Origin of the sequence: Cohnella abietis, assembly GCF_004295585.1 — a bacterium.
GTDB lineage: Bacteria > Bacillota > Bacilli > Paenibacillales > Paenibacillaceae > Cohnella > Cohnella abietis.
Map to the genome: position 1 here is coordinate 6,480,858 of NZ_AP019400.1, position 230,686 is coordinate 6,711,543.

The 230,686-nt window shown below is 44.8% G+C and carries 191 protein-coding genes, 1 tRNA gene, 1 pseudogene and 1 riboswitch (1 of these 194 running past the window's edge); of the genes and pseudogenes, 47 read left to right on the forward strand and 146 right to left on the reverse strand.

Annotated features, from left to right (window positions below; translation table 11 throughout):
- The 6 genes from KCTCHS21_RS28455 to KCTCHS21_RS28480 all read right to left on the reverse strand — a co-directional run.
- Positions 1–4,146, reverse strand: partial view of an S-layer homology domain-containing protein gene (locus KCTCHS21_RS28455; RefSeq protein ID WP_130615758.1) — the 5' portion only. Its footprint begins 2,553 nt before the window's first position; 4,146 of the gene's 6,699 nt are visible here — the first part of the coding sequence; the start codon lies at positions 4,144–4,146; the stop codon falls past the left edge of the window.
- Positions 4,147–4,274: 128 nt separating this feature from the next.
- The gene (locus KCTCHS21_RS28460) at positions 4,275–6,053 is read right to left on the reverse strand and encodes a cache domain-containing sensor histidine kinase (RefSeq protein ID WP_130615760.1); all 1,779 of its coding nucleotides are present in this window, start codon (positions 6,051–6,053) and stop codon (positions 4,275–4,277) included.
- 68 nt (positions 6,054–6,121) lie between these two features.
- Positions 6,122–6,955 carry a carbohydrate ABC transporter permease gene (locus KCTCHS21_RS28465; protein WP_130615762.1) on the reverse strand — a complete coding sequence of 278 codons (834 nt, stop codon included), beginning with the start codon at positions 6,953–6,955 and terminating at the stop codon, positions 6,122–6,124.
- A gap of 2 nt (positions 6,956–6,957) precedes the next feature.
- On the reverse strand, positions 6,958–7,836 hold the full coding sequence (locus KCTCHS21_RS28470; protein WP_130615764.1) for a carbohydrate ABC transporter permease: 879 nt from the start codon (positions 7,834–7,836) through the stop codon (positions 6,958–6,960).
- A gap of 61 nt (positions 7,837–7,897) precedes the next feature.
- Positions 7,898–9,220: an ABC transporter substrate-binding protein gene (locus KCTCHS21_RS28475; protein ID WP_130615766.1), complete on the reverse strand. Its 1,323-nt coding sequence runs from the start codon at positions 9,218–9,220 to the stop codon at positions 7,898–7,900.
- A 78-nt stretch (positions 9,221–9,298) separates the two neighbouring features.
- The gene (locus KCTCHS21_RS28480) at positions 9,299–11,227 is read right to left on the reverse strand and encodes a glycoside hydrolase family 20 zincin-like fold domain-containing protein (protein WP_162309396.1); all 1,929 of its coding nucleotides are present in this window, start codon (positions 11,225–11,227) and stop codon (positions 9,299–9,301) included.
- A 197-nt stretch (positions 11,228–11,424) separates the two neighbouring features.
- On the opposite strand from KCTCHS21_RS28480, the gene KCTCHS21_RS28485 reads away from it, so the two are divergent.
- Entirely contained in the window at positions 11,425–12,174 is a 750-nt protein-coding gene (locus tag KCTCHS21_RS28485) for a response regulator transcription factor (RefSeq protein WP_130615770.1), read from the forward strand.
- Positions 12,175–12,186: 12 nt separating this feature from the next.
- Here the strand turns inward: KCTCHS21_RS28485 and nagA are convergent, their stop codons facing one another.
- The 16 genes from nagA to KCTCHS21_RS28565 form a co-directional block, all read right to left on the reverse strand.
- The gene (nagA, locus tag KCTCHS21_RS28490) at positions 12,187–13,359 is read right to left on the reverse strand and encodes an N-acetylglucosamine-6-phosphate deacetylase (RefSeq protein ID WP_157994146.1); all 1,173 of its coding nucleotides are present in this window, start codon (positions 13,357–13,359) and stop codon (positions 12,187–12,189) included.
- Between the two features lie 254 nt (positions 13,360–13,613).
- Positions 13,614–13,931 carry a hypothetical protein gene (locus tag KCTCHS21_RS28495; RefSeq protein WP_130615774.1) on the reverse strand — a complete coding sequence of 106 codons (318 nt, stop codon included), beginning with the start codon at positions 13,929–13,931 and terminating at the stop codon, positions 13,614–13,616.
- 346 nt (positions 13,932–14,277) lie between these two features.
- A complete protein-coding gene (locus KCTCHS21_RS28500) occupies positions 14,278–15,345 on the reverse strand; it encodes a hypothetical protein (protein WP_130615777.1) in 1,068 nt (355 codons plus the stop codon).
- A gap of 218 nt (positions 15,346–15,563) precedes the next feature.
- Positions 15,564–16,493: an MBL fold metallo-hydrolase gene (locus KCTCHS21_RS28505; protein WP_130616749.1), complete on the reverse strand. Its 930-nt coding sequence runs from the start codon at positions 16,491–16,493 to the stop codon at positions 15,564–15,566.
- A 284-nt stretch (positions 16,494–16,777) separates the two neighbouring features.
- Positions 16,778–18,034 (reverse strand): TolB family protein, encoded by a 1,257-nt coding sequence (locus KCTCHS21_RS28510; RefSeq protein ID WP_130615779.1) that lies wholly within the window; start codon positions 18,032–18,034, stop codon positions 16,778–16,780.
- Positions 18,035–18,213: 179 nt separating this feature from the next.
- Entirely contained in the window at positions 18,214–19,131 is a 918-nt protein-coding gene (locus tag KCTCHS21_RS28515; protein WP_130615781.1) for a polysaccharide deacetylase family protein, read from the reverse strand.
- Complete coding sequence (locus KCTCHS21_RS28520) at positions 19,121–20,407, reverse strand: MFS transporter (RefSeq protein WP_130615783.1); 1,287 nt, start codon at positions 20,405–20,407, stop codon at positions 19,121–19,123. The genes KCTCHS21_RS28515 and KCTCHS21_RS28520 overlap by 11 nt, the downstream gene beginning before the upstream one ends.
- A gap of 1,043 nt (positions 20,408–21,450) precedes the next feature.
- On the reverse strand, positions 21,451–22,968 hold the full coding sequence (locus KCTCHS21_RS28525) for a leucyl aminopeptidase family protein (protein ID WP_130616751.1): 1,518 nt from the start codon (positions 22,966–22,968) through the stop codon (positions 21,451–21,453).
- Positions 22,968–23,873: a metallophosphoesterase family protein gene (locus KCTCHS21_RS28530; RefSeq protein WP_130615784.1), complete on the reverse strand. Its 906-nt coding sequence runs from the start codon at positions 23,871–23,873 to the stop codon at positions 22,968–22,970. The genes KCTCHS21_RS28525 and KCTCHS21_RS28530 overlap by 1 nt, the downstream gene beginning before the upstream one ends.
- Positions 23,863–24,855 carry a carbohydrate kinase family protein gene (locus tag KCTCHS21_RS28535; RefSeq protein WP_130615785.1) on the reverse strand — a complete coding sequence of 331 codons (993 nt, stop codon included), beginning with the start codon at positions 24,853–24,855 and terminating at the stop codon, positions 23,863–23,865. The genes KCTCHS21_RS28530 and KCTCHS21_RS28535 overlap by 11 nt, the downstream gene beginning before the upstream one ends.
- 40 nt (positions 24,856–24,895) lie before the next feature.
- Positions 24,896–25,915 carry a LacI family DNA-binding transcriptional regulator gene (locus KCTCHS21_RS28540; protein ID WP_130615786.1) on the reverse strand — a complete coding sequence of 340 codons (1,020 nt, stop codon included), beginning with the start codon at positions 25,913–25,915 and terminating at the stop codon, positions 24,896–24,898.
- A gap of 81 nt (positions 25,916–25,996) precedes the next feature.
- Positions 25,997–26,881, reverse strand: a complete 885-nt coding sequence (locus tag KCTCHS21_RS28545) for a CehA/McbA family metallohydrolase domain-containing protein (protein ID WP_130615787.1) — start codon at positions 26,879–26,881, stop codon at positions 25,997–25,999.
- Positions 26,882–26,909: 28 nt separating this feature from the next.
- On the reverse strand, positions 26,910–27,791 hold the full coding sequence (locus KCTCHS21_RS28550; RefSeq protein WP_130616753.1) for a carbohydrate ABC transporter permease: 882 nt from the start codon (positions 27,789–27,791) through the stop codon (positions 26,910–26,912).
- A 111-nt stretch (positions 27,792–27,902) separates the two neighbouring features.
- Positions 27,903–29,633: an extracellular solute-binding protein gene (locus KCTCHS21_RS28555; protein WP_130615788.1), complete on the reverse strand. Its 1,731-nt coding sequence runs from the start codon at positions 29,631–29,633 to the stop codon at positions 27,903–27,905.
- A 100-nt stretch (positions 29,634–29,733) separates the two neighbouring features.
- Positions 29,734–30,681, reverse strand: coding sequence for an ABC transporter permease (locus KCTCHS21_RS28560; protein ID WP_130616755.1), 948 nt, complete (start codon positions 30,679–30,681; stop codon positions 29,734–29,736).
- A gap of 292 nt (positions 30,682–30,973) precedes the next feature.
- Entirely contained in the window at positions 30,974–31,690 is a 717-nt protein-coding gene (locus KCTCHS21_RS28565) for a glycerophosphodiester phosphodiesterase (protein ID WP_130615790.1), read from the reverse strand.
- 260 nt (positions 31,691–31,950) lie between these two features.
- Between KCTCHS21_RS28565 and KCTCHS21_RS28570 the strand changes: the two genes are divergently transcribed.
- Positions 31,951–32,970 carry a stalk domain-containing protein gene (locus KCTCHS21_RS28570; RefSeq protein WP_232057996.1) on the forward strand — a complete coding sequence of 340 codons (1,020 nt, stop codon included), beginning with the start codon at positions 31,951–31,953 and terminating at the stop codon, positions 32,968–32,970.
- A gap of 57 nt (positions 32,971–33,027) precedes the next feature.
- Here the strand turns inward: KCTCHS21_RS28570 and KCTCHS21_RS28575 are convergent, their stop codons facing one another.
- From KCTCHS21_RS28575 to KCTCHS21_RS28630, 12 genes are all read right to left on the reverse strand, one after another.
- Positions 33,028–33,288 (reverse strand): HPr family phosphocarrier protein, encoded by a 261-nt coding sequence (locus KCTCHS21_RS28575; RefSeq protein WP_130615792.1) that lies wholly within the window; start codon positions 33,286–33,288, stop codon positions 33,028–33,030.
- A complete protein-coding gene (ptsP, locus tag KCTCHS21_RS28580) occupies positions 33,285–35,015 on the reverse strand; it encodes a phosphoenolpyruvate--protein phosphotransferase (protein ID WP_130615794.1) in 1,731 nt (576 codons plus the stop codon). The genes KCTCHS21_RS28575 and ptsP overlap by 4 nt, the downstream gene beginning before the upstream one ends.
- A gap of 21 nt (positions 35,016–35,036) precedes the next feature.
- Positions 35,037–36,188, reverse strand: coding sequence for a mannitol-1-phosphate 5-dehydrogenase (locus tag KCTCHS21_RS28585; RefSeq protein WP_130615796.1), 1,152 nt, complete (start codon positions 36,186–36,188; stop codon positions 35,037–35,039).
- A complete protein-coding gene (locus KCTCHS21_RS28590; RefSeq protein ID WP_130615798.1) occupies positions 36,185–36,619 on the reverse strand; it encodes a PTS mannitol transporter subunit IIA in 435 nt (144 codons plus the stop codon). The genes KCTCHS21_RS28585 and KCTCHS21_RS28590 overlap by 4 nt, the downstream gene beginning before the upstream one ends.
- Positions 36,616–38,703 (reverse strand): BglG family transcription antiterminator, encoded by a 2,088-nt coding sequence (locus KCTCHS21_RS28595; RefSeq protein ID WP_130615800.1) that lies wholly within the window; start codon positions 38,701–38,703, stop codon positions 36,616–36,618. Before KCTCHS21_RS28595 ends, KCTCHS21_RS28590 begins: the two co-directional genes overlap by 4 nt.
- 71 nt (positions 38,704–38,774) lie before the next feature.
- Positions 38,775–40,205: a PTS mannitol transporter subunit IIBC gene (locus tag KCTCHS21_RS28600; RefSeq protein ID WP_130615802.1), complete on the reverse strand. Its 1,431-nt coding sequence runs from the start codon at positions 40,203–40,205 to the stop codon at positions 38,775–38,777.
- Positions 40,206–40,712: 507 nt separating this feature from the next.
- Entirely contained in the window at positions 40,713–41,420 is a 708-nt protein-coding gene (locus tag KCTCHS21_RS28605; protein ID WP_130616759.1) for a DNA alkylation repair protein, read from the reverse strand.
- 128 nt (positions 41,421–41,548) lie between these two features.
- Entirely contained in the window at positions 41,549–42,640 is a 1,092-nt protein-coding gene (locus KCTCHS21_RS28610) for a Ger(x)C family spore germination protein (RefSeq protein ID WP_162309397.1), read from the reverse strand.
- 17 nt (positions 42,641–42,657) lie between these two features.
- Complete coding sequence (locus KCTCHS21_RS28615; RefSeq protein ID WP_130615806.1) at positions 42,658–43,761, reverse strand: GerAB/ArcD/ProY family transporter; 1,104 nt, start codon at positions 43,759–43,761, stop codon at positions 42,658–42,660.
- A complete protein-coding gene (locus KCTCHS21_RS28620) occupies positions 43,745–45,289 on the reverse strand; it encodes a spore germination protein (protein WP_130615808.1) in 1,545 nt (514 codons plus the stop codon). Before KCTCHS21_RS28620 ends, KCTCHS21_RS28615 begins: the two co-directional genes overlap by 17 nt.
- A 142-nt stretch (positions 45,290–45,431) precedes the next feature.
- Positions 45,432–46,595, reverse strand: a complete 1,164-nt coding sequence (locus KCTCHS21_RS28625) for an iron-containing alcohol dehydrogenase (RefSeq protein ID WP_130615810.1) — start codon at positions 46,593–46,595, stop codon at positions 45,432–45,434.
- 97 nt (positions 46,596–46,692) lie between these two features.
- Positions 46,693–47,877, reverse strand: coding sequence for an MFS transporter (locus KCTCHS21_RS28630; RefSeq protein WP_130615812.1), 1,185 nt, complete (start codon positions 47,875–47,877; stop codon positions 46,693–46,695).
- Between the two features lie 188 nt (positions 47,878–48,065).
- Here KCTCHS21_RS28630 and KCTCHS21_RS28635 point away from each other — a divergent pair, with 188 nt between their 5' ends.
- Together KCTCHS21_RS28635 and KCTCHS21_RS28640 are read left to right on the forward strand one after the other, a co-directional pair.
- Entirely contained in the window at positions 48,066–48,917 is an 852-nt protein-coding gene (locus KCTCHS21_RS28635; protein ID WP_130615814.1) for a lipoate--protein ligase family protein, read from the forward strand.
- Positions 48,918–48,996: 79 nt separating this feature from the next.
- Entirely contained in the window at positions 48,997–50,466 is a 1,470-nt protein-coding gene (locus tag KCTCHS21_RS28640) for a methyl-accepting chemotaxis protein (protein ID WP_130615816.1), read from the forward strand.
- Positions 50,467–50,549: 83 nt separating this feature from the next.
- On the opposite strand, the gene KCTCHS21_RS28645 is transcribed toward KCTCHS21_RS28640, so the two are convergent.
- From KCTCHS21_RS28645 to KCTCHS21_RS28655, 3 genes are all read right to left on the reverse strand, one after another.
- Positions 50,550–52,307 carry an ABC transporter ATP-binding protein gene (locus tag KCTCHS21_RS28645; RefSeq protein WP_130615818.1) on the reverse strand — a complete coding sequence of 586 codons (1,758 nt, stop codon included), beginning with the start codon at positions 52,305–52,307 and terminating at the stop codon, positions 50,550–50,552.
- Between the two features lie 33 nt (positions 52,308–52,340).
- Positions 52,341–54,092, reverse strand: coding sequence for an ABC transporter ATP-binding protein (locus tag KCTCHS21_RS28650; protein WP_331871526.1), 1,752 nt, complete (start codon positions 54,090–54,092; stop codon positions 52,341–52,343).
- A 427-nt stretch (positions 54,093–54,519) separates the two neighbouring features.
- Positions 54,520–54,777 (reverse strand): hypothetical protein, encoded by a 258-nt coding sequence (locus tag KCTCHS21_RS28655; RefSeq protein ID WP_130615822.1) that lies wholly within the window; start codon positions 54,775–54,777, stop codon positions 54,520–54,522.
- 322 nt (positions 54,778–55,099) lie between these two features.
- Here KCTCHS21_RS28655 and KCTCHS21_RS28660 point away from each other — a divergent pair, with 322 nt between their 5' ends.
- Entirely contained in the window at positions 55,100–56,170 is a 1,071-nt protein-coding gene (locus KCTCHS21_RS28660; RefSeq protein ID WP_130615824.1) for a lipocalin-like domain-containing protein, read from the forward strand.
- Positions 56,171–56,301: 131 nt separating this feature from the next.
- Here the strand turns inward: KCTCHS21_RS28660 and KCTCHS21_RS28665 are convergent, their stop codons facing one another.
- Both KCTCHS21_RS28665 and KCTCHS21_RS28670 read right to left on the reverse strand, forming a co-directional pair.
- The gene (locus tag KCTCHS21_RS28665) at positions 56,302–56,592 is read right to left on the reverse strand and encodes a DUF6509 family protein (protein WP_130615826.1); all 291 of its coding nucleotides are present in this window, start codon (positions 56,590–56,592) and stop codon (positions 56,302–56,304) included.
- A 79-nt stretch (positions 56,593–56,671) separates the two neighbouring features.
- Complete coding sequence (locus KCTCHS21_RS28670) at positions 56,672–58,183, reverse strand: DUF4153 domain-containing protein (protein ID WP_130616760.1); 1,512 nt, start codon at positions 58,181–58,183, stop codon at positions 56,672–56,674.
- 165 nt (positions 58,184–58,348) lie between these two features.
- On the opposite strand from KCTCHS21_RS28670, the gene KCTCHS21_RS28675 reads away from it, so the two are divergent.
- Positions 58,349–60,043 (forward strand): ABC transporter substrate-binding protein, encoded by a 1,695-nt coding sequence (locus tag KCTCHS21_RS28675; protein ID WP_130615828.1) that lies wholly within the window; start codon positions 58,349–58,351, stop codon positions 60,041–60,043.
- A 12-nt stretch (positions 60,044–60,055) separates the two neighbouring features.
- Here the strand turns inward: KCTCHS21_RS28675 and KCTCHS21_RS28680 are convergent, their stop codons facing one another.
- Together KCTCHS21_RS28680 and KCTCHS21_RS28685 are read right to left on the reverse strand one after the other, a co-directional pair.
- Entirely contained in the window at positions 60,056–60,922 is an 867-nt protein-coding gene (locus KCTCHS21_RS28680; RefSeq protein ID WP_130615830.1) for a nitrilase-related carbon-nitrogen hydrolase, read from the reverse strand.
- Positions 60,923–60,937: 15 nt separating this feature from the next.
- Complete coding sequence (locus KCTCHS21_RS28685) at positions 60,938–62,476, reverse strand: bifunctional GNAT family N-acetyltransferase/carbon-nitrogen hydrolase family protein (RefSeq protein ID WP_130615832.1); 1,539 nt, start codon at positions 62,474–62,476, stop codon at positions 60,938–60,940.
- 228 nt (positions 62,477–62,704) lie between these two features.
- Here KCTCHS21_RS28685 and KCTCHS21_RS28690 point away from each other — a divergent pair, with 228 nt between their 5' ends.
- Positions 62,705–63,238 (forward strand): MerR family transcriptional regulator, encoded by a 534-nt coding sequence (locus tag KCTCHS21_RS28690; RefSeq protein WP_130615834.1) that lies wholly within the window; start codon positions 62,705–62,707, stop codon positions 63,236–63,238.
- A 256-nt stretch (positions 63,239–63,494) separates the two neighbouring features.
- A complete protein-coding gene (locus tag KCTCHS21_RS28695) occupies positions 63,495–64,409 on the forward strand; it encodes a polysaccharide deacetylase family protein (protein WP_130615836.1) in 915 nt (304 codons plus the stop codon).
- Between the two features lie 53 nt (positions 64,410–64,462).
- On the opposite strand, the gene KCTCHS21_RS28700 is transcribed toward KCTCHS21_RS28695, so the two are convergent.
- Positions 64,463–65,053 (reverse strand): class I SAM-dependent methyltransferase, encoded by a 591-nt coding sequence (locus tag KCTCHS21_RS28700; RefSeq protein ID WP_130615838.1) that lies wholly within the window; start codon positions 65,051–65,053, stop codon positions 64,463–64,465.
- Positions 65,054–65,164: 111 nt separating this feature from the next.
- Here KCTCHS21_RS28700 and KCTCHS21_RS28705 point away from each other — a divergent pair, with 111 nt between their 5' ends.
- Positions 65,165–66,169 (forward strand): MerR family transcriptional regulator, encoded by a 1,005-nt coding sequence (locus tag KCTCHS21_RS28705; RefSeq protein WP_130615840.1) that lies wholly within the window; start codon positions 65,165–65,167, stop codon positions 66,167–66,169.
- A gap of 118 nt (positions 66,170–66,287) precedes the next feature.
- Positions 66,288–66,935 carry a GGDEF domain-containing protein gene (locus tag KCTCHS21_RS28710; protein ID WP_130615842.1) on the forward strand — a complete coding sequence of 216 codons (648 nt, stop codon included), beginning with the start codon at positions 66,288–66,290 and terminating at the stop codon, positions 66,933–66,935.
- A 39-nt stretch (positions 66,936–66,974) separates the two neighbouring features.
- Here KCTCHS21_RS28710 and KCTCHS21_RS28715 read toward each other — a convergent pair whose 3' ends face one another.
- The 5 genes from KCTCHS21_RS28715 to KCTCHS21_RS28735 form a co-directional block, all read right to left on the reverse strand.
- Complete coding sequence (locus KCTCHS21_RS28715) at positions 66,975–67,976, reverse strand: HD-GYP domain-containing protein (RefSeq protein WP_130615844.1); 1,002 nt, start codon at positions 67,974–67,976, stop codon at positions 66,975–66,977.
- Positions 67,977–68,023: 47 nt separating this feature from the next.
- Entirely contained in the window at positions 68,024–69,883 is a 1,860-nt protein-coding gene (locus KCTCHS21_RS28720) for a FapA family protein (protein WP_130615846.1), read from the reverse strand.
- A 195-nt stretch (positions 69,884–70,078) separates the two neighbouring features.
- A riboswitch (cyclic di-GMP riboswitch) is annotated at positions 70,079–70,165 on the reverse strand.
- A 156-nt stretch (positions 70,166–70,321) separates the two neighbouring features.
- Positions 70,322–71,389 (reverse strand): branched-chain amino acid aminotransferase, encoded by a 1,068-nt coding sequence (locus KCTCHS21_RS28725; RefSeq protein ID WP_130615848.1) that lies wholly within the window; start codon positions 71,387–71,389, stop codon positions 70,322–70,324.
- A gap of 178 nt (positions 71,390–71,567) precedes the next feature.
- Positions 71,568–71,768 carry a cold-shock protein gene (locus tag KCTCHS21_RS28730; RefSeq protein ID WP_130615851.1) on the reverse strand — a complete coding sequence of 67 codons (201 nt, stop codon included), beginning with the start codon at positions 71,766–71,768 and terminating at the stop codon, positions 71,568–71,570.
- Positions 71,769–72,814: 1,046 nt separating this feature from the next.
- A complete protein-coding gene (locus tag KCTCHS21_RS28735; protein ID WP_130615853.1) occupies positions 72,815–73,081 on the reverse strand; it encodes a hypothetical protein in 267 nt (88 codons plus the stop codon).
- 122 nt (positions 73,082–73,203) lie between these two features.
- Between KCTCHS21_RS28735 and KCTCHS21_RS28740 the strand changes: the two genes are divergently transcribed.
- Positions 73,204–73,280 (forward strand) — tRNA-Met (locus KCTCHS21_RS28740).
- A 129-nt stretch (positions 73,281–73,409) separates the two neighbouring features.
- On the opposite strand, the gene KCTCHS21_RS28745 is transcribed toward KCTCHS21_RS28740, so the two are convergent.
- Positions 73,410–74,159, reverse strand: coding sequence for a CAP domain-containing protein (locus KCTCHS21_RS28745; RefSeq protein WP_232057997.1), 750 nt, complete (start codon positions 74,157–74,159; stop codon positions 73,410–73,412).
- Between the two features lie 240 nt (positions 74,160–74,399).
- On the reverse strand, positions 74,400–75,848 hold the full coding sequence (locus KCTCHS21_RS28750) for a DEAD/DEAH box helicase (protein WP_130615855.1): 1,449 nt from the start codon (positions 75,846–75,848) through the stop codon (positions 74,400–74,402).
- A 212-nt stretch (positions 75,849–76,060) separates the two neighbouring features.
- Here KCTCHS21_RS28750 and KCTCHS21_RS28755 point away from each other — a divergent pair, with 212 nt between their 5' ends.
- The 6 genes from KCTCHS21_RS28755 to KCTCHS21_RS28780 all read left to right on the forward strand — a co-directional run bounded on the left by KCTCHS21_RS28755 (position 76,061) and on the right by KCTCHS21_RS28780 (position 81,546).
- Entirely contained in the window at positions 76,061–77,161 is a 1,101-nt protein-coding gene (locus tag KCTCHS21_RS28755) for an amidohydrolase/deacetylase family metallohydrolase (protein WP_130616764.1), read from the forward strand.
- On the forward strand, positions 77,139–78,242 hold the full coding sequence (locus KCTCHS21_RS28760; RefSeq protein ID WP_130615857.1) for a DgaE family pyridoxal phosphate-dependent ammonia lyase: 1,104 nt from the start codon (positions 77,139–77,141) through the stop codon (positions 78,240–78,242). Before KCTCHS21_RS28755 ends, KCTCHS21_RS28760 begins: the two co-directional genes overlap by 23 nt.
- A 1-nt stretch (position 78,243) precedes the next feature.
- Positions 78,244–78,999, forward strand: a complete 756-nt coding sequence (gene dagF, locus KCTCHS21_RS28765) for a 2-dehydro-3-deoxy-phosphogluconate aldolase (protein WP_130615859.1) — start codon at positions 78,244–78,246, stop codon at positions 78,997–78,999.
- Positions 78,992–80,008 (forward strand): sugar kinase, encoded by a 1,017-nt coding sequence (locus KCTCHS21_RS28770; protein ID WP_130615861.1) that lies wholly within the window; start codon positions 78,992–78,994, stop codon positions 80,006–80,008. The genes dagF and KCTCHS21_RS28770 overlap by 8 nt, the downstream gene beginning before the upstream one ends.
- Complete coding sequence (locus KCTCHS21_RS28775; RefSeq protein ID WP_179952649.1) at positions 80,008–80,733, forward strand: GntR family transcriptional regulator; 726 nt, start codon at positions 80,008–80,010, stop codon at positions 80,731–80,733. Before KCTCHS21_RS28770 ends, KCTCHS21_RS28775 begins: the two co-directional genes overlap by 1 nt.
- A 192-nt stretch (positions 80,734–80,925) precedes the next feature.
- Positions 80,926–81,546 carry an SGNH/GDSL hydrolase family protein gene (locus KCTCHS21_RS28780; protein WP_130615865.1) on the forward strand — a complete coding sequence of 207 codons (621 nt, stop codon included), beginning with the start codon at positions 80,926–80,928 and terminating at the stop codon, positions 81,544–81,546.
- 97 nt (positions 81,547–81,643) lie between these two features.
- On the opposite strand, the gene rpiA is transcribed toward KCTCHS21_RS28780, so the two are convergent.
- The 11 genes from rpiA to rlmN all read right to left on the reverse strand — a co-directional run bounded on the left by rpiA (position 81,644) and on the right by rlmN (position 91,887).
- On the reverse strand, positions 81,644–82,342 hold the full coding sequence (gene rpiA, locus KCTCHS21_RS28785; RefSeq protein WP_130615867.1) for a ribose 5-phosphate isomerase A: 699 nt from the start codon (positions 82,340–82,342) through the stop codon (positions 81,644–81,646).
- Between the two features lie 127 nt (positions 82,343–82,469).
- Positions 82,470–83,069 (reverse strand): acyl-CoA-like ligand-binding transcription factor, encoded by a 600-nt coding sequence (locus KCTCHS21_RS28790; protein ID WP_232057998.1) that lies wholly within the window; start codon positions 83,067–83,069, stop codon positions 82,470–82,472.
- 18 nt (positions 83,070–83,087) lie between these two features.
- Positions 83,088–84,596, reverse strand: a complete 1,509-nt coding sequence (locus KCTCHS21_RS28795) for a DHA2 family efflux MFS transporter permease subunit (protein WP_170211447.1) — start codon at positions 84,594–84,596, stop codon at positions 83,088–83,090.
- Positions 84,597–84,777: 181 nt separating this feature from the next.
- Positions 84,778–85,449: an aspartate/glutamate racemase family protein gene (locus KCTCHS21_RS28800; RefSeq protein ID WP_130615869.1), complete on the reverse strand. Its 672-nt coding sequence runs from the start codon at positions 85,447–85,449 to the stop codon at positions 84,778–84,780.
- Between the two features lie 31 nt (positions 85,450–85,480).
- Positions 85,481–86,638: a trans-sulfuration enzyme family protein gene (locus KCTCHS21_RS28805; RefSeq protein WP_130615872.1), complete on the reverse strand. Its 1,158-nt coding sequence runs from the start codon at positions 86,636–86,638 to the stop codon at positions 85,481–85,483.
- Between the two features lie 135 nt (positions 86,639–86,773).
- Positions 86,774–87,454 carry a FadR/GntR family transcriptional regulator gene (locus tag KCTCHS21_RS28810; protein ID WP_130615874.1) on the reverse strand — a complete coding sequence of 227 codons (681 nt, stop codon included), beginning with the start codon at positions 87,452–87,454 and terminating at the stop codon, positions 86,774–86,776.
- Positions 87,455–87,543: 89 nt separating this feature from the next.
- Positions 87,544–88,026, reverse strand: a complete 483-nt coding sequence (gene greA / locus KCTCHS21_RS28815; RefSeq protein ID WP_130615876.1) for a transcription elongation factor GreA — start codon at positions 88,024–88,026, stop codon at positions 87,544–87,546.
- A 278-nt stretch (positions 88,027–88,304) separates the two neighbouring features.
- On the reverse strand, positions 88,305–88,619 hold the full coding sequence (locus tag KCTCHS21_RS28820) for a helix-turn-helix transcriptional regulator (protein ID WP_130615878.1): 315 nt from the start codon (positions 88,617–88,619) through the stop codon (positions 88,305–88,307).
- Positions 88,620–88,801: 182 nt separating this feature from the next.
- The gene (locus KCTCHS21_RS28825) at positions 88,802–89,815 is read right to left on the reverse strand and encodes a TlpA family protein disulfide reductase (protein WP_130615880.1); all 1,014 of its coding nucleotides are present in this window, start codon (positions 89,813–89,815) and stop codon (positions 88,802–88,804) included.
- Between the two features lie 18 nt (positions 89,816–89,833).
- On the reverse strand, positions 89,834–90,808 hold the full coding sequence (locus KCTCHS21_RS28830) for an aldo/keto reductase (protein WP_130615882.1): 975 nt from the start codon (positions 90,806–90,808) through the stop codon (positions 89,834–89,836).
- A 2-nt stretch (positions 90,809–90,810) separates the two neighbouring features.
- Positions 90,811–91,887 (reverse strand): dual-specificity RNA methyltransferase RlmN, encoded by a 1,077-nt coding sequence (gene rlmN, locus KCTCHS21_RS28835; protein WP_130615884.1) that lies wholly within the window; start codon positions 91,885–91,887, stop codon positions 90,811–90,813.
- Positions 91,888–92,377: 490 nt separating this feature from the next.
- On the opposite strand from rlmN, the gene KCTCHS21_RS28840 reads away from it, so the two are divergent.
- Positions 92,378–94,069 carry a sensor histidine kinase gene (locus tag KCTCHS21_RS28840; protein ID WP_162309399.1) on the forward strand — a complete coding sequence of 564 codons (1,692 nt, stop codon included), beginning with the start codon at positions 92,378–92,380 and terminating at the stop codon, positions 94,067–94,069.
- On the opposite strand, the gene KCTCHS21_RS28845 is transcribed toward KCTCHS21_RS28840, so the two are convergent.
- The 16 genes from KCTCHS21_RS28845 to KCTCHS21_RS28920 all read right to left on the reverse strand — a co-directional run bounded on the left by KCTCHS21_RS28845 (position 94,046) and on the right by KCTCHS21_RS28920 (position 112,167).
- Positions 94,046–94,282, reverse strand: a complete 237-nt coding sequence (locus tag KCTCHS21_RS28845; RefSeq protein ID WP_130615888.1) for an NHLP leader peptide family RiPP precursor — start codon at positions 94,280–94,282, stop codon at positions 94,046–94,048. The two genes, KCTCHS21_RS28840 and KCTCHS21_RS28845, sit on opposite strands and share 24 nt — an antisense overlap.
- Before the next feature lie 70 nt (positions 94,283–94,352).
- Positions 94,353–95,306 (reverse strand): hypothetical protein, encoded by a 954-nt coding sequence (locus tag KCTCHS21_RS28850; RefSeq protein ID WP_130615890.1) that lies wholly within the window; start codon positions 95,304–95,306, stop codon positions 94,353–94,355.
- A gap of 117 nt (positions 95,307–95,423) precedes the next feature.
- On the reverse strand, positions 95,424–97,541 hold the full coding sequence (gene fliD / locus KCTCHS21_RS28855; protein WP_130615892.1) for a flagellar filament capping protein FliD: 2,118 nt from the start codon (positions 97,539–97,541) through the stop codon (positions 95,424–95,426).
- A 187-nt stretch (positions 97,542–97,728) separates the two neighbouring features.
- Entirely contained in the window at positions 97,729–99,117 is a 1,389-nt protein-coding gene (locus tag KCTCHS21_RS28860) for an ADP-ribosylglycohydrolase family protein (protein ID WP_130615894.1), read from the reverse strand.
- A 38-nt stretch (positions 99,118–99,155) separates the two neighbouring features.
- Positions 99,156–100,094, reverse strand: coding sequence for a nucleoside hydrolase (locus KCTCHS21_RS28865; protein WP_130615897.1), 939 nt, complete (start codon positions 100,092–100,094; stop codon positions 99,156–99,158).
- 23 nt (positions 100,095–100,117) lie between these two features.
- The gene (locus tag KCTCHS21_RS28870) at positions 100,118–101,065 is read right to left on the reverse strand and encodes a nucleoside hydrolase (protein ID WP_130615899.1); all 948 of its coding nucleotides are present in this window, start codon (positions 101,063–101,065) and stop codon (positions 100,118–100,120) included.
- Positions 101,066–101,084: 19 nt separating this feature from the next.
- Positions 101,085–102,020, reverse strand: coding sequence for an ABC transporter permease (locus tag KCTCHS21_RS28875; protein ID WP_232057999.1), 936 nt, complete (start codon positions 102,018–102,020; stop codon positions 101,085–101,087).
- 1 nt (position 102,021) lies between these two features.
- Complete coding sequence (locus KCTCHS21_RS28880) at positions 102,022–103,083, reverse strand: ABC transporter permease (protein WP_130615901.1); 1,062 nt, start codon at positions 103,081–103,083, stop codon at positions 102,022–102,024.
- Entirely contained in the window at positions 103,080–104,624 is a 1,545-nt protein-coding gene (locus KCTCHS21_RS28885; RefSeq protein WP_130615903.1) for an ABC transporter ATP-binding protein, read from the reverse strand. Before KCTCHS21_RS28885 ends, KCTCHS21_RS28880 begins: the two co-directional genes overlap by 4 nt.
- A 92-nt stretch (positions 104,625–104,716) precedes the next feature.
- Positions 104,717–105,817 (reverse strand): BMP family ABC transporter substrate-binding protein, encoded by a 1,101-nt coding sequence (locus KCTCHS21_RS28890; protein ID WP_130615905.1) that lies wholly within the window; start codon positions 105,815–105,817, stop codon positions 104,717–104,719.
- A gap of 19 nt (positions 105,818–105,836) precedes the next feature.
- Entirely contained in the window at positions 105,837–106,772 is a 936-nt protein-coding gene (gene rbsK / locus KCTCHS21_RS28895) for a ribokinase (protein ID WP_130615907.1), read from the reverse strand.
- The gene (locus KCTCHS21_RS28900) at positions 106,769–107,767 is read right to left on the reverse strand and encodes a LacI family DNA-binding transcriptional regulator (protein WP_130615909.1); all 999 of its coding nucleotides are present in this window, start codon (positions 107,765–107,767) and stop codon (positions 106,769–106,771) included. The genes rbsK and KCTCHS21_RS28900 overlap by 4 nt, the downstream gene beginning before the upstream one ends.
- A gap of 647 nt (positions 107,768–108,414) precedes the next feature.
- Complete coding sequence (locus KCTCHS21_RS28905) at positions 108,415–108,771, reverse strand: nucleotide excision repair endonuclease (RefSeq protein WP_130615911.1); 357 nt, start codon at positions 108,769–108,771, stop codon at positions 108,415–108,417.
- A 150-nt stretch (positions 108,772–108,921) separates the two neighbouring features.
- On the reverse strand, positions 108,922–109,665 hold the full coding sequence (locus KCTCHS21_RS28910; protein ID WP_130615913.1) for an SDR family oxidoreductase: 744 nt from the start codon (positions 109,663–109,665) through the stop codon (positions 108,922–108,924).
- A 253-nt stretch (positions 109,666–109,918) separates the two neighbouring features.
- On the reverse strand, positions 109,919–110,377 hold the full coding sequence (locus KCTCHS21_RS28915; protein ID WP_197726491.1) for a MarR family winged helix-turn-helix transcriptional regulator: 459 nt from the start codon (positions 110,375–110,377) through the stop codon (positions 109,919–109,921).
- A 167-nt stretch (positions 110,378–110,544) separates the two neighbouring features.
- Positions 110,545–112,167: an MDR family MFS transporter gene (locus tag KCTCHS21_RS28920; RefSeq protein ID WP_130615915.1), complete on the reverse strand. Its 1,623-nt coding sequence runs from the start codon at positions 112,165–112,167 to the stop codon at positions 110,545–110,547.
- Between the two features lie 160 nt (positions 112,168–112,327).
- On the opposite strand from KCTCHS21_RS28920, the gene KCTCHS21_RS28925 reads away from it, so the two are divergent.
- Both KCTCHS21_RS28925 and KCTCHS21_RS28930 read left to right on the forward strand, forming a co-directional pair.
- Positions 112,328–112,945 (forward strand): NUDIX hydrolase, encoded by a 618-nt coding sequence (locus KCTCHS21_RS28925; protein ID WP_130615917.1) that lies wholly within the window; start codon positions 112,328–112,330, stop codon positions 112,943–112,945.
- 83 nt (positions 112,946–113,028) lie between these two features.
- On the forward strand, positions 113,029–113,898 hold the full coding sequence (locus tag KCTCHS21_RS28930) for an AraC family transcriptional regulator (protein ID WP_130616774.1): 870 nt from the start codon (positions 113,029–113,031) through the stop codon (positions 113,896–113,898).
- Positions 113,899–114,043: 145 nt separating this feature from the next.
- Here KCTCHS21_RS28930 and KCTCHS21_RS28935 read toward each other — a convergent pair whose 3' ends face one another.
- Positions 114,044–114,949: a helix-turn-helix transcriptional regulator gene (locus tag KCTCHS21_RS28935; RefSeq protein ID WP_130615919.1), complete on the reverse strand. Its 906-nt coding sequence runs from the start codon at positions 114,947–114,949 to the stop codon at positions 114,044–114,046.
- Positions 114,950–115,030: 81 nt separating this feature from the next.
- Here KCTCHS21_RS28935 and KCTCHS21_RS28940 point away from each other — a divergent pair, with 81 nt between their 5' ends.
- Positions 115,031–115,564, forward strand: a complete 534-nt coding sequence (locus KCTCHS21_RS28940; RefSeq protein ID WP_130615922.1) for a dihydrofolate reductase family protein — start codon at positions 115,031–115,033, stop codon at positions 115,562–115,564.
- Positions 115,565–115,577: 13 nt separating this feature from the next.
- On the opposite strand, the gene KCTCHS21_RS28945 is transcribed toward KCTCHS21_RS28940, so the two are convergent.
- Entirely contained in the window at positions 115,578–116,576 is a 999-nt protein-coding gene (locus tag KCTCHS21_RS28945; RefSeq protein WP_130615924.1) for a phosphotransferase enzyme family protein, read from the reverse strand.
- 588 nt (positions 116,577–117,164) lie between these two features.
- Here KCTCHS21_RS28945 and KCTCHS21_RS28950 point away from each other — a divergent pair.
- On the forward strand, positions 117,165–117,569 hold the full coding sequence (locus KCTCHS21_RS28950; RefSeq protein ID WP_130615926.1) for a RidA family protein: 405 nt from the start codon (positions 117,165–117,167) through the stop codon (positions 117,567–117,569).
- Positions 117,570–117,666: 97 nt separating this feature from the next.
- On the opposite strand, the gene KCTCHS21_RS28955 is transcribed toward KCTCHS21_RS28950, so the two are convergent.
- The gene (locus KCTCHS21_RS28955) at positions 117,667–118,617 is read right to left on the reverse strand and encodes an alpha/beta hydrolase (RefSeq protein ID WP_130615928.1); all 951 of its coding nucleotides are present in this window, start codon (positions 118,615–118,617) and stop codon (positions 117,667–117,669) included.
- 258 nt (positions 118,618–118,875) lie between these two features.
- On the opposite strand from KCTCHS21_RS28955, the gene KCTCHS21_RS28960 reads away from it, so the two are divergent.
- Both KCTCHS21_RS28960 and KCTCHS21_RS28965 read left to right on the forward strand, forming a co-directional pair.
- Positions 118,876–119,175: a hypothetical protein gene (locus KCTCHS21_RS28960; protein WP_130615930.1), complete on the forward strand. Its 300-nt coding sequence runs from the start codon at positions 118,876–118,878 to the stop codon at positions 119,173–119,175.
- 150 nt (positions 119,176–119,325) lie between these two features.
- Complete coding sequence (locus KCTCHS21_RS28965) at positions 119,326–119,520, forward strand: hypothetical protein (protein ID WP_130615932.1); 195 nt, start codon at positions 119,326–119,328, stop codon at positions 119,518–119,520.
- Positions 119,521–119,635: 115 nt separating this feature from the next.
- Here the strand turns inward: KCTCHS21_RS28965 and KCTCHS21_RS28970 are convergent, their stop codons facing one another.
- The 4 genes from KCTCHS21_RS28970 to KCTCHS21_RS28985 all read right to left on the reverse strand — a co-directional run bounded on the left by KCTCHS21_RS28970 (position 119,636) and on the right by KCTCHS21_RS28985 (position 123,455).
- On the reverse strand, positions 119,636–120,643 hold the full coding sequence (locus KCTCHS21_RS28970; RefSeq protein ID WP_130615934.1) for a FecCD family ABC transporter permease: 1,008 nt from the start codon (positions 120,641–120,643) through the stop codon (positions 119,636–119,638).
- Positions 120,640–121,650 (reverse strand): FecCD family ABC transporter permease, encoded by a 1,011-nt coding sequence (locus KCTCHS21_RS28975; protein ID WP_130615936.1) that lies wholly within the window; start codon positions 121,648–121,650, stop codon positions 120,640–120,642. Before KCTCHS21_RS28975 ends, KCTCHS21_RS28970 begins: the two co-directional genes overlap by 4 nt.
- A 106-nt stretch (positions 121,651–121,756) precedes the next feature.
- A complete protein-coding gene (locus KCTCHS21_RS28980; protein WP_130615938.1) occupies positions 121,757–122,734 on the reverse strand; it encodes an iron-hydroxamate ABC transporter substrate-binding protein in 978 nt (325 codons plus the stop codon).
- 370 nt (positions 122,735–123,104) lie between these two features.
- The gene (locus KCTCHS21_RS28985; RefSeq protein WP_408621827.1) at positions 123,105–123,455 is read right to left on the reverse strand and encodes a winged helix-turn-helix transcriptional regulator; all 351 of its coding nucleotides are present in this window, start codon (positions 123,453–123,455) and stop codon (positions 123,105–123,107) included.
- Between the two features lie 153 nt (positions 123,456–123,608).
- Here KCTCHS21_RS28985 and KCTCHS21_RS28990 point away from each other — a divergent pair, with 153 nt between their 5' ends.
- Positions 123,609–124,520 carry an SDR family oxidoreductase gene (locus KCTCHS21_RS28990; RefSeq protein WP_130615942.1) on the forward strand — a complete coding sequence of 304 codons (912 nt, stop codon included), beginning with the start codon at positions 123,609–123,611 and terminating at the stop codon, positions 124,518–124,520.
- A 472-nt stretch (positions 124,521–124,992) separates the two neighbouring features.
- On the opposite strand, the gene KCTCHS21_RS28995 is transcribed toward KCTCHS21_RS28990, so the two are convergent.
- Complete coding sequence (locus tag KCTCHS21_RS28995; protein ID WP_130615944.1) at positions 124,993–125,742, reverse strand: SDR family NAD(P)-dependent oxidoreductase; 750 nt, start codon at positions 125,740–125,742, stop codon at positions 124,993–124,995.
- A gap of 166 nt (positions 125,743–125,908) precedes the next feature.
- Here KCTCHS21_RS28995 and KCTCHS21_RS29000 point away from each other — a divergent pair, with 166 nt between their 5' ends.
- Positions 125,909–126,808, forward strand: coding sequence for a LysR family transcriptional regulator (locus KCTCHS21_RS29000; RefSeq protein ID WP_130615946.1), 900 nt, complete (start codon positions 125,909–125,911; stop codon positions 126,806–126,808).
- A gap of 47 nt (positions 126,809–126,855) precedes the next feature.
- Here KCTCHS21_RS29000 and KCTCHS21_RS29005 read toward each other — a convergent pair whose 3' ends face one another.
- The 6 genes from KCTCHS21_RS29005 to KCTCHS21_RS29030 all read right to left on the reverse strand — a co-directional run bounded on the left by KCTCHS21_RS29005 (position 126,856) and on the right by KCTCHS21_RS29030 (position 132,514).
- The gene (locus tag KCTCHS21_RS29005) at positions 126,856–128,058 is read right to left on the reverse strand and encodes an enolase C-terminal domain-like protein (RefSeq protein ID WP_130615948.1); all 1,203 of its coding nucleotides are present in this window, start codon (positions 128,056–128,058) and stop codon (positions 126,856–126,858) included.
- Positions 128,059–128,088: 30 nt separating this feature from the next.
- On the reverse strand, positions 128,089–128,931 hold the full coding sequence (locus tag KCTCHS21_RS29010; RefSeq protein ID WP_130615950.1) for a carbohydrate ABC transporter permease: 843 nt from the start codon (positions 128,929–128,931) through the stop codon (positions 128,089–128,091).
- Positions 128,918–129,790 carry a carbohydrate ABC transporter permease gene (locus tag KCTCHS21_RS29015; protein ID WP_130615952.1) on the reverse strand — a complete coding sequence of 291 codons (873 nt, stop codon included), beginning with the start codon at positions 129,788–129,790 and terminating at the stop codon, positions 128,918–128,920. The genes KCTCHS21_RS29010 and KCTCHS21_RS29015 overlap by 14 nt, the downstream gene beginning before the upstream one ends.
- Before the next feature lie 73 nt (positions 129,791–129,863).
- The gene (locus tag KCTCHS21_RS29020; RefSeq protein ID WP_130615954.1) at positions 129,864–131,177 is read right to left on the reverse strand and encodes an ABC transporter substrate-binding protein; all 1,314 of its coding nucleotides are present in this window, start codon (positions 131,175–131,177) and stop codon (positions 129,864–129,866) included.
- A 147-nt stretch (positions 131,178–131,324) separates the two neighbouring features.
- Entirely contained in the window at positions 131,325–132,047 is a 723-nt protein-coding gene (locus KCTCHS21_RS29025) for a FadR/GntR family transcriptional regulator (protein WP_130615956.1), read from the reverse strand.
- Between the two features lie 101 nt (positions 132,048–132,148).
- Positions 132,149–132,514 carry a winged helix-turn-helix transcriptional regulator gene (locus KCTCHS21_RS29030; RefSeq protein WP_130616776.1) on the reverse strand — a complete coding sequence of 122 codons (366 nt, stop codon included), beginning with the start codon at positions 132,512–132,514 and terminating at the stop codon, positions 132,149–132,151.
- Between the two features lie 140 nt (positions 132,515–132,654).
- Between KCTCHS21_RS29030 and KCTCHS21_RS29035 the strand changes: the two genes are divergently transcribed.
- Together KCTCHS21_RS29035 and KCTCHS21_RS29040 are read left to right on the forward strand one after the other, a co-directional pair.
- Positions 132,655–133,863, forward strand: coding sequence for an MFS transporter (locus KCTCHS21_RS29035; RefSeq protein ID WP_130615958.1), 1,209 nt, complete (start codon positions 132,655–132,657; stop codon positions 133,861–133,863).
- 37 nt (positions 133,864–133,900) lie between these two features.
- A complete protein-coding gene (locus KCTCHS21_RS29040; protein ID WP_130615960.1) occupies positions 133,901–134,746 on the forward strand; it encodes an aldo/keto reductase in 846 nt (281 codons plus the stop codon).
- A 70-nt stretch (positions 134,747–134,816) separates the two neighbouring features.
- Here the strand turns inward: KCTCHS21_RS29040 and KCTCHS21_RS29045 are convergent, their stop codons facing one another.
- A complete protein-coding gene (locus KCTCHS21_RS29045; RefSeq protein WP_130615962.1) occupies positions 134,817–135,959 on the reverse strand; it encodes a response regulator in 1,143 nt (380 codons plus the stop codon).
- Positions 135,956–137,767, reverse strand: a complete 1,812-nt coding sequence (locus KCTCHS21_RS29050; protein ID WP_130615964.1) for a sensor histidine kinase — start codon at positions 137,765–137,767, stop codon at positions 135,956–135,958. The genes KCTCHS21_RS29045 and KCTCHS21_RS29050 overlap by 4 nt, the downstream gene beginning before the upstream one ends.
- An 866-nt stretch (positions 137,768–138,633) precedes the next feature.
- Here KCTCHS21_RS29050 and KCTCHS21_RS29055 point away from each other — a divergent pair.
- The 3 genes from KCTCHS21_RS29055 (at position 138,634) to KCTCHS21_RS29065 (ending at position 141,288) form a co-directional block, all read left to right on the forward strand.
- Positions 138,634–139,020 carry a MarR family winged helix-turn-helix transcriptional regulator gene (locus KCTCHS21_RS29055; RefSeq protein WP_179952718.1) on the forward strand — a complete coding sequence of 129 codons (387 nt, stop codon included), beginning with the start codon at positions 138,634–138,636 and terminating at the stop codon, positions 139,018–139,020.
- 100 nt (positions 139,021–139,120) lie between these two features.
- Positions 139,121–140,236: a saccharopine dehydrogenase family protein gene (locus KCTCHS21_RS29060; protein WP_130615966.1), complete on the forward strand. Its 1,116-nt coding sequence runs from the start codon at positions 139,121–139,123 to the stop codon at positions 140,234–140,236.
- 149 nt (positions 140,237–140,385) lie between these two features.
- Complete coding sequence (locus tag KCTCHS21_RS29065) at positions 140,386–141,288, forward strand: DMT family transporter (RefSeq protein ID WP_130615968.1); 903 nt, start codon at positions 140,386–140,388, stop codon at positions 141,286–141,288.
- Positions 141,289–141,329: 41 nt separating this feature from the next.
- Here KCTCHS21_RS29065 and KCTCHS21_RS29070 read toward each other — a convergent pair whose 3' ends face one another.
- On the reverse strand, positions 141,330–141,671 hold the full coding sequence (locus KCTCHS21_RS29070) for a zinc ribbon domain-containing protein YjdM (protein ID WP_130615970.1): 342 nt from the start codon (positions 141,669–141,671) through the stop codon (positions 141,330–141,332).
- Positions 141,672–141,847: 176 nt separating this feature from the next.
- On the opposite strand from KCTCHS21_RS29070, the gene KCTCHS21_RS29075 reads away from it, so the two are divergent.
- The gene (locus KCTCHS21_RS29075; protein ID WP_130615972.1) at positions 141,848–142,672 is read left to right on the forward strand and encodes an N-acetyltransferase; all 825 of its coding nucleotides are present in this window, start codon (positions 141,848–141,850) and stop codon (positions 142,670–142,672) included.
- Positions 142,673–142,715: 43 nt separating this feature from the next.
- Here the strand turns inward: KCTCHS21_RS29075 and KCTCHS21_RS29080 are convergent, their stop codons facing one another.
- Positions 142,716–143,231: a hypothetical protein gene (locus tag KCTCHS21_RS29080; RefSeq protein ID WP_130615974.1), complete on the reverse strand. Its 516-nt coding sequence runs from the start codon at positions 143,229–143,231 to the stop codon at positions 142,716–142,718.
- Positions 143,232–143,403: 172 nt separating this feature from the next.
- Here KCTCHS21_RS29080 and KCTCHS21_RS29085 point away from each other — a divergent pair, with 172 nt between their 5' ends.
- The 3 genes from KCTCHS21_RS29085 to KCTCHS21_RS29095 all read left to right on the forward strand — a co-directional run bounded on the left by KCTCHS21_RS29085 (position 143,404) and on the right by KCTCHS21_RS29095 (position 145,948).
- Positions 143,404–144,069 carry a response regulator transcription factor gene (locus KCTCHS21_RS29085; RefSeq protein WP_130615976.1) on the forward strand — a complete coding sequence of 222 codons (666 nt, stop codon included), beginning with the start codon at positions 143,404–143,406 and terminating at the stop codon, positions 144,067–144,069.
- Positions 144,056–145,525 (forward strand): sensor histidine kinase, encoded by a 1,470-nt coding sequence (locus tag KCTCHS21_RS29090; RefSeq protein WP_130615978.1) that lies wholly within the window; start codon positions 144,056–144,058, stop codon positions 145,523–145,525. Before KCTCHS21_RS29085 ends, KCTCHS21_RS29090 begins: the two co-directional genes overlap by 14 nt.
- A gap of 66 nt (positions 145,526–145,591) precedes the next feature.
- Positions 145,592–145,948 carry a hypothetical protein gene (locus KCTCHS21_RS29095; RefSeq protein ID WP_130615980.1) on the forward strand — a complete coding sequence of 119 codons (357 nt, stop codon included), beginning with the start codon at positions 145,592–145,594 and terminating at the stop codon, positions 145,946–145,948.
- An 84-nt stretch (positions 145,949–146,032) separates the two neighbouring features.
- On the opposite strand, the pseudogene KCTCHS21_RS29100 reads toward KCTCHS21_RS29095, so the two are convergent.
- Positions 146,033–146,599, reverse strand: a pseudogene (locus KCTCHS21_RS29100) (methyltransferase domain-containing protein); the annotation flags it as partial.
- Between the two features lie 44 nt (positions 146,600–146,643).
- Positions 146,644–146,823: a hypothetical protein gene (locus KCTCHS21_RS29105; protein WP_130615983.1), complete on the reverse strand. Its 180-nt coding sequence runs from the start codon at positions 146,821–146,823 to the stop codon at positions 146,644–146,646.
- A 211-nt stretch (positions 146,824–147,034) separates the two neighbouring features.
- On the opposite strand from KCTCHS21_RS29105, the gene KCTCHS21_RS29110 reads away from it, so the two are divergent.
- Genes KCTCHS21_RS29110 through KCTCHS21_RS29120 form a run of 3 tightly spaced genes read left to right on the forward strand, consistent with a single transcriptional unit; the run spans position 147,035 to position 149,977 of the window.
- Positions 147,035–147,715, forward strand: a complete 681-nt coding sequence (locus KCTCHS21_RS29110; protein ID WP_130615984.1) for a response regulator transcription factor — start codon at positions 147,035–147,037, stop codon at positions 147,713–147,715.
- Positions 147,712–149,469 carry a sensor histidine kinase gene (locus KCTCHS21_RS29115; protein ID WP_130615985.1) on the forward strand — a complete coding sequence of 586 codons (1,758 nt, stop codon included), beginning with the start codon at positions 147,712–147,714 and terminating at the stop codon, positions 149,467–149,469. Before KCTCHS21_RS29110 ends, KCTCHS21_RS29115 begins: the two co-directional genes overlap by 4 nt.
- On the forward strand, positions 149,462–149,977 hold the full coding sequence (locus KCTCHS21_RS29120; protein ID WP_130615986.1) for a hypothetical protein: 516 nt from the start codon (positions 149,462–149,464) through the stop codon (positions 149,975–149,977). The genes KCTCHS21_RS29115 and KCTCHS21_RS29120 overlap by 8 nt, the downstream gene beginning before the upstream one ends.
- A gap of 108 nt (positions 149,978–150,085) precedes the next feature.
- On the opposite strand, the gene KCTCHS21_RS30985 is transcribed toward KCTCHS21_RS29120, so the two are convergent.
- From KCTCHS21_RS30985 to KCTCHS21_RS29160, 10 genes are all read right to left on the reverse strand, one after another.
- Positions 150,086–150,259 carry a hypothetical protein gene (locus tag KCTCHS21_RS30985; RefSeq protein ID WP_157994147.1) on the reverse strand — a complete coding sequence of 58 codons (174 nt, stop codon included), beginning with the start codon at positions 150,257–150,259 and terminating at the stop codon, positions 150,086–150,088.
- On the reverse strand, positions 150,256–150,687 hold the full coding sequence (locus KCTCHS21_RS29125) for a hypothetical protein (RefSeq protein WP_130615987.1): 432 nt from the start codon (positions 150,685–150,687) through the stop codon (positions 150,256–150,258). Before KCTCHS21_RS29125 ends, KCTCHS21_RS30985 begins: the two co-directional genes overlap by 4 nt.
- 38 nt (positions 150,688–150,725) lie before the next feature.
- Positions 150,726–150,881, reverse strand: a complete 156-nt coding sequence (locus KCTCHS21_RS30990; protein WP_157994148.1) for a hypothetical protein — start codon at positions 150,879–150,881, stop codon at positions 150,726–150,728.
- Between the two features lie 480 nt (positions 150,882–151,361).
- A complete protein-coding gene (locus KCTCHS21_RS29130) occupies positions 151,362–152,294 on the reverse strand; it encodes a BadF/BadG/BcrA/BcrD ATPase family protein (RefSeq protein WP_162309400.1) in 933 nt (310 codons plus the stop codon).
- Complete coding sequence (murQ, locus tag KCTCHS21_RS29135; protein ID WP_130615989.1) at positions 152,295–153,212, reverse strand: N-acetylmuramic acid 6-phosphate etherase; 918 nt, start codon at positions 153,210–153,212, stop codon at positions 152,295–152,297.
- A gap of 34 nt (positions 153,213–153,246) precedes the next feature.
- Positions 153,247–154,071 carry a carbohydrate ABC transporter permease gene (locus KCTCHS21_RS29140; RefSeq protein ID WP_130615990.1) on the reverse strand — a complete coding sequence of 275 codons (825 nt, stop codon included), beginning with the start codon at positions 154,069–154,071 and terminating at the stop codon, positions 153,247–153,249.
- Complete coding sequence (locus KCTCHS21_RS29145) at positions 154,068–154,991, reverse strand: carbohydrate ABC transporter permease (RefSeq protein WP_130615991.1); 924 nt, start codon at positions 154,989–154,991, stop codon at positions 154,068–154,070. Before KCTCHS21_RS29145 ends, KCTCHS21_RS29140 begins: the two co-directional genes overlap by 4 nt.
- Before the next feature lie 137 nt (positions 154,992–155,128).
- Positions 155,129–156,442 carry an ABC transporter substrate-binding protein gene (locus tag KCTCHS21_RS29150; RefSeq protein WP_232058000.1) on the reverse strand — a complete coding sequence of 438 codons (1,314 nt, stop codon included), beginning with the start codon at positions 156,440–156,442 and terminating at the stop codon, positions 155,129–155,131.
- A 2-nt stretch (positions 156,443–156,444) separates the two neighbouring features.
- The gene (locus KCTCHS21_RS29155; RefSeq protein ID WP_130615993.1) at positions 156,445–157,467 is read right to left on the reverse strand and encodes a serine hydrolase domain-containing protein; all 1,023 of its coding nucleotides are present in this window, start codon (positions 157,465–157,467) and stop codon (positions 156,445–156,447) included.
- The gene (locus tag KCTCHS21_RS29160) at positions 157,460–158,323 is read right to left on the reverse strand and encodes a MurR/RpiR family transcriptional regulator (protein ID WP_130615994.1); all 864 of its coding nucleotides are present in this window, start codon (positions 158,321–158,323) and stop codon (positions 157,460–157,462) included. The genes KCTCHS21_RS29155 and KCTCHS21_RS29160 overlap by 8 nt, the downstream gene beginning before the upstream one ends.
- A 275-nt stretch (positions 158,324–158,598) precedes the next feature.
- Here KCTCHS21_RS29160 and KCTCHS21_RS29165 point away from each other — a divergent pair, with 275 nt between their 5' ends.
- Positions 158,599–159,303, forward strand: coding sequence for an HAD family hydrolase (locus KCTCHS21_RS29165; RefSeq protein WP_130615995.1), 705 nt, complete (start codon positions 158,599–158,601; stop codon positions 159,301–159,303).
- On the opposite strand, the gene KCTCHS21_RS29170 is transcribed toward KCTCHS21_RS29165, so the two are convergent.
- From KCTCHS21_RS29170 to KCTCHS21_RS29185, 4 genes are all read right to left on the reverse strand, one after another.
- Positions 159,278–159,763, reverse strand: coding sequence for a GyrI-like domain-containing protein (locus tag KCTCHS21_RS29170; protein WP_130615996.1), 486 nt, complete (start codon positions 159,761–159,763; stop codon positions 159,278–159,280). The two genes, KCTCHS21_RS29165 and KCTCHS21_RS29170, sit on opposite strands and share 26 nt — an antisense overlap.
- 43 nt (positions 159,764–159,806) lie before the next feature.
- Positions 159,807–160,697, reverse strand: coding sequence for a hypothetical protein (locus KCTCHS21_RS29175; protein ID WP_130615997.1), 891 nt, complete (start codon positions 160,695–160,697; stop codon positions 159,807–159,809).
- A gap of 186 nt (positions 160,698–160,883) precedes the next feature.
- Positions 160,884–161,669, reverse strand: coding sequence for a hypothetical protein (locus tag KCTCHS21_RS29180; RefSeq protein WP_130615998.1), 786 nt, complete (start codon positions 161,667–161,669; stop codon positions 160,884–160,886).
- 60 nt (positions 161,670–161,729) lie between these two features.
- A complete protein-coding gene (locus tag KCTCHS21_RS29185) occupies positions 161,730–162,659 on the reverse strand; it encodes a phosphotransferase (protein ID WP_130616780.1) in 930 nt (309 codons plus the stop codon).
- A 361-nt stretch (positions 162,660–163,020) separates the two neighbouring features.
- On the opposite strand from KCTCHS21_RS29185, the gene KCTCHS21_RS29190 reads away from it, so the two are divergent.
- Both KCTCHS21_RS29190 and KCTCHS21_RS29195 read left to right on the forward strand, forming a co-directional pair.
- Complete coding sequence (locus KCTCHS21_RS29190; RefSeq protein WP_145988997.1) at positions 163,021–164,886, forward strand: cache domain-containing sensor histidine kinase; 1,866 nt, start codon at positions 163,021–163,023, stop codon at positions 164,884–164,886.
- Positions 164,861–166,447 (forward strand): response regulator transcription factor, encoded by a 1,587-nt coding sequence (locus tag KCTCHS21_RS29195; protein WP_130616000.1) that lies wholly within the window; start codon positions 164,861–164,863, stop codon positions 166,445–166,447. Before KCTCHS21_RS29190 ends, KCTCHS21_RS29195 begins: the two co-directional genes overlap by 26 nt.
- 100 nt (positions 166,448–166,547) lie before the next feature.
- On the opposite strand, the gene KCTCHS21_RS29200 is transcribed toward KCTCHS21_RS29195, so the two are convergent.
- From KCTCHS21_RS29200 to KCTCHS21_RS29210, 3 genes are all read right to left on the reverse strand, one after another.
- Positions 166,548–168,311, reverse strand: a complete 1,764-nt coding sequence (locus KCTCHS21_RS29200; protein ID WP_130616001.1) for a type 2 periplasmic-binding domain-containing protein — start codon at positions 168,309–168,311, stop codon at positions 166,548–166,550.
- A 151-nt stretch (positions 168,312–168,462) separates the two neighbouring features.
- Positions 168,463–169,359 (reverse strand): carbohydrate ABC transporter permease, encoded by an 897-nt coding sequence (locus tag KCTCHS21_RS29205; protein WP_130616002.1) that lies wholly within the window; start codon positions 169,357–169,359, stop codon positions 168,463–168,465.
- A gap of 19 nt (positions 169,360–169,378) precedes the next feature.
- Positions 169,379–170,332: an ABC transporter permease gene (locus KCTCHS21_RS29210; protein WP_130616003.1), complete on the reverse strand. Its 954-nt coding sequence runs from the start codon at positions 170,330–170,332 to the stop codon at positions 169,379–169,381.
- A 232-nt stretch (positions 170,333–170,564) separates the two neighbouring features.
- Between KCTCHS21_RS29210 and KCTCHS21_RS29215 the strand changes: the two genes are divergently transcribed.
- Entirely contained in the window at positions 170,565–173,711 is a 3,147-nt protein-coding gene (locus KCTCHS21_RS29215) for a discoidin domain-containing protein (protein ID WP_162309401.1), read from the forward strand.
- A gap of 144 nt (positions 173,712–173,855) precedes the next feature.
- On the opposite strand, the gene KCTCHS21_RS29220 is transcribed toward KCTCHS21_RS29215, so the two are convergent.
- The 7 genes from KCTCHS21_RS29220 to KCTCHS21_RS29250 all read right to left on the reverse strand — a co-directional run bounded on the left by KCTCHS21_RS29220 (position 173,856) and on the right by KCTCHS21_RS29250 (position 183,034).
- Complete coding sequence (locus KCTCHS21_RS29220; RefSeq protein WP_162309402.1) at positions 173,856–175,775, reverse strand: AraC family transcriptional regulator; 1,920 nt, start codon at positions 175,773–175,775, stop codon at positions 173,856–173,858.
- Positions 175,776–175,982: 207 nt separating this feature from the next.
- Positions 175,983–176,945, reverse strand: a complete 963-nt coding sequence (locus tag KCTCHS21_RS29225; RefSeq protein WP_130616006.1) for a formylglycine-generating enzyme family protein — start codon at positions 176,943–176,945, stop codon at positions 175,983–175,985.
- Between the two features lie 101 nt (positions 176,946–177,046).
- Positions 177,047–178,561, reverse strand: a complete 1,515-nt coding sequence (locus KCTCHS21_RS29230; RefSeq protein ID WP_130616007.1) for a sulfatase family protein — start codon at positions 178,559–178,561, stop codon at positions 177,047–177,049.
- 37 nt (positions 178,562–178,598) lie between these two features.
- Entirely contained in the window at positions 178,599–180,140 is a 1,542-nt protein-coding gene (locus tag KCTCHS21_RS29235; protein WP_130616008.1) for an extracellular solute-binding protein, read from the reverse strand.
- A 49-nt stretch (positions 180,141–180,189) separates the two neighbouring features.
- Positions 180,190–181,071 (reverse strand): carbohydrate ABC transporter permease, encoded by an 882-nt coding sequence (locus KCTCHS21_RS29240; RefSeq protein WP_130616009.1) that lies wholly within the window; start codon positions 181,069–181,071, stop codon positions 180,190–180,192.
- 33 nt (positions 181,072–181,104) lie between these two features.
- Positions 181,105–182,052, reverse strand: a complete 948-nt coding sequence (locus KCTCHS21_RS29245) for an ABC transporter permease (protein WP_130616010.1) — start codon at positions 182,050–182,052, stop codon at positions 181,105–181,107.
- A gap of 121 nt (positions 182,053–182,173) precedes the next feature.
- Complete coding sequence (locus tag KCTCHS21_RS29250; protein WP_130616011.1) at positions 182,174–183,034, reverse strand: AraC family transcriptional regulator; 861 nt, start codon at positions 183,032–183,034, stop codon at positions 182,174–182,176.
- Between the two features lie 318 nt (positions 183,035–183,352).
- Between KCTCHS21_RS29250 and KCTCHS21_RS29255 the strand changes: the two genes are divergently transcribed.
- A complete protein-coding gene (locus tag KCTCHS21_RS29255) occupies positions 183,353–184,378 on the forward strand; it encodes an ABC transporter substrate-binding protein (RefSeq protein WP_232058001.1) in 1,026 nt (341 codons plus the stop codon).
- Between the two features lie 68 nt (positions 184,379–184,446).
- Here the strand turns inward: KCTCHS21_RS29255 and KCTCHS21_RS29260 are convergent, their stop codons facing one another.
- A complete protein-coding gene (locus tag KCTCHS21_RS29260) occupies positions 184,447–184,836 on the reverse strand; it encodes a hypothetical protein (protein ID WP_130616012.1) in 390 nt (129 codons plus the stop codon).
- A gap of 195 nt (positions 184,837–185,031) precedes the next feature.
- Here KCTCHS21_RS29260 and KCTCHS21_RS29265 point away from each other — a divergent pair, with 195 nt between their 5' ends.
- The gene (locus KCTCHS21_RS29265) at positions 185,032–185,949 is read left to right on the forward strand and encodes an aldo/keto reductase (RefSeq protein ID WP_130616013.1); all 918 of its coding nucleotides are present in this window, start codon (positions 185,032–185,034) and stop codon (positions 185,947–185,949) included.
- Between the two features lie 87 nt (positions 185,950–186,036).
- Here the strand turns inward: KCTCHS21_RS29265 and KCTCHS21_RS29270 are convergent, their stop codons facing one another.
- From KCTCHS21_RS29270 to KCTCHS21_RS29295, 6 genes are all read right to left on the reverse strand, one after another.
- Entirely contained in the window at positions 186,037–188,379 is a 2,343-nt protein-coding gene (locus KCTCHS21_RS29270; protein WP_130616014.1) for an ABC transporter permease, read from the reverse strand.
- A 1-nt stretch (position 188,380) separates the two neighbouring features.
- On the reverse strand, positions 188,381–189,142 hold the full coding sequence (locus tag KCTCHS21_RS29275) for an ABC transporter ATP-binding protein (protein ID WP_130616015.1): 762 nt from the start codon (positions 189,140–189,142) through the stop codon (positions 188,381–188,383).
- Positions 189,143–189,249: 107 nt separating this feature from the next.
- The gene (locus tag KCTCHS21_RS29280) at positions 189,250–190,509 is read right to left on the reverse strand and encodes a sensor histidine kinase (RefSeq protein WP_130616016.1); all 1,260 of its coding nucleotides are present in this window, start codon (positions 190,507–190,509) and stop codon (positions 189,250–189,252) included.
- Positions 190,506–191,189, reverse strand: a complete 684-nt coding sequence (locus tag KCTCHS21_RS29285; RefSeq protein ID WP_130616017.1) for a response regulator transcription factor — start codon at positions 191,187–191,189, stop codon at positions 190,506–190,508. Before KCTCHS21_RS29285 ends, KCTCHS21_RS29280 begins: the two co-directional genes overlap by 4 nt.
- A 177-nt stretch (positions 191,190–191,366) precedes the next feature.
- On the reverse strand, positions 191,367–194,153 hold the full coding sequence (locus KCTCHS21_RS29290; RefSeq protein ID WP_130616018.1) for a glycoside hydrolase family 3 C-terminal domain-containing protein: 2,787 nt from the start codon (positions 194,151–194,153) through the stop codon (positions 191,367–191,369).
- Between the two features lie 23 nt (positions 194,154–194,176).
- On the reverse strand, positions 194,177–195,154 hold the full coding sequence (locus KCTCHS21_RS29295; protein ID WP_130616019.1) for a LacI family DNA-binding transcriptional regulator: 978 nt from the start codon (positions 195,152–195,154) through the stop codon (positions 194,177–194,179).
- 283 nt (positions 195,155–195,437) lie between these two features.
- Here KCTCHS21_RS29295 and bglX point away from each other — a divergent pair, with 283 nt between their 5' ends.
- Positions 195,438–197,591, forward strand: a complete 2,154-nt coding sequence (gene bglX / locus KCTCHS21_RS29300; RefSeq protein WP_130616784.1) for a beta-glucosidase BglX — start codon at positions 195,438–195,440, stop codon at positions 197,589–197,591.
- Between the two features lie 101 nt (positions 197,592–197,692).
- Here the strand turns inward: bglX and KCTCHS21_RS29305 are convergent, their stop codons facing one another.
- The 17 genes from KCTCHS21_RS29305 to KCTCHS21_RS29385 form a co-directional block, all read right to left on the reverse strand.
- Entirely contained in the window at positions 197,693–200,506 is a 2,814-nt protein-coding gene (locus KCTCHS21_RS29305; RefSeq protein WP_130616020.1) for an alpha-L-rhamnosidase, read from the reverse strand.
- Positions 200,507–200,526: 20 nt separating this feature from the next.
- Positions 200,527–201,345 carry a carbohydrate ABC transporter permease gene (locus tag KCTCHS21_RS29310; RefSeq protein ID WP_130616021.1) on the reverse strand — a complete coding sequence of 273 codons (819 nt, stop codon included), beginning with the start codon at positions 201,343–201,345 and terminating at the stop codon, positions 200,527–200,529.
- Position 201,346: 1 nt separating this feature from the next.
- Entirely contained in the window at positions 201,347–202,219 is an 873-nt protein-coding gene (locus tag KCTCHS21_RS29315; protein WP_157994149.1) for a carbohydrate ABC transporter permease, read from the reverse strand.
- Between the two features lie 62 nt (positions 202,220–202,281).
- Positions 202,282–203,574 carry an ABC transporter substrate-binding protein gene (locus tag KCTCHS21_RS29320; RefSeq protein ID WP_157994150.1) on the reverse strand — a complete coding sequence of 431 codons (1,293 nt, stop codon included), beginning with the start codon at positions 203,572–203,574 and terminating at the stop codon, positions 202,282–202,284.
- Positions 203,575–203,650: 76 nt separating this feature from the next.
- A complete protein-coding gene (locus KCTCHS21_RS29325) occupies positions 203,651–205,147 on the reverse strand; it encodes a response regulator transcription factor (RefSeq protein WP_130616024.1) in 1,497 nt (498 codons plus the stop codon).
- 6 nt (positions 205,148–205,153) lie between these two features.
- Entirely contained in the window at positions 205,154–206,980 is a 1,827-nt protein-coding gene (locus KCTCHS21_RS29330) for a cache domain-containing sensor histidine kinase (protein WP_162309403.1), read from the reverse strand.
- A gap of 212 nt (positions 206,981–207,192) precedes the next feature.
- Complete coding sequence (locus KCTCHS21_RS29335; RefSeq protein ID WP_130616026.1) at positions 207,193–213,282, reverse strand: S-layer homology domain-containing protein; 6,090 nt, start codon at positions 213,280–213,282, stop codon at positions 207,193–207,195.
- A 198-nt stretch (positions 213,283–213,480) separates the two neighbouring features.
- On the reverse strand, positions 213,481–214,578 hold the full coding sequence (locus KCTCHS21_RS29340) for an alanine racemase (RefSeq protein ID WP_130616027.1): 1,098 nt from the start codon (positions 214,576–214,578) through the stop codon (positions 213,481–213,483).
- A gap of 4 nt (positions 214,579–214,582) precedes the next feature.
- Positions 214,583–216,013 carry a N,N-dimethylformamidase beta subunit family domain-containing protein gene (locus tag KCTCHS21_RS29345; RefSeq protein ID WP_130616028.1) on the reverse strand — a complete coding sequence of 477 codons (1,431 nt, stop codon included), beginning with the start codon at positions 216,011–216,013 and terminating at the stop codon, positions 214,583–214,585.
- A gap of 27 nt (positions 216,014–216,040) precedes the next feature.
- The gene (locus tag KCTCHS21_RS29350; protein WP_130616029.1) at positions 216,041–216,706 is read right to left on the reverse strand and encodes a cyclase family protein; all 666 of its coding nucleotides are present in this window, start codon (positions 216,704–216,706) and stop codon (positions 216,041–216,043) included.
- A 35-nt stretch (positions 216,707–216,741) separates the two neighbouring features.
- Positions 216,742–218,631, reverse strand: coding sequence for a beta-N-acetylhexosaminidase (locus KCTCHS21_RS29355; protein ID WP_162309404.1), 1,890 nt, complete (start codon positions 218,629–218,631; stop codon positions 216,742–216,744).
- Between the two features lie 36 nt (positions 218,632–218,667).
- The gene (locus tag KCTCHS21_RS29360) at positions 218,668–219,420 is read right to left on the reverse strand and encodes an SDR family NAD(P)-dependent oxidoreductase (protein ID WP_130616031.1); all 753 of its coding nucleotides are present in this window, start codon (positions 219,418–219,420) and stop codon (positions 218,668–218,670) included.
- Positions 219,421–219,442: 22 nt separating this feature from the next.
- Positions 219,443–219,823: a RidA family protein gene (locus KCTCHS21_RS29365; protein WP_130616032.1), complete on the reverse strand. Its 381-nt coding sequence runs from the start codon at positions 219,821–219,823 to the stop codon at positions 219,443–219,445.
- A gap of 2 nt (positions 219,824–219,825) precedes the next feature.
- Positions 219,826–221,124, reverse strand: coding sequence for a M20/M25/M40 family metallo-hydrolase (locus tag KCTCHS21_RS29370; RefSeq protein WP_130616033.1), 1,299 nt, complete (start codon positions 221,122–221,124; stop codon positions 219,826–219,828).
- A gap of 84 nt (positions 221,125–221,208) precedes the next feature.
- On the reverse strand, positions 221,209–222,783 hold the full coding sequence (locus KCTCHS21_RS29375; protein WP_130616034.1) for an ABC transporter substrate-binding protein: 1,575 nt from the start codon (positions 222,781–222,783) through the stop codon (positions 221,209–221,211).
- A gap of 62 nt (positions 222,784–222,845) precedes the next feature.
- Complete coding sequence (locus KCTCHS21_RS29380; RefSeq protein WP_130616035.1) at positions 222,846–223,727, reverse strand: carbohydrate ABC transporter permease; 882 nt, start codon at positions 223,725–223,727, stop codon at positions 222,846–222,848.
- A gap of 23 nt (positions 223,728–223,750) precedes the next feature.
- The gene (locus KCTCHS21_RS29385; RefSeq protein WP_197726492.1) at positions 223,751–224,677 is read right to left on the reverse strand and encodes an ABC transporter permease; all 927 of its coding nucleotides are present in this window, start codon (positions 224,675–224,677) and stop codon (positions 223,751–223,753) included.
- Positions 224,678–224,929: 252 nt separating this feature from the next.
- Between KCTCHS21_RS29385 and KCTCHS21_RS29390 the strand changes: the two genes are divergently transcribed.
- On the forward strand, positions 224,930–227,176 hold the full coding sequence (locus KCTCHS21_RS29390; RefSeq protein WP_130616036.1) for an AraC family transcriptional regulator: 2,247 nt from the start codon (positions 224,930–224,932) through the stop codon (positions 227,174–227,176).
- A 110-nt stretch (positions 227,177–227,286) separates the two neighbouring features.
- On the forward strand, positions 227,287–228,492 hold the full coding sequence (locus KCTCHS21_RS29395) for a Gfo/Idh/MocA family protein (RefSeq protein WP_130616037.1): 1,206 nt from the start codon (positions 227,287–227,289) through the stop codon (positions 228,490–228,492).
- 95 nt (positions 228,493–228,587) lie between these two features.
- On the opposite strand, the gene KCTCHS21_RS29400 is transcribed toward KCTCHS21_RS29395, so the two are convergent.
- Complete coding sequence (locus tag KCTCHS21_RS29400; protein ID WP_130616038.1) at positions 228,588–229,760, reverse strand: M24 family metallopeptidase; 1,173 nt, start codon at positions 229,758–229,760, stop codon at positions 228,588–228,590.
- A gap of 21 nt (positions 229,761–229,781) precedes the next feature.
- Complete coding sequence (locus KCTCHS21_RS29405) at positions 229,782–230,684, reverse strand: polysaccharide deacetylase family protein (RefSeq protein WP_130616039.1); 903 nt, start codon at positions 230,682–230,684, stop codon at positions 229,782–229,784.
- Positions 230,685–230,686 lie beyond the last annotated feature (2 nt).

The following is a 230,686-nucleotide window of genomic DNA, read 5'->3' on the forward strand; positions in this document are numbered from 1 at the left end:
TCGGGCAATCCGGCTTGTGTCTCCATTCGCAATAACTGGATTCGAGGAATCCAGACCGAAATGACTCGATTTCTCAAAAATACCATCCATATTATCAAGGGTATCCTTGTAGATTAAGCTGTTGCCGGATACTACGACATCATCGATCCACGCTTTACCTGTCGTCCCTGCCTTCGTTCGAACGATAAATCTAATTCCCGGAGCAAGTGTAGTCATATCATGGATTGAATACTCTGTCCAAGCTGTTGTTCCGCCAACGGCTATCGTTTGGCTTCCCGTATCAAGCAGTCCAAGATCATTGCCATATTCATCAACCTGCATGATTTCGACTTTGACTCCATGCTCGTCAGAGATCCCCTCCGTTTTCAGCCAAAGCGAGGTCGAATAGCTTTTCCCTATTTGCACATCCACAACAGAACTGGACATGATACTAGCATTACTGCCTGCAATCAATTTAGCGCTTTGTCTACCGCTGTGTTTCACTTCAGCATCTAATTCGGCGCCGGATTGGACAGCCCATAGACCTGTTTCAAAGCCGCTCTTCTCAATCAGGCTCTCCGGTTCCGACTCCTCATGACCGTATTTGATCATTACTTCACCGATTTGCGGTGACCAGCTATTGTCATTTGTCTCACGGATGACAGCCTTCATAAAGTTCGTATTCCGAGGGATATTCTGAGCAACCTTCGTTACAGAAAACCAGCCCCAATCGGTATCTTCTTTATTCCTATCAAGGACGCTCACGTGGGTCCAGGTTACATTATCAGAGGAGGCATAGAAATCAATGTCAGCTTTAGTTGCCGTATAAGCCTTTAACGAAAACTCAGAGATTAATGGCTTGTTATAGACGAAATATTGGTCTGAATTCTCAAATCTCGCAAGACGACTCGTATCTCCGCCAGCTATGTTCGGACTACCTCCCTCCAAACCAAGCAGGGCAGAATTCGCATATAAGCCGCTCATATCATTAAAATAATCAATGTAAGTTTGAATAAACTCGCTATCTAGTAGCACCACATCATCTATCCATACTGTTCCTGTAATATTAGCCTGCACCCGAACAATAACCCTCAGACTTGTCGCAGCAGTTTCAACCGAATCAATCTTGAATTCTGTCCAGTTATGAGTACCTCCCGTTTGGATTAAACCATTGCTTTTGGAATAAATACCGATGTCGCGACCAGCTTCATCTACCTGCATAAGCTCAACCTTCACCCCATCGGGGGAAGATATCCCTTCAGTTTTTAATCGTACAGAAAACGAATGCTTCTTGCCTGCGCCAATGGCTGCCAGTGCACTCTCCACATAGGGTCCCTGTCCCGTAGCTGTCAGCCTCGCACTTTTCTTACCTGTAGCCCTTACCTCTGTATCAATCTCGGCATCTTTATGACTCGGCCAAATACCGGCTTCAAACCCATTGTTGTCCACCAAACTGTCCTTCTCATTTACTTCATACCCGTAGTTAATCGTTACTTTCCCAATCTGAGGTGTCCAGCTATTCAAATTGGTCCCCTTAAGCACGATTTTTAAATAATCTATTCCCTGCGGCACCTTGCTGGAAGACAAGGTAAACCCATACCAACCATATTGCGTGTCTGTACGCTCGCTTTTTTGAACGGTTACCGGTAACCAGCTCTTGTTATCGGAAGAGCCTAGAATTTCAACATCATCGGTTGAATCGGAGTATAATTGGACCTCAAAGCTCCGAATATTAGGCTTGTTGTAAACAATAAATTGATCCGTACCTGCTGTTCTGGCAAGACGCCCCGCATCTCCGCCTGTGTTACCCGGATTAGAGCTATCCAGACCCACAAATTCAGAATGTCCAAATATGAGATTCATATTATCCAATGAGTCAACGAAGGTTTCAAGCGCATACTGATCTGTCAGTAGATCAAGCACTGCTTTCCTAGCTGCCAAGATAGCTTCCGACTCTCGGTTATATTTCGTTCCACTGGAAATGATCGAACCTGCGATCTTCTGAGCAAACTCGCCTTTGCCATCTTTCTCAAGCAATTTAAGTAGCTCATAATCCTGAATGCCCTCTAATTGCACTTCACTTCTCATTGAGCTCATTACATCTAGGTTTTCTTTGTCTGGATAGATTAACCATGCATCTCCAGGACTGCCATAGTCCGACTCATGAAGAACATCGTCTTCTCCTGTTATTTCTATTTCGGATAACTGTAATCGATAATCCGTACACTGATTACCACTGCACCCAAGCTTGGTTGCCTTCACACGCACATATTGCGTCATAATTCCAGGTAGATTATACGTCGTATTAGCACTATTATAGGTAGTCTTCTCTGGCTTTGGAAAATCCACCTCTGTCACTTGAGCGATCCAGCTAGAGGTAGCAGAATCATACGTCTCGATTGTAAAATCGACAGGAAAACCATACCCGAAGTTCCCCTCGTCAATTCTCGGCATTATCGCAACCTTACGGATCTTCTGTTCATTACCGAGATTAATCGTAATATATTCTTCTGCATTCGCGGTTTCATTGGACTTGCTGCTCCAGCCCAAATTTCTTACGTCCGCCGTAACGACACCATCTGTAGCTCTTGAAGGAGCCCAATAATCCCAGCCCGTTTCACTACTAACTTCAACGCTTTTACCGATAGAGATCGGTTCTGGCGACCAGATGTTAAAGCCATAATGGAGATACCCCGTCATTCCATTCTTGAAGGTGTACCAGTGGGGAAGCAATGTTTTCGTTAAATGCATATCGTAAAGCCTGTTTAAGTATTTACCTTGAGGATAATTGCAAATGTACAGCCACAATTCCTTACCTAATCGTTGCATTTCCTTATGAAAGCTCTGATTAAGATCGAATACATCCTGTTTCACTACGAATATATCTAGACCGGCCGCGCTCTGCTCCTGCCTGATGACCTGTGCATCCGTTGTCTTCATGCCATGCGTGGCTCCGTTCGAATCTTGAGCGGTTCCCAAGGTATGGATCTTCTCATACACCCAATTGTTATCGGAGTTGTCCTGATTAGTCTTCGGTTCATCTCCCCCGCTTTGGATGAAGGTATCCAGCCACCCCTTCTCTTGTAAATGCTCTGCGAGTGCAGGCAAGTATTTCGCTAGCCATGCTTCTGCTTTCGGATCGTCAATGGTTACATTATCTTGTGTGATGACGCCGTTCTTGTTCTCCAATATAGACAGCAAATACCGGTCGTCGACGTTCTTACCCAACAATAAACTTACACCGTGCAAATAGTGTCCTGATCCCTTGTCCTTAAACATCTGAACAAACCTGTCAAAATCAGTCCAGTCGAACACAATATTTCCTTCCGTATCAATGCTTGAATCCTTTTGTAAAAAGGCGATCGGACTGAGCCATAACACATTATTCCGATGGTCAGCCATGTAAGCTGCCATTCTATCCATAAGTGTCCACCACTCAGCACTCCACTGAACAATTCCGTACTGATAATCGATTGCAGCTACTCCATGAGGAGCCCATCCGGCTGAGACCAGCCAGTTATCCACCATATATTCCGTATTCCTAAGCTCAGGCACTGAGACATCATGTACCCGCAAGTGAACATCAACTGCATACTGTTCTTGATTGGCATTAATGTGAACCGTTCCATAATAATCACCTGCAGGTGCGTCACTCGGAACGAATACCTTATACCAGAAAGGCTGGGTCGTGTTCGCAGGCAATTCCGCTAGCTGGGAAGTGGGGAGAAGGGGATCAGGATACAGCATGGAGCTTGCATCTGGTGGATATAAAATTTCTCCCGGATCTACTTCCGGAGAATGACGCCGTAGCTTGAGATATTCGATAAGATTAATAGAAACGTTGGAAAGTGTGAAGTTATTTGGCCCGACTAAGCCGGACGGGGTTACTTGAATATCAGACAACAGATGATCAGAGCGGATGACGATCTGTCCGGAGCGATATTCGTTTTTCGCTGCAATAATTTCTAAATTTTGCGAGGCATTCGGGTTAACTAATGTGCTTTGAAACACCTTCGTTAACGAATCACTGGTCCACACTTGAGTCGAGGCGGACGTTGACGTGACGTTCTCTTCTCCGGAAGCGGCATAAACCCCATTAATGGATGCGCTTCCAAAAGATGATAATAACAAGACGAATACGAGAATGCTGCATAGGCTTTTTTGCATTCATAACCCTCCATTTGTTGATTATTTACGGTTGCGCAATAATCGTAACAGGTTGCAGGAGGGTTATCATTCCCTAAACTTTTGATTAAGTATGATATCTTTTGAATTAATAACTTATTAAAACCCTGTCATAGTGCTATAGGATCAGTAACAGGATATCTGATCTTGACCACGACTCCATCGTTCACATTGTTGACTTCAACGCCATAAGCTTCTCCAAACTCTAGAGCCATCCTTTTACTCGTATTCACAATTCCGATCCCTGTCGAGCTACCAGCCAAATTTTCATTAACATTCTGAAACATCCGCTTTGGATTATGCTTAATTTGTTTTTTAATTAAGGCTAGACGGTCAGGCGGAATTCCGCCCCCATTGTCGGATACGATTACGGTCAGTGTATTCTGATCATCTATTGCAGCTGATATTTGTATATGAAGAAAATCCTTATTCCTAGCGTGTACTAGAATGTTTTCCACGAACGGCTGGATAGACATCTTCATAATTTGCAAATGTAAGAGCTCTTTGGGGATAGCAATCTCGGATTGGATATGCGGAAATCTTTCACGGAACAAACCGAGATAATCCTCAAGATAGCTCATCTCCTTATCCAGCGCTACCCATTTTTCATTATTATAGATCGTATATCTTAGCGTGTTCCCTAGCTTATTCAGCATCTCGCTGCATTGATAATCATTGTTCAGCACTGCCGTCATACTAATCATTTCAAGTGAGTTGTATAGAAAATGAGGATTCATTTGCCCTTGCAGCGCGGATAATGCCGCCTCTTTTTCTCTTATTTCCATTTCATAATTATCTCGAATTGTGATTTTCAGATTGTGCACCATTTTATTAAAGGAGTTACACATGAGTCCAATTTCATCTGTCGCATTGGTATCTATTTTGACATCCAGATTTCCTTTGTCCACTTCCCGGAAGGATAGAATAAGTCGTTTAACTGGACTTGTAATATATCGAGAAAACACAAAAGCCCCCACCACGAACAGAAGCAAAAACCCACCAAAAAGCATGTACACATCATTTCTGATTTTGATGACATTGCTGGCCACTTCCTTGTAGGGAAAAACATTAAGAACCTTCCAATTTTTGTTGGAAGATTCACTACTAACCGCAATATATTTCTGTTTATCTAGCTTAAATGAGGTTATACCGTCTTTCATATTAGCCTCATTTGCGTTAACTTCCTTAAGCATTTCATGGGCTTGTTGATCAACCTTCTGAGGGATTGGGTAGATCATTTCTCCAGAATAATTGGTTAACATCGTTTGACTACCACTTGTATATCGAACCATATCCAAGCTTTTTTCAAATGCTTTAACATTAAGGTCGATACATATAACACCCCAGGTACGATGGTCGTAATCTCGAATGACACTAATAAGTGATATAACATGTGGCACCGTGTTACTGCGTTGTATCAATATTTCTTGTTCATGGGTAGGAAGTATGATTTGATCTTCCTTTGACAATCTTAATTGCTCTTTCCATTGATCTAAATAAAACGCGTAATCAGACTTTAAGGCGCCTAGCTTTTGCTGATGAAATATGGTGTTATTGTTAGTTGCAATATATATACCTTCTACATTTGAATTAGACTTAAATATATCGATCATATACTCATCAAGTCTAAGCTGGTCGAAAATATCAGGGTAGGCTCCACGAACAGAATCGCTATAGGTTTTTAGAATAGATAGCAAGTTATCATTATATTTAAGATAATTCACGGCAGACTTCGCCTCTGACATAATGAAATCCATATTCACTAGTATTTGATTACTCGTTTGCTGGCTGTCTTCAATCACTGTTTTTTCCATCAGCTTCAGATAGTGATTAGAGAAAAAAGTGGCAGACACTACAACGGGTATAAATACTAATAGTACATAAGACATGATGATCTTAACCCGGATGGAAAGCGCCCTTATGTACCTGATAGCTATCTATCCCCTCTACTATTTTTCTAGCCTTTAATAGAACCAGCCGTCATACCATTTACTATATATTTTTGGGCCGCAACATAGAAGAGGAGTACCGGAGTAACCGAGATCAATACCCCTGCCATCAGTACGCTCCAATTAGCCGAAAACATCCCTTTAAAGCTCATAATGCCAACAGTAATTGTTTTTTTCTCATAGGTTGTAATAAATAGATTCGGGATAAAAAAATCATTCCAGATGGCAACGCCCTGTAGAATCGCCAAGGTCGCAATAGCAGGCATAACAAGCGGCGTAAGTAAGAGATAGAGCCGAAATTTAGAGGCTCCGTCAACAATAGCAGCTTCATCTATTTCTTTTGGAATGGTTCTCATGAATCCTACAATAAGAAAGATTCCAAAGGGGATGGCAGAATTAATATAAAGCAAATCCAGTCCAAGATGAGTGTCGAACAACCCTATTCCCTTAATGATTTTAATTAAAGGAATCATACTTAGCTGGAAGGGTAAAAAGATACCCATAAAAAACAAAAGATACAGTCCTCTTTTTCCGGCGAACTGCATCCTAGACAGCGAAAAGCTTGCCAGCGTAACAATGAGCAGAATAAAAATAAGACTTACCGCTGTAATCATAAGGCTATTGGAGAACATCAGATGTAGCTTTGCTTTTGTCCAGACAAGTGAGTAATTCTCAAAGTGAAAGGACGTTAGCATCCCCCCAACCGAGTCTAGATAAAGCTCCTGCTGCGTCTTTAATGACGTAACCACGATTAAATAAAAAGGGTAAATGACGATAAGACTAGCAAAACCTAGAATGAAATAGATAACAATGTTGTTCGTATTCTTCCTTAACTTCTCCATCACTAGCTAATCTCCTTCTGCTCAGTCGATTTCAATTGGATAAAAGCTATCACAAGAAGAATTAAAAATAATACGATCGAAACCGCGGAACCGTAACCCATTCTATTCGATCGGAACGCCTCTGCAAACAGCCTCGTCATGATGACCTCCGTCGAATATCCCGGTCCCCCTCCTGTAAGAATGTATACCATGTCAAAAGTGCGCAGCGTCCCATTCGTTGTAAGAATGGTAACTAAGCCTAAGGTCGGAAGCAGCATCGGCAATGTGACTCTTGTAAAGGTTTGCCTCTGATTGGCTCCATCTACTGTACATGCTTCATAGAGATCTCGGGGAATGGTCTGCAAGGCCGCTAAAAAAATGACCATATTGAAGCCAAAGGATTTCCATATATCCACAGATATAATGGTCAGCAAGGCTGAGTTGGGATCACCAAGCCAGTTGTGCGAAAATTGCTCTAGCCCTAAAGAAATTAATATTTTATTGATATCCCCAACCTGCGGATCCAATAAATACCCCCACACGAAGCTTACCGCTGCGGAGCTAATGATAACCGGAGCAAAGAAAACAGACCGAAAAAAACGTTTTCCTCTGATTTTCGAGTTTAGTAATATCGCAAATAGCAGTGCTATTCCATTGCCGACAATGATTTGTAAAGCAAGCCAAATAATATTGTTATTGATAGCTTGCAGCATACTGCTGTCTTGGGTGAATAAATATTTATAATTACTCCAACCTACAAACTTAGTCATAGATGCCGGAAGGATACCATCGTAATTCGTAAAGCTATAATAGAAAGTCATTAGCGATGGATAAATCGTGAGCAAGAGATAGACGATGAGCGCCGGAAGAATAAATAGATAGGGTCCGGTTTTCTTCAGCATGACAATTCCACCTTAGTGTAAAAATAAGTAGGGAAGGGGGTATCCCTCCCTACTTATTTCATTATTTCAATTCAATTGCTCTTTTATTTGCTTTATCCATGGCTTCAACAATATAGCTTGCAGGAAGATTCTTGGCATATGCCTCTTGCATCGACTTAAACATCGTATCCTGTACGCCTGCATTCCATGAGTCCGCATCAGCTCCGTACAGCTTTCTGTTCAGAAGTGAGCCCAATATGTCATTAGCAATCGGATCGATATTGGATACATCAATTCCTTCGTATACCGGCAGCCATTTAATCTCATTTACGAACTCACTGTAGTTTTCTTGTTTAAACAACCAATCGATGTATTTTTTTGCTGCTTCTCTGTTCTTTCCACCAGTGGCGTACAAGCCCATGTCGACTCCGCCCCAGCCAATCTTCATATCTTCCGGGTTGTCTGAAGTAGGGAACTCCATGAAACCAATCTCGAACTGTGGATTAATCTCTCTTATTTCATTCGCGAAGAAGATAGCGCCTGGATACATAGCTGCTTTTCCTTGTGCGAATTCTGCTTTGGATTGGTCGTAGTTCAAGCCAAGCGCATCCTTGCTGAAATACCCTTTATCCTTGAACAGCAGAAATTTTTCGAAAGCTTCGTTTAATTTTGTATCCGCAAATTTGATCTCACCAGCTGCAATTTTCTTATAAGCTGTAGGATCCTTATCCTGAATCGACGCTTTAGTTAGCTGAAAGAAGAAGAACTGAGTTAACCATGCTTCCTTAACAGATATTCCGAACGGCGTGTATCCTGCATTCTTCAGAGCTTCAGATACGGCCAATAGTTCAGACCATGTCTTAGGAATTTCCAATTTCAATTTCGCGAAAATATCCTTGTTATAAATAATTCCACTGCCATCAATGGAAGCAGGTATGCCATAAACATTGCCGTCATATTTCATCTGGTCAAAGCTTATATTGTCTAGCTTCTTAGTAATCTCCAGATCGTTAAGAGGCGCAACATAGCCCGCTTTCACGAATGATTCCAAATCGTTAGTGTACACGGAGAAAATATCCGGTCCTTCTCCCGAAGCCAATCTAGCCTTGTAAATTTGGCTGTATTGATTGGAATCCATCGGCTCATTAATAACGGTAATGTTCGGGAATTCCTTATGGAACTTCTCGTTCATTGCGTCCCATGCCTTCTGGTTAGCTCCAGAGCCCTGCCAAGTCATCATCGTCAACGTAATTGGCTTCTCTGTTTCTTCCTTGGAAGGTGAACTGTTAGATGCAGTGGCTTCACTTGAACCTGTAGACGGTGAAGCTTTCTCCGAGTTATTGCTTGAGCAAGCAGTCATAAGAGTTAAAACCATTGCCATAATCAAAATTAAACTTTTCTTCAATTAAAACCCTCCTCTATTTAATCTGTTCTCGCCTCTTAATTATGTGGGAATGGTAAAGCGCTGTCATTGCACCATTCTTTAGAAATGGTTTGTGTTTTCTAGCAAAGGCGTTTCCGCCTTATTGTCTTTTAGTAAGGAAATATGGCTCTCATATTGGCCTCTTAATCTCTCCAGCTTAGACAGACTCTCTGTAAGCCCAGCCATTCGATTTCTTTTGATCCACAGCAATTTGTGAGTATGAATAAGCTCTGATAGCTGCCCCTTGGCCTGTTCAAGCTCAACAATAAGCTTCTTACTTGATGATTGACAAGCCTTTAGCAAGAGCTTGACTCTCCCCAGCTTAATCGCATGACGGAGAAATAGTAGCGCATGCCCGAACTCTTCTGCTATCAGCTCAGAATCACTACAAGTCATTCGACTCCGATTCAAACCATTACGCTCCAGCTTATCGATATACTGCTCAATCTCGCGGAAATTGTTCTCGCTCATGCTATATAGAGCATCCATATCTAGCAGATCGGCGTACAGTATTTTTAAGAGCAACGTATTATTATGGACAAGCTCGCTTTCAAGCAAATAATAGTCTCCCAAATTCAAGACAAAATCGCCCATTTTCTTATTCTCATCCTTGAAAATAAAGCGATCCAAATAACCCGCAACGTCCGCTTCCTTATTTTCCACCGGACCCCAGCTGACTGCTGCTCCATAAACAAGTCCTGGGTAGCATACGGGAAGGTTCTGCCAATGCCCGTTATCTCCGAATTCGCTAATCAGTAGACCTACTGATCCATATTCCAAACCATATTCAGCTGCCTTCAGCAGATTGGTCTTCATATTTGAGGTGCGACCCGCGATGGAATTCCACCCGCTACAGCCTGGCATCATAATAAAAGGAATATTAGCTTTACCGAACAGCTCGCACTCCTTCTCAAACGGATGATCCCTTTCATATCCCCATTCTAAGATGACAATATCTTTAGGTAACAGTGGAATGAAGCTCTCATATTTAAGAATGATATCATTGGCCAGCATCATCGTCTTGCCTCTAGCCTTCAGTAATTCATACATTTTCAGCACATAGTCTAAATAGACCTGTCCTACTCCAACCTTATCGCAATGCTCTTTACTCTTCCCAAGGCCCAACTCGAAGGTTTCATCGCAGCATGCATTAAAATAAACAGATGAAAAATGCGGTGCAAGCTCGTCTATTAGCTTTGTGAAAAATGAGGTTGTCCCTTCGTCTAATGGATTAAACGTATTCGGCTTTTGGTATCCCCATGGCGCTGTAAACCCATCAGGACATTCCGCCAGATGATTAAATGCTTCCTTCGTCAACCAGCCTTCCTGATGTCCGAACGTATTTAGCATCGGGGCCAGCTCTATACATCTATCCTCGCAATACATATCCAGCTTCATTATTTCTTCAGCTGTTAAAGTCGAAGTGTCACGTGAATGCTCCACGAACGACGGCCATGAAAAGGTAACTCCTTCAAAATAGAGCTGCAAATGATTGAGCTTTAACTCTGCCATCATATCCACAAAATGATATAGAGTTGTGAGAGTTGGCATTTTATTTCTGCTTACGTCCAGCATAAAGCCTCGGATCGGAAAACTGGGTTCATCATGAATTGTTAGACACGGAATCTCTTTACTCTGCTGGATGATTTGCTTTAATGTACTGACAGCATAGAAGGCCCCTGCCTTACTGCCGTATTCGATTCGTATACCTGTCGGGGTAATCGTTAGCTTATATTCTTCTTTCGCTAAGCCGTTGTCTCGCTCGAACCTTATTTTTTTAATAAACTCCGTTGGAAAATGTGGATTAATAACATGAACGCTTAAATGAAAATTCGTGGACTTGAATATACACTGCTGGAGATTTTGGGCGATATCAAATAGCTCCACCTTATCCTCCTGCTCAATGACGATATAATCGCCTGAGCTTAGTTTACAGCTTCCCTTGGTCTCCATACATGATTTAGGCTGTGGAAGCAAAAAAACACTCATGTGATCCCTCCATTGCAGTTGTTTGTACCATCGTAATCTCATTTTCAGCCTTCTTCATTACCCCATTCTTTGGATTTCGTTTGAGATTCTCAGCTATTTTTTTAGATTTCTTCCGCTTTCTTTAGGTATGATCAGAACATAGCGCTATCCTTTGTGAAATCTGATATAATTCGGTTCATTGAAGGAGGCAGACGAATATGGATATTCTTGTGGTTGAAGATGAAAAATTAATCAGAGATGGAATTATCAGCATAATCACAAGCAAAATCAATTTCGTAACGAATATTTTTTCTGCCGATAGCGGCTTAGCTGGTATAGATATTGCAAATCATAAACGCCCTCACTTAATCATTACCGATATCAGGATGCCAGATATGACGGGGCTTGAGATGGCTCGATTAATTCAGGAAATGTCTATCGATACTAGCTTCGTAGTTGTAAGCGGTTACAGTGATTTCCAATACACGCAGCAGGCTGTCCAAAACAACAGCATAAAGGATTATCTGCTCAAACCGATTTACTGGGCGGATTTGGTCAAAGCGGTTACTAAGGTTCACCAAGAAACGCACACCAAAGATCCCGTGGCTCTCGATAATAATGAAATCGACAGCAGCGGAATCTCAGAAACTCGGAATATCATTAAACGTGCCAAACAATTTATCCGAGCCAACTATAATAAAGAAATTAGTCTTCAGATGGTTGGAGATTATCTTTACTTAAACCCTTCCTACTTCAGCATGTTATTCAAAAATCAATCCGGAGAAAACTTTCTGGATTACCTTACGAGAATCCGCATAGAGAATGCTAAACGATTGCTTGTGGAGACGAATCTCAAAATATATAAAATATCCGAGATGGTCGGTTACAAAAGTGAGAAGCATTTTATAACAGTCTTTAAGAAAAACATGGGATATTCTCCAAACCAACATCGCCAGTATGGGAAGTGAAGGAAGCAAGTTCTATTGGTGCGGCTTTGTGAACTTCACTTTTCCTTCTACAACGGTCAGCAATACTTCAAAATCGTCTGTAATCGCAATAAAATCAGCATCCTTACCTACCTCTATCGTTCCTTTGCGATGACCGAGCCCAATAACATTTGCTGGATTCCGGCTAGCAAGATGCACGGCTTGGTCCAGAGGGACATCGCAAAGCTTAACAACATTTTCGACAGCCCGGATCATACTTAAAGTACTTCCAGCCAGATTCCCTTCCTTGGTTCTAGCAATTCCCCGGTTTACATTAATAGTTAAGCCTCCCGAAGCATAATCCCCGTCTGGCAAATTACCTGCCCGGATACAATCGGTAATAAGAACTGTTTTATCTAAGCCTTTGGCCGCCAGAACCAGCCTGATTGTCGCCGGATGCAGATGTATTCCGTCAGCGATAACTTCCGTTGATACCCGACTGTCCGTTAGAAGAGCACCAACGAGCCCCGGTTCTCGATGATGCAGAGCATTCATCCCGTTAAACAGGTGAGTACCATGGGATACCCCGGCTTCGAACGCTTTAATTGCGTCCTCATAAGAACAACAAGAATGTCCAGCAGAAACGGTTACCCCGCTGCTCCTCGCCGTTGTAATTATTTGATTGTCCGGGTCCATTTCCGGTGCAAGTGTAATAAGCTTGAAATCCTCTTCAAGTAAGCGAATATAGCCCATGAGCTCCTCATGATCTGGAGTGCGGATACAATCTGGGTTTTGGGCGCCTTTTTGCTTAATATTAATAAAAGGCCCTTCGAGATGAACACCTAGCAGGCTTGCCCCCTCCGTCCCCCGCGTCTTGCACTCTTTGGCTGCGTGGATCGCTGTCAGGATGTCCTCATGCTCCGCAGTAACTGTCGTCGCCAGAAAACCCGTAGTTCCCGTTGAAGCCAGATAGGTCGATATACCGTTTAATGATTCGTATGTTCCATCCATCACATCATAGCCATCTCCTCCATGAATATGAATATCAATAAACCCTGGTGAAATGATTCCATCAGTAAGCTCAATCGTTTGAAAGCCGCTCTCCGCAGGAGCTTCCCTTAATATCGCTTCTATTTTCCCGTCAACGACAACAATTGCTCCACCATCGATGACTTCAGTTGGGGTTATGATTTGCTTCCCTTTGTATATGGTTTTGGTTTTCCCCACGTTCTGACCTCCCAGTCTGACTACAGCCTCATTACAACAGAATAACTCACGACTAATCCATTTCCCATGACTCAATATTCACCTTTCTTCCTGTTTCTATTGGATTTTTGCAGTTTCGATGGGTTCTGGGTTCCGATCTAGCACTTGTTTGTTCAGTTGCGAGAGAATTTGAAAAAACGTATGAAAAAGAAGAAAAAACCTTGAAAGGCACGAAGCCAATCAAGGTTAAAAACAACATGATGTGTCAGACCTCTTTAATTGCTTTTTGCAGGTCGATTTGGTTCATGAACATCTTTAACTATTTTATAGACTTCATTTGGATCTATAGTATAGTATTCATCGTTGAATAGTGCTTCCCATAGCCAGACAAAAAAGTCACGAGCATTTTTAGGAGGATCAAAAGGAGGAAGGCAAGAATCAAATAATCGTTCAAGGTCTAATTCCGATCTTGATAAATAATAGCTTAATGCTAGCTTTGCTTTACTCTTATTTTCTTTGCTCAAACTTTGAAAATACTCCACAAATAATTCATTAATTATAATTTTGTATTGAGTTTCGTCTGAAAAGTCCACAAGTCTGTATTTCTCGACAACTTCATCGTCATCTCCTCGGCCTGTTATTGGACTTAGCAAATCGAGTAAAAATAAGGGTTTACGATCTTCAACTTGTTCACTTCTCTTTTAATCATTTTATTGGGGTTAAAGAAGGGACATTATATAATTGTTCATTTCAATAACATACAGTTACGTGTGTTGTACGAAATAAATTCTCTTCCTCCCTTTTAAATCCTCTTCCCCGATAATCTCCCTTCGCTAAATGTATAAGATTGGTTGTTTGCTGACCAATATCGGTTATTTTTCATTCTTTTACTGTCATGAAAAATGTCCCTTATGAGTGGTATTTCTTTTCAACACACAGTTATTTCTTAATATTCATTCCGAAATCACTACCATATTGCAGGGTTACGTCCCAAACCTGCTTCGTAACAGTTCCATCCTTTTGGTATTGGATTTGCTTAGGTAACTTTAGAGAAACAACATAATTACCCGGCTGAATAGATCCGTTTTTATCACTTAGATACCAAGGGATGCTGATCTCAAATTGTTCCCGAGGAGCGAGCTTTCCAGTAAGTGGAGGAAGTTTGTATTCGTAGACGATTGGGTTAATCGAGTCGATAGAATTGCCTTTGTATACAGTCAGTGAGAGAGGGACTTTATCAACTTCGATTGATGCGTCACTCGTATTCATCAGCGTAAAGTTGAAAGGTAAAACGGGTCGCTCCGCAATAGAATATACGTCACCGCTTGGCGGAACAAGCATACCGTAAAATGGTTTGGTTATTCCCGATTGATTAAGATCCTGCTTCGAATTAAGCTTTACGTTCTCGATATTTTGAACGGAGGCCCTAAACGTTGCATCTGAACCGGCATAAGAAAGGAGTGTTTTAAACAACCTAATTTCTCCAAGCTTGGGTGGATTGATGTTTTCGTTATCGATATAGACGAATTCCGATTTGCCTCGGATAGAACCATCCGGTCCTATGGCTTCAAGAACAATTTGCTTCCCACTAATGTCTTGATTTATTTTAACCGTTCCACCGGTGACCTTAATCGATCCACTGTCTCTAGAATCGATGTTAAGGTTGCCAAGTGTTACAGAACCATCTTTGCTTTTGAGGTTAAGTCCAGCGAGAGTCGTGGGGCCGAAGACCTCAATTTGATTAAGATTACCGTTTTCTTTGGTTGCAGGTTGAAAGTTAACAATCGATCCCGTCGCTTCGGTAAAAGATCGAAGCGGGATAAACGTCTGATTCTTATAACTAATGACTGTCATCCCGGTCGAGGTGCTTAGCTCCTTGACCTGACTGCCATTATGAATGGTAATCTTACTTGGGAAGAGTACCCCCTGAATAGCATTCGAGGCGATAGCAGCTGTCGAGAAGCAAAGTGTAATACCACATAAGAGTCCAATCCAGAATTTATTCATTACCACCACTCCTTTTTTCTTTTATTTACCAACTATACCGAAATTATCACCAAAAGTTTCGATGGTCATTTTATAGGTAATAAGCTCGATACGGTTCTTTAGCCCTGACACACATTTCCTTCTAAAAGAACCCCGCGAGCAGGCTTCTACTGAAAGCTTGTTCGCGGGGTTCCGAGGGTAATATTATGTTTAATGATGCTGCGAGTGAAACCCGATCTCTACCGCCACCAAGCGGTAGTTGGAAACTCAGCGGCACCGATGGTGACAGTCTGTCCAATTCTAGGGGTGGCTATAGCTACATTGTTCGCTTTAGCAGCTTTAGTGGAACGTTCCGCAGGGTCCGTCCAATCGTGTAACGCCAGCGTAAAAGCACCCCAATGGATGGGAATCATCAGCTTTCCTTTTACATCTTGATGCGCTTGAACCGTTTCCTCTGGAAGCATGTGAATCGCGGCCCATTTCTCATCGTACTGTCCGCACTCCATTAAGGTGAGGTCGAAGGGGCCGTACTTGCTTCCAATCTGCTCGAAGTGTGGTCCATAGCCGCTATCGCCGCTGAAAAATACCTTCGCTTGTTTCCCCATAATGACCCAAGAGCACCAAAGCGTAGAATTCCGGTCCCCCACGCTTCTCCCCGAGAAGTGACGCGCTGGTGCACTGGCAAGAGACAGCCCTTCGAAATCAAATTCATCCCACCAATCATGCTCCGTGATAATGGCTGGGTCCACGCCCCATCTCTCTAGATGAGCTGCGACACCAAGTGGGACGATAAAACGTTTCACCTTGTGCATCAGCTTCTTGATGGAACCATAGTCCAGATGATCATAATGGTCGTGGGAAAAGATGACCGCGTCAATGGACGGGAGCTGTTCGATCTCTATGGGCAAGCTTTCACTGAACCTTTTACCCCCAAATACCGGAAAAGGCGAAGGCCTTTTACCTAGCATCGGGTCTAGAAAAATAGTTTTACCATCCAACCGCAGTAGAATCGCAGAGTGACCAAACCATGTAACAGAGGGCAATCCCCCGTTCGGAATGCCCACCGGCAAAAGTGGCACGGCTTTGATCGGCGAGGATGGCTTCCCCTTAGGGTTACCTTTTACAAAATCCACAAGGAGTTTGACTGTTGATCGGAAGTTCATATTCATGCTGGTGGGAATTTGATTAACGAACTTGTTGTTGGAGCGATTAGTAGACTTGCTGATTAACTGTCTGCTTGTCTGCGATGCTTTGCCTCCGAGAACAGGATAGAATCTCAGTACAAGCAATCCAATTAGGATTATCCCTAATACGATTATTAGTGCTATTAGCAAGGTAGTTTCCTCTTCTCACAGCTTAATCTGTCATGATAGCCATTATAACATTTTAAGCCATGAGACAACGACATCCGCTGTTCAGAAGGGATAGGATTACTATCCGGTTACCTAATCTGCTACGAGTAGAAGCTAAGCACATCGCTCCATCTCCATTGCTCAAAGAAGTTCGATCCAAGATCAATATTCGTAATCCATACAGAGGGATGCTTCCCACTTCGACCAGATACTAACACGCTTGCTTTGCTTCTGTCGGACCGAACCCACGTAAGCTGCTCAACTTGGCGGATATATTCCGGATTAAAATCACCGAACCGCTTAGGCGGCTGCGTTAGTGGTTTATCTTGCGGACCCTGCAGTCTAACCTCAACTAAGGTAGGCAACGGCAATTTCGCTGAACTGCCAAGCTCCTTACGTTCTAATGCTCGAGAAACAACGATGTGCTGCTGACCTTCCCAAGTAAAGCTTTGATCGACATATCCTTTAGGAGTATAGATGACTGGCTTGCCCACTTGAGCCTCTACTACCTTAAGCTGCTTGTTGCTTGTAGCCTCTCTCCCAACTCCACCGATATAAGCAAGCTTATCCGCACGATCAGACCATTTGAACCACTCACTATCATTAAGCATTTGATCCACCTTCGTAAAAGCAGTTCCATCCGCACCCAATAGGCATAAGGTATTGCCGTCAGCTGACAAAGATGCGGTAGGGGTCGCTAAGAATGCAATCCATCGTCCTGTTGGAGAAAACTTGAACACACTGGTTCCAACGGCAAAGAAATCATCAGACATTTGTGGGAGTACAAACAATGTTTTAGTATGCGCCGCCTTCTCTTGTTCATTTTTCTTTAACGATATTTCGAGAATTTGGACAGGTGTCCATCCATTTGGCAGCAGCTGCGCAGTGGTTGAGGCAATAAACCCGCTCCCATTAGGTAGCCATGAGAAGTTATTAATTCCTTCCGCCACTTTCGTTTGCATATCCAGCTTATCTGGTTTCACCCAAACTAGCTTCTGCTCGCTTAGGAAGGCAAGGTGATTACGATACGGGGACCATTGATAATTGTCTCCTCCAGTTGGCGATACAAGATGGCTTTGCCCAGTAGGAACGTGCCATAATCTAAGCTCCCGCCCTTCTTGTCCTTTCGTGTAGGCAATCCACTCCCCATCAAACGACCATTTTGGCTTTCTGATGGTTTGCTCTCCTTTAGTCAGCTGCGTCTCCGTTCCACCAGCCTTGATCCAGAGATCACCACCTCTTACGAATGCCGCTTTAAGTGCCGGCTCTGGGGTAGCAGCAAGTGCCTCGGCTTTTCCTAGCCAGATAATAAGGGTCATCGCCGTCAAAATTAAGCTGATTTTTCTACTTATAGTCATGTTCTGTCTCCTCTAAAGGTTAGTTTCAAGCGCGTCGTTGTCTAATCGTTCTACGTTTTCCTCCAGTTGGAAAAATTATGCGAATATGGACGACATTCACCCACAATTCCGCACAAAAAACCCGCATGAGCTCCCACACCACAAGGTCGGTAGTCTCTACGGGTTTGTATGACAACATTTTATTTTCTTAATAGCTCACGTACTAGCGTTACAGCGGAACCAACCCTAGACGCTCGACCATGCTTGCTGATGTAGGTGTAGTCAGTTAAGTTTACTCCTGCATCCTTAATCGCATAAGCAAAATCGTCGTCAAGCATGAGCCTGTACTCCCACACCCGCTTCTGCCAATGAGGTACCTCCTCCAGCATACGAGCATCCTCCACTGCAGGATGAATATAAGTTTCACTAATTCCTTCCGGAAGATCGTACATTTTCTCAACCATTGATTGTTTGAAGGTCTCATAGGTCTCGCCCTCCAGAACATGGAATGGATGAGACAGTAAATAGTCGGGGATCGCCACTCCGAATACTCCGGCAAGCGACGATGCCTTAGCAACTATCCGTTCAACTCCTGGTATGGTGGCTAGGAGAGGGTCTGACGGGTGCACCTTGCGAAATAAGCGGAATGGCAGCTTCCATCTCGCACACTGTCTTATCGCCTGAGGAATGTGGCTTCTTCCTGTAGCCATACCGTATAAGCTCCCCATATGATTATCCACATGGGTAAGTGGAATATTGAACCTTTGTGCTGCCTCGTACTGAGCGTTTATTTCCTTCATCACAGCTCCAGTATCGGCGCTACGCTCGAACTCTTCTACCGTCTTATGCATATAACCACTCTCATCGTGCAAAGAATGATCGCCAGTCAGGCTCTTCCACCTAATCGCGTCGAACTCACTTGTCAGCGTTAGATGTAAGCCGATATTGGCTTGCCCTCTACGCTTGCACCACTCTGCCGCTTCCTCAAAACCCGGAGCTGGTGCCATAATGGTCGCCGAGGAAACCTTGCGTTCCTCCAGTAAATGCATAATCGCTTTATTCATAGGCGGGCTTTGACCAAAATCGTCGCAGTTAATAATGAGATGCTTAGGACTCATGCTCAGGCTTCCTTTCTATTTTCACGAAAAACGAAATAATAATGGAAATGACAAGCAGACCAAATGGAACAACACTAATCAAATAGCGGAAAGTAGATTCAGGATCTGGTCCTGGCTTATCGCCGCTTTCATATCCGAAAAATATTCCAACAATAAGGAAGGCAAGCGCAGAAATCAGTCCACTCGAACGGGTAATGAACCCACTAACAGCAGTATAGACACCTTCACGTCTGCTGCCCGTTTTAGCGTAATCCTGATCAATAATAATTCCGTTGACGATTGGTGGGGTCACGAGGAATCCTGCCAATCCAAAGCCTACCAGCACACCTGCAATAATACCGCTTAACAGTGTCGTACCGAACCATAACGGAATAACAGATAACGCATAAGCAATGAACGACAATCTCCAGCCTTTTACGGGATCCATTTTACGAATTAGCCAGAACCAGACAGCAACGAGCGGAATAACAGAAACGAAAATCGAAGCCAGCAAAATGGCATTCTGAGCCTCTGGGATTCTGAGCACATATTTAGCGTAAAAGGGAATCATTGAGCTGAGCAAGCCGTTAACCGTCTGGGCGAATGAGTTCGCGATGTTAACTAGCCAGAAGGTTTTGTTCCTAAAGGTTTCACGGAAAGCCTCCTTGAAGCCCAGCTGTGGACCCAATGCTGCTTCTTTATCTTCCTGCACGTTTTTTAAGAACAGTAGCATGAACCCAGCGAACACTAGCGCGTAGAGAATCGACATATTGCTGAAGCCCATGGCATCGAACAATAGGGGTGTAAGGGCCGTTCCTATAAGCAACGCGACAATTTGAAAGCCCTGCTGAATAGCTGAAGCTCTAGCACGCACGCGGTCTCCCTTGAACAGCTCTGGAAAAAGAGCCCCGTAGTTGACCCAAATGACGGTAGCTACCGCTTCATATAACACTAGTGCGATCAGAAACCACGTAAAGAGCCCCATCTCTGACAAACCTTTAGGTGGAGAAAATACCATAATAAATGTGAGCATGAATAGCGGAATTGCCCCGAAAATCCACGGACGTCTGCGACCGTATTTGGATTTGGTTCTATCGGACCAATAGCCGAATAAAGGCTGGTTAACCGCATCCCAGATGAGAAAAATAGTACGCGCCAATGTTGCGAGTCCGATACTAAGGCCCAGCTTATCTACGTAATAATAGCTGTAGAAGGAGCTAAACGCCTGGCTCGGTATCATCATTGCCAGCATACCAAAAGCATACATCATCGGGGAATTCAGATACTTCTGTCTCATAGTGCACCCTCCGCCATGTTTCACAATGTAAACGCATCCATGAATTATTATATTCTCTCTATATGTCTCTATTACCTTCTCATTTTCCATACGGTCTGCGTGTTTTTTGCAAGATTCTGGCGATAATTGCGTTTGGTGAAAATGAGGGTAGCGCTGGGATGCGGCATAATTAGCGGAGAGCGGAGTTACTCAATATTCTCGTATATTGGGGCTGGTAGTAGCGTGTTTTGGTGGGAGATGCTCGATTATTTCGGGCAACTGGCCTGGCTCGGGGCTTGTTTAGGGCGAGATGCTCGATTATTTCGAGCAACTGGTCTGGCGTGAGGCTCGTTTGGCGGAGATGCTCGATTATTTCGGGCAACTGGTCCGGAGTGAGGCTCGTTTAGGGCGAGATGCTCGAAATTTTCGAACAACAGGCTCGGGGCGGGGCTCAATTGGGCGCAGATGCTCGATTATTTCGTGAAACTGGTCCGGCGTGGGGCTCGTTTGAGCGGAGATACTCGAAATTTTCGAGCATCGGATCCGGCGGCGGCTTGTTTAGGGCGAGATATTCGATTATTTCGTACAACGGGTCCGGCTTGAGGGGCGTTTGAGCGGAGTTGCTCGATTATTTCGTGCAACGGGTCCGGCTTGAGGGGCGTTTGGGTAGAGATACTCGATTATTTCGTGCAACTGGCCCGGCGCGGGGCTCGTTTGGCGGAGGTGTTCGATTATTTCGTGCAACTGGCTCGGTGCGGGGCTCGTTTGGCGGAGGTGTTCGATTATTTCGTGTAACAGGTCCGGCGCGGGGGGCGTTTGAGCGGAGATGCTCGATTATTTCGTGCAACTGGTCCGGAGTGAGGCTCGTTTAGGGCGAGATGCTCGAAAATTTCGAGCACCGGACCCGACAGGGGCTTGTTTAGAGCGCAGATGCTCGATTATTTCGTGTAACGGGTCCGGCGCGTGAAGCGTTTAGGTGGAGTTGCTCGATTATTTCGAGCAACGGGCCCACTTCATCGGGGAGACTCCCACCGCTATGGCCGCCCCCAACATACCGGGTTCACCTAATCATTCATTAAGAATGCGGCTAGCATACGGGTACCGAAACCAGTCGCTCCAACCGCGAATTCTCCTTTGGCGGAGGACGAATCCTTCGGCCCATTCATGTCGATATGTGCCCACTTTAGCGAAGGATGAACAAATTTGCGTAAAAATAAGGACGAAGTAATGACTCCCGCTTCGCCGACCCGGCTAATATTGCATGCATCGGCATAATCGCTGTCCAAATAAGATTCGTATTCGTCCACCAGTGGGAGCTGCCATACTCGCTCTCCGAATGGCTCGCCAGCGGATTTGAGCGCTTGGACCAGCTCGTCATCTCCCAATATGCCGGCAAGCTTGGAACCGAGTGCTCCGACAACCGAATAAGTCAGCGTTGCTAGGTCAATCGCTTGCTCGGCTCCAATACGGTGAGCGTAAATCAAAGCATCCGCTAGAACGAGTCGTCCTTCCGCATCTGTATTGCCTACCTGTACCGTCAGTCCGTTCGCATAACGGATAATTTCTCCGGGTAGCATGGCACGGTCTGAAGGACTGTTTTCCGCGGATGGCACCAACACTGCGACATTCGCACCCGCTCCACTACGTACCAAGATATCGAGAGCCCCGAGCACTGCCGCCGCTCCGGCCATATCCATCCGCATGTCGCTAATGTCGTTGTCACGCTTGAGACTAATGCCGCCCGTATCGAACGTGATGCCTTTACCAATCAAAGCAACGAGCGGTTTCGTTTCGTCCGTGCAATACCGCACCTCAATAAACACGGGCGAATGCACGCTGCCTTTGCCTACAGCCATCAAGCCGGCAAAACCAAGGCGCTCCAGCTCCTCGCCTTCATAGACGAAAACTTGCGCTTTAGAGCCCTCGAACCTTTCCACCGTTCTTTCGGCCAATGTACTGGGACGCAAATAATTAGGAGGCTCGTTAGTCAGATCGCGCGCCCACATCGTGCTTTCTGCTCGTACTTGACCACGCTGGATCGCCTCTCGCGATTCCATACTTTCCTCGCCGACGAAATACACGGTCACAGTTTGTCTGTTATCCGAGTCAGTGTCCGTGTCTGTGTCGGCATCCGTGTCCGTGTCCGTTGCAGAGTCCTTGTCCGCATCCGTCTTTTTCTTATATTTATCGAACGAATAAGTGCCGAGTAGCGTGCCTTCGGCCCAAGCTGCAATCGCATCTGACTTACCGCCATTAACAAAAGTAGCGGCAGATTGTAGCGCTTCGAATGAAACCGACGCTGTCCTGCGCTTTTCCTTCAGTAACGCACGCCCGGCGTTACCTGCCGCCTCTCTTAGGAATGACGATTGAAGCTTCGCCACCTCCCCCAAGCCGACGAGCAAGATATCCGGTTCGCCGCTACGACCATAAAACCACGTCACGGCATGCCTAGCTCCCATGTGCGGTAAAATCGTCATCCCCCTGAACGATTCCCGTATGGTTTGCAATTCCGGCAAGCTTTCCGTGAAGACCGGAAGGATCAATGTCTGTATGAATTCGGCTCCTCCGATTTCAAACTTCATCAAGCCTTTCCTCCATTTGCTTCAACAATCCATGTCTCGAATTCCGGCTTGTCCTCGTATAGGCGGATAACGCGGGCGCCTCTTTGTAATTTGCCATAGCAATTGTACCCTGTCACACGACCGTAGCACAGGCGAATGCCATGAAGGGTTCCGCAATAATCATTATCATGATCGTGACCGACAAAAGTGCCCATCACATCCCCCATCTGAATCATTGCGGCGAACAAACCGCTGTTGATCTTGGGACATTCTACTTCCTCTTCTTTCGTGCCTATCACCTGATCGCCGTTCCATGCGGCTTCGTATTCCGGAATCGGAATGTGGAAAAAGGCAAGAGAGGAAAGGGGCCCCCCATTGTGCTCCGAGAGCTTGCGCGATTGCTCCGTATACCAATTAATTTGATCGGAGTGAATCCATGCGTAGCCACCGATCGCTTCCGGGGCGTTAATACCCGAGTCTAAGAAATACATTGCAGCAGTATCCTTGCTTCCCGTTGAATCTTTTAATTTTAGAACAAAATTGCCAACTCCGTTAATGTCAGCGGGGCCGGCAGCAGAGAGACACAGCTCATTTTCCAACTGGATGTCCAGCAGTTCCTCCTTCGTGACTCCCGCTTCCGCATCGTGATTGCCGAACACGGCTGCCCAAGGAACCTGCGACTCCACGACAGGGGCAATTGCCCTATGAAAAGATGCTTTGGGGTCGGCAACGCCATGACTCCAGATCATGTCTCCTGTCAATACGACTAAATCTGGCTTTTCCGACGCAATGATGCTTTTAACCAAGGCCGCCGTCCGACTGTCGCTTTCCCGATCCTTCTCTTTGTCATCTCCGAAATGCATGTCCGTAAATTGTACGATCGTAAAGGTTCCATCCGACCCGAATTTTAATTGTTTACGCTCCATCCGCTGCACTCCTCCTCAAATCAGGCGCTGAGACTACACATTGATCCGTTGTATATTCCATTTTATCGGCAATAAACCGCTCTAAGGCCATCCGATCCGGGGTTCCCGTGCTTCCACCGAATTGGCTAACCGACATTGCACCACAGGCATTGGCGTACAATAAACATTGCTCGATCGGTTGACCGGATAAAAAGCCGAAAATGTATCCCGCGTTAAAAGAATCTCCAGCCCCAGTCGTATCTATGACAGGAACCTTGAATCCGGACCTGTACTTCGTAGTCTTATCAACCGTCGCTACAGCTCCAGTCGAACCGAGCTTAAGCACGAAATGCCGGCTATGTTTGGAAAGCTCCCTTATACTCTCTTCTATCGAGAATTGACGAGTATATTGTTTGACTTCGACTTCATTCATGAAGAAGACATCCACGACATTCATCAATTCAAATATACCATCATACCATTCTCCTGTATCGTCCCAACCGACATCAATGGAAGTCGTTAATCCAAGCTCCTTCAGTTTAAACACCATTTCCATGTAATCTCTATGATTTTGGCTTCCTTTGTAGCCTGTCAAATGAACATGCCGACCTAGCGTCACGCTTTTCATATCCAGCTGCTGCAAGCTCAGCTCCGCGTTAGAACCTGCATAGGTTATAAAGGATCTATCTTTGTCCGGATTAATGGCAATGGAAATGCCGGTATTATTCAAGGTGCTAGTTTTGATAAATCTGGTATCGATACCATGTCGATTGAATTGCTCCCGTACAAATTGACCGAAGCCATCCCCTCCAAGGTTCCCATTAAAAGCCACCTTCATCCCGAGCTTGGCGAGTGCTAGGCTAAATAAAGCCGCACCGCCACCGACATGGAGAGTCATATTATCAACAAACACTTCTTGTCCAGGCTCCGGTATCTCCCTGCAGCCTGCAACGACCAAATCAATATTCACGTCTCCGATTACTATTGCATCGAATGATTTCAATGTTCATCCCGTCCCCGTAACTGCGGTTTGCTTAATTAAGTCATACATGATCCTTATTAAGCCGCTGGCAGCTTTCGCGCACGACCAAGCGATGCTCTAACACGACATCGGTCGTCGGAATTTCTATTCCGGAAATTTGCTTCAGCAGCACGTCCATCGTTACTGTTCCCATCTGTTGAATGGGCTGCTCCATCGAAGTCAGCGTCGGCCGAACAAGCTCCGTAAACAAGCTTCCGTCAAATCCCATAACGGATATATCCTCCGGCACGCGCAGGTTACGATCCCGAATGCAGTTCATAGCACCAATCGCCATATCATCGCTCACAGCGAATACTGCGGTAGGTCGTCGTTCGATGCTGAGCAGCTCTTTCATTTGTTCATAACCGCTTTTGACCTTGTAATCACCAAATCGGATATACTCATCCATTACTCTTTTATCATTATCTTCCATTGCATTTCGGTAACCGCTGTAACGATTTTGACCTGATGTGATGTCCCGCATGTCGCCCCCGATAAATCCGATTGTTTCATGACCGAGCTCAATCAAATATCGAGTTGCTTCATAAGAAGCGATATAGTCGTCAATGATGACAGATACGAAATCTTGTTCCAGCGGCTTTACGCTAGAAAAAATAACAGGTATTTTGATTTTATGAATGAAGCTACGAATGTCTTCATTCATCTTCTCATGCATGATAATGATGCCTTCGACCCGCATTTCTTGAAATACGTTCAAATACTTTAGCTCTTTGTCTATATTTTCGCTTATATTACATACGAGAAGACTATATCCATTGGCGCTTGCCCGGTCTTCAATGCTGCTAAGAATCGTCGAATAGAAGCTCGATGTGAGATCTGGTACGATAACGCCAATTAAGTTCGTTTTTTTACGTACCAAGCTGCGGGCGATTTGACTCGGAGCATATCCCAACTCTTGTATGGCACGGTTCACTTTAGACTTGAGATCGTCTTTTACGTACCTTTCTCCGTTCAGAACACGGGACACTGTAGTCACCGAGACCCCCGCGTGTTTCGCTACGTCTGTTATTTTGACCTGCATATCTCTCACCTCGTTGAAGAACTGCAAAGCTATCAATGAGATGGATTCGCCGCCAAAGCGATATATCCTCTTCTTCCCTTATTATTCGACAAACAGCGGCTGTGAAAAGGCGGAATAGCCACCTTCCAAATAGACCGCGATTCTCACGTACCCTTCATCCCCTTTGCACGCATACGTCGCCTGCTTGATCCTACCCGTAGTTTCCTGTAGCACTTGTCCATCTTTACCAAAAAACGTGACGTATTTATACATCTTGTCTAACAGCTCATTCGAACGAAGGTTGACCACGATTGTATTTCCATCTACTTGAATTCCGTCGAACCCATAGCCCGTAGAAATATAAAAGTTGCCTTTCGTAATCGCATCGACGATCGCTTCGTTCGTGTTTTCTTTAGCCATGACCATGTTCCAGGCCCGCTTCTCTTGACCGTACACGTGGGAATCGTCGTTGCCGAAGCCCCATACTTTACGTCCAGAGGAGAGCAGAGCGTCCCATTTGTCAAAAGCGATATCGTACTCCGGGTTCCCGTCTCCGTTATAAACTTCAACCCCGAGGAAATTTTCCAGCTTGAACATATCTTCCAAGTTCCAAAAGTTCGAGAAATATCGATTCGGGTGGACAAGTACGGCAAACCCTCCGTTTTCCACCGTCAAATCTACGAATCGCTGATAGTTTTCAATCGTAAATTCATTGCTGTAATTTTCTAAAATACTCCGTGGCGGTTTGACGAGAAGCATGTGCGTTTGTGGACTGCTCACCTCGGTCGCTTCGAAAACCGTCGGAATTTCTCTTTCGCTTACGTGCTCCGTAATTTTGTCATGATCGGAAATACCGAGAAAATCGTATCCTCCGTACATTTTATAAACCGTTTCAAGGGGGAACCAGCCATCGCTGTTTGTCGTATGGTTATGGAAGCTTCCTCTTAACCAAGTCCCTGTCTCTACATACGGGTTCACTATTTTCATCTGTCTTCCCATCCTCTCCTGCGCTTCTTTACTCTTTTATAGAACCGATCATTATTCCCTTGGCAAAATAGCGCTGAACGAAGGGATATATAATAATAATCGGAGTGACAACAACGATAATTGTAGCCATTTTTAGCGAATTTCCGGTGACCGTCATTTTCTCAAGCATTTCATAATTTACGCCGGCTGCTTGATTAAGCGTATCCCGCATCGCTTCCGCGCTCATAAGCATTTCTTGCAACAGCGTGGACAACGGACGTAATTCGGCTTTACGAACATAAAAGGCGCCAGTGAACCAATCGTTCCAATGACCAACAGCGCTAAACAAACCTATGACCGCAATAACCGGTCGACTGAGCGGCATAATAATACGTAAGAAGATAGAAAAGTCGTTATACCCATCAATCCGTGCCGATTCCTCCAAGCTCGGATGAATTTGTTGAAAAAATGTTCGCATAATAATCAAGTTCCATGCACTATACAAGCTTGGAATGACATAAACCCAGATCGTATTAGTAAGATGAATTGATTTTAGAAGCATGTAGTAGGGAATAATGCCCCCGCTGAATAGCATCGTGAAAAAAATGAACATCATAAAAAACTTTCCGCCAGGTAACGTTTTGCTTTTTACCGCATACGCCGCCATCGCCGTCAAAAACAAGCTGCAAATGGTGCCTACAACCGTGCGGAAAACAGACACCCCGAATGCAGTGGAAATATTGGCGGCTTCGAATACTTTCTTGAAATTATCCAAGGACCATATTCTCGGTAAAAATGTAATACCGCCTCTCTCCGCATCTTTGCCGGGATTAAATGCTAGAGCCACTATGTTCAGGAAAGGAAGAATAATCGATAGGCATAATGCAATAATTAGCAAATAATTGACGATTTTGAACACTCTTTCGCCCATACTGAGTTTATAAAATTCGTTCCCCAATTTCCTCCTCCTCCTTTTAGAAGGAACGGCGGCTTATTCGGCTTTGAATAAAGCCGCCCTCCTCCCTCTACTTATGATGAGCAATTAGTGTGATGGATTAAATAGTACCTTTGTTTTCGGATCCGCATTTTTATCGCCAACAAGCTTCAGATAGTCATCCAATCCGGCAGCTCGCATTTGCTTCAAAGCGGATTCCAACACTTTTTTCGCTTCGTCTAAGCTCTTGCTGTAATAAGCACGAATTAAGCTATCGTTATAATTATCTAAAGCCGCTTTTAATTCGGTCCCTTTATTGAACTCGCCTAGAAACGATACCGGCGTGTATCCATCGACGATAACCGCATTTTTGCGTTTCTCTTCCCATTTCCAGAAATCGATCGCTTTTTGCCCTCGTTGATCATTTTTCAATTTGTCGCCATATTCCATTTCGCCGAAATCGGCCATATTATGGTTGTCTGTGCTACCCAAAATTTCGCCCCAGCTATTGTTTACGCCTTTAAAGCCCAGTTTTTTCGCTTCATTCGGATTACTCGCCAGTAAATCAAGCACTTCTTGTTTCACAAGCGGGTTACCGTCCTTATCTAACGTGTAATCGCGGCCTTCCAAGCCATATTTCCAAAGCAGCTTGCCTTCTTTGCTCGCTAGGTAATCGGCGAACTTGGCGACATCTGCAGGATTTTTCGTCGTTGATGGGATCGCCCATGCCGCATAGCCGGATTTGAAATTGACTTGCATTTGGTAGTCCCCATCTACACTATTCAGAGGACCAAGTGGTAGGTAGTGCAAATCTTGATTGTAATCCTGGTAGTTATGCGTATCTGCGATAATTGCCCAAGAGCCGTTAATCGCCCCTTCCGATGAACGACTTTCATCCATCGTGAACAGTTCAGGTGAAATCAGCTTTTCTTTCAACATTTTCTGAAAATACTCCACTTTTTTCATCGCATATTCTGTTTCGGCTTCGTGAAGAACTTTTCCATCCTTTGTTTGTTTGATACGTTGGTCTTCTGCGCCCCACATTAAGTCCGTGAATAGGAATCCCCAATCTCGGCGGCCGTCTGATCCCCAATATCCAGGTCCGATAGGCGTTACTTCCTTGCCGTTGTTATCCTTAAATTTACCTTCTTTAATTTTTTTGGCCAATTCGTACAATTGCTCCGATGTCTTGATCGTGGATGGATCGATATTCAAAGCTTCTGCGATATCTTTCCGAATATATGGACCAGAGACATACTTGTTTGAATCATAGCCGCCTTCTCGATTGATGTTCATATGAGCAAAATAAGTGGAGCCGTTGAATTCCGGACGGAACATAACGCCATACTTTGTATCCAGCGGTAAGAAATCGTCCTGCAAATATTTGCTATATACCTTCGTATCCTTCAGCAGTGGAGTCAAGTCCGTGAACATCCCTTCTCGAGCCGCTTTCAGCACGACAGGCATTTCCTTCCGACCACTGTTATTCAAATAGAAAGCAATAAAATCAGGTAAGTCATTCGCTGCGATGCCCGCGATCAGACCGTCGATGGAACGGCTGGCTTTCATGATCTCAATCTCGTAATCGATACCCGTTTCTTTTTTAATTCTCTCTTTAATTTCCGGGTTCATATCTTCCGTATAATCATCGGTACCCATGAAAATAAGCCCTTTGATCTTACGGTCAGCTATCCAAGTAGCCGGCTTACCTTCGGGCACAACTGAAGGTGTCCCGCTTTGAGTCGGTTCAGCCTTGTTATTGTTGCCATTAGTACAGCCTGCGAGCAGCAATACCCCTACTAGTGGTATCGCAAAATACTTTGCCCAGTTCTTGTTCATGCATCTTGTCCCCTTTTCAAAATGATTTTATGAAATACGCCGATAAGCGTCTTCCACCGAATGAGTGGTTTTGGCATGTGGTAGCGATTTTATGGAAACGTTACCACAATGAAGTATCCGAAACCTTACGGGAAATCCGATTGGCCATAATGACCAAAATCAAGCCGATTAATCCTTGTAACAAGCCTACCGCGGTGGCATAACCGTACTGGCCGCTTTGCAAGCCCGTGCGAATGATATAAGTATCCAATATATCCGAGAGTTCCATATTGCCCGGTGTTCGAAGCAAGTAAAGCTGATCGAAACCTGCGGACAAGATGTTGCCCAGAGATAAAATGAAAAGAATTACGATAGTAGGCGTGATCGACGGCAGAGTGATATTCCAAATTTCCCGGAGCTTGCTAGCCCCATCAATCTTTGCCGCTTCGTACATGTCTGGATTTACTCCTGAAATAGCTGCCATATAAATGATCGAGTCCCAGCCGATAGACTTCCAAAGATGACTTCCGAACATGATTTGGTAAAAGTATTTTGCATCCATCATAAAAAATGTACTTCCGTCTCCCCCCATATTCGATATGGCTATATTTAATAAGCCGGTATCGGGAGCGAGTATTCGTTGAAGTAAGCCTACAACAACGACCCAAGAAATGAAGTGAGGCAAGTAAAGGATACTTTGCGAAACGTTCTTGAACCACTTAGAACGTATTTCATTAAACATCAGGGCCAGAATGATTGGAAATGGCAAGTATAGAAACAATTTTAGTCCGCTGATGATAAGTGTATTTTTAATCAATTGCGTGCTTTGATACGAATTAAAGAAGGTTTTGAAGTATTCTAGACCAACCCAAGGACTTCCCATAATCCCTTTATTGAACTTGTATTCCTTAAAGGCTAGCAATAATCCCCCCATCGGTATGTAAGCAAAAATGACGAAAAATACGATACAAGGCAATAGCATGAAGTACAAATATCGGTGCTGGAAAATGCTTTTGCGTAACGCTCGTTCTGGCTTATACAGCTTTAGGGGTAAGCTCGTCTGCTTCATAAGACAGAAATCACCTTCTTTCCGGTTAATACCTATGTGCTGAACGACGGTTGCAATGAGACTTGGAATACGAGGTTTCATCCCAAAACCTGAGTATGGAATCGATACCAGAATGGACATGAACTATCGACCTTGCTCTGAACACCCCCCTCTTCCTGCTCCATAATCATGGTAGAAGCTGAATTTCGAGTTTTCTGGTAACGTTTCCATATCGGGCTAAAAAATAAAACGTTTAATTGAAAACGCTTACCTTGGAGCGATTATATCAAACTTTCCAATTAATTACTACCACTTATTTCATTGACCGAATAATATTCATTAACATTTTGGGTTCTCTCGTTGTAATAGCATCCACTTGCATTTCGAGAAACCATTCCATCGCCCGCCGCTCGTTTATCGTATACACCCAAACTTTTAAGTCGAATTCATGTGCACGATTTACGATTTCCGGTAGACAAGTTAAACCATTCATATTGAGTCCAGTGTAGCCACCTTGACGCGCTTGGTTGCACATAGATTCCACAAACTCGTCATATCGTACCATTTCCCAAGAAGATAACTCATCCGGCGTATTCATCATCACTTGTATGTCCGGATATCGCATTGTGATGGACTCTGAGCAGCCTGTAATAAAAGTCCTGTCCTGGGCGGCAAACTGGCGTATTAGTTGAACGGTCGAATCAATGCACGCAGACGTTTTCAAATCCAGATTCAGCTTCGTTCCGAATGGCTCGGATACTCTAAGGATTTGTTCCAATTTCGCAATTTCATGATCCTTATAGATGGGATCGAGCTTTATCCGCACGTCCGGCTCATTCAACTGCTCGTAGGAGTACGTTTGAAGATAGGGCGAATCGTCATGCAACAAAATAGCCGTATCCTCTTGGGTTACCCTTACGTCTACTTCAAGGATATCTGCACCGAGCTCCAGACCTTCAAGAAATGAAGCCATCGTATTATCCGGGTGAACCCCGCTTCCGGTATGGGCTGCGATCAGTGTTTGGCTCATTGAAAACCTCCTTTTATGATATCTTGTACACTTAATAACAACGCTTACATTGGTAATGGTTCATATTATATTCTATCGAATCTAGATAAGACAAGAAGAAATTTCCTTCGAATGCATTTTTTTGATTGTCACAACACCAAACATGGCCTAGCGAGAATGCATCTCACCAATCGTATACCCCTTATTTTTCCACACAACAAACTGTTGCTTCGACTCGTCAAACAGGTATAGCTAAAATATGAGAGGAGCACGAATGCAAGATGATGACCAAAATCGGAGCAATGGCCATACTGGGCATGTTTTTATGCCAAGCCTATCCCGCCCATGCTCAAACGAATGCTGTTCCAGACATATACATGGATGGAAAAAAGCTCGCGTTAACAGCTAATCCCGTCAACATAGACGGCTATACCCTCGTTCCGATGCGTTCCCTTTTCGAGGCTCAGGGTGTCCAAATTTCTTGGAAAAATAATACTCAGACCGTGACCGCCACTAAGGAAAGCATGACCTTTACATATCGAATCGGAGAAACGTCTGCTTACAAAAACAATCAGCTCATTACCCTAGCCCAACCTGGAAAATTAATTAACGGCACCACAATGGTTCCACTGCGGTTCATTAGTGAAACGCTTGGAGATCTCGTCAAATGGCATGCATACTCTGGCGACATTACAATCTCTTCCCCTCCGGTATATGAGAGCACCGTGAGATATGGAGTTAACCTCCGTAGCTCTCCGAGCAGCTTGACCGAAAGCTCACAGCGGATGATCCCTAAAGGAGAAAAAATACACGTACTGAGGGAAATCGATGCAAGCTGGTTGGAAGTGCGAACGCAGAAAGACGAAATCGGCTTTATCTCAGCCAAGCCCGCCTATTCCGATTACAACAGCCCGTCGCTTGTCGAGCTCCAAACGGACGAGCTTATTACGTTCGGAAAAAAGTATTTAGACACCCCTTACGAGTTTGGGGCATCCTCTGATCAAACTTTAACGTTCGACTGTTCTTCTTTCGTTCGACATGTTTTCAATCAGGTGTTGTCTATCGATCTTCCCCGTGTTTCCTATAATCAAGCTAAAGAAGGCCAAGAGGTTCAATTAAACGAACTGCGCAAGGGGGATTTGCTTTTCTTTAGCGCACGCGGACTAGATATCGGTCATGTCGGTATTTACGCTGGAAATAACCAGATCCTTCACACTTTTTCCAAGGAAAAAGGTGTACATGTCGCCGAATTCGATGCGAAATGGAGAAAGCGCTTCGTGACCGCGCGGAGGATATTCTAATTTCAAAGGGGCTGCCCATAAGTTCTATGGGACAGCCCCTTGTCGTTGTTTAATATATTACTCGTAAATCTGCGTCAGAAGATGGCCCAAGTGCTCCATCGCCTCTTCCTCTTTTTCTCCGTCGATTTCAAGCGTAATTTCGTCTTGCGAAGCGATGCCTAACGTAAGCATACTCAGCGAGCTTTTTCCGTTAACCGTCTTACCTTTGTTCGTTACATTGATTTTGCAAGGAAACTCCGATGCGACTTGAACGAACGCTTTAGTTGGGCGGACGTGAAAGCCTGTTGGATTAATAATCGTGAAATTTTTTGAAATCATAAGATTGCCCCTCCTTGTTGATGGTTGCGAACGAATGCTTGAATTTCATCTTGAGACGCTAGAGTCATCGCTTGATCGGTATGAACATCCCATTCCTTCTTGGACAAGCTTCCAATCAGCTCTCTAGCTCGTAGAATCGAGCCCGCACTCATGCTGAATTCGTGAAGCCCCAGACCGAGCAAGAACGGAATCGCGGTTTCGTCACCCGCCATCTCTCCGCACATGCCGACCCATTTCCCCTCCTTGCGTGCTGCTTCAATGACCATTCGAATTAGCCTTAGAATGGAAGGGTGACATGGCTGGTATAAATAGGACACTGTTTCATTCATTCGATCGGCAGCCATCGTATATTGAATGAGATCGTTCGTACCAATACTGAAAAAGTCGACTTCCTTGGCGAACAAATCCGCCGAAATCGCAGCAGCGGGCACTTCAATCATCATGCCTACTTCTATATACTCGGCAAGCTCGACACCTTCAGCTTCGAGCTTGCTCCGCTCTTCAGACAGAAGCTGCTTCGCTTCCCGCAGCTCGCTTAGTACGGCAATCATGGGAAACATAATTTTCAAGTTGCCATAACGGCTCGCCCTAAGCAGTGCGCGAAGCTGCGTCCGGAAGATGTCCGGCCGTTCCAAGCATAGACGCAGTGCTCTCTGACCGAGAAAAGGATTGCTTTCCTTAGGCAAATCAAGATAAGGTAGCTCCTTGTCGCCACCAATATCCAGCGTGCGAATGACGACAGGCTTATTTTGCATTTTCTCCAGCACATATTTATAGCTGTTGAATTGCTCTTCTTCAGAAGGAAGCGTGCTCCGACCCATATAAAGAAACTCCGTACGGAAAAGCCCAATCGCCTCCGCTCCGTTATCTAGAGCCTTCTGGACGTCCTCTAATTTCCCAATATTAGCGGCAAGCTCAACGTGATGATCGTCAGCGGAAATCGTCCTGCGATTGACCCATTGTGCCAGCTCGGCTTGCCGCTGATCGTAAGAGCTTTTCTTTTCCGTGAAATTAGCCAATTCATCCGGGCTTGGATTTACAAGTAGTGTCCCCTCTGTTGCATCCAGAATAGCCCACTCGCCAGACTTAATCTGCCGCAGATCCTTTCCAGCACCCACAATAGCGGGAATGCCCAACGATCTCGCCATAATGGCTGAATGCGAAGTGCGCCCCCCAATCTCAGTAACAAAGCCTTTTACAGATTCCAGATTAAGCTTTGCTGTGTCAGAAGGAGATAAATCCTCTGAGATAACGATATATTCTCCGGTCAGAGTAGATAAGCCCTGTTGCTCCACTCCTCGCAAGCGATTCATGATTTGATTACACACATCACGAACATCTGCGACGCGTTCCCGCAAGTATTCATTATCCATTTGGCTAAGCACTTCAATGAAGGACTTAGAAACTTCATACAAGGCAAACTCTGCGTTAACTGAGTCCTCTTTTATTTTCTCGATGATGCCATCTATTAGATCAGGGTCCTCAGCAATCATGAGGTGGCCTTCGAAAATTTCAGCTTTATCTGCACCAAGTCTTTCTTCGGTGGAGGCGCGAATGATTTCAAGCTCCTGCTTTACTTCGTTAATGGCTGTCTGGAGCCGTTTGACTTCAAGCTCAGGCTGCTCAATTCGGCTCTCAGCGGGAATATATTCATTCGAATGATAGACATAAACTTGTGCGACAGCTAATCCAGGGGAAGCCGCAATTCCTTTAATATCGAGTTTCATTTCCATCCATCCTTCCTACCCTTATTTCCGTCTCTTTAATGATTCATAAGCCAAAAGAATACCTTCATGTAAGGGGTGCTCGCTTGGTAACCCAGTATAATCGGCAATGCTTAAGCCCACGCCTCGCTCCATTAAGCTAATCTGAATTTGAACGGCTTCCGGATCTTCTTCATAATCGAACAACAGTGCTGCAGCCATCGCTTTTGTTAAATAGGGTGTTTCGATTCCAAAAGAGTGCGCGATAAGAGCCGGGCGAACCAGCCTGTCGTTCGGGGATAGCTTACGAATGGGAGAACGTCCAACCCGAACAACCTCGTCCGTTAAATAAGGGTTACGAAACCGCTCCAAAATTTTATCAATGTAACGATCGTGCTCGACACTGTCGAATCCGTACTGACTAATTAAAGCCGCTCCCGTTTCCTTCAAGGCTCCTCGTACCTCGTTCAGGATCGTTTGATCCTGCATCACTTCCTGAATGGTACTAAAGCCTTGTAAATATCCGTGATAGGCGGCGCAGCAATGACCTGTATTTACGGTAAACAGTTTTCTTTCAATATAGGGCTGAAGGTCCTGCGTGTAATGAACGCCGGGAATTTCATGAGAGTCCTCGAACATTGCTGATCGATCGACGACCCATTCATAGAAAGGCTCGACAACAACCTTTAGTCTATCCTCGTTCTGCTGAAGCGGAACGATCCGATCAACCGCCGCATCGGGAAAAGCGATAACTCGATCGGCTTGCTCTATTAGCTCCTCAGGCAAATGCTCATAGACAAGCGATTTAAGCTGCGTGCTTCCGCCAATCGTATTTTCGCAAGCGATAATCGTTAGGGGCGGGGAGGAGCGCTCCAACCTTCTTCTAATTCCTTCCGCTATGTTCCCGGCAATATATTTCAGGACATTGACACCTACGGCCGTCGTGACGATATCGGCTTCTGCTACGGCTTGAGCGACAGCTTCCTTGTCATTTCCGTTAATGGCCGATACTTGATCAACAATCGTACAATCCGCTTTTTCATTCGCAAGCTGGACGGTATATTGTCCTCGCTGCTGCAGCAGTTGCACGAGTTGATCATCGACATCGACAAACTCCACGCGATAGCCTGCCTGTGACAGCAGCAAACCTATAAACCCTCTCCCGATATTCCCACCGCCGAAATGGACCGCCTTCATGCCCCCATACCTGCTTCGAATATTTGAATAAGCTCTTCCTCCGATGTAGCCTGAATAATCCGCTGCATATCGTCTTCATCGGACACTAGCACCGCTATGCTAGATAGCATTTCGAGATGCTCTTCTCCCACTGCTGCCAGCCCGATGATCAAGCGAGCCGGCTCATCGCCGAAATCGACTTCATCCGCAAGCACGATTACAGACATCCCCGTCGAGCGAATTAGCTCTTTGGAATCGTTCGTTCCGTGCGGCATCGCAAGTCCTCCCCCAAGATAGGTAGAAGATACGTTCTCCCGCTCAATCATTTTTTCCACGTATTGTTCTGGAACGTGTCCTGCTTGAACGAGCAATTGCCCGGCTAGTCGGATAGCTTCATATTTGTCTTTCACCTTTACGTTTAGTTTCACTTTATCCTTCGTCAGTATGCTCATGATGGTTCTCTCCATTCTAATTTTGTTTTCATGTATGCTTCCATATTTCGTGAAATGAATGCGCGGATCGTTTCCGTATTTCCGTCTTCAAGCTGTTTAACCATTTCCGGTAGCAGCAGCATCGCGCTAATTTCGCTCAATACTTCCAACGCCGGCTTATTTAGATCAACTGGGGCAAGCATAAGGAAAATCTGTCTCACTTCACATATAGAATCTTGACCCAGATAAATCGGATTTTTAAGGTTAAACAAAGAAATAACTGGTTTGCTTACCCATTCGCTTCGGGTATGGAGCAGTGCCAGCTTAGTATCTGGGATGATCACGCTCCCCTGAGCTTCACGATCGACAAGCTGCTTGGCAAGCTTCGTGTTGATTTGCGAATCCATTTCTAACGACATCATATCAAGTAGACTCACCAATAAGCTTTGCAAATCTGGAAATTCATGATCCTCGGCTAGACGATAAACTTGAAACTGCTCCAAAATAACGATCATCTCGGAAGTATATCTTTTCATCAATTGCAGACGTTCCCAAGCTCCTTGCTCCTTAACTTTCACAGCACTAGAAGATGAACTCAGCGATAAAGCCAGCTCTCGGACATGCAATCTCAGCTTTTCCGCCTCTTCCCGTGTCAGCAGCGGACTTAGCTTAATGTAACGTTCCGATTCTATCGGGAGATCTACTGTAGAGACAATAAGATCATAACGATCCTGCGGCATTCGCGAGGCTTCATACCAGGAGTAATGGCCTAATAGCTGAACTTGCGGAATTTCCTTAGTAATGCGTACCGCAAGCAGCTTTGATGAACCGATTCCACTCGTACACACGAGCAGTACCCGAACATTGCCCGGAGTCAGCTTCCACCTTTCGACAGCGGCCCCGAAATGCATAACCAGATAACCGATTTCTTCGTCAGGTATGGCAATGTCGATCCATATCTCTTCCGCATTTCTACGCACGGCATCGAAGAGGACCTCATAGTCTTTCTTAATCTGAGCTAGCAACGGATTCCGAATGGATTCCCCTTCTCGAAGACGCCTAATGGCGGGACCTAAATGACTTATCAATCCGGCCAGCAGCGATCTATCCTTGCTATAAGGCGTTTCTGTCTCCATTTCCATCAGCCGAATAAACCCCGCCGTTTGCTCGGCCAATTCCAGTCCCTTTTCGTCAAAAATAACGGCGGAGTTATTCCGGGCCTTGTGCTCTGCCTCATCAAATAGCAACTGCAAATACGCTATCTCATCATCGGGCAACTCCCCCATCCCTAATGATTGTGTAACTTGGCTTAAGCTTTCAAAACTTGTCGCCGCAAGTTGTCCGGATGAGTTCCCGTTAACGGAAGGTTGAATGAGATGACCTCGCTTTATCCGACTAATCGCTACGGAAAGCCGGATGAGCAATCGCGTATAATCCGATTCCTTAAGTCTCTTAAGCCACTCTTTACTGTGCTGAAATAAAGCCTGCTCGATAGCCATAAACATATCTTGGCCGACCAGATGCAGTAATTTCCGCGTTGTGGGCCACAAATCCGTCTGTCCCGACGGAGCTCCGAAGAAATCCGAATGATCCAAATAATCTTCCGCCAGCTTGACGACAAAGCTACGTTTTGCAATTTCTGAACCGGTAATTTCTACGCCATATCCACGCTTTCGGACGAGCTGCAGACCGCCATTCATCAATTGAGGCTCAAGCTCCTCTAAATCACGGCTGATTGTGGGAATTGCAGCCTGTGCTTCACGAGCTAGCGAGAACAGCTTAATCGGCTCCTCTTCATCTAGAAGCAAACAAAGCATGAGCAGCTTACGTTCATGGGGCGAATAGGTCTCGGTTTCGGATTGACGAAGCTCGGATTGAAATCGATTCAAGCTCTGCTCATCGCCTTCAACAATAATTCCAAAGCCGGATTTCTTAACTAAAGATAGGCCGTGGGAGTTGAGATCAGGCTCAAGCTCCTGCAGCTCCCGATGAACGGTTCTAGCGCTGATCTGGACAGCTTGTGCAAGCTGGCCTGCAGTCACTTCCCCCTGCCGGTTCAGTAGCACTTCCAATATCTGTCTTTGTCTATTGGACACTTTCATCATCCGGCAGCCCCCTCTTTAAGAAAATGAACGTAACGCCGACGTCATATACGCCTGCGTTACGCTTCTATTTATTATTTACTTAATCTGCTTACTAACTCCTCGTACGCAGGGCTCTTGAGAAAATTTTCAATCGAAATATGCTCGGAGCTCGGAGCCTTCAATCTTGCACGGTCTGTCAAAGATTGATGAGTGATCACGATATCTGCATCTCCTGGAATGTCACTAATAGCCGTATTGGTGACGGTCACCTGCACCCCTGCATCTTTCATTTTTTTGCGAAGAATCGAAGCGCCCATCGCGCTTGAGCCCATTCCGGCATCGCAAGCAAAAACAATTTTGTCTACCTCGGAATTGGCTTTTACCACTCCTGTCGAAGCTGGAGCACTAACCCCTTTGGACTGGGCTTTCATTTCGTTTACTTTTGCTGTTGCAGCTTCTAGATCATCCTCTGTCGTTTTCTTCGTTGTTTTTAACAGAAGCGAAGCAACTAAGAACGAAGCGATAGTCGCTGTAAGAACTCCGCTTAGTACGGGCAGCAGTCCGCCTTTCGGCGTCATAGCAATGTAAGCGAAAATACTTCCCGGTGAAGGAGTGGCGACAAGCCCTGCTCCGAAAATCGTAAAGGTGAACGTTCCAACTACACCGCCCGAAATCGCTGCAAGAATTAATCGCGGATTCATTAAGATATACGGGAAATAAATTTCATGAATCCCGCCGAAGAAATGAATAATGGCTGCCCCTGGCGCCGATTGCTTAACCGAGCCCCTACCGAAAAGCCAATATGCGAGCAGAATACCTAGTCCGGGTCCGGGATTGGACTCGAGCATGAATATTATCGATTTCCCGACCTTCGTCGCTTGGTCAAGCGCGATCGGGCTGAGCACCCCGTGATTGATCGCATTGTTCAAGAACAATACTTTAGCTGGCTCGATGATAATGTTCGCCAGAGGCAACAATCCAGCATCGATCAGCGCTTGCACTCCATTTGCTAAGCCTTTACTGATCGCTTCCACGACCGGTCCGATTCCTTTGAACGCAACAAGCGCTAGAAGACCGCCAATGATTCCAGACGAGAAGTTGTTAACCAACATTTCGAAGCCTGATGGTATTTTCCCATCAATTGATTTGTCAAACTTCTTCAAAACCCAAGCCCCGAACGGGCCGATAATCATTGCGCCAAGAAACATTGGAATGTCTGAGCCAACGATTACTCCCATTGTGGCCACGGCACCAATAACCCCGCCGCGCGCTCCGTGTATCATATTCCCACCGGTGTATCCGATCAGAAGCGGCAATAAATATGTGATCATAGGTCCGACGAGCGAAGCCAAGCTCTCGTTCGGTAACCAGCCTGTCGGTATAAACATAGCTGTTATTAAACCCCATGCAATAAATGCCCCGATATTCGGCATGACCATCCCGCTCAGAAATCTGCCGAACTTCTGAATGGCGACTTTTAAGCCTTGTTCGGAAGCTTTTTGTTGGCTGACATTCTGACTCATTGATTTATAACCTCCCTAACTTTTGGCCTATCTTATTTTGCTCTTTAACTCTGTAATTATCATAATACGAAAGCGCTTTCAAGTTCAATCAAAGGAAAAACAGCTTTCGTCATGAAAGCTGTTGACAGAATGTTATGATGGCTTGCGAATGTAGTCTCGACTATTTCGTGCAAATGGCCTACGAGAGGCTCGTTTTGGGCAAGATGCTCGATTATTTCGTGTAACTGGTCCGACGACAGGCTCGTTTTGGGCAAGATGCTCGATTATTTCGAGCTACTGGTCCGACAGGGGGCTCCTTTGGGCAGAGATGCTCGATTATTTCGTCTAACTGGCCCGACGACAGGCTTGTTTTGAGCAGAGATGCTCGATTATTTCGTACTACGGGCCGTCAGGGGGCTCCATTGGGCAGAGATGCTCGATTATTTCGTGCTACTGGTCCGACAGGGGGCTCCATTGGGCAGAGATGCTCGATTATTTCGTGCATCTGGTCCGGCGCGGCGCGCTCCCTCAACAAATACAGGTTTTTTTCTTGTTGCCGAGACGCCCCATCTGTTTGACTTTGTTGATATAGTCAGTGGCTAACGGCACCTTGCACGCTGTCTGGCCAACATTCACATGAACCTTACCGACTACGCTGGCAATTCTGATCGCTTCATCGTGTAGCGGAGCTACGTAGCTGCCTACCACAATAAGGAAAGTATTCATATTATACCGAACACGATTACGTTCCTCGTGAATCCCCTCTTCTACCCGTTGGAGCAACGATTCGATCTCTCCCATGTTCAACTGGTCATCTGGGGTGATAGATATATAATTGGCATAGGTACTCCAGCCACATGTCGCTATCTGTTCGTTAGGTGATTCTATCCACTCCAGAGCCAGTTCAACTGCATACGGACTCTCCGCTGCAATCCCGGCCACTGTATATTCCGCAATCATGTACCAATAAGCCTTCCCTACCCAATCTTGCAGCATCTCTTTCGTTGCCGTCTTTGGGTTAACGGTCAAGCCTGCTAAATACATAGCATCGCTATTCCCTGTTGTATAGAGCGCGCGCGCCACATTCTGATCCTTCTTCACGTCTTTAACTAGCTTCTTCATGTCTCCTACCTTTACTCCAAAAAAAGGCTCCTGTGCTCCATGACGTAGGAAGGTTTTTTTCGTCTGCTCCGTTCCCATTTGCTCTAGCTTGTCCATAATCCCCTCTAACGTCACTGTTGTCATCCGTACCCCTCCACTCGTTTCATATCCATTTGTCCAATCAGATTTTCCCTATCCATCTGCTCCGATCTGACTGTTCCAATCCATAGATATTCTCTCAGGGGCAAGCATTATCCTCCCTATTACTGTGTAATCCCAGTATTTGCAATTTCAACTAAAACTCTCGTATCGAACTGAACCTCCGGATACTCTTTTTTCCAATCTATTTGCTTCCAAAGCTTGGGATGATATGCCATAAGTCTCCTGGCTATACCAAAGCCATCGTGTCCTGCCCTCTGCATTTTCTGAACAATCGCTTTCGCTTCATCCGTCAGCTGTTCCGACAAGAGCTTCTCCAGTTTATGCATGACGCTCATATGGTACAAATGATTGCTCGGATCCTCCACAACACTGACTCTTAGCTTCAATTGAAGCTTTACTTTAATTTCCTGATTGTCCGAGACGGTCACCTTGAACTTACGCTTTAATTTTCGGACATCAATAGTTACATAATCATAGCTATCTGTTCTATTTTTATCTACCGATTTCTTAGTTATTGTAGCCGTCTTGTTTTTCATGTTGGACAACAACATATAGAGCTTCGATTCATCCAAGTTTAACGTTTCCGTCATCTTAATTCCATCAAACAAAGCTATCCCACTAACCGTCGGCACACCTTCACGAATAATTAAATAAGGGAGCGAGAAGTCGAATCCACGATCTAACGGGTGAAGTGTCTGAATATCAACGTGAGGAACGGCCGTCGATTGCTCCATGCTATTCAGTAGATCATCCGTATACAAACCAATTGTCTTCAAACCGACTTGCTTAATTCGAATTAAATCCTCTGTATCCCCTTTTGTTACAGCAACTCTGGCATTTAATGGACTCTTAGAATCCCGATAATACACATCTAGATAAGGCATTACGTCATGATTTCTTACGAGAGGTTCACCTAGCAGAAGCACACGCATTTTGGCGGGAGAATACCCCCCTGATACTTCCTGGTTAACTAACTCCCTAGCATGCTCCGTGGTTCTTGCCAGTACAGTGTGAACCTCACTCGTATCCTTGTTGCCAGCTTCTGTAACCGCGATATCCCTAAGGGATACTGTTGCCCTAAGCAACCCATGAGGCCCTTGGTCCAATCCTCCAATACTTACATTTCTCTCATTCTTCAGTAGCTTCTGATCCCAGCAACCACACAGCATAAGGATAATTACCGCTATTATCACCCCATTTAGATTCCTTCTCATCCTTTGGTCTGTTCCTTTCCTTTAATTTTTAACAGGTAAGAGATACCTAACAAAATAGGGGGAACCACAATGATGGCGACAGCGGCAATACCAGCTACGATATTTTGCAGCATGTTTACCATTTCTTGGTTATGAGGGATGAGCGAAATTATTAAAATAATAAGAGCGACTACCGGAACAGAGCCCGCATGCTTCTTCTTGCCAAACAGTGTAGATACCGATTTGGCCGACATGAACAGATAGGATATAACTGTTGAAACCACAACAACTACCCATATCGTTAAGAAATAGAGATCGGCACGCTCAAATACGGTGAACGATAGTGATTTCACCATATACAAGACCGGCTGCGGAATGACTCGAAGCTCCTCGGGGCTGAAGACAATTAAACAGGTGAACACAAGGAAACTATATATACAGGTAGAGAATATATTACCAAACATTGCTGCTTTGAGGATTTTTTTGCTTACACCTATCACATTGGGATAACAGAGGAGAAGAATTTCAAAGCCAAATAGCGAGCTCAATGACTTCTCCATGCCTTTGAATATACTCGGAAATCCAACCCCATTAACCGGTAATATATACATGATATCCGCATCTCGATACGCGTAGGTAGAAATCAGGATCAGGACGAAAATTAGCCCGAAGGTTAGCACGAAAAACCGTGCAATTAATTGGATTCTTGCTACAGCCATGTAAACAGAAGTCCCTAACATTAAGGCAAGGATTACCCATATTGGGGTGCTAGCGAATACCCAATCTCTAACAACATCTGCGAACATAACCATAACCAGGCTGCATTCTAAAATAAACAGCATCGCATAAATAACATGAACAATTTTTCCCGCAATCTTCCCTAATAGCAGTGGCAGATAGTCGAACAAAATCATCGACGGGAACCTCCGGCTAAGCGCCCACATAATCAAAATCATTAAGCTGGAAGCTACCCCAGCCATAAGAACTGATATCCAAGCATCATTCTTAGCGACGGCTTCTACCGTAGAAGGTAGGAACAAAATACCTATACCGATCTGTGTTTGGATGATTAAAATCATGAGCTGCCCTGACGTAATCTTCTCTTTAACCCCTATCATCATTACCCTCCTCCTTCACACCTCTTTCTTGATTCAGCTTCTGGGGGTGCGGATCCAATGGACGTTCATTCAGCTTCCAGAAAGGGAGTCGAACAATAGCATCCTTCCAATCCTTGAACCGCATCGGAGCTAATGGTGCAAAGTAGGGCGTACCGAATGGCTCTAGCTTACAGAGATGAATTAATATGACCACGAAACTAAAGACAATACCTAAGAAGCCAAACAATGACGCAGCGATCATTACTGGAAACCTAAGTAATCGAACAGAGTAGCTCATTTCATGAGAAGGGACTACAAAGGAGGCTATTGCCGTCAAGGAAACAACGATAATCATCGGATAAGATACCATCCCAACTCTAACGACCGCATCCCCAATAACTAAGCCTCCAACGATGCCAATGGATTGACCAATTGGGGCAGGTAAACGCATTCCCGCTTCCCTAAGCAGCTCAATAGTCAGCTCCATGAAGAGGGCTTCCAGAATGGGGGGGTAAGGAATTTTCTCAACACTGCCTTTAATTTGATAGAAGAGCTCCATAGGAATGACCTCGTAATGAAAAGACACAACTGCGATGTAGTAGGCCGGAAGCAAGATTGCAATAAAAAAGCTGAACAATCGCAATAGTCTGAGGAAGGTACCAGCCAAAGATCGACTATTATAGTCATCAGGCGACTGATAGAAGGCGAAGAAGGTTACAGGCATTATTAACGTAGCAGGAGTCCCTTCCGATAGGAGAGCTACGCGTCCCTCCAGGAGGTTATTAACCACCCTATCCGGACGCTCTGTCTGTAGAATTTGTGGAAAAGGAGAAAACGATTGATCCTCCAAATATTCAAGCATCAGATACCCGGAACTGACATTATCCGCATTGATAGCTAATATTCTGCGTTCAATCTCCTCAACAAGCTCAGGATTCACTAGATCGTTCAAATAAACAATAGATAATTCTGTCTTAGTCATCTTTCCTAATGTATAATGGCGGACAACAAGGTTGCGGCTGTTAATCTGCTTACGTACAAGCTGAAGATTTATTAGCATACTTTCAATAAAGCCATCATGAGCTCCTTGAATGGCTTTCTCGTTCGCTGGTTCGCTTGCACTTCTGTTGTTGATACTGGAAGCCTGAATAGCAAGGCACTCTTCCCTGCCTTCAAGAAAGAGAAGCACATACCCCTTAATCATGAGATCAATGGCTGTTTCCAAATTTGTCTGCTTCTTTAAGATAGCGGCAGTAAGAACTTGATCAATGTTTGCTTTTTCTTGTGATCCAAGCAAGGGCTTCAAAATTTCTTCATGTATTTTAGTCGTATCACACACCGAATTGAGATAGAGAAGGCAGCCTTGTTCTGGCTCACAATGGACAGGCCGGGTAACGAGATCTGAAGTCTTGTAGAGAGCTTCAGTTACGTATGTCATATTTTCTTGCAGCGAAGCAGCTACTTTCTTGTAAATAGGTGCGGTTCGATTAACGTTGGCTGGGATACTGCTCTTACGCCGATTGTTAGAAAGCATCTGGCTAAAAAAACCCATAGCTGCACCCCATCTCTCTGATTAATTACAGGGTATTGTTTCCAGTCGATCCTCCGCTTATTCCTCAGACGTGTGAATAGCAAAGAGACCGCCATGGGTATGGCGGTCTCTTTGCTATTCCTGCTGGCGACAATCTTGCTTATTATAAGCTAGCTGTAAGAATACTTAAGACATCTTCCTTAGACAGCATCTTAAAGGAACCGATAGGACCATATTTAGTCGCTTCCTCTGCCATTCGATCCAACTGCTCATCGTTAATACCAAGCTCACCAAGCGTTGCAGGTGCGCCAATGCGCGTGAAATAGTTACGAGTCGCCTCGATACCCTCAAGCGCGATCTCATCGTCGCTCTTCCCATTCGGATCTACACCCCACACACGGACCGCATATTGAACGAACTTACTTGCCCGTTCTTTATATACATGCTTCATCCAGTTAGGGAATATAATCGCTAGCCCGGCTCCATGAGCAATGTCGTAAATTGCACTTACCTCATGCTCAATACCGTGCGTGGCCCAATCTGTCGAAACACCATTAGGCAGCGTGCCATTAAGTGCATATGTACCCGCTAGAAGCAGGTTAGCTCGCGCATCATAATCCGATCCGTTCTCGAGCGCCTTTTCCCCGTTCTCAATAACCGTGAGAAGAATGGATTCTGCGAATCTTTCCTGTAACGGGATATCTGTTGTCAAGCTGAAGTATTGCTCGAATACATGTGACATGATATCGACTATTCCATTAACGGTTTGATTCGCAGGAACCGTATAAGTCAGCTTAGGATCGAGTATCGAGAATTTCGGATAAATAAGCTTACTGCCCATTGCCCGCTTCTGCTTCGTCTCCCAGTTGGAAATAACAGAATTACCGTTCATCTCAGAGCCCGTTGCTGCCAAGGTAAGCACGGTGCCTAAAGGCAGCGCTTCTTGAATGGTAGCCTGGCGTACTGTAAAGTCCCATACATCGCCGTCATACAAAGCACCCGCTGCAATGGCCTTAGCGGCATCAATAACACTGCCGCCTCCAACAGCAAGAATGAAATCAATCTTCTCTGCACGGCATATGTTGATCCCTTTGTTCACCGTAGCTAGTCGAGGATTCGGCTCAATGCCCGGCAGCTCGTGTACGATTGCTCCAATGCCCTCTAGCTGGTACAAGACATCGTTGTATAATCCTGAGCTCTTAATGCTTCCTCCACCATATACAAGGAGAATTCGCTTGCCGTAGGGTGTGACTAGCTCCCCTAGCTGTCCGATCTTATCCGCGCCGAATACTAGCTTAGTCGGATTGTATAGCTCAAACGAATTCATAGTTGTGCCTCCTAGATTACTTAGTTGCAATCACTGCATCCTTAGTGTAACACTCTCGCCTACAACAAGCACATTTAGACTTGATTAGATAGTGGAGCTAGAATTTATTGCCAAGTATTTTCATACGCCGCTCATATTTGACATAAACCATTAGGTATACAACAAAGAATAGACTGGATATCAAATACATTGTCGCATAGTTCGTCCATGTGACTACAAACCCTAGAAGAATAGCTCCAAGGCCAATGCCAAGATCAAACGCATTAAAGAAGGTTGCATTCGCTACTCCCCTACGATGCGGCTCCACACGGTCGATTACCCAAGCCTGTAACGCCGGGAACATAGCCCCGAAGCCAGCTCCATAGAATACACCAGACAGCATAAGCATACTCGTAGAATGAGTCATATAAAGTAGAACGCACCCGATAATGCACAATATTGCTGATGGAAAGAGTACCCAAAAACGACCCCTCTTATCAAAAATCCTCCCGCTGACGAATCGGATCAGGAATTCGCTAATCGCAACGACGAGGAAAAAGAAACCAATGTTCTGAACACCAGTCTCCTTACCAAACAGAGTGATGAAGCTAATTATGCCCCCGAAGGAAAATCCCATAAGTAATGCGAGCAAAGATGGCATAAGCGCCTTCGGCTCCACAAACCGTTGGAGAAGCGGCATCGGCTGCGATGGAAGCTTCTGCTTATTTTCCGTATTTTCGTTAAAGGATTTTCCACTGACGAAGGAGGTAAACAAAATCGCTAGCAATAATATAATGGCTCCAACGATAAACAACGCAGAGAAGCCGAACGATTCCATTAGCCATATTCCGAGGAAGGGTCCAATCGATATGGCGACAGCATTCCCTGTACCGAAGAAGCCCAGACCTTCCCCTCTTCTAGAAGCTGGAACAATATCTGCGGCAGCTGTGCCATAGAGTGTCGTCGATATACCGAAGCCAACCCCATGAAAGAGGCGCAAGATAAACATAATCGCAATAGTCGATGCTGCCAGATAGCTTGCTGTTCCAATTAAGCAGATGAACACTCCAACAATTAGAAGCAGCTTTTTACCAAACCTATCGGAAGCCACTCCGACAAACAGCCTCAGAATAACAGCCGAAAAAGTAAATAAGCCAATAATAAGACCAACCTCTGTATCGGTGCCACCCTTATCCTTCGCGAACACCGGAAGGGTAGGCAGTAGCATCTCTAGCGCAAGAAACAGAAACAAATTCGATATCATAAGTAACATGAAATTTTTAGTCCAAAGTGCATCTTTCACTATTGTGAATTCCTCTCATGCTGTAGATTTAACTATTTGATTATACCACCCAACCCTATGTAAATTAGATAGAATCACCTAAATAAAATGCAAAGAGCTCTGTGTTGTCCTTCTTCTCATAAGGTACAATAGCGTTAACACACAAGTTAAAAGGAACTATTTACTAACGGACTCATTGAGGTGCTGGAATGAATGACAATGATATGGAATCAGAAATGGCTTGGACGAAGGATATGCTACTATTGGATCGAACAGAGGATCTGACAGGAGATAGTAGCTATTCCTTTGCTTTAGACGAGCTGCTATGCAGACAAGCTGGGGAGGGCGGTCCCGCAGTGTGCCATCTCTGGAGACACCCTCGCGCGTTCGTCATGGGAACTAAGGATAGTCGACTACCGAGAGCTGCTGATGCGGTACGCTGGCTAGAGCATTCCGGATATGACGTCTTAGTAAGGCATTCCGGTGGTGCAGCCGTTCCCCTCGACACGGGTGTTATCAACCTTTCTCTCATTATGCCGATATCAGCTACATTCGCTCAAGGGTTCCGTAATGACTTCGACCGAATGTATGCTTTCATTCGCCAATCACTTGCCTCCTTAGGCTGTAACATACATAAAGGCGAGGTCGAAGGCTCTTATTGCCCTGGAGACTATGATTTACATATTGATGGGTTCAAATTTTGTGGGATAGCACAGCGCAGGCAAGTACGTTCGATGATTGTTCAAGCTTTCGTGCTCGTCGAGGGCTCTGGTGTGGAACGGGCCGAGCTTGTTAAAGCTTTCTATGAACGGGCCGGTGTAGGCGCAGAGCCCGGAGCTTATCCACTAATCAAGCCCACAACAATGTCCAGCCTGCAAGAGCGTTCGGTTGTCGGGAATGACGGCGTCCTTATTTTCAAAAATGCGGTTATTGAAACCCTACATGAATTACAGGCAAATCAATGGTGGCCGCCTTCAGAAAACCTTCTATCCATTCCCCAGCCTGCTATCATTCAGGATATGGGCAATAAGCTTAGACAACGGTACCCTGTCCCTAGATAAATGAACGGATATTGTTGATAGACCAAGAGATATGGTATTGTTTTCTAATAAATAATTGAAGTCGGAGGGCGGATTATTAGTGAATTCCAATGAAACATTACATCGAAGAAATAAGCTGCTTGTTAATATCATTTGGGGGATGCTTGTTCTCGGCATTGTAGTGGACATGCTTACCGATGCTCCTACAAGCTCAATCATAGTTCTCGCTATCGTTGGCACATTAGCTGGAGGCTTAGCAACACTATTGACCTACAAGCGTTGGATGTCGGAATACATCATGTATTTTATATCCTTTATTATTACGGTTTTAACCCTACTATTAATAATCACTGGCCCTATACTCACAACCTATTCGCTCGTTTACACCAATCTGGCTATTATGACCTTATACGGTAATTCAAGATCTATCGCATTTTCCGGTGTATCGGGGATTGCCTTAACGATCTATCTATTTATTAGCCCCTACAAGGAAGATTTATTCGGGCAACAAGATCCCTTTACAATGATCATGTATTTGTTGCTCATTGCTTCTCCCTTGTATGTATCAACCAAATTTAGCGAACGTCTACAGACTGATGTTATCTCACAAAGTGAACAAGCGGTCCTGGAGAAAAATCGCTCGCAAATCATCGTGGATCGAGTTACCTCCTCCCTACATACGCTTAATGGTTTTAGCTCAAATCTAAAGGAGAACGTTACATCCACCAGCATTATTTCCAAGGAAGTGACTTCTTCGTTCACTGAAGTCACTTCTAGTATTGAGACGCAAAACTCAAGCATTACCGAGATTAGTGCATCCATAAGCTTTATCGAGCAAGAGGTAGCATCCCTCGCAGAACGATCAACCTTAATGCGTGAGCTATCGCAAAATTCCGTTAATCTTACGAAAGTCGGCAGCGAAGAAGCGGAATCATTAGAAACGCAAATGAATCATGTTCATGATACAATCGATTCTTCTGTAGAGGTCATGAACGAGCTCAATGAGCAAAATACGAAGATCAGTGATATTGTCGCCACCATTAAAGATATTTCCTATCAAACTAATCTCCTTGCACTCAATGCAGCCATTGAAGCAGCACGTGCTGGGGAACACGGTAAGGGCTTCGCAGTTGTTTCGCAAGAAATTCGTAAGCTGGCGGAGTCCTCTAAGCAATCTACTGAGCAGATCGAGAATATTCTCGAGATGATTCGTTCTAAGACGACACTTGCCGCTGATCAGGTCATTCAAGGACAACAGACCGTCCTTGAAAGCAGCTCTGCGGTCAAGAAGGTGGCAGAGGTTATGCGTTCCCTAGCGGAAGATTCCGCGAAGGTAGAGCAGCAGTCCACCGAAGTAAACCGTTCAGCTGACGATTTGCAAGAGCAGTACAGTAAGATTACCGACCAGATTGTCACCATCGCGGGGGCTACCGAGCAGAATATGGCTTCCGTCCAAGAGATGTCGGCCAGCATGACTACTCAGGACAAAAGGATAGCAGACATCGAGGAAAGCTTTCTTCAATTGGACAAGCTCACATCCGATTTGAATAAGATGGCCTCAGAAAATTAATTGAAGCAAAAATAGTCCCGAGGGGTTTAATGGACCCTTTGGGACTATTTTAATTTTGATATTCTATGTGAGTCGAGTCGGTCTTAGGAGGTCAAAACTGCCTTCTCCCCTTTTTGCAGCTGATACATCTTAAAGTAACGTCCGCCTAGAGCCATGAGCTCATCGTGATTTCCTCGTTCCACGATCTCTCCGCGATGAAGCACGAGAATTTGGTTGGCATCGCGAATCGTCGATAGTCTATGCGCGATGATTAATGTTGTTCGGCCTTCACTGACAACCTTGAGCGCTTTTTGGATCAATCCTTCTGTCTCGCTGTCTATACTTGCGGTAGCCTCGTCCAGAATGAGAATAGATGGATCAAATGCTAATGCCCGTGCAAAGGAGATAAGCTGCCTCTGACCAGAAGAGAGCGTGCTACCCCGCTCCACAACCTGCTCCTCATACCCATTAGGAAGCTGCTCGATAAACGGTGCTGCGCCCACATCACCAAGCGCCTTCTTCACCTGCTCCAATGTAATACCCTTATTATACAAGCTCACGTTGAACTTGATATCTCCAGCAAACAGGTAGGGATCCTGAAGCACGATGCCCATATGCTTACGCAAAGCCTGCTTAGATAACGTCGTAATATCGACTCCGTCTACGGTAATACGACCTTGCCCCGGCTCATAAAAGCCGAGCAGCAAATTGATGATAGAGCTCTTGCCGGAGCCTGTATGACCAACTAGCGCTATCGTCTCGCCTTTGCGAGCCTCAAAGGAAATTCCCTTTAATACATTATCGCCTTCGTTGTATGCAAAGGTTACATCTTCAAATTTCACAATCCCCTGCGGGCGGGCTGACTGATCTGCGTTCCCTACCTCTTCACCATCCATGTCCATGACGGCGAACACTTTCTCCGCAGACACGAATGCTCTCTGGGCATTCGTAAGCTGATCGAATATTCCGATGATTGGATTGAATATTCTACCCAGATAATCGATAAAGACATAAAATACACCAAAGGAAACTACAGCTTCCACAAGATAAGCACTTCCAAAATACCAGATGACAGATGCGGTGATCAAGCTACCTATCGTTCCTACGATATTACGCGAGGATAAGGAAAACACACGGAATTGTTTTACTTGATTGACATAACGATCTTCATTTAGAACGTCAAATTCCTCTAACGTCACCTTCTCCCGACGAAAAGCTTGTATGATCGGCATGACAACGATAGATTCGTTAATCATGGCGTTCATGTCGCTAAGCCGGGCACGCATAATTGCAATGTATTTTTTCGAGTATTTCAGATGGACATACATGATCACTGCAAATATCGGCGGAAGAATTAAAGTGAAGGAAGCTAAACGAGCGTCCAATATAAATAGAGCGATGAATATACCGACCAACTGAAACAAGCTAACAATAAAGGTCGCCATAAAGCTCATGAACAATTCTCGAACCGCCTCGGTATCGTTAGCAATCCGAGATACAACCTGACCGATCGGCGTATTATCGAAGTATCTAAGTGGAATACGCTGAACATGCCGCATAATATCCATTCGTATATTTTTAATAATTTGCAAAGCCGTCGATTGTAACGTGTAGGATTGAATAAAGTTGCTTATCCCCGCAATGATAATGAGTCCGATATAGAGACCAAGCAGCTTTAATACGGGTTCCATGTTCCCTGTTTGTATGTTTAGATGCTTATCAATGATAGTTAAAATAATGTAGGGACCGCCTAGCTCTGCGGCTACTGCGCAGCAAAGCACGAGTATCGCTCCGGCAATTCTGTATTTATAGACAAGTGCATAAGCAAGCAGCCTTTGCACCGTGGATGGTTGGGTTTTCATATAAGCCTCCTTGTATAGGGTGGGCGAGTCTTGTTATTCCTCTAAGCTTGCTTCCATCTGCTGGCGCTCCCATTGTTCTCTGTACCAGCCTCCTAGAAGCATGAGCTCGTCGTGGGTTCCCTCTTCTTTAATTCGCCCTTCATCCAGTACAAGTATCCAATTCGCATGACTGACTGCTGATAACCGGTGCGTCGTGATTAGAGTTGTTTTACCTGCACGCTCTTGACGAATTTGATGAACAATCCGGCTCTCTGTGCGAGCGTCAACAGCTGATAAGGAATCATCCAGCAGTAAAATTTCTGAGTCAATAAGCAGCGCACGTGCAATGGCAAGCCGTTGCTTCTGACCCCCAGATAGCATAACTCCATTCTCACCTACGATTGTATCTAACCCTTCAGGCATCTGGGAGATATCCTGCGTGAAGGAAGCCATTTCTATCGCACGCGCGATTTCCTCCGGTGTAGCATTAGGCTTGCCAAGAGCAATATTATCGCGAATAGATTTAGACAATAGAAGATGCTCCTGCGGAACATAAGCCATCCAACGCTTCATCTGATCAAGAGCAATATTTTCGACCGGAGTGTTTGAAATAAAGAGCATCTCCTGACCTACTGAATACTGCCGTAATAGCTGCTTGAGAAGAGTGCTTTTCCCACTACCTGTCCTTCCGACAATGCCGAGAGTCTCCCCTCTCTCTAATCGAAAGGAAATCTTATCGAGGCTTGTTCGATTGGCTGTCGGATAGGTGAAGGTGAGTGATCTCATTTCAATTGTACTCGGTACTGCGATTTCAACAGGGTTGCGCGTATCCTCAAGGTCGGCTTGCTGTGACAGTGCAGTTTCAAGACGATCTGCTGATGCACTGCCCCGTTGGAGCACATTAATAAATTCACCGAAGGAAATCATTGGCCAAATCAGCATCCCTAAGTAAATGTTGAAGGAGATAAGCTGCCCCAATGAAATTTCGTCTTGAAATACGAGATAGGAGCCATACCCGATTCCAATACAATAGCTCACACCAACAATTAGCGAGATCAGCGGCTGGAACAAAGAATTTAAGAGCGATACTCGTCTATTCTTGTCCCTAACCTCGGAGGTCATGAGATCAAATGCATGAAGATCATGATTTTCCTGCACATAGGATCGAATGACACGGATGCCTGAGATGGACTCTAGGACGTGGTCGTTCATCTTGCCAAAGGATTCCTGAGCAGCAATGAATCTCCCCCGTACTTTACCACCTAATCTGCTAATAACTACAACCAGGAGAGGCAAGGGCAACAAAGCAGCAATCATTAGCTTAGCACTTATAAAGGTCAGCATCATCGCAATGACGACTGTAGCTCCCACTAGCGTATTGACCAATGTCATGACGCCATATCCTGCTGTCTGCCCGATTGCCGAGATGTCATTGGTCGCAAGAGCCATTAACTGACCGGTGCTGTTTCTCTGGAAGAACGCTGGTGTCATCTTAGTAAGATGCGTCAGCAGCCGTCCTCGAAGCAGCTTCTCAATCAATGAAGAATTACCATATAGCGTTGTTATCCACGTATAAACCATTACGTATATCAGCAAAGAAAGACCAATCAACAAGGTTACGGTTTGACTAAGATTGGCAGAGGTCAGCGAGCCTTGCTTAATAGCATCAATCGTATCCCCGATGAGTTTAGGAGGAATCATGGATAACAGACTGACAATAGTCATGAAACTAATGGCGATCATGTAGCTCCACCATCTATCTTTGAAAAACCACTTCAGCTTGATTACAAAAGACAAGCTCCACACCTCGTTCCAAATAATATTACCTATTGTTCGATATTACCGCTTCAATGATATGAAGTCTATGCGAACAAAATAAGGCTTACGAACTCAGTAACTCTTATATGCTTAAAATGTAATCGTTCTATGCTGTAACGAACCCCAGACTTGTTATACCCAGCAAAGTAGCACCTTTACCTCTGAATTTCACACTATACCGCCACTGGAGTTTAGACCAAAAAACAAGCTATTTTACCAGTAATAAGCTCGATACGATTCGTTAGCTAGGACCCACGTCCAGACGATTGATCAAGCATAAACGGCTAACGCCATCCTTTTTCCGGTGTTCAACGTTTATTTCGGAGGTTATTCAGATATGGACAAGGTGAAACTTATCCACGCTGAATAACTTAAAAACATTCTACTTCGATGAAAAGTGATCAGGCGCAAAAGCCTATTGTGTAGCAAGTACGATCATAAACATCGTTAATGCACCTTTGGAGGCACCCCTACTAGCTATTAACGATGAAAAACATTCTACTTCGACGAAAATGATCATGTGCAGAGTCTGTTTTGTAGCAAGTACGATCATAAACATCGTTAATGCGTCTTTGGAGGCGGCCCTACTAGCTATTAACGATGAAAAACATTCTACTTCGACGAAAATGATCATGCGCAGAGTCTGTTTTGTAGCAAGTACGATCATAAACATCGTTAATGCACCTTTGGAGGCACCCCTACTAGCTATTAACGATGAAAAACATTCTACTCAAGCGAAATACTTCGACTCCTCCTGGCACAAGAGTGCGGGGCGCTTTGGCACTTTGGGGGACTTTATTTTTCTCCTGCTCCCCCTCCTACGTTAGGCAATACAAGTTGCCCATTATGCTGCCCCTACATACCTTGTAGCAAGCATAAACATTAAACGCCGTCCTATCACGACGTTCATCGTTTATGTCGAAGACATATCAGAAAAGTATCGAAAAAATTCTATACTCTCTGATAGGTCAAAAAAGTCAGGTGTGCAGAAGCCTATGTATGATGAAAGAGGATCGGTATCCATTCCTAAAGATGCAGCGGTGCATCCGACTTCCAATGTGGAATGGTGGTACTGCTATTCCTTTATTTCTGGTAGCAGGGGAAGTCAATATGCGCTGATGGCATCCTTTTTCCGTGTTGGAGAGCTGCCGGGGATTAAAGGACATTATTTAATTTATTCCCTGATTCGCTTGGATAATCCACAGTCCGTTCATCGCTCATTCCTGGATCGCCCGTTAACTCATCTCATGACGGGAATGTATCTGCCCTTATATTTTCTACTCAAGCCAGCAGATAGGCACACATGGGGCCAATACGGGAAGCTACTCAAAGGTCAGCTACCAAGTCCTCATGCTTGGTTGAAGAACGCGTCCGCTAGCTCACATCCAACCGTCCTTCATTACGATCATGCTCATCTTACCTTCAAAGATGATAGGAGTCAGGAGTTTATTCTTCGTATTGACGATCCTGAAGCTAATATAGAAATCAAATTCACTCCCAGCAAAAGGACAACAATTGTTGACGAGAAAGGGACAGTGAATGGCCTTTATTACTATTCGTCTACCCAGAATACTGTTTCGGGGTACCTTCATCATCATGATGGCTCAGAGCAGGTATCCGGTGAAGGGTGGTTTGACCACCAATGGGGACGCTATTATGGGCTTCTTAGAGGCGAAGGCTGGAACTGGTTCGGGCTGCAATTTGATGACGGTCGAGAGCTGTTAATCAGCCAGATACGTACGGCAAAATCCACTTCCCCTCCTACAGCTATATTCATCCTGAAGGACAGTGCACTGACCTCTGTAAATAGCATCAAGCTACAGCCCTTGAGATATTGGAAAAGCCTAGCTACACTAGTAAACTACCCAGTGGAGTGGCACATTTCCATTCCTGATTATGAGCTTGAGCTGCATGTCATACCCATGTTCGACAGCCAAGAAATGCCGATCATCGGTCCCCTTCAGGCCATATGGGAAGGGGCCTGTACCTTTTACGGAATAGACCATCGTAACCGGAGATCTATTAGAGGGAAAGGATTCCTCGAGTTAGCCGGGTACGCTATGTAGCCTTCTACCCCAGAGCAGATGTACCTGCATGGCATAATACCAACTGCAAGAACAAGAAGCCCTCCAGCACCGTTTAGCTTCCTGCGGTAATGGAGGGCTTCTCATCTTCGTATCTCTTTTTCGTAATCTAACTAAGCCTCGGAGTAATGCTCCTTGCAGAAAGCAGCCAGCGCTTCCTCTTCTTCAGCTTCCATGTCGAAGTCGAGATAACGATCCGTCGACTTCTCAATTAAATCATAGTTTACGACGCTGCCTTGCTCTTCCTCGACCTTATAGATAGCCTTCACGTATATTCCATGTTCGGAGTATAGTTCATCGTCCTCTTCAATATTGAGGTCCAGCTTAAATTCGTACCTTGTACCTGCTAATATCTTAAATGGGTCCTTTACTAACACAACGCTGTATTCTGTAACAGTAAACATGTCCTCATCCTTCCTATACCTCTGAACTCATTATACACGTATAATGGCGCAGGAACGAGAAACTATCTGAATCGTGGAGTTATTTAAGGCTAGGCGCTTCTACATAAGGGTATAGCTCCTTAATTGCTCGGTATCGCGAGCCGTTAAAGGACGGCCACCTATAATCATTTTCCACTAATTTATCGAATCTTCTTTTTAAATACGGCTTCATTTCAGGATACTCTTCTTTACTAAAACGGATAAGCAAAGGGATTGTGTCCGTAGATAGCTCGCTTAAGTAGCCCGCGTCTATTATCCCACTTTCTCTAAAGCGGTCTATGTTCTTCTCAGCAATAACCCTATCCATCCCCAAGTAATTCATAAACACATAGGCGACCAAGCTGATGAAAATATACCACTTAGTAAGCGGAATATTCCGGCTTCGAATTCTAAGTGCCGCAATAATTAGCAGAATGACGAGATAGATCATAAAGGCGTGAACGAGGAATCGGATATACGTATAGCCATATGCCTCTTCATACAGAACAAGCCGCATATAAGCAGAATACAACATTACGCCTGAGCAACCGACCAATATATAGAGCAGCACAGCATTCATTCTTCTCAGCCTGCCCGTTTCTGATTCGCCCTCATAGAATAAAGTAACCATAAGGATGACAAAATTAATAAGAGAAACGACTACGAGCTCAACGAACCCACTCCTGGCATACTCCGCATAAGATTTACCTTCCGGTAACACCCCATCCCATGCCCCAAATAGATAAGAAAATTGGACGACTACGAACAGCACGTAAACGATATTCACCGAAATTAACAGGGTAACCAGAATAATCGGATCAATCCTGAAGCCTGCCGTTTCTTTGCCTACCTTATCTTTCTCAATCGTCATCACTTGCTTACTCTTCCCATAGCTGGGTTTTACAAATCCCCATAAGTAACCGAAGAATAACACTCCGAAAACGATAATCCAGATAAATCTCATGAGACTATCACCAAGCGAGACACTGTTCAATGACTCCGGAATAGCCTCCAATAAACGTGTGAACACCCCGTCAGCTGAGGCTAGTAGGTTAATAACGACAACAATGAGAGGCAGTGCGATGGCAAGTCCTATGAGAACCTTCCCCATGACACTTTTCTGCTTAATCCCCATCTTCCTTATCGCTGTCACCTTAATAATTCGAAAGACAGTCGGAATATGGCGTAGGCTTTGCGGAATGAGATGGTTGATTGCTTCTCCCACTATTCGGATGCTCCACCAGACGTGCTTCTTCCTCCCCCGCGTATAAGCAAGATGTACAAACACTAGTGACGGAATCACAACCAAATTAAGTCCATAGAAAAACGGGTTATTAAATATTACATATGTCATCGAGAGTAGCATAATAACGGTAAACAGGAACCATCCAAACCAAGGAATTTCCAGCAGCTGATGCCTGATATCATGGAAAAGATAGATGTAGAGAAGAAGTACGAATAGAGGATAGGAAACCCCCGGCAGGTTGCCATAGAACAAATACTGGTGCACAAAAGCTAGGACGAACGCCCCTATAAGCGCAGCCACTGAACGCCCCATAATCTGTTTTTTCATTACATTCAATTTGAATTCCTCCGCTTCCAGACTTTCTACTGCCTATTGTAGATGTTAAAATAGGAAAATAAAGAGAAAAAACTCGTTCTTATTTTTCCTATTTTAGCTCGGCACATAGAAGGTCTCGAATTGGGGGACATATTTCAACTAGGGGGTAGCTTTTCTATGAAGCTGCATCAGCAGTATTTAAAGCTCCACTCTCAATATGGAAGCCTGGATTCCGTTGAGATCACTTTGGACGAGTTAGCCCATTTTCTTGAATGTACCCATCGCAATGCCACGAACATTGTACGTAAAATGACCGAGTGTGGGTGGATCACATGGGATGCTCTACGCGGTCGTGGGCGTCGTTCGACTTTGAAATTTATCATTCAACCGGAAGATATCGCAGTGCAATCCGTCATGCAGGCCATCAACAGGAAGGAAATTAACCAAGCGATAGACCAAATTAGAGCCCACAAGCATTCATCCAAGCTGCAGGAGCATTTACAAGGCTGGCTGCTCACTTATTTCGGTCACCACTCTGAGATCAAAAGCGATCGCCAGATTGATACTCTAAGAATTCCAGTTCGCCAGCAGCTTCACACCATTGATCCTTTATACATGAATTTATTAGCCGAATCGTTCGTTTCCAGCCACGTGTTTGACGGGCTTATACGAACAACGGATAAGCCCGATGAAATTTTGCCGAGCATCGCCCACGCTTGGGAAGTAGATGACAGTCGGACAAAATGGACTTTCCATCTGCGTAAGGAGGTGCTCTTTCATCATGGGCAGATTATGACTGCTGCAGATGTTGTTTACACATTCGAGCGACTAATTCGCTCTTCTCATAGAACGCTGTATAGCTTTATTCCCAAACAAATCAAGTCCGTACGCGCCCTTAATCTCACGACTGTCTGCTTTGAGCTGGAGGAGCCTAATGAGCTTTTCCTCCCTTTCCTATGCACGAGTCGCGCCGCCATTGTTCCGAAGGATCTTCGCCAGCTGGGAACCAGTCGCTTCGGGACGACACCAATAGGAACCGGTCCTTTCAAGGTCACAGAGATGAGTGAGCGTGTTTGTGTATTAGAGGTGTTCACTCCTTATTTTCAAGGAAGAGCGCATCTGGATCGAGTAGAAATTGTTCATGTCCCTTGGGAGTCTGAGAATGGACAGGGGGACCCCCTATCGCCGTTTCACATTATCCATAGTCCCTCTGCTGCCGAAAAAACCTGGAGTCACATCCATTCGGACACCACTGTCAGAAAATTCGTAACCTGTAATACGCAAAAAGCCGGATCGTTGAACGATCCGACCATTCGTGCGCACGTACTAGATAGTCTTCGGGGAAAAATAGCTCCATTGCCTGCATCAGATGGGCAAGAAGGGTTAATCTATGAGCATCCAATCAGCCTTCAGCTTGCGACCATTCCTCCATACAAGCAAGACGCAGACAGCCTCGCCAACAAGCTTGAGCTATGCGGCTATTCCTGCAAGGTCGTCTCAGCAACGCCCGAAGAATTCAAAGGGGCTATTCGACTGGAGTCTGACTTGATCCTGTTCTCCCTGTTCCGCGATCAGGATGAACAGCTCCGTCTATTCGACCTCTACTTAACAATCGCAGAGCATGTCGATCCTCACACCCGAATCGATATCGAGAAGCTATTGTCTGTCGTGAAGGTTGAGCTTGACCCCATAAAAAGATCACACAATCTAAATCTAATTGAGCAGCTCCTTATTAAAGAGCATCAGCTGTGCGTTGTGTCAGAGAGACCGCTGCCCACGGCCTATCTCCCCTCCGTTCGAGGAGTTACCTTCAACTCACAGGGCTGGGTGAATCTACGGACGATCTGGTTTCCTCCTACTAAAGAGGACTAGGCATCATGCCCATTATCCGAGCTCATAAAACTCAGGTCGACGGTCATAAAATGGCGCAACCGCGCCGCGCTCGCGATTCTCGCGAAGCTGGTGATAGTCCACCTCAACGAATACTGTCATATTGGCATTAACCTCACCCGCTTGGAGCACTCCGTCGGCTTCAAAGGGAATATCACACGGCGTAAACACACCCGCCTGGCAATATCCTTGATCGACCTGCGGACGATCCTCTGACAAAGCTCCAACAAGCCCGCTGAGCACGACGAAGATCTGGTTCTCGATCGCTCTTGCCTGACAGCAATGACGCACTCGATAATAGCCATGCTTACTATCTGTGTAAGACGGACAGAGAATTAATTGAGCCCCTCTCAGTGCCGCTGCTCTTGCCAGCTCCGGGAACTCAATATCATAGCAGGTTAAGATGGCCATCTTACCCCATTCCGTATCGAATACGTTAAGAGCATCTCCAGCGACTAGCGGCCAACGAATCTGCTCCTCCGGAGTTAGATGCACCTTGCTTTGAGTTTCAACTCGGCCATCAGGAAAGAAAAGGAATGCCTTATTCTCGTACTCCTCCTCTTCCACTCCCCGACAGATGTGAGTCCCCGCCAGAATAGCGATGCCCCGCTCCTGACTCTGTTGTTTGAAAAACCGGATATATTGCTCCGTCCGCTGATCCAAGTAATCGCAAGCTTCTTCATGTAGCATGGATGGCTCTACACTTAGAAGATGTGCGGTCATGTATTCGGGAAATACAACCATCGCAGAGCCTTCTTCAGCTGCCTCTTTTATTTTCGTCGATATTCCTGCCCAGAATTGCTCCTCGGAATGAATATCTGTAAGACCATATTGTGTTGTGGCGATCTTTAGCTTTTTCATGTGCACCCCTGTATGTTAAGAACGAATTTGTAAGGAATAAATATCTGTTCTGCGATCTCGGAAGGATAAAGCATCTGTCGATTTACGATATCGCTCCAGCGTCTCGAGATCCACCTCTGCCATAATAACGGTTTCCGTGTTTTCACTGCATTCTCCCGCAATACCATCACGAGGAAATGAGAAATCTGCAGGCGTATAGATGCCCGACTGGGCATATTGAATATCTACGTTGTCTACATGGGTGAGGTTCCCTACTGTACCCGCAGTGACAATAAACACCTGATTTTCGATCGCCCTTGCCTGAGCGCAGTATTTCACCCTGAGAAACATCTGTCTATCCTCCGCACAGAAAGGTACGAATATGATCTGGGCGCCTTCCTCTGCAACGATCCGTGACAGCTCAGGATACTCGATATCACTGCTCAGCTGAATCGATATTTTGCCACAATCCGTATCAAATACGCCAAGCTCGGAACCACCGTTAATGCCCCACCACTTGCGCTCATTCGGAGAAATATGCAGCTTATACTGCTGCTCAATTGTACCGTCTCGACGGAATAAGTGCGCCACATTGTAAATCCGGTTGTTACTTTCTACAAAATGCGAACCGCCAATAATATTTACATTGTATTTGACTGCTAGTTCTGAGAAAAGCTCGACGTAATTCGTCGTGTATGTGCTTAGCTTCCGGATAGCTAGACTCGGAGAGCGCTCGTCGAGAAAAGAGAGCAGCTGCATCGTGAAATTTTCCGGGAAGACAGCGAAATCAGATTTATAATCGGATGCGACATCGACATAATGCTCGCACTGCGTGGCGAATTCCTCGAAGGAATCAATCTTCTTCATCATGTACTGAATAACACAAATCCGGACAGGCAGCGACATTTTGTAATGTGTTTTGTTAATGCTCGGCTTGTATTCAATGTTGTTCCACTCCAGCAGCGCAGCAAAGTTCTTAGAATCTGCGTCATCGGATAGATAGTTGGTAATGATTCTCTTCAGCGTGAAACCATTCATCATCTGGAAGGTAAGCACAGGGTCATAGATATTCTGCTGAAGCACTTCTTCTGCATATTCTTTAGGTGTCATTTGATCGCTGAAATTGTGATACCCTGGAATGCGTCCCCCCACGATAATACTCTTAAGGTTAAGGTGCTCAGCAAGCCGCTTACGCGCCTCATATAGACGTCTGCCAATCTTCATCCGACGAAAATCCGGGTGAACCATAACCTCCATCCCGTACAGGTTGCCACCGCGCGGGTTATGATTGCGTATATATCCTTTTTCTGTAATTTCTGAATACGTATGCTGCTCCAAGTAATCATCGAAATTAACAATCAGGCTTGAGCAGGAGCCAATAATTTCTCCGTCTAGCTCGACGCAGATTTGCCCCTCAGGAAAAATTCGAATATGGCTTTCCAATTGATCCACTTTCCAAGGACCCATGTTTGGGAAGCATACGTTTTGCAGCTCAATGATTTTATCGAAATCTTCACGCTCAATATTGCGAATAATGATCTTCTTTTCGAATTGCGAGATTTGATCTGTTGTCATATTAATAAGAACTCCTTTAAAGGCGTTATATCTCTATTGTACCCTATAGATTCATAACCTTATTATCAAACTGTTATCGTTTTGTAATTTTTTCTATTTACATTATCTAACCCCCGCTCGAATGAGCACTTTCTTTAGCGTATTAGCACTACCTTTGTCATCGACGCAGGGGTTACAGCAATAACCCCGAATTAGGACAGTAATACTTGTTCGAATGGAGTGATCACGATGGATGTGAAAAAAACAAAGGATGCATCTATGCTGCTGGGAGTTAGTCAAACAACTGTGAAAAAGTGGGCTTCTCACTACTCCTCTTTCTTTCAGAAGGACCATCTTGGACATTATGTATTTACTGACGATGATATTAGTCTGCTCCAATACATTAAGGAACAGATTGCGCTAGGACATACCTTAGATCATATTGTTCCTCCTGTTAGTCCCGTTAGTCCCGTTGTGGAGCTACAGCAGGTACCTACAAACAAAAATAAGCAAATGGACCATACTGAACTCCTGTCCCGTATTCGCGAGGTTGAACGCTCTGTACAGCAGAAGGCCGATGAGGTCGTATCCGCCCAGGTGCTTCTGCATCGTGCGGAAATAGATGAAATGCGCAAGATGATAGCTCAGCTAGCTGCCACAGTTGAAACGATGCAAAATGTAAAAAGCAAGCCTCCGTCTACCTATGGAGAATTATTCCTTCCTGCAGCAGAACCAACCCCCATTGCTCCCAAAAAGCAAAGCATGTTTCGTTACTTCTTCTAATATCATTAATCAACGGACATATAAAAGCTGTATAAAATGATATATAGCTAACCTGTCCCCAAAATCAAACAAATTAATTCAAAATTTGATGAAAATCCTCTAACTTTTCCCCCCTTGCTTACGTCTAATAGGTTAACCAAAAAGAACAGAATGCGAATTCGGTCCTAACAGGCGGGGATGGGGATCTCTCCTGCGAAGATCATCCCCTATCGTCTTTCGTTTCTGGTTGGAAAGCGGATCAGTGGAGGAACTTGCAATGCGGGGAAAAAGACCGAAAAAAAGACGCATTTTACCTTATGCGTTGGTGTTAGTAGCTCTAGCACTATTAACTAGTTTATTTACATTGTTCCAAGGCTGGAGTCGCGACGGATTATCTGGGGCTGGTGTAGTTGATGCCGCTGCTCCTACTGAATCTAGTGAACCAGCTGTACTGACGACAGACAAGGTACCACCAGTCGCTACGCCTCAAGCATCCAAGGATCCGGGAGCGACGACAACACAGCCTCCTGTCAAGGAGCCGACGTCTTCCCCCGTCGTTATTAACAAGGATATCTATAAGAATAAGAAGCTCGTTGCCCTAACCTTCGACGATGGTCCTGATAATAAATACACGGAAGAAATACTAGATCTCCTGGCTGAATACAACGTTAAAGCAACCTTCTTTGTAGTAGGCACTCAAGTACAAAAATTTCCTGAAACAGCTAAAAGAATCGTTGATGAAGGTCATTCTATTGGCAATCATTCTTGGTCCCATAAAGACCTATCCAAGCTTTCAGCTGCAGCATTGGAATTAGAGCTTGATAAGACGCAACGAGCTATCTTCAAAGCTACTGGTGTAACCTCGGAGCTTGTACGCGCTCCATATGGCGCTCTCTCCAAAACATTGCTTGATACCATTCACAAAGACAATATGAAGCATGTCTTCTGGACCGTAGACACAAGAGATTGGGCAGGTAGCTCCGTAGCGGAAATGCATAAGAACGTCCTAGCCAACACCCATAAGGGTGGAATCATTCTCATGCACTCCTTCGGTGGCCGCAAGCATGCAATTGAACATACGATAGAGCTTCTGCCTTCCATCATTAAAGATTTAGGCGCGAAAGGCTATGAATTCGTAACAGTCGATGAGTTAATTATATCCGGACAGTCTCATTCCTCCGTCATTAAATAATCACGGCAAATAACCACCTCCCTTATCTTACGGGAGGTGGTTATTTATTATCGTTATACATTATCGCCTACTCTGTAGATGTAAACTTGTGTACGATATATATCCGTGCAGGTTATCACTTTCTCTGGCTGCCACTCAGGTAATGCAAAGCATGCGCTAATGACTCGTGCACTAGGAGGTAGCTTCTCTCGCAGGATCGCACTTAATTGCTTCATAGCCCCGGGATAGAGATAACAGATGACTAGGCTGGTATCCTCATAGGTATAATTATAAATATTTCCCCTACGAAAAGTAACCGAGGTCTTGCGATTTTGCTCAACTCTCTGAAATCGTCGGAATGTGATCCACGACCAGATTTTTGAAAACCACAAAGGTACAGATGAATTTTCAATGCCAATGATTCGCCAACCGCCGCATTGCTTTCCTATATGTATTCCTAGTGTTCCCCAGCCTGACCCCGCTTCAACAATTACGCCCTTGTCGCCTAATCGATTAATCTCCTTCACTACTACTTCACGAACCCGAAGGGATGAAGGCATGGGGGAAATCCCATTTTTCCAGCTCGCATATACAATAGATATTGTAGCTAATAGTGCGGAAACAAGTACAATAATGGATATCAACTCATAGAGACTGACCTTCATGGTGCACCTCCAGCTATAGGTCATACGCCAATCTAATCTAATGGCACTTACTACTATCCCTTTACATTGACGTTAGGTCAATGTTTACAATAAAAATAAAGGAGGGCTGACATGAAAATAAAAGAGGTTACTAATAAGCTTAATATCTCGCCAAGAGCAGTCCGTTTCTACGAGCACAAAGGCTTGCTGTCTCCCTCCAAGCATCCGGACAATCAATATCGCACCTTCACGGATAAGGATATCTGGAGGCTGCAGACTATCATCTCCCTTAGGGAGGCTGGTATGTCTATATCTGATATTAAACAGGCTTTAGAGAGCTGGGACGAGGACGACAAGGAGGAGCTACAGTATTATCTGGAGCTGCAACGGTCGGTCATGATGTCAGAGTGGCTGCAGATCAAACAAGCCATCGAAACGACCGAGCACATGATCCAGCTTCTCAAAACCGAGCAATCCTTACCCCTCGAGCATATATTCCAGCTGGCAGAGGCGTCTAAGAAACGGCGAGAGCACCGTGGCAATTGGGAGGATAGGTGGAACTTCAATCAGTTAGCAACCACTCATGATGAGCGAGTTTCCGCGAATTCAGGAAACTATGCAGACTACGATCAAGCGCTAGACCTTATCGTACGTCAGATACGACCTATCGATAACGAGCAAGGGCTCGATATTGGAACGGGGACTGGGAATTTGGCTGTACGGTTTATGGATCTAGGTCATACCATGTCAGGCGTTGATCAATCGAAGGAGATGCTGCGCCTCTGCCATAAGAAGCACCCTTCACTGGAAACAAGATTGGGGAATTTTCTAGCCCTCCCTTATCTTGAGGAGCAATTTGATTTCGTTGTGTCCAGCTTTGCCTTTCATCACCTAACTCCCGACCAACAGCCTCTGGCTTTAGAAGAAATAGGTAGAGTGCTTAAGCCAAGCGGTCGTATATGTATAGCCGATCTCATGGAATCGAATAACGGGAGTAAAGAAAGCTCTCCAGATTACCCTTCGATCCATTCTTTAGTGGACTGGTTTGAAAGAAACGGCTACAACTCAGTTGTTACCCCTGTAAATAAACGGCTTCACCTTATATACGCCAGTAAGGATGAGCAGCACCTTGTTTAATTGTAACTGTACCCCCCGTTTGGGGGATTTTTTTTGTCCAATAGAAGACTATAGTTATAAGATGGGCAATCAACATACTTAAGTTACTCAAACAACTGGTAAGGGCGGTGTTTCAATTATGAGTTATAGGGGCAGACTACTCTCACTTGCTATCGTCATCTTAAATACTGCGCTCCTGATTTTATTATCATACACGCGGCAAAGTAACAGTTATTACGCCCTAATCATTAGCATAGCGGCACTCTACGCCTTAGTAGGCTGGCGGTTGGGAAAGAAATATGACCAAGCAAAGTATTATGCTGAGATTGACGAGTTAACCCAAGTTAATAATCGTAGGTTCGCCTTGCAAATCTTCCCTAAGCTCAAGAAAGATGCAGACAGAAAATCAAGTAAAATCATGATTGTAATCATTGATATCGATCACTTCAAAACCATTAATGACTTGTATAGCCATGACATCGGAGATCAGGTTCTGCGACAAATTTCTGATGCCTTAACCGATTCCTTCAGAAATACGGATTATATTATCAGATGGGGCGGAGATGAGTTTCTCGTTATTCTTCCCAACGTTGACGAACAAGCTACAGCAGCTTTACATATTCACATGCAAGAAAGAATAAAGAAAATTTCCATTCCTATTTCAATCGCTGTGTCCGTTTCTGTAGGTCAATCTTTATACCCTGATGAAGGCAAAAATTTAGACGAGCTTATCAAGGTGGCTGATCAAAATATGTATACACATAAAAACAGCAAAGCTAAGGGATAAAAATACTTTTCCTTTTCCCTAAACTTATGCAATCCCATCTTATAAAATTTTCTCTAGATGGATCTGCTGCTCTTTACTTAGATCAATATACACTCCCTTAACTTCAACGACTGGATGAACCGGGTCCTGAGCACTGACCATTACAATTTTCCCTTCATTCCCATCCGATAAAACCACTGTATTACCAATCATTGCGTCCATAAGCCGTTTCAGAAAGCTAAGCGTAATTCCTGGATCAAATGAGCCATATAGGTTGTCAGACATTTCCTTAAGCACTTTGTAGAATGGAACAGGCTGCTTATACACTCGCTTGGAAACCATTGCATGAAAGACATCTGCTACCGCAACGATTTTACTGTAAACATCGATATGGCTCCCTTTTAATCCAAAGGGATATCCGCTCCCATCTTCACGTTCATGATGCTGTAGCGCAACATAAGCATATCGTTCCGGAATACCTACAGATTTTTTGAGAATTTCATACCCGTAGACAGAATGCTCCTTCACTACCTTGAATTCCTCTTCCGTCAGCTTCCCCGGCTTATTAAGAATAGCTCCCGGTATTTTAGCTTTCCCGATATCATGAAGAAATCCCGCCGTAGTGAGCTCCAGCAGCTCCGCTTCATTTAAACCGCGGGTTTTGCCAATTAGCTTAGATAACAATGCGACGCCTATACTATGTCTGTATACATACTCATCATGAACCTCTAAGTGGACCAGAATTTCACTCAAATTCGGGTGATTGCTCATGAACATGATTATCGGGATAATTCTGTCACGTACGTCAGCAAATGGAACGCTGCCGTAATTTCTCGCTTTGTCAAACAAATCCCTAACTTCTTTTATCGCAGAATCGATTAAATCTAGAATGGATACTGGCTCTACATCATCATCTGACAATACGATGTTCTGTTGAGCAAGCCGATCGATATCTTTGATTGTTAACACCCTATGATTCGGGATAATTAAGGTTCCTATGTCGTTGTAAATGTTTTTGTTTACTCGCATATTCAAGAAAGACTCCTGCTGCGGATCATCCATATCTATACCACCTACCACTTTCCGTTATCAGACTTCACTCGGGTGGTCTATACCTGCTTCTTCAGTGCCTGGATATCGAAAGTCGTGTTTTCGACAGGCTCAAAGATATCCTTGCAATATTTACCTATGCAAACCCGACCAGCATACATTTTTTTCACCTGAATCTTCCGCCTTGCCTTTAGCACCGTATTGGCGCCCGTCTGTCCACCGATAATCTGAGCTATTATGCTGTCTCCTGCTTCAAGCTGGGACCCTCTGCACATAGAGCTTTGATGGACAAAAATAATATTCCTTGCGGCGTATAGATCGCACAACAGTACACCGTCACGATGGATGACAATGTCGCCATTGGACTTCAGCTCGCTGTTATGGCACTGATTGATACTAATTTCTACATATGCCTCCTGCATTCTCTCAATTTCGTCATGGGTTACCTTAAGTAATTCTAGGAAGCTTTGAACAAACCCGTATGTTGCCATCTCGACGATCTTAGTCGGCTGCGAGAAAATTTCCGCAACCTCCTTTAGCTTCACATATTCCTCTTGTTTAATTTGCTGGATATTATCAATGACAGCGAGAAGCTCCTTGATGGCATCAGGGATTTCCATCATTTTAGTTTCCATGAGCAGATTCACAATCTGTCCATAAGAAACCTCTTGCTTCTTCGACTCCAAAGCTTGTACAAGTAGCTTGGAAGCATACAATAGCTTCTCTATGTAATCGCACAACTGCTTAGAAGAATGATAGAGTCTATTAAACAATACGCCAAAATAACCGGAGTAAAGCTTGCTCGCAATAACATTGCCTCTCACATTAATGCTTCCCGTGGCTGTAATCGTTGAGCTATATACGTTGCCATAGACATAAACATTACCGAGAGATTCTATAATCATATTGTCTGTTACATCTCCGTAAACAATAACATCCCCGGAGAACACGATATTGCCCGTCTTGATGTCTACGTTCCCTGAAATAACATAAGAAGTAGAGATATCGAGAGTTTTGATTTTACTTCCCGTTATCCTTGGCCTTCCCTGTGTCCGCGCCACGACGGAGCCATCTGGCATAAGCTCGACATTCGCTTTCACCATGATGGGGAGGTCCTTGGGCGGGCTGGGCACCGTAACACAGCCTAGCACATCATACCCAGCGGTCCCGTCCAGCATAGGAATTTTCTTCGCCATCATTTCTCCTTTACGAATGGATGGAATTCGTAGATGGTCGCGGAAATCGATAGTCCCGTCCACCTCAAAAAATTCACTCTCCACTTGCTGGGGAAAATAAACTTCAAGCTGTGCGTCCTTGCCCTGAATGGTCTCTTTGCCACTGGCCACGACTACGGGCAGGAAAGTAGGGTTTAACAGCTCTTGCTGGATAACAGCGAATTCGATTCTCGCTTTAATGGACATCGCCTCAAGCTTGCTAATAACATCGCCAAGCTGCACCGTCTTCAGTACAATATCTATGTCCTCTGCGACTCTTACAGTCAGCTGCTGGGCCGGTCCATCATCAACAAGTCGGCAGGAATAGCGCGCCTTAGCATGAAGGTGTAAGTAAGCTGCGAGCTTGTCATCCGAGATAATTATCTCAAATAGGGGCTGCTCTTCATTTTCCCAGGATATTCGATCCTCTGCTGTCACTTTCGATTCCTGATAAATTTCCTTATCATTAATAAACAGTCTGACTGGGCTCATAGGGTTAATGACAGCATATTCTCCCCCATGGATTGGATTCTGAACGGTAATCCGCTGATTCATAACGTGGATCGACCCATCCTGCTTCTTCTTATTAAGCGGGGCTTCCACTCCTCCTACTTCATCACCCGTTTCATGACTTCGTGAAGACTCTTCCAGATTTAATTGATTGATTAGCTTCTTCAATTCGGTTTCGGAAACCGGTTTCTTCAAGTAAAGCACCTCTCAAATCGCAAACTAATAGAAGCCTGCCGGTTAAGCGTACACGCATAAACAGCTTTCGCTGTCTTTTGGATAGCGAAAGAATGTATATGTCTGAGGTTATTCAGAAATGGATATGTGAGAAACTTTTTCAGTCCGAATAACTAAAAAAAGACATCCTCCAGAATGGAAGATGCCTACGCTCCATTCGACGGCTTGGCAACCTTAGAACGTTAGTTCCTTAGGCCCATAGCTTTGCGTCCCCCTCTTTCGAAAGGTTTGCCTTTTCGTGTATGCGGATCATTGTTGTATATACTTTATGACTAATTAATTTTCAATTTAATACCTTATATTAGGTATTCTTACCTTCATTATAAGATTATAGTCGCACTCTTTTCAATAGCCTGATCGATAATTGTATGATATTGTCGATTTTAGCTCATAAATTGCTTAGAGTTTCACAACCCAACCAAATGGATCTTCCAATGTTCCTCTTTGTATGCCCGTCATGAAATCATATATTTTAGCGGAGAGCGGCCCGGTCCGACCTTCATTGAGCGCAAGCTTATCACCTTGCCAATTCAATTCCCCTATTGGAGAAATAACTGCAGCTGTCCCTGTCCCGAACGCTTCCTCCAACGTACCATTACGATAAGCTTCAACTAGCTCATTAATCGAGATCGCTCTCTCCTCAACCTCAATATCCCAATACCGCAGCAGCTGAATAACCGAATCCCTCGTTACCCCGTCTAATATGCTTCCATTTAATGCTGGAGTAATGACCTTGCCGCCTACTTTGAAAAAGACATTCATACTCCCGACTTCCTCGATGTATTTCCGATGTACACCATCAAGCCAAAGCACCTGAGAATATCCTTTGTCAGTAGCTTCCTGCTGCGCTTTAAGTCCTGCCGCGTAGTTTCCGCCAGTCTTGGCATTTCCTACTCCGCCTGTCACAGCACGAACGTACTCGGACTCGACGAAGATGCTAACTGGATTGATTCCTTCTGCATAATAAGAGCCGACCGGTGACAGGATGATCATAAAATGATATTGCTCGGATGGAGATACTCCCAGCGTAGCTTGTGTCGCGATAACGAACGGTCGAATATAGAGTGAGGTGCCTTGCTCGTCCGGAATCCATTCCTCATCCACTAGAACAAGCTTTCTTAACGCCTCCATTATTACGTTCTCGTCGAGGGCAGGAATGCTTAGACGGGCGTTGGAACGATTGAGCCTCTGTAGGTTCTTATAGGGACGGAACATCAGAATGCGGCCCTCAGCCGTCTTATATGCTTTCATTCCTTCAAACACGGTTTGACCGTAATGGAAAACCTTTGCTGCTGGATCCAACGAAATGGGCTGATACGGAATGATACGCGGATCGTGCCAGCCCTTCCCTGCATCATAGTCCATAATAAACATATGATCCGTAAAATACTTCCCAAAGCTAAGCTGATCAATTTCGGGTTTTTGTTTCTTAGCAGAGGTTAGCTCCACCGAAATATTGAGATCCATTCAAACATCTTCTCCTTAATTCGTCAGTTATTATTGCCTCGATCCTATGCTTTACCTAATACTAAACAGGTTACCATAAAGAGTGCCGAACTCCAAAGGGATATTAGTATGATTTAGTCAAGAAACGACAAAATGCCCCTAACCTAGAAGGTTAGGGGCATCTCTATCGTTATAAAGCTTACAGTTTTACAACGTTTTCTGCTTGTGGTCCACGGTTGCCTTGAACGATGTTGAATTCAACGCGTTGGCCTTCGTCAAGGGATTTGTAACCGTCGCCTTGAATTGCGGAGAAATGTACGAATACGTCATTTCCACCTTCTACTTCGATAAATCCAAATCCTTTGTCTGCGTTAAACCATTTCACTGTACCTTGTTCCATTTTTGAAAACCTCCATAAAGTTATTAACATGTTTTTTTCGCTCAAACAAAAATCACACATTGAAAAGGGTACCATATCACGATGATCACTTTTTCAATACGTGATTCCAGTGTTTAGATATTTATGTAAGAACTTAACTATACCACAGGATAAACATAATTGCAAACATTTGTCGGCAAGTAATTAAAAAAAGATCATTTCATGCACATTCCAGCTGCCATTGGGCTAGGGAATGGGGGCGGGGAATGACAGAGTTAAGCGGCGGGGCAGGCTAATTTACGCACACTAGCTCGGCTTCGGACGGAGTTAGTCGGCGAGGCAGACTAATTTACTCCAACTTACATAGTTTGATCCAAAGTTACGCGGTGACTCCGACTAATTACCTTCAGTTGCTGTGCTTTGGGGCAGAGTTACGCGGCGCGGCAGACTAATTTACTCCAACTTACATAGTTTGATCCAGAGTTACGCGGTGACTCCCAGTAGCATTGCATTAAAATTTCAGCAGGTTGTCAAGGTTACTTCCACGAAGTAAAATGTGCTAAATTTGTATGATTTTATTTAATCAGACAATAAAAAAGCTCCTATAATTAGGGGAGAGGGTGTCCTGTCCAAATCCTAATTAAAGGAACTTCCGCATGGACAAGAATACTACAAAATCGGTCATAACGGAATACCTTTCCCCGTTAAACCACAATTTTTTATTGGCTTCCATTCAAAGTCGCGGGTTTGAGCGAAAATACATAGGTGAGCTAGTCTCTGCGGATAAAAGTTGCTCGGCGCGGCAGACTAATTTACTCCAATTTGCGTAGTTTGATCCAGAGTTACGCGGTTTCTTCGACTAATTACCTCCTGCAGCTGCGGTTTGGGGCGGAGTTAGTCGGCGAGGCAGACTAATTCACTCCAACTTATATAGTTTGATCCAGAGTTACTCGGAGGCTCCGACCAATTATCTCCAGCAGCTGCGGTTTGAGGCGAAGTTAGTCGGCGAGGCAGACTAATTCACTCCAACTTACATAGTTTGATCCAGAGTTGCGCGGTGACTCCGACTAATTATCTCCTGCAGCTGCGGTTTGGGACGGAGGTAGTCGGCGGGGCAGACTAATTCCAACCACATGAAGAAAATACGTTCTCCGCAAATTAATGTTGGAAGTTTGACCACTGTTATTAGTAACCGTGATCTTGAACGCATAACAATCTTCCATCGTCCAGTCGATATCGACATAGTCCGTGTCAGTGCTAGGTGCATGATAGCCCTGTCTCACAATTGTTGCCAATTGAGTGTTCGCCTTAATAATCTCGGACAATATATACATAGTTGAATGATATTTTGAAAAATGAACATCTTATTTCACGAATGCTTGCTAATTTTGTTGAAGTCAGCTATAGTAAGTACTCCAGATGAGATTGATACAGCATTCACTGGTTTTCCAATTGTCGCGGGGTGGAGCAGCCCGGTAGCTCGTCGGGCTCATAACCCGAAGGCCGCAGGTTCAAATCCTGCCCCCGCAACCAACTTTACACTTAAGCTTCATATGTCATAGTTAATCCCCGACGTTCCCGTCGGGGATTTTTTGTACACTATTCAGACCTAATTTCTATCACACGTATCTCTTTCCTTCAAGCCGCATTTCCAAACCCATCTTATTTGCCGATAAATTGCTGCGTCCAGTAGGCTTCCCCATTCTTAACAACATACCCAACACCAAGATGAGTATAGGAACCGTTCATGATGTTAGCGCGATGCCCCGGCGAATTCATCCAAGCTGTGACAACCTCTTGTGGAGTCGGTTGGCCCTTGGCGATATTCTCTCCCGCTGACTGATATTGCACACCGAAATTCCGCATCATCGCGAACGGATCTCCATAAGTCGGAGATTCATGGGAGAAATAGTTGTTGGCAGCCATATCCTCTGACTTTGCACGAGCTGAACGATTTAGGCTCGAGTCAGTCCCCGCACAAGCAGCTAATCCTGCTTTCTGCCGCTCTTGATTAGTAAGCTTTAATACTTCTGACTCGTAGCCCGTCATACTCTCATTAGCCGGAATCTTAACGGTTTCATCCTGCTTTAACGGTGCATCCGCCGACTGCTGGGGAGCTTTGGTCCCTTCATTACCGGAAGAGGGCGGTTCATTTATGTTCTTAGAGATATCTGGATTCGCCCGCAAAAAATCTCCAATATCCACATGGTAGCGCTCTGCAATATCAGCAATGGATTCATTCTTCTGGACAACATGCATATTGTAAGGAAGTTTTGTATCAACGGAGCTCACGTTAAATTGCGATCGTGGCTGTGATTGCGATTGAGATCTTGTTTTCATCTTCTGGCTCTGATTTTGACTGCTACATGCCACCAGCATAGCCAAACACACTATTATCACTATTCGTTTCATTGTTTATTTCCTCCCTTTCTTTCTCCACCTTAATTTCCCCTTCTTCCTGAAAAAAATCCAAACAGCTACAAGGAGGACCATTGATGGGTGGACGAAATAGTAAGGAGTCGATTCTCCACAGAAAAAAACACGTACTCCACAATAAAACAATGGAGAACGTGCTTTTACAATCCTATTTGAGCTTCTTATGAGCTTCTTATGAGTTTCTTATGAGCTTCTTATGAGTTTCTTATGAGCTTCTTATGAGTTAGCCTCGTGAACCTTAAGCTGCTTACCCTTAACCGTCGTATTCTTCATTACTTCAATCACATGCGGACCCTTGCCATTCAAAATCTCAATAAAGGTTACACTGTCTTGAATAGTAATAATTCCGATGTCCTCTGCTGTTACACCCTCAATTCGAGCGAGCGTTCCGACAAAATCTACCGCTCTGAGCTTCTTTTTCTTGCCCCCGTTGAAGTACAGCTTCATGATACCCTTGTTAAGGTGTTCATTCTTGTCCTTCTTAATCGTAGGTTGAACGCTCAGCTTCTTCTCGAAAGCAGCCTGTCTCAATTCGACCTCGTCCTTTGAAGGCATTTTCCGCTTGCGGATTTCAAAACCGATATAACCCTCAATATTCGCTAAAAACTTGTCCTCATTAGGTGTCGCAAAGCTAATGGCTTTACCCGTCTTACCCGCACGTCCCGTTCTTCCTGTTCTATGAACGTAGCCCTCCGCGTCCTGTGGGAGATCATAATTAATGACATGAGTAATGCTATCAATATCGATTCCTCTGGCAGCGACATCCGTTGCAACCAAATAGCGGAAAGCCCCTTTACGGAACTCGTTCATCACCTTGAAGCGATCCTCTTGCTCCATACCCCCGTGAATTTTGCCGCATCTAAAGCCCAACTGATCCAACTGCCGATAGACTTTATCTACTTGCTCCTGCGTTCTTCCGAAAATAATGCAGCTGTCCGGGTTCTCCACCACAATTACGTCATGTAGAAGCTTTGGTTTGTCCCCTTCCTTCACAGTAATCAGGGAGTGATCGATAAGTGATGTTGTCGCATCTGCCGTAGAAGTAATCTCGATGTCTACCGGATTCCTCATGATTTTATGACAAAGCTTTTCGATATCCTTAGGCAAAGTCGCGGAAAATAACAGAGAGACCCTTTTCTTAGGGAGCTTCTGAACAATCTTCTCCACCTGCTCGATGAATCCCATATTGAGCATCTCATCAGCCTCATCAATAACGAGATAGCTGATACACTCAAGCTCAAGCGTACCCCTCTCGATATGATCCATAACTCGTCCCGGCGTTCCCACAACAACATGTGTCTTCTGTTTTAGCTGTGCGGCTTGCTTGGAGAAGGGCTCCTTGCCATATAAAGGTGTCGCTTTAATCCGCTTAAATCTACCGATATTCGTAATGTCTTCATTTACTTGTACGGCAAGCTCTCGTGTAGGCGTGAGGATTAGTGCTTGTGGCTTGTTCTCTTCCCATTCCACCAGCTCACAGATCGGGATGCCGAACGCAGCCGTTTTGCCGCTCCCCGTGCGAGACTTGACGGTCAAATCCTTCTTCTCAAGCGCGATCGGTATGACTTGCTTCTGCACTTCAGTCGGCTTCTGATAGCCTAATCCACTTATCGCTCTGACGATTTCGTCGCTTAATTTATAGTCATTAAAGCTGCTTTCGCTCATATATGTACCCCTTTAATTAATTTCTTGTCTCTTACGAGTGTATCTTAGTCTAATCAAAAAAGACACTAAAGCCACGAATACCGTAGCGTCCCACACCAATCTTTTATTAGAAGATAAATTCTAACCCCTTAAACATTATAACGTTATATTTACTAATCCAACATTAAGTGCTATCTTAACATTAGCAAGAGCAATGAAGGTAGGTGAAGAGCATGCAGGAGCCGTTCGTTCTAAGCAATCTTACACGTGTGAGCGGTGAAGCGATCGATATCGTAATCAATAACGATAGGATAGCCGAAATAACTCCCGCAGGGAGTGGACAAGGCAAACAGGTCATAGACTGCTCCGGCACCTATGTATCGAGCGGCTGGATTGATCTTCATGTCCACGCGTTTGCTGATTTTGATCCTTATGGGGATGAAATTGATGAGATTGGAATTAAGCAAGGTGTAACAACCCTCGTGGATGCCGGAAGCTGCGGAGCTGACAGCATTGCGGAGTTAGCTACACAAGGACAGCAAGCTCTAACCAATCTGTTCGCTTTTCTGAACATTTCTCGATTGGGGCTTAAAAGAATAGACGAATTATCCAATCTTGAATGGATTGATTCGAACGAAGCTGTTCGGGCGATCCACGAGCATAAGGACTTCATCATTGGGCTAAAAGCACGGATAAGCAAAAGCGTTGTCGGAGCTAGCGGTATTGAACCTTTACGTATAGCACGAAAGCTGTCCGACGAAACATCGCTGCCCTTAATGGTTCACATCGGTTCCGGTCCGCCGAGTATTGAGGACATTGTTACTCTGTTAGAACCTAAAGATGTCATTACCCACTATCTCAACGGGAAAAAAAATAATCTGTTCAATGATCAAGATCAACCCCTGCAGGTGCTAGTTGAGGCCATTGCCCGAGGTGTTCACTTAGATGTTGGACATGGTACGGCAAGCTTCTCATTCAAGGTGGCTGAGGCAGCCAAACAGCATGGCATCGTATTAAATACGATTAGCACGGATATCTACCGCGGCAATCGACTTAACGGCCCTGTTTACAGTATGTCCCATGTTCTTTCCAAATTTCTTTACCTGGGATACCCGCTTGAGGAAATCATTTCAGCGGTCACGATAAATGCAGCCAACTGGCTCAACAAGCCGGAGCTCGGCCGAATTGAAGCTGGAGACGTTGCGAATTTAACCTTGTTTACCGTTCGTAACGATCCGATTACATTCGTTGATTCCGAAGGTGACAAGCGTGAAGGAAAAATGAGTATTGCAGCCAAAGGAGTCGTTGTGAATGGGCAATTCATTGAATGTTAAATATGGACTTAAACGTGTTATTAATGCTAGCGGGCGTATGAGTATTCTCGGAGTATCCGCACCAACTGACACCGTAATGGATGCAATGAAGCAAGGCGGACAAAGCTATGTAGAAATTGCCGACCTAGTCGATAAAGCAGGAGATCACGTTGCAAGAATTCTCGGCTCCGAAGCAGCTGTAATTGTTAACTCCGCATCGAGCGGTATTGCACTGTCTGTTGCCGCTATTGTAACAAAAGGCGATCGTCGCAAAAGCGTGCGTCTGCATCAGGAGACCATAGCTAATAATGAAATCATCATCTTAAAGGGTCACAATGTACAATACGGAGCACCGGTCGAAACAATGGTCTTTTTAGGTGGCGGGAAGCTAGTAGAGGTTGGTTACGCTAATGAAGGCAAAGCCGAGCATATTGAAGATGCCATTAGCGAAAATACAGCAGCCATTCTTTATGTTAAATCGCACCATGCCGTTCAAAAAAATATGATTTCCGTCGAGGAAGCTTGGGAAATTGCCCAGCGAAATGGTGTTCCTCTAATCGTAGATGCCGCAGCGGAAGAAGATATTCAGAAATATGTGAAATATTCTGATCTTGCTATCTACAGCGGATCGAAAGCTATCGAAGGTCCAACTTCCGGTATTGTTGGCGGTAAGCGGACTTATATACAATGGGTCAAGGTACAATTGCATGGCATTGGTCGCAGCATGAAGGTCGGCAAAGAAACCTCATTCGGCTTATTGCAAGCTCTCGATGAATACTGCGTCAAGGAAGACAAGAGCGAAGAGGAAAAAGAAGCGCTACAGCTGCTCGTGCCACTCAATGACTTAGCTGGCGTGAAGGTAACGATTGTGCAGGATGAAGCAGGAAGAGCTATTTTCCGTGCTCGCATTCAAATCGATCCCCTGCTAGCACCTACAGACGCCAAGAAAGCTGTGGCGGATCTTCAGAATGGCGACATCGCCATCTATACAAGGGATTACGGCGTCAGACAGGGCTATTTCGATATTGACCCACGCCCGCTTCAAGGTGATGATATCAAGATCATTGAATCTAGAATTCGCGAATTAACTGGAGGCAAATAACATGACAAACATTGCGAAGCGTTTCTACAAAGGCCGTGCTTCATTAAACGTATTAGCCAATAGCGTAGAGAACGGTAAAGAGGTATTCGAAGCGGCAGAGGGATATGTGTTAGTTGGAGTGCTTTCTAAGGACTATCCAACAGTCGAAACAGCTGTCGTTGCGATGAAGGAATATGGCAAAGAAATAGAGGATGCTGTTTCGATAGGATTAGGTGCTGGAGACAGTCGTCAGGCTGCCGTCGTAGCCGCTATTGCTAAGCAATATGCTGGAAGTCATATCAATCAAGTGTTTCCTGCTGTTGGAGCCACTCGTTCTAATCTGAATGGACAGGATGGCTGGATCAATAGCATGATTTCTCCTTCTGGGCGCGTAGGCTACGTTAATATTTCTACGGGTCCAATCAGCGGAGCACATACCGAGCATGCGGTCGTGCCGATTAAAGCTGCGATTGCCCTTGTACGTGATATGGGTGGGAATGCTTTGAAATACTACCCGATTAATGGACTGAGCTGTGAGGACGAGCTTCGCGCAGTAGCGCAAGCCTGCGGAGAAGAAGGCTTCGCGTTAGAGCCAACAGGCGGCATTGATAAAGAAAATTTCGAAGCTATCCTCAAGATATGCTTGGAAGCTAACGTTCCTCAAGTTATCCCTCATGTATACTCATCGATCATTGACAAGGCAACGGGGAAAACAAAGGTCGCTGATGTTAAAGAACTGCTTGAAACAATGAAACGTTTGGTTGATCTCCATGGCTAAAAAAATCGCTGCCTTCGGAGAGGTCATGATGCGCTTGCAGGTACCCGGTTACGAATTGCTTTCTCAAGCCGGTACGCTTAGCTATTCTTTCTCAGGGACTGGGGTGAACGTAGCCTCTGCCCTTGCACGCTTCGGGCATACTGGATACCTCGTCTCCACATTGCCCGCTAATGCTGTGGGTGATGCGGCGGCAGCTTATTTGCGTAAATTAGGTATTGCGCAAGCATTCATTAATCGTGGCGGACAATATGTTGGCTTGTACTTCTTGGAAAATGGATTCGGTGCGCGGCCTAGTCGCGTGACCTATTCCAACCGCCAAGAAAGCAGCTTTAATACGGCTCCCGAAAATTCGTATGATTTCGCCGATATTGCCAATAACATTGACGTCGTTCATTTTTGCGGAATTACGCTAGCAATGAATGATTCCGTTCGCCGCCACATGAAATCCTTTGCTCAAGCGGTCAAAGCCAAGGGCGGAACAGTTGTTTTCGACTGTAACTATCGACCTTTCCACTGGGGCGAAGGTAGCTATGCTAAAGCGAAGCCCTTCTACGAAGAAATGCTGCAGCTAGCCGATATTGTCATGATGAACGAGAAGGATGCCCTATTTGTCCTTGGAATGGAATCAACCAAAGAAACTCGACAAGAGCAGCTTATGGAGCTTATCCCAGCTGTTGCTCAAAAATATAATATCTCGGTAATCGCAGGTACACATCGTTCTATTAATAGCGACAATACGCATGCGTTGCAGGGATATATTTATAAAGATGCTGATTTCACCTTTTCCCGAACACTTACTTTCTCCGTCTATGATAGAATTGGTGCTGGAGATGCCTATACGAGCGGTATTATGCATGGGGTACTGGAACAATACTCCGCTACTCGCACAGTCGAGTTTGCCTCAACAGCAGCTATGCTAGCCCATACGATTGTGGGCGATACCCCGATGTCATCAGAGAATGAAATTCTCAAGGCGATGACCGAATCATTAGGCGACGTAGAAAGGTAGTGAATCTGACCGTGAGGTTATCCAGAAACAAAAGGCCCTTATACTTGCAAATCAAAAATATTTTGAAGGATAGAATACTGCACGGCGTTTATCCTATTCAGACGAATATTCCTTCGGAGCCCCAGCTGGAGACTGAGTTCACTGTCAGTAAAATCACGATCCGTAACGCAATAAAGGAGCTATGCCAAGAAGGCTACCTGGAGAAGGGCAGCGGTAAAGGCACGAAGGTTATCCGTAATACAGCAACCTCCAAGCTTTCGACCTGGAAACGTTTTACGGAATTGTTGGTCGAAGAAGGTCACCAAATACAAAAGCAATTGTTAAGTATTGAAGTCATAAGCACGATTGAAGCTACGGAGCCCCGCCGTTTATTCGGAGAGCAGTGCATTCGCATTGAGCGTCTGTATGAGTTGAACGGTTTACCTTACATTCATTACACGCATTACTTGACGATGAGGATTGGCGACATTGAGCAATCGGATTTGAATGCCCAGTCCCTATATGGATTACTAGAGGAAAATGATATTGCGCTAGAGAAATATCGGGATCAGTTTGCTGTAGCCTATGCTCCTCCTCTTATTGAAGAGAGGCTGCAGGTCAAAGAGAATACCCCGTTATTAAAAAGATTACGTTATTCCTATGACGAGGTTAGTGACGTGGTCGAATATAGCGAGGGGTATTACAACACCACCATGCAAAATTACGTTGTGAATTATAACGTATAGGAAGCTAGTGCTTACTGATGCGTCATCGGCTAAAATGCTTTATTTCGGAAAGTCCGGTCGTTCTGTGCGAGGACACTCTCGTCAGTTCGCCGGGCTTTTTTATAGCTGCTTTTACTAATATCCCACAAGAGGATATTTATGGTACTCTATCCTACAGAAAGACAATTTGTTTTGATCTCAGGAGGAGCCCACATGACAATTATCGAAAACAACGCCGTCGTTCTGTTCCAGGGCGATAGCATTACAGATGCTGAACGTAACCGGGGTGTATCCATACATCTAGGTAATGGCTATGCGAATATAGCCGCGTCCCTCTTCGCCAATCAGTATCCAGAGAAACAGGTAACCTTCCTCAACCGAGGTGTATCAGGCGACCGCGCTACCAGCTTGGAGGCACGCTGGGCTGAGGATTGCTTGCAGCTCAACCCTAAGCCAACTTGGGTATCTATCTATGTCGGTATTAACGATACTGCCCATACCCCTCCTGTGAATACCGAAGAATTCGAAGCCTCGTACCGGAACTTAATCCAACAAGCTCAAGAGCATTTATCAGCTAAATTTATACTAATTGAGCCTTTCGTGCTACCAGTAAACGAAATCCAGCAGCAATGGAGAGTGAATCTGGAAGCCAAAATACAGGTTGTTCGTAAGCTTGCAGGTGAGCTCAAAGCTCCTTACGTGCCTCTTGATGGCCTGTTCGCAGCAGCTGCAGCTCAGACTGGACCTGAATATTGGGCTCCAGATGGCGTGCATCCTTCCCCAGCTGGTGCAGCTCTTATCGCGAAAGCATGGCTTCAAGCGGTTAAAGCCTAGTTATTATTACATTCATGCAAATAGAAAAAGCTAATCTTAAACCTCATCGCAGGTTAAGATTAGCTTTTTTATAGTATAGACTTTAATCCTAGGAAGCTTATGTCGTCAATATTTCAACATTGTAGTTAATGAACAAGCCGGACTCAATAACTCCCGGTATGGACTTGATTTCTTTCTCATAATCTGCGGTTATCTTATTAAAACGAACGTCTAGAATCAAATTTCCAGCTTCTGTTATTACAGGGCCATCCTTGGACTTCGCCAATCTTAAGTTAATCTCGTTCGCACCCAGCTTGAGTAATTCCAGCTCAACTAAGTTGACCGCTCTAGGGTCAACTTCAATCGGAGTCGCGAATTTCTCACCTAAATGGGCAACGAATTTGGAGGAATCAACGAGAATATAATTTTCCGGAGAGCTCTTAATAACAAGCTTCTCTGCGAACATTGCTCCACCTCTGCCCTTGATCAGGCTCTTCTGAGGATCAACCTCATCCGCGCCATCAAAGGACCAATCCGGCCTTACATTCAATAGAGTTGAAGTATTTAAGCCCAGAATAGAACAAGTAAGTGAAACCTCATGAGAGGTTGGGATAGCTAGAACATTCAGGTTCTGCTCCTTAACCTTCTTGCTAATCGCCTGTAACGCAAGGAATGAGGTCGATCCCGAGCCCACGCCAATAACGTCCCCATTTTTTACGCGCTCCGCAATTTTCTCCGCTACTTTCTCTTTCTGCTCTCTATTCGAGATTTCACTCGACCACTGCAAAGTTGTCGCAATTTTATTGTCCCAAATCATTATAGACCCTCGCTTTTGATAAAATGGATGAGATTGTAGCCTTTCCGCCTATTATATCATGTTTGCCGAGGGACTACCTGCTGCCTTTCGACTATCGTCAACTCTAGCATCAGCTTCCAAGACAAGCCTACAATGGCAAGCCTGCCTCCAGCTTATTTAAAGCCTCTTCCAGCATGCCGGCGAAATCAGCATCTGGATTGTCCGCAAAACTGAGCATCACTGAGGTAAATACACCTAGTATCGCCCCTGAGAACGTTCGAACAGCTATATCATCCGGATTGCGACCCACTCGCTTCGCTACCATTTCTGAAATCATATGCATCGTTTGAAACATGTTATTAAGAGTTGCTGCCCGCAGCTCTGGGACTGTCATCATGAGCTGATTCCGTTCAGACACCATCGCTAGCTCATCGGCAGACAGATTTCCAATTTCCGAAATCATAGCGTTACGAACTGCCTGCAACGGACTCAGATGGGATGGCTGGTTCTCGAATGCAGCGATGATAAGAGGATCGTAATTATCCTTCACCAACACATCCTCTTTCGTCGAGAAGTAGCGGAAAAACGTACTGGGTGAAATCTCTGCTGCTTCCGCAATCTGTTCGACGGTAGTTGCCTGATAGCCCAGCTCGCGAAAGAGCCGTAGTGCGTGCATTTGGACCGCTGCTATTGTCTTTGCCTTTTTGCGCTCACGCAGCCCCATCGTCCGTTGAAGATCTGAAGACACTTTACTCACTCTCCTATGTCATTTGGCCCCTAAATCTAGTTGCCCCTTCTCAGTAACTCGTAACCGCAGGAAGACCAAGGTTAATACTAAGCCCAGTGCAGCAACGCCCCCGCTCACCATAAGCGTGAGGTTCATTCCATGAACAAAGGAGGAATGAACAGAATCGAGTAATTTCGTCGAGTCCATTTGTTGTGCAACTTCCACCCCCGCGGATACGCTTCGCTGCACCACTTTCGCTATATCGCTTTGTAAACCTTCTATCTCCAGTTTAGCACGATAACCTGTACTAAGCACTGTGCCTAGAATAGCTACCCCTATCGTCCCCCCGACCTGACGCATAGCCATGATCAGCGCCGACCCCACTCCGCTCCGTTCAGCCGAGAGTGCTGACATCGCCACATCCATCGCAGTTGGGAGCACAAATCCAATTCCTAATCCGACAATGGATATCCATATTGAAGCAAAGCCATAGCCATGCCCACTTCCTGTATTTGCCCCTAGAAACAAACCAATAGACAATAGCCCAAAGCCTATAGCAAGAATAGCTTCTGCCCCGAATCTGTTTTTCAATCGTTCCGACACCTTTGCTCCCAACAGAAGGCCACCTATGATTGGAAGTAGACGGATTCCCGTACCTAATGCATCCGCTCCTTCAACCGCCTGAAAATATTGGGGTGTCACAAACAGCAATCCGAACATAGCAAACGATACGATGGTCGCTAATATCGAACCCCATGTGAAGCTAGATGAACGGAACAAGGAGAGGTCAATAAGAGGGTTCCTGACCCGACGCTCCCACAGGATAAAGACTATCAGAGCCAGTAGACCCGTCACAACGGTTGCCAGTGCCTCAATATTTCCCCAGCCCTTCTCACCCGCTTCAATGACACCATAGGTTAGGGCAACAAGACCCGTACTAGAGGTCAATATTCCTATGAGGTCTATGCGAGACCTAACTTTACTTCGAGATTCAGGCAATAGAATGAAAATAGCGATTAGTGCAGCAATAACAATCGGAATATTAATTAGAAATACCGATCCCCACCAGTAATGGTTAAGCAACCATCCCCCGATAATTGGTCCTAGCGGTATTCCCAATGAGTTGGCCATTACCCATAGCCCTATCGCTTTAGGTCGCTCCTCCTCCGTGAATAAAACAGGAATAATGGACATAGATAACGGCAATAAAAATGCTGCTCCAAGACCTAGAAGTGCCCGCCCAATGATGAGTCCCTCTGCAGAACCCGCATAAGCGCATATCCATGATGCTGCTCCGAATAGTACCAGCGCCATGATTAACATTTTCTTACGACCCATTCGATCTCCAAGAAGTCCAGCCGGCAGCAGCGCGGCAGCGAGAACAAGATTATAGGCATCGGCAAACCATTGAAGCTCCCTGTTTGTTGCATGCAAGTCTATTGCCAGAGTAGGCAAGGCAAGATTAAGAACAGTTAAATCTAAGCTTACTGTTAGCAGACAGAGCGAAAGTGCACCGAGAATCCACCATTTCCGATTTTCTTTTATCATTATGACAGTTACCACCTTTCAATATTTAATTCATATTGAGACTTTATGTCATTTGATAGTTACTGTCAATATTTTATTTTGAAAATGTACAGAGATTACCTCGGCAAAAAGCCTACTTCCGTCCATGATTGGCGAAAGTAGGCTTTTGGGTGCAAGTTATGAATGGGTATGAGCTAGCGGTCTATCTGCGTTCGGTCTGCACATTTTCCATGTATGAAGTTAATGCTTCCAACGGATTCCCTATGGCAATGTTCATCTCCGATTGAACAATTCTGGCCGCGTCCACCATTGACAATTGTGCAACAGAAATAGAAATATTATTGCTCATAGTCCTTAGCAAGCTGCGCATGTAATCAGATACCACGGTAAGATATTGCTCTTGCTTACCCTGCATAATCAACTCAAAGCTATTATCAATAACTAGTGCTTCCACTACAGGATGTTTTCCTATTTTTTGCGCATATTCGTGTAATCTTCTCATCGTTCCTTCAACTGTAGCTGGGTTAGTAAAGAGTAATAGTTGCGGTTGAGCTTGTTTGCACAGATGCTCGAACAGGGGTTCATCGATCTTGATAACGGGAATCGTAACCGTTTGCTGATCCTCTTGAAGGAGGGCGATGTAATTCGTACAAGTAATCAGAATTGCATCAACGTTAGCCTTGGCGATCCACTCCAGTTGCTCATTCACCTTCTGTTGGGCATCCACCTGGCTAAAAGTCTTATCCGATGAGATTCTATATACCAATGCAGGGTCAACAAAATGAAGCAACTCCGCCCCATACACTGATAAAGCCTGTTCTATATAAGGAATATTAGAATAATGGGCATGCAAGCAACCAATGCGCTTTTTCATTTTGGCTCCCTGCCTTCCTTTGCACATCATGCTAAGATTTCGTACCACTCCAAGCCTGATCGATATCGGCGATCAGATCGTTCGGATCCTCCATGCCGATATATAATCTGACTACAGTCGCAGTGTGTTCACCTGCATCATTAGTCAATGGACTAACCGTAACTAGACTCTCAAAGCCGCCCCAGCTAACGCCGATCTTGAAGTATTTTAATCTGCCAGCCCATTCCTTCAATCTCTCTATCGGCTCGTCAGATAGGAAGGAGAAGAGACTGCTGTATCCTGACATTTGGCGCTTCCCAAGCTCATACTGTGGATGGGATGGCAGGCCGGGATGGTTGACGCGAGTCACATAGCTTTGTTTGCCGATATGCTCCGCCACTTGAAGTCCGCTAACCTCATGTCTTTGTAGGCGCAGAGGGAGCGTCCGCAGACCTTTGGATACGAGTGCCGCTGTTTGGGGAGTCATAATGCCACCAAGCAGCAAATATTCCGTATAACCGATACCCGACACCCTTTCCTTCGATCCCAGTACGACTCCTCCTAGGCAATCGCTATGTCCTCCAATATATTTTGAAACGGAATGGACGACCAAATCAATCCCCATAGCAAGCGGGCTCTGAAAACAAGGCGTTGCCCAAGTGTTGTCGATGACAGTTGCAGCCCCAATGCTTCTTGCTAACTCCGCGCATAGCCGCAGATCCTGCAATTCGAACAGCATTGTTGTCGGGCTTTCCAGATAGAGCAGCTTCGTATTTGGACGCACCGCATCGCGCCATTGCTCAATTGAGCTTCCATCGATGAATGTGGTTTCCACTCCAAATTTGGTCAAATAGGAAGTAAGGAATTGCTTCGTCGGACCATAGGCTTGATTGATACACACAATATGGTCACCTTGCCCAACAGTCGATAAGATTGCCGAGCTAATAGCAGCCATGCCCGATGCAAAACATTTAGCCATCTCAGCTTCTTCAAGGTCTGCTAGCTTCCGTTCCAAATACTGAACAGTAGGATTATTGCCACGTGAATAGACATGATGGTCTAGAAGTGTACCCATAGCTTCATCAAATTGATCATAGCTTTCAAATGCGAACAGACTATTCTGGTATAAAGGTACATTAATGGCTCCATGATGTCTCGTATCCACTGGATCATATGCTACCTTGGTAAAATGCTTTTCTTGTTTGCTCATTATTTTTCTGCTCCTTGTGTACAATCTTCTAAGATGATTTTGTCCGCAAACGTGCTATGCACCAACCAATCATCCTGTCTGATAGGTTAATCAATTAGGAATGCTTTATATCATTACTATAATATAAGTTGCTTATTATTCATAGCTTCTAATCTTATTTTCAATACAGTCCATCATCTTATTAAATTCTTCCAGCGCTTTATCGGTGTCATGACTAGCAATCGCATCGAACATCGTCCGATGATAGGGATAAGTCTCAGCGAAGAGCTGATTGTTACCTAGTGGTTCATCAAAGAACTTCTCATACAGACCTGCAAATGCATCCATCACAGTTTCAAGAATGGGGTTATGGGATGCTTTAATAATGTAACCATGGAATGCCAAATCAATCCGGGAGGTATCTTTCCCGCTCTCTTTTAGAATCCGATACTCTTCCAAGCAGCTTTCCATTTCGTTAATCTGAATAGCTGTAATGCTCTTAGATGCCAATTCCACTGCTTTGCCTTCTAGGGCTCTGCGAACATCAAGAGTATTTAGTAAAAAATGACGCTCTCTCTCGATTTTGACTTTGCCTTGGAATCGGAATGTATCGACTTCTCGGACGAAAATCCCTTTGCCGTTCTCTACCTGAATAACGTCAACCGCTTCTAGATAACGCAAAGCTTCCCGTAACGAAGAACGTCCGACACCGAACATCTGCGTCATTTCTTCGACGGAAGGCAGCTTATCTCCTTCCTGGAGGTCCTTCTCCTGAATATAATTCTGAATTTCTTGCGCAACCTGTTCATACACAAGAATCTTTTGAATTTTTCTCATAGACTGTTACCCCGCCTCACCCTAACACCTATCCGTAAAAAATAGTAAGTGTCATATAGGCATTCATTGTCAGTTTGCCGTTTTCCCGTTTATAAACCCGCTTTAATCTCAAGCAGCTCGTATTTAATAACTCCCATAGGTGCGTTAACACTAATGATGCTTCCTATGGTTTTCCCAATAAGTGCTTTGCCGAGTGGACTTTCATACGAAATCTTATTTTCCAGAACATCTGCCTCGGCTGGCCCTACGATCTGATATTCAATCTTCTCGGAAAATTCAATATCATTTAAGATGACGACTGAGCCAACATTAACAGCCGAAATGGTCAAGCTATCGGAATCAACAACACGAGCTTTGTTCAGCATTTTCTCAAGTATAATAATCCTTGTTTCCATGAACGACTGATCGTTCTTTGCTGAATGATACTCGCTATTTTCCTTGAGATCGCCGTAGCTAATTGCTAGCTTAATCCGCGCAGCCAATTCCTTACGTTTCACATATTTAAGATCGTCGAGCTCCGCCTGTAATTTAGCTAAACCCTCTTTGGTTAATATCACTTCTTCTTGAGACATTATTCACAGCTCCCGTTTGCTTTCTCATTACATTACAGCGAAGGTTCCATGAAACCCCGCTTAACTTAACGTGCTATAAGTTTAATGTCTAGCTTTATCTTATCTTGTCCTAGTGGAGACAGCAAGCTATTGGAACCGGAGCAACGAAGCTGAATATGGATTGTGCTCAACAAACAGGGATAATGGGCTCTTAGTTTAAGCTAAAATGAAAAAGAAAAAGGACCCCCCTAAGGTCCTTTAATGGTCATTCTATACGGTTTATTGTGAAGAATATGAAGTCACCTCAGAACGAGCGCTTCTTCCTCGTCCTGATATAGCAGGAACTGAGCAACCACCATAGATAATAATTCTCTTGTAGAGCCGGCTTTTGTTTTTTCTTGTATTTTCGCGATATGATTCTTGACCGTCTTCTCCGCAATGAATAGCTCGGTTGCTAGATGCTTATTACTGTATCCGTATTTCGTGAGGTAAAAAACAATTTCCTGCTCCCGCTGCGTCAAGCTATAATCCTTAGCAAAGTAAGAAACAACTTTTAATAGGTAGGATGATTCACCTTGTGTATGCAACCCAGACACCTCGATTATTTCATTCAATCACTCTATGACGCTCATCTATCATTAAAATAATATACTAAATATGTTAGGTACATATGAACTTTATATTAGGAGACTCATTAATAATAGACGATTTTATCCCACATGTACAAACAGACCTGATGGACACCCACTCCACGAGGTCTATTTGCTCAAGAGATTTCAGCAATATTTTCCACAGCTTAACCGATATTCTGTATAACCTTCTTCATATTCTCATAACTGATTGCCCCGAGGTAATGATTTCTAATTTTCCCCGTGGAGTCAATCACATAGGTCGTGGGGTACGCGGTTACTTGGTATTGCTTAGCTACTGTGCCTTGCTCATCAAGCACGACAGGAAAGCTAAGACCATGCTTATCCACGTAGCTCTCCACCTGCTGGGCATTTCTCTCTTGGCTTGTGACGTTAACAGACAAAACTACAACGTCCAAATCCTTATAGTTCTGATAAAGCTTCTCCACATGAGGCATCTCTGCCTTGCATACTTGACACCACGTTGCCCAGAAATTCATAAGGACAGTTTGTCCACGGTAATCGGATAGGTTTACGACATTCCCCTCCAGATCCGTGAGCTGAAAGTCAGGTGCAGCCTGATCATGGCCTATTGTCTTAGTATTGCCGTAATCAAACACGGTATAGCCAATCATTGTAACGATTAGCAGAACTCCAAGCACTCGCGCCATATATCGCAGACTCCACCCGGTACTTCGAGCAGGCTTCAATAATAGGATCAGTAACAAGATGGATATGAAAAGGAACAAATAAGTCATGAACCCTACCGAGTTCGACAGTACGATTTGGGCCAAACAAACAGTTGCCACCCAACCTGACAGCATAGTCGCAGTCAGCGCTGCCCCTTCGGCATTTCCTAATTTTCTAACATAACGAAAACCTATATATGCGATGACTATAGCTGAAGCAAGCAACAGCCCTCTGACCCCTCCACTGAAAAATAGTAAGGACATCGGATTGTCTATGACACTCTTAAGATCGAAGAGCAGCAAGCTCGCCTTCCATATAACGACCCAGAGGAAGACAGCGTTCCATGCAACAGAAATAAGCCATTCTCTCTCTGGATGTAGCCTTTGCCTAATACGAACCGCTAGAACACCCATCATGCCCGCCACAAGGTACACAAGTAACTCCGTGCTTAGAACGAAGGTGCCGATCTGCACGTTGGATAGTTGACCCATAGCGCCCTCTCCACCTCCTTAAGGTAGTCGATACGTAGCGAACGGGTCGCCCTGTCGGAATGCACGACTCATTTCGTCTAGCTCCCTAGAAGTTTCAGAATCAAGAGCAACGGAGACGCTGTGCAGATTATCTTCTACCTGCTCTATGCGGGTTGCTCCAACGATAACACTAGAGACGGCCGGTCTATTCATTAGCCATGCCAGCGAGAGTGTGCTGGAGGTGTATCCGTGCTCTGCAGCCAACCTGCTAACGTTCTGCCCTAGCGTGAGGGTTCTCTCGTTCAGAAATCTATTAAACGAAGGATCCGTTATGGCTCTTGAGCTCTCGGGCGCTTTTTCCGTCAGGCTGTACTTCCCGCTCAAGATACCACCTGCCAGTGGAAAATAAGGAATAATCCCCACACCTTGATCAAGGCACATGGGAATAAGCTCATTTTCCGGCGTACGATCAGCAAGGGAATAGCTCGTTTGTGTGGAAACGTAGCGTATGTATCCTTTCAGCTCACTAATACCTAGAGCCTTCATTAATTCCCATGCGGCATAGTTGGACGCTCCGATATAACGAACCTTGCCTGAGCTAACCATGTCATCTAACGTTCTCAGCGTCTCCTCCAAGGGAGTAGAAGGGTCGAAGGTATGAATCTGATACAAATCCACATAATCCGTGTTTAACCGTCTAAGGCTATCCTCCAGCTCCCTCTGCAGATGAAAGCGAGACGAGCCCCTTTCGTTCGGGCCTGGGCCGCTTACTAAACCGGCCTTAGTCGCCAGCACCGCCTGATGACGTCTGCCGGTTAACGCTTGGCCGATTATTCTTTCGGATTCTGTACCCGCATAAATATTCGCTGTATCTAGGAAATTAATACCACTGTCCAAGGCAAGATGAACAATACGAATGGACGTGTCTTGATCCGCCCTTTTGCCGAATGCATTCGTCCCTAAGCCGAGAGCCGACACCTTCAACCCACTGTTTCCAAGACTGTGATATCGCATGATTAAGACAAGCTCCCTTGCGCTTCTTGTTTGATTTGCTTACTTCTCAGCTGCCCGCAAGCCGCATCAATATCCGTTCCATGCTCCAGACGGACGCTACAGCTTACTCCTTGCTTCTTAAGCGTATCGTAGAATGCGCTAACTGTTTCCCGCTCAGGTCTTTGATACTGACTGTGCTCATCAACCGGATTGTATGGAATCAGGTTGACGTTCGCAAGCTGACGTCTGTCACCGATCAATTCAGAAAGCTCTAAAGCATGCTCCCTTTGATCATTAACATCCTTCAGCATGATATATTCCAATGTGATTCTACGGTTTGTTTTCTCCAAATAGTAATCGATGGCCTTCATTAGCTTTTCAATTGGAATGGCCCGGTTAATCTTCATGATCCGCGTCCGAAGCTCATCATTAGGTGCATGCAGGGAGATCGCAAGGTTTACCCTAAGATCGGAATCGGCGAACTCATAGATTTTGTCAGCAAGGCCACTTGTAGACACAGTAATATGTCTTGCCGCGATAGCCAAGCCCTTCTGATCCTTAATCGTCAGAATGAAGTCCACCATGTTCTTGAAATTATCGAACGGCTCACCAATTCCCATAACGACGACATGGCTGACTAGCTCATTTTTCTCCGCCTGATCAAGATGATGCTGTGCCTGCATAATTTGCTCTACAATTTCTCCACTGGATAAATCACGGCTTTTCTTAATTAATCCGCTCGCACAGAAGCTGCATCCGATATTACAGCCGACCTGGGTCGTAACACACACTGATAGCCCAAATTTATGTCGCATCAATACCGTTTCAATTAAGTTACCGTCCTGTAGCTTAAATAGAAACTTAATTGTACCGTCAGCGGACTGCTGCTTTAAGTGCTCGCTTAACGTGTTAATCACATAATGCTCCTCTAAAACTTCAATGCATTGTTTGTTAACATCTACCATATCGGAGAAATTCTTAACCCGCTTGCGGTATAACCATTCCCAAACCTGCGATGCTCGGGACTTCTTATGGCCATGTTCCATTAGCCACTCCGTCAATTGCTCAAATGTTAATCCATATATGGATTGCTTATTCATTATTTATCCTCTTTTCAAAGCTTTAAGTTGAACCTATCCCCCATTATTGTCCCAGATTTTTTAGGGGTAAACAAGGGGAATCGTTGGGTGACCCTCTACACGACTGAATGGATTCAATAGCTCAATCCGGTCTAAATCTTAATTTCTTAAAAAGAACTTCAACTTATCTAAAGGATATGGTAAATATTTGTCGAATTTTATCATTTGTTATCTTTCTACATATGCCTTTCCCGACCACTAAGAACGAATAACCGCGAGGTGTGAGATGAAGTCGGTACATTGGCCCCTAACATTCAGATTTCTTACTATTTTAATATTGTTTTATGCATTTTTACCTCAATATGCTGAGGCTAAGAGTCTGGCTATCAATATCCATGAATGGCAAGTAAAATGGATTCCGAAAAATGCCGTTTTGGACGAGGCAATACCCCCGAGCGGTCCTTGGCTAAATACAAGTATAGATGGCCCCTTAACTATAATCCCGAGTGGTATGCAGGGAATGTGGGTTCACTTTACTGTTCCGCCAACTAGTGATTGGCAGCGTCCAGGAATGCTTGCAGACCGGCTGTATGGCTTAGACATATCAGTATACGAAGGAACCGAGCTACTCTATGAATCCAAACGGGATTTTGGATTTGATTTGAATAAGCTCTTAGTGCCCATAGAATCCCATTCAGCTCCAACAGACTACTATATTCGCATTGTCACGAATAGCGAACGTGCTGGACTTATTAGCGGCATGCGGATTGATGATTTCGGAGCCTTATCCGAGCGTTTCGTAACTAGGGATCTTCCTGACCTGCTGCTCGGAGCTTCCATTGCATTCCTTGCCTTCATCATGCTGCTCTGCTCCAGCTACTTACATAGGAGACAGCGGCGGTCATGGGTTTCGCTCTGTTTAATTGCAATGACTACAGGCACATTAATCATTGCTTATTCGCCGCTACCTTACATTTATTTTAAGGAATATGGAAATATTATACTTCTACTATTTGATGCATCGTTGTTTATATTATTTCCTGCGCTCAACTATTATATTGATCAAGTGTTCGAAGGCCAATTCCGCTTCTTTACGAGATTCCGGCATGTCCAAACGATCTACTCTGCATTCTGCTTAATCTGCCTTTTTATATATGCAACATCAATCGAACGTTTTTACGACATTTTTTACTTACTTTCTAACGTCATTATGGGCGTTCTTATTCTAGTGCAGCTACTGCTCATTATTATTTTGTCTATTCTAAATGCAATTAAGGGAAATAAGAATGCCGTTATTCTATCCATTGGAATTCTCTTATTGGCTATGTCCGGAACATTAGATTTAACGTTTTACTACCTAACCGACAAAAGATATGTGCTGTTCCTGTGGAAATTTGGCGTAGTTATTATGATCATTACCCTTGTTATTATCCTTGTACGGCGAATATCAGCAGACTATGCTAAACTCGTAAACTATTCCAAGGAGCTGGAGCTTTATAACCATAGACTTCAGCGTACAGAGAAAATGAAAATTATTAGCGATCTTGCTGCTTCTGTCGCGCATGAGGTTCGCAATCCTCTTCAGGTTACGCGAGGATTCCTGCAATTACTATCCGGTAGAACGGACGAGAAGAGTAAGCCTTATTTTGAGCTGGCCGTTAACGAATTGGATAGGGCCTCCGACATCATAACCGATTTTCTAACCTTTGCTAAGCCTGAGCTAGACAAGATTACACTGCTGGATCTATCCAAAGAAATGAAAAAAATCGAAGCCATGATGCTACCGTTGGCGGCCATGCATGGTGGAATTCTTATCTTTAACACACAAGAAAATCTCTATTTCTACGGTAATTCCTCCAAGCTAAAGCAAGCCTTAATTAATATTATCAAGAATAGTATCGAAGCCATAGGAATAGATGGAATCATTGAGGTCAAATCTACCTCGGAGCAGGGAGAAATCATTCTTAAGATTATAGACAATGGGGAAGGGATGGATGAGGAGGAAATTTCGAAGCTCGGAGTTCCCTTCTTCTCTACCAAAACAAAAGGGACCGGTCTAGGCTTAATGGTAACCTTTCGGATCATAGAAGTAATGAAGGGAACGATAAAGGTCCTTAGCACTAAAGGAAAGGGAACCGAATTTATTATCCGGTTCCCGCTAGTCGTTGATGATAAGATACTACCAGACGATCTCAACGTTTGATTGACCATCTACCACATCTTCTGGGCTTGGAGGTAGAGTCAAGTAATAGAGAGACTTGCTTTCTTCAACCACTTTAAGCTCGATTTCTGCAGGAATTTCAACACCAAATGCCTCTTTAATCGCCAGCTTTGGGTTGTCTAGAAGAGTTTTCTTAAATTCAGGCTCTGCCCAAGCTTTCTTAATAATCTGTACCTTCAAAGAATCCAATGACATAGAGACACAGCCTTTCCATATTGTGGTTGAATTTCACCTCTATCATATCATGAGATTCAGACAAAATCTCTCATTTATTTGTGGAATTCGACAAATAATAGAATAACCCGCCCCCAGAGGCTAACTTATTTGTTATTTCCTCAGCATCGGAAGCTTCTTTACGTAATCCCACCCGTATAAACTCTTGAAAATCAAAAAGCACGCTAGGCAAATATGTAATATTACTTAGGCGCTGTCTATGATTATCTACAATCTCTACTAGACAATTCAAAGCATTAGTATGATAAATAGCTTGCTTGACCCTCTGCTCATTAAGAGCTAGGTTGGAAGGTAAGGCTATCTGCTCACGAACGATTGTGAGAAAAGCATTACAGCTCTCTTCTGCCAAGTCTTCCCGCCAATCTGCCCAATCGTCGGATAGCTGCAGTGTCGCAAGTATGAGCTCTACCGCTTCCTCAAGATCGGGGATGCGTTCTTCTTGCTCGGACAACAGCAGCATCCCTATAGCACAAAGCTTAACCGGTGCCGACTTACGAGCAAGCTGTGCAGGATTACGCGGTTCGGCAGGCTGCTTGCCTTCCTGGGAAACGGCTAACGCCCAGTCCTCCATGTAGGCTTGATAATATGTCCATAGTGCACTGTCAGCCTTGAAGTGGCGACGATAGTACTGCTGAAACAGGCCCTGAAAAAGCTGACCAAGCACGAGGGATTCACGTATATCTACCTTATTTAACCCAGCCCCAGCATCCATCACATCATCTATTAGGAAGAAATGAATCATCGCAAATACGTTGCCGATTGCTAAGTCCCGACAGAGATCATCAGGGCTAGCTGTCTGCTCTTGCAGCCAGAAGGGCAAGAGGAAGCTAATATAGTTGGTACCGGTGTTACTCTGCAAAGGATTAAGCTTAGCAAGCAATGCAAGACCTAGCTCATTAAGAGGAGCAGGAAACAATGCTGTCTCGGCAGCAGCCTTCTCGAATATGAGCTCTATTTCACTTCTATAAGCTTCATTCCAGTTCATTTGCCACCCTCCCTAATGAATGGTTTCGATAACAATCACCGAAGTCCTTTAAGAACTACATGTACACAAAAACCTACCGCAAAATGCGATAGGTCTTTGTTCAGCTCATTTACTCTGTTATGCCATATTTTTATTCATCCAGCTGAGCTGTGAATTGCTCTTCCCAACAGCAGAATCCATCTTAGCAAACAATAAGTAGTAGTAATCTTCTTTTTTCTGCAATTTGACGTTTAGTGAAGCCATCTTTGCATTAATATCAGAAACTTGTTTACCTACTGTATTAGTTACCAAGTCTACTGGTGCGTCTGGTTTTCCCGCATTTTCCGTCAATGAAGTAATAGACTTGTTGGCCAGTGTATACATTTGTTGAAATATTCCGCTTTGGACTGGGCTCGATGACTGTGCTGTAAATAAGCTTATTACTCCTTGTGGATCGTCACTTATAGCTTTACGGAGTGCATCTTCATCAATTTCTAATTTCCCGGCTTCCGAAGGTTTACCAAATGCATAGGCTCCTCCCGCAATGCCGATCTTATATAAAGCATTCGAGCTGCTCGCTACACTCGTAACAGTCGATAATGAAATATCGCGAAGGCTATTCCGCAAGTTCACGAGATCTGTATCTCTCATTAATAGACCGCTCTTCGCTTTTTCTTCCCAAGTCTTTATTTCCGATTCGGACATATCCTTCTTCTGTTCAGAGCTCAAAGGTTTGAAATCTTTAAACTTACTTTCTGATAGTGCTGTATTTATCGTGCCTAATAAATCATTATATTTAGTGACGAAATCCTTTAGCTGGTTAAACAGCTTATCATCGTCAGAGGTTACACCTACGGTTACACCTGTCGTTTCTCCTAGTACAGTGTAGCTTACTCCGTTATTAGTGAAGCTATTGGAGCTGTATGAACCGTCAACACCATCAATTTTGACCAGTGCATTTTGACCTTGAGTTATCGTAGCTGATGATAATTTCAGGATATCAAGCATATTACCATCGCTTGCCCCAAACATTACTTGTGAAGCACCTTCTCCGGTTTCTTTTCCCTTGAGAGAAATCTTTTTGTTAACTGAATCGTAGGTTGCAGTGACCCCTGCATTGGAGAGTTCAATTTTACTCATAATACTATCAAGACTATCAGAACTTGTATAGTTGATTTGTTGGTTATTAATCGTGAAATACGAACCCGTTAATGGTGCACTGTACTTTACACTTTCCGAGGCAAAAGTAGCAGCCTGATCTACATTACCAATTCCAGCAGCACTGTTAATTGAGCTTGACGATAAATTCAGGATACCAAGCATATTACCATCGCTTGCCCCAAAATTTATTTGTGAAGTAACTCCTGTTTCTTTTCCCTTGAGAGAAATCTTGTCGTTAATTGAATCATAGGTTGCAGTTACTCCAGCATTAGATGAATTAATTTTATTGATAATGCTAGTTAGACTATCAGCATCTGTGTAGGTGATTTTCTGGTTATTAATCGTGAAAAACGTACCAGATAATGCTGCACTGTATTTTCCACTTTCCGAGGCAAAAGTTGCAGCAGGATCTATCTTATAGGATTGATTATTTACAAACCCTATTGCATCAATCCCTATATTCCCGGCTGAAGCATTTATTTTAAGTTGCGGTAAAAATGCAGGGTCTCCTTTAGGAGACAACTGAAGCTTACCACCGGTGTTCGATACAGAAACCTTGTTAGCGCCGAATGAAGTATCAATAGCTAACTGTACCGCAGCAGCTAGCTTCGTATCATTATCATACTCACCATCCGCAATGACTACATCTTTTGTTACACCATTTAGTGTCAGGGAAAACTTATTGTTACTCCATGCACTTTTGATGTCTGCCCCTGCAGATATATTACTGCTTTCTATCTGCTTATTTTGACTAATACCAGCAGTACCAATAACAGTTGCTGCAGTAGCTAACTGACTGACGCTAATCGTTTGAGTTCCTGGGGTTGCCTTGCCTGACACAGATACATTTACTTTCGATGTATCTGAGGAAGTAACTTTCGAATTAGCCATATCTCCGCTGAATCGCATGTTATTTAGTGCATCACGGAATGAAGCAACCTTGAGATTGATGTCTCGATATGCCTGCGCTTTCCAGGTCAATAGCTGTTTCTTTTGTGTCAATTTATCAATTGGCATTCTTTCTGTCTTCATTAGCTTTGCAACCAAACCATCAATATCCATGCCCGAATTAATACCTGAAATACGCTCTACCATTAAAATGCCTCCCGACCGTTAAGTATGATAATACTTATATCGACAAACAGGAAAGAAAATTTTAGGGGATTTCTACATTGCATCCCTACAGTTACCCGAACATTTTCTTCAGTGGCATAAAGAGGCAGCTCCCCAGGTCTTATCAGACCCTTGGAACTGCCTCTTCTATATCGCATTTAATATTTAATTAGGCATTATGCTTTCTTACGGCCTTAACTGTCCAATCGGAAAGCTCGGTGATTTTCATCTTTTTCATAATTCTTAAATACGTATCCAGCTCATCGCCGATTGGATCTGTCCATTTGCTATCAATGGATGAGCGTCCATTCATAATTCCTAGAGCAGTCGCAATCTGAGCTGCATTGCAATCGACATCTTGTCCAGCCATAGAAATAATATGCATCGTGGCATCGAAATCACCGTTTCCATACCACAGCGCCACTACCTCTGCCATTGCGTTAGGATAAGCGTGAATCCAGTTATACTCCTTGAACTTCTCCTCGCACAATGCCCAAGTCTGCTTCCAATCCTCATGCTGACGACACCAGTCTAGCGTAGTAGATACGAATTCGTAATACTCGCTGTCCGTCGGAATCGCTTCAACTGACAATTCAACAATGCGACGAATATCCTGCTCGACGAAAGCAAGTGAAACGAATACTGCATTGAAGATTTCACCCAATACTCCATTGCCTGCATGGGAGACAACTGCATCCTTCCACGCCAGTCTTGCCGCTTCCTTCGGATTACCTGGAGCAACCATACCACAGATTGCACCACGCATCTGCGCGCCGATCCATTCCCGGAACGGATTGTTGATATATCCGCTTTCCGGAGGAGCGATCCCACTGCGAATGTTCTTCAAGGCGATTTCTTCAGCTGACCAGCCGCTCGGTACTAATGCCACCCATTCTTCGGCAATGGTTTCAGAGGATACCTCGTACCCCTTCTTATCGAAAGCCGATAAGAACGCAATTTCAAACGTAATATCATCATTATAGGTATTCGGCTTACGTACATAATGATGAATTTCACCGAATTTCTTCTTTAGCTGCTGCGAGGTATATCCCTCAATTGCAGTCCCAAGCGCACCCGCTACAATCTGAGCGATCCAGCCTGCATTAATACGAGCTGCGAAATCCTCTGCCTGAACATCGTACGATTCGTAGGTTGTGAATTTCGCCTGTTGCTCGTACGCATCCCACGTTTTGTAATCTTTATATTTCCAATAGTCCGATTGCTCATTCTTCGGCAAACGGTTCAGCTCGATCATCAACCGTGCAGTAATTCTCTGGAGGTCCGGCATATCATCACGATCATAGGCTTGCTCCCCTGCTTCCAGCAGCTCTATCAAATGGTCAGTCTCATAGCCCATATTATGCATAGATTGAACAGCCGCTACCGCTAGCATCTCAGGTGCGCCTGATCCTGGAACATTGCTGTGCCAGAATATTTTCAGGGTCATATCATGAAACTTCTCCACTTGATTCATGACTAGCCACGTCTGTTCTTCCTCATCCAATACAACCGGAACTGCATTTTGCATAATGTGGTAAGCTTTTTCCCATGCTCTCATATCGTAATTCCTCCCCATATTCTAAAGTTGTCTGAGCCTTAAACAGTGCGATTCATAAAATGCTCTAGAAACCGTTCCGCATCCACTTCGAGACAGACGTTGATGTTTGGCGACTTTGTTGAGTCTGTTTGCTCAACAGCATAAGTTCTACCAAGAGAAGGGGAACCTTCCCCTACATCGACTTCCACATGCATAGCTTCTGTCCGGCAGAATGAAGGATCGATAACCATACCAACAGCTAGAGGATCATGCAGGGCACATCCACCAATTCCAGGGTTCCAAGTCTCATACGCATTCATATAGAAATCCGCAGCATCTGCCACGAATTGTGATAGCTTAGTATCCTTGTTTCTCCATTCCTGCAATCTCGTACGAGGCAGCAGCGTCTTCATCGTGACATCCAGCCCAACCAACGTAATTGGCAGTCCAGACTGGAAAACATACTTAGCGGCTTCCGGATCACTCCGAATATTTGCTTCAGCATAAGGGCTAACATTACCTTTCACTGTCACAGAGCCACCCATAATAACAACCTGATCAACCAACGTAACGAATTCTGGATCCGCTTGAATAGCTAAAGCTAGGTTCGTCATCGGGCCAACCGCGATAATCGTTACTTCCCCCGGCTTACTGCGTACCTGATTGATCATAAATTGAGCAGCGGTCATCGAGCCTGCTGTTCTTTTGGGTATAGCGTCTTGCAACGCACCGCCCAGTCCATCCTCTCCGTGCACATGCTTGGCATAACCCAACACGTTATCACGGGCAAACGGCTTACCTGCACCCGCATAAACCTCAACTTCCTCGCGTCCAAGCATCTCAAGCACGTATAAAGAATTACGAGTTGATTCCTCTACAGATACGTTACCGAACAATGTTGTCAGACCTAGTAACTGTAGCTCTGGAGAATGCGCCGCATAAGCAATAGCCATTGTATCGTCAATACCCGTATCTACATCCAAAATAATTGATTTCATTTTTCCGTTCTCCTCGCTGCTGATTATTTCTTATCTGAGTAGCTGGATAACGCGTCAATCATGATGCTCCAAAATTTGTCGGTGTCCAGTCCAAGCGCTACATTAACGTTCGCCTCTTTACCGGTTACACCGAGTGTATCTACTACTGTCATTCCATACGTAAATTCACCTTTAGTTTCGATTTCCACGTTCAACTTGCGGCAAGTAAATACCGACGGATCAATACAGTACATAACGCAGCAGGCATCATGAATTGGCGCGCCATCGAAGCCGAATACTTCCTTATAAGTATGCATGAAAAATTTCAGCAACTCTACTACGAAATCGGATACCGGACTATCAATGGCCTTGATTCGTTCCTGGATTTCCGGTGTTGCCAGCGCCTGATGGGTCAGATCTAGTCCAAACATCGTAAGCGGCACACCACTCTCGAAGACAACCTTTGCCGCTTCCGCATCGACGAAAATATTAAATTCAGCTGCTGGTGTCCAATTGCCGAAAGTGCCCCCACCCATGACAACAATCTCCCGAATCTTAGGTACGATTGCCGGCTCTTTCCGCAACGCCATCGCGATATTCGTCAACGGTCCAGTAGGAACGAGCGTAATATCGCCATCGGACTCGAGAAGCTTCTGAATGATAAAATCAACCGCGTGCTCTCCAAGAATTTGCTTCGTCGGTGCCGGTAATATAGGACCATCCATTCCACTGTCTCCATGGATGTCAGCCGCTGTTTCCCGCTTCTTTACTAGCGGCTGTGCTGCACCTTTGGCGACGGGCACTTCATTTAATCCAGCTATTTCGCATACCTTTAGAGCATTAATTGTCGTTTTATCAAGCTCCGCATTTCCTGCAACGGTAGTAATCCCAATCAGCTCCACCTTAGGGTTTCCCGCAGCAAGTAAAATCGCAATAGCATCATCATGTCCTGGATCACAGTCAATAATAATTTTCCTTCTGTCTGTACTCATCGGGTTTCTTCTCCTTCATTTAAGCCAGAGTGGCGAGTCTTCTCTTATTCTGTAATGCGAAGAACACAAGCGCGAGTATCGTTACAACATAAGGAATCATCTGAATAAACTGACTTGGAATAGGTGAATTCGGAACAGTCTGCACGATTGTCGCCAAAGCACTAGCCAAGCCGAATATAATCGATCCGATTAGAATTCCAATGGGATTCCGATTGCCGAGCAGCACGACAGCCAATGCTAGAAATCCGGTTCCAGCCGTCATATCCTTAACGAACATGTTAGTTAAACCATTAGACATGAATGCGCCTGCCAGGCCTGCGAACGCACCACTCCATGCCAGCGCCGAATACTGAATGCGCTTGATCGGAATTCCTAGAGATTGAGCCGCATACGGCGCTTCCCCAACGGAGCGAAGATGAACACCATAAGGAGTTTTGTAAATCAAGAATAAGCAGAAGAAGACTGACAGCACTGCGATCCACACCATGAGACTATGTCCACTCAGCAGCTTGCCAAGCACAGGCACGTCCTCGATAAAGGGGATTTTCACGAGTGGAATACGCGGAGCGCCGCTCGGTGAATAGTTCCCAGTCAATCCATAAATTTTACTCATCAGGAAGATCGTAAAGCCCGAGCCAAAAATATTTACAGCGAAGCCTGTAATAATAATGTCGACCTTCATCTTGAGCGAGAAGAATCCCATCCCGTAGCTGACGAGCATGGATACGCCAACCCCAGCTAGCACTCCGACGACCCAGCTTCCAGTGCTCGAGCCAACCGCAATCGAGGTGAACGCCGACATCAACATCAATCCTTCGAGCCCGATGTTAATGACACCGCCAATATCCGATATAAGCCCACCCAATGCTGCCAGTAGAATCGGTGTCATCAAGCGAAGAAGCACTGCAAAAAGCGACAGGTCTACGATTTGGCCCCAAATCGTTTGCCACACCATATTACTTCACCGCCTTTTGTCCGGTTTTTGCATATCTTTGTTTGAGATAAGTGAAAATAGCTTGCGCGGATACCAGAAGCACGAGCATAACCTGGATGATGACCGCCACCTCACGAGGCATATCACTTCCGAATTGCATTGTTTGTGCCCCTACCTGAATGTAAGCATAGAACAGAGCAGCGATGAGAACACCAATCGGGTGATTACGGGCCAGAAGTGCGATGATAATTCCATCAAATCCGAGGCTGGCAGAGAAATTTTCCTTGAATGTCTGGTGAATACCGAGAATTTCCACGATACCAGCCAATCCAGCTATCCCGCCGCTGATCATAACGCTAACTACGATAACTTTACGAGTAGCAATACCGCCGTACCGAGCGAAATGTCCATTTTTCCCGACAAGCCTTAACTCATAACCGATAGAGGTTTTGTACATAAGCAAGTAGACGACTACTACTGCCAGAAGAGCAATCAAGATGCCTGCGTGAGCATTCATTCCCGGAAAAAGCTTCGGAAGAAGAATGTCCTTGCTAATGTTCTCCATTCTTGCGTACCCTCCACCATTCGCTGCTTTGAACTGGTTGTTAACAAAATAGGAGGTAGTGAGGATAGCCACAAAGTTGAGCATTAAGGTCGTTACAATTTCACTTGCATTCAAATATGCCTTCAGTAATCCCGGTATTGCCCCATACAAGGCGCCACCTATCATCGCACAAATCAAGACAAGCGGCATATGAATCCATGGACTCATAACCGGGAGGTATACACCGGCTAGTGCCCCAACGAAGGCACCAATGTATAATTGTCCTTCGGCTCCCATGCTAAATACTCCAGACTGGAACACGACGGATAACGCGAGTCCAGTCAATATTAGCGGAACCGCTTTGTTGAGTATCGTTCCGATATTGAAAGTGCTGGATAACGGATCAAGGAGCAAGGCGCTGATCGCGGTAAACGGCTCACTACTCGTGAACAGAATTACAATGAATCCGCACAACAGCGCCGTAAAGACCGCCGCTAGGATGCCTCCCACTTCCAAATAAATCGCTCTGGACGATTTCATCGCGCCACCTCCTGTTCCTGTTTCTTGACACCCAGCATGTAACAGCCAATCTCTTGCTCCGTTAAATCTGGCGAATTATCCAGCACAGCTACAATTTCCCCTTCATAGAGCACGGCAATTCGATCACTAAGAGCCATAACTTCAGATAGCTCGGCCGACACAACCATAACGGCTGCACCGCCATCCCGTCGTTTAATAATTTCCCGATGGATGAACTCGATGGCTCCGATATCTACCCCGCGGGTCGGCTGCGAAGCAAGAAGGAGCCTCGGATTTTTCGACAGCTCTCTAGCCACAACCACCTTCTGGAGGTTTCCTCCTGACAGCGCCCCGGCCATGATGTCCTCATTTTGAGCTCGAACATCGAACATCTCCATCATCGTTTTCGCGAACAGCTTGATTTTTTTCTTATTTAGAAATGGCCCCCTCTTAAATTCAGGGTTCCGATACTGATCCAAAATTAGGTTTTCCGCAATAGACGAAGTCAGACAAGCCCCGGAGGTTTGTCGATCTTCTGGAATGTGTCCGACTTTCAGGCGACGAATCTCAGCAACACTAGTGCCGAGCAGCTCCTTACCTTGATAAATAATTTGGCCAGCACCCGCTTTACGGAGCCCTGTAATGGTTTCCACCAATTCGGTTTGACCATTGCCTTCCACTCCGGCAATTCCGAGAACTTCACCGCCACGGATATCTAAGGAAATCCCTTTAAGTGCGAGAGAGCCCTTATCGTCCAATGCTTCAAGATTGCGAACAGATAACACAACATCCTTCGGCTCTGCTGGAATCTTATCCACGCGGAACAAGACTTCGCGTCCAACCATCAGACGTGAGATTTCTTCTTGATTCGTATCCTTCGTATTCAAGGTTGCAATGGTCTTGCCTGCCCGCAGCACTGTAATGCGGTTAGAAATTTGCATAACCTCACGTAGCTTGTGGGTAATAAAAATGATCGTGTGACCTTCGCTGACAAGCGCTTTTATGGAGTCAAACAGCTCGTCCGTTTCCTGCGGCGTTAATACGGCAGTCGGTTCATCTAGAATAATTAGCTTAGCACCGCGATACAAAACCTTCAGAATTTCCACCCGTTGCTTCTGTCCTACCGGGATGGTCTCAACTTTGGCCTGCGGGTTTACTTTCAACCCATAGGTTGAAATCAAACGCTCAACTTCATTGAATTCCTTCGCGCGGTCACGGAACATGGACATAAAGCCTTTTTTCGGCTCATCGCCGAGCACGATATTCTCAGACACTGTCAAAGATGGAGCGAGCATGAAATGCTGATGCACCATCCCCATACCATGCTTAATCGCGTCTCTTGGCCCTTCAAAGCTAATTGCTTGACCCTTATATTCAATCATTCCGCTCGTTGGAGCTTCCAAACCGAACAAAATTTTCATTATGGTCGATTTGCCTGCACCGTTTTCACCCACTAAAGCATGAATCTCGCCTTCATGGATGTTCAGGTCGACGCCTCGGTTAGCCACGGTTCCATTAGGATACACTTTGTGAATATTTTTCATCTCAAGTAAAATCGGCATCTATATCCCCCCAACCAAAATAACTCCATTACTATTTCGGGGCCTCACCTTGGTGAGAGAGGGAGGTTTGACCCTCCCCGCTCTTCTTATTACTACAGAGACGATTTGACAGTAATATCTCCAGTAGAGAGCTTGTCCTCAATTTCTTTCATCTTGTCTCTGATCGACTGTGGTACATATTTCTCGTAAAGCTCGTCCTTCGCAAGACCAACGCCGCCTTCTTTCATGCCTAGAACTTCATTCGTGCCGAGCTTAAGCTCGCCCTTCTGCAACAATTCGATAGCACGGAAAATAGATTGGTCTACGTTCTTGAGCATCGATGTCAGAACACTTCCTGGGTAAAGTGGGTTTTGGTTAGCGTCAACACCGATGGAGTAAACGCCCTTCTCGTTAGCGCCTTCCAAAGTACCAAGACCAGCAGCTGATGCTACGCTGAACACGATATCTGCTTTTTGCGAATTGATTTGAGCCAAGCCAATTTCTTTGCCCTTAGGTGCGTTAACGAAATCTCCAATGTAGGAAGCAACAACCTTTACATCTTTGTCTACGTAGTGCGCGCCTTGCTCATAGCCTGATTTGAAATCGTTAATGATTGGAATGTCCATACCGCCTACAAATCCAATGACTTTCTCTGGGTTAGCGCCTTTAAGCTCTGTGCTCGTTGTAGCCAATGCTGCAAAAGCACCTGCTAAGAATGAGCCTTCGCTTTGGGAATAAAGCATGGAATATACGTTCGGAACTCCTTCGATAACTTCATCGAAGAAGATAAAGTTCACTTTAGGGTAACGTGCAGCTAAATCCTTGGTAATATCGGACATTTGGCTCGTTCCGACAACAACAACATTATAATTACCGCTGGACACGAGGGACTCTAGACTTGCTGCCCAGTCCGCTGCATTAGAACCGCCTTCTACGGTTTTAGCTTTAATTCCGAGCTCTTTAACTGCTTTCTGGATACCAGCTTGTGCAGAGTCGAAGAAGCTCTTGTCGCCTAGCATGCTGTTAACAAAATAGATTGCACTGATTGGTTCTCCACTTGGCGTCACTGGTGTTTCGGAAGCTGAAGATGTTTCGCTAGGTGAAGAAGAGGTTGAAGGAGAAGCCGAATTGTTATTTGATTTACCACATGCGGCCAAAATCAAAGCAAATGACAAGATAACTACGCCCAAAACGCTTAATTTTTTCATTTTCATGATGTAAGTCTCCCCTTTGTTATGACTGATTGTGTGCTTCCTGTTTAATAAATTGCTCGGCTTGCTCTAGACTAGGCATGGAGGCTTGTGCTCCTTTGCTGGTCACCGTAATCGCGCCGATAGCAGAAGCAAACTTCGCCGCCGCCCAAATATCTTTACCGCTCACGATCGCGGCTCCTACTGCACCGGCAAAAGCATCTCCAGCAGCCGTAGAATCAACTGCCTTCACTTTGTAAGAATCTACGAAAGAGGTGCTGTTCGCATTAACGACGACGATCCCTTTCTCTCCTAGCTTGGCATAGACGGTTGAGACACCTTTGCGAAGCAGCTCAACGGCTGCAAGCTTAGCAGTCAGCTGATCATAGACGTCGATGCCAGTCAGCTGGGCAATTTCCTTCTCATTAGGAACAATATAATCCACCAGACTTAGCAGATCCTCCGACAACGGCTGCGCCGGAGCCGGGTCCAGTAGAACAGGAACCTTATGCTTCCTTGCAATAGCGATTGCCTCTTTCACTGTCTCCAACGGAATTTCCAGCTGTACCATCAGCAGCTTTGCCTGCTTGATTAGCTCTTCCTGCTTGCGAACATCGTCCGGAGTAAGTCGGAGGTTAGCGCCTGGTGCAACGACGATGCTGTTATCACCTTCTGGATCAAGGGTAACGAAGGCTACGCCTGTTGCTTCTCCTTTAATCTTCTCAATTCCGCTGCAATCGACTCCAATTTGCTCCAAATTGTTTAGCAATTGGTCCGCAAACAGGTCTTCGCCCAATTTGCCTATCATGGCGACTGTAGCTCCCAGCTTTCGGGCCGCGACAGCTTGATTGGCTCCCTTGCCCCCAGCATTCATAAAGAAGCCACTACCTAACACGGTTTCTCCCCGCTCTGGACGATGGTTCAAGCTTACGACCATATCCATGTTCAGACTCCCCACTACCACAATCTGAGCACTCATTTATTTTCCACCCCACCGCATGATTCTCTGTGTATAAGCTTATGCTCCAAAATCATATTCTTCGTACCGGACCTCACCCCTTTCATCTGATCATCAAGCAGCTGCACTGCTGTAACACCAATCTGATAGACAGGAATTGAAATGGTACTAAGTAAAGGCCGCGACATCTTGCTGAAAGGAATATCATCGCAACCGATAACCGCGACATCTTCTGGCACACGTAAACCTCGTAGGTTGATTTCGTGTATGGCCCCAAGGGCTAGCAAGTCATTCGAAGCGAATAGAGCCGTTGGCTTGTACTCTTCTAGCACGGAGCCCATTTGGTGAACCCCTGATTCGTAGGTAAACGAACCAACGCTGACAAAAGGCTCTAAATTCGCGTCACGCATGGCGTGGAGATAACCCAGCTTACGGTTTTCTGCTGATTGAATGTTTTTAGGTCCGGCTAAATGGGCGACTTGTTTATGCCCTTTGCCAATCAGGAAGCTGACGGCTTCGTAAGCAGCTTTATAATCGTCGATGAGTACGGCATCGAAAGGCGTGTTGGCAATAAGACGGTCACAGAGAACGATAGGTGTTCGCAGGCTAGCCAAATCTTGAACCGTCTGTTCATCAAGGGTGGAGGAAATGAGCACGATGCCCCCTACCTGTTGTTCCACCATTTTGTGAATATATTCTCGCTCGAGCTTCGGATCGTTATCCGTGTTACTTATAAAGAGAGCGTATCCTAATCGGTGTGCAGCATCCTCTATCCCACGAGCCAATACCGGGAAGTAAGGGTTCGTAATATCAGGTAGGATTAGACCAATCATATTCGTCTTGTTTGTCGCCAAATTTCTCGCAATCGCACTAGGATGATAGCCCAGCTCTTCAATTACCCGAAGAACTCTTTCTCTAATCTCATCCTTGACCTGAGGATTACGGTTTAGCACGCGGGACACTGTCGCCTTAGACACTTGGGCCCGCTCCGCAACATGATGTATCGTAGGTTTCATTCGCTTTACCTCACCTCCGTCTCTCTCAGAAACCGGTTTCTGAATCAAGTAAAAAAAAGCTTCTGAGCTAATTAGTTGTTTTATTTGTAGTTCTGGTTAGGTTTGTTCGTTAGCATAGTGAGTCTTGTTTGTGGTTCTGGTTGAGCTTGTTCGTAAGCTAGTGAGTCTTGTTCGAAGGCCTAATCTTAGTATTCTTAGTTCTGGGTCGAGCCTATTCGTAACCTTGTTTTGCATTTGAGAAAGCGGTTTCTAATTTTTCTATCGAACATGAAAGCGGTTTCTGAAAATAATATAGCACACGCATAAATAGTTATGCAAGCGTTTTCTTTTTAGCGCGCACGTTGGCGACTTTTGCTGGAGTTAGTCGGCAGCTCCTCTTAACTATACACTCTAACCGCGCCCTTACCCAGAATTAGTCGGCAGCTCCTCCTAACTCTCCACTCTTACCTCGCCTCTACACAGAATTAGTCGGCATCTCCTCTTAACTTCTCACTCTAATGGCGTCCTTACCCAGAGTTAGTCGGCATCTCCTCTTAACTTCTCACTCAATCCGCACCTCTACCCAAAATTAGTCGAAGGCTCCGATTATCTCTCGCCCAATCGTGCCAAAGCGAGAATTAACCAGAGCCTCCGACTTCCTCCGTCAATTACTTATATAAAACCTTATCCACGTTATATTTAGCTTTAAGCTCATTTATAATATAAGTTTCATAGATTTCCCTATGAACAGGGTCTTCGACAATGCAAACTTCAATTTTGGTAACTTCATCTCTGTTCATTTTTATTACCGATACCGTGTCCTCAAAATGCTTCTTTATTCTTGGTCTCAGCTTCCTCGCCTTGCCGACAAAAAGCAGCTCATCCTTGTTGTTGTAAAACATAAAAATGCCTCCGACTTCTCTAGAAATCAGATGAAATTCAGTAAACCCGTAAATATTGCTTTCCTTAGGATCGTTCTTTTTGGTGATGGTAACATCCGGCGTGGGAATGGTTATATTTATCATTAATGCTCACACTTCCTATTTCAATATAGGTGTATGCTATCATATATCTCATTGTAAAACCATTCAGTTGCTGAACGGCGAATAGTTAGCTGCTTTAAAATGAAAAGAGCCGCAATCGCAGCTCTCTTCGTCGGTGCTCTCTAATGAAATTTACACCATTCCGCCATTCACACGAATGGTTTGACCCGTAATCCACTTTGATTCCTCACTGGCCAAGAATAATGTGACGCTTGCGATCTCATCTGGTTCTCCGAGGCGTCCGAAAGCATTCGTTTTGCGAATACCCTCAATCTGCTCCTCTGATTTGCCAACCGTGAATAGCTCAGTGTTAATCGGTCCCGGTGCAATCGTGTTAATCGTAATCCCCTTCGCACCTAACTCTTTGGCCAACTGACGGGTAAATTGCTCTACCGCCCCCTTGGTTCCAGCATACACACTATAGGTAGGGAACATTAAACCAGCAACAGAGGTTGAAAAATTAATAATGCGGCCGTTCTCCTCCATATGCTTAGCTGCCTGTTGGCAAGCAAAGAAGGTACCCTTCACATTAATCGCAAATTGCTTATCGAAATCCTCTTCCGTAACACTGGCAATCGGCTTTGTAATCATAATCCCAGCGTTGTTGACGAGAATATCAATACGTTCATATACCTTTAGTGTCTCTTGAAACAATCTCTCCACTTCAGCCACACTGCTGATGTCTGCTTGAATGGCTACTGCTTCCCCGCCATTATTTTTAATTCCCGTTACAACCTCTTCAGCCTTATCCGGACTGCTTGCATAGTTAACTACGACCTTAGCCCCGTTCCGGGCAAGCTCTTCGGCGATTTCACGCCCAATTCCTCTAGACGCACCTGTTACTAGCGCCACCTTGCCTTTCAATTTGTTATCCATTATATATTCCTCCAATTAGGGTCGATGTATAATATTCGCTTCGTGAAATGATTATATGTTAGCCACAAACAATAATCAAGTGACAATTTTATATATTTGTCAGTACTCATCGTTCAAATATTTTCAGTCCTATTTTACAAACAACCGAAAAACAAAAAGAAAGAACTTCTGACGGCTTCAAGCCGCACCAAAAATTCTTTCTCCACTTAGCTGTATCTATATGAGAAGCCATTCGTGTAGGCTTGGACAATTGTTATTTCTCATACATATTAATATCGTTGAAGTAACTATAAACCTGATTAAGCAAACCCGTAAGTGCTTGGCTTTGCTCCTCCCCTAACTTTTCCGCTAGGCCGGTAAAAATAACCGTAAATCGCTTAAGTGCCTTCTGAGCAATATCTTCGCCTTTTTCCGTCAGCCTGAGCAGCGTTATCCGTTTATCCTTAGAATCATTGTACCGTTCAACGCAACCATCACTCATTAATTGCTTAATCATTTGAGTAACTGTCGGCGAGGTTACGGATAATCTTCTGCTAATATCGGAAATATTGACGCCCTGATCGCTCTGTTCCGTTAATACTTTAATACAAAGCAGAACCCGAACCTCACTTGGTTTAATACCATCTATCGGTTGCTTGCGCCATTCGGCTCTAGAAAACTGTTGAAAGGAATCCATCATTTCCTTAACAATAGTGGATTTATCTTCCTGCACGGTATATCACCTCGTTCTCATCGTACTCTCCAATAATAGTACTAAAAACACAAGTCATTTGTAACCCCAAATGCCAAATACAATGCCTCTTTAGTGGGAAAAGTAACCATTCAATAATGATTTTCAAGAAAGGCGCACCGGATTTAATCCGATACGCCATTGCCTATTTAATGTGCTGCAGACTTTTGGAGCTTATCGACATGTTCCTCTTCTGATTGATTTTGCTGCTGTTCATTGTTTGACCGTAACGGGATTTCCTTCAAGAAGAAGGTAAGCACCAGTCCAATGGCAACTAACACAGCACCTAACAAGAAGACGGTAGACAATGTATCACCCAATACAGAACGAAGCATATCCATCATTTGCGTGTACAAGGACTGATCCTGCTCTGGCAGCTTCGATTGAATATCCTTCAGCAAAGGCTGATTCATCAGCGATCTAGGGTCCAGCAGCTGCGTCAATTGAGCTGCAGTGTCCGGACTAGCTTGAGATAAATCCACCGCTGAGCCCGAGCTAATCGCTTTTTCCAAATTGCGTGTCATTGCAGAGTTCATAACCGATCCGAAGATCGCGATTCCTATCGTTCCGCCTAGATTTCTGAATAGCGTTGAGGTAGCCGTAGCTACTCCAAGCTGAGAAGGTGGCAACGCATTTTGTACAGTCAAGGTAAATACAGACATGCTTAGTCCAAGCCCCACACCAAACACAGCCATACTCGCAACTGCCATTGCTACACTATTCATGTAGGCCATCATAACCAAGCTGATTACCATAATGGCTACACCAATAAGTGCAAACCGTTTGTATTTTCCGGACTTCGATATCCAACGCCCTACCAAGGTACTAAGAACGATCATCGTAAGGGACATCGGTATATTCACAAATCCAGATTGCGTTGGAGTTAAGCCTTCAACACCTTGCACGAAGAAGGGCAGATAGATCATAGCACCCATCATACCTGCGTTCATTAGAAAGCCAACTGAGTTGGATAAGGTTACAATACTGTTTTTGAATAAGGAAAGCGGTAGAACAGGACTTTTTGCTTTTCTTTCAATGAATACTAGGATGACAATTCCGACGACAGCTGCCGCGAAGAGACCTATTATTCGTTCCGAGCCCCATGCATATTTATTACCCGCCCATGAGAAGCCAAGCAGCAGGCTGACAATGGATGCCGAAAGAACAAGAGAACCCCAGTAATCAATCGATTCCGAGGATACGCGCGCTGTCTTCGGAAACATACGCCAAATCATAACAAATGCAACAACACCCAGCGGAAGGAAGCTCCAGAACAGCCATTTCCATGCCATGTGGTCAATCATCACTCCACCGAGGGTTGGGCCAAGAATACTGGAGAAGCCGAAGATCGCCATCATAATGCCAGTCCACTTAGCTCTTTCACGTGGGGCAAACAAATCCCCTACAGCAGTAACTGTCGTAGACATCAATACCCCAGCACCAACACCTTGTATTGCGCGAAAAATAATCATTTGGTATATATCAGTCGACAATCCGGTCAAAAAGGAGCCGATCATAAAAATAACAATCCCGCCAAGCAAAAACGGTTTTCGACCATAGATATCAGATAGCTTCCCGACAAGTACAGTGGAAATTGTAGACATTAGCATGAATACCGTTATGACCCATGAGTAGTATTCCATGCCGCCCAGAATGGCAATAATTCGAGGCATTGCCGTGCTTACGAGCGTCTGGTTAATAGCTGCGAAAAACATTGCCGCCATAAGCGCGATCATAACGGTTACCTTCTGCTTCTGTGATAAATGATTCATTAGTATTCGCCTTCTTTTTGTAAAGTAAAGTTCTATTTATGTATTAAACCACAATATTAATAGGTTGGCAACCTATATATTTAGCGAGTGATGGTAATATGTGGGATGCACCTGATATAATGAGTAAAATTATATTCTCATCCTAAGGACGTGTTCTTTAATGGAAACGAAGTGGTTAGAATGGGCGAAGCAAATCCAAGCTATTGCACAAACAGGATTAACCTATTCCAAGGATGTTTATGACACTGAGCGATACGAGGCATTGAGGGATATCAGCGTAGATATTCTGGCTAATTATACTTCTGTTAGTAAGGAGAAAATATCTCTTACATTCGCAAGTGAGCTTGGCTATGCAACTCCTAAAGTGGATGTTCGCGGCGTTATTTTTAGAGAAAATAAAATATTGTTGGTTCGTGAGAAGCACGATGGGTCATGGGCATTACCGGGAGGCTGGGCAGATGTTGGCTTCTCGCCATCGGAAATAGCAGTGAAAGAGACTAAAGAAGAAGCTGGGTTTGATGTTGTGCCTGTTCGTCTTTTAGCTGTGCTAGACAAGAAATTTCATAATCATCCTCCTGGGGCTTATCATGTATATAAGATGTTTATTCGCTGTGAAATTGTTGGTGGACAAGCTGAGGCAGGCGTGGAAACAAGCGATGTTGATTTCTTCTCCTTGGATAATTTGCCCGAGCTATCCCTTGAGAGAAATACGGTAGAACAAATACAAGCTATGTTTGATTTTCTTGAGAATCCTGATAAAGAAGTCATTCTTGATTAACGTTGCGAGCCTGTTCGGTAAAAGCATGCAATGACAGGATCAACTAATGCGACGGTGATAAGATGAATAACAAAGGGGGTGTGATGCGGTTGGATTGGCTTATTCGTATGAAGGATGCTCTTGATCTGATAGAAACGAAGATAGAGGAACAGTTGGATATCGGTGACATTGCTAAGGTAGCTTGTTCGTCCCCTTTTCATTTTCAGCGGATGTTTCATATGTTGACCGGGATGACAGTGGCGGAATATATTCGCAAACGCAAACTAACCTTAGCTGCGCAGGAGTTCTCAATGACTTCAGCTAAAGTATTGGATGTCGCGCTTAAGTATGGCTATGACTCGCCGGAGTCCTTCTCTAAAGCATTTCGGAAGCTCCATGGTGTACCTCCTTCGGAGGCTCGTGGTTCAGGGGTCCGCCTTAAAGCCTTTCCCCGCATTTCATTCCATCTATCTCTAAAGGGGGACAAGAATATGGATTACAAAATTGTTGATAGAAGTGCGTTCACCGTTATTGGAAAAGCTATTCAGGTAACGACCAAGGATGGTGAAAATCTTCGACAAATCCCGAAGCTCTGGGCGGAGTGTAACGAAGACGGCACAACAGATAGGCTTTGTGCAATTGGGATAGATAAGGATCTATTAGGAATCTGCATGGATTTCCAACATGAGCAAGAACAATTCACCTATTTAATTGCTGTTGAAGACAGCTCAGGAGCACTAGTGGAAGAAGGTCTCGTCTCAAAGACCGTTCCTGCCTCTACTTGGGCGGTATTCACATCTGTCGGTCCGATGCCAGGAGCCATTCAGGACGTGTGGAAGAGAATTTTCCAGGAGTGGTTCCCCGCTACAGGAAACGAGCACTCTGGAGGGCCAGAGCTCGAGGTCTATCCACTGGGGGATACAACCGCAGAAGATTACGCATGCGAGGTATGGGTTCCTATTGTAAAAAAGTAGTGGTGGTGTAGGGGAGGCCCCAGCAGTGGATACACTTTTGGGGCCTTTTGGTTTTTTTCGCCGCAGTTGCTCGAATCCGCCGTTCTTAGTAGCCCTCAGTGCGTTATTCCATCGCAGTTACTCGAATTCGCCTTTCTATAAAGCATTAATAGTTCTGCAAAGTCTTTTCCAACAGCCCCTTGACGATTTCTTGCAGCTGAGGGGGACTAATGACCTTTACTTCAGGACCGTATGAAAGCAGCTTCCGCGCAGTAAAGGGAAACTCTTCCAAAGGAACCTCCCCGCGCCACTCGTTATTGTGAACAGACTTGAATAGAACATCTGATTCGGCAATCCTTGCTCCAAAATCAGTGAATTGCAGCACCACCTCTACCGTTTCCCTGCTATCCTCTGAATTCAGCCACTCCTTAAGAGTTGGAATAGCATTGTCTGAGTCTGATCGATTGAGCACCTCCAACTGCTGCATCCTATCCGTCCGATACAATAACACCCGTTCATTCTTTTTAGCTGGCATGTACCAAAATCCATTCTCATAGTAGATGCCGATCGGATAAACCTGCACCTTCTTTGTTCCACTCCGGGAAGCGTACGCGAATTCAATCTCTTTTTTATCCACTGATGCACTTAAAATTGTCGTAGTTAATGATTCCGGCTGCACTGAATGGTGCTGAAGAAATGTAATGTGCTGCCTCATGCGAATGATCATATCCTTTACATCGTCGGGCAAACTAGAAAAATACTGCTCCGCAAGATAAGCCCTTATCGAACCAAATGGAAAATCGGGGACCTTCTCCAAATATTCAATCATCAAGAATAGGCCAAACGCCTCGTGCTGCGCAAGTTGAAGTGGTGGCAAAATTCTATTCGGAAGCACACGATAACCCCCGCTAGCACCCACTTCTGTGTACAGAGGAACTCCCTTCTTTTGCAAATCATCTAAGTCCCGCTGAATGGTGCGCACCGATACATCAAAACGTTCAGCCAGCTCGCGGGCAGTGAACTTTTTTCTCGAGTCTAATGCTCGCATTATCGCAAGTCTTCGATCATTCATTTTCGAACCCCCTTACATAATTACGTCATCTTTTGTCGTAGTTTTACTGTACCATAAATTTTAGAAGGGAGTGTTTAGAGTATGAAAAATAATAAAGTGGTGCTGTATATTGCCATGAGCTTGGATGGTTATATCGCGAAGTCCAACGGTTCGGTGGATTGGCTGTTTGATGTCGAAGGTGACGGTGAGGATAATGGATACAATCATTTTTACAGCACGGTGGGGACGATCGTAATGGGGCGACTCACGTATGACGAGGTGCTTCAATTGGCCGATGACTTTCCTTACGCCAATAAGACTTGCTATGTTCTGTCTCGATCGAAGCAAGCTCCTGCTCCACACGTGATTTTTACGGATGAGGACATTAATGCTCTTATTCCTAGGTTAAAAAATGAATCAGATGGTGACGTTTGGCTTGTGGGAGGGGGGCAGCTTGTAGCAGCTTTTCTGGAAGCTAACTTATTGGATGAGCTCCAAATCGCCGTCATTCCGAAAGTACTCGGAGAGGGTATCCCCCTATTTCCGAAGGGAACCCTCCCAAGCGCTTTCCGTTTAACACAGATACAACAGTTCGGGCAGATTGTTTCACTTAGTTATACCGCAAAAGCGGATTAGAAATTTGTTGAGGCTACTTCGTCTCCTCTTGAATTTCACTACCAAAACAGAGAGAGCTTTCTTTCATGGATTTCGTCAATTTTCCTCTCAAGCCTATCATCCAATCGGGCTCATTAGCCCATTTTTCAGATATGGACCTAAGAGAGCGGGTATACCCATATAAATTAGCAAAACGCCTGCATGCGGGTATAATAGCTGGAAAATTATCTGAAACAGGATACTCACTGCGATATCCATCCATAAAGCATTGCTCTTTCTGACTGAAAAGCTCACTTGGAATACAGTCCTTCAAGCTATCTAGTGCCTGCTCAATATCCATGGCATACCAATGATACATGGCATCATCAAAATCAATAACGTTACATGAATTTGTTGCCTCATCGAAAAAAACATTATCATATTCAAAATCATAATGAATAAGACCAAAATTAGTATTAGTAATAGGTACAGTAGAAAAATAATCTTGTAATTGTTTGGACTCTTTTAGAGCTGCTGTTTCTGTTGGGAAATCAGTTAAAATGTCCTGAATCCAATGTAAAACATCATTGTACGACCATCTCTTGTGCATATCCGGTGTATATTGACTAGATAAATGGTGAAGCTTTCCTAACGCTTTGCCATGGCTGAATATTATGGCATCACTAAAATCTGTTTTATTAATCTGTATACCTGATACACGCTTAAACACCGAAGCAAAGTAATCACCCCAAGGGGTTTGTGCCTCTACAAGCTCTTCGTCACTTTTTGATCTTACCGATTCTAAAACTCCATAGCCCTTCGTCCGCAGGTAAGATATAAAATCTAGCTCTGCTAATATATTTTCTTTATTTTTCTCTGATTTCGAGGCGAATCTTAAGAGTTGGGTGTTACCTTCAAATTGAAAGGGATATATCGCATTTGAAGATATCCTATAATACTTAAACATATCAATAGACTGTTTATCGAATTCCCAATTTCCCAAAAGCATTTCGGCTAAATCCTCAATATTAAAAAGGTATTTCAATTTCAACATTGGCATGCAGCTCCTCGTGATTTGCAGTATCTACCTGGAATTACTCCTATTTCTGCGCACAAAAAGACCGCAAGGCTATGCCTGCGGTCTTCGTAATTCTTGTAGGAGGGCAAATCAAATAAACCCTCTTAACTAACAAGAAAAATCAGCAGCAATATCCTTATAAGTGGCTGACTAATGCCAGCCTAAAATATTCAGTTATCATTCACCTTATAAGTAAAAGTAGTAGTTTTAGCCCGGCGTTTCATGCCGATCACTCCCTTCAAAAGCATGTTGATTTCATATTACTTTAGATTATTAATGGAAGCAATTTCTATTTCCTATTTGGGGGCCAACAGTCTCCAGCCCGTGCTCTACTGGCTTACCTGCTTTGAATCTTCTCTAAGTCAGTGTTATCATTAAATAGTATGTGATTTTACTTATAAATTTGAAGGAGGAATACCCGATGAAAAAGAGATCGCTTGTGTTTTTATCCTTTGGGATTGGGTATTCTAATGCTGTCTTTTTTTAGAATTGATCTTGACGGGATAGGTCTGTCCAAACATCAATTCCAAATAATAAACAGCCATTTATAAGGAGAATTCACAAATGACGAACTTCAACAATAATATCGTAAAAAGATATAATCCTGAAAATATAGCAAAGCCCGTAGGAAACTATAGCCATGTAACAAAAATAGATCGAAATGCTGAGATGTACGTGTTTTCTGGTCAAATCGGTATAGATCGGGATCAGCATATTCCTCCAGATATGAACCAGCAGGTCACCCATACAATGAACAATATCGTTGAGCTCCTTGCTTCTCAGAAGCTGACTCCTGACAATGTCATTAAAATCAACATTTGGGCCACAGAAGAAATAGATTGGGATCATTTGTATGCCATTTGGGATAAAGTGTTCGGTGCAAATCCCCCTTCCATGACGATTGCTTATGTTAAGGGATTGGGTTTACCTGAATTGAAAATTGAGCTAGATGTTTGGGCTGCTGGTTAAGCATTATTATTCAACTACAAAAAACGAACCTTAGAAGCGATTCTACGGTTCGTTTTTTTCTCATTAGATTGTTCCCCGGTGACATGTATTCCACTTATCATTCATTAGCTACTCTTTTCAAAAAAGACAGAACAGCAGCATTCATCTGCTCTAACCCCGGCTGCTCAATTGGAAAATGGCCCGCACCCTCTAGAAATACACATTCCTTATTACTTTTTATTTTATCAAAAAACGGTTTACTGAAACGGTACGGAGTCATGGGGTCTAATTCTGGATGAACAAGTAGTACCGGGCACACGTCAAAATTCTCAGGCTTTACTACCGGCTCCCTATTTAAGAACGTTCTTAATAAACGTAAAGGGATTTTCGTTCCTGCCGCATGAGCATCCTTCATAATAAGATTGGTCAATTCGGCGTTATTCGTAATCAAATGCATCCGAGACACCTTATTCACAGAGATATGCAAGGAATCTAATAGAAGTGGAAACTTGTCCATAAAAAATTTCCCCAACCGACTAATGAGCTTGTTAGGAGCTAATTGGTCACGAACCTTCGAATCACTTGTATCAACAAACGTTGTTGCAATTAACCCTTTAACTCGCTTGCTCTGAACAGCAGTGTGATAAGCCAACATACCTCCTATACTAGTACCTAGCAAAATAATTGGTTTGTCATCCCGTTGCAATTCTCGATCGATCAGTTCAGTGAGTATGTCGATCCAAAGCTGATAGTCAATTGTCTTATCTGAACTCGTGTAACTTAGACCATAGGGCGGTAAATCCGGCGACACGACTTCATAACCGCACTTTTGCAGCATTTGAGTATATGGAGCTAACATTCTTCCATTGCCACCAGCGCCATGAATGAAAATAATTTTATGTGTTGCGTCCGGAACCGGCATACGATCCAGATGAATATGAGCATTGTTCCAAGTCATCCATTCTTCTATCGGTGGATGATTTTCATTTATCTGCATTTCTTCAGGAAAAAACTTCTGATACTGTTTCCAATAGCCGACTGATTCATTATAGGTATTACGCTTAGTCATGTTTTTGTAGTCCCTTTCCTCAGCCAACAGAGCGGCCGCCGAACAGATGATCAGGCAATATGATGACATCATATCTCATCTACAGGGTGTGAACCATCAATATCCGCAAAATGCTGCTGTTTCCGCTTTCTAACTAGTTTAGCTTAAGTAACCTGCACTACTCTAATTGCTACAGTGGCGAGCTAGCTGGGCGTTAGTGGATCCGGGGAGGACCCGGGAGTCGTTAGTGGTACGGTTTGCGGGTTGGTGGGGGCGTTAGTGAACGCTGAGTTCTCTATCGGCGCTGTTTTGGGGTTGGTGGGGACGTTAGTGAACGCTGAGTTCTCTATCGGCGCTTTTTTCGGGTTGGCGGGACCGTTAGTGAACGCTGAGTTCTCTATCGGCGCTTTTTTCGGGTTGGCGGGGGCGTTAGTGAACGCTGAGTTCTCTATCGGCGCTTTTTTCGGGTTGGCGGGACCGTTAGTGAACGCTGAGTCCTCTATCGGCGCCTTTTTCGGGTTGGCGGGGGCGTTAGTGAACGCTGAGTTTTCTATCGTGACGATTTGCAAATTGGAGTGAGCGTAGTGGATCCTACGTTCACTATTGGGACGATTTTCGGGTGCGCGGAGGGTTGGTGAGGTGCCATCACCGGCAATTGTTCAGAATATGTCGAGATTTGTCGTTTATAATAAACCTATAACAGATATGATTTCTCGGGGTGGAATATCAATGCAGACGAAAGTTCTTAAAGAAATGCATAAGCTTAGCCATGATAATGAACAAAGATACCAATTATTAATGAGGTACTTAAGGTTGAGAGAGAAGGAAAAGAAGCAACGAGGCCTTCTTAGCAGATTAAAGAAGCAGTGGAATGCTCATAACAAAAATATTACAGCGGAGACGTGGAACAAGCATTCTTCGTAGGTCTAATCTGCATAGAAGAGTCCTGACCCGGTGGATTTCCTACCACACAGCACAGGACTCTTCAACATAGACTCAGAAGAATTTCGGCATCACTGCACGCCGACGCTTGAAACCATTATTTCTTAAGTAGCAAGTAAGCGAAATAGGGAACGCCGATTAATGAAACCATAATACCCGCAGGGATACCGTCAGGATCGACAAGATTGCGACCAACAGTGTCAGCAAATAATAGCAACCATCCACCGAGCAGAACAGCAACGGGAATGAACAGCTGATTACGTGGACCGACCAAAGCTTTGGCAATGTGCGGAGCCATCAACCCCACAAAAGCGATCCCACCCGTAACAGATACTGCGGCTGCAGCCGAGGCGACAGCAGTCACAATGAGGATAAGACGTTCCTTTTCCAGCTTAAGACCAACGCCGATCGCTGATGCCTCGTTCAAGCCGAGAAGATTCAGCTGACGAGACTTGAACAAAGTGAACGGTATAAGCAGGATCACCCAAGGAAGTAGCGCCCAGATGAACGGCCAATCCGTGCCCCATATACTACCCGCAATCCACTTCGCTATAAAATCAACCTTCGAGCGTTCCGCAGAAGAGATAATAACGACCATAATCCCTGATAGTGCTAGAGAAAATCCGACCCCGACCAGCACAAGCCGGATGGGATCAAGCCCGCGCGTTCGGCTATATGAGAAAATATAAATTAGAGCAGCCGTGATTAAAGCACCAACAAAGGCGACTAGCGGCATAACATAGACGAACGATCCAACGTTGATCGGAACGTACAGGAAGAAGACAGCGATTGCCACACCCGCGCCCGAATTAATACCAATGATGCCGGGATCCGCCAGATCGTTACGGGTAACGCTTTGCATAATCGACCCGGACAGCGCAAGCGCCATGCCCGACAGCAACGTGATCATAATTCTCGGCAACCGGACGGAGAACAGAACAAAATCTTCTTTAAAGGTACCGTGACCGAACAAAACGGGAATCAATCGGTCAAATGATAGCGAGGCATATCCCACACCCATGCTGGCTATGATGGTTAGAACGATTAGCACTGAACTGGCTAGCAGAATCAGGCGTTGTTTGCGAACAAGAGCGGATAAGGTCATGATGCAGCTTTGCCTCCTTTACGCACGACGAGCAGGAAGAAGGGCAATCCCAGCATCGCCACGATGGCTACCACAGGCGTCTCGTAAGGCGAATTAATCGAGCGCCCTAGCGTATCGGCAAGCAGCATGAATGTCGCTCCCGTTATAGCCGAGAACGGCAGCACATACCGATAATCGGTACCCACAATCATGCGGACGATATGCGGAATCATCAGCCCCACGAATGCCATGCTTCCGACGAGCGCCACCGCTGCACCAGTAAGTACGATTACGATTATGAACAAAATGGATTTGATCAGCACCAGCTTTTGCCCCAGCCCAGTCGCCACATCGTCACTAAGACTGAGTATGCTTACTTGATTGGAAAGGAGCAAAGCTCCTACAATGCCTATGAGGATGACGGGCCCAATGGCCTGAAGCTGCCCCCATGTCGTTCCGATCAGACCACCGGCGGTCCACATCGTTACGTCCTTCGAAATTTTGAACACAATGCTGACACCGCTCGAAACAGCATACAGAAACGCAGAAACGGCCGCCCCAGCGAGCACGATTCGAACCGGAGACAGGCTGCCTCGGCTCACCGAGCCAAGAAGAATGACCAAGGCAGCTCCAAGAGCAGCACCGAGGAAGCCGGCTATCATGATGCCGAAATAGCTGAGTCCTGGGAAGAATGCAAAAGCTATTGCGAGCGCCATACTCGCACCAGAAGTCAGACCTAGCAGACCTGGATCGGCCAGAGGATTTCGCGTGACTCCTTGCATGATAGCCCCAGACACAGCAAAAGCAGCACCGATTAAGATCGCGGCCAATTCACGTGGCATTCGAATTTCGCGAAGAATCAGAGCTTTGTCGTTGTCAGTCACATCGGAAGTTAGCGCAAGCCACAGGTCATGGAGCGTCGTTTCCGCTGCACCGAATATCATCGAAAGTGCGAAGCACAAGATGAGCACTATTACACTGCCGAGAAGCTTATAGAAAAACGGGATGCCGCGGCGTTTATTATTCATCGGAAGCTCATCTCTTCTTAATAGAATATGCGAAGGAATCGTTGAATCACGAATTCCTCCGCATCGAATGAAACAATCTGCGCGATTTAGCTTTTCTATTTAACGCTTACTGACCGAGAAAGCTCTTAATGAAGAACTCTAGCTGAAACTCCATGCTCAATGGATCGTTAAAATAGAATGCTTTTGCGTCAGCTTCGAAGACACGATTGTTCTTTACTGCTGGAATGTTCTTGTACGTTGCCGTATTCTGGAACGAATTATCCTCATCCGCGTTCTTGCTGAAGATTACGTAGTCTCCAGAATAATCCTTCAGAACCTCTGACGAAACGGCAAAGTAGCCTTCTTTCTCCGTCGCTTCCTTAACTTTCTCAGGCATAGCAAGTCCGAATTCTTGATAGAGGATTTCTGTGCCACGGCCAAAATTATCACCATATACATAAAGCTGTTTATTGAAGGTTTCGATAACAGAAACCGAAGCATTTTCGCCAATCTTCGCTTTTATTTCTTGTCCAGCTTTTTTGGTGCGTGCCTTGAAATCTTCAGTCCAAGCTCTAGCTTCTTTTTCTTTGTTCAATAGCTTGCCAACTTCAATTTGCTGCGTTAAGTAGTCGACTTTACCGTAGGTATAAGTAATTGTAGGAGCGAGTTGTTTGAACTTGTCGATATTCTTGATTCCTGCGAGCCCGATAATAAGATCTGGCTCCAACTCAATGATCTTCTCAAGGCTTTCGTCCGAAACAGCCTCTACGTCTTTCAGTTGCTCTTCAAACCTTGGGTTAGTCTTGGACATCTCATCCACGCCGACTACAGGAACACCAAGTGCCATAACGTTCCCTGTTAAAAATCGAGTAAGCACAACAACACGTTTCGGATGCGATGGAACTTCAACCGGTCCATCTTCAGACTGGTAAGTAAATGTGTCGGATTCCGAGACATTCGAGGTAGATGGAGATGCCGATTCTGACGGTGAAGCTGAGGAAGACTCAGATGGGCTGCTTGCATTATTTTTTGTATCGTTGCCACCACATGCGCTCAATAGAAGAACAACAACTAGGACTAACGGAATAAAAAGATTCTTTTTCATAAAATGACTCTCTCCCTTTTCTATGTCTATGTTCAATGAATAATCAAATCTCATATGAGACGTTGATAATCAATTCGTTGATAATGATTCTCATATTCAACGCACAACGAGTATTATAGTGTTAAGTAAAGGCCCCGTCAACGACCAATTAATGGGTTTTAAGAATGAGGGCTAACAGAGGCCACTGTTAGCCCCCATCTGATCGGTACCCATCTTGACGAAGGAGTCCATTAAATAGGCACGACAAAAAGACGCCCTTAAGATGGAGGCGCCCTTTTGTCGGCGTTAGTCAGAAGATCATTTTCTATTCGCGATAGTGCTTTATCCTAAATAAGATCCAACGCGGACCAACCTTAGGGATCTAGCCGCTTTATTTAAGCTCATCTCGTACCCGCAAACGATCCTGCTCCCTGTAGGATATCCCCCAATCCTTAAGCTGCAGCAAAATGGGGACTAGGCTTCTTCCCGTCTCTGATAAGGAATACTCTACCTTCGGGGGAATTTCCGTAAATATTTTACGGTCCACAAGACCGTCACTCTCAAGCTCTCGTAATTGGCGGGTTAATGTGCGCTGAGTAATATCGGGGAAAATTCTACGTAATTCATTGAATCTCTTGGTGCCGTGATTATCTAGCTGATACAGAATAAGAAGCTTCCACTTGCCGCCGATTAAACTAACCGTTAACTCCACGGGACATTGTCCTTCTGATTGTTCCAATATAGCTCGCCCCCTAGTATCTTATTGGATACTACATACCATTAATGTGCGTACTTACATAAAAAACATCTTTCTTTTATTATGTGTACAACGACGAACAACTTTCAAGTGCTCTTTGCTTGAAAAGCATGTGAAAAAATGGAGAGGATGATATTCATGGCGACAACTGACAAAATTCTTGTTTATGGAGCATCAGGTGTACAAGGAGGCGCGGTAGCACGAAAATTACTTGCGGAGGGTCATTCCATTCAAGCTATCACAAGGAATAAAGAGAGTGCCGATCAGCTTGCTCAACAAGGAATCTCTGTGTTACTTGGGGATTTGAATGATCCGGCTAGCTTAGCCCAAGCCCATGAGGGAGTCAATAAAGTGCTTCTCCTCCTGCCTGTAGATTATCATTTAGAACGAGTGCGCCTATATATCCGTAACGTAGTGGATGCAGCAAAAAACGCAAATATAGCGTTATTAGTCGTCAATACTAGCCTTTATGTACCCGATCAGATCACAGATGTAGTAGCCATTGAGATTAAAAGAGAGCTCATCGAATACCTGAAGCAAAGTGGGATTCCTACTATTATTGTTCAGCCTACATTATATTTTGAAAATTTCTATATTCCCGGCGTTCTAAACAATAAAGTGTTGGCTTACCCCGTGCCTGCGGATCAAGCTATTCCTTGGATCAGTATTCAGGATACCGCGGACTACGCCGTTTATGCACTGAACCATCCCGAGCTCGCAGGCCAAACTCTTCAAGTCACCGGTCCCGAGGCGCTTACTGGCAATCAATTAGCTGAACGTTTCGGGCAATCATTAAATCAGGATATACAATTTTTCTCCCTTCCAGTCGAAACGTTTGAAGAAGGTATCCGCCCCTTATTAGGAGAAGAGACCGCCGCCGGATTAGCAGGCTTGTATCACTGGATTGCAGTAAACTCTGCCTCTTTGCCAAAGCCTGAGCATATCCATCCTGCACTTCGAACAGCCGTCCAAGGTACATCCTTAAAGCAATGGGTAGATCGCGCGATTGAAAATGGGTTTTTCGCCGAAGGTGGGAATACGCAGCAATAATTAGTTAAAAAAACAATTAAGGGGTTCCTCTTAGGTCTAATACGACCTTTAGGGAACCCCTTTACTATTGCACAAGCCATACTATGAACGCCGGAAACTAAACTCCGCCTAAACACTCTTCGACCTGCGCCGTATGGCAGGAATTAGTCGGTGTCTCCGCTTATCTTCCTCACAATCTGCGCCGTATGACGGGATTTAGTCGGCACCTCCGCTTATCTCCCCTACAATCTGCGCCGCAGGGCGGGATTTAGTCGGTGTCTCCGCTTATCTTCCCTTCAACCTACTCCGTGTGGCGGGATTTAGTCGGTGCCTCCGCTTATCTCCACTTCAACCTACTCCGCAGGGCGGGATTTAGTCGGTGTCTCCGCTTATCTTCCCCACAATCTGCTCCACAAGGCGAGAATTAGTCGACACCTCCGCTTATCTCCCCTTCAACCTGCTCCGCAGGACGGGATTTAGTCGGCAACTCCGCTTATTTAAAGCCTGCGTATCCTTGGTCGACCATGACGACGCTGCCTGTAATGGCTTCTGCTTCTTCCAGCGACAAGAGGTACACTGATTTTGCAATCGCTTCAGGCTTTGTCAGCTCTCCGCCCATGACTTTAGCTTTCATTCCCTCTAACATGCCGCGATCCTTGAATCCTTGGATAATGGGCGTATCAACAACACCTGGCGCTATCGCAACGACTCGAATGCCATAGGGCGCAAGCTCAAGTGCAGCCGATTTACTCATCATAATGACAGCGCCTTTGGTAGCGTGATACGCGAATGTGCCATAAGAGGCGAGAAACCCGAATACAGAAGCCGTATTAATAATAACGCCTTTAATTCCCAATTCCTTCATTTTCCGACCGGCCTCAATGATTCCATATGCAACCCCATGCTGGTTAATAGCAATGGTACGATGATACAAATCCATATTCTGATCTAACACCGGACCTGCACCGCCAATTCCAGCATTGTTAAACATAACGTCAATCCGACCAAATATTTCAACCGTTTTCTCGACTAAGGCTTGTACATCTTCGTGTTTGGATACATCTACTTTAATAAAAGCTGCTTCTCCGCCCGCCTTAGCAATAAGCTCAACCGTTTCTTGGCCGCCCGCTTCATTGTAATCCGCAACAACGACACGGTCCCCTTTGCTGGCGAACTTCAAAGCAGTTTCCTGTCCGATGCCGCTTGCTCCACCTGTTATCACGACTACACGCTTTGTATCCATATGTTGTGCCTCCTCATGTAAATGATTCGATCCCTCTACTTACACTCAACGAACAACAGCTACTAATGTTATTTGCACCACTAGCATACTCCCGTTTATTATTTAAGTATATTTAAACATAGTAAAGCTTATATTAAGCTTGGCTTAAGTAAGGAGAGGATCATTCATGCATTTGGAACAGCTGGAGTTTATTGTAGAGGTTGCTAAAACCGGGTCACTAACGAGAGCGGCTCAGAATAGGCATGTTACGCTATCCGCTGTCAGCCAATCCATCTCTAATCTGGAGGGGGAGCTAGGAGTTACCTTATTTACCCGTTCTCGGAACGGGGCTGTAGTCACTGCCGAGGGGCAAGCGATTATAAGGAAAGCTGTAGAGGTGTTAAGCAAGCTTCAGGAGCTCAAGCAGGAGGCTAATCTCTATTCCGATATGCAAAGCGGTGAGCTTCGTATCGCATCCATACCGGGACCTTTATCCTTACTAGTTAACACCATCGTCAGCTTCAAAAGAGATTATTCGCAAATCCAAATGGACATAACAGAAAAGGGCTCTTCAGAGATTATCGAGGATATTCAGCACAATCGTGCAGATATCGGACTCGTTATTTTGTTTGAAAGTCTACTTAGTAAGCATCCATCCCTGTCATTCGGACGATTATTAGAGGGAAAGCTAGTCGTTGCCGTGAGTAAAAAATCCCCGCTAGCCCTCTACCCCTCCCTTTCGCCTGAGGAGCTACTGTTTCAGCCAGTTGTCCTCTATAAGGATGACTACTTAAAATGGTTTATCGATCAATTCGAAGCAAGCTATGGTCGCTTAAATACATTGTTTTACACCAATAACACCGTTGCGATCCAGAAGGCCGTAAGCGAAAATTTAGCTGTTACCGTCGGTCTTGATTTTTCGTTTAATAACCGCTCATCCTCCGATAAAGACACAGTTACGATTAAATTGGATCTGCCTGATCAACCTTCTGTCTATCTGGGCTGGATTAGTCCAGAGGATAAGAAGCTGCCCAAAGCATCCCGTCTTTTCATTAATAAGCTCCAATACGAGTTCGACAAGTATTAATTCCTCCTAAAAAATACGTCCGCCATCGGCGGACGCATTCACAAAAATCAAGGAGTTGTCGGAGTACCATCAGGCAATCTTGCGAGTGTCCATTCCGGAAGAATGTTCTCACATGGGAACTTCGCAGCTAGCTTCTCGTCGATATCGATTCCTAATCCCGGCTTGTCGTTTGGATAGACGTATCCGTTCTTAACCTCTGGGCAGCCTGGAAACACTTCTTGAATATTTTGATTAAATCCGTTCCATTCTTGAATACCGAAATTAATGCTGCTAACATCCAAGTGTACATGAGCCGCATGCCCAACAGGTGAAGTATCACCTGGACCGTGCCAAGCCGTTCTAACCCCGAATGCGTCACAGAGAGCGGTCAATTTTCTTGTAGGAGTAATTCCTCCGATTTGGCTCACATGAATTCGAATATAATCAATCAAACGGTTAGTGATGAGCGGCATCCATTCATTCGGGTTGTTGAATAGCTCTCCCATCGCTAGAGGAATAGAAGAATGCTGACGAATCATACGGAACCATTCAATCTGCTCAGGCGGTAGCGCATCCTCTAGGAAAAATAGCTGGAAAGGCTCTAGCTGCTTGGCGAAGTTAACAGCATCTATTGGTGCCAAACGCTCATGAATGTCATGCAACAGCTCAATATCCCAGCCTAGCTGCGCTCTAAGATGCTCGAACAAGCCCAGGATGCTCTTCATGTAGGTTTTAGGATCATAATAGGCGCCTACCGGAGCTCCTATTGGTGAAACAATGGACTGATTCTTTCCACCATACGTTCCTAGCTGACAACGAATATAGCGATACCCCTGCTCCATGAAGGCACGTGCGTTCTCCTCGACCTCCTTCACATCTCGTCCATCTGCATGGCGATACACAGCAGCGCCCTCTCTCAGCTTTCCACCGAACAGCTGATACAGCGGCATTCCTGCTATTTTCCCCTTAATGTCCCATAAAGCCATATCTACCCCAGACAGAGCATTATTCAACACAGGACCATTACGCCAATAGCTGCTAACAATCGTGGAATGCCAAATATCGTTGATGTTATGAACATCCTTACCAATCAAAAACGGTTTAATATATTGTTCGATGGCATTCTGCACCGTTAAATAACGTTGGGTAAACGTGGCACAGCCTACTCCGTAAATTTCAGGGTCTGATGTTTCTACTTTCACAACAACCAAATTAATGCCTTCTGGTGCGGTTAGAATTGTTTTTATATTACGTATAGTTAGCTTCTCCATGTCCACTCTTCCTTATCTCTTTTTACTTTTCTATTGTTTTACTGCTCCAGCAGTCAGACTACTAATAAAGTACTTCTGCATAAATAAGAATAGAACGATTAGCGGTAGGCTCGAAATAATGGATGCAGCCATCATGTCATTCCAAACGACTTTGTAGTACCCGTTTAGTTGACCTATCCCTACCGGTAGTGTCTTCAAGGTTTCCGTGGTGACAAGAATAAAGGCGAACATATACTCATTCCAGCCTATTAAGAACGAATAGATTGCTGTTGCCGCAAGACCAGGTAAAGATAAAGGCAATATGATCTGAACAAATGTACGAATTTGACTACAGCCATCGATCATAGCCGCTTCATCCAGCTCTCTAGGTATCCCTTGAAAGAACCCTAGCATCATCCATGTACACATGGGTATCGCAAAAGCAATGTACACGACGATTAATCCCCATTGTGAATCAATAAGCCCAAATGTTTTTAATACCTTATAGAAAGGAATTAATAGCATAATAGAAGGAAACATTTGAGTGACTAGCAGGAAAGACAGAAAAGTCCCTTTACCGCGAAATTTAAACCGGGATGCCCCATAGCCAGCAAGCGCGGAGAACACGATTGTAATTACTGTAGAAGCCACTACAACAAGTACGCTATTAAGGAAGTAATCCAAGAATGGATAGTCCTTCCAAATTCGGATAAAGGAATCAAATGTCGGGTGATCAGGAATCCACGCAGGCGGCGAAACCATTACCTCTTCATTTGATTTGAATGCAGTTGATACCATCCAGAACGTTGGAATTAATACAACAGCTGCAGCTACCGTGAGAATGGCATACATGCTTGCATTAAAGAATGAAAACCTGCGTTTAGTCGTCGCCATTGCCTAACAACCTCCTATAGCCATATCCCATTAACCAGCATACAAAGAAGACCAAAATAGCCATCGCTGATGCCTTACCGAAATTAAAGAATTCGAACGCTTGCTTGAAGATGTCGATACTGACCACGTTCGTTGCATTTCCTGGTCCACCTTGTGTCAGAATCCAGATCATCGTAAAGTGCTTAAACCACCATACTGTATCCAATATTATGGTTACTAGCAGGACTGGCATTAATGCAGGCAGTGTGACGAAACGAAACGCTTTGTTGCGATTACATCCATCAATCTTAGCGGCTTCATACACATCCTCAGATATGCTTTGCAAGCCAGCTAGTATGAGCATCATTACCATCGGGAATCCCTTCCAGATGGATACTACGATAACGGCAACAAAAGCCGTTTTCTCATCCCCAAGCCATGAAACAGGATCATCGATAATTCCCCAACCCATGAGTACTGAGTTAAATAAGCCGTATAAAGGATTAAATAGCCACTTCCATAGCAATCCAACAACGACTTCAGGGAATAACCAGGGAAGAATCAAGATAACACGGAATACGGTAATACCCTTTAGCTTCATATTCAAGATCAGGGATAAACCTAATCCGATAACGAAGTGTCCAGCCACTACCCACACCGTATAGTGCAGCGTAAGAATAATACGACTCAAAAACTCAGTGTTCGAAAATATTTCTTTGTAATACCTAAACCCTTCGAAATTCCACTTGGTAATGAGATTGGTATCAAAAAAACTAATATACGCCCCGTATATTAACGGATACGTAATCAACACTAGCAAGGTAAGAACGGCCGGTAAAATAAACCAAATTCCTTTGAAGCCGCTTTTGGACGATAGCATAATTTGTCCCCCATCGTAATATGAAGGTCAAAGGGAGCATGAGGCCCCCTTATCCTGACCTTAACTTGAGCACTTATTTGTTGTTCTTAATCACTTCATTCGCACGATTGGTCGCTCTCTTCGTAGCCTGTTCTACGCTTTGATTACCAGCAATCATAGATTGATAAGCCTCGGCAATAATATCTTGGAATTGCGAGTATTGATCGAAAGCAGGTATGGAGAATGCATATTCAAGCGCTTTCACAAACCCTGCATATTCAGGTGTAGACATCTGTTGCTGCTTGCCCACTTCAATGGTAGTAGGAAGACGACCGCTAACAGTATTCCATGCCAATGCATTTTCAGGATTCACCATAAACTTGAGGTAGTCAGCTACAACTTCTTTGTGCTGGCTCGTTTCAGCGATTGAATAGCCTAGAACTCCAAAGGTTGCTGTATGCTTTACTTTCATCGGAATAGGTGTACTGTAAAGCTTTCCTTTGAGGTCTGGGTTTTGGCTAATAATATTTCCAAGTGCATTCGGACCTGTGAGCATCATAGCTACCTTGCCAGTCGCCATTAAGCTTGCTGCTTCAGGGAATCCTGTTTCAGTCACTCCCGGTGGAACGACTCCGTGTTTGTTATTCAAATCCACATAAAATTGAAATGCTTCTTTAGCTTCAGGAGTATCTAGCTGTGTGATCCATTTGCCACTATCATCTTTCTTCAATTCATCTACACCATACGAACGCAACACAGTCATAAAGCGGTCAGCACCGGAGCCATTACGTGTTCCGATCATTCCGAATCCCCATTGATCTGCTTTGCCATCTCCATTAGTATCCTTCGTCAGCTTCTTCGCGGCATCCAAGAACTCATCCCAGTTCTCAGGAGCCTTCAGCCCTTCAGCTTCGAACCAATCTCCGCGATAGACAAGAGCCATTGGAGCTGCAGTCCATGGTAATAATTGTAGCTTGCCATCTACGCTTGATTCCTCGAGAATGTTAGGATAGAACGCTTTTAAATAATCTTCGCCAAGCAGCTTCGTTAAATCTGTTGTGATGTTCATTCCATATGCAGTACGAATAAATTGCGGTGTATTCGTGAATGCATCCGGCAAGTCACCTGCTGTTGCCATTGCGGTAACCTTCTTATACAGATCGTTCATTGGTACTCCAATAAATTCAATCTTCACTTCAGGATGCAGCTTCATATAACGTTCTGCCATCTCAAGCTCAGCTGGACCATCCGGATTTTCTGTCTGTGACACCGACATGATCTTAATCGTAACCTGCTTAGCTCCTTCGGCATCGTTACTCTTTGTCTCTTTGTTACTACCGCACGCCGTAAGCGTCAATCCCATAATAGCTAGAATAGAAATCCAACTGCCAAGCTTTTTTACCTTCATTCCTGTGACCTCCTGTAGTTGTACTTATATATTGTTTGTCCGACCAGATAGTGGGTCTAGGTTGGGACAAGAACAATTTTAGTGAAAATCCATAAATAACATATCAGACGTCATACAAGTTAATAGAAAAAAAAGCAATAATACAAATTACCCTTTTTTCTCCGTTTGATTTTGCAGTCGCTGAATCGTTAGGGCAGTAACATTATTAGCCCCTTCGCGAACTAAACGTTTAACAGCATCAATATCTCTACATTTAATCGCTTCCAATTGCTTCGTATGTCCTGATAAGCTATCTTCCATATCAGCTAGAACTCTGTTTAATTCTTTAAGGTGATAATAATAGACGTTCTTAATACGGTCTATGATCTGAACAAATACTTCATTCTTGGAAGCCTTTACAATTGCAAAGTGAAATTGATAATCGGCCATTGAATATTTCTTATAATCATGTTGTTGGGCTATCATCTCGTTAAGCGCTTTCTCAATGGCTAAAATATCATCCTCATCCGCACGAAGAACAGCCAATTCAATACACTTTGTCTCAATCAATTCACGAAACTCCATGACGTCCAGAAATTCTTTTTCACTTAAATTCATGATTGGAGCAGTCCTCTGGATATCGAAGCTTGTGGCACTATCAGACACGAAAGATCCTTTACCATGACGTGTAGTAATAAGCCCCAGATCTCGAAGCTTCTGCACTGCACTGCGTATGCTTACTCTGCTAACATTAAAGAGACCGCACAATTCATTTTCTGAGGGAATCTTCTCCCCAGCTTTCCAAGTCTGATTAACAATCCTAGCCTTGATTTGTTCAAAGACGTCATCGACTATGTTTTTTTTCTCTATCGCTTTGAAACCGCTCTCCATAACCGATCGCCACCACCTATAACATGTCATACAAGTCGATGGGTTAATAATAGTGCTTTTCACTTTCTCCGTCAATACCCATTTTCTAATAGTCGCTGATCTTATGGTTTATTGTTCAATATATTGTCCTCTAAGACAGCAAATTTATCTCCGTACTCTTTAATAATATGATTGTCACCCCAAGCACAGAGAGAATCTAATATCGATTTCAAGCTCCATCCATACTCGCTAAGCTCATATTCTACCTTTGGAGGAACCTGATTGTAGCTCTTCCGAGTCACTATGCCATCCTGCTCTAATTCTCTAAGCTGTTGGGTCAGCATTTTTTGAGTAATATTAGGCATAAGACGCTTAAAATCACTTGTTCGTTTCTTACCATGCGTGAGATGACAAAGAATGACACACTTCCACTTTCCCCCGATTACCTCTAAGGTCGCTTCCACTGAAATATTATATTTTTTCTTTATCAAAGCTAGTCCTCCTAAATGGATGAGTAAGGGTACTTTTTAGTACCTATATCACTTCAAAGTGCGTACTGTTTATTTGTTATTAAATAACTCATACTAACATTTGCCGGCCGGTAATGACTACACAGGAGACAAACAAAATGACATTGCAATCAAAGAGAAGCACGCTGGCTCTCCTTGCTCTAGCCATAAGCGCCTTTGCTATTGGAACAACAGAGTTCATCAGTGTAGGGCTGCTCCCCCTCATCTCTGAAGACTTGAATATATCTGTTACTACTTCTGCATTAACCGTTACTTTGTATGCTCTAGGGGTAACCTTCGGAGCGCCAATACTAACATCTTTGACCACTAGCGTTCCACGCAAAACATTGCTGTTTTGGATTATGATTGTGTTTATAATAGGCAATAGTCTTGCTGCCACTGCGGGCGGAGTAGGCATTCTCCTGGCGGCTCGTGTCATCTCAGCACTGTCACACGGAGTATTTATGTCCATTGGCTCTACTATTGCGGCCGACCTCGTCCCTGAGAACCGCCGAGCTAGTGCCATAGCTATTATGTTTTCCGGACTTACGGTTGCCACGGTTACTGGAGTACCTTTGGGTACTTTTATCGGGCAGCATATGGGATGGCGAGCTGCTTTTATCGGAATTGTAGTCATCGGTATAATAGCATTCATAGCCAACATGGTGCTAATTCCTTCTGATTTGCGTAAAGGTACCAAAACACCATTGCGAGATCAGCTTAAAATTGTAGCTAATGGACGATTGCTGCTTGCATTTGCTATTACAGCTATAGGCTACGGGGGTACTTTTGTCGTCTTTACCTATTTATCCCCGTTGCTTCACGAAATAACCGGATTTAAAGAAAGCACGGTAGCAGTCATTCTTCTCGTCTATGGGATTGCCATTGCAATTGGTAATGTTATTGGAGGAAAAGCCGCTAACCGTAAGCCTGTATCTGCATTGCTCTACATGTTTGTGCTACAATCTATTGTACTTCTTATTCTAACATTCACTATCCCATTTAAGGCTGCAGGTCTGATTACCATTTTCTTTATGGGTTTATTAGCTTTTATGAATGTTCCAGGATTACAAGTATATGTGGTGATGTTGGCTGAACGTTATACGCCGAAATCGGTAGATGTAGCTTCTGCTTTCAATATTGCCGCATTTAATGCCGGAATTGCGATTGGGGCATACTTGGGTGGTGTGGTTACTGACTCCATGGGACTTATTCATACAGCATGGGTGGGATCATTAATGGTTCTCGCAGCCGTAGCCTTAACCGCTTGGGCTCGCGCTTTGGAAAGAAAAGATGAGACAAAGCTTACACATAAGCCATCTTATTGATGAGCTAATTTCAACAACATTCAGGAGGTTTTATTCTATGGTCGCCAAAAATCTGCAGGATACAACAACACTACACAACGGTATTGCAATGCCTTGGTTTGGGCTCGGAGTTTTCAAAGCAGAGGAAGGCGCTGAATTAGTCCAAGCTGTAAAATCAGCAATTAAACATGGATATCGCAGCATCGACACAGCCGCTATTTATCAGAATGAAAAAAGCGTCGGACAAGGAATCCGAGAAGCTATTGTAGATACCCAAATTTCTAGAGAAGACCTCTTTATTACTTCAAAGGTTTGGAATGCTGATCTCGGGTATGAATCCACGCTGGCAGCCTACGAAACAAGCTTGAATAAGCTAGGCTTGGAGTATCTTGATTTATACCTTATTCACTGGCCTGTAAAGGGTAAGTATAAAGAAGCGTGGAGAGCCTTGGAAACCCTATATAAAGCTGGGCGCGTTAAGGCAATTGGGGTAAGTAACTTCCACATTCATCATATTGAAGACCTTATGGAAAGTGCCACAATTAAACCAATGGTAGACCAAGTGGAGTTCCATCCTCAGTTATCCCAGCAGGAGCTAGTAAAATATTGCAAGGAACACGAAATACAATTCGAAGCGTGGTCTCCATTAATGCAAGGTAAGCTGCTGGATAATCCTGTCTTACAAGAAATCGCTGGTCAGCATAACAAGTCGATTGCTCAGATTATTCTGCGTTGGGATTTACAGCACGGCATTGTTACGATTCCGAAATCAACCAAAGAGCATCGCATTATTGAAAACTCAGACATATTTGATTTTGAATTATCAGCTGAAAATATGGCACGGATCGATGCCCTGAACAAGAATCTTCGTGTCGGTCCAGATCCGGATAACTTTAATTTTTAATGTTTTGTGTAGGAATAAAGTTAAGCTAAACACGAAGAGCCCTTTCCTGATCATTAGGAGGGGCTCTTCTCTATGAATCCAGCTCTGTTAGTAATTCTCGGTACAAGGTAGTCGTTGCAAAAGAGGGGCTTACCCCCATTTCCTGATGTAGCGTTTCAGTAAATCTCATATAAAGCTGAGTTAGAGCTTCTTTATTCTTCTGTGCCGCATAGGCCATCATAAGTAGCTCGATGGATTGTTCGTCTAGCTCGTTACGAGCAATGAGCCTCAGTAATAGTAGGATAGCACCGGACGTATCCCCTCTATTTAACAAAGCGCTGCACAATTGTTGGGTCAATGACGTGTACATTAGTGAAAATCGCTCCACCTCGCTCCAAGCCCAAGGAAAGGCGCGATCTCCGAATAAGTCTCCTTTATACAGCTGCTCTAGCTTGATTGCCTCTTCAATATTCGTATCATCAATGGCATCCATATTTCTATAGCCCTCTTCAAAGCTTATTATATCCACATTCGCATCATTAAGGTTTAGCGCATAATGGTTACTGTCAGAGTACAGACTCTCCTTGAGTCCATACATTTCCAATATTTTGCGTATCTTATAGACTGTCGTGTTTAAGTAGATCTCGGCGTTCTTCTGAGGCATTCCGGCAAAAATATCTTCAATCAGTCTTGCTCTAGATACAAGTCTCCCTTGATGTATGAGTAGGTATCCGAAGAGCTCCGCACTTTTTTTGGAATTCCACTTAGCCACTGCAGCCCGTTCGCTTCGAATCTCGACTCCGCCTAGACAATTAATGATGACATCATGGACAGTAGACGAGGAAGCTTTCTCAACTAATACCATTTCCGTTGGCTTAACAGACAATTGTGCTCTTTGGACAGTCTTGTGAATTCTAGCTTGCTCAACAGGCTTCAAAATATAGTCAAAGGCATAGACATCAAATGCAGATAATGCATATTCTTTATGAGACGTCACGAATACAAGCTTCGTCTGCTTGCCGTTCTCTCTTAACCGTCTAGCAAAATCAATACCATTCTCCCTTGGCATACTAATATCTAAAAATGCTAAGTCCACCTCATGCTCATCCAGAAAGGTCATTGCTGAAGTCGTCTCATGGAAGCTTCCAACAATTTCGACACCAACTATTTTAGCGAGCATTCGCCTCATAATTAAATGCATAGCATTTTCATCATCCATAATAATTACCTTCACGCCATACTCCTCCTTTCCTTTTGCTCATTAAAGACGAAGGGCTCATTAGGTGGAGTGGGGATTGAGAAATAAAAGGCACTTCCTTGCGAATGCACACTCTCGAACCATAACTCCCCACCATTTAAGCGGACAAACTCCCGACATAAGGTTAAACCTAACCCGACACCTCGCTCTCCAGCGGTTCCTGCGGAAGAGATCGGATAGTCCTCCTGCAGTAAAGTGGCAGCCTGCTCGGCTTGAATCCCTTCTCCCGAATCACTGACGGATACTATGACTTTACCCTCTACAGCTTCTGCTTTTATTTGAATGTTGCCTCCCTCACCTGTAAATTTAATAGCATTGGAAAGGAGATTGCGAATAATCAAATCTAGCATTTCTTTGTCCGCATAGATGTGAGAGCCCTTCGGTATGTCGGCAACCACTTTGATACGTTTACCCTCACTACGAACTTGCAGCTGCTGAATATTGGTCTGAACAACATGTGACAGATCCCATACTACCGGATTAAAAATCATCCCTCCTCGTTGGCTACGAAACCAATCCAGCAAGCTTTCCACTAATGTAAATGTATTGTGAATTTGCCGCCCCATTTCTTGCATGATTTCCTCTTGATCCTCACTGTTGGTTTCTATCTCCTCTTCCATTAGCTCCATAAGATTAACGAGCACAGCGAGAGGATCGCGAATATCATGCGCAACGACATTAAACATCTTATCCTTGAATGTATTCAGCTCACCCAACTGTCTCGCATTGTCACGTAGCCTCTCCTCTGTAAGCACGGTTTCCGTAACGTCGCTTAATAGAAGCATTTTGCCAACAGGCTTCTGGTTGCTATTACATACTAAAGATAGATGCACATTATAAAATTTATCGTCGTGCAGACCTGAGATTTGGACTTTACTTGCAGATGATGGCGGCTCTTGCGTAATGATCTTAAGTAGCCTCGGATAGTGTGCCAATACCTCAGTAACCGGCTTCCCAATTACACCTTTATAGTTTAAGTCTTTGACGACTTGACTTGCCGACATATTAAACCTGCTAATTCCGTTATCTACATCAAGTAGGATGACCGCATCCTGCATAGATTCGAATACCTTCTGTAACACTAGCGGAGCCAATCTCATTAAGTTAAATTGGTAGATCCCCCACATAAAGAACAAGCCAGAGAATAGAAATCCGAATGGAGATAAATCAATAGGCATATTCCATATACCACTCAAATAAACAATCGTAAACCCGTAAGGCCCCCAAGAACCAATAATCATCAGGGTAATTTGCTTTCTCATTTGGGTTTCCGCTTTCCAATACATCTGAACCAGTAACGTCATGCCAATTGCAAACAGAATATACGCATACCAAACATGAAGCTGATATAAAGGCCCTTTGACCAAGACCACCAGTGGGAAGCCCTGTGAGTAATTAATGCTCATAGTTTTATAAAATAAATGATGCCATTCGTTCGTATAATGAGCCACAAATGTAATAATGGGAACAACCATCAGCAAAGCAACTACCGGCTTGCGAATGAGCCATTGACGGCCAGTATATTGCAGGACCATGATGCTCCACATCACTGTCCCGAATGGAATGCCAATATACTCAATCTTAAGCCAGAAAAGTATTTGATTAAGATCTGTACTCACAATTTCAAAAGCATACCCGAGGCTGTAGAAGGATCCGGTCAGCATGCCTAAACCATAGCTAATCGCAATCGGAATCTCCCTTCTTTTCCAGCAAAGATAGCATAGGATGAGGGAGCAGCAGGTGGCCGCCATTAGGAGTACAGATAAATAGGTATTATAGTGCATAAATCGTTAACCCCCGTGTTAGTAAACCGGCTTGGCCCTCTTTAGGGTGGTGGTAAACGTGTTTGTATCCAGCTATCGGATGAGCATTATGATATAAAAACATATACTTTCCGGCGGCGTGTAAGAAACGGTCACCTCTTTTATTGTATTCTTTTTATTTCAATAAAACTCTCCCCCAAATGGGGAGGTTCAAGTACTATGAACGATATATTTCCACGGAACTTGGTCGCACTCCAACCTCAAAATGCAACATTAGTGCACCCTCGGTTCTCTATCTCCCTCGCCAGCCCAAAAAAAGTCACATTAGTGTACCCTCCGTTCTCTATCTCCCTCGCCAGCCCGGAAAAAGTAACATTAGCGCACCCTCCGTTCTCTATCTCCCTCGCCTACCTGAAAAAAGTAACTTTAGCGCACTCTCCGTTCTCTATCTCCCTCGCCAGCCCGAAAAAAGTCACATTAGTGTACCCTCCGTTCTCTATCTCCCTCGCCAGCCCGAAAAAAGTCACATTAGCGCACTCACGATCCTTTAATCTATTGAGTAACTGCCAGAAAAATAAATAGTCGAAAAGCAGATGGCGGTTGGTGGGATGGCGGACGGCGGGATGGCAGACGGTGGGACGGCGGTTGGTGGGATGGTGGATGGTGGGACGGCGGACGGGGGGATGGTGGACGGCGGGATGGCGATGGCTTTAAACATCCACCGACTAAGTGCACTAACTCCAAAGAGACAGCGCACCTATTCAACTTTAATTTCTACTTCCTTGACAGCCATTAAGTTTAGTAACTATACTAAAGACATGGATACTATCGAGCAAACACCGTCTGACAACAACAATAGCGGAAGTCGCAATCTCGGTCGCTTAATCATGCAGCTTCGGAGACTCGAACGCCAGCCTCATCACTTTGGTAATGCTGGACCTTTGACCCCCAGCGAAATTCATACGATCGAGGCTATTGGTTCCGAAGGGCGCGTTCTCATGAGCGAGCTTGCAGCACGTCTTGGAATTACGAAAGGTGCAGTCACTCAGCTGATCACACGTCTGGAAGCGAAAGAGCTTATCCTCCGCTCTCCGCATCCAAGTGATTCGAGAGGCACCTTAATTTCGCTTACCGAAAAAGGGAGAGAGGCTAACGCAGCACACGATGAAGTCCATCTCCAGTTCTACAATCAGCTTCGCTCTCAATTAAGTGATCAGGAGATCGAAATATTCGAAACGTGTATTCAAAAATTAAACGCCGTTTTGCGCGGTTAATTTTTTTTGGCAAATAGTTTAGTAACTATACCTTTATTGAATATCATGTATTCGTTGGTGATGAAGTTCTATTAGAAACACGTCGAAAGGGGAAATATATATGAAAGAACGTATTATCGTGGTAGGTGGGTATGGTCATGTCGGGCAAATGATTTGCAAAGAGTTAGCTGACTATTATCCAGGCAAAGTTTATGCCGCTGGACGTAGCTTGGTCCGCGCAGAGAAATTCAGCAACTCAACGAACGGCAAGGTCAAGCCTTTGCAGCTAAATATCAATGAAAAGATCAGTCCTCATGCCTTAGACGATGTTAAGCTCATCATTATGTGTTTGGATCAAACCGCTACTGCATTCGTTCAGCTATGTTTGGAAAAAGGAATTCATTACGTGGACATATCCGCACAGGACTCCTTCCATTCCCAAGTGGAAAAATTACAGACCACTGCTTCCGCAGGTCATGCTACAGCGCTTCTAAGTGTTGGGCTTGCTCCTGGGCTGACCAACCTGCTGGCTCTCTATGCTAATCGACTAATGGATACGCTCGATACCGTAGACATATCCATTATGCTGGGAATGGGAGATCAGCATGGCAAAGCAGCTATCGAATGGACCATCGATAACTTAGGCACGACATATGAAGTCATTCAAGGTGGGATCCCCACTGCCGTTGTCAGCTTCACTGACGGTAAACAGACTGATTTCGGGACAGGGTTAGGTCGCAAGATAGCTTATCGCTTCAACTTTTCAGATCAGCATGCACTTCCTCGCACACTAGGCGTACCATCTGCCTCCACCCGTCTCTGCTTCGATTCGGTTGCAGTAACAGGACTGCTTGCATGGCTGAGAGCATCAGGTGCCTTCCGTTTATTAAAGTTAAAACCGATTCAAAATGCTGTCATATCGTTGTTCGGAAAATCAAAGTTCGGTAAAGAAATGTTTGCTGTAAAAATGGATGCATGGGGCAAGAAGGGTAATGAGGATATTTTCATCGAGTGTATGATACAAGCGAAAAAAGAAGCTGAAATTACGGCCAAGGTAGCGACAGAGGTTGCTGCTGCGGTTTACCGTTCATCATTTCCACATGGAATATATCATATCGAGCAATTGTTTGAATTAGAGGACGTACTACTTCCTATCCATGAGTTGGTCACCGTTGAAGCAAGAATAAATGGAAAACCGTTGCCCTTGCCTGCACCTAAAGCGATTGTTAAAAACTAACCCGTTCTCTCCAGCATCACCGATTCCTCACGCCTTCTGTACCGGTACAGTTATAACTATTACTCATTGTCTGGACCTGCTCTGACGTATACGATAAAGCTATAGCAGAACGGGAAAACTAAAGACAGCCAGACAGGAGGCACATAGATATGCGTTGGACAAACTATACACTGTTACTTGGAATAGGCGTAATCTGGGGTTCTCAATTTTTCTTTGTAGAGCTTGTAATTGATGATATACCACCACTTACACTGGCTGCATGCAAAGCCCTTCTGGGCGCAGCAGCGTTAGGTGTTATCTCTCTTTTCGTTAAGGATCGCGCAAGCCATATCAAACACGACAAGTCAAAAAAGCGGTTCCTCCCTTATTTGTGGATCGCGTTATTGGAAGCCGTGATTCCTTTTTTCTTAATCGGTTGGGGGCAACAACGAATAAATAGCAGCTTGTCGGCTATTCTCATGGGTACGATTCCTATATTCACCACTTTAATGGCGGCCATCTTCGTACCGAAAGAGAAAATAAACGCTTTTAAGTGGATAAGCGTTGTATGTGGATTCATTGGTATCTCGCTACTCATTGCACCGGATATTTCTTTATCAGCAGGGAATCACGACGTATTCGGTACAATAGCTGTTCTAGGGGCGGCGCTTAGCTTTTCCGGTTCATTGATCTTAATTAAAGAGCTGCCACCTATCTCCCCTATTATAGCTATGAGGAATGTGCTATTCATTGCCGCCGTTTTATTGATTCCATTATCCTTCATCTTCGAGAATCCCGTTAACATACATTTGGATGCGCAGCAGTGGATTTCCCTAGTCATTCTCGGTGTATTTCACGCTGGTATTGTTTATATGCTCTACAACATTCTTATCAATAGGTCCGGTGCTGTATTTGCTTCGCTCAACAATTACTTGGTTCCTTTGTTCGGTGTTGTTCTAGGCACTTTATTTCTGAATGAGCAGTTAACCTCTATGGATAAAATATCGCTACTCGTTATTCTTATTTCATTAGGAATTGGTGGAATCAACCTGCGGAAAAGAAGTTCAACGTAACTATCGACTATCGGCTCATTCCGGCTTAATTACACTCGAATTTATATCTTTTTGACAAATTCCGATTTTAACTTCATAGCTCCAAAGCCATCAATTTTGCAATCAATATCATGATCTCCATCGACCAAACGGATATTTTTAACCTTTGTTCCTATTTTAACGACTAGTGAGCTTCCCTTTACCTTAAGATCTTTAATAACAGCTACAGAGTCACCATCGTTTAAGACATTCCCATTCGCATCTTTAATCACTTTATTATCATCATTATTTTCGGCTTCCGAATCTAGCGTCCACTCGTGACCGCATTCCGGACAAACAAAAAGACTTCCATTCTCGTATGTATATTCTGAGTTACATTGTGGGCAATTGGGGTAATTGGACATAAAATTTAAGCACTCCATTTCTGATCGTATCCTATAGGGTTGACCCCTAAAGTATATTTGATATTCTGCGATGATGCCACTAGTGCTAATTAGTTATGGTAATCAATCCCTTCAATTGTATAATTAATTATAAGAATATAGCATCTTACCCTTAACATGGATAGGAAGTGCTAATAATGAAATTGCCCGTCATTAATGACGAGTTGGCCAAACGGATAGAGCAGTCTGAAGTTGACTTTTTCACATCAAGAATCAGTTCAATTGGTGAGCGAAGTGGTAATCCAGAGGGAGTCGAAATAAAAAGACTTGGACATGTAACTGCTTATTACATTAGAACAATGCCTTGGGGCATATTTAATTGTGTGAAGGGATTCTCTCATGAAGATATTAATAAGCTAGAGGAAATCATTCAATTCTATAGGAAAAGGGAGCGAGTCTTTCAACTAGACATAAACCCTATGGGCTGTACTCCACAGATGCTTAAGTATTTGGCGGAGAGTGGACTCCAACAAGTAGGGTTCCACTCCGTGCTGTATGGGCTTCCTAGTAGAGAATCACCTAGACTCCCTACTGAAATTTCAATCCGTGAAGTTGATAATGAAATGGATTTTGAGCAGTATGCAGAAATACATTGTATCGGATCTGGAATGTCTATAACACACAAGCATCACTTCGTTGAAAATAACATTGGTTTACTTGGAAGATCAGGCTGGAAAATTTACATGGCATTCCTGAATCACAAACCCGCCGCTGTAGCTGTCATGCACATAAGTAATAACATAGCTTCCTGTACACTTGCTGCAACAGTTCCTGAATTCAGGCGCAATGGATTACAGACAGCCCTCCTGCAAAGACGAATGTACGAGGCACACCTAGCTAACTGTGATCTTGTTGTCGCTCAAGCAAGCTTCGGCAGCACAAGTCAGAATAATATGGAACGTGCCGGTATGCAAATGGCTTGGACAAGGGCGGTTTGGGCTCCAACTGCTGTCCCCCAATAAGGAAAGAAGACTAGAGAGGCAGCTCCCTAGTCTTCTTTTTCCTCTAGAAAATATTATTTGTATCCCCCATTTTACGCCAATCATCCGTGCCCATGTGACTAATAATGGACTCATTCACAGACTCGTCATAAGGATAGTTATCCTCGATGAACCTTGGCGGTACAGCGAGTTTACTATAACTTGTACCATCCTCGAACGTGACAAGCATGTACGCGTCGCTTGTTAAGGGCTGCTCCTCAACTTTATAAAAATACACAACAACATTGATTCTATTTATTTTTTTGTCCTCAGGGAACACTTCAGGCGTGCCCGCTGTCTTAAGCCATGCCCCCAGAACAGCCAATTTCTCTTGATCACTATAAACATTAATTAACTCGGGTTGAGTCCTTGTCGTACCCGTGCGATATTGCGATAAATTTATCGAATCTAGAACGGCTTCGGTATTGGTTGCAGAGCTAATTGAACTCGGCGCTTCAGCTTTTGTTACTTTTTCGGAAGAGGAACAGGCTGTTAGGGATAAGATCAGTATTGCAGATAGAAGCAGAATTCCTTTTTTCATCAACATATTCGACCCTTTCTAATAAGGCGCAATAGACTCTAGTACTGCTTGGCACATCAATCGCACCTTCTTAAATTTACCACAATATATTTTAATTTACATTTGAATTTTTGGACCCCAACTTCATATGAACTTCAGATTCAAGGGTTATACTAGTTCGGGGTGAACACATATGAACGAGCACATATTAGTCATGGAAGACGACGCAGCAATAAGACAACTACTTGAGCAATTTCTATCCTCTCAGGGTTATATCGTTACTGCGGCCTCGGATGGAATCGAAGGGCTGCAGTTATGGAATAAAAATCGTTACGATATGGTCATTTCCGACGTCATGATGCCTGGCCTCAGCGGAACTGATGTCATTCGAATTGTTAGACAGCAATCTAATGTTCCTATTATTCTATTAACTGCGTTGAATGAGGAGCATCACCAAATAGAAGGGTTCGAAAGTGGAACAGACGATTATATGACCAAGCCCTTCTCCTTCAAGCTTCTAATTAAAAGAGTCGAGGCTATTCTGAGGCGCTCCCGCCCTACCCAGTCTGGCAATTGGCTGGAGTTTCATGAGCTACGGCTTGATATCGACTCATATAATGCTTACGTCGATGACACCTCTGTCGAATTGACGACCAAGGAATTTGAAATTCTAAAAACATTGGTCACACAAGCTGGGAAAATCGTTACCCGCGAGCAGTTGCTGGACCAGCTCTGGGGCTATGATTACTTCGGAGATACTCGGATTATTGATACCCACTTAAAGAATATCCGCAAAAAAACGAATATCCCTTATATTAAAACCGTGAAGGGAGTGGGATATAAGCTTGAGCATCAATAAACTGATCTCCTCCCTACGAAATAACATTACATTCAAAGTTTTTGGCTTAACCGTGACCATCCTTCTCCTGTTTTCCGTCAGTACTTATTTAATTATTTTCACCTTACTGCCTCACACCTACAACAACTACAAGCAACAGCAGCTGGAGCATGAGATTGATACTTTCATCGCTAAGATTCCCACTTTATCCGATACCGAAATGGAAAAGGAACTTGATATCGTAAAGCTACAAACTAATGCTTTCATCATCCTCTTCGACGAGACCAAACAGATACCTTTGCCTTCCACCCAGATCAAACAGGGCACCATTACGATAGAGGAGGCGACTGTCGCGGATTCTTCGACACCTAAAGTGACGGGCAAGAGGGATAATCCGAATGTTACCCGCAGCTTAATGCTCAAAGGTAAACCGGCTTACTTAACGGCCTACACCAAGCTCCAGCCGATTGATGAAGCATCCAAAGTCCTCATGCTCCTTGCCCCCTACGTTGCATTGTTCATTCTCATTGCCGCAGTCGGGGGTTCTTTTTTTTACACCCGGATTATTACAAGACCCATCCGCAGAATTACCGTATCTGCCAGCCGTATGGCCGAGCTCGAATTGGACACACTGATTCCAGTTCATTCTTCTGATGAAATTGGAAGGCTCGCCGCTAGCCTGAATACGATGGCCGTTAATTTGAAGAGCTCGATCGGCGATCTACAGATGGCCAACGTGCAGCTTCAACTAGAGATGGAGAGAGACCGGGAAATAGAGACGCGTAGAAGGGAATTATTTGCTGCTGTTTCGCATGAATTGAAATCACCTTTAACCATCATGAAGGGGCAATTGGAAGGAATGCTTTACAAAATCGGAATTTATGAGGATAGAGATTTCTACTTAGATAAAACACTTCATGTGGCGGAGGAAATGGAGATCTTGATCTCAAATATTCTACATGTCGCCAAGTCAGATCGGCTAACACTCTCCAATAGTGACGAGCTTGTATCCTTAAATACAATCGTCGAGGAGCTTCTGGTCAAATATGAGGAGCTTGGACTTCAACGCGGCGTTACTTTATCTTCTTCGATACCTGAGGATATTTGGTTTAACACAGATAGGAAGCTCCTCGAAACAGCATTAAATAATGTGACGCACAACGCGATTATCTATACGAATGCCGGAGAACGGGTCATGATAACCGCGCCAACTATAGCAGGTAGCCAAACGCTTGAAATACTGAATACAGGTACACGGATTAATGAAGCTAAAATCGAGCAAATCTTTGAGCCCTTCTACCGACTCGAGCAATCTCGCAATCGAAATACGGGTGGCAGCGGATTAGGATTGTATCTTACCAAACACATCTTACAGCAGTTGGACATTTCTATTCGTGCAAAGAACACAGTTGAAGGCGTCGTCTTCTCCTTATATTTTCCGCAAAATACATCTACACCACTTATTAGCTCCATATAGGCTCCACATACACAAGCTAAACTCATAAGTGTAAGAAAAAATAACTTATAGAGGAGTTTGATTCGTATGAAAAAGAAATTATTAATGTTAGGTGCTGCGTTGGCTATCTCCGCTGTCTCTGCTCAAGCTGTTTTCGCTGCAAAGCCGGATTCTGCAACTGAAAACAGAGCGACACTTGTAGCAACAGACGCGAAGCTGGATTTGTCCAATGTTAAAGTAGGAAAAGCAGTAGCCATTGGAAAAGTGAAAGGTACTTATAAGGGAAAAACTCTTCCTTCAACAGCTAAAGCCAACGGTGCTGTCACTATCGAGACAACGGAATCCCAGCTGGATTGGTCCAAAGTTAAAGAAGGAAAAGCCGAAGCGATTGGACCGGTTTCTGGTAACTTTGAAGGATCAAAAACAACAGCTGCCAAAAAATAATCGAACAACAATCGAATAACCCAAAAAGCAACCGAGAGCAGATACTGCCCGGTTGCTTTTGCTTTATCCTATCGTATGGAGCATCTACTCTGATGCTTTGGCTTGAATCAAATAATAATTATTCGTTGTCTTAATCCCTTGATCGCTTGCATGCTTTCCGAATTGAACCATGATTTGTTCGAAGCACTTTTCTCTAGCGTAATAGGAGTATTCTTCACTTTGCCTGAAGACCACCAGTGCCATAACATCCTCCGGCGTTGGAACCCATGCTGTTTCCTTGATAGTAGACAACAGAATGTCCGCTAGACCGCTTGTCTCCAGCTGCTTCTGAATTCGATCTAAGGTCGGGGTCCCTGCTGAAGGCGGAGCAAATAGACCTGGAAAACATAACCCCAATTCTCCACCTTCACCATTACCGTCGCCAGGATGAAGCAGAACTATTTTTCCTCCCGGACGGACAATTCTATTCCCTTCCTTATACCAGCTTGTTGGACCCTTCTTCGTATAAGCAAGATCGAAATAGTTATCCGGAAATGGCAGCCCATCATGCGTTCGACCGACAACGTATCGAACATTAGCTTTTCGATGATGCTCATTCGCTGTGGCAATAAAGCCTTCAGTCATATCATACCCAACGACTTCCTCAGTATAATCCGCCCATAGATTCGTATATTCACCATGACCACAGCCTACATCTAGAGCTTTCCATGCATCATTTCCGTAAGCTTTTCAGTTAAAATGTCCTCTGCTGCTACCCCTTCGAGATTGCTTTTCCATGGATATTCGTATTTGCCCGTCTTAGCTGCTAGCTGTTCGCACCATTCTTTGGACTGTCCGCTTAAGAAGTCTGGATGCAGAGTCAGATCAGGAAACATAATTTCCAAGCACCTCCGACATAAGTGAGTTACTTGCTACAGCAATACACACGTTGTACACAGCATTCCTCTATAGTGGAATTTGAGATTACAACTGGAGGATTAGTCTACATGACGAAGAGCACATAACTAACTGACCATGATTCATACCTATGCTCAGTTCCGGCAAGAATAACTGAAGAATGAATCCATTATTCTGGAGTGTAAGGAAATGATACGAAAAATATTACTAGTTGAAGATGATATGCTTATGCGCGAATTTATAACGGATTATTTCAAAAAGGAGCAATGGGAAGTATACGAGGCGGACAATGGAAGACTTGCGCTTGAAATTTTCGAGCAGACCTCCGTTGACCTGATTGTTCTAGACATTATGATGCCTGAGATGGATGGATGGTCAGTATGCAGGCGCATTCGCGAGAAATCTGACGTACCCATCATCATTATTACGGCAAGGGCGGAGGACGATGATCAGATTCTAGGCTTCGAGCTAGGTGCCGATGAGTATGTGACCAAGCCATTGAGTCCGCGGGTATTGGTAGCTAGGGCTACTACATTAATGAAAAGAAGTGAAGGAACTATTGGGCGTGACGGAGATCTGCTTATTTATGGTGACCTATCGGTGAACAGAATGGCACATACGGTGTCCGTGGCCGGGAATACAATTACTCTTTCACCGAAGGAGTACGATTTGCTCCTCTTTCTCACCAAGCACTATGGTAAGGTCTTGTCTCGTGAATACATTTTGGATGCAGTTTGGGGGTACGAGTATTTGGGGGATTTACGCACAGTAGACACTCATATCAAAAAACTAAGAGCCAAGCTCGGAAATGAAGGCCGTTATATATGTACCGTCATTCGATCAGGCTATAAATTCGAAATGGAAGCATGAGAAGGCACAGCGTCGTTCTTAAGCTTTTCGTCGTGACGGCTGCTTTGATTTTGATTGTTTTTTCGTTGGTGATGCTCGCAGAGGGCTTATTTTTCGAGAGATTTTATCGAACGTCCAAGATCCATGATATAGACCGGAATATGAATCAATTCGTGAAGCAATTCAAGCAGGAAGAGTTCAATCAAAAACACCTCTCGCGGCTGCTTGGCACATTTATGAATCAAAACGATGCTAGTACCTCCATATTAAACAATCGTTTTGAGCGAACAAACATAAATCCTTATTACCTGGAGCTACGAGTAGACAGCAAGATCATTACCATTCTTATTCCTCTGGATGGAATGCCAATGGACAAAATTCCACTAGATATTCACATTGGCGACATGCTGGTTGTAGACGGCATCTTCATGGATGAGAAGGATACGATCATGCATCCTTTGATCATACAGCCGAATAATGATGAGCTCGAGAAGGGCTTGGTTCGAGTAAAGGGGAAAATAACGGATCTCATGCTGCCTGAGCAACGATCGTACAATCCTCTTTATCAGAATATCCTTATCGATGATGCCCTTCGGGACTTGAGGTCCCAAGTCGAGCAATATCAGTCCCGCTTGAAAAATGGCTCAACAGTAAAGGTCGAATGGACAGACAAATGGAGCGGCATCCAGTATGCTATTCTCCTTCATTCCCTATCAGAGGGTAAGAATGGGGATCGATATTTATTCGCCATGACCTCTCTACAGCCTGTTGGGGAAGCGGTTGAAATACTGAAGCAATATTTTGTTTATACGGCTCCAATAATTATTGTGCTTGTGATCATTCTTTCTTTGATTTATTCCAGAATGGTTTCCCGTCCATTAGTGCTGTTAAGCCGCTCGGCTTCCCGCCTTGCTAACCTTGATTTTACCATACAGCCCGAGATCCAATCGAAGGATGAATTTGGTGAGCTGTCACGTAATATGATCAAGTTATCTCACAATTTAGATGCAGCTTTACGAGAGCTTACCCATGCGAATGTGAAATTACAGGAGGATATGAAAGAAAAGCAAAGATCCGAGCAGCTTCGCAAAGAACTAATCGCGAACATTTCACATGAGTTGAAAACCCCTCTTGGCATTGTTAAAGGCTTCGCAGAAGGACTTCAGGATGAGGTTGCAAGCGATAAAAAAGACCGTTATCTTACCTTGATTGTCAATGAAACGGATCGGATGAATGCTTTAATTATGGATATGCTGGAGCTTTCCAAATTTGAAGTCAAAGCTATCCGGCTACAGCCCACAATCCTATCCCTGGCATCGCTTATTCAAAGTGTAATTGATTCGTTCTCTCAACAGTTAGAGAGTAAGAATCTCCAAATTAGGTTAAATAAAGGGGAAGAGAATGATCTGCTTGTAAGGGCAGACTCTAGACGGATTGAGCAGGTTGCTGTCAATTTATTGAGTAATGCCATTCGGCATGCCGAGGTGAACAGTACTCTTACAATTGACATCAAGCGGACAGCGGTCGGTAAAGTAACAACAGTAATAGAAAATAGGGGCGAGCCTATCGCTGCGGAGGATGTGAGTCGGATATGGGATCACTTCTACCGGGCTGAGCGCTCCCGTGATCGCAAATCTGGTGGGACAGGCTTAGGGCTCGCCATCGTCAAACATATTATGGAGCTCCATGAAGGTGAGTTTGGTGTGGAAAATACGGAGCATGGCGTCGCATTTTATTTTACCTTGAATGAAAGCAGAGGAGAAACTCATGAATAAAAAAAATTATGCTTATCTCACTATAGCTCTTATCGCGTTACTTCTGATTAGTGCGTGCGGTACAAAATCAAACTCAGAATCGCCTAATGTGACAGAAACGAAGCAATCAGATGACACAAATACGCAGCCTCCTAAAACCAGTCAAGAGAACGGCAATACTAAAGATGACTCCGTGAATGCTGACGAGGAAATATTAATTATTATCGATCAGACTCCCAAACCCATAGAGGGGAATAGTTTCGATTTCCTCGTAAACAAGCGCCCGGAAGGATATTCCTTGACCGAAATGCAGTGGATTTCCGACAAAAGCAAAGTAATAAATACGATAGCAGAAGCTGTTGAGCATGGAGGAAACGGTGGGGATGGGTTCTACATTAGCGGAGACGGACAATTTTCTGGCTTTTTCTATCCCGATACGATGAAGAAAGAGAAAGGTCAGATTATCTTTATTTTCAAAAATGATCAAGGCAAAGAGTTAACTTGGAAAAAGGAGTTAACCTTGAATTAATTGCTAGCTTATACGGAAAGCAGCCCGGTTGGGGCTGCTTTTTGTTTACTTTGCTTATGCTACGTTAGAAGGAGTAGAAAACTTCTTTGCCTTCAAGAAAATCCTTGCCTAGCGTATCGCAAATTTTGGCTGCATGCTCTTTGATCCAGTCATTACGATTAGGGTCGCGAATAAAAAAGACTCCTTCACCTTAAAGGTCATATTTTCATTATGTCTAATAAATTCAATAACTGGACTCGTGAGGGGATACAATGAAATGACTTCTTCTGCTATTTTTATCAATAGTGCTCCCCCTTAAGTGTATGAACGAACTCCTGACAATAATCTAAGGATAAATTAATATGCGTAATATTCCGGGCTTTGCCCAAAAAACCATATGCCCTCACTTGGCTCTTAAGAGTAATCTGGCAGTTAATTTCATCCTGGAAACCGATTAAGCTCTTATAAAACAAAGGTGTTGCAACTACCCAAAAGCTCTTAGAAGATCGAACTAATTCTCTTTCATTACTGATTTCTTTTATAGATTCGATTTCTTCAATATCAAATGAAATTGTTTTTCTAATCCCAACGTTAATCGACAGTCTATCTCCAATCAACTTAATTCGACCTCTACGAACTAAATTGTAATCTCCAATTAAATAGATAATTCCATAGATATGAATCATCCGTAGCATCAGCACGAAAGAATAAGCAAACTGATCCTTGAGCAAATAATGAAATGCAACAAATTCAAGTGCCTGCTCATGAATTAAACTAAAAAGACAAAGAAATACAAACTTTTCTTATGATATGTAAACGATAGTTGTTGTCCATTTTCTTTAATTGCTCCCCACTTAAAAAAAGCATAATAGAATACAGATACATCACCCAAGATAGCCTGAGCACGTTTGTTTAAGGAAATCATCGTTGGAATCACTCCTTCAATCTTGGTTAGATCTGTAATGATGCTTTCTAGTGGATTTTGTCCTACTATTTATGAGTTGAAAAACAACATGCTCCTAAACACTATATCATAACATGGAAAATAATGGGCAATCACAATGGAGTATTAATGGGAATTCACCTGAATGCTCGGTCGTTAGTAGCCCTCAGTGCTTTACTCTCGGGAAATTACCTGAATGCTCGGTCGTTAGTAGCCCTCAGTGCTTTATTCGCGGGAATTCACCTGAATGCTCGGTTCTTAGTAGCCCTCAGTGCTTTATTTGCGGGAAATCACCCAAATCCTCGGTTCTTAGTAGCCCTCAGTGCTTTATTCGCGGGCAGCTCCCCACCGACTAATCACTGCCAAGCGCAAAAAGACGTTGGCACAGGACAACCTCCCTGTACCAACGCCTTTTTGACAGTACCTATTTCAATCTTACCAACCAAATTCATCTTTACAACTCTACTTCGGCAGTGATTGCAGCGCGATTAGCGCAGCTCCGTGAGCAGCTGGAAGAGTAGGCTTCACAACGGTAATCTCAGGGTAAGATGACTTGATAAGATGGCTAAGACGCTCATAAACATAATGAATATGCGTAAAGACACTTCCGTTCGCGACAAGCGTTATGGGTCGGTTCTCGAAATGAAGCGCACGAACGAGCGTGCTTGTCTTCAAGTAAAGCTCACTCGCCGCATCTTCCAAAATCCGCTTGGCCCTTACATCACCTGCTAGATACGCCTCAGAGACGACCTTGGCTAATGCTGCAATTTGCGGCTTCCCTGCAGTCTTGTACACATATTGCAGAAACTGCTCCGGACGCTCTAGACCAATCTCTTTCATAAGCATCGGGAGAAGCAACGTCGGCGCTTCCCGCCCATCCTCGCTACGAACGGCTGCTTTAATGGCATTGATGCCGATGTCATAGCCGCCGCCTTCATCTCCGATCAGGTGTCCCCAACCGCCAGTACGTGCGCGATTGCCTTCCAGGTCTCGGGCAAAGCCGAAAGACCCCGTACCGGATACAAGCGTAATGCCTTCCTGCTTCCCAGTTCCGGCAACTAGAACGGCCTCGGCATCATGGGTAATAGTCAGAATGCCCGTTACTCCGCATTTTCGGAATATGTCGCTGAGAACCTGCTTCTCATATGGACGGTCTACGCCGGCGCTGCCGAGACAGAGCGCTACACAATCAGCAATACTCCGTCCCGAAGCTTCTACCATTTGACTAAGTAGCTCGGTCAGCTCCTGCTCAACCGCCTGTTCGCTCGTCGCATAAATATTAGTCGGCCCACCACGAAGCTCTAGCAATAAATTGCCTTCCAAGTCCATCATATGCAAGAGACTCTTAGTCCCTCCACCATCAATACCAATGACATATTTCACTCGTCTATCCACCTACCTGCTGAGCTCCAACCGAGCCTGGGCAATTGCCTTAGTGACAAATCCATTCGTCTCCTCCAGATAGCGGGAAGCCTCTGATTGGCTTACGCCCGCCTCTATCATCACAATGGCAGTCTTCACATGATTACCTGCTTCAACCAACTTAATCTCAGCTTCCTCAGCTGTTGTGCCAGTTGCCTGCATTAGGATACTATGCGCCCGTTCTCGCAGCTTATAATTGCTCACATTCAGATCGATCATTAAATTCTGATATACCTTGCCTCGCTTAATCATCGCTGCCGTTGTTAGCATATTGAGGACCATCTTCTGCGCGGTCGCCGCCTTTAGACGAGTAGAGCCGGTCAAAACTTCAGGCCCCACTTCAACTTCAATTGCCAAATCCGCGTACTCGCTCAGGATTGAGTTCCGATTACAGGTGACTGCTGCCGTAACCACTCCCAACTGCTTAGCATATTGCAATGCGCCTTTAACATAGGGTGTCCTGCCACTAGCCGCCAACCCGATGAGAATATCTTTTTCTGTTAATTGCTTATTCTGCAAATCAATAGCGGCCTGATGCTCATCGTCCTCGGCCCCTTCTACCGCGGTTATAAACGCACCTTCTCCGCCTGCAATCAATGCAATTACTGTTTCATAATCTACTCCAAAGGTAGGTGGGCATTCCGAAGCATCAAGCACGCCTAATCTACCACTTGTTCCAGCTCCAATATAGATCAGTCTGCCCCCTTGCTCCAATGCCTTCACAATTTCCGCAGTGACAAGCTCTATTACAGGCAAAGCTTGCCGAACCGCTCCTGCAACTTTACCGTCCTCATCGTTCATAATTTCTATAATTTCCTTGATACTTAGTTCACTCAAATCAAGCGTCCGTTCATTACGCTGTTCGGTCACAAGATGCTCCAATGTGTCCACTAAACATTCCTCCTGTTGTCTTCCAATCGTCGCCTTACTTGACCGCACCAGCCGTCATTCCATCCATAAATTGCCTAGATGCAATAATGAACATGACGATCATCGGCAGCGAAGCAAGCGTAAGTCCTGCGAACAACGTACTCCAATCGGAGGCATACTCCCCGAACAAAGACATCATGCCGACCGGAATCGTCTTCTTCAGCTCGCTTTGGATAAAGATCAGCGGGAAGAAGAAATCATTCCATGCTGTTACGAAGTTGATGATCATAACAGTGCCCAGTGCGGGGCGCATCAATGGCAAAATAATACGACGCAAAATCTGCATATCCGTGCACCCATCGATTTTGGCTGCTTCCTCCAGCTCTTTCGGCAGCGTCCTGAAAAATCCTGAAAGGATCATGACTCCCAGAGGTATCCCCATAGCCGAATAGATGGCAATAAGTGACCAAGGTGAGTTCGTTAAGTTGAGATCCCTCATTAATAGGAACATTGGCACAATCCCCAGCTTGATCGGAATCATCATGCCGAGCAGGAAGATAAACATCAGCGCACCGTTCCATTTGAACGAAGTTCGTGCGATGTAATAAGCAGCTAAAGAGCATGAAATCAAAATAATAACGACGCTTATTACAGAGACGAAAACACTATTCCACAAATACGTACCGAAGGGTAGTTGATCGAGCAGCTTCTCATAAGCGGCGAACGACAGCTTTTTCGGTAATGCTAAGGGTTCCTTGAATATCTCAAGCGTTGTCTTAAATGAAGAGGAGACCATAAGAAATACGGGATACAAGCTTAGTATCGCAAACAGATAACCGGTCGTATGCTGAATAATTCGAAATGACAAGCTTGGTCTCATTCCTGATTCACCTTCCTTGTCAGAGCCAAGAAAGCTGCTGAGATAATGGCGATAATCGCAAACATGACAACGGCCAATGCAGAGCCAAGACCGATTGCAACCGAGTCGCTAGAGGAGCCTCCGAATGCTGTACGATAGAAGAATACAGCCATTGTATCTGTTGAATAGTACGGCTCACCCATTGAGCCCTGCATAGCATATATCAGCTCGAACGCTTCAAAGGATTGAATAAAGGTCAGCACCGTAACCATAATAATCGGCTGAATCATCAAAGGAAGAATAATGGTTCGAATCATTCTGAATCCTCTAACTCCGTCTAGACGGGATGCTTCCACAACCTCTGTCGGAATCGACTGCAGTCCCGCCAAGAATATTAGCAGAGAAAGCCCCACACCGAACCAGCTGTTAACAAGAATGATTGAGATTAATGCAGTGCTCGGATCGCCTAACCAAGGCATCGTCCATGAGTCCAAGCCCAATTTATCAAGCAGAACGTTAATTGTTCCATATGTCGGATTTAAGATTAGCTTCCATAAGAACCCAACTACAATGACGGACAACAGTCTAGGTAGAAAATAAGCCACTTTAAGAAATCCGGATCCCTTAATTTTCTGGAACACAAGATAGGCGAGTAGAAATGCAATTCCGTTCTGTACAACCATTTGAACGACAAAATAAATCACATTATGTTCAAGTGCATTCCAGAACATCGTATTAAACGGCTCAAGCGTGAATAAGTTTTTAAAGTTCTGGAAGCCGATAAATTCAAGCTTCTTAATGCCTTTCCAGTCATACAAGCTATACGAGAATGCTGCACAGATCGGATAGATGATGAACAGCAAATAGATGGCGAGGGCTGGAATTGGAAACAAATGAATGGACCATCTGTTTCGTTGGAGACGTTTTGGTTTGTCGGCCATTGAAAGCTTACACCTCGCTCACATGAATAGAACACAATAGCCCCGGAAGTTCAAAGCGCGCGCTAGCGGACCAACAGTCCCACTCGTCGAGACTTTTACTCCCGGGGCTTGCTATTAATTAATTATTAGATTATGACTTAAGGCTTGAACCAAGTATCAACATTCTTCTGAAGCTCTTCCGCTACTTTCTTTGCATCCATATTATTCAAATATAAGGCTTGCATTGAATTCTCAAGTGTCACCTTAGTTGTTGGATTGCCACTATTGAAATTCGTAACCATTAGATATGGCGTGGACGCTGTGTTCGCCAGCTCAGCGAATTGAGCAATAACCGGATCAGTAGCCGTTACGCCAGGAATCGGGCTGACGCGTTTCATTTCATTAGCAAACAGATTGCCGAATTCTTTGCTCGTTGCGAATTCCAAGAATTTCTTAGCTTCTTCTTTATGTTTCGATGCTGCGTTAACTGCATAAGAGCCATCCACATAAGTCGATACAGTCGGTGAAGCACCAGCAACCTTCGAAGGAATCGGGAACACGCCTAGCTCTAACGCAGGATTCATCGTTTGGATTACACCTACATCGAAATCACCCAGAACATACATCGCAGCTTGCTCTGTTGCGAAGAACGTTCTCATATCCTCGTAGCCAATACCTGTAAATTTGTCCGGGAAGTACGGGACCAAATCTTTCATCAGCTGCAGGGATTGTACATATTCCTCATCTGTAAACTTCTTCTCGCCTTTGAGAAGCTTGTCAACGAATTCATTACCGCCGTAACCAGCAGGACCGATTGCGCCTTGTGTCATCGACAGAATCCAGCCATCCTTAGCACCGAAGCCGAACGGAATGATCTTGTTATCTTTCAATGATTGAGAAACCTTCAGAAGCTCATCCCAAGTTTTAGGCACTTCCAGATTGTTATCCTTGAAAATTTTCTTATTGTACATAATCCCTACTGTGTTGAGCGCCATTGGTACGCCATAGACGTTGCCATCTTTGCCTGTAGATGCCGCCATTACATCAGCCGGGAACACTTCCAAACCTGGCAGACCGTTAATTGGCTCAATGAACCCGGAATCTCCCAGTCCAATCCCTGCTGCATATGGACGCAGGTGAATGATGTCAGGACCCTCGCCCGTTTGAAGAGCTGTATTTAGAACGGTGTTGTACTCTGTGCTTTTTGTAGGTGAAAAGTCAATTTCAATGTTTGGATACTGCTTGTTGAATTCCGCAAATACTTTCTCATAGACCGCTTTGTCATCTGTTCTCCAACTGCCCATGGTCAGCTTTACTTTCTCACCAGAACCATTAGATGCGGAAGATGATGCAGACGGTGTCGCCGAATTACTAGGTGATGATTCATTTGCCTTGTTATTGCTGCCACAACCAGATACAACGAGCGATGTTGAGAGTAAAACAACTGTTCCTAAGCTGTAAACACGTTTCATTTTCATATTTCCTCCCTTGTTGTGCAGTGCTTATCTATTAATGAGGTCATTACGGCATCATGAAAAATGGATCTGAGTTGCTTAATCTCGCTGTCCCTGCCGTAATGAACCGCATTGGTAAGTAATACAACCGACAGTTCCCTTATGGGATCAATCCATAGGCTGGTTCCGGTAAAACCCGTGTGACCGAAGCTACCAATCGGCCAAAGGGGACCGCAAGCGAGGTCCGCTTGTTTACCGTCTTGTATTTGCCATCCGAGTCCTCTTCCTTCAATCGATGCTTGAGTACAACCATCTACCGACTTCCGGGTTAAGAGAGAAAGGCTTTCGGGGTAGAGCCAAATTTGAGCGTAACGCGATAAATCATCAGCTGTGGAGAACAGCCCAGCACTGCCGGATACGCCACCAAGTCGATAACAGGTTTCGTCATGGACTTCGCCTAAGAGGTAACCTTTCCCATCCCATTCCGTTGGAGCGATTCTATTCATCCAGCTCGGCGGAGGATTGAAACAACTATCCTCCATTCCTAATTGTTTGAATATTCTGTCTTTAATGAAGACATCCAAGCTTAGCCCAGAAACACGAGATACGATCCACCCAATCAGAATCATACCTAGGTCGCTATAAATCATACGTTCGCCGGGCTCAAATGCAAGCTCTTGTGATAAAATTTCCTGTCGGACATCTCTCCTCGTATATCGCTCACGATAACCTGGAAGGGAAGCAGGTAAACCAGATACATGCCTAAGGCAATGTTCAATAGTCACCTTGGGATGACGAAACTCCGGAATAAACTTCTGAACGGGATCGCTAAGCGAGAGCTTCGACGACTGAGCAAGTATTAGGATGGATGGAAGTGTGGCAACTACCTTCGTTAACGATGCAACATCATATACCGTCGATAAGTTAGCGCTTCCAAAAGCAGCCTGAAATATTTGCTCGCCCTTCATACGAATATCCACAACTGCACCGGGGACCCTTCGGTCCTCTACCCAATTGCACAGCATTTGAATCAGCTTATCCATTGCGCTTCGAACGACTCACGGCAATTCTTGTTCTCTCTAATAATTGAACCGTCTCGTCATATTTCAATTGCGCAATTCCTACATACAAAATATCAATAACATTTAACTGTGTAATACGTGAAGCCATCGCCCCGCTACGAATGCTTTTCTCCAAGGAGCTGGTGAACAGTCGAATATCCGCTAACTCCGACACCGGATTGTTCCCGAACTTAGTGAGGGAAATAATTGTGGCTCCGTTTTGCTTCGCAATCGAGAGTGAACCGATTATATCTTCCGTTTGTCCGGAGTAAGAAATACCAAACGCCACATCTCCTGCCTTCAGGTTCGCTGCCAACGTTGCTTGCGAGTTGAAATCATACGCTGCCTCGCACCAACGATCAATGCGGGTAAGCTTTTGCATGAAATCCTCTGCAATGACACCCGATGCACCAATACCAAAAATGCAAATTTTTCTTGTCGAGCCGATTACATCAATAGCGCGCTCCACATCTTGTTCCGACAATACCGACAACGTATCCTGTATGGACTGGATATTATTGTGGGATATCGAGTTAATCAAGGCCGATACTGAACTGTTTACTTGAATTTCCTGATAACTGTCCGTATCCATGGATGCTTGTGCAGTTTGTGCCAGGTCGGCAACAATCCGCATTTTCAAATCTTGAAAACCTTTGAAATGCAGGGAACGCGATAGTCGGACAATAGTCGCCTCGCTGACACCCGTCAGCTCCGCAAGCTTCTGTACAGACATCTTCACGATTTGTTCTGGATGCTCCAGAATGAAATCGGCTACCGTTCGTTCTTGTGGTTTTAACGTGTGATACGTTTCTTTAATACTAACAAGTCCACCCTGCAAATCGTTCCCCGCCTTTAATGATCAAGCATTTTGAAAAGCTTAAGTGTTGTTTACGGCAAACACTTATACATTCATAATAATTTATTGTTTCACAATAATCAACATATTTATAAAATAATATTTCACGAAGCACTCAATCTAGACAATCAACATACTTCTTTATTAGTTTAACACCACTCTATTGGGTTTATTAATCTCACCAATGTGATAAACTTTTGGGTAGCTTCTTTTTATATCATTCTTGTTTTATTACGCAGTTAGAAAGGAGACTCCCTATGAATTATAAAGCTATTATTTTCGACTTAGACAATACTTTGTTAAATTACTCGGCGAGTGAATTGAAGTCGATGCAACAAACGGTGCAAACGCACGGTCTAATTCATCATGAGTCGTTTACTTGGGATAGCTTTTGGATTCATTACAGTAAAATCAACATGTATTATTGGAACGAAAGAAACAAGTCCGGCCACAATATTTATCAGATATTGGAGCTGTCCTTTCAGGACACGCTTAAAGAGCTTAGGCTGGACCATTCCGACTCTAAACTACTGGCTAATTTGTACTGGGATACTTTCTGTAACGCATGTGACTTTGAAGAGCATGCGACGGATATATTGTCTCATTTGCACGGTAAATACAACCTAGCGATTATATCCAACGGAATCGGGCAAGCCCAAAGATGCAGGCTCGCCGTAGGAAAAATAGAGCATTACTTTGATGCTTTGGTTATTTCCGATGAAGTCGGGTACTGGAAACCGGATAAGGAGATATTTGCAGAAGCTCTAAAAAGATTGAACATCCATCATTCAGAGGCACTATTTGTAGGGGATTCATTAAATGACGATTACTTTGGAGCATTAAACGCTGGTATAGACTTCTGTTATTACAATCGAATGAGCAATCCTATTGATACTAGTATTCGTCCAAAATTTATGATCGATAGCTTAAACAAAATCAGCGACTTTTTAGCTTCTCAATAGGTATCATAATTACAAATTCAGGATCCTTAGTGTACGGATCTTGGTGCAACGGATATTCTTCCAAATGAGTAAGATCGCCTTTACTCAACTCAAAGCCCCTACCCTCAATCCAATTATAAATATCTTTATACGATGCATCTATATTCTGATCCCCCTTATGCTCACAACTCGCATAGATCAGCTTGGGAACAGTAATCGCGGTCATACCTTCTGGGATGTTCTCTACTTGCTCGACCTCAACTGCTGCAAAGTGAGTAAATCCACCTTCAGTTATGTGATAGGATAAACCTAACAAGGTTTTCGGATGAATAATGTGGCTAATCTCTTTTAATCGATTAAGCATTTCAGCTTGAACGACCCGAATGCCACCCGCTCCTGCTTCCGCAAATGTCCCTACCCATTTTAAACCAATAGCGTTGAAAGACTCTTTCTCAATCAATACCGATTCATTTCTTTGCATGATGAGTCAGCCTCCTAATTTGAGTACATTTCTAAAGTTACCGCTATTGGATTTGGTCATCACCGTTGCAAGTCAATTGTCTCACTGCGTCTTGAGTTCCTCTATCAAATCCATAGCGAGTTAGGTCATATTTGTCTAGCTTATTTATATCGTCAATGGCGAATCCTTTTATCCCCGTTGCATTAAACTTACCGTTTTCTTCTGACAAACTCACCCCAGAACTCCATAAGTACCCATCCGGTCTGACCAACCATGTAGAAACCACTTCTTCATACTCATAGAAGTTTTCCAAATATGCAGTTGTTCCCGACCATATCTCCCCTTCTTCGCCTCTGAGTAAATCATTGCACACGTTCTTTAAATGGTTCTCCGCAGCAGCTATCATCTTATCCTTACGTGCCGATGCTCCATAATTCGGTTTGTGCGGCTCCTGGACCTTCAGCTCGAACGTCCCAGCTACCTCGTAATTCCCTTCTGGCCATAAACCGGTATCCTCTTTGCTAACTTGGTTGTCACTGTAGACAATGCCATTACTTGTTTTGAATTCGGTTAACCACCAATCACCTATGCTTGTTTGAGCATACACCCGCTTTTCCCCAGAGCTACTCTCATAGACACGAACCTCCACACCAATTGTCTTTCCGATATAGGGATCAAAGCTCTTGGGAGAAGCATTAAGCTCAACTTTCGAAGGGTAAAGCCATAGACGATAATTGATATACTCCTCCATAGCGTTTTTAATATTGGCTAACGTATAGGGGGCAGGCAGTTTTTCTTCCAGAACAGCTGTTACTGAGGCTTGGGTCGCTTGGATATTCTCCACGGCATTCGTGATTGTACTCGTGGATTCAGCTTTACCGGAGTTGTCAGAGCAAGAGCTTATTAGTAAAGTTAGCCCGGCGGCCAACACAATTAGTGGAATTGCTTTTTTCATCGGAATCCTCCGCATACAAAGTGTGATTCTTACTTATTCGACATTTACTGGTTGGAAATCCTTCCCGTTCTCTAATTAAGCAATGCCACATAAAAAAATGGTGCTGCCGGAGTAGTTAAAACCTCAGCACCACCATTTTCTTAGAAAAGCGTCTTCCAAACTATTGATCGGTTGTACATACTTACATTAAATAATTCGTTTAAGACCATCATTCAAAATATCAAGAAGAGAGAGGTCCTCTTTCTTATTCTTACTTGCATTATTAAAAACAATCTCATGCTCAGCAGTTCGCTTAAACTCTAAAAATAAGGTCTGAGCTTCAGCTAACGAATGACCTGTGGAGGAACGATCAGGATTGTCATTAGACTTAAGGTGATTTATGAAATTCGTGACCTTGGCAACGTTAAGAGCAACTGCTTCCTCCGGCAGATGACTAAGCTCTCTTTTTATCTCTTTGAAGAAAGCCTTCGTATCCTCAAATATTTTGAATCCAATATTATTAAGTCCACAAAGCTGGGAGAAGCTATTGATCGTCTTCTCAAAGTTCCTCTCATCCCCCACTGCCTTCGAGGAGTCCTGTGCATAATAAATAGGAGTGTGAACAACCTCCTGCAAAATCAAATACAGTTGAACTCGACCAATCACTGTTCCGATATGCTTATGAATTAAATCGTGAATAGAATAGCTTCTCAATTCGGAATTTAATGAAGATATATGATGTGCATCCCAGTTGTCTTTCCAAGCTACCTTATGTCTAATCCGCTCGTCCGCCTTTGATGTAGCATGGTCCTTATGCAATTTGTTGATTGAATTGAAAAACCCACTTTTTTGCGAGATCTCCAACTGCTTCGTAGTAAGAGCTTCTAATTCCTGTCTCTCGTCCTCAATGTCTAGCTCCACTCGCCGAGAAATAAATTTTTGAATTAAAGCGTATCCTTCTTCATTGAGCTTAAAAGCTTCTAATAGCTGCATGTTAATCCACCTCTGAATTTTATATCTTATATATCGAAACTTTGATAATAATATATGAGTTCAATCTTCAATAAATTGTAGCGCACATCTGGTATGATGAACAGCGAGATCTTTTGCAAATTGTTGATCCGGATATCCTCTATGAAGAAGCTTCAAACCACCCGAAGTTAAAGAGATATGATGATGGAAGCGATAAAACAACATCCTGTCAGGATCAAGATTATCATTTTTTAGATATCTGTAGAAATCCCCAAATCGAAACTCCAAGAAACTATGCTCATGCTCGATATCGTAGAACTCAGCCCCTTCAATATCGATTAAATAGGGTTCCAAATCATCGGTAACCAGTACATGGTCAGGACCAAGCTCTCCATGTATGAATCCATAGCGACTTCTAGGTTCAATTCTAGATTCAAGCTCATACAATTTATCAAGCAGCCTGCTTTGATTTGTTCGGATGCTGTCGATATGCTGGGAGGCATAAGCTAGCTGCATATTTGCATTTTCCATTTGTAAAAGATAACATTCCCCCGCGTTACTCCCACCATGATCTGGTTTTCCATAGAAATGTGTTTCGTTGCCATGCATTCTAGTAATCATATCTCCCAGCCGCTGAAACACTTGATCTTGAACTCGTAAATCCGAATGCTGGAAATAAACTTCAGCTTTATGTCCAGATACATATTCAACGAGAGCATAATCGAAAGAGTAACACTTCCTCTCCTTATTCAGATCATGACAAGCCGGGGTTCTAATACCCTGAGCAGTTAAATATCTGTTGTTTATTTCGAATAAATGGCTCCCATAGGATTGTGCGTTAATATTCTCGTTAGCTATTTCCTCTTGAAAATAATTCATGGTAAGATCCCACACGTAAAGAACACAGGAAAATCCATTGCTACAGTCTATTTTGTAAACCACCTTTTGTGCACCACCATGCATTCTCGTTACATTTGCAATTAAATAACTGTTGCCAAAAACCTTTCCGATATACTCCTGTAGATCAGCTGGATCGAGGTGATAAGAGAATTCCACGGAAACATCACTCCATTTCTAATTTTACTGGCAGCTCAACTGTATTATAAATTTTGGTAAAAATGTAGACTGTTTCTTTCCGTTCTGTTATGATGTTGAATAAGGTCTTGAAAAAAATAGTCGTACAAAAAAACGTGTGCAGCCACCTTAAGGTCGGCTGCACACGTTTTTTTCGAATGATTAGATGAGGTTAACTTTTAATTAGTATGAATAGGTTTAAATAACATGGATAACCTGCAGTCAATGATAGAACGCACCCCCGATTGCCTATATAATGGGACTATCTCCCACTATACACAGCAGATAGGTGAAGCCGGTGAATTTACGTTCCTTCTACTATAAGTACTTTAAGACTCGCTATTTCAACAAGCTATTTTTAGTGTACATGTGCATTACGGCATCCGTCTTCCTGTTACTGTGCAACTTTGTCATTCGTAACGTTAATGAAATGCTCATAGACAAGGAAATCAAATTCAGCGATATCGTATTACTTAACATGAACGACTATATAAACTCTCAGGTTAAGATGATCAAAGTCATTTTGCAGCAAACCTATCTGGATACCTATGCACGGGAAGACGTATTTTATTTTCTAGAAAATGAAATGGACAGTCTTACTTATCTAGAGAAAAAACCGGTATTTGACAACTACTTTTTCTCACAATTTTCAAGATCAGAAGATATCGTTAATCTTTATGTGCATAAAAATCTGGACAATCAGATATACCAATATTCCAAAGCGGTAACGTCAGAAAATTTCCCCTACGAGCATTATAAGTATCCCGAAATGCTTATTCCTAAAGACAGCAAAGGCTCCAATGTAATTATCCACCCCGCTTATTCTCCCTACTATTACAATTCAGAGCAGGGAGGTCTAGCCTATGCGCTGTCTATCCCGATCAAGCGTAGAGGCTCGAGTGAAAACATTGGTACGTTAATAGCCGATCTTGATCCTCGGGGATTCGGAAACATCCTCTCCAGGCTGGATAAAGAAATGTCCGGTAATATAATCGTATTGCTAAACAAAGACGAAGTCATCTATGATTCTTCCGGTCAATACTTTAAGCAGCAGTACCCATACTCTTCATTGCTGGACAGCAAATCAGCCTCCATCAATGGTCACGACAGCATTATTAACAAGATTGCCTCTACCATTCCCGGTATCACGATCGCATACGTAATTCCCAAATCATCCGTACTTCAGAAGACAGAAGGAATCCGCACTACGATCTATTTCCTGACTTTTCTGTCTATCCTCGTATGCATGATCCTTATGCTTATCGGCTCTAATACCTTCTCGCGGAAGGTTAGAATCGTCGTCGATGCAATGAAGCTAAACCGTAACGGTAACTTGGATCGAAGAATTCCGGTTAAGGAGGCTCGAGACGAGATCGATCAAATCGCGCTTAGCTTCAACAAAATGAGCGATGAATTAACGAACTACATCGAGCAGGTTTACTTGTCAGAAATAGAACGCAAGGATTCACAGCTTCAGCAGAAAAATCTGGAACTCAAACAAAAGAGTGTCGAGTTTGCGGCGCTGCAGGCAAGAATCAATCCCCATTTTCTTTACAATACGCTTGAGGTTATTCGGATGAGGGCTCTTTCCGCTAAGGAACAATCCATCGCTGACATGATTTATATTTTATCAGACCTGTTCCGAAGCAGCATGAGTAGCAAATATTCTGCTTCCTTAGAGGAAGAACTGAGTCACGCTGAAGCATATATGAATTTGTTCAGAATTAGGTACAATGACAGAATTGAATACGAGGTTGATATACCGGATGAGCTGCTACTCAACGGTATGATTAAACATATCCTCCAGCCACTTCTGGAAAATTATACGATTCACGGCTATAAGCAAGGCTCTTCGGACAATCGACTGCGTATTACGGGCTATATAGAAAATGCAAATGTCATTCTGCAAATTGAAGACAACGGAAAAGGCATCCCTCCAGATAAATTGGAGGTATTAAAAGCTCGCCTAGAAACCGCTTATTCAAGCGGCGATGGGAGTATTGGACTAACAAATGTAAACGGTCGACTAAAAATCGCATTCGGTGAACAGTATGGGCTGAAGCTCACCAGCCAAGTGGGTCAAGGTACATGTGTTACGATTCGTTTCCCCCAAATGACCCAGAAGGAGCTCAAAGATTATGTTGAAAGTATTAATCGTCGATGACGAGCCGATCATACTCGAAGGACTTACGAACATTGTGAACTGGAATGAGCTGGGATTGGAAATCGCTGGTTGCTGCGTAAACGGTGCCGAAGCAGTGACACTGCTCGAAAAAATAAATATCGATATCGTCATAACCGATATCAAAATGCCAGAGATGAACGGAATCGATCTCATCCGACACATCAAGCAACAGAATTGGAATACCCGATGCATCGTACTCAGCAGCTATGATGATTTCCAATATGTAAAAGAAGCAGCTCTGCTAAGCATTGAAAATTATTTACTCAAGCCAGTATCCACTCTTGAATTAATTGCTACTTTGGAGAATTTAACTAAGAAAATTGAAAGCGAGCAGTTCACTAGAATCGAACGGCAGCAGGAGAAGAATATTCTGAGAACAAATGTCGTCTATCGATGGATGACCGACGACATTGACAAGAAAGAGCTTGAAACACGTGCATCATTGCTTGATATCCAACTACACCAGGATAGCTTCCTCGTTGCGATGATAAAAATCGCTTATGATGATAAAAAAATAGCTCAGTATAAAATCAAAGACAAGAAGCTCCTCCGTTTTGCGGCAAACAATATTTGCAATGAGCTTGTGTCACAACACGCTGACGGGATGTCCATTATCGATATGAACGGGGATATCGCGATAATCATATATCAAGAAACCGGGCTATTAAACATTCAGAATGTGCACGAGGTGTTGGAAAAATGCATCGAGCATATCCATACATTGCTCGATATCGACGTGTTCGTAACAGTCGGATCCATACAGAGAAGCTATAGGCAGGTACCTCTTAGTTATACTCAAGCCAAAAACATTCAGAAGCTACAGCTCATCTACAGCTATAATCATATTGTTCATTATGAAGATGCTGCACCATTCATGGAGCAGGACATCACGATGCCCCGTCTGGACTATGACAAGCTACGCGTAATTTTATCCGCGAAGGATAAGACCGCGATACAGCCCTACTTCGAGGAAGTATCTTCCCAGCTGCGGGATAGGCGGCATTTTGCTCCGGAATATATTACGAATGCTGTTTTGGGACTGACTCTTCATATTGAAGCCGTGGTGGAGGAAATATCGCCTAAGTCTAATGATTTTTTCAAGGACACACGGGATATCTTCCAAGGAGTTTACCGACTGGACACGATTGAAGAGATGATCACCTCCCTACAGGAAATAGCATATAGCGCAATAGACTATTTCATGAAGTACGAGGAGCAGATCAGCCCAATTATCCGCCTTGTACTGACTTATATCGAGAAGCATTATGCAGATAATATTGATCTCAAACAGATTGCTCAGGAATACAAGATGACTCCTCTGTATTTAGGGCAATGCTTTAAGAAAGATGTCGGAGAGCCTTTCACTCAGTACGTCAACAAGATTCGCATCGACAAGGCCAAAGAACTTCTTCGTAACACAAGTTTGAAGACGAATGAAATCGCAGAGAAGGTTGGTTATATAAACGTTAATTATTTTCCAACGATTTTTCGTAAGCTGGTGGGGGTGACACCTTCCATATACCAGAAGAAAACCCAATGACCGTCAGTACCTGGCAAGGAACCATTGGCAAATTAAATACTAGCTTTAATTGCAAAAAGGTTGGGCAGATATACAACTCTGGCCCAACCTTTTTTGCAATTTACTTCATGAACGGCTCGCCTTTTTCTTTAGCTTCCTTAAAAGCGGTCTGATACCAATTGAACGAGGTATCGTAATCCATTGCTCTCACTTTTGAAATAATTTCTTCTTTCATTGCATTATACTTAGCTTCATCCTTAGTTAATATCATCTTAGCCAATGCAGACTGGACATAGTTGATGATTTTGTCGTCGATCCTTTTAATATCATCCGGAGCGATTGGCATGAATGGAGCAATATAGGAATAGTTGTCGAAATACGGTTTCTGATCAGGAGGCAAAATGTCCACAGGAAGCTCAACCTTATAGTGCTCGGTCATTGCTTTGTCCACGGGAATAAGTGATTCTAGCAAAGCCTCTCTACTCTGAATAAGAAGGGTTTCGTTAGTATTGGGATTAATAAACTCTTTGTTCAATCCTATAATGTTATTATATTTCCCCGCACCGCTTGTAAGCACGTAATTAGGATCCGCCTTCATCCCTTCAAGGAAGGCCGCACTCTGCTTCCTCTTACCGCCTTCTTCCGTCCAATCGACACCCTTGATTCCATTGTATAATGTCTCAGCGTTTTCTACTGTATAGAAATAGTTAATGAGTTCAACAGCTCTTTCAGGAGATTTAGCGTTTTTACTAACTGCCCAGTAGCGGTTACTACCGAAGGGACCTACATTTGAATAAATATTTTTACCCCCGGTCACAGGAACTGGAACAGGAGTGTACCCTTTATCCGGCATTCCTGCTTTGTTAAGCAGAGCGTTTGAGTCGCGTAACTGCCAGCTTGCAATAGCCGCTAGCACACGGTTGGATGAGCCCTTCTGAATAGCTGTATCGTATTTTTGTGTAAGTGCATCAGGATCCAGTAGCCCCATCTTATAAGCCTTGTTCCAGAAATCAACGCCTAACCACATCGAACTACGCTCTGCAGTTAGCATGCTTTCCATTTCTGCCGTGGCATGATCGACCTGATACAATCCGTTTGCGAAATAATCCTTGCCCTCCATGAACGATGGGAACATTGCGATTCCCCAGATATCCCAGTCAAACCATTGTGAGAAGCCGTAGAACTTCTGACCACTTTCATTCGTTGGGTGCTTATCCAGCATTGCTTTAACTGCATTCAAGAAATCATCGTAGCCCTTCAACTCAGGTGCACCGATATCTTGGTAGTAGTCCCATCTGAGGAAAGGACCTACGATTGCTTTATTTTCAATTTTTGGACTTGGCTTGTTAACAATACTTGAAGGAATGAAATAGAGCTTGCCTGTGCCATTGCTTTGGTACTTTTTCGAATATTCAATAGCATCGGCTGCATTCTTCAATATGTCCGGAGCGTATTGAGCCAGATAGGGCTCCAGATCGACCAAGTTGTCTCCTTCAATTAATTGCTTCACATATTGCGTCGTATTCTCAGGTATGATGACATCAGACAAATCCCCACTTGCCAGCATGGCCTGAAACTTCTCATCGGTAGGATGACTTTCTACATCAATTTTGACTTTGGTCTTCTCATAAATATCCTTAGCGACAGGATCCTGCTGCACGCCTGATGGAAAGTTTTGCGCGAAGGTTACAGGCCAAACGGTAATCGTAATGTCCTCCTTAGAAGGCTCTGCACTCTCCGTTGGCTGTGAGCTTACTTCATTACCAGAACTAGTAGGAGACGGAGCTGCGTTTTCCTTATTGTTCGAGCTACATCCGACTACTGTAAATACCATAACCAGAACTAAAGCGAGGGGAAACAGATTTCTAAACCGACCTTTTTTCATTTGTTGGACCTCCTAAAATTTTATCTTATTGAAAGCGGTTGCAATTGTAAAGCATTATGCCTCTCATTGACAACCATCATATAAGCTTTCTTCGTTAATGAAGCAGCACCAGCTACTTAAGCTTCGAAGGCTCCCCATCATTCTCGTAGGGTTAGCCTTTAACAGCTCCCAGCATAATACCTTTGACGAAATATTTTTGTAACCAAGGATAGACGCAGATGATTGGAATCGAGACAACCATTGTAATCGTTGTTTTGATGGTGAAAGGAGTTAAAGTACGATTTGCATTCGCCAATTCCTGTAATCCGTTTTGATTTTGTGCAAGCTGCTGGGCGATAGTCTCAGATTCTCTCAGGAAGTTAAGAAGAACCAACTGGATCGTCTGCAAATTCCTATCACTTACAAGGAAAAAGTTATCCTGCCAGGAATTCCAATGTCCTACGGCACTAAATACTGCTACCGCGGCTACAATTGGCGTCGATATAGGCATAATAATTTTTAGAAAAATCGTAAAATAGCCTGCTCCATCGACCAGTGCCGATTCCTCAATAGCTGCTGATATTTGCTCGAAATATGTTTTTATCAAAATAAGAAAGAATGGACCAATTAAACCTGGCAGTATGTAGAGCAGAAAGCTATCCTTGAGGCCCAGCATCTTCATTGTAATAAACCAAGGAATAAGACCCGCATTCAAATACATGGAGATGACAACCGCTCTGTACATAAATTTACGGCCAAATGTACGTTGCTTGGTGAGCCCGTATGCAAACATTGAAGTAAACAAGAGAGTTAGCACAGTACCGATAATCGCCCGGAAGCCCGATATGAAAAAAGCTCTGCCGATGCCGTCTATTTTTAGAATTTGAGCATAATTGTTGAACGTTAGCTCGATAGGCCAGAAGGTAACAAGCCCTTTCGAGGCTTCCTGCGGGTCACTTAAAGAGACGATTAACAGGTAATAAAATGGATAAATACAGACAACCGTAAAAACAGTAAAAACTAAGTAGTTTAAAGTTTGGAACGTAACTTCCCTTGCATTAAGCTTCACGACTAAATTCCTCCCTCCGTCATATGATGGACGTTCCCCGCAGCCGCTTCGAGATCAGATTAGCTACAAACAGTAGAACTACACTAATTAGGGTCTTGGTCATACCAAGTGCAGTAGACAGTGGAAAATCACCCTGTGCGATACCGATCCGGTACACATATGTATCCAATACTTGAATTTTGTCCTGAACGAGCGGGTTGGTGAACAAATAGTATTGCTCAAACCCGTTGGACAGAATGCCGCCAATTGCAAGAATAAGTAGCGTGAAATAAGTTGGATACATTCCCGGCAGCGTAATGTGGACAATCTTATGAAATCTTGCCGCACCGTCGACGCTCGCAGCATCATATAGTTCTTGGTCTATACCCGCGATCGCTGCCAAATAAATAATCGCGCTAAACCCGAGTCCCTTCCACAAGCCTAGTAAGGTGTGAAATGGCCAGACCAGTGAGGAGTTCCCTAAAATCTCCAGCGGTTTATCGATGAATTTCAAGTCGAGTAGAATTTGATTAAGAAAGCCTTCTCCTGTGGAGAAGAAAGTAAACGCAATAGAGAAGACGAGAATCCAACTGATAAAGTATGGAAACGTAGTTGTCGTCTGAATGAATTTCTGCACCGCCTTGCTACGCATTTCCGACAAGAAGATAGCGAACAAAGCTGGCAGGGGCGAGCAAAGAATGCCTAGCATGCTGAGGGCTAGCGTATTCCTGAGTACGGGAATCAGATCAGGCTCTCCCAGAGCAAGCTTGAAATATTTCAAACCTACGAAATTTGTCTTAAAAATATCCAGACCTGGCTTGTAATCGTAGAATGCCATAATCCAACCACTCAAGGGTAAGTAAGCGAATACCGCCATTAGGATAAAACAAGGCACTGTCATCATAAAGAGTGTTTTTCTGCTAGTCCAATTGAATTTCCAGTATGATAATTTGGGATTGTGAGGCTTAAGTAGAGGGCCTGTACCGGTTCTCAACTGCTTCCCCTCCTTTCATGTTATGTACTCGAATGATGTCTCCTTATCATCATAGATTCCATACCGCAGTTCTTAAAGTTTAAATAGAACGGATGTTTTTAAATAGCATGGACTGTTGCTTGAAAGGCATTACAAATCTATTTGAGTGTATGTTAGGATGTTTTTCATGGATGATAGCGCTTCCATATAAACTTTAAGTAGAAAGGTAGGTATTAATGAAATGGTACAAGCAATGAAGTTAAGAAAAGCTGGAGGGGTCCTGCTGATTGTCTTTGCAGCCTGGTGCATCCTGACGCTTCTTCCCAGCAATGCTCATGCGGCTGATTATACGGTCAAGCAGTGGCAAACGGTCGAGATTACGCTTGAAAGCTCCAAAACGTATGCGGATCCTTTTAACAATGTGGACGTGACCGCAACATTTACCGGGCCGGGAGGCTTAACGATAACTCGCCCCGCTTTCTGGAATGGAGGCGCGGTTTGGAAAATCCGCTTTGCACCCACGGCTATGGGTGCTTGGACAATGACTACTAATGCCTCTGATACTACTGATACAGGATTACATAATATCTCGAAAACAGTAGAGGCAGGAGAGTACACAGGAACTCTAGCTATCTATAAACATGGTTTTCTTAAGGTGGGGAACACGGGGCGATACTTGACGTATGCTGATGGAACGCCATTCTTTTACCTAGGCGACACACACTGGATCATGCCTCATGAGCGGTTCTCAACATCTAATGTTCCCGGGATAGCTTCCCAGTTCAAATATACGGTCGACAAGAGGGTTACTCAGGGCTTTACTGTTTATCAGTCGGAGCCAATCTGGGCACCTCATGGTGGAGGTACTCATACCGGTTTGGACGAAGAGGCTATAGCTGTTCTGAACGATGGATTCACAAGCGCCGATCTGGCAGGCTTTGAGAATCTTGACCGCAAATTCAAATATATAGCTGATCAGGGCCTAGTCCATGCCAACGCCCAGGTAGCTTGGGCACTGGATCCTAAGTATTTTCCCGATGTTTACACGGATGCATATATGGCTCGAATCGCTAAATATTGGGTTGCACGGTATGGTTCCTATCCGGCAATCTGGACCATTGCCCAAGAAATCGACGCCAACATGTATGGGAATTATACTTCTGCGACAATGAGCAAATGGTATGCTGTTGGACAAAGCCTGTCGGATAACGATGCGTACCACCATCCAATCATGCCTCACATGGAGAACGTCATTTATACAACGGCTGCCAACTCCTCCTGGGCGAGTAAGAGCTATCACGATGGCTGGGCTGTTCAAGCAGGCGATTTAACGGATATGAATATCGGGAAAGGCTTTTGGAATCATTCGAGTGCTAAGCCTTCAGTATTGTATGAATCCATGTACGACCAGTTTTGGACCGATTCAAGAGGGGCATTGGGTGCTGCCTATCAGGCCTTTCAATCTGGGATGTACGGATACGGATACGGCGTTGCCGGCGTATGGAACGATGCATATTCAAAGCCTGGAGCTGCTTACGACTTCGGCACGGGTTATGAACTGCCGGCACGCTACCTTTGGTGGTATGACGGAGCTAATGCAGTAACCGGAGATCAACTGTTGTATTTCAACACATTCTATACTTCCTTGGAATGGTGGAAGCTTATCCCCAGGTTTGACAGCAGCAGCTGGTCCAGCTTTAATAGTACGTCTAAATCACTGCTGTCATCCGATGGCAGCAATACTTATGTTGTCTTTTCCTTCAACAACAGTACGGCTACCGGTTCTTTGAAACAAATGGATAACAGCTGGCGATACAAAGCACGTTGGTTTAACCCCCGCTCAGGTGAATATACAACCATAAGTAATACCATCCAACCTTCCTCCGGCCAATGGGTCATTCCTAATAAACCGGATACATCAGACTGGGTGCTGCTCGTTGAGAAAAGCGCGGAATCAGTCTCCACCACAGCTATGCCGAATGCAAATTCAGTTGGTGGTCTTTACAACGATTCCGTCTCAGTCACATTATCAACGCCGACCTCCGGAGCAACGATACGATATACAACGGATGGCTCGACTCCGACAGAATCGAGTCCTCTTTATTCCGGACCGGTAACGATTTCTGGCGGTACCAAGACGCTGAAGGCAGTTGCATTTAAGAGCGGTCTTGCGAATAGTCCAATCATGAGTGAGATTTACAAGGCTAGTAGCAATTTGGCACTATCCAAAACGTATGCTAGCTCGTCTTCTTGGGATGTTAACCAGACAGCAGAGAAAGCATTCGATTCCAACTTATTTACAAATTGGCAGGCCTGCTATAGCTGCTGGAGCGGCCAATGGCTTGAGGTAAACTTAGGTTCGAACAAAACGTTCAACAAAGTTGTGCTATCCGAATACGGCAACCGCACACAAGGTTATACAATTGAATATTGGAACGGAACCTCCTGGCTGACAGCTTATACGGGGACGGTGCTTGGGAGCTCAAAAACGCTCACCTTTAATGCCGTGACTGGAAGTAAGGTCAGAATTAATTTCACTTCGGGTAATGGAGATGCACCTATCATTTATGAGTTTGAAATTTATTATGATTCTAAGGTAATGAATAACTTAGCTATTGGCAAAGCCTTCTCTAGCTCATCCAGTCTGGATGCTAATCAGACAGCTGCCAAGGCTTTCGACCAGAGTCTAGCCACGAATTGGCAGGCCTGCTACAACTGCTGGAACGGTCAGTGGCTTGAGGTTAACTTCGGTACTAATACGACTTTTAATAAGGTAGAGCTAACTGAATACGGTAATCGTACACAAGGCTATAAAGTCGAATATTGGAACGGTACTTCTTGGCTAACTGCTTATACAGGAACGACGATTAGCTCCAATTGGGGTTCCCGGGTAGTCACATTTAACACCGTTACTGGTAGCAAAGTACGAATTCTCTTCACTTCAGGTAACACCGCTAACGGACCAATCATTTATGAATTCGGCGTTTACAACGACCCAGCGATCACTACGAATCTAGCTATAGGCAAGACCTATTCTAGCTCATCCAACCTGGATGCTAATCAGACTGCTGCCAAAGCTTTCGACCAGAGTCTTGCCTCTAATTGGCAAGCCTGTACCAACTGTTGGAGCGGTCAGTGGCTTGAGGTTAACTTCGGCGCTAATACGACGTTTAACACAGCGGTTCTAAGTGAATTTGGCGGTCGAACAACAGGGTATCAAATCGAATATTGGAATGGTACAGTTTGGGATACTGCCTACGTTGGTTCCACTATCGGAACCAACTGGAATTCCCGAACAGTAACCTTTAATGCTGTGACTGGCAGCAAAGCCAGGATTGTATTCGCCTCCGGCACCGGGGATGCTCCAATTATTTACGAATTCGAAATCTATAATCGTTAATTCGTCATCCGAAAAGGTAAGGTTAAACATAGAAACAATACTCTCTAATCGTAAAAAAAGCCTTTGGAGATCACTCCAGAGGCTTTTTTGCTATGTCCCGATATCTATTATCCATAGTCGATTAACAACGACTCCCCGCAATAATCACTTTCCAAGGAAGCTTTTTACAATAAAATCCAACTGAGCTTCCATCGATATAGCATCATTGTAATAAGAGCCCTTTTCACTGATAAAGAATACACGGTTTTCTTTAACCGCAGGCAGGTTTTTCCATAAGCTGCTGTCATAAACGACTTCCGGTTTGCCATCATCCCATCCCCAATTACTCGTGAAGATATAATCACCAGCATATTCTGGCAATCGCTCAAGGGATAAATCCACAACTCCTTCACCTTTGCCTAGGACTTCATCCTGAATAATCTTAGGGGCTTTAAGACCGAACTCCTTATAAAGAATTTCCCCGCCTCTGCCATAAAAATCGCCAAATGCATAAAGTCCCTTAGCATACGGTTGTAGGATCGATACGGTTCTGTCGCCTACGACTTCTGCAACTTGCGGTTTGTATTCATTTATTTTCCTTTCCCACTCTTTCAACCAATCCTCGGCAGCTTGCTCCTGCCCTGCAAGCTTTCCGTATTCGAGCATCAGATCTTTGTAAGAATATTTGCCATATTCAATTCTAACGACCGGAGCAATCTTGTCTAACTCCTTATAGGTCGGCTCCATCGTAGGGGCAGCGACTACAATAATCAGATCAGGCTGCAAGCTCAAGATTTGCTCTGGTGAGAACTCACTGTCTACTGCTTCGATTCCTTCTACAAAGTCCTTCAGGAACGGATTCTTTAGCGCGTCACCCTGAGCTCCTACTGGTTTTACACCCAGTGCTAGTAGATTACCTGTAAAGCTGCCCGTAAGATCTACAATCCGTTGGGGATGCGCCGGAATAACTACCTCCCCTTGACTATCCACATAGACTTTTGTAGTAGCAGCCGGAGAGGCTTGCGCAGAAGAAGTCTCCACGGGATTCTGTCCCGACACTGTTCCTCCGGTGTTTCCCGCGTTATTAGTGCTGCCAGAACAGGCACTGAGCAGTAATGCCAAACATAGAAGCATAGTCGCTCCTGCCATAGTTACTGGTTTATTTGCTTTGTACATTCGTAAATCTCCCTTTTCATTAAGTTGATAATGATTCTCATGCCCAATATCAATATATCGAAGAGAAGGGAGCGGCACAACGGCAGATTGGGAACGAATACGTGGCAATTTCAGAACCGAATTCACACCAAGCTGCTTCGTTCTGAACAGTGCCGGAGGCAAACCAAAGTGCTTTTTAAAGCTGCGGCTTAACGTATGCGCGTCGGGATAGCCTACTCGTGGGGCAATCTCTTGCACAGTAGCCTCTGTGTTCAATAATAGCTGTGCAGCCTTGTCCATACGAATTTGCGTGAGAAGGCGAATTGGACTTTCGTTCATTCTGCTCTTGAACAGCTTAGTCAAGTACCTCGTGCTACAATCAAGCAGATCCGCAATTACATCCAGTGTTAGAGGTTCCATATAGCGCTCATTCATGAAACGGAGTGCCTGTGCAACCAGATCAGGTCGTATAGGCTCTATTCCCTGACGCTGCATCTGAAATAAAAGCTCATGTACAAATTGGTAGAATAGCGTTCTCGCATGGAATTTATCCAATGGCTCTGACTTTACCCACTCCTCGAACATCTGCCCAGCTTTATCTAGCAGAGAGAGCGGGTATTGGGGTACGAAGCCATACTGTAGCTGAAATGGCTTATTTGACGCTATAAGCCGTACCCATTCCTGAGAGGCGGGCAATGTGAGCGTAGCTTTATATAAGATCAAATAATATTCAAACCGCTCTTCAGCAGCAATATTTAGACGTGCGCCCTTCCCTCCGTGTAGAACGTGAAATCGGTCCGCACTATACATTGAATCATCCAGCCAAATCCGCGCTCTGCCGTGTACGGCGTAGAGAAAAGTACTGGCTGGAAGACTATATTCCGGCATTTCTTCTCCCTGCTCCAGCAGCATATAACGTACATCCATCATTTTTATAGAAGCGTGATTCCACAGCGTAATATGCTCGTTCAAATTCATCGCAGCGCTTCATTCCCTCCAACCGCACAACTACGGTCTTTCTCCTCCTTTTATTATATTGATAATTATTATCATCGTAAACAATTTGAAAAAACAACATTTTGATTTCCGTTGTTTGATTGGACTTCTTATTGTTGCTATTAGCATTGTACAGCTGCTTTAAACATCCGCAACACAGCGGAAGCCCATATGGCCTGTTGTACTATCTGGCGTATTCGCAGTTCGCGCCGCTACACGGTAGCGATTGCAGTAGGATTTGTGGCACAGATAAGAACCGCCTTTTAATGTCTTCGTCATGCCTTTCGCTGGGCCCTTCGGATTGTGTGTAGATGCGGATTTGTGGTGGTTTGGGCTAAACCAATCTTGACACCATTCCCATACGTTGCCGACTACATTGTATAATCCATAGTCATTAGGCAAATACGATTGTACAGGTGCAGTTCCCACATAGCCGTCTAATGCATGGTTTACTTTCGGGAACAGCCCTTGCCATATATTGCATCGATGCTCTCCCTCTACTAGTAGAGTGTCCCCCCATGGATAACGCTTCTGGACAAGACCGCCTCGTGCGGCGTACTCCCATTCGGCTTCGGTGGGTAGCCGCTTCCCCGCCCAGCGGCAATAGGCAGCGGCATCGTTCCAAGACACTTGCACGACAGGATGATCACCCCGGCTTACAATACTGGAACCAGGCCCTTCAGGGTTATACCAGTTGGCTCCTTCTACCTTCAACCACCATGAAGCATTATCTGCAATTCCATCTACGTTTTCTTTAAGAGAATCTGATACGAAGAGATGAAAAACATACGACCATCCAAACTTCTCTGCATCTGTCACATAACCCGTATCAGCTACAAATAACTTAAACTTTTCATTCGTAACGGCATAGGGATCGATATAAAATGAATCTATTAATAAAGTTCGAACAGGCCCTTCGCCATCCTGCTGCAGCCCATCACCGTGGCCATCGCCCATTAGAAACTCACTACTCGGCAGCAAAATCATACCGTTAGTGGCCAAATCATGACTTGCGCTTGCGCTCTTTATCTCTTCCGTTCGATCTATACTAGCTCCATTCCCCCTACTCACCGAGCAGCCGCATGACAATTTTATTTCTGACATATAAACTCCCTCCCATTTTCCTAAAGACAATGACCCGCAAGTCCTTGGGAGGACAATGCGGGCCTCATATAAATCGCGATTCATTTAAGATAATAAGGCGGTCAGGCACCTGATACACGGGGCATCCACATCGGTTCCTTACCTAACTCCGCCCAGATATACCGCAAGAGTAGCCTAGATTTAAGCTCTGCTGCTTGTGGGTCGTCCCACAAGTTGATGAGCTCTTGCGAGTCTTCCTGGAGATCGAACAACTCCCCGTATTCTTGATTATAATAGACGGTAATTTTATAGCGGTCCTCCACATACGTTTTCAAATGAATAGACGTGGGCTCATGATGGTTTTCGCAGAGGATATGATCCCGCTGTCGCGGTTCCTCTCCTTTCCACACGGCAGCTTGGTCTATACCCGTCATCGTTCGCGGAATCGGCAAACCTGTTAGCCCGAGGAACGTCGGAGCGTAGTCAACGAGCGACTGCAACGCGTCCGACACTTGCCCCCGATTTGACTGTTCAGGATGGCTGACAATCATTGGCACACGAATCAAATCCTCGTAGTGGAACGGTCCTTTCGCCACGAGGCCATGGTGACCGAATGCATGCCCATGGTCAGAAGTGAATACAATGATGGTGCTATCCACCAAACCTAATTGCTCGAGTTGATCCAAGATGACTCCAATGTATTTGTCCATAAGACTAATCATGCCATAGTACACGGCTACGTCCTGCCGCAGCGATTGTTCGTCATGCAGATGGGAATGCATCCCGTGTATTCCCATTCCTGATTCCTTGTAATCAGAGAAATCAGGATTGCGCTGCTGAGTAAGGCCGAAATGAGGCGGATTTGCCACATGTTCTCCTTCAACTACGGATGGGAGCGTAATCTCGTTCGGATTATACATCTTATCCCACGGTTCCGGCACCAGATACGGTGGGTGCGGATCGAAGAAGCTTGACCAAAGAAAGAAAGGCTCTTCATTCTTTGCGTACTCTGCTAGCAATGCATTCGTGCGTTCAGCGATCCAAGCATCGTAATGGTACCGTTCCGGAATTGCCCACTTATGCTTCTCTGACGGATTCATCGTACCTGCTGGTTCAAGAAAGTAATCTCGCCAATTATGACAGCCATTGTCCTCCAACCATACGCCGTAATGCTGTCCAGCATGACCTTCATTCGTATGGTTCCGTGCAAGCTCAACATGCTGGAATCCATAGAATGGACCGTTGAATCGCCTCCAATATTCTAAGTCCTGCAAGATAGGATACGATTCATAAGAAGGATAATGTTCAGTGGAAGCTAGTGGCTGGAAATGAGCCTTCCCAATAAGAGCCGTTCTGTATCCTGCCGCAGTGAAATCTTCTCCTACCGTATGCTGTGTCTCGTGAAGCTTTGTCCCAAGCGTCCAAGCCCCATGCTGACTTGGATATTGCCCGGTAATCAGTGAAGAACGGGTAGGCGTACAAGTAGGATTAGGACAATAGGCACGACTAAAGGTTGTTCCCTGCTTCGCCAGACGGTCAAGGTTGGGAGTCGAGATCTCAGGATTTCCGATTCCCAACGTATTCCAATGCTGCTGATCGCTTGTAATAAGTAATATATTCTTTCGCTTGTTCTGCACAGTGCACGCACTTCCTTCGGTCAGGTCAGTTTGCCTGTTATGGGTTCAGCTTGTTGTATTCCGCTGAGTATTCCGCGATGACTTTGTCTCCGCCATTCTTGCGCCATTGTTCAACGGCTTTGTTCCAGCCCGCTTCGTCCAACTGGCCCATAACGTATTTGGTTCTGGCTTCGTTAATGATTTTGTCCAGCTCTGAGCCGTTCTGCACGAAGGTATCCGAGATTAAAGGCTGCGCCGGATTTACAATCGCATTCGGAAAATTATCAACCTGCATTTTGAGCGCTTTTTCCACGACTGGTTGAAGCGTCCCCGGCGTCGCAGCCTTGTATTCGGTGTACTGAAGGAAATCAAGCTGAGACACTTCCTGCGTGAATCTTTGGGCATCAGTCCGCACTGCTTTTCCGTTCTCTACTTCATAATGAACACCTTCAATGCCCCATTTAAGCAGATTCTGTACAGTTGAGTCTGCTAATTTGTCCATATAACCCAGGATTTGCTTCAGCTGCTCCTCTGTCTTGATGCTAGTCTTAGGGAACAGGAATTGCGGCGGGAATACACCACGTGTCGGAACTCGTGCACCGTCCGGTCCTTCAATTAGGCTAATAACGTCTAATTCCGCTTCAGGGTAACTCTTATATAAATCAGCATAGCGACTTTGAATATCATCAAGAGCTCCGAAAATCATCCCTGATTTGCCTTTGTTGAATAGTTCGAAATCGCTGGTCACGCTAGGGAAATCCTGATTGATGATGTTCTTCTCATAGAAGTACTTGTACAAATCAAGTGTTTCTTTATAGGATTTCGTCAGGAAATTCGGTGTTATTTTACCGTCTACGATTCCCCATTGATTAGGTCCGCCATTGTATAATACGAAATTATTGAAACCGTTAAGCCCTGCGCTTGATCCCACTGCGAACGTATCCTTCTTACCATTCTTGTCTGGATCTTGCAGCGCGAACGCCTCCATGACGTGGATTAGTTCGTCTAATGTCTTAGGCTCCTGCAGTTGGAGCGAGTTCAGCCAATCCTTACGAATTGTGATACCATCCCGTGCTTGCGGGAAAGACTTGAAGATACCATAGGTCTTCCCGTCAATAGCGCTTTGCTTCAATAAATCCTTGCTAGTCTGGCTTAAGTTCGGATACTCCTTCAAATACGGTCCAATTTCCCAGAACATACCCGACCGTACCGCATTGACAAGGCCTGAATTCTTGTTGCCGTTCGCCAGAACGTAGACGATTTGCGGCACATCCTGCGAAGCAATTAGCGCGTTTAGTTTATCATTGTATGAGCTAGCAGGTACCCACGATATATTAAGATTCGTGTTCGTATATGACTGCACTTCCTTCAACACTTCGCTGTTCGCTTTAGGTGCCTCCGGATTCCAGTAAGGGATCATTAAACTAATGGATATCGGTTCAGCTGTTTTTGGGGATTCAGATGAAGATGCTGGTTGAGATGCTATAGAAGTAGCAGGTACAGTCGTTTCCTTATTCCCATTACCGCAGCCCGATACAAGCGCTACCGTAAGTGCAATCGTGACAGCTATTCCTAATGATTTGCGTTTTAATCCATTCATTGTTTCTCTCTCCTTTTATTATCTAACCTGATTATAAAATGATTACGTGTTACCCTTTCATAGCGCCTAGCATCATTCCTTGCGTGAAGTGCCTCTGCAGGAACGGATAGATCAGCAGTATAGGTACTGTTGCCACGACTATCGCGGCGAGCTTCACCGTCTGTGCTGGTGGGACAAAATTAACGTCGAATGCGTTGGAATCACCAATTCCACCCATGGACAATATAACAATCTGTCGCAGCAGAACCTGAATGGGCCATTTGGCAGAATCAGTAATATACAGAATCGCATTGAAATAAGTGTTCCAGTGTCCAACTGCATAGAAGAGTGCAAAAGTAGCGATGACCGGCATAGAAAGCGGCAGTACGATCCTAAATAGAATCTGTAAATCGTTGTAACCGTCGATCTTGGCTGATTCCTCCAGACCTTCGGGCAGCTGTTGGAAGAAGTTCCTTATGACGATTAAGTTAAAGCCGCTAATAGCACCGGGAATAATAAGAGACCAATAAGAATCCAGCATGCCGAAAGCTTTGACGACGAGATAAGTAGGAATCATACCGCCACTGAAAATCATGGAGAACACGATCAGCATCATACATATTTTTTGCCCCTTTAGCTCGCTTTTGGACAATGGATACGCTGTGAGAATCGTCATTACAAGATTCACGGCTGTGCCCGAAACGGTAATCCATACCGTAACGAGTAGGCTAGTAATGAATGTCGATGTAGAGAAAATATACTTGTAGCCGTCTAGAGAGAACTGTGTAGGAAACAAAACGACACCCTTCTCTAGAAGCTCCTTCGTCGAGGCGAACGATCCCCCCACGACGAACAAGAAGGGGACGAGCGTCAGAAGCGTAAACAGAAGGAGTAGTGAATATACGATCGCATCGTACCAATTGAATCGGTTTTTTTTCGCTCCCGATGGCATAATGGTCCCCTTCTTTCTTGCGGTAGTAGCGATTTAATAGATACCTTGCTCCCCAAAACGTTTAGCCAGCCTATTCGATACAACAACCAAGACAAGACCAATAACCGATTTGAACAAATTAACCGCTGTACTATAGCTGAATTGTCCTGTCGTAATTCCGACACGGTACACGTAGGTATCGAACACCTCTCCCACATCGCTGTTCGTGGCATTAAGCATAAGGAATACTTGCTCAAAGCCGTTGTCCATGAACTTTCCGAGCTGCAGGATAAGTAGGATAACGATGACTGAGCGCATGGCGGGTAGTGAAATGTGCCAGACTAGCCTGAGCCGACTGGCTCCATCCATCCTCGCAGCCTCATATAGTTGCGGATCGACGCCGGCTAGCGCTGCCAGAAATATAATGGTACCCCACCCGCTCTCCTTCCAAATCACCTCAGAGGTAATCATTGTCCGGAACCATTCTGAGCTCGTAAGGAACTCGATCTTATAACCAAACAAATCCAACAGAACAGAATTGACGACACCATCTTCCGTTGTGAAGAGGACGTAAACAATGCCGACTACAACTACCCAGGACATGAAATGTGGTAAGTAAATGACGGTTTGAACCCATCGCTTGAAAGCAATCTTTCGAACCTCGTGTAGCAATAGAGCGAGCAGAATCGGTAATGGGAAGAAGAATAGAATGTTATAAATCGCGAGCACAAACGTATTTCTCAGTAACCTAACGAAGCCCGGATCATGAAATAACCTTTCGAAATGTGCAAGACCAACCCATTCACTGTCGTTGAAGCCTAAGAACGGTTGAAAATTCTTAAAGGCGATTAATATCCCCCACATCGGAACATATTTGAGAAGGAGGAAGTACAGCATTCCCGGTAATAGCATGAGGTACAACCAGCGGTTCTTGAATACGAGATGCCTAAACCTGCCAAAGCCACGGTTGAACTCAATCAGCGGTATCCCCCCTCTCTCCATATCTCAAATAAACATAAAGTTTTCATATTATTCCTACACGCATACTATGTTTTATAGGCATGAGTCTATATTAATCGGTGGTTTAGCGGAAATAAATATCATTATGTCTAGTTATCATTTGTCATTTTGTTGGGTCTAACTGATAACGACTAGGCGGCATGCCGTAATGATTACAAAAAGCACGAGAGAAAGCATATAAATCTGGATACCCTAGTGATAAAGCGATTTCCGTGATGCTATACACCTTCATCTTTAGCATCTCCACCGCTCTATCCAAACGTAGCTTGGTCAAATATTGCTGAGGCCCCATGCCAGTTAATCTACTAACCTCGCTAAATAGATGGGAACGGTGAACGCCAGCCACTCGGACGACATCGGCAACTGTGATCCCTTCCATGTAATGTGTGTTCATATGATTAAGGCATGTGTCAATCCATTTCTCATCACTCTTGTCGTTGTGAGCTCTCATTTGCGTGTCGTTCAATGCGCCGAATAGGCGATACAAGGACTCCTGAAGTCGAAATTCATCTCCAGATTTCGGATTTCGCATGAAAGTAAATACTTCTAGAATGGTCATTTCCATATTTGCATTCAGCTTATTGCGAAGGTAAGGCTTCTCTAGACTTATACCGAGACGATCCAATAGATAGGACCCTTGGGCACCGCTAAAGGCCAACCAATACATATGTAACGGAGAAGAATTCCCTAGTGTTTCAATGCGTTTATACTGATGTTTTAGATGTGGATATAGACAGAACATATCACCTACTTCAAGCGTGACAGCACCATCTTTATATTCAAAATACACAGACCCGGATTTAACGAAATGAAAGGAGTAGCATTCTATGATTTTCGGCCCAACAGAGTATCCCGGCTTTGCCTCGTTTCTACCCGCACGGACAGGCCAGAGCCCACCCTTCTTCTCGAATTCTGAAGCCATGTAATAAATATGCTCCGCGAACTCGTGATCGAACTCTTTCATAATAAAGTCACCTCTAGCGCTTAATGTAATAGAGTTTCAATGAAAGTAGCCTTCTCCCACTGAATGACAAATAAGACCCTTCACAACATGTGAAGTGCCAGTAATGGTTTGATAGCCGTGGTGTCTAATTCAAGAGTCATTATAATTATCCCTATTAGAATAGTTGGTATTTGAAATACTAACACGGGAGTTAAAGTTTCGCAAGTGAGACTAGCGTGGATAGGTATCCTCTTGAAATAACAATCGTTGTCTATTACAATTCTCAATGTTATAGTGTAAATGATTATCATTATCATAGAAATAAGTGGAGGGTTACCTATGTACAAAGCAAGAAAATCTACTTCAATAGCAGCAATGGTGTTACTGTTATGTGTTACATTGTTACTCAGCGCTTGCTCCGGTAAATCGAATTCGGCAAATACCGCAACGGCGGGAAATAGCTCACCAGCTGCGAGTCCAAGCCAGCAGCCAGTGGCAACTCCAGAATCAAGCAGCTCTGCTGCAGCTACCAAAACCTATACGGATAGCAAAGGAACTGTTACTATTCCGGTAAATCCCCAACGGATAATAGATTTGACAGGAAGCGCTATTGGTAATTTGTTGGCACTAGACATTAAACCTGTAGCCGCTACCTATGATGGAATGAGAAGCCCTTATCACAAAGATAAGCTGGATGGAGTAGTTGATCTTGGCGATGGCTCCAATGTCGAGGCCATGTTGAGCTTGGATCCTGACCTCATTATTGCTTACGACTATCTTGAAGATGGACCGTATGAGAAGCTATCTCGGATCGCCCCAGTCGTCCGACTTCAGTACGGAGCAAAAACCCCTGGAGAGCTGTTACTTGAGTTCGGCAAAATCACAGGTAAAGAAGAAGCGGCACAAGCTTGGATAGATCAGTGGAATAAAAAAATAGCTGAGGTTAAGCCGAAAATTGTCGAGGTCGTCGGAGACAAAACCGTATCGATTCTCCAACCCTATGCCAAAGGCATCTATGCTTGGGGAAATAAAGGCGGTCGGGGCGGCGAAATCATTCACGGTGACCTTGGATTAAAAGCCCCACCGATTATTCAAAAAGCACTCGTTGACGGTGCTGGCTTTGGAAAAGATTTAACGCTTGAGCAGCTGCCTGAGTATGCAGGAGACTACATCTTCACGAGCAATTGGGGCTGGGATGACGGAAATCCAGATGACGTGTATGGAAGCAGTCTGTGGAAGGGTCTCCCTGCGGTGAAAAATAACCGCGTCTTCTTCATCAACCAAGACGGCTCCTACTATAACGACCCCATTTCTTTGGAAGCCCAGCTACAGTTCATTGTAGAGAGCTTTCTAGGTAAACAATAATAATGTAACGGGTTTAACCAATAAGCCGCCTACCCTGTATCTAGGGTAGGCGGTTTTCAGTTTTACGATTAAATATTTGAATTCTTAGGGTTTCGGAATCCTACTACGAATACTATTGTTAATAGTATTCCTTGCGTTATTGCATAAATAATTGGGATAAACAGTTCCCATAACCCCCAATCCCAGGTTAATGGCATCAATCCAGTAGAGTCTCCTCGATTTTTAGCGTATATCATGAAAATTGCTTCTGGAATAATGGAGACAGCTATCCAATACAAATAAAAATGTTTCTTTTTTGAAAATACCGATAAAATACCATTTAGCAAACCTAATAAAAATAGAATGAAGTATACAATACCATTAGAGTAACCAAGCTTTTCGGAAAATGAACTGTCTAATATTAGGCTCAAGAAATAATAGCTAAATATAATAATGAAATACCCAATGCTAATTCTCAATTCATATTCACCTCTCACTCAACTCTACCTAATGCTATCACATTTTGTAAAATTATGGACATATATAAATATCAAATTCCATGCAATAGAAGAAATAACCTTCCTTCGGCTCTTACATAAGACCATTAATTCAGCTATACTTTTCCCAGTATACTTCTACTACAAGTCACCCAATCACTAAGGAGGCTATTAATTATGCGGACAATTAAGCTTGGAACCAGTACATTAGAGGTGCCAGTCGTTGCAGTCGGCTGTATGCGTATTAATTCGTTAAGCAATGCTGAGGCAGAAAAATTTATTCAAACAGCGATAGAAGAAAAAGCTAATTTCTTCGACCATGCTGATATATACGGTGGTGGAAAATGCGAGGAAATATTTGCAGATGCCATCGACATGAATGCAAGTATTCGTGAGAAGATGATCCTGCAATCCAAGGTCGGCATTCGTAAGGGAATGTTTGATTTCTCCAAGGAACATATTCTTGAGTCCGTAGACGGTATCTTGAAGCGGTTGAAAACCGAGTATCTAGATGTTCTACTTCTGCACCGTCCTGATGCATTGGTAGAGCCGGATGAAGTCGCTGCTGCTTTCGATCTTCTTGAAAGCTCCGGCAAAGTACGCCACTTCGGCGTTTCCAATCAGACTCCTATGCAAATCCAGCTACTTAAGAAGTCTGTGAAGCAGCCGCTTGTTGCCAACCAACTGCAATTAAGCATCACCAACGCCAACATGATCTCACACGGATTTAATGTCAATATGGAAAATGATCTCTCTGTCGTTCGTGACAGCAGTGTGCTCGACTACTGTAGATTGAACGATATTACCATTCAGCCTTGGTCGCCGTTCCAATATGGCTTCTTTGAAGGAGTATTCCTCGGCAACGAGAAGTTCCCTGAGTTGAACAAGAAAATTGATGAAGTCGCTGCAAAATATGAAGTTAGCAATACGACTATCGCTATTGCCTGGCTTTTGCGCCATCCTGCACACATGCAACCCGTTATCGGTACGATGAATATCGAGAGATTACGTGACTGCTGTAAAGCAAGCGATGTCCATCTGACACGCGAAGAGTGGTACGGCATCTATCTTGCGGCAGGCAATGTTCTTCCTTAACCTATTAGAAAGCCCCTTCTACCGACACGCGGTGGAAGGGGCTTTGCTGATTAAACGAGCCAGTGAGGCATTACTATGATGTTTAGGTTACTCAGTAATTAATCCATATGCTGTAATTCGCTTGATTCTTCGAGATACCAGCATCGATATGAGATAAGCCAATACGATAATAGCGATACAGAGAATCACGATATGCGGAGCACTGACGATGAAGCGCGTATTGGACACTCCATAATCGAAGAGCACCAGCTTAAGCACAGAATTGGTGTACAAGCTGCCCAGCACGCCTCCGACCATTACACCCGCGATAACTACTGGAATAAAGCTTAGCGTAATTTGCACCATCAGCTGAAAAGTCGTGTAGCCTGTCGCTTTCAGAATGCCTAGCTCTTTTTTCCGCTTGCGGATTGTCGTATTAATGACCAGATAAAGAATCATGATGACGATCACTGCGGTTATCGCTAGAATGGCGACCATGACGGAGAAGAACGCTGAGATCAATGCGCCGCTTTGGCTCTCCAATGATTCCTTTACATCCGTAATCGACTGAACGAAGCTCCCACTCTCCGAATCCACATCACGGACAAAGTCCGCACCGTTAGTGCTTTCCCCCAAGTATACGTTGATGGACATACCTTTGTGACCGGGGATTAGGCGACGCATGCCTTCCAAGGTTAACGATGCCCCATTCTTCGCCGAATTGAGCGATTGGTTCAGCCCAGTTATCAAATAAGGATATGTCGTATCTCCCACAGCTACTTTGAGTGTATCGCCAACTGTCTTATCAAGAAGCCTGGCTAGACCTCCGGTAATAGCAATCTCGTTGTCGTATTCCGGATAGCGTCCTTCGTAGAGCGTAGGATTGTCCAGCTTGGCATAATCGTCGGAAAAATCAGTCGTAACCAGCTGCCCTTCGATTGTCGTCTTAACGAAATCCAAGATAATGGCTTTCTCCACGCCGTTCATTTGTTTAATTTGCTTAAGCAATTGATCGCTGTCTTGGCCGGGTTCGACTTGGATTCCGATATCGGGCGTTTCAGCGCCAACCAATTGAAAAAATGCCTTCTTATCTTCAGCAATATTGTAATACAGCACGATCGAGAAAACTGAAGCGAAGGTAATCGCGGCAACTATGATGGCGATCATGAAATTCTGCCAGCTATTTGCAAGCATCGATTTGTTGGCAAGCAGGAGCTGTAAACTACCCTTGGCTTTATCCAGCGGGAACGGATTTCTTTTGAAGCTGTGGGTCACGATCCCCCCTCGAAGAGCTGCTATAGGGTGCAGCTTACGAATGCGCATAGAAGAGAGCAATGCCACAATTAATACCAACAAACCAACAATCGCAACGCTGAGCAAGTCCGTACCGGTATGGGCGCCGCCCGGCCATAGAAGCTTGTTCAAACTAGAGATGATATGGCCAAAAGGTGGCAGTACGGCATAAGAACCAGCTACGCCTACAACACTCGCGGCAACCGCGATCAGCATGAACTGCAAAACAAAGGACGCAACAATTTGATTACTGGTATAGCCCACTGATTTAAGCACGCCGATATTCACCATACCATCGGAGATGTTGTTTGAAATACGAAATTTAATGACGATGAGAGACACTAGCACAATCACAGCTGCAAATGCGACCAGAATCATGGCGATTATATTAACGGTCATCGAGCTGCTTTTCGCCGACTCTATGTCTGCGCTCCAGAAGCTAGAATCTGCGGACTCGTTGGATTGGGAAAACTGCTTGTTGTAGTCACCTAATAATGTGTTTGATTGTTCGCTATTTGCGAAAATCGCCGACATCAGAGTGCCGTCGGCAGAAGCCCCTAGTTCTTCAGCCAGCTGTTGGTAGGCTGCCTCTGGCAAGAAAAATTTCAGCATGGCGAGTTTAGTTGATCCCATCAAAGTCGATTCAAAAAAGCCAGCAACGCGATAGCTATATTTCTTATTCTGATAGGTAAGAGTAAAGATGTCGTCCAACTGGTAGCCGCCGCCAGCCTTCAAACCATACGGGAGGTAAATTCCCTCTCCTTTAGCATAATCCGACTCCTCGATTAGCTTCAGCGGGGCAATGGTCCGGCTGGCATCCGCATTCAGCAGCCCAACGCGAAGGCTAAAATCTGTTTTATCGTAATGTATCGTCGCAGTGGGAAGCAAAATAATAGATTCCTTTTCCGCTTCTTTCACACCGGAATACGATTTCAAATAATCCTCATAAGGCTGCTTAAAACTCGCGCTGTTCATTACGATACTTACGTGGGCATCGTGCAGCTCTTCGACCTTATCCTCATAGAAGGTGCTCATTTTAGACATGACAGTCGCACCGACGTTCAGAAGCAACGCTGCAATAAAGATTAATATGAACATAGAGAAAGCCGCGCTTTTCGCTTTTTTCATATTGGCCATGGCAAGGTTAAGGATGATCATGTTACCACCCCATCTCGGCCAAGAAGGCATTGAGCTTATCGTGACGCGCACGATTGCTATCCACGTGATAAGCACCCAAGCTCAAGTCTCCGCATATGACACCATCGCGCAGGTAAAGGATTCGGTTACCCCGCAATGCTGTTTTGATATCATGGGTGACCATGACCACGCTCTGCCCCTTCCGATTAACCTCGGTCATGACATCGAGCACACTGTTGCTTGATGCAGAGTTAAGCGCGCCCGTAGGTTCATCCGCGAACACGATTTTGGGACTGTTAATTAGCGCCCGCACAATTCCGGCCCGCTGGGCTTCGCCGCCAGACAGCTGAGAAGGGAATTTCCTCCATGACGCTTCATCTAATTGCACTTGAGCAAGCAATTGCTTCGCTTTAGTCGCAACGGCCTGCTTATTTTTATTCACCAGCAAACCGCTCGCCATCACGTTATCCAGAACACTCATATTGTCCAGGAGATAGATTTGCTGGAACACGAACCCACAATGGTTTCTGCGAAAAATCGCAAGCTTATCGTTATTCAGCTTGGAGATGTTTTTCCCCTGAAAATGGATCTCCCCTAACGATGGCTTATCCATACCGGAAAGCGCATAGAGCAGCGTCGATTTGCCTGAGCCGGAGCTACCCATAATAATGGTGAAGTCTCCCTCCATCAGGCTGATGTCCAAATTTTTTAACACATGCTGTTGAACCCCACCGGTGGAAAATGTTTTGCACAGCTTATCCGTTCTTAGTATCGTATTTGGCATAAAGTGATCATTCCTTTGTTGATGGATTGTAAGAAGAAGTACAATTCCATCATACGATAGCAATTCTTACCCGATCTTTGTTCAATCCTTAACCATTCCTTAATTCGTTACACGAGCTTGATTCGGAGGGTTACGGTGAACCCATCATCTCTGTTGTGGCATTCGATCTCTCCCTGCATGCTCTGCATAAGATACCTGGAGATGAACAGCCCAAGCCCTGCTCCGGCTTGGCCGGCAACATTATTGCCTCGGTAAAATTTGTTAAAAAGCAGCGGCAGCTCATCCCGGCTGACTCCTTTTCCATAATCCTTAATTTCTAATTGCAAATGAGTAGGGGTAAGCGATGAGGAGATCCGAACAGCAGTACCCGCATATTTGTAGGAATTGCTCAGGATATTATCGAATACTTGCTGCAAACGCGTGACATCGGTGAGGATGATACACTCTGGTATAGAATCATATGTGATTTGATCATCGTAGTTCACGTTTGCGATAATCGGTTTCAACACACCGCTGTACTCCTCTGTTACGTTCACCTTCAGTTCTTCCAATTCCTCAAGCGTCGCATGAAACATATCCGTCACTAGAAAGTTAATTTGCTCTGCTTTGGAGTGGATCATGTTGATCTGCTTAATGACTTTCTCATCTGTAGCGCGTAGTAGCATCAGCTCGCTTACCGCCTTGATGGAGGCGACAGGCGTCTTAACGTCATGGCTGAGACTAGCAACGAGCTCTTTCTTACTGCGGTTAGCTTCATATTCGCTTTGCCGCGCCGCTGCTAGCTGCTCTCGCATGATGTCGAAGCTTTCTGTGAACGCACCGAACGGATTGTTTTTATCTATGCTCAATGGCAAATCAAGGTTCCCACGGGCTACGTTCAGAGCAAAGCTTTGCAGCTTCTTAAACGGTTTAAGCACAGCATGATTGAGAAAGAGAATGTAGAGCACGCAGAGCGTAGCTAGTACCATGAAGGTTGTCACAATGACGATAATAAGCTGGTTTTTGTTTTGCTGAATCTTATCGTGAAAATCATCATGAAGGATGATTTTCCCTACGAGTGTACCCTCTATCGTAACATCAAGGATGGAATCCCTTTTTTTGATCGCTTCATTCAGATTGATAGACAGCCCACCTAACGATTGGTAACGCACGTTCCCATCCCGGTCAAGTACGACAAAAGGCTGTGTTATCCCACCGAAGTAACCTTCCTTTAGTCTGTCCCAATTGCTTTCTACCGTCTTCAGTACCTTGTTGGCCATAACGACATCCACATCTGTATGGACGGGAGCTCCGATTATTCGTACGGAAAGAATGATGCCAGCGACAAAAACAAGAAGCATCGTCAAGAGCATTCCCTTAGTTCTCATCTTTGGCCATCCTCTAGAACATATCCTGTTCCCCACACTGTTTTGATATATTGCGGATTATTGGGCTCGACCTCTATTTTTTCGCGTAAATGACGAATATGCACATTCAAGGTACCATCTCCGGTATAAGAGTCGCCCCACACCTTCGAGAACAGCTCCTCCTTAGGCACCACTCGATTTTTATTTTGCGCTAAGTAGCAGAGTAGCCTGTATTCCAACGATTTGAATTTGATTTCTGAGCCGTTCACGCGAACGCGGGAGAGCGCACAATCGATCTGGACGTGGCCAAACTCCAGCGTTTCTGCGGATTCTTGCTTGCCGTATCTCTTAAGCACTGCTTTAACCTTGGCTAGCAAAATACTGAGCGTATATGGCTTTCGGATATAATCGTCCCCACCGATATTAAGGGCAATGAGAATATCGTCGTCGCTAGACCGAGCGCTAATAAAAAGGATCGGAATCTGCGTCGTTTGCCTCAGCTTCTTGCATAGATCGAAGCCCGAGGTCTGCCCTAAATTAATATCGAGAAGAATGAGGGAGGCTTCATTTTCCCGTAAAAATTGCTCGCATGCTTCCGCGCTAGTCACGTAAGCCGTTGTGACGTCAAACATATTAAAATACTCGCATGTCGTTTCCGCTAGAACGCTCTCGTCATCCACAATTAAACAATCATAGTTCATATTCGTTCTCCATTCACAGTCACTTACTAAATAGTGGTTATACAAATAATAACATTTTATATGACTAATGAGGCTTGCATAAATTCGCAAAAAAGGAGCTTCCGCCAGGAAGCCCCTTTACCTTACCACCAATTCAATTCCACTTAGCTTTGATTACAGTAATACGCCACCGTACAATCACGCTTGTTTGAATTCGATCCAATCGATCTGCAAGCCTGGCTTGATGAATTCCAATTGCAATTCGTAAAGCCCCACTTCCAATTCGATTTTCACAAGCTTTTGACGAATCCATTTGCCTTCCGTTCCGTTCGTTTGAATGGTCGTCATCAGTTGACCGTTCAGAGTTACGTTACAGGCACTTTGCGCCAACTCGGATTCCGGAGACATAATGTTCACGATAATCCGGTATGGGCCGGCCTGATCTACCTTCATCAAGGTCGATCCAGTGACAGTAGGTTTAACCTGTGCATTATCAGATAGGACTTGTGCTTGCTCCGGAGAAAGAGACGAATTCGCCTTAAACGCAACAATCGTTTCATCAATCTCTTGTTTTCTCGAGAATACCGGCGCTTGCATCAAGAATCGACAGATGTTAATGGCAGATCGTTGAAGCTCGCCTCTCGTTAGAGTTCCATTTTCCAATGATTCCAGAGTGTTGTCTTCGTAAGCATTGATTTCTGCCCCGTAGTTGCTGACGACCATATACAGATCGTTCTGCGCACGGACCATCCAGTTCGTATATTTGCGATCTGGTGTGCCTCCTTCGACGACATCATTCATAACTGCCCACCAATCCGTCATGACGATGCCTTCAAAGCCCCATTCCCCACGAAGAATTGTCGTATTCAGATCATAATTAGAAGCCGCCCAGTGCCCGTTGATCGGGTTATAGGAAGTCATGATTGAGTTTGCTCCGCCTTGCTTCACCGCGATTTCGAAGCCCTTCAGATAAATCTCCCGAAGCGCGCGCTCGGATACGACGGCATCTACTTTGCTGCGATGCTTCTCCTGATTGTTGCAGGCGAAGTGCTTCAGCGTGGCGTTAGAGCCGCCCTTCATGATTCCACGCGTGCATGCCGCTGCGAATGCCCCGGAAATGAGTGGATCTTCCGAGAAGTATTCGAAATTACGGCCATTGAGCGGACTGCGACGAATATTTAAGCCAGGTCCAAGCAAGGCATCCACATTGTTGCTGACCAATTCCTGGCCTTCCATGACGTACAGCTGTTCAACCAACTCCGCATTCCAGGTTGCCGCAAGCAATGTACCGATAGCGACTTGTGTCGCTTTCTGCCCGCTATCCATCCGGATGCCAGACGGTCCGTCCGCCGTACATCCAACCGGAATTCCGTACTTGTACAGGCTATCGCTAACTCCACCGAAAGCAGAAGCCGTACCCGGCGTAACTAAAGGACTGCTCATGCCTTCTCCCCGTACGATTTCGGCCAGATCCGTATCGCTAAGCTGGGCTATGAAGGCTTCAATCGTGACTTTCCCGTCATGCACGTCTCTTAAGGTATAGCCTTGATTGCCTGTCTGTTCCAACGTGGTGGGCAGATTGCTCTCAATCCGCTCCGCTATGGAGATTCTACGCTTCGGCATTTTTTCGAAGGCGAGCTCGTACGAACCGTCTTCCTTCCGAACGCCTGGCTTCATCCTTGTGAAACCTTCCGTCGGCGCCATCGCCTCTTGTAGCTGCTCCACCAATTGAATATTTTCCACGACGTAGCCGCTTTGCCCCTCAATGCCTACCTCAGCAACATTCTTGACACTAGTTCCCACATAAATGTGATATGTACCAGCTTCTAAAACATATGCGGAAGGATGCCCCGTCACACCGGCGTCATCATAAGAGGCCATCGAGTGAACAGGGAAGCTCACCGTAAGACGCTGCGATTCGCCAGGCTGAAGAGCTTCCGTTTTGACGAATGCCGCCAAAGCTTTAGCAGGCTGACCCAGCTTTCCTTGCGGCGCCTCGTAGTAAACCTGTACAACCTCTTTGCCCGCATAGACGGCTCCCGTATTGGTGACCGTTACGTCAATAGCGATGACATTCTCTCCTTCGAAAGAAATCAGTCTCGCTTCCTCTGACTCGAGGCTAAATGTGGTATAAGAAATACCATAACCGAATTCGAATTGAACGCGATCTGGGAGGAAAGTCTCGAAATAACGATAGCCGACATAGATATCTTCCTGATATAGATTTACGAGTTCATTGCCATAATTGCGCGTTGATGGATAATCGGCAATGGAAAGGGCAACCGTATCGGTGAGCTTTCCGCTTGGCGTTACGTCTCCGGCTAGTACGTCGGCAATCGCATTACCGCCTTCCATGCCGCCATGCCAAGCATAAATGACACACGGAATTGGGTGGACATAGCCTTCTTCATTCAACCAGCTCATATCGATAATATTAGATACATTAAGTACGACGATGGTTTGTTCGAAACGGGCAGTCACCTGCTTCAGCATCGCTTTTTCTTCCGGCGTTAATTGATAGCTTCCCGGCTCATCGGCATTATCCTGATCTTCGCCCGCCGTGCGTCCGATGACAACAATAGCCTTGTTCGATCGACTTCTTGCAGCTGCCACTAGTTCATCGGTAAGAGGCATTTCTTTCTGATACCAAGGTTCAGCAGCCCAGCCACCCCCGCCGTTATCGAACGGATGGCTCTCGATCCATGTTTCATAGACGGATGCCAGATCTTCGTTGACAGCAAAGTTTTCCTTACTGCGCAAGCCGTTCAACAAATTGGTCGTATAGGATACATGAACGCTTCCTCCCGAACCAGTACCACTGCGATAGTAATTGACTTGGGTTCTTCCGAAGATCGAAACATTATCGCCGCTTCGTAGCGGAAGCACCTGATTATCATTTTTTAGTAGTACTGCGCCCTCTGCAGCTACCGTCCGGCTAAATTCAGCAAAACCTTCTAATGGAACTCCTATGCTCTGTGTGCTCAACTTGTTTCCTCCTACTTATCGTATCATTCAGAATGGACTCGATTCACCGAGTTCCCTTCAATTAAGCTGACATAAACTCTTTCTGACTCGACGGGTTCGCCGCGAATCATCTTAAGCAATTGCTCAGCGGCAAGCGCGCCCCATTTGCGCATGGAGTAATCGATCGTAGCCATTCGCGGTCGCGTATACTGCGCCAGCTGGATATTATCATAACCAATCAAATGAATATGCTCGCCAATGACGAGCGAGGTGCAGGTTTGAATATAGTCGATCAATCCGATTGCCATATCGTCGTTTAAGCAGAAGACTCCAACGGGTTGGTCATACTCTTCTGCAATTCGCGAGCCCGCTGCATACCCAGACTCCTTATCGAAGGATCCCGGTATTTCGATAAAGCTCACTTGAGGCGTACGTTCAATGACTTGTCTGACGGCCCGCATGCGCTGCCGGGCATCATATGAGCCTTCTGGTCCGCTTACGGTATAGATCCGATCGTAGCCTTGGTTCAACAAGTACTCCATCGCCAGCGTCGCACCCGCTTTATTATCGAGCAGCACCTGATTTACATTGTCGTGCTGTAGCTCCCGATCCAACACAACCAGCTTATGGCCGCGTTCGGCAAATTGGAGAAGCTCTTCGTCTGTAAGTGTCGCATCGAGAATAATGGCGCCATCGAACGTTCGCTCCGGAATTAACCGATGTGATTGACGCCCGCTACAGACGATGAGATCGTAGCCCTTGCGACTGAGCTCATCTTTGACGCCCTGAAGCAAATCTCCATAAAAGTGACCATAATAATCTGTCAGGTACATGCCAATGAGCATGGACTCCCGCTTCTTAAGCATCCGGGCAGCTCCATGGGGAACATAACCCATATCGCTAGCGATGGTCGATATTCGCTCGGCCGTCTCCTTCGTGATCCGTTCACTGCCATTCAGTGCGTAGGATACAGTCGATATGGAGACACCTGCCTTCTTGGCAATATCCTTAATACTGACCACGATTCGCGCTCCCTTATTTACTTCCTTTTACTTTCGAAACGTTTCAACAGAACGCTAAAACCTACATTCCAGCTTCATTCAACAACGTATTTTATTGAGTATTTTAATTTTAGATCATTATTTGGCTGATTTCAACTTGAAATGAACGTTTGACGAGTACAAAATACGGATTTATAATCATCGTAGAAACGTTTCGACAACTAGTGATTATGAGAAAGAGGGTACACATAAGATGTCCAATTCTGCTTCAGGCTTACCAGCATCCTCACACGAGAAGCTTCCTATGCACGTTTATCTCGAACGAATGACGCTAGACGAGAAAATCGCCCAGTTGATCCAGCTCGCTGTTCCCTTCTTCGAAGGTGCTTCAGATGCGGGCTTAATTACCGGTCCTATGGCCTCTCTCGGCATTTCTGAGCAAACCGTACATAATGCCGGATCAGTTCTCGGTATGGCGGGCGCGCAAGAAACCATCAACGTGCAACGCAAGCATTTGGAAAACAATCGATTAGGAATTCCCCTTCTAATGATGGCGGATATTGTCCACGGCTTCAAAACGATTTTCCCCGTTCCGCTCGCAATCGGTTGCTCTTGGAACCTGGAGCTAGCAGAACTCAGCGCGGAAATCGCTGCCAAAGAAGCATCCGTCTCGGGCGTTCATGTCACTTACGCACCTATGGTCGATCTCGTACGTGACCCTCGTTGGGGACGTGTAATGGAATCGACTGGAGAAGATCCTTACCTGAACTCGCTGTTCGCGAGAGCGTTCGTCCGCGGCTTCCAAGGATCAGACCTAGCGGGAGATCAAGATCGGGTTGCCGCTTGCGTCAAGCACTTCGCAGCCTACGGCGCTGCTGAAGCAGGTCGTGATTACAACACGGTGGACATCTCTCCGCGTCAGCTTCGTGAGTTCTACTTGCCCGCCTATAAAGCAGCGCTTGATGAAGGCTGCGAAATGGTCATGACGGCTTTCAATACAGTCGACGGCATACCGGCCACAGGCAATGAGCCCCTTATGCGTAAGCTTCTGCGGGACGAATGGGGCTTCGATGGTATTCTGATTTCCGACTGGGGCGCGGTAAAGGAATTAATCGCGCACGGCATAGCGGCTGATGAGTCGGAAGCGGCACTAAAGGCTATAAGAGCGGGCGTTGATATTGAAATGATGACTGCCTGCTATACACATCACTTGAACGAGCTTATCAGCAACGGCGAAGTGAGTGAATCGTTGATTGATGAATCGGTGCTCCGCATCTTGCAATTGAAGGACAAGCTAGGCTTGTTTGAAAATCCTTACCGCGCCGCAGATCCAGTACGCGAGCAGGAAATCGTGTTCAGCGACGCTCATCGCGCATCTGCTTTGGAGCTAGCTCATAAGTCTTGCGTATTGCTTAAGAATGACGGCATTCTGCCTCTTAAGCCCTCGCAACGAATTGCAGTCATCGGTCCATTCGCCCGCAGTGGTGATCTGCTCGGACCTTGGTCTTGGACTGGCTCACAGGATGCCATCATCCGCCTGTCTGAAGCGATTCGTGGCAAGCTAATTAATCCTGCCGTCATGACAGTCGCAGACGGTTGCGGAATCGACACTGCTACCGAGGAGCAATGGTCGGAAGCGGCAACTGCGGCGCAAGAAGCAGACGTTATCGTCCTCGCGCTAGGCGAGGATTCTGACATGAGCGGCGAAGCTGGCTGCCGTGCAGATATACGACTACCGCAAGTTCAGCTAGAACTCATTCGTCGCGTACAAGAGCTAGGCAAACCGATCGTTGCCGTGTTGTTCAACGGGCGTCCGCTTGATCTCCATGGCGTATTCGAGGAATCTAATGCTGTACTCGAAGCCTGGTTCCCTGGCTCCGAAGGTGGCCTTGCAGTCGCTGACTTGCTGTTCGGCGATGCCAATCCATCCGGCCGCCTGACGATGTCATTCCCGTTCAGCGTTGGACAAGTACCTGTCTATTACAACGCCTTCAATACAGGACGCCCACAAGGTGCAGCCGACGCGCAAGTCCGGTATGTCTCGCAATACTTGGACATTCCGAATGAGCCATTGCTACCCTTCGGCTTCGGTCTTAGCTACGCGTCCTTCGAGTATGCGGATGCCGCGCTGTCTTCAGATACGATGACACCAGAGCAGACTCTTTCCGTCACGGTTCGAGTGACGAATACGGGAGCCGTCGCAGGCGTCGAAACCGTTCAGCTCTACGTAAGAGACGTCTCTGGTGAAGTCGTCCGTCCGGTTAAGGAGCTCAAAGGATTCCGCCAAATCGAGCTGCAGCCAGGCGAGAGCCGCGAAGTAGCCTTCGAATTGACTGAGGAGCAGCTGCGGTATTATCATTCCGATCTATCTCATTCCAGCGACGCGGGCGCATTCGTCGCATTCGTCGGAGCAAGCAGCCGGGACAATGCTTCGCTTCCATTCCGTCTCGTGAAGTAGAACTACGCTCAACAAGAAGACCGTCAGTTCATCCTGACGGTCTTTTTAGGTTTATCCGTGATTATTTTCAGCTCGTGATTGGATTCCCCTGCCCTCTCACTTCAATTATCATTTCTAAAGAACGAAAAAGCATAGCTGCCGCTACCAATCTCAATCACAACCGCAGCATCCTCAACCTTTACAGACTTTAGCCCCGAATGATCCTTAACCGGATTCCCGCCTTCAGTCAATCGTTCCAAGCTCGCCCCCGGAAGATAGACGATTGCCGTCGTATTTGCTGGCACTTTAACCATTTGAATGACCTGATTCCCAATAAGTCTCCATTCCGTCACGATTGTACCGTATACAGACTCATATTGGGCCCTTGCGTAAGTTAACCCGCAATCCAAGTCAGGCTTGATCACGATGCGCTTATATCCAGGGAGTGCATGATCTAAGCCTGCAACTCTCCTGTACAACCAGTCCCCGACACATCCGAAAGCATAATGGTTATAAGACACGTTCGTTACCTTGCCATCTGGCATGATTGCCTGCCACGCTTCCCAAATCGTTGTCGCACCTTTCTCAACTTCATAGAGCCAGGAAGGGCACTCTGTTTGATACAACAAACGATATGCCACATCGCTTCGCCCGTTATCGCACAACACATCCAAAAGAAACGGGACGGACAGAAACCCAGTATCCAAACGATTGCCGTTCTCTTCAATCAAGGTAACCAATTGATTTAGAACTAGACTGCGTGCATCTTCCGGGATCATATTCATTTGCAATGCAAGCACGTAAATGCCCTGAAAGTGTGCTTTAAGCCTCCCACTCTCGTCCAAATATTCTTCGGCAAATGCCGTGCGAACCTTACTATTCAATTCCGCATATCTCTGGGCATCCGCATTCCATCCAAGTAACTGCGCAATCTGACTCATCAGTTGTGTCGAATAAGCGTAAAAACAAGTGGATACAAGCTCCTTCGTGGCAAAAGCACTCTGCATCATATCCACGCCTTTACCATCTTTGCTGACGCTCATGCTTGGAATAAGCCAATCCCCGAAATGAAATCCGGTATTCAATAAGTACCGCTGACGCTCTCTTCGCTCAGGAGTCATGGATCCGTCATCGGTTTCCGGCAGTCCGTTATATGCAGACCGTTCAATATAGTTTAACCAACCTGCCATCATAGGATAGTTTTCCTGCAAAACCCTCATATCACCATATCGCTCGTAGAGCACCCAAGGTACGATAATGCAGGCATCTCCCCATCCCGCCGAAGAATCCGTCGACATTAGAGCGACGATTTCTTCATATCCCTTCATATATGGCACAACGATAGGAACCTGTCCATCCTCCCTCTGTTCAACTGCTGCATTGCGCAGCCATCTGGTCAGAAAAGAATTCACGTCGCGATTAAAGCAAGCTGTCGGGGCAAACACTTGTATATCTCCCGTCCATCCCGCGCGTTCCCGCTGAGGACAATCCGTTGGAATAGAGAGCATGTTGCCGACTTGACTCCATTGAATATTAGCCTGCAGCTGGTTAATCCGCTCATCCGAGCATTCGAATTCCCCTGTCGGACGAAGGTCGGAGGACAGCACAACCCCCGTGAAATCGGCTGTATCCAGCGTTCCGGGATATCCGGTTACTTTGACGTAACGAAAGCCATGAAAGGTAAAACGCGGCTCGTAAACTTCCTCTTCCGCCCCTCGAGCCACATAAATATCCGTCTGATCTTTGTATCGTCCGATAATATTGCACAGGAAGTTGCCATTCTCGTCCAGCACTTCTCCATGCTCAAGTTTAATTTCCGTCCCGAATGCTGCCCCGCGCACGCGCATACGAACTCTGCCTGCAATAACTTGCCCAAGATCAACAACCGTTTCTCCTTTAGCCGTATGCAATACAGTAATCGGCTCTATTTCCTGCATGACCCGAACCGGCTCGCCATAAGCGGCGATTAAACAGCCGCGGTCATGCTCCACCTCGCGCACTGCTTGCCAGTTTTTGTCGTCATAAGCTGTCGTGCTCCATCCGGCTATCTCTAAACGGGCATCGTATCGTTCACCGATGAATAGATCGGAATAAACAAGCGCTCCGGTATTCGATTTGAAGCCCCGGTCTGTGATGACCGTTTGTCTCCGACCATCCGCATAATCGATCTCCAACTGCATAAGCAGCGCCAACTTATTACCGTACTGGCAGTTATCGCCCATTAGCCCGACTCTACCCGCATACCAACCGTCCGCTAGCGTCGCTGCGATCACATGATCGCCCTTCGTCAGCACATCGGTTACATCATAAGTCTGGTATTGCAAATAAGCTTGATAGGCTGTCATTTCCGGCGCCAGTTCCTGGTCCCCAACACGAACTCCGTTTAACTCAAGCTCATAGATGCCATGCGCCGTCGCATAGATCCGCGCCCGCTTAACCCCTGGCCCAACCTTAAAGTGCTTGCGAAGTATTGGACAAGGATGAAGGCGCCCGACATCCGTCAGTACTAATCCCTTGGCTCGATCATAAAAGTCCATCCGCGACTCTTCAATCACCGGCTGTTGTTCCGGTTCAATCCATAGCGCGACCCAATCCTCAGGATGGAGCAGCCCTATTTCCCAGAAGGCGACCTCGCTCCAAGGCGATGTCTCCCCCTGATCGTCCCATACCCGCACTTTCCACTCATATCGGCATCTTGATCGAAGTTTAGGTCCAGCATATTCGCAATGGATGGAGCTGTCCGTCAGCACCTTGCCTGTATCCCACATGACATCTTCGCCATCGAAAACGACGATTTGATATCCGGTTTGCGATACTCCGCGACGAACGGAGCTCAGCGTCCAACTAAATCTTGGGATAGCAATATCGATACCTATCGGATTAAACATTGATTCGCATCTTAGCCCTTCAACGACAAGCTCGTTTGAAATTGTCATTTTATCACGTTCCTCTCCCATTAACCCTTAACGGCTCCACTAGCAATCCCCTGAATGAAATGCTTTTGCAGCAATATAAAAAGCAAGATCAACGGGAGAGAACCAATAACCACAGCCGCGAAAATCAACATCCAATTGTTCGAATATTCACTCGTGAACGTAAATAACGACAAAGGAACGTTCCGCATCGCCTTGTTTTGCAGAAACAACATCGGAATGAAGAAGTCATTCCATATAAAAAGACTATTAATAATAACCACAGTAGAAGAAATCGGCTTAATTAATGGAAACAGGATGACCCAAAACAGCCTAAACGGCCCGCAGCCGTCGATTTGCGCGGATTCTTCGATCTCGCGCGGCACCGTCTTGAAAAAAGAAACATATAAAAAAACGGCAAATGATATCCCCATCGCACTATAAATCATGATTGCACCCGCATACTCCCCTATCAGGTGCAGCGCCTTTAATAGCTTATAGAGAGGAATCATAGCGAGCTGAAACGGCACCATAATCCCGGCAAGAAAGTACACATATAACATCGCCGACCATTTCTCCGTTCTTCTTGCCAACGGATAGGCAGCCATTGAACTCAATATGACAATCAAGATCACGGAGGTCGCCGTTATCAGAATACTGTTCATGAACGAATGCCCCAGATTCGCTTGCGTCCAAGCTTTCCAATAATTCGCGAATTGCAGCGAGCTTGGCCAACTTAATGGACTTAACTGCAAATCTATGGGGGATTTCAACGACATAGTCACGACAAGGTAAAACGGAATGAACACCACAATCGACCAGATTAGAAGCACAGCAGGAAGAAACATGCGTTGGACTCTCATATCAGTACTCCACCTCTCTTCTGCGAAGAAGGGTTACCTGGATGAGCGAGAAGATTAGAATGATCACAAACATTAGGATCGCAATCGCATTTGCATATCCCATCTGATTCATACCGAACGCTTGTCTATACAGCATAAGCGCTAAGTTTTCCGTTGCTCCTCCAGGCCCCCCGTTTGTCATTACGAATAAAATATCAAAGAGCTTAAGTCCGACGATCATCGTTACGACCATGTTAACTGTAAAAGCGGGAGCAATGAGCGGAAAAGTAATATGCTTGAATCGGCTTAACGCTCCCGCCCCATCTATATTGGAAGCCTCATACATGTCGCGCGGAATGGATTGCAGTCCTGCAACGTATATAATCATGCTGAAAGCTACCCATTGCCAAATATTGGCGAATATTACGCTATAGATTGCCAGCTTCTTATCTCCAAGCCAGTCCTGTGTCCAATCTGAAAGGCCAATAAATTCTAGAATAGAGTTAATTACGCCAAAAAGCGGATTATACATATAACTCCAGATATATCCGATCGCAAGCGGGCTTAACAACGCGGGAAATAGAAACCACACACGCATAACGCGATTAATCCTTCCCGTACCCTGAAGCCCAAGCGCCAATAAAAGTCCGATTACGTTCTGAAAAACGGTTACTAGAAGCGCGATAATAAAGGTGTTCTTTAACCCGCTCCACACTGCCTTATCCTGAAACATCCTCTGGAAGTTGTCCAAGCCGATGAACTCCATCGTGGAGTCGAGTCCGTTCCAATCGGTCATACTGTAATAAAAGCTGCTAATAACCGGAAAAACCAAAAACAAAGTAAAGATTATAAAAGCCGGCATTAGAAATACACCATCGAACCCTATTCGCTTCATGCTGCCCCTCCTTAAATGCAAGGCGCAAATGCTACCTGCCATTTGCGCCCCCCTGAAACCTTTTATTTTTTCTTACTTGCATTATAGGCTTTATCCATCTTGTCCAGCATATCTGGAATCGAACCCCCGGAGAATATGCCCTGGATGCCTACAAACATTTCCGGCTGCACAGCCGCTGGCCAATTCTGATCCAGGAAGGAGTATGTTCCCGTTTTCAAGCTGGGCTCGATTTCCATTAGAGCCGGATCCAAATTTGGCGTAACATCGGTGAATGCCGAGAACCCTTGAATCGTATCCAAAATGACCTTCATACTCTCCTGCGATGCTACGAAATCCAAATACTTCTTCACTTCATCCGGGTACTTGGTTTTGGAATAACCACCCGCGAAGAGCGCAGGTCCGGTCGAAACCCATACCGGTTCACCTGTCTTAACATAAGGCAAAGGGAACATTCCCCAATCCACATCCGGATTGGCTGCTTTCAATGCTGGCACGAGTGCGTTAAGACTTACAGTCATCGCGATCTTGCCCGCGCTCATTAATTGAAGAATCTGATCATTAGACGTCCCGAGCGCACCCTTGTTAATATAACCCTGCTTATCCAGATCGACATAATCCTTCATCATCTGTTCCCAATTCGAACCGGCAAAGGTTTGTTTCCCTTCAGCCATCTGTTGGTCGAAATCGATATTGTCACGATAAATCGCGGAAGCTGCCATTGCGTAAGGAACCATCTGCGTCACGAATTGATCCTTCAATCCCATTCCGATCGGAATGAGTCCGGCATCCTTCAGCTTTTGGGCGGTTTGAAGAAAAGCTTCCCAATCAGTCGGAAGTTCTAACCCCAGGTCCTTAAATAATTTCTTGTTGTATATAACGCCTATAACATTCTGGCTACGAGGCAGACCATAAACTTTGCCATCGGTGGTCGCTGAACGAAGCGCCCCCGGCGTGAGCCGGCTTACCCAGGGCTGGTCGCTTAAATCGAGTAAATACCCGGCATTGACGAAAGGATCTTTTTTAGTTCCTGCGAAAATGGTGAATATATCCGGGGCATCACCGGAAGCCAGCTTTGTTTTGATAACGGTTTCAAATTGGTCAATCGGAGCGCCTTCATACTCAATTTTAATATTCGGATATTTTTCTTCGAATCTGCGGTTGATTTCTTCCAGATTCATATTCGCGTTATTGATAATATACTGCTTTAGAACAACCTGCTTTTCCCCTGGCGAAGAGGCAGCCCCTGGCGAGGCTTCTTCTCCAGCCGTATTGGAATTTCCCCCACCGCAACCTGCTAATACAATCAGCAAAGCTAAGCAACATGCGGTAATGCTCATTTTTGTACGATTAATCACCTTGGTGACCTCCCCTATATTTGGAACTGTCTTCATTATAAAAGGCGCTCTGTCCTACGGCTTCCGGTTAACTTGTTCATTTCGGGGGGAGGATTTTGCATGATTTCAGATATTCGGACGGCGTTAAGCCGGTATATTTCTTAAATTGCTGGCTGAAATATTTGCTATCCTCGTAACCGACACGCTCACTGACCTGCGATACGCTAAGGGTTTCCAGCTCTAGCAATTGTTTGGCTTGATCGATTTTTACGCGAATTAAATATTCCGAGAAATTCATGCCCGCCTCAGCCTTGAACAGTCGGGACAGATAGCTGACGCTGATATGGTGCTCTGCAGCGAATTGAAGCAAAGAGTCCGTACGATGATAACCATGACGGATCTGACCCATCAGCTTATGGACTAGCTCTCTAGGCTCCTTGCCCGCGCTGCCTAAATTCCACAAAAACTCCAACAGCCATTTCTCTAGTGAGTCTGCCAATTCACTATAGGAGGCAATGCTCATTAGCGTATCCATAATGATTTCCATATCGATATAGGGGGAGCTTCGATCCGGCATTAGCTTAAATTGAAGAGCCGTGAACATATCGTTAACCAGACTACCAATTTCTTTGGCAGGCACTTTCAGTATGCGGATCTGAATGACGATCCGATCTATTTGCGGACGAATATGCTTGAGCTCGCGAGTCGCTATTAAAGCCTCCAGAGCCCGGATTTGATTCCATACGGCGATCATATCTATTGCAGAACACTCGGCTGTCAAATACGTATATGTGCTGCTTTCCAATCGAATTTGCTGCTCCAGCATCTTGACGGCTCGGGCAAAAGCTTCGTGCGGAAGCTCATCATCTTTCTTAAGGACAGCAATGGAGTGCACACTCAGCTCTTGATTTACGTAAGCTGCATGCAATTGCTGAACGCTTTGTTGAATAAACGTCCCCTTAGTTCCTTCATGACTAGGGAACAACACTACTTGGATGTGTGAATTAGGGTAGACCATATGAACCACAAAAGGTAACTCGGCTATTATATCTTTGGTGATCGGCTCGTACGCTACCCACTTATGCGCGGATCGCAAATTACTTATCGCAGAAACCATAATGATCCATTGTCCGGACAATGCTTGGATTTGTTCCGAATGAGGATTGCGGCCCTCCAACTCCCGAATCATTTTCCAATTATCAGCCTTCCGCTTCTCCTCGCGTCGAACGGACAACTGCTCAAGAATAGAGCCCACCGCGGCAAGCAGCGAGTTTTGCTTCCAAGGCTTAACCAAATAATCCCTCACTCCAAGTTGAAGACCAGTGCGCGCATACGCAAAATCATCATAGCCGCTAATAATAATAGCCTCGACGTCGGGATTTAGCTGCTGGATTTGGCGAATCAGTTCCAGACCATCCATTCCCGGCATGCGAATGTCTGTCACAATTAGGTCTGGGCAAAATTGCTTAGCCAATTCTAACCCTTGCAGGCCATTTACGGCGCTATATATAATATGGTCGGGTTCAAATGAATTGAGCAAACATTCGAGCTCTTCCAGTGCTATTGGCTCGTCCTCAACAACTAGAATGTTCATCGTGATTTACTCCTTGTCATGATTCATGTTGTCATTATAGGGGATGTGAATAGAGACGATAGTCCCTATGTGCTCATCGCTTTCCAAATGGAGCCCGTAAGGAGCACCGAACAGCAATCTGATCCTCTTATGAATGTTTAATAATCCAATACCCGACTTCGTCTCCGGTAGTTCATCCATAGAGATGTCGTTATCCTCCAGAACCTCATTAATGGACCTCACCCGATCCGGAGGCATTCCGACGCCCGAATCACTTACCGTGATCATCAATATCAGAGACCCGCTTTCCAGTTCCGGCTGAACCTGAGCGCTAAGCGTGAGGATCCCTCCCTCGACCTTTGGCTCAATTCCATGAATAATAGCATTCTCCACGAGAGGCTGAATAGACAGCTTAATGATTTCGGCACGAAGAAGAGTATCCGGAATGTAACATTCAAATTTCAGCCTATCCCGATAACGGACCTCCTGGATGCGGACATAGTTAAGAACGTGCTCCAATTCTTCCGCCAATGTCACCGGACGATTCCACCCTTTCATGCTATAACGGAACAAATCGGCCAAGTTTTCCGCCATATCCGCAACATCATGTGCTTGTTGCTTTCGGCTTAATGCCTTCATACTATTTAAGGTGTTGAACAGCATATGCGGATTGATTTGCGCTTGGAGCGCCATAAGCTTGGCATCCTTCTGACGGATATCCAGAAGGTATACCCGATGGATCAGCTTATCCACGCTCTCCAACATCATATTGAACACTCTGGATAGTCGCCCTATCTCGTCTTGTTGGCCGCTATCTTCTGCCCGCACCTTGAAATCACCAAGCTCCACGCGCTTCATCGTCTTAATTAATGAAGTTAACGGGCGGCTAATGCCGGCTGCCAGCATATAGGAAGCAGCAGCGATAACAACCAAAGTAATGATTCCCAGAAGAAGGATCAGGCTGCGGATTTTATCGGATTGATTAACAACATCCTTATTGGGCGCGAGAGCCAGAAGTGTCCACTTGTTATAGTTCGACTTGTTCTTGGAGAACAGATAACGGATTTCCGACCATTTCACGCTCCCTTCCTGATGCGTGAGCACGGATTCCAGCTCGTTAGGCAGCTTCTTTCCAGTCAATAGTTCCTCGCTGTCATACATGATATTCGCTTCAGAATCAAGCAGCATATATCGTAGAGGTAGATCTCCATCCTCTTTAGCAAGAGTCGCTTTAAACAACGTGGATTTCATCACTTGCGCCTGCATGTCTATTTTCAAATACCCTAGTTTTTTCCCCTCAGAGAAATCATTAATGGGACGAATCAAGGAGAACACCTGCTGAGGATTGCGTAATACCGTAGATTCGGGTCCCGTCGGCCAGTAGATAAAGGGATCCGCCTTTCCTTCACGTATCTTTGAATACCAGGGTTCTTGAAGTATGCTATAGTCACTAGAGATCCCTGAGCCTTTGGCAATGCTGAATACCCGGCCGTCATCAGCAAACAAATAGACACCTTGTATATACGGCCACGGGGAGGTGAATTGAACCATCCGGGACATCATTTCGTTATTGTCATACTGCACGCCATACTCGGAAGAAGATTGTCGTAATATACGTTGAATAATCGGATCACTGAAAATGGCCAGAGAAAGCCTCTCCATATCCTGAAGGTAAAGTTCCACGGTTGTCGTCATCTGCGCAAGCGATGTATGGACCAGTTCCAACGTCCGGCTGGTGTACTCTCTCTCTGTGTGAACATAGGTTAAGCCGCCCAAACCAAAGATAGCCACGAAAAACAAAAGCGTAAATGTCCCTGCTATCTTGTTCTTCACCCGCCAATTGTTCCAATTCACAATCCTTCCTCCTCGCTGTACCCCTATCATCGCTTTTAGTCAATTCAACCTATAAAACAAGAGAATAGCATACATCATTACACAGAGGAAATGGAAGTGAACTAGTAACCATAAGATTAGTTTTAAATAGAAAGCGGCAGTCTTTAACATGCTACTCCTGTTAAAGACTGCCGCTTTGTTTTAATCTGTATTAATCTGTCTACATCATAAGTTTATTTAGATAACAATCTCGAGATGATTACGACTGCTTCGGCCCGCGTAGCCGAGAGATTAGGTTTAAAGCTGCCGTTGGATCCAATTACGATTCCTTCGTTTAAGGCTAACGCAACCAAATCGGTTAAAGAATGAGGAATGGCTTTCGCATCATTGAATTGCGTCAGTGTCTTGTCTAAATCTATTACGTTGGTATAGCCTTTGACATTCTTCAGCACCCTTGCGGCAATGGCGGCCATTTCAGCCCGGCTAATGACTTCGTTGGGAGCGAACCGGTTATTGGTACGTCCGGAGATAATGCCGGCTTTTAACGCCGCCGCTACTGCGGATTGATACCAGTCGTCTGATTTCACATCACTGAACGTTAAACCAGCTACCGACTCCTCTTCCAAGTGGAATGCCCTTACGATCATTGCCGTAAACTCCGCGCGAGTTACCTTATCGTTCGGAGCAAAATGACCGTCCCCGCGACCTTCCGCAATTCCCTTAGCCGCAGCGATTCCAATTGCTTTCCCAGCCCAAGCTTGCACGCTGGCAATGTCGTTGAAATCCACCTTATTTTCAACAACAACATAAGTCGAAAAAGTTCTGCGCTCGGCTTCAAAGTATTTCGTCGCCGGGTTGTAATTACCGCCGTAATACTCCAGCTTCCCATCGATCACTTTGGCAAGCACAAGCAAATCAGTATCTACGCCCGCTACGCTTGCAATCGGCAGTTTGACGATGACAGGCACCGTAAACTTCATTTTGCTATTCGCAGTGTTAATAAATTCAAAATCATAAACATCCGAAACTACCTTCTGATGCGTAACATCCGTTGCAATAGCTGGCGCCTTCTTGTTCATATGCAGAGTCGTACTCCCATTAAGTTGATTAACATCAACCGTTATTATGACCCCGTTTAACTTAATGGAAATCGAAGCAAAGCCCGAATCTTTCATTTTTTGAATAAAATCTGCACCTATCTTTATTTCGGCATTAGGTGAGGACTGTTCGCCTAAATCAAGAGTTACTGCTACTCTAGCAGGCTCGGCTTTCGGATAATACTGGGCTAATTGAGCGTTTAGTTTAGCAGCATTGCTAGTAACAGTTGCGAATACGTCATTAAATAGATTTGCATTCAGATCGAATGTTGACTTATCGCCATTCAGCTTAGCTAGATTAGTAATCTTAATTATAGATTGCTTTTCGATTGCGGCTTCAACAGCATCTGTTGCTTTGCTTTGAGAATTCAACTCTTTAAGCGTAGCCTCTATTTCTTTACTTGAAGCAGACGCAATGCTTAGCTCTAAAACAACAATTGGCATCGTTGGTATAGTCGACGAAGATGTTGATGATGGCGGTGTTGGATCCTGCGTAAAAATTAAGGTTGTAACCAACCCTGCCGGAGCTCCTGTGCTCCGATTTGCTGCTATACGCACAAGTAACGTATGGCTGCCGGTTAGGTCTAAAGCATTAAAGTTTTCCGCATTGTACATTACATAGTTTGCGTCATCCAGCTTGTATTCCATCGCTGTTGTTAAGCCCGTCACCGTATTCGTGACATCATCCAAGGTCACATTAGGAGCAGCAGGCGTCGCCCGTATTGGATTGTATACCTCCAATTCCGATATGGCCATTTCTAACCCGGTCTGATTGGGACCGTCCGGCTTCACGGCAACAACTCGAACATACCTGGCCTTCGTCTCAGCGATCGTATTATCGCTTGTTCCCGAAGTAAATCCTGTAACTTGCTTCACCGTTGTGAAGGTAATCCCATCTGTCGACGTTTTAATATCAAATTCTGTCGCATACCAGTTACTCGGCATTTTCACGACGATTCTGTCCACGCTATGCTTGGCACCCAAATCTACTTGCAGCTGCCATAAATGTTGACCGTTCGCAAATGCAGACGTAGCTGAATCTCCATCAACCGCTTTGTTTGCTTCAAATCCAGGCCACATGCTGGCCGTGCTTCCATCCGCAAAAAAGGCCTTTGCCGGTTGGTTTAATGCCAGATTCTCGCCCGGTCTTGGCATGGGATCTGTCGGCTCTGTCGGTCCTTCGCCTTCACTTAACTCACTGCTTATGGTTACAGGCGCCGAATAGGCGTAGACACCCATATACCCTGCCGACGTAACTTTACCTACTCCGTTATCGATTAGATCGATAATTTTCCTACTGTCTACATACACGACGAGCCTTACGCCCTCTGCCATGTTCTTTGCTCCGAACTGCACCAGATGTTTCTTATCCATCTCGAACACGTTGTTAGGCAACGTTCCTTCGCTTCCTATAATCCCGTCAATATTACCGTAAAATACAGTACGTACGCCGTCATTGAATCTTTGCAGTTCGACTTCTCCCGGTTTGAAAACGAGAATGTACCCTTCGTTCGCAGCATCCCATACAGCTTTATCCGCTAATTTTTGTCGAATACTAATGGCCGGCCATTCAACGCCACCCGCAGAAGCGGATTTCATATTAAATTCAAGCAGCTCATTTTGGAACGTCCTGCCGCTATAAGCAGTAGAACCATTACTTATCGTAATACTTCCATCTGCCCCATCTTCAACTCCGACTCCGCCCTTATACCAGTTGTCAAAATCGGCGATTTCATCAACGATGTTATACAAAGCCGGTACTGCTCCCAATGTAACCGGTGCCGAATAAGCGTAGACGCCCATATACCCTGCCGAAGTCACTTTACCTGCTCCGTTATCGATCAGATCGATGATCTTCCTACTGTCTACGTACACGACAAGCCTTACACCCTTTGCCGTGTTCGTTGCGCCGAACTGCACCAGATGTTTCTTATCCATCTCGAATACGTTGTTGGGCAAAGTTCCCTCGCTTCCTACAATCCCGTCAATATTGCCGTAGAATACAGTACGTACCCCGCCATTGAATCTTTGTAATTCGATTTCACCCGGTTTGAAAACCAAAATATACCCTTCGTTCGCAGCATCCCATAAAGCTTTATCCGCTACTTTTTGACGAATGCTGATCGCTGGCCATTCAACGCCACCCGCAGAAGCCGATTTCATATCGAACTCCAGCAATTCATTTAAGAAGGTCTTCCCCGTATACACGGATGAGCCATTGTTGATGACAAGGCTTCCTTCCAACCCATTCTTGGTAGAAGCTCCATCCACATTCCAATGATCGATATCGGCGATTTCGTTATTGAGACTATAACCTCTAATGAGGGATTCTGGTGATTCTTTCGTAACGAATACTTTCCATGTTTTACTGAAGGTCCCTTCGTCATCTTGTACGACATAAGTGACCGTCTGGCTGAAATTCCTTGCCTCGGTAAGATCGGAAGTACTATAGCAATCCTCCGACACCTCTGCATCCGGGATCAGATTTGTAATATCTATATCTTCTTTTACGGTTATCAGTATTTCTTTCGTGCCGTTGTTCATCGTTGTTTTTAACTGTCCAGGCAGATTGAATTTAGTAAAGTCACATGCTGCCGGTACCGCGTCGAACTTCAGATTCGGATTCCAATTCACATTACTCAAATCTGCATTATCATCTGCATGAACGACAAAACGAACACGATCTCCTTTGAGTATCTTCAAATAGAGTTGATTACTGATCTTTTCTCCTGGAGATACGGTCTTTGGTCCCCACACGACAACATCATTTTTATAAACGCTTGCGGTAACCGTAGCACCATTGCTGAGATCCGGAGCAGGAACCGGCACTGTCGTTGGATTGTATACTTCCAACTCCGATATGCCCATTTCTAGCCCAGTCTGATAGGGACCATTCGGCTTCACGGCAACGACTCGAACATACCTGGCTCTCGTCTCGGCAATCGTATTATCGCTTGTGCCCGAAGTGAACCCTGTTACTTGCTTAACCGTTGTGAAGGTAGTCCCATCCGTGGACGTTTGAATATCAAATTCTGTGGCATACCAGTTCCCCGGCATTTTCACGACAATTCTACCTACCCTATGAATGCCACCCAAATCCACTTGCAGCTTCCATAAAAATTCACCGTTCGCGAACGCAATGGTATCCGCTTTTCCGTCAACCGCCTTGGACGCTTCAAATCCTTCATACATGGTGGCACTGCTGCCATCCGAGTTATAAGCTGTTGCCGGTTGGTTTAATGCCAAGTTCTCGCCCGGCCTTGGTGTCGCATCTGTCGGTTCTCCGCTTACCTCCCCGTTGCTTATCACATCAGACAGTCTCGCGTATCCCCTCGTTGATGCAGTCCATTCCTTGCTTGAATTGCCGTCTTGGTCCAATGTTGGCCAAGAGCCTTGAAGATGGCTTGTAAGAGGCGAAAGATCCCAATAAGCTGGTTCTAGTCCAGCATTGTTAATGATCGCTTGTGCTTCAGTCGGCCAATTGCCATCCGTTATAGTCGTATTGTTAGTTAAGGTGCAGTTCGTGCACGCATTGGCCATATTCGCCGTATCAGAGTAATTATCATGAACGGTGTTGTCATGGATCGTACCTGTCCACATGGAAATCCATCTTCCCGTTTGCTTAACTACGTTGTGGTGAATATTGAAATAGGCGCTTCCTTCATCCGGATAAATTCCCCAGCCTCCATATGATCCGTACATATTTTGCAAATAGTTTCCGCTTATCGTTGAATTCGGCTGAGCACTTAACGTGTAAATGCCTCCACCGTCTCCAAGAATATTCATGAGATCGTGAACGTAATTGTTCGTGATTTGATTATTTTGCGCATAGGAATTCGTTCCCCAGCCCCAGCCTTGAGAAATACCCGAATAAGGCAAGTGGGATACCTCGTTATGCGTAATCGTAGAGTAGCTGGTATACCCTCCAAAGATACCTACTGCGTCAAAATATTCTGCACCTGCGCGTGTAATGTAATTATTCGCAATGGTGTGATGGGTATTGCGCTCCCTAATGTCAGTTGGGTTAACAACGTTAGGTGTAATCTCGCCGATCCGAATTCCGCTTGCGGATATATCCTCGAATACATTGCCGACAATTGTGTTGTTCTGGCTTCCATATTCGAAAACCAAGCCAATCCCGCCTAAGTGGGTAAACGTATTGCGCTCCAATGTTACAGATTTCGCTGCACGGAAGGTGACGTTACCCGGCGTATTCGTTAAATTTTGAGTAGCGGCTGTATGAACTCCCGTATAAGTAAATCCAGCCTGAAGCGGAACATATCCGTCATTTGTACTCGGCTGCATCCAAGTCGCGTAAGCGAACGTAAGACCGATAATACGCACGTTGTGAATCGGAGTATTCAGCGTTCCCGTTCCGCTGAGCAGCGTTTGCAAAGTCGGGGCGACGACTTCTGCCGAAGCCATGCTTTCTCCTGCACGCGGTTTGTAATATAAGTAACCTGCCGTCCGATCCAAGTACCATTCGCCTTCGGAATCCAACAACTCATAGGCATTCTCGAGCCAGGCAATAGATTTGATTCCTGGGGTATCGCTTAATTGCGAGTTGTTCCAGCAGTTGTTTTGCATCGTAATGGTCGTTCCTACAATCGATGAAACCGGACAGCGGAAGTTTTTCCAAGCGTTAAAGCTAACCACTTCTATTTGGTTTTGATTCCCCCAGCTGGCCATCGTTGCATTTGGTGCAATAAAGCCCGTAGCCGTTTTCGTGAAACCGTCAGGATTATGCTCGCCTTGCGCTCGTGTCGCCCGAACCCCGTTCACATATAGCTGCCGAGTATTCAGCGTTGTGCCGACATTAGAGCGGTAAATATTTTTCTCAAAGTCTGATAAACTCCAGCCCGAGATCGTTTGTCCTCCGCTAAGTATCGGCGTTTCATCCGGATAGGCTTGATAGATGACGTCAAAGCCACCTGTACCGGAGTCTAGTTGAGTCAGTTGAAAAGTTGACGATAAGTTATACGTTCCATCGCGTAAATATACGACAATGTCTCCAGTCATATTGGTATTCATTGTACGTACCTTGGCTTGAGCACCAGTAAGAGAACAAGGAGCTTCTATGGAGCATGTACTCCCGCTTCCTGTGGGCGATGCGAAAAGGGATGTTGCTGTTGTAGCTGCAGCTGAGCTTTGAGGAAACGAAGAAAGGGACATTAATAATGTAGAGCAGCCAAGCACCAAGCTCATTAATATCTTAAAAGCCTTCATTTATACCATTCCTCCAATTCATATTTAAAATCACTTTTTGTAAGCGTATTCATAAAACTGAGGACAGAAGGCAAAAGTCTTTGCTAGAGTTGCTTCGATACAATCGAACGATGAGGATATAGGCGCTGCTACTACCAAAACAATAAAAATGTGGCGTTAACCGCTGCACACATTTTCATTGTTTTCTCTCGATAGAATCTACCGATTTTTCCCCCTACCAAGAATAGGTATCGTTTCTACGTATAGTCCATCACGGAAAGCGTACATCTGATCCGCCAAGTTAATCGGAGGACAAATATGATTCGGAATGATTTCCACGACATCTCCGATTCGCAATTCCGAAGCCCCATCCACATACACTGTTCCATGCTCTTCCGAGAGCGAACGAATGCTTGCTTCAGGATGACCACATATTTGTCCGTAACCCCCTTGTTTATATCCATCCTGCGACAGGGTTTTACTCCCCGCATCAATGATGATGCGCTCTCGCGTTGGATGAGCTACGACAGTAGCCATAACTCGGACCGCGCACTCTTCCTCTGTGGCACCGCCAACACCCATAACGTAACGATCATTGAATGCATACATACCCGGACGCATTTCCGTCGCAAAAGGAATTTCTTTAATAAAACGGGCAGTAGCCGTTGCACCAATGCTAATCTCTTCTATATAAATACCTTTTTTCTCTAAAGCTTGCTTAGTCTCATTCATCATTTCAGCATCTTGAATGGCGATCGCTTTAACATCCTCGTCACTGTCTTTGGCATAGGCTTGCCCCGTATGGCTCATAACTCCCTTAATATCTAGAAAAGGAAGCGCGGCAATCCGTTCAATATGAGAGACGCTATCCAGAGGACTGCGTCCCATGCGCTGCAGACCGGTGTCTATGTCCACATACACTGGAATTTTGCATTTGCGATGCTCGCCTACCTGGTTAATTCCTTTGGCAACCTCGATATCATCGAGTGCCACGGTTAGCTTGCATCGATTAAGCAAGGCATGAAATCGTTCGAGCTTTGTCCTTCCGATCAGAGGGAAAGCAATTAGAATATCTTCAATACCGTGGTCGGCCATTACCTCTGCCTCGCCAAGCTTTGCGCACGTAATTCCCGTTGCTCCCGCATCCAATTGCATCTGCGCGATCCGTGGACTTTTGTGCGTTTTGGTATGGGGTCTGAGCTTAACTCCGGCTTCCGCAGCCAACTGCGCCATTCTCTTAATATTCCGTTCCAATATATCCATATCTACCGCTAGGAACGGGGTATCGCCGAGCAACCCTTCATCGCGTACAAACATACAATCACATCCTGTTCACATTATCCTTGAGACAGCGTGCCAGCAAATTACGAGTGATCTGCTGCACCCTTGAATCCGGCCCCTGTACCCGGCTAAACGTACCCGAGGCCGGAATATGTCCGGGCGGGTTACTTAATCCCTCTCCCCACCATATCGTCCCTGCGTTGAATACCCAATTGTTTCTAGGTCCCGGGTATATAGTTGCCGCATGTTTGGCGTCGCCAAATGTGTGACTACCATCCGCATTGTCCCGAACTTCATCCGCTATTCCGATCAGCTCGCTATGGGCTAGAATTTCCAAGCCTTCTATTTCCTTGAGCGGCAAACCATGATACTCCCAACCGATCAACCCAGGGATGCTGTCACCCGACTTCATGCCTGTGCCCTCGAACACCCAATGCTCCGGATTTACGACCGTCCAATCTCCATATCCTGAAGCAAACGATGCCGCCCCCATCAATTCATGCTCATCCATAAACCGCTTCCGGCGCGCAAATGAACGAAACGGTGCTCCCTCGTCCCCGTATGGGATAATCTCGTGATATACGGCGTTCCCTGAAAGAAAGAGCAAGCTGACTCCTGCATCACGAGCATTGCACGCATGTTCATACATTTCCCTCGTCCAATATTCATCGTGCCCCGAAGATATGAATACTTGACACTTATCTAATAAACTAGCATCTCTATGAAGATCGAGATTGGAGCAGTACGTGACGTCATATCCTTCTGCCTCCAGCCAGTAAGCCAATGGAAACTCCCATAGGAGAAATTCACCGGAGCCGCCGGATAACGGCGAATCGACGACTTGAAAGTATTTGCTGTACGGACGATCAAAGCTGACCCGGACATTCGGACCGGTATACCAAGGCTCGACCCCATCATCATAGATCGAGCTCGTTCCCGGCCATTTGTTATACGCCTGCCAAGTCAGATCGCTCACTTGAACGAGAATTTCTGTCTTCCGTTGCTGCTTCACCACAAAAGTGATGTAGCTCTGGGCGCCCAACATTACATTCCGGGTCAGCTTCGCCAAGTAAACGCCACTGACCCATTCGTCAGGAACCTGCAAGGTCACAGATGGCCGCCATTTGCACTCCCGGAGCCTCTCTACCGACTCCATAGGAACTGTCTGTTCTTCTCCATCGAACGTCCCCAGACGTAATAGATGTCGACCGCCTGTTCCACCGTAATATCCAAGTCTATAAATATCCACTGTGAACGAACAAGCAGGGGACGTGCTTATCATGAAGTCAATGCTCTCCCCAGGGTAAACGCTTGTAAGGGAAGCGTACCCTTCAATAACAGCGGAACGAGCACCATGGATCAGAGAGGTTCCATGATTATGATCTATTTCCGTATAATCAAATTGATACTGGTTAAGCTGCCAGTTCAACGTTCCGGGCATTGCATTTTCCTTTACTGTTATGTTTTCCATGATCGTTCACTCCACATAGCTATTTATTCACTTCATATTTTCAGAAAATTGATCGATGAGAATGGCTCGGCATGGTGTTCCGCAAACACCGGGTATATTCAAAGGAAGCGAAATTAAAGTGAAAATTCCTTTGCCTACTCCACGCAAGCTAATTAGTGGAGCTAAAAGCAGCCGATCCTCGGCAAAGAATAGTCGATTGAGAACTCCATCGTCATTCCTCGGGTCCTGTACACAGGGTATATCGAGCCCGAGCAGGCTGAAATTCTGACTAACAACCCATTCCATCGCTTCCGGGAGAAAGAAGGGACATTCCGTAATAAAGCGAGGATCGTCCCAATACCGTTCCCAGCCGGTTGCAACTAGAAGAGCGTCACCCGGACGGATATCAGCTCCCGTTGCCTCGATTAGTTCAGCTGCCGTAATCGGTTCTAGCGGTTGTTTGTCCTTTAGCTGAGCGACGACTGCCCGATTAACGAATCGGTTCACTGGGACGTCGGCAATTTGCTCGCGATCGGCAAACAGATGATCGGCGGTCTCAATATACGTACCAGCCAGCGTGTGTAAGCTTAAGCGATGACCCTTCCAGCCCTCTGCTTCCAGAGAAGCAATGGGCTCGACCTCTACACTAGGAAGCGGATCGCCATATGACCACATCCCTGTTCGAATCGGCCCTGTGATATCAAGAACACGCATATTGTGAACCTTCTTTCTATAGCCTAACTCTCGTTCTAATCTATCGACTGAATAACTCGGCTTGCCGAAGGCATTCCCTTATACCAATAGCAGTCCACAAGACCTTCCTGCCCTTGGTATAACAATCGATCCTCGTCAAGCTCTTCCAGCCGCTCAATCGTTCCGCCCGCATAATCGGACAGTCGGCGGATCGCTGTTCTAATGCTGGCCAACAATCCTCCATATCGGAAATCGATGACCTCCCAGCCGAATGGCTTGTATAACTGCAGCCACTGGCTCAGATGACATTCCCTTAAATCCTCTACTCGGCCAATTAAATCAGTCAGCTCCACCTTCGCAAAGTGATTGAGTAATGCGATATCGCCGCCCTTATAAGCGCGCGTTATTCTCAAGCCGATCTCCGATTTGACCGCTAGTACGTGGCACAGCTTCTGTAAAATTTCGAATACCGGAGTCCACTCTCCATTGCGCTGCATCGCCTGATCATACTGGATGGCCATCTTCGCATAATGATCAGCGATCGGCAGTCTCTCGATATTTCGATCGAACAATCCCATTAATACTTGCTGCCATAACAAATAGCGGGATGGATTCACTACCTCGTGGTTTCCTTCAGAAGTGCCCGGGATTTCATCGACCAACCGGATGTCCATGAAGTCCTCGTAATTTCCACCTGTGCAAAATTGAAATCTTCTCTTTAATTTCTCTTCGTCAAAATCATCTGCATATCCATGCTCCGCGAATAACTGCAAGCCGAGCAGACTGGAATAAATATGGCATTCCGTACCGTCATCTCCCCACAAGGTGGCGATAACTTCCTTCACGCCTTCTTTTTTGCAGGCAGCCATCGCAGCGTTGGTTGATGCGAAGGTCGCCCCATAATTCAAGCAGAAGCCCTTCCAATTCCAAATCCCTCCGGCGAAAATAGGAGTCGAACCGAATTGCTTGTGCTTGCGAATAAAGTCCAAATAAAATTGTTCGTCGTAATGATAATAATCCCAGAAAACATACTGAATGTTCTTGGGCATAGCCTCTATAACAGCATCAGAAGGGCTATTGTTCGCTTCATAATTATCTAGCTGATCACCGCTGGAACGGAAATACATATCGCTCCAGATCATCGGCTTCAAGCCGATCTTTTCCGTAATCTGCAGCACCCTTGCCAAGTGCTCGTTCATGATCTCGGATTTGGAGCGCAGCCCGTTATGGGTCAGATAATTCCCTAATCCCAGCCTCATCGCTTCATCCATGCCGATATGGATACGTTTGGACCGAACAGGGCTCGTTGCTGCAATGATCATCTGCTCGATAAACTCGTAAGTTTTCTCTTCACCGACGAGCAATGTCTCCCCATCTTCCTTAATACCGCTGAAGCTATTCCATTTCAGAACGTCTCGTAAATGGCTTAGCGTCTGAATACAAGGAATGAGCTCAATCCCGAACTGATGGGCATAGTCGTCGCATTGACGAATTTCATCCTGAGAATACTTGCCTCTCATATATCCGAAGTAAGGCTGCTCCTTGATGGTATAGCTGTCTTCCGTATACAGCATTAACATGTTAAGTCCCATCGCCGCCATCTGGGTGATTAGCCGCTGAAGCGTCTCGACGCGCAAAACCGCATTTCCTTGCGAAACATCGATCATTGGACCGTTCGTCTGAAATTGCGGCGTTTCAGTAATATGGAATTCCTGTTCGTATCGCATATTTTCCAGAAGCAGTCCGAGCGCTCGGAAAAATTGATGCTTATACGTGTATTGAATGCACGCGGTATTTCCCGATTTCGATACGACGATCTTATTATCGTTATTCTGTAAAACTTGAACGGGAATGCCGTCTTCGCTAACGGAGAAATGGAATTGCTCTGCGAATATCTCTATTCCAGACTTTAAGTCGGCATCATCCATAATAAAATGCAAGTTCACTTCTATTGTTCCTCCTCTCTTCATTCGATTAAGCTATTAAAATGCAAGCTGCCCACCATCGACGACAATCGTTGTTCCCGTTATAAAGGCCGCATCGTCGGAAGCCAAGAAGGCGAATGCCCCGGCTACGTCTGCCGGCGTGCCCACCTTGCCCAATGGAATTTTGTTGCGAATATACTCTTCAATAAATTCTGCACTATCTATGGCTTCAGACATTGGGGTCTGGATGTACCCCGGGCAAACCGCGTTTACTCTAATGTTGCGGGCTCCCAGCTCCAACGCCATCGTTTTCGTCAATAACACAATACCGCCCTTCGATGCGTTGTAGTGCGCGTAGTTCTTCTCGCCCACAATTCCGTTTGTCGAGGACATATTGATAATGGTTCCGCCTCCTTGCTTGACCATCTGGCGGGATACCCGTTGTGCGGTGTAGAACATTCCATTTAGATTGACGTCCAGCATCTTGCGCCAATTACTGTCCGTAATATCTAAAAATTCTTCTTCCCAAGCGATCCCGGCATTGTTAGCCAGAATGTCGATCCGTCCCCATTGAGAAACAGTAAGTTCGACGGCTCTTTCGATTTGACTTGAATCGGATACGTCCGCCAATAAAGGCAATATTTCGTAGCCTTCGTTAATGAATTGTTGCTCCACTGCATTTAATTCCTCAACGCTGTTGGATACGATAGCGACCTTCGCGCCCTCGACGGCGAATCGTTCGGCAATCGCTTTGCCAATACCGCGACTTGCTCCGGTTATGAATGCAACCTTGCTACTGAATCTTGCCATCCTCTACATCCCCAATCTTATGCTATTCGGTCGGCAGCACAGCAATGGCGTCTATCTCGACTTTAATCCGATCAAGCCCTGCTTCCACTAAAGTTCTTGCCGGCATCGGCTGACTAAAGAACGACATATACGTTTCGTTGAACCGATCGTAATCCTGCAAATCCGCCAGAAAGACATTAACCTTCACAACATGCTCCATCGTGCATCCGGCAGCATTCAGTATGTGCTGAATATTGGACAACGTCAGCTCCGCCTGCTCCTCTATCGTTTCGCCCGTAATCTCACCCGTTTGCGGATCAAGAGGGCCCTGACCAGAAACATAAAGCAATCCCTGTGCGATGATCGCTTGCGAATAAGGTCCATTCCCTGTAGATGCTTCAGCTGTTCGTACTGCTTTTCTCATTTTCATCGAACTCCTCGATTATGATAGCCACACCACTGCAAGGTCGTTAACGCATAAATCTCCACAAGCTTCAGAAACTCAGCAATATCAATGTGTTCATCTGACGCGTGAGCATTAGCTCCAACCGGACCTATAATAATAGCCGGGGTATTCGTATACATGTTGAACATAAAGGAGTCACAGGCAAATGGAGCCCCTGTAATGCTTCCATATTGCTGATTCGTCACTTCGCTTGTAATCTCGGCTAACATGCCAATAAGAGGGAAGCTCGAATCTACCTGCGTTCCAGGTAGAAACCGAATTAATTTATTGAATCTCGGCTCGTTCCATTTGTCATACTCGTTAGCATACTTACTCCGGAAGCCATCCATAATTTCTTTCTCAAGCTCTTCCTCCGTAACGCCCGCGTGGCATTCTACCCATATATCCACATGGCACTCGGATGGACCTGTGTCACATAGTGCCGCATTCATGTCGCCTGCTTCCAATCGTGTAACGATGACGGGAAGGGTATGGTCGTTCACGAAATACGGAGCAGGCCCGCCCTTATTCTGACGCTGTGCCTCGTATTCTTCCAAGTACACAATAAACTTCGCCGCTATGTGTGCAGGATTAACAATTACCTCTCCACTGAAGGACATTCCCGTATTCCCTGTAAAAGTGACTCTCCATTGAGCACCGCCATGATTACCCGGACATACAGACAGGTTAGTCGGCTCAGGAATGATTGCAGCATCAGGGTTATAACCTCTAACACGGCTGGCCAAGGTTCCGTTCGCACCGCCGAATTCTTCATCGACGACGGACTCGATTAGAACATTCCCCTTAAGTGTGATCCCTAGCTCTTGCAGGCAACGAACGGCAAAGATTGAAGCGACCAGGCCACCCTTCATATCAAATGTACCTAAACCATATAGCTTCCCGTTCTCTATAGCCGGATCCCAAGGATTCCTTTTCCATTCTGAGGCAGCTGTTGTTGTATCCATGTGACTGGAGAAAATAAGTGACTTCCCCCCGCCAGCTCCCTTCAACTCTGCTACGACATTCGGACGGTCTGTATAATCCTTGCCTGGAAAATAGCCTGGGTGCTCCTTTAATCCAGTTACTTCCTCCGGCGTGAATACATCGACGACTAGCCCCATATCCTTGAGCACTTGCGATAGATAGATTTGAGCGTCTTTCTCGTTTCCCGTCCACACTTGATTTACAGTGTTATAGGAAACTAAATCCTGCACAAGCTGTAATATGCGCCGTTCATTAGCCTCGACCCACGAACGTATTTCCTGCTTAATCTCGTTCACTTCGTGCCTCTTCCTCCCTTTCGTTCCATAACGAATCTCCCCGCAGCAGGCTGCGGGGTTTTATTCATTATTTTTCGGTACGAATTATTTCGTAGCTTTCCATGCATCAATTTGCTTCTGCATTTCAGCTATAATCTTATCCGCGCCAGCAGCCTTCTGTTTGGCAAGGAATTCTTTATACTTCTCTTCCGTGCTAACTCCTAATTCGATTGCTCTAGAATACTCATCGAATATAGCAGTTACTTTGCCGATTTCGCTCTTTACCGGTTCTGCGTCGAAGCTAAATCCTAGCAATAACGATGGCAATGCATCCGCGTTAACCTTCTTCGTATCTTCCCAGACTGTCATAGGCTTACCCTTTTCAACATAGGCAAGGAAATTAGTAGCAAACATCCAAGGTACATCTGGAGAATAGGCTTTTGCTTCATCGCCTTGTTTCACCATGAATCCATCCGCATCTATACTAAAGTGCTTATCTTTAATACCAAAGCTCAATAGGTTGTAAAGCTCTTTGTCTGTATTCAGTAATTCCAGCAGCATCATAGCTCTTTCTGGATTTTTAGAATTTCTGTTGATAGACTGCATAGTAGCGATGATACCATTTGTCGTTAAATGTGCAGTTCCAGCAGGAAGCTGAAGTCTTTCATAGCCTACTTCTGCTGACAGCTCAATTTCACCACCTGGTTTATAGGCTCCACCAATCGCTAGAGCAACCTTGCCTGCCTTCGCCTCTGTCCCATCCTCGGACTTTTTCGAGATACGCTCTTTCGAGTTCAAATACCCTTTCGCATTCCAATCTCTCATCAACGCTGCGAACTTCTGAACGCCCTCAGTCTCAAACTGGTTAACGACTTTAAGCGTGGAATCCGAGAATTCAACCGATCCTGGAACTTGAATTCCTGCAATAGGCTCTAGATTGAAGAACAAACCGTCCAATTGAACCAACGAAGTAATGAACCCCTTTTGTGGAAAGTCTTTTCTTACGCTTTGGATATAAGGCTCCAATAGGTGTAAGTTATCCGGGGTAAGCTTGCCGCTTATTGCTGGGATATCTAGGTTGTATTTACTGGCTTCTTCTTTAGAAACAACTACCGCTGGAGTTCTAGCTGCAATCTGTTCATTAATAAAGCCATAAATTTTCCCTTTTACTCGCGCAGCATCCCAGAACGATTGCGGAACTGCTGCAAAGGATTTCGGTGCATACTTAACAAGCAAATCATCTAAAGGTAAAAAGGCTCCCTTGGCTACATTTAGACTATATTTATTAATCCAGTTTGATGTAAACGCGATATCATAAGACTCGCCGGAGGCAATAACCACTTGCATCTTCTGATCATATTCACCAAAGCCAAATGGTTTAAAATCTACAGTAGCATTGATTTTTTCTTTTAATATTTTATTAACTTCAGCAAAAACTAAATCTTGATCAGCTTGAGGAAATACGCCTGGAAAATACCATGTCAGCTTAACTTCAGGCAAGCTTTCCGCCGTCTCTGTTGAGGCTGGCGTTCCTGTTGTCGTCTCTTTAGGCTCGTTAGACTCGTTAGCGCTTCCATTTTCTTTGTTGTTGTTTCCGCAGGCTGCAAGCATCATGCTTAACACAAGTACTAGAATTGTTGCGACGATCCCCGTTTTTGAAAAGCTTACATTTCTAAACATTTTGTACCCTCCTCTATAGTGTGTGGTTCTATTCTTAAAATGAGCTATAGCCCATATCTAAGCTAACCTTTAACAGCACCAACCGTAAGACCTCGTACAAAGTATTTCTGGAAAAACGGGAATACTGCCAGCATAGGTCCTGCTGCTAGAATTGCCATTGCCATACGGGCAGATTCAGATGGAAGCACTAAATCTTTCATCCCTGGAGGCATCATGTTGCTAGCATTGGTTAGGTAAGTGATGTTATTCATCATCCTATACAGCATGAATTGCAAGGGCACTAGACTCTCCTTCTCGATATAGAGCATGCTCAGCCACCAATCATTCCAATACTGCAGCAGTATAAACAATGCAACTGTAGCAAGTCCAGGCTTGGCAAGCGGTAGAATGATTCGGAAGAAGATTCTGAACTCACTAGCTCCATCAATCATGCACGATTCGATAATGCTGTGTGGGATCTTCTGCATGAAGGATCTTAATATCAAGATGAACCACGGAAAGGCAAGATAGGGAAGAATCAACACCCAAATGGTGTTTTTTAAATGTAGATAATTACTGATTAGCATGTAGGTCGGAACCAAGCCGCCATTAAACAGCATTGTAAAAAACACGTAGAAGCTCAATTTGTTTTTCAGCTTGAAATCCTCGCGGGACATCGGATAAGCAATCCCGGCAATGACTAACAAAGAAACAACCGTACCGATAACACTAACTAGTATGGATACCTTGAAAGCGTTTACTATTTGTAACGGTTTATATAGCACATAGGCATACGCAGAAAGATCGAAGCTTTTTGGTATTAGGCTGTACCCGTATTTAAGAATGTCTTCCTCGCTACTGAAAGAAACTGATATTACAGCTATTAGAGGAAAGATGCAAGCAATGCTAAACAAAATGAACAAGAGATTAATGAATAGCTGCGGTCCTATTTTCTTGGATAACATTTACCTACTTCCTTTACGTTTGATTAAAATAACTTGTTGTCTTCATCTACTTTTTTCACGACATAATTACTGAACAAAACGACGAGGAATCCCATCGTGGATTGAAATAATCCGACGGCAGAGGACATCCCTAGATCACCAGAAACCTTCAACATTCGGTAAACATAAGTATCGATAACTTGTGTGACAGGAAACAATTGTCCAATTTCCCTTGGAATGAAGAAAAACAAACCGAAATCCGAGTAAAAGATTTTACCTATCGATAAAAGAGTCATAATCGTTATTAAAGGCATTAACAGAGGGATCGTAATTTTACGAATCATTTGAAACTTCGTAGCTCCGTCTATGGACGCAGCTTCAAAATACTCTTGTGAGATCCCCATAATTCCGGCATAAAAAATGATACTCATATACCCGAGGCCCTTCCAAATACTTATTAAAGTGAGCAGTATGGGCCAAATCCATGTTTCGGTGTAGAAATCGAAACGAATACCTACTCTTTCTAAGAATGAGGTAACCACTCCATAAGGACCAATAAAGGAATAGGTCATATACGCGACGATGATCCATGAGAAGAAATAAGGGAAGAAAAATATCGTTTGATATCCTTTAACTAATCTTCTACTTAATACTTCATTTAAGAGTACTGCAAATAGGATGGACAGTAATGTACCTACAGCAATAAAAACGATATTGTAGGAAAGCGTATTCCTCATTACGAGCCATACATCGCTAGAAGAAAAGAAGAACTTAAAATTATCGAACCCGACCCAAGGACTATGAAACAGCCCTTTCTCATAATTGATATCTTTGAACGCGATGAAAATGCCTGCCATTGGAACGTACGAGAAAATGAAGATGAGCACGACTGCCGGAAATGCCAATATCCCTAACTGAACATTCTTTTTATAAGACTGGTAGCTGAATAAACCTTTCTGTCTGTTGTTCAATGAATTTCATACTCCTTTAACCAGATTTCATTGCGCATTGTCGTAGGTTGAATTGGTATTCAATGACTGAATATTAGTATCTGCACTTCGCAAATGCCAGTTCTTAAACGGTGAATTAGTTCTGTTTGGAGTGAAATTGAAGTACTAAAAGCAATCTCTCGTTCTGAAATTAGCGTTTTTGCGCTTAACAAGGTTATTATCTTGATTCCTTAATCTTTTCAGGTTAGCCTTTAACTATAGGGGGTTGTGCATTTGATAAAAAAGTTTATTACCAAAAATCCATTCCAGCTTTTTCTAACTATCCTGTTGCCCTTTTTACTGAGCACACTTTTGGTAATATTCGTACAATCTTCTTTTCAAGGTCGAATTTTCGAAAATTTCGCTCTCGAAATGGTGTTCAACCAACAAAAAACAGACTTGGAAACGACAAGCAGAAATGTTAACCTCATCGAAAAAACCGCCAACTCAGCTGCAACCACAGCTTTTTTTGACGATTCGATTAAAGATCTCTTATATTCAGATGTGACTTCGGAAGACTACGTGAAATACAAAAGGAAAATGGAGTTCTATAAAAACATTTATCCTTTCCTGCAATCGATATACATCTACAATGGCCACAATATTCAAGCTGTACCCAGCATGAGCTTCGTTTATGATCGCTCCTCCTTTGACGACAAAGGGATATTTCCTATTCTCGATGACATCCAAAATAATAGAACGCACAGTATTGTACTTCGTGAGATCCCAAATCCGCTATCTGGCCTAACCTCGAATGCAGAACAATTTATTTATGTGTATTCCTATCTCTTTTTTGATTCACAGCTTCAAAGCGGAAAAGTTAGCGAAGCCATCATACTTAATATATCCGAAGAGTTTTTACAGCAAAGCATTAGCTCTTCTGGTCACAATAGTCGAACGTTTATGATCGACAGTGAAGGCACTCTTCTATCTAGAGATTCGATGAATCCATTGCTAAGCGATTTGAAGGATAAGAACTATATTAAATTAATAAATGACTCTACTGAACGCAGCGGAAATTTCCGAATGAACGTAGATGGTGTGGAATCACTTGTAACTTACACGGCAACCGATATTTTAGATTGGAAGCTCATTAGCATCACCCCTTATTCCCATGTTGTGCAGGATATAGAGAAGATGAAGAAAAAGACATATCTTCTGGTTATTTGCTTCATTATAGGAAGCATTCTGTTATCGTTATATTTTTCAAGAAAGCTCTACTTACCGATAAAATTAGTCATTCAAAATTATAATATTTTTGAAAAAAATGATTTTGACTATAAGAAGCAAGAATTTCTGCGCAAAATGGTCTACTCTGACGATTCTATATCGATTAGTTCGTTCCAGACACAGTTTATGAAATATAAGATTGGGCTCAAGCCTTCCGATTCATTCCTAGCGGTTCTCATTAAGATCGATGACTATTCGGAGTTTTGTAACAAATTCAATCTCAGTGATCGCAGTTTGTTAAAGTATGGCGTCATTAATATCGCCTCGGAGCTGCTTTCCGGCGTTTATGACCATGAATGCATCAATCTTGAAGAGGATCAGATCCTCATCCTGATCAGCTATAGCACGGGGGATTCCCCATCAAAGGATGAAAAGTTAATTACTCGGTTCAAAGAAATTCAAGATCATATTAACAACTACTTGAAAATATCGACATCCATTACTTTCAGTGATCCTTTTGAAACGTTGTCAGGACTAAACACTCACTATTTGAAAACGTTAGACCTATCCTACTCTAGATTAGTTTATGGGCATAAATCTCTTATTTTTAATGAAAGCCTGAATACACTAGCGAATGATAGCTTCAAGTATCCACAAAACCAAGATAAGGCAATGACTGACGCCTTAATCCAAGGTCAAATAGACGACGCCAAGAACGCCTTATCCAGTATCATCCAATATGCTTCAAAGTACAGCTTTACCATTCTCAATTCCGTGCTGATTCGTTTGCTGTTGTCCATTCGCCAAGCGATAGAGGTGATTGAAATCAATCATTCTATCAACGTAAATTTCAATTTAAATATTTATCTTGCTAAGGTTCAAAAAATTGAAACATTGGATAAGATCCATTCAGAGTTTCTAGATTTCTTTGAAAAGCTGTCTGTTGAGCTGGAATCAAAGAAGGATCATAAACATATCAAGCTACTTGAAGACGTAACTCTTATTATCCAAAAAGAATTTGCAAATCCGGCCTTATCCTTAGTTACGATTTCCGAACAAGTCAATTTATCTCCTCCTTATTTGGGAAAGCTGTTCAAAAAACACCGTCATCTCTCTATAACTGATTACATCAACGATGTTCGGATATCGTCAGCACGTGATTTAATCGCAACATCAGATGAGGCTATTCATGTCATTATGGAAAGCTGTGGATTTTTAAGCCGCAGCCACTTTTACACGCTGTTTAAGAAGGTTTATGGGGTTACACCGATTCAATATAGAAGCAATTCTAAAAACCTCAAAGAAAATTAATCATGATGGGAAAGGAATCCCTATATTCAATTGACTTCTTATTTTTTTAATTATATATTAAAATACGGAATAGAATTCAATATACTGATTTTTATTGCGGAGGAATCGATATGAGTAACAGGGTTCGGTTAGCTGTTGTAGGCGGGCAAAGAGGAGCTGCTTTTGGTAAAGCTTTGGAAAGCTTGACGGACCAAGTCGTATTAACCGCTGTGTGCGATCTTAGTTCGGATGTACTTAAAGGATGGAAAGAAAAATATCCGGAAATTTCGACATTCACTCACTACGAGCAATTGTTGGAAAGCCCACACATTGATGCAGTGTTTCTGGCAACGCCAATGCTTATCCATGCGAGTCAAGCCATTCAAGCTCTAAATGCAGGCAAGCACGTGCTCAGCGAGGTTATCGGAACTCATACGATCGAGGAAAGCTGGAAGTTAATCGAGGCCGTTAAAGCTTCAGGCTTAAATTACATGATGGCAGAAAATTATTGTTATACCCGTTCGAATATGATGGTAAATCATATGGCTCAAGCGGGTAAGTTCGGGGAAATTACGTATGCGGAGTGCGGATACATTCATGATATAAGAAATTTATTGCATTATGGGGATGGCGGCTTAACTTGGCGCGGTCAATATGTCCGGGACTATAACGGCAGCACTTATCCTACCCATTCGTTGGGACCGGTAGCGCAATGGCTTGGGATCAATAAAGAGGGGGGAGACGAGTTCGACGAGTTAGTTACGGTCAACTCCAAAAGCCGAGCCTCCTCCAAATATTTCTTGGAGCATTTCGGTACAGAGCATACAGCCTCCCAAGCGGATTTTTGGAATCAAGGGGATAGCTCTACTACCCTTATAAGAACCAAAAAGGGAGTTCTCATCTCTCTTAGAGTCGATATTCAGTCCTCACGTCCCCACAACATGGTTCATTATGGCTTGCAGGGCACGGAAGGTGCCTATCTTGCGCCTCGGTTCGATGGGGAGGATCCTCTCGTATGGCTAGAGAAGGATTATAAAGGCTCACATTATGGAGAAGACGGCCAGCATCCTGAATGGAACTCCCTATGGAAGTACGAGGATCAATGGGAACATCCCCTTTGGCAGCAATGGTCGGAAACAGCGATGAGTACAGGTCATGGAGGCGGAGATTTCTTCGTTATACAGGAATTCGTCTCTTCCATTCTGGAGAAAAGGAAGCCAGCCGTCGATGTGTACGACGCAGTAACGTGGAGCTCAGTCTTCCCGTTATCCGTACAATCCGTCGCTTCCGGTGGTGCCCCTGTGAAGTTTGTGGATTTCCTGAAAGGTAAATCCTAAACAAATAAAGCGTTGGTCCAGGATGCTCCTGTACCAACGCTTTTCTTTGTGAAGTCAATTATCGCTTGTTCCAGCTTACATGGGTCACATCGCTATTAAAATTCCAGCTCGTGAATTTGACCGATCGGACTGGAGAGCAGCTCACAGCCGCCTTCGCGGATGACGACACCCTTCTCCCAGCGTATCCCGAACGTATCCGTCGTCACGAACGTGTCCACTTGGAAGGTCATGTTAGGCAGCAGCAAGTAATCAGAGGACGTCTCCATCCAAGGAGCCTCGACCTCGATCATCCCCGTGCCATGGCACGGTCCGTACAAGTAGTTCTTCTCGTAGCCATGATCCTTGAAAAATTGTAAAAAACCTTCCGCTACAGATCCCGCCGGTATTCCCGCCTTCAGATTCGCCTGTGTCCATTCGTGCGCTTTCAGCCCGAATTCGATAATCTCCCGCCGCTCTGGCGTCAGCTTGCCCAGACTGATCGGCATGCCGATGCTCGGGGAATAGCCGTCTACCTTGGCAGACAGATTAAGCTGCACGATATCGCCTTGCTCAATGATACGGTGCGAGGATCGGGAGATCGCGTGACGTGTCGATTTCTCGCTAAAAATATACATCGGCAAGCCTTCGTATTCCGCACCGTTCTCGTAGATGACCCGTTGTGCGACGCCAACCATCTGGCATTCCGTCATCCCTGGACGAATCGTACGAATGACTTCTTTGGTCGCTAGCTCTGTGATGCGGAAGCCTTCGCGCATGCAAGCCAGCTCGTTCTCCGATTTGATCGAGCGCAGCTGCACCATAATGGCGTCGGCTCGGACGATCTCCGCGTCGGGGAAGCTGTTTCTTAGCCCTTCCATCATCACTAGGGTCGTGTCGAGGAAGCTCGCGACGCCGATTCTTAGCTTCGAGCCATTCACGCCTACCGCCTTGAAGACGTCGGCGTAAGTATTCGGCTTGATCTGCGGGTAGGCAGGATCCGCCGACTCGCGATATTCCATCAGACAGAAGATATCACTAATGCGGCTGAAGTCAGCAGCGTAGATCGTGCTTTCGGGTCCAACCATCAACGCAGCTTTGCCCGAAGGGGCAATGGCGACGCCAGCCCGTTCGAACAACGGCCAGAAGCCGCTGAAGTATCTAGCGTTGGCGTAGTCCGCCTCATTGGAGTTAACAATTAGAATATCGAGGCCGTTCTGCTCAGCCAGCTTGGCCGCTCTCTGAATTCTTTCCCCATACTCATGGTCCGGAATGCGTACTCTTTCGCTCATCTCGATCTCTCCCTATCATTTTTATATTTTAGATTTAGTCCATTGCCTCGCGAAGTCGTCCGCTCGGTGAAACGTCGAACCCATGTCCTTCAACCGGTCGATCAGCAGCGAGAATTCCTTCATCGCTTTGTCTCCGCAGCCTAGCGTCAGAAACCGATCCGGCGTGATGGTCGCCTCGCCGTAATGATAGCTCTCTTGAATCGGAATGAATTCCCACGGGTGAAAGTAGAAGCAAAGCACGACGGGCAGATTACGCTCCCTTAGAAATTTTACAAACCCCTCGATATGCTTCATAAGAGCATCCGTCCCTTTCGTGCGGAACAGAGGCCACTGATCCCGGTCGCGTTCCAGCCCTGGATCGTTACTCTGCATAACCATGTCCGCGAAGTTGGGGATTTCGACTATATTCATATCCCCCTCCTTCGTCCAGTCGGCAGAGCTCGGATGGTAAGGCATGAATCTCTCCCGGTAAAAATACATCGGATAAGAGGCATCCGAGACGTAATTCAGCTTCTCCAGCGAATTCAGCAAAGCCGTAGATCCCCACAAGCGGGGGGCGCGAAACGACACAGGCTGCTCACCAAGAACTTGCTGTACCCATTGCGTCGCCTTCTCGATACGCAGTGGGACTTCCTCGGGAAGGAGCGGAACGACGCCGGGAATCGGGAACAACTCGTCGCCTACCGTCTCGTGGAATAGCGAGTGACATCCAACTTCGTTGCCGCTTCGCTTCACGAGCTCAACGCTTTCCGGATTTCTTCGCGCCGCATCCCCCGTATAATAGAAGGTTCCTTGGATGCCCTTCTTGTCGAACAGCTCGACAAGCGGGGCTGTGGCATTTTTGACGCCGTCGTAATACGGAGTAAAGCTCCCGACGTCCGTCTCCATATCGAACCCAAAGATAACTTGGATGGAATCTTTCATTT

Excerpts from the sequence above, each read along its gene's own strand:
- KCTCHS21_RS28460 (WP_130615760.1), bottom strand. The coding sequence starts at position 6,053 with ATGTCTTATGTACTATTAGTATTTATACCCGTTGTAGTGTCTGCCACT.
- KCTCHS21_RS28465 (WP_130615762.1), bottom strand. The coding sequence starts at position 6,955 with ATGGAGAAGTTAAGGAAGAATACGAACAACATTGTTATCTATTTCATT.
- KCTCHS21_RS28470 (WP_130615764.1), bottom strand. The coding sequence starts at position 7,836 with ATGCTGAAGAAAACCGGACCCTATCTATTTATTCTTCCGGCGCTCATC.
- KCTCHS21_RS28480 (WP_162309396.1), bottom strand. The coding sequence starts at position 11,227 with ATGAGTGTTTTTTTGCTTCCACAGCCTAAATCATGTATGGAGACCAAG.
- KCTCHS21_RS28485 (WP_130615770.1), top strand. The coding sequence starts at position 11,425 with ATGGATATTCTTGTGGTTGAAGATGAAAAATTAATCAGAGATGGAATT.
- KCTCHS21_RS28500 (WP_130615777.1), bottom strand. The coding sequence starts at position 15,345 with ATGAATAAATTCTGGATTGGACTCTTATGTGGTATTACACTTTGCTTC.
- KCTCHS21_RS28505 (WP_130616749.1), bottom strand. The coding sequence starts at position 16,493 with ATGAATATGAACTTCCGATCAACAGTCAAACTCCTTGTGGATTTTGTA.
- KCTCHS21_RS28510 (WP_130615779.1), bottom strand. The coding sequence starts at position 18,034 with ATGACTATAAGTAGAAAAATCAGCTTAATTTTGACGGCGATGACCCTT.
- KCTCHS21_RS28515 (WP_130615781.1), bottom strand. The coding sequence starts at position 19,131 with ATGAGTCCTAAGCATCTCATTATTAACTGCGACGATTTTGGTCAAAGC.
- KCTCHS21_RS28520 (WP_130615783.1), bottom strand. The coding sequence starts at position 20,407 with ATGAGACAGAAGTATCTGAATTCCCCGATGATGTATGCTTTTGGTATG.
- KCTCHS21_RS28525 (WP_130616751.1), bottom strand. The coding sequence starts at position 22,968 with ATGAAGTTTGAAATCGGAGGAGCCGAATTCATACAGACATTGATCCTT.
- KCTCHS21_RS28530 (WP_130615784.1), bottom strand. The coding sequence starts at position 23,873 with ATGGAGCGTAAACAATTAAAATTCGGGTCGGATGGAACCTTTACGATC.
- KCTCHS21_RS28540 (WP_130615786.1), bottom strand. The coding sequence starts at position 25,915 with ATGCAGGTCAAAATAACAGACGTAGCGAAACACGCGGGGGTCTCGGTG.
- KCTCHS21_RS28545 (WP_130615787.1), bottom strand. The coding sequence starts at position 26,881 with ATGAAAATAGTGAACCCGTATGTAGAGACAGGGACTTGGTTAAGAGGA.
- KCTCHS21_RS28550 (WP_130616753.1), bottom strand. The coding sequence starts at position 27,791 with ATGGGCGAAAGAGTGTTCAAAATCGTCAATTATTTGCTAATTATTGCA.
- KCTCHS21_RS28555 (WP_130615788.1), bottom strand. The coding sequence starts at position 29,633 with ATGAACAAGAACTGGGCAAAGTATTTTGCGATACCACTAGTAGGGGTA.
- KCTCHS21_RS28560 (WP_130616755.1), bottom strand. The coding sequence starts at position 30,681 with ATGAAGCAGACGAGCTTACCCCTAAAGCTGTATAAGCCAGAACGAGCG.
- KCTCHS21_RS28565 (WP_130615790.1), bottom strand. The coding sequence starts at position 31,690 with ATGAGCCAAACACTGATCGCAGCCCATACCGGAAGCGGGGTTCACCCG.
- KCTCHS21_RS28570 (WP_232057996.1), top strand. The coding sequence starts at position 31,951 with ATGATGACCAAAATCGGAGCAATGGCCATACTGGGCATGTTTTTATGC.
- KCTCHS21_RS28575 (WP_130615792.1), bottom strand. The coding sequence starts at position 33,288 with ATGATTTCAAAAAATTTCACGATTATTAATCCAACAGGCTTTCACGTC.
- ptsP (WP_130615794.1), bottom strand. The coding sequence starts at position 35,015 with ATGAAACTCGATATTAAAGGAATTGCGGCTTCCCCTGGATTAGCTGTC.
- KCTCHS21_RS28585 (WP_130615796.1), bottom strand. The coding sequence starts at position 36,188 with ATGAAGGCGGTCCATTTCGGCGGTGGGAATATCGGGAGAGGGTTTATA.
- KCTCHS21_RS28590 (WP_130615798.1), bottom strand. The coding sequence starts at position 36,619 with ATGAGCATACTGACGAAGGATAAAGTGAAACTAAACGTAAAGGTGAAA.
- KCTCHS21_RS28595 (WP_130615800.1), bottom strand. The coding sequence starts at position 38,703 with ATGATGAAAGTGTCCAATAGACAAAGACAGATATTGGAAGTGCTACTG.
- KCTCHS21_RS28600 (WP_130615802.1), bottom strand. The coding sequence starts at position 40,205 with ATGAGTCAGAATGTCAGCCAACAAAAAGCTTCCGAACAAGGCTTAAAA.
- KCTCHS21_RS28615 (WP_130615806.1), bottom strand. The coding sequence starts at position 43,761 with ATGATGATAGGGGTTAAAGAGAAGATTACGTCAGGGCAGCTCATGATT.
- KCTCHS21_RS28620 (WP_130615808.1), bottom strand. The coding sequence starts at position 45,289 with ATGGGTTTTTTTAGCCAGATGCTTTCTAACAATCGGCGTAAGAGCAGT.
- KCTCHS21_RS28625 (WP_130615810.1), bottom strand. The coding sequence starts at position 46,595 with ATGAATTCGTTTGAGCTATACAATCCGACTAAGCTAGTATTCGGCGCG.
- KCTCHS21_RS28635 (WP_130615814.1), top strand. The coding sequence starts at position 48,066 with ATGAATGACAATGATATGGAATCAGAAATGGCTTGGACGAAGGATATG.
- KCTCHS21_RS28645 (WP_130615818.1), bottom strand. The coding sequence starts at position 52,307 with ATGAAAACCCAACCATCCACGGTGCAAAGGCTGCTTGCTTATGCACTT.
- KCTCHS21_RS28655 (WP_130615822.1), bottom strand. The coding sequence starts at position 54,777 with ATGTTTATGATCGTACTTGCTACAAAACAGACTCTGCGCATGATCATT.
- KCTCHS21_RS28660 (WP_130615824.1), top strand. The coding sequence starts at position 55,100 with ATGTATGATGAAAGAGGATCGGTATCCATTCCTAAAGATGCAGCGGTG.
- KCTCHS21_RS28665 (WP_130615826.1), bottom strand. The coding sequence starts at position 56,592 with ATGTTTACTGTTACAGAATACAGCGTTGTGTTAGTAAAGGACCCATTT.
- KCTCHS21_RS28670 (WP_130616760.1), bottom strand. The coding sequence starts at position 58,183 with ATGAAAAAACAGATTATGGGGCGTTCAGTGGCTGCGCTTATAGGGGCG.
- KCTCHS21_RS28675 (WP_130615828.1), top strand. The coding sequence starts at position 58,349 with ATGAAGCTGCATCAGCAGTATTTAAAGCTCCACTCTCAATATGGAAGC.
- KCTCHS21_RS28680 (WP_130615830.1), bottom strand. The coding sequence starts at position 60,922 with ATGAAAAAGCTAAAGATCGCCACAACACAATATGGTCTTACAGATATT.
- KCTCHS21_RS28685 (WP_130615832.1), bottom strand. The coding sequence starts at position 62,476 with ATGACAACAGATCAAATCTCGCAATTCGAAAAGAAGATCATTATTCGC.
- KCTCHS21_RS28690 (WP_130615834.1), top strand. The coding sequence starts at position 62,705 with ATGGATGTGAAAAAAACAAAGGATGCATCTATGCTGCTGGGAGTTAGT.
- KCTCHS21_RS28695 (WP_130615836.1), top strand. The coding sequence starts at position 63,495 with ATGCGGGGAAAAAGACCGAAAAAAAGACGCATTTTACCTTATGCGTTG.
- KCTCHS21_RS28700 (WP_130615838.1), bottom strand. The coding sequence starts at position 65,053 with ATGAAGGTCAGTCTCTATGAGTTGATATCCATTATTGTACTTGTTTCC.
- KCTCHS21_RS28705 (WP_130615840.1), top strand. The coding sequence starts at position 65,165 with ATGAAAATAAAAGAGGTTACTAATAAGCTTAATATCTCGCCAAGAGCA.
- KCTCHS21_RS28710 (WP_130615842.1), top strand. The coding sequence starts at position 66,288 with ATGAGTTATAGGGGCAGACTACTCTCACTTGCTATCGTCATCTTAAAT.
- KCTCHS21_RS28715 (WP_130615844.1), bottom strand. The coding sequence starts at position 67,976 with ATGGATGATCCGCAGCAGGAGTCTTTCTTGAATATGCGAGTAAACAAA.
- KCTCHS21_RS28725 (WP_130615848.1), bottom strand. The coding sequence starts at position 71,389 with ATGGATCTCAATATTTCGGTGGAGCTAACCTCTGCTAAGAAACAAAAA.
- KCTCHS21_RS28730 (WP_130615851.1), bottom strand. The coding sequence starts at position 71,768 with ATGGAACAAGGTACAGTGAAATGGTTTAACGCAGACAAAGGATTTGGA.
- KCTCHS21_RS28735 (WP_130615853.1), bottom strand. The coding sequence starts at position 73,081 with ATGTATATATTGTCCGAGATTATTAAGGCGAACACTCAATTGGCAACA.
- KCTCHS21_RS28745 (WP_232057997.1), bottom strand. The coding sequence starts at position 74,159 with ATGAAACGAATAGTGATAATAGTGTGTTTGGCTATGCTGGTGGCATGT.
- KCTCHS21_RS28750 (WP_130615855.1), bottom strand. The coding sequence starts at position 75,848 with ATGAGCGAAAGCAGCTTTAATGACTATAAATTAAGCGACGAAATCGTC.
- KCTCHS21_RS28755 (WP_130616764.1), top strand. The coding sequence starts at position 76,061 with ATGCAGGAGCCGTTCGTTCTAAGCAATCTTACACGTGTGAGCGGTGAA.
- KCTCHS21_RS28760 (WP_130615857.1), top strand. The coding sequence starts at position 77,139 with ATGGGCAATTCATTGAATGTTAAATATGGACTTAAACGTGTTATTAAT.
- dagF (WP_130615859.1), top strand. The coding sequence starts at position 78,244 with ATGACAAACATTGCGAAGCGTTTCTACAAAGGCCGTGCTTCATTAAAC.
- KCTCHS21_RS28770 (WP_130615861.1), top strand. The coding sequence starts at position 78,992 with ATGGCTAAAAAAATCGCTGCCTTCGGAGAGGTCATGATGCGCTTGCAG.
- KCTCHS21_RS28780 (WP_130615865.1), top strand. The coding sequence starts at position 80,926 with ATGACAATTATCGAAAACAACGCCGTCGTTCTGTTCCAGGGCGATAGC.
- rpiA (WP_130615867.1), bottom strand. The coding sequence starts at position 82,342 with ATGATTTGGGACAATAAAATTGCGACAACTTTGCAGTGGTCGAGTGAA.
- KCTCHS21_RS28795 (WP_170211447.1), bottom strand. The coding sequence starts at position 84,596 with ATGATAAAAGAAAATCGGAAATGGTGGATTCTCGGTGCACTTTCGCTC.
- KCTCHS21_RS28800 (WP_130615869.1), bottom strand. The coding sequence starts at position 85,449 with ATGAAAAAGCGCATTGGTTGCTTGCATGCCCATTATTCTAATATTCCT.
- KCTCHS21_RS28805 (WP_130615872.1), bottom strand. The coding sequence starts at position 86,638 with ATGAGCAAACAAGAAAAGCATTTTACCAAGGTAGCATATGATCCAGTG.
- KCTCHS21_RS28810 (WP_130615874.1), bottom strand. The coding sequence starts at position 87,454 with ATGAGAAAAATTCAAAAGATTCTTGTGTATGAACAGGTTGCGCAAGAA.
- greA (WP_130615876.1), bottom strand. The coding sequence starts at position 88,026 with ATGTCTCAAGAAGAAGTGATATTAACCAAAGAGGGTTTAGCTAAATTA.
- KCTCHS21_RS28825 (WP_130615880.1), bottom strand. The coding sequence starts at position 89,815 with ATGGGTCAACTATCCAACGTGCAGATCGGCACCTTCGTTCTAAGCACG.
- KCTCHS21_RS28830 (WP_130615882.1), bottom strand. The coding sequence starts at position 90,808 with ATGCGATATCACAGTCTTGGAAACAGTGGGTTGAAGGTGTCGGCTCTC.
- rlmN (WP_130615884.1), bottom strand. The coding sequence starts at position 91,887 with ATGAATAAGCAATCCATATATGGATTAACATTTGAGCAATTGACGGAG.
- KCTCHS21_RS28840 (WP_162309399.1), top strand. The coding sequence starts at position 92,378 with ATGCAGGGAATGTGGGTTCACTTTACTGTTCCGCCAACTAGTGATTGG.
- KCTCHS21_RS28845 (WP_130615888.1), bottom strand. The coding sequence starts at position 94,282 with ATGTCATTGGATTCTTTGAAGGTACAGATTATTAAGAAAGCTTGGGCA.
- KCTCHS21_RS28850 (WP_130615890.1), bottom strand. The coding sequence starts at position 95,306 with ATGAACTGGAATGAAGCTTATAGAAGTGAAATAGAGCTCATATTCGAG.
- fliD (WP_130615892.1), bottom strand. The coding sequence starts at position 97,541 with ATGGTAGAGCGTATTTCAGGTATTAATTCGGGCATGGATATTGATGGT.
- KCTCHS21_RS28860 (WP_130615894.1), bottom strand. The coding sequence starts at position 99,117 with ATGAGAGCATGGGAAAAAGCTTACCACATTATGCAAAATGCAGTTCCG.
- KCTCHS21_RS28865 (WP_130615897.1), bottom strand. The coding sequence starts at position 100,094 with ATGAAATCAATTATTTTGGATGTAGATACGGGTATTGACGATACAATG.
- KCTCHS21_RS28870 (WP_130615899.1), bottom strand. The coding sequence starts at position 101,065 with ATGAGTACAGACAGAAGGAAAATTATTATTGACTGTGATCCAGGACAT.
- KCTCHS21_RS28875 (WP_232057999.1), bottom strand. The coding sequence starts at position 102,020 with ATGGTGTGGCAAACGATTTGGGGCCAAATCGTAGACCTGTCGCTTTTT.
- KCTCHS21_RS28880 (WP_130615901.1), bottom strand. The coding sequence starts at position 103,083 with ATGAAATCGTCCAGAGCGATTTATTTGGAAGTGGGAGGCATCCTAGCG.
- KCTCHS21_RS28885 (WP_130615903.1), bottom strand. The coding sequence starts at position 104,624 with ATGCCGATTTTACTTGAGATGAAAAATATTCACAAAGTGTATCCTAAT.
- KCTCHS21_RS28890 (WP_130615905.1), bottom strand. The coding sequence starts at position 105,817 with ATGAAAATGAAAAAATTAAGCGTTTTGGGCGTAGTTATCTTGTCATTT.
- rbsK (WP_130615907.1), bottom strand. The coding sequence starts at position 106,772 with ATGAGTGCTCAGATTGTGGTAGTGGGGAGTCTGAACATGGATATGGTC.
- KCTCHS21_RS28900 (WP_130615909.1), bottom strand. The coding sequence starts at position 107,767 with ATGAAACCTACGATACATCATGTTGCGGAGCGGGCCCAAGTGTCTAAG.
- KCTCHS21_RS28905 (WP_130615911.1), bottom strand. The coding sequence starts at position 108,771 with ATGATAAATATAACCATTCCCACGCCGGATGTTACCATCACCAAAAAG.
- KCTCHS21_RS28910 (WP_130615913.1), bottom strand. The coding sequence starts at position 109,665 with ATGGATAACAAATTGAAAGGCAAGGTGGCGCTAGTAACAGGTGCGTCT.
- KCTCHS21_RS28920 (WP_130615915.1), bottom strand. The coding sequence starts at position 112,167 with ATGAATCATTTATCACAGAAGCAGAAGGTAACCGTTATGATCGCGCTT.
- KCTCHS21_RS28925 (WP_130615917.1), top strand. The coding sequence starts at position 112,328 with ATGGAAACGAAGTGGTTAGAATGGGCGAAGCAAATCCAAGCTATTGCA.
- KCTCHS21_RS28930 (WP_130616774.1), top strand. The coding sequence starts at position 113,029 with ATGCGGTTGGATTGGCTTATTCGTATGAAGGATGCTCTTGATCTGATA.
- KCTCHS21_RS28935 (WP_130615919.1), bottom strand. The coding sequence starts at position 114,949 with ATGAATGATCGAAGACTTGCGATAATGCGAGCATTAGACTCGAGAAAA.
- KCTCHS21_RS28940 (WP_130615922.1), top strand. The coding sequence starts at position 115,031 with ATGAAAAATAATAAAGTGGTGCTGTATATTGCCATGAGCTTGGATGGT.
- KCTCHS21_RS28945 (WP_130615924.1), bottom strand. The coding sequence starts at position 116,576 with ATGTTGAAATTGAAATACCTTTTTAATATTGAGGATTTAGCCGAAATG.
- KCTCHS21_RS28950 (WP_130615926.1), top strand. The coding sequence starts at position 117,165 with ATGACGAACTTCAACAATAATATCGTAAAAAGATATAATCCTGAAAAT.
- KCTCHS21_RS28955 (WP_130615928.1), bottom strand. The coding sequence starts at position 118,617 with ATGACTAAGCGTAATACCTATAATGAATCAGTCGGCTATTGGAAACAG.
- KCTCHS21_RS28965 (WP_130615932.1), top strand. The coding sequence starts at position 119,326 with ATGCAGACGAAAGTTCTTAAAGAAATGCATAAGCTTAGCCATGATAAT.
- KCTCHS21_RS28970 (WP_130615934.1), bottom strand. The coding sequence starts at position 120,643 with ATGACCTTATCCGCTCTTGTTCGCAAACAACGCCTGATTCTGCTAGCC.
- KCTCHS21_RS28975 (WP_130615936.1), bottom strand. The coding sequence starts at position 121,650 with ATGAATAATAAACGCCGCGGCATCCCGTTTTTCTATAAGCTTCTCGGC.
- KCTCHS21_RS28980 (WP_130615938.1), bottom strand. The coding sequence starts at position 122,734 with ATGAAAAAGAATCTTTTTATTCCGTTAGTCCTAGTTGTTGTTCTTCTA.
- KCTCHS21_RS28990 (WP_130615942.1), top strand. The coding sequence starts at position 123,609 with ATGGCGACAACTGACAAAATTCTTGTTTATGGAGCATCAGGTGTACAA.
- KCTCHS21_RS28995 (WP_130615944.1), bottom strand. The coding sequence starts at position 125,742 with ATGGATACAAAGCGTGTAGTCGTGATAACAGGTGGAGCAAGCGGCATC.
- KCTCHS21_RS29000 (WP_130615946.1), top strand. The coding sequence starts at position 125,909 with ATGCATTTGGAACAGCTGGAGTTTATTGTAGAGGTTGCTAAAACCGGG.
- KCTCHS21_RS29005 (WP_130615948.1), bottom strand. The coding sequence starts at position 128,058 with ATGGAGAAGCTAACTATACGTAATATAAAAACAATTCTAACCGCACCA.
- KCTCHS21_RS29010 (WP_130615950.1), bottom strand. The coding sequence starts at position 128,931 with ATGGCGACGACTAAACGCAGGTTTTCATTCTTTAATGCAAGCATGTAT.
- KCTCHS21_RS29015 (WP_130615952.1), bottom strand. The coding sequence starts at position 129,790 with ATGCTATCGTCCAAAAGCGGCTTCAAAGGAATTTGGTTTATTTTACCG.
- KCTCHS21_RS29020 (WP_130615954.1), bottom strand. The coding sequence starts at position 131,177 with ATGAAGGTAAAAAAGCTTGGCAGTTGGATTTCTATTCTAGCTATTATG.
- KCTCHS21_RS29025 (WP_130615956.1), bottom strand. The coding sequence starts at position 132,047 with ATGGAGAGCGGTTTCAAAGCGATAGAGAAAAAAAACATAGTCGATGAC.
- KCTCHS21_RS29035 (WP_130615958.1), top strand. The coding sequence starts at position 132,655 with ATGACATTGCAATCAAAGAGAAGCACGCTGGCTCTCCTTGCTCTAGCC.
- KCTCHS21_RS29040 (WP_130615960.1), top strand. The coding sequence starts at position 133,901 with ATGGTCGCCAAAAATCTGCAGGATACAACAACACTACACAACGGTATT.
- KCTCHS21_RS29050 (WP_130615964.1), bottom strand. The coding sequence starts at position 137,767 with ATGCACTATAATACCTATTTATCTGTACTCCTAATGGCGGCCACCTGC.
- KCTCHS21_RS29055 (WP_179952718.1), top strand. The coding sequence starts at position 138,634 with ATGCAGCTTCGGAGACTCGAACGCCAGCCTCATCACTTTGGTAATGCT.
- KCTCHS21_RS29060 (WP_130615966.1), top strand. The coding sequence starts at position 139,121 with ATGAAAGAACGTATTATCGTGGTAGGTGGGTATGGTCATGTCGGGCAA.
- KCTCHS21_RS29065 (WP_130615968.1), top strand. The coding sequence starts at position 140,386 with ATGCGTTGGACAAACTATACACTGTTACTTGGAATAGGCGTAATCTGG.
- KCTCHS21_RS29070 (WP_130615970.1), bottom strand. The coding sequence starts at position 141,671 with ATGTCCAATTACCCCAATTGCCCACAATGTAACTCAGAATATACATAC.
- KCTCHS21_RS29075 (WP_130615972.1), top strand. The coding sequence starts at position 141,848 with ATGAAATTGCCCGTCATTAATGACGAGTTGGCCAAACGGATAGAGCAG.
- KCTCHS21_RS29080 (WP_130615974.1), bottom strand. The coding sequence starts at position 143,231 with ATGAAAAAAGGAATTCTGCTTCTATCTGCAATACTGATCTTATCCCTA.
- KCTCHS21_RS29085 (WP_130615976.1), top strand. The coding sequence starts at position 143,404 with ATGAACGAGCACATATTAGTCATGGAAGACGACGCAGCAATAAGACAA.
- KCTCHS21_RS29095 (WP_130615980.1), top strand. The coding sequence starts at position 145,592 with ATGAAAAAGAAATTATTAATGTTAGGTGCTGCGTTGGCTATCTCCGCT.
- KCTCHS21_RS29105 (WP_130615983.1), bottom strand. The coding sequence starts at position 146,823 with ATGTTTCCTGATCTGACTCTGCATCCAGACTTCTTAAGCGGACAGTCC.
- KCTCHS21_RS29110 (WP_130615984.1), top strand. The coding sequence starts at position 147,035 with ATGATACGAAAAATATTACTAGTTGAAGATGATATGCTTATGCGCGAA.
- KCTCHS21_RS29115 (WP_130615985.1), top strand. The coding sequence starts at position 147,712 with ATGAGAAGGCACAGCGTCGTTCTTAAGCTTTTCGTCGTGACGGCTGCT.
- KCTCHS21_RS29120 (WP_130615986.1), top strand. The coding sequence starts at position 149,462 with ATGAATAAAAAAAATTATGCTTATCTCACTATAGCTCTTATCGCGTTA.
- KCTCHS21_RS30990 (WP_157994148.1), bottom strand. The coding sequence starts at position 150,881 with ATGATTTCCTTAAACAAACGTGCTCAGGCTATCTTGGGTGATGTATCT.
- KCTCHS21_RS29140 (WP_130615990.1), bottom strand. The coding sequence starts at position 154,071 with ATGAGACCAAGCTTGTCATTTCGAATTATTCAGCATACGACCGGTTAT.
- KCTCHS21_RS29145 (WP_130615991.1), bottom strand. The coding sequence starts at position 154,991 with ATGGCCGACAAACCAAAACGTCTCCAACGAAACAGATGGTCCATTCAT.
- KCTCHS21_RS29150 (WP_232058000.1), bottom strand. The coding sequence starts at position 156,442 with ATGAAACGTGTTTACAGCTTAGGAACAGTTGTTTTACTCTCAACATCG.
- KCTCHS21_RS29155 (WP_130615993.1), bottom strand. The coding sequence starts at position 157,467 with ATGGATAAGCTGATTCAAATGCTGTGCAATTGGGTAGAGGACCGAAGG.
- KCTCHS21_RS29165 (WP_130615995.1), top strand. The coding sequence starts at position 158,599 with ATGAATTATAAAGCTATTATTTTCGACTTAGACAATACTTTGTTAAAT.
- KCTCHS21_RS29170 (WP_130615996.1), bottom strand. The coding sequence starts at position 159,763 with ATGCAAAGAAATGAATCGGTATTGATTGAGAAAGAGTCTTTCAACGCT.
- KCTCHS21_RS29175 (WP_130615997.1), bottom strand. The coding sequence starts at position 160,697 with ATGAAAAAAGCAATTCCACTAATTGTGTTGGCCGCCGGGCTAACTTTA.
- KCTCHS21_RS29180 (WP_130615998.1), bottom strand. The coding sequence starts at position 161,669 with ATGCAGCTATTAGAAGCTTTTAAGCTCAATGAAGAAGGATACGCTTTA.
- KCTCHS21_RS29195 (WP_130616000.1), top strand. The coding sequence starts at position 164,861 with ATGTTGAAAGTATTAATCGTCGATGACGAGCCGATCATACTCGAAGGA.
- KCTCHS21_RS29200 (WP_130616001.1), bottom strand. The coding sequence starts at position 168,311 with ATGAAAAAAGGTCGGTTTAGAAATCTGTTTCCCCTCGCTTTAGTTCTG.
- KCTCHS21_RS29215 (WP_162309401.1), top strand. The coding sequence starts at position 170,565 with ATGAAGTTAAGAAAAGCTGGAGGGGTCCTGCTGATTGTCTTTGCAGCC.
- KCTCHS21_RS29220 (WP_162309402.1), bottom strand. The coding sequence starts at position 175,775 with ATGATGGATGTACGTTATATGCTGCTGGAGCAGGGAGAAGAAATGCCG.
- KCTCHS21_RS29225 (WP_130616006.1), bottom strand. The coding sequence starts at position 176,945 with ATGTCAGAAATAAAATTGTCATGCGGCTGCTCGGTGAGTAGGGGGAAT.
- KCTCHS21_RS29235 (WP_130616008.1), bottom strand. The coding sequence starts at position 180,140 with ATGAATGGATTAAAACGCAAATCATTAGGAATAGCTGTCACGATTGCA.
- KCTCHS21_RS29240 (WP_130616009.1), bottom strand. The coding sequence starts at position 181,071 with ATGCCATCGGGAGCGAAAAAAAACCGATTCAATTGGTACGATGCGATC.
- KCTCHS21_RS29245 (WP_130616010.1), bottom strand. The coding sequence starts at position 182,052 with ATGGAGAGAGGGGGGATACCGCTGATTGAGTTCAACCGTGGCTTTGGC.
- KCTCHS21_RS29250 (WP_130616011.1), bottom strand. The coding sequence starts at position 183,034 with ATGAAAGAGTTCGATCACGAGTTCGCGGAGCATATTTATTACATGGCT.
- KCTCHS21_RS29255 (WP_232058001.1), top strand. The coding sequence starts at position 183,353 with ATGTACAAAGCAAGAAAATCTACTTCAATAGCAGCAATGGTGTTACTG.
- KCTCHS21_RS29265 (WP_130616013.1), top strand. The coding sequence starts at position 185,032 with ATGCGGACAATTAAGCTTGGAACCAGTACATTAGAGGTGCCAGTCGTT.
- KCTCHS21_RS29270 (WP_130616014.1), bottom strand. The coding sequence starts at position 188,379 with ATGATCATCCTTAACCTTGCCATGGCCAATATGAAAAAAGCGAAAAGC.
- KCTCHS21_RS29275 (WP_130616015.1), bottom strand. The coding sequence starts at position 189,142 with ATGCCAAATACGATACTAAGAACGGATAAGCTGTGCAAAACATTTTCC.
- KCTCHS21_RS29280 (WP_130616016.1), bottom strand. The coding sequence starts at position 190,509 with ATGAGAACTAAGGGAATGCTCTTGACGATGCTTCTTGTTTTTGTCGCT.
- KCTCHS21_RS29285 (WP_130616017.1), bottom strand. The coding sequence starts at position 191,189 with ATGAACTATGATTGTTTAATTGTGGATGACGAGAGCGTTCTAGCGGAA.
- bglX (WP_130616784.1), top strand. The coding sequence starts at position 195,438 with ATGCACGTTTATCTCGAACGAATGACGCTAGACGAGAAAATCGCCCAG.
- KCTCHS21_RS29305 (WP_130616020.1), bottom strand. The coding sequence starts at position 200,506 with ATGACAATTTCAAACGAGCTTGTCGTTGAAGGGCTAAGATGCGAATCA.
- KCTCHS21_RS29310 (WP_130616021.1), bottom strand. The coding sequence starts at position 201,345 with ATGAGAGTCCAACGCATGTTTCTTCCTGCTGTGCTTCTAATCTGGTCG.
- KCTCHS21_RS29315 (WP_157994149.1), bottom strand. The coding sequence starts at position 202,219 with ATGAAGCGAATAGGGTTCGATGGTGTATTTCTAATGCCGGCTTTTATA.
- KCTCHS21_RS29325 (WP_130616024.1), bottom strand. The coding sequence starts at position 205,147 with ATGAACATTCTAGTTGTTGAGGACGAGCCAATAGCACTGGAAGAGCTC.
- KCTCHS21_RS29335 (WP_130616026.1), bottom strand. The coding sequence starts at position 213,282 with ATGAAGGCTTTTAAGATATTAATGAGCTTGGTGCTTGGCTGCTCTACA.
- KCTCHS21_RS29340 (WP_130616027.1), bottom strand. The coding sequence starts at position 214,578 with ATGTTTGTACGCGATGAAGGGTTGCTCGGCGATACCCCGTTCCTAGCG.
- KCTCHS21_RS29345 (WP_130616028.1), bottom strand. The coding sequence starts at position 216,013 with ATGGAAAACATAACAGTAAAGGAAAATGCAATGCCCGGAACGTTGAAC.
- KCTCHS21_RS29350 (WP_130616029.1), bottom strand. The coding sequence starts at position 216,706 with ATGCGTGTTCTTGATATCACAGGGCCGATTCGAACAGGGATGTGGTCA.
- KCTCHS21_RS29360 (WP_130616031.1), bottom strand. The coding sequence starts at position 219,420 with ATGGCAAGATTCAGTAGCAAGGTTGCATTCATAACCGGAGCAAGTCGC.
- KCTCHS21_RS29365 (WP_130616032.1), bottom strand. The coding sequence starts at position 219,823 with ATGAGAAAAGCAGTACGAACAGCTGAAGCATCTACAGGGAATGGACCT.
- KCTCHS21_RS29375 (WP_130616034.1), bottom strand. The coding sequence starts at position 222,783 with ATGTTTAGAAATGTAAGCTTTTCAAAAACGGGGATCGTCGCAACAATT.
- KCTCHS21_RS29380 (WP_130616035.1), bottom strand. The coding sequence starts at position 223,727 with ATGTTATCCAAGAAAATAGGACCGCAGCTATTCATTAATCTCTTGTTC.
- KCTCHS21_RS29395 (WP_130616037.1), top strand. The coding sequence starts at position 227,287 with ATGAGTAACAGGGTTCGGTTAGCTGTTGTAGGCGGGCAAAGAGGAGCT.
- KCTCHS21_RS29400 (WP_130616038.1), bottom strand. The coding sequence starts at position 229,760 with ATGAGCGAAAGAGTACGCATTCCGGACCATGAGTATGGGGAAAGAATT.
- KCTCHS21_RS29405 (WP_130616039.1), bottom strand. The coding sequence starts at position 230,684 with ATGAAAGATTCCATCCAAGTTATCTTTGGGTTCGATATGGAGACGGAC.